The sequence below is a fragment of the Rhizobium sp. LEGMi-198b genome, assembly GCF_054114205.1.
On the sequence record NZ_JBSYVH010000001.1, the window covers coordinates 55901 to 286586 of the forward strand.

Genomic DNA, 230686 nt, shown 5'->3' on the forward strand with positions numbered 1-230686 from the left:
CAGCGCCATTGATCCGCGCCCATATCGCCCGCTAAGTTCGCCCGCGCCGGCATTAGAGAACAAGGCGCATCAAGGGACGCCCGTCCTTTCGTTTGGCGACTTCGGAAAAGCCGGCCGCCTCGAATATGCGGAGCGAGCCGACACAGAGGCCGACGGATTTCGATTGCATCGTCCGTTCGATCGGACAGCCCTCGAGAATGCGTGCACCAGAGGCCTTGGCGAAGTTCACCGCCTCGGACAGCATGCGATGGCTGTATCCCTTGCCGCGATCGCGCGAATTCATGAAAAAGCAACTGACGGCCCAGACCGAGCTGTCTTCGGCATCCTCCGGATCGAGCGGCCGTGAGACGGTTTTCGGAGAATTCCACTGCGGCAGTTCCGATCGCGGTCCAACCTGCGTCCAGGCAACCGGGCGCTCACCGATATAGCCGAGAAGGCCGGGGGGCGGGCCTGCTGAGACGCGGGCCTGCATGAATTTTTTCTTCGCCCCGCCATCCATCGTTTTGCGCTCGGATGTCGGAACGCGCAAATAGGTGCACCAGCAGCCATAACAGGCGCCGCTTGGCCCGAAGAGTGTTTCGAAATCGCCCCAGCGATCCGCCGTCAAAGGCACCGCTTTCAATTCCTCCAACATCTCCTCCCCGCTCTTTTCCGTCTTGAGACTCACAAGCTTAAAACATAAGGTGGCGATGTTCAATTTTTGTTCTATTTTCATGACCAGCGCGCCCGACAAAGTTTCCGGTTTTTGCCGCGATTGCCTGAGCGAGCAATCGGCAGAACGCGCGCGCTGTCGGGCCTGCGGCAGCCCACGGCTTGTCTATCATCGCGAACTCTATGGCCTGACGCTGGCGCATATTGATTGCGATGCCTTCTATGCCTCGATCGAGAAGCGCGACAATCCGGAACTGGCCGATAAGCCGGTCGTCATCGGCGGCGGCAAGCGCGGCGTCGTGTCCACGGCCTGCTATATCGCCCGCATTCACGGCGTCCGATCGGCCATGCCGATGTTCAAGGCGCTGGAGGCCTGCCCGCAGGCGGTCGTCATCCGCCCGAACATGGAGAAATATGTCCGGGTCGGCCGCGAAGTGCGCGGACTCATGCAGGAGCTGACTCCGCTGGTGCAGCCGCTTTCGATCGACGAGGCCTTTCTGGAGCTTGAGGGCACGCAGCGCCTGCACCATGATCCGCCGGCCCGCATCCTGGCGAAATTCGCCAAGCGCATCGAAAGCGAGATCGGCATCACCATTTCGGTCGGCCTTTCCTATTGCAAGTTCCTCGCCAAGGTCGCTTCCGACCTGCAGAAACCACGCGGCTTTTCCGTCATCGGGCGGCAAGAGGCGCTATCGTTTCTGGAGCCGCGCCCTGTGACCACCATCTGGGGCGTCGGCAAGGCCTTTGCGGCGACTTTGGAAAGCGACGGCATCCGTACCATCGGCCAGTTGCAGACCATGGAGGAAGGCGATCTGATGCGCCGCTATGGAGTCATCGGCCAGCGGCTCTTCCGCCTGTCGCGCGGCATCGACGATCGCACGGTCCATCCGAACGAAGCGGCAAAAAGCGTGTCATCGGAGACGACCTTCTTCGACGATATTTCTCGGCATGACGATCTGGTGCCGATCCTGCGCGATCTCGCAGAGAAGGTATCGCGCCGCCTGAAACGCAGCGGCATTGCCGGGCAGACTGTCGTGTTGAAGCTGAAAACGGCCGATTTCAAAAGCCGCACCCGCAACCGCCGTCTGGAAGACCCCACCCAGCTTGCCGATCGCATTTTCCGTACCGGCCTGCGATTGCTCGAGCATGAGACCGATGGCACCAAGTTCCGCTTGATCGGCATCGGCGTCACCGATCTCTGCGACGCCGCCCGCGCCGACCCGCCCGATCTGATCGACGAACAGGCAACCCGCCGCGCCGCGGCGGAAGCAGCGATGGACAAGCTCAGGGAAAAATTCGGCAACAAGACGGTCGAAACCGGCTACACATTCGGCGGCAAGCGAGAGAGTTGAATCACGGCCGGCAGCATGTCCGTCTCTTCGTCGAAAAGGGCTGCGCGATTGGCAATCGCCTGCTCGTAACTCGGCCTGATCGCAATCGCCTTTTCATAGCTCGCCAGCGCCTCGTCGGCACGACCCAGGCGGCGCAATGCGTTGCCCTTGTTGTTATAGGCAATCGCATGGCCTGGCTCCAGGGCGATCGCGCGGTCATAGCGGACGACAGCGCCTTCGAAATCCCTGGTCGCGGCGAGGATATTGCCATAGGTGCAATGGGCGGCAGCGGAGTCGGGACGCAGCTCCAACGCCCGTTCAATCTCCGCCTCCGCCTCCCTGGCCTCGCCCCGCAGTAGCAGCAATATGCTCAGCCGGTGCACGGCATCGAAATCTCCCGGGGTTTCGGCAATGGTGGCGCGACATTGCTTTTCCGCCTCGGCGCGGCCGACGACTTCTTGCTCGTCCGAGCCGATATTTGGAGCTTCATCGGGCGAGATCGCCTGCCAGAGGATGCGTGACGCCACGACTTCGCGATAGAGTGCCAGCGCCTCACCATTTGCGGGTTCGATAGCAAGAACCTGTCGGCAGCCGATTTCGGCATCGACCAAATCACCTGCGGCATACAGCTTCCTGATACGGGCAAGCACGAAACGGAGGCAATGCGGGTCCAGCCGGTCACCGAGGTTCCGGCCTGTTCTTGTGTCGATCCGGAAGCGCTCGATGCGCCGGCTGACGGAGCCGAAAATATACTTGTGCTCATAATTGCCGGCACCAAGATCATAGATTCGAAAGCCGTTCTCTATCGCCCAGCGGATCGTATAGGCATGCAGGGTCAAGCCTGGGGACAGATCTCGGATCGAGACATCACGTGCGCTGAGGAAACAGATCAGGCTCTTCCTGGGACGATCGAGAAGGACGGCGGATGCGGCGATCGCTACGCCGTCTTGCCAGAGAACCGGTAGAAAGAGATCGCCGCTGCGAAAGCAATCCGGCAGAACCGATCGCGAATTGTCGAGGATGTAACGCATATAGCCGGGATTGCGCCATCCCCATTGTTTCTCCCAAAGACGCAGCAGCGTCGCCAGATCCTCTTCGATGGTTGCGGCGTCGCCATGCGTTATCCGCAGTGCCGCCGAACCCTCCAGCTTGTGCAAGCAATGGCGGATATTGCGGCGCGCACGCCAATGCAGTTTCTCACGAAGGAACGAATCGAAATCCGCAGGCAGCGTCACATGGACGTAGATCTCCGGATCAATCCTTTCGGCCGCATCCGAAATCTGTGCCGGGCGCTTGACCCTGTCGCCGACAAAATCCGCCGGCGGGAAACGCTCGAGGAAAGCCCCGATGCGCGCAGACGATCGATCGATGTCGTCGAGATGCAAGCTGCGCCAATGAAAGGCGCGAATCCGATCGCCAAAGGCTGAGACAGCGGCATTGGCATAGGCCGGATCGCAGAGAATACCCGTATAGGAGGCAAAATAGGAGCCGCCCATGACGACGGTATTGTAGAAACCGTTGCTCCGGTCGAGCCCGGTACCGAGCTGGATCGGGAAGAAAGCCACATAGGCGCCGCCCTCATCTGCCTTTGCCGCCAGCACGAGCCAAGGGAGCGCACGAGAGGCGAACCAGCTCGACATCCAGGTCCAGGATAAAAAACAATGCGCCTCCGGGTCGATCTCATAGATCCGATCCCAGTCGTCTTTCAGCCCCTGCAGATCTTCCAGCTTTTCGATCACGTCCACATGCATGTGACGCCCGCCCGGCTCCGCGTCCTACAATTTAAGATTTACATAAAATACTTCCGGTCGCAATTGCGCCTATCGGACAGGCCTTTGCTGAGGAAGTAGGAAAAAAGCAATTCAGGTGGGCGGCTCCTCTTCAAGTCTTCCTTAAACTTCGAAGTCTAACCTCAGGCGATACGAGTATTGCGTTTTGGTATGTGTATATGAAGTCGCGTTTCTTTTTCGGGCTTGGCCTGCTGTCGGCCACGGCCCTTGTTCATCCCGCCTTCGCGGAGGATGCCCGCACATTACAGATCGTCGTATCGAAGGACCGGCAATCGCTTGCCGTCTATGACGGCGACCAGGTGGTGGCGACATCGAAGGTTTCGACCGGCAAGCGCGGCCATACGACACCGAGCGGCATCTTCTCCATTCTGGAGAAGGAGGTCTATCACGAGTCCAATCTCTATTCGGCGTCGCCGATGCCCTTCATGCAGCGGCTGACCTGGTCTGGTATCGCGCTGCACGAATCCAATTCGGTGCCGAACTATCCCGCCTCGCACGGCTGCGTGCGCATGCCCAAGGCCTTCGCCAAGATGCTCTACCAGATGACCGAACGCGGCGTGCATGTCGTTATCGCCGACCAGCCGCTGGTGCCGCAGCCTTTCCAACATGCCATGTTGTTTCAACCCGAAGTCGCACCCGCCGCCGCTCTGTTCTCCGATCTCGAACTGCGCCCGACGACGACCGGTTTTCTGCCGCAGGCGGAGCCGGTGCAAGTCGCCACGAACGATGTCGCCGCTCTGCCCATACCGGAGGCCGTACGGGCAGTGCCCACCGCCGACCAGGCGCCGCTTGGCATTCTCATCACACGCCGAGGTCTGCGGGAAAATGTCCGCGATCTGCAGGGCATCTTGAACGATATGGGCTTTGTTACCGGCACGCCGGACGGCATGCTTGGACCGGCGACGGTGCAGGCGATCGCGGATTTCAAGAAAGCCCACAACATCACGACATCGGGCGGACTGGTGAGCCCGGCGCTGATGAAGGCGGTCTATGAGGTCGCCGGCAAGGGCGCACCGCCGAACGGCGAAATCATGGTTCGGCAGAATTTCAAACCGCTGTTCGAAGCTCCCGCCATCATCGCCGAGCCACAGGAAGCCCTTGGCACGCATTTCTTCACCGCCCATACGATCGACAAGGTGAACGGCAAGGCGGACTGGTTCGGCGTGACGCTGGAAGACGATCTTTCCAAGGAGGCGAAGAAACGCTTCGGCATCACCAGCGAGGCGCAGGCGGAATCGCTCGACGCCGCCGACCGCGCGCTCGACCGCATCACCATACCCGATGACGTCAGGCGCAAGATCGAGGATCTGCTGACGGCAGGTTCGTCGCTGACGATTTCCGACACCGGCATCGGCCCGGAAACCGGCGACGGGACCGATTTCATCACCATCACCAATCGCGGCGCCCTTGGGAAAAACGGCTAGAGCGGCTAGCGTTTCACGGAATCTCAGAACCGCTCTGTCCTTTTGTTCTCTCGCAATTCCGGACGGAAAACCGCTGCGCACTTTTCCTGGAATTGCTTTAGACCAGCTCGACGTCGATCACACCGGGCGCGGTGCGTAGCGCGGCTGCAATCTCCGGCGTGATGCGGTATTTCTCCGGCAGCGCCACCTCCACCTCGCGCTTGCCCTCCTCCTTGATGACGATGAAGGAGACCAGGCCGTCGCCCTTGGCGTTGAGATGCGCGGCAACCGCTTTCAAAGGACCGGAATCGCGGACATAGACACGCAGCGCCTTCTGCATCTGCAGCGACTTTTCCTCCAGCGACTGCGCCGTCTGTAGGCGCAGACTGATGCCTTCCGGCCGTTCGTCCGCCTGCGCAGTGATGACGAAGGATTTGCCGACTTCCAGCACGTCGCGATACTGATTGAGCACTTCCGAAAACAGCACAGCTTCGAACTGGCCGGAGGCATCGGAGAGGACGAAGATGCCCATCTTGTTGCCGGTGCGCGTCTTGCGCTCCTGCTTGGAAATCACGGTGCCCGCCAAGCGACCGTTGCTGGCCCCCTGCTTCACCGCCGCCGAAAAATCGGCGAAGGTCTGCACGCGCATCTTGTTCAGGACGTTCTTGTAAGTGTCGAGCGGATGGGCCGTGAGGTAGAAGCCGAGCACCTGGAATTCGCGTAGCAGCCGCTCCGAGGCGAGCCAGGGGGTGAAAGGCGGGAATGAGATCTTCTCAGGTCCCGAGGCAGCGCTTCCGAACATATCGGACTGACCACTTCGCTTGTTTTCCTGCGCGACCTGCGCATAGCCCATGACCCGGTCCAGCCCGCCAATCAGTTGCGCGCGGTCGATATCGAAACAATCAAAGGCGCCCGCGGAGATCAGGCTTTCCAGCACCCGGCGATTGATCTGCTTCGGATCGATGCGCAGGCAGAAATCCTCGATGCCGGCAAAAGGCTGGTCGCCGCGCACCTCGACAATATGGTCGACGGCGGATTCGCCAACGCCCTTGATGGCGGCCAGCGCATAGTAGATCCGGCTGTCACCGGTTTCGAAATGGCGGAACGAGGTCTGGATCGATGGCGCGATGACTTCGATGCCGAGGCGCTTGGCGTCCTGGCGGAAGTCGTTGACCTTTTCGGTATTCGCCATATCGAGCGTCATCGAGGCGGCGAGGAACTCCACCGGATAATGCGCCTTCATATAGGCGGTCTGGTAGGAGACGATGGCGTAGGCGGCGGCGTGCGACTTGTTGAAGCCGTAGTTCGCGAACTTGGCAAGCAGGTCGAAAATAACGTCCGCCTGGCCTTTCGATACGCCATTCTTGACGGCGCCATCGACGAAGCGTTCGCGCTGCTGGTCCATCTCGGCCTTGATCTTCTTGCCCATGGCGCGGCGCAGAAGATCGGCCTCGCCGAGCGAATAGCCAGACAGGACCTGGGCGATCTGCATCACCTGCTCCTGATAGACGATAACGCCCTGCGTCTCCTTCAGCAGATAATCGATCGTCGGATGGATCGATTCAATCTCTTCCTCGCCGTGTTTGCGGGCATTGTAGACCGGGATGTTTTCCATCGGGCCCGGACGATAGAGGGCGACCAGCGCGATGATGTCCTCGATGCAGTCCGGGCGCATGCCGATCAGCGCCTTGCGCATGCCCGCACTTTCCACCTGGAACACGCCGACCGTCTCACCGCGCGAGAGCATGTCGTAAGTCTTCTTGTCGTCGAGCGGGATGCTGGCGAGATCAAGTGTAATGCCGCGCTTGGCGACGAAATCGACGGCTGTCTTTAGAACCGTCAGCGTCTTCAGGCCGAGGAAGTCGAACTTGACCAGGCCGGCCTGTTCCACCCACTTCATGTTGAACTGGGTGACCGGCATGTCGGAGCGCGGGTCTCGATACATCGGCACCAGCTTCGACAGCGGCCGATCGCCGATGACGATGCCGGCGGCGTGTGTCGAGGCATGGCGATAAAGGCCCTCGATCTTCTGGGCGATATCGAGCAGACGGGCAACGACCGGTTCCTTGTCCGCCTCCTCCTGCAGACGTGGTTCTTCCTCGATCGCCTTGCTGAGCGGGGTCGGATTGGCGGGGTTGTTCGGCACCAGCTTGCAAATCTTGTCGACCTGGCCGTAGGGCATTTCCAGCACGCGCCCAACGTCGCGAAGGGCGGCGCGCGCCTGAAGCGAACCGAAGGTGATGATCTGCGCCACCTGCTCACGGCCGTATTTGGCCTGGACATAGCGGATCACCTCTTCGCGACGATCCTGGCAGAAGTCGATGTCGAAGTCCGGCATCGAGACGCGCGACGGATTGAGGAAGCGCTCGAACAGCAGCGAGAAACGCAGCGGATCGACGTCGGTAATCGTCAGCGCATAGGCAACGAGTGAGCCCGCGCCCGAACCGCGGCCCGGGCCGACCGGAATATCATGCTGCTTGGCCCATTTGATGAAGTCCGCGACGATCAGGAAGTAGCCAGGGAATTTCATGCGCTCGATGACGCTGAGCTCGAACTCCAGCCGCTCGCGATAGTCCTTCTCCGCGTAGCCCGCCGCCATACCGAGCGAGGCGAGGCGCCGGTCGAGACCTTCGACCGCCTGGGCGCGCAGCTCCGCCGCCTCGGCGCGTTCGGCCTCCTCCGGATCGTCAGTGGCGCCGGTGAAGCGCGGCAGGATCGGCTTGCGTGTCTTCAAGACGAAGGAACAGCGCCGGGCGATCTCGACGGTGTTCTCCAAGGCTTCCGGCAGATTGGCGAACAGCTTCGCCATATCGGCGCGGCTCTTCAAATAGTGATCCGGTGTCAGGCGAAAACGAGTGTCGTCCGAAACAATGGCATTGTGGGCGACCGCCATGAGGGCGTCGTGGGCCTCATAGTCCTCACGCGTCGGGAAGAAGGCCTCGTTGGTCGCGACCAGCGGCAATTCATGCTCATAGGCGAGCGCGATCATCTTCTGTTCGTGGCGACGATCATAGGTGCCGTGACGTTGCAATTCGACATAAAGCCGATCACCGAACAGGTCCTTGAGCGTCAGCAGACGCGACAGCGCCTGCGGCGCGTGGCCTTCCTTCAACGCCATATCGACCGGACCGCCAAGCGAACCGGTCAGCGCAATCATGCCGTCCGTGCCGATTTCCTTCAACCAGGAGGCGGTGATATGGACAGCCTGATTGCCTTCGCCGCCCAGATAGGCGCGGCTCACGAGATCGACCAGCCGCTCATAGCCCCGCTCCGTGGCGGCGAGCAACACGATGGACGGCAGCTTGGCGAGTGCCTGTTGCGGGCCGCGCTTTTCGCCCTCGACACTATCTTCCATGTCGATCGACACCTGGCAGCCGATGATCGGCTGCAGGCCCTCATCCATCGCCTTCTGGGAAAACTCCAGCGCGATGAAAAGGTTGTTGGTATCGGTGATGGCGATGGCCGGCTGATTGTCGCCCGCCGCCTTGGCGAGGATCTTCTTTAGCGGCAATGCGCCTTCGAGCAGAGAATATGCGGAATGGACGCGAAGATGCACGAATTCCGGCGTATCTCCGACCGGCGCACCCGCTGCGCCGCTGCTCATCATATCCGCCATCATATGCCTTTCCGCATGCCCAAATGAATCGGCTGCATTTTCGGCATAGCGGACGATAAAGTCCATAAGTTGACTTCATGATTCACGGGCGCATCGCAACACCCGTGGGGATAAGTTTCACATCGCCATCATGATGAGGGAAAAGCTGGCGACAAACATGACGATGGAGGTGAATGCTGCAACGTCTCGAATGATATCGGTCATTTACGCGCTCCTTACTCGTTATGTTTCTTTTTTGTTCTATTTATGTTCGAGAGTCAATAGCTGCATCAATAATTTTCATCATCAGTATTTTGAAGAGTACCAATGGACCGAAGCACAACCCCTAAGCTATGAAAACGCGAGGGGGGATCACGATGAAACCACTTGCCTGCGCTCTCATTCTGCTTTCGGTTACATCCGCGGCTCACGCTGACGATATCATTGCGCCCGACCGCATCATCGACGCGGCGGTCGGCGATTGGAACAAGGACGGTAAGCCGGACCTTGCTTTGCTGGCGTTGGCCCCGCCAGACGACGCGACCACGATCGGCATCTATATTTATCTCCGCGACAAAGAACATCAGTTGCTCAAGCTGGCGGCCGCCGCACCCGACAAGGTATGGGGCCGCGGCGAGCCGGGCGGTATCTTCGGTCAGGAGCCTTCTATCACGGCGCTGCCCAATGGTTCGATCGCCGTCATGTCCCAGAATGACGCGATCGGGCGCGACCGCTGGCATCAGACGCTCACCCTCGCCTTCCGCAACAACGCCTTCGTCGTCGCCGGCTACACCTTTGATTACCGGGACAATCTCGACGCCGATAGAAGCTATAGCTGCGACTACAATGTCCTGACGGGCAAGGCGACGAAGAGTGGCAGGGAACTCCAGACTGAAGCCAAAACCATCAAGATCCAGGACTGGAAAGACGATATCGGCCGGAAAGCTTGTGGGGAAAACACGTAGCGGCTTTTCATTTGTTCACTGTATGTTCTTTACTTGCTATCGAGCGCGTGGCATTCTGTGCCCTCACCACGAATGGAGAGGGTAATGGAGAGGGTCATGCCGGATCTTGCCGCGCTGAACGATTTTATTGTTGCCGCGAAGGCGGAGACCTATGTCGGCGATGGCGAGAGGCTGCCGTCCTGCCGGAGCGGCTCGCATGACATCGGCTATGCCAGCGGCCGCTGGCGCTATCTCGATAGCTATTTCGGCGGCACGGATTTCGCCGGACAGGAAGTCGTCTGGTACGATGACGAGCCGGTCTGGGCGATGAATTATTTTGGACGAATCGTCGAGCCCGATCTGATCGATGGCAGGGCTGCAGGGATGGTCATCAAGGCGGCGCTCATGCGGCTCTACCTCGATGAAAAACGCTTTCTCGGCGGTTTCGAATTCGCCCATTCATTTGGCCAGTATGTCGATCGCAGTACCGGCGGCTGCGATCATTTTATCGGCCATGAGGTCATCCTCGTAAACGGACGCAAGGCCTATGAGCTGGATTACCGCGGCGGACTGATCGTCCCTTGATGGGCACCGTCAGAATTCGACGACCTTACCGTCATGGATAGTCACGCGGCGGTCCATGCGAGCCGCCAGTTCGTGATTGTGCGTGGCGATCAGCGCGGCAAGCCCGGACTGACGCACCAGCGCCTCCAGCGCGTCGAAGACGTAATGCGCCGTATCAGGATCGAGGTTGCCGGTCGGCTCGTCGGCCAAAAGCACCAGTGGTGCGTTGGCAACGGCGCGGGCGATCGCGACGCGCTGTTGCTCACCGCCGGAAAGCTCGGCCGGGCGGTGATCGGCGCGATGACCAATGCGCATATAGTCGAGGAGCTGGGCAGCGCGAGCGCTCGCCTCTTTCCGGGAGAGACCGGAAATCAACTGCGGCATCATGATGTTTTCCAGCGCGGAAAACTCGGGCAACAGATGGTGGAACTGATAGACGAAGCCAATCTCGCTGCGACGGACGGCCGTGCGCTTTTCATCGGACAGTCCCTCACAGGCCTGGCCATTGATCGTCACCTCGCCGCCATCTGGATGTTCGAGCAGGCCGGCAACGTGCAGAAGCGTCGATTTCCCCGTTCCCGACGGCGCGACCAGGGCAACGATCTCGCCGCTGGTCAAGGCGAAATCGGCGCCCTTCAGGATCGACAGCCGCGTTTCGCCCTGCCCGTAATGACGCTCCACGCCCGTAAGCTGGAGAACGACGTTGCGTTTGATCAAATGTGGAATTCCTTATTCGTACCTTAGCGCCTGCACCGGATCGAGCCGCGAGGCACGCCAGGCCGGAAAGATCGTGGCGAGGAAGGAGAGCGTCAGCGCCATCACGACCACGGAGAGGGTCTCGCCGAGATTCATTTCCGCCGGCAACTTGCTGAGGAAATAGACCTCGGGATTGAAGATCACCGTGCCGGATATCCAGGAGAAGAACTGACGGATCGATTCGATATTGAGGCAGACGACGACACCGAGCGCGACGCCGGCGACGGTGCCGACGACGCCGATCGCCGCACCCGTCATGAAGAAGATGCGCATGATCGCCCCCGACGTCGCGCCCATGGTGCGCAAAATGGCGATATCGCTTCCCTTGTCCTTCACCAGCATGATCAGACCGGAAATGATGTTGAGCGCCGCGACGATGACAATCAGCGTCAGGATCATGAACATGGTGTTGCGTTCGACCTGCAGCGCCGAGAAGAAGGTCTCGTTCACCTGCCGCCAGTCGGTCAGAAAGACCTGCCGCCCCGCCGCCGCTTCGATCTGCGGCCTCAGTGCGTCGACATCATCCGGGTTGCTGACGAAGAGTTCAATCTTCTCGACGATCCCCTCGGCGTTGAAAAAGAGCTGCGCCTCCTCCAGCGGCATGAAGACGACGGAGGAATCGTATTCCGACATGCCGACTTCGAAGATGCCGGAGATCGTATAGGCCTTGACGCGCGGATTGACCCCGAAAGGCGTCACGTCGCCGTCCGGCGCAGTCAGCGTAATCTGGTCGCCGACCGTCAGACCCAGTTGCCGCGCCAAGCGCGAACCCACCATGACGCCCTGGCCGGCGGTGAAGCCGACCATGTCGCCATCGACGATGTGGTCCGAAACAGTCTTGAGCTTGGTGAGGTCCTCAGCACGGATGCCGCGCACGAGCGCGCCGGTGCCGGAACCGCCGCGGCCGGAAGCCAGCGTCTCGCCTTCGACCAGCGGCAGAGCCATGGTAACGCCCGGGACGGCAGCGAGCCTCTGTGCCAGCGCGGCATAATCATTCAGCGGCGAATCCACGGGCTGAACAACGACATGGCCGTTGAAACCGAGAATCTGCTTGAAGAGCTCGGCGCGAAAACCGTTCATGACCGCCATGACGATGATCAATGCCGCAACGCCCAGCATGATACCGACCAGCGAGAAGCCGGCGATGACCGAGATCGACGCCTCCTTGCGCCGGGCGCGCAGATAGCGCCAGGCGACAAGCCGCTCGAAGCCGGAGAACGGACGCGATGACGGGCCGGTTTTGAAGGCCTTCTCCTGCTGCTTCACTGCCTCGCCTACCGCCATTCGCTTCTCATCCTATCGTTTATCAGCCTGCCAGCCGATTGATCGCCGCTTCGACGGTGATCGTTTCGCGGGCGCCGGTCTTGCGATCCTTGACTTCCACTTCGCCGTTCGCGATCGAACGCGGCCCGACGATGATCTGCATGGGCACGCCGATCAGGTCGGCAGTGGCGAACTTCGTTCCGGCACGATCGTCCGTATCGTCAAGCAGAACGTCCTTGCCGGCCTTCGAGAGCGCCGCATAGATCGTCTCGCAAGCCGCGTCGCAGGCCTGATCGCCGGCCTTCATGTTGATCACGACGGCATCAAAGGGCGCGATCGACGCCGGCCAGATGATTCCGTTCTCATCATGCGATGCTTCGATGATGGCGGGAACAAGGCGTGTCGGGCCAATACCGTAAGAACCCATATGGACGGCATGCTCCTTGCCGTCAGGACCCTGCACTTTCGCGCCCATCGGTTCGGAATATTTCGTGCCGAAATAAAAGATATGGCCGACCTCGATGCCACGGGCCGACAGGCGCTCGCCTTCCGGAATGGCGTTGAAGGCCGCCTCGTCATGCATCTCGGAGGTCGCCGCATAGACCGACGTCCATTTGTCGAAGATGGCTTTCAGGCCAGCGACGTCATCAAAATTCGTGTCGTCTGCGGGGATGTCGAAATTGACGAAATCCTTGTGGCAGAAGACCTCCGATTCGCCGGTGTCGGCGAGGATGATGAATTCATGGCTGAGGTCGCCGCCGATGGGGCCGGTGTCGGCGCGCATCGGAATTGCCCTGAGACCCAGTCGAGTGAAGGTGCGCAGATAGGCAGCGAACATCTTGTTATAGGAGTGCACCGCGCCTTCGAGCGTCAGATCGAAGGAATAGGCATCCTTCATCATGAATTCGCGCGAGCGCATGGTGCCGAAGCGCGGGCGGATCTCGTCGCGAAACTTCAGTTGGATATGATAGAGGTTCAACGGCAGGTCCTTGTAGGACTTGACGTAGGAACGGAAGATGTCGGTGACCACCTCCTCATTGGTCGGGCCGTAGAGCATGGGGCGCTCCTGGCGGTCCTGGATGCGCAGCATCTCCTTGCCATAGGCGTCATAGCGGCCGCTTTCCTGCCAGAGCTCGGCCGACTGCAGCGTCGGCATCAGCAGCTCGATGGCGCCGGCACGGTTCTGTTCCTCGCGGATGATATTGTTGACCTTGTCGAGGACGCGCTTGCCCAGCGGCAGCCAGGAGTAAATGCCTTGCGACTGCTGGCGGATCATGCCGGCGCGCAGCATCAGCCGATGGGAAACAATTTCAGCCTCTTTGGGATTTTCCTTCAGAATGGGCATGAAGTAACGAGACAGGCGCATGGGCTGATTCCAGATGGTTTGACGTTCCGCATTTGGCGGAATCGTTAGAATTTAACTGCTGGAGGAGTTCATAACTGCTTCGGCGCAGGAAAGAAACCCGCATTTAGCGCGAGTAAAGCGGGCGAACACCCGCAAATGTTGGGCAACGTCATATATTTTTGGAAATTCGAAAAAATGCACGTTTATAAGGATTTGGAAGAGAAATGTGTCAACAGAAAAATTCTGCGCGACTGTAGCAAAAATGCAAAAAAACAGATGACAACGGCCAATCTTTGAGCTAATTTTAGCTCACAAAAGAGGCAAGAAGGCTAAATTCTTGTCGTTTCGCGGTCAAGTCTTGGGAGGATCAGATCTTAGGCGCGCTCGCTCGCAGCCCCGGCAACGGATAAGGATCACGCGATACTTAAAAACAAGGCTTACAGCCTTGTTTTTTTTTGCTTTTCTGCGGCCCTGATCACGACCTTTTCGAGCCGGCAGGCTTTGGAACCGTTCCCAACCGCAGTCAAGTCAACGCAACGGGATCATCGCCGCTGCGCAGCCTCTTTGCCTCAAACTGATGACAAGGGTATGACGGATTGCTGACTATTCGGTGGCAGAGGATTTCAGCCGCAAATTGCAAAGAATTTCGAGGATAAACGTCAGCCGTCGTAGCGTGGAATGATCGGTGGGATCGAGTTGAAGCCGATGCCCAGATAGTGGGAGCTGATGTACCAGGCGCCGTAGATCAGGCCGGATACCAGCGTCGTGATCAGCACCACTCTTAAACCACGGAATTTCGTCGGCGCACTTTCGACGGTGCCGAGGACCACATGATTGTCTTCGGCCTGGGTGCGCAAACCAAACGGCAGGATGGCGAAGAGCGTGATCCACCAGACAACGAAATAGACAGCGCATGTCGAAAAAATCTGCTGGACCATTATGCTTCCTCAAGACAGGCTTCAAACCGGCCCGCACTCTCCTCGTCCCAACCAGCTTATAGAGCCAAAGCTTCCTTGTTTCAAAGCGCAGTTCAGCGCTCTAATGTCACACTGCTGTGTCGAACGCCGATCTAAGGGGTCGCGCTCTGCTCAAGCTCGACGAGAGTCCCAAAAAAATCCTTGGGGTGCAGGAAGAGCACCGGCTTGCCGTGGGCGCCGATCTTCGGCTCGCCATTGCCGAGCACACGGGCGCCGGCGTCGAGAAGCCGATCACGTGCGGCCAGAAGATCATCCACCTCGTAGCAGATATGGTGCATGCCCCCATCGGGGTTCTTCGCCAGGAAGGCGGATATCGGCGAGGCGTCGCCGAGCGGTTCCAATAGCTCGACCTTGCCGTTCGGCAGATCGATGAAAACGACGGTGACACCGTGTTCCGGCAAGGGCTGCGGCGCCGAGACCTTGGCGCCGAGCGTATCGCGATAGGTGGCGGAAGCGGCGGCGATATCAGGAACGGCAATCGCGATGTGATTGATGCGTCCGAGCATGGCTGCCCCTCCTCCCCGACCAGATAGAAACGCTATTAACCGGGCACGCGCGTGACGAACACCGTCACGACCGGCTTCTTGCCCCAGCCATGGTTGGCAGCGGCGCGTACGGCGCGACGCACAGCTTCCTGCAGCATGTCGATATCCTTGCGGCGGGCGCGCGGGATGCTTTCGATGGCGCTGACGATGGCATCGAAGAGCGTGTCTTCCATATCCTCGCCTTCGTCGTCATAGGCCGGCAAGCCGATCGCGACGAGATCGGGATCGCCGACGATCTCATAACGGGCATCGAGCAGGACATTCACGGCGACATGGCCGACATAGGCGAGCTTCTTGCGCTCGCCTATGCCCATCTCGTCAAAATCGCCGATCAGCGTGCCATCCTTGAAGATGCGGCCATGCGGCGCCTCGCCGATCACCTCGACCGGGCCTGGAGCCAGCCGCAATATGTCGCCGTTGCGAACCCGTGGCACGATGGAAATGCCGGATTGTTCGGCCAATTCCTTATGTGCGGTCAGATGCGTCGCCTCGCCATGCACCGGCACGACGATCTTCGGCCGCGTCCATTCATACATCCTCTGCAGCTCGTTGCGGCGCGGGTGGCCGGAGACGTGGACCAGCGCTTCAGCATCCGTCACCACATGCACGCCCTGCTCGGTGAGCCCGTTCTTGATATCCTGGATGGCCTTCTCATTGCCGGGAATGGCGCGCGAGGAGAAAACGACGATATCGCCGGCGGCGAGCGCGACGTTGCGCATTTCGTCGCGCGAAAGTTTGGCGAGAGCAGCGCGCGGCTCGCCCTGGCTGCCGGTCAGGATGACGACGACCTTGTCGCGCGGGATATAGCCATATTCATCTTCGGCAATGAACGGCTTGATGCCCTCCATAATGCCGATGTCACGGGCAACATCGACAACGCGCTTCAGCGAACTGCCAAGCAGCAAAATCTCGCGGCCTGCGGCCTCGGCGGCCTCGGCAATGGTGCGGATGCGGCCGACATTCGAGGAGAAGGTGGTGATCGCCACCCGGCCCTCGGCATCCTCGATGATCTTGCGCAGGCTTTCGGAAACATCCTTTTCCGAGGGAGATACGCCGTCTCGCAACGCATTGGTGGAATCGCACATCAACGCCAGCACGCCTTCATCACCGAGTTGGCGGAAACGCGCCTCATCGGTCAGCGGTCCAAGCGATGGCTCGTGATCGATCTTCCAGTCGCCGGTGTGAATGACATTGCCAACCGGCGTGCGGATCACCAGCGACATAGGCTCGGGAATGGAGTGATTGACGCCGACGCCTTCGATGCTGAAGGGGCCGACATTGATACGATCGCCGGCCTTGAACGGCGTGATCGGGATTTCGCCCATCGCCTTCTCATAGTCGCGCTTGGCTTCCAGCAGGCCGGCTGTGAAGGCCGACGCATAGACGGGAACGTTCAGGCCCGGCCAGAGATCATTCAATGCGCCATAGTGATCCTCATGCGCATGCGTGATGATGATGCCTTTGAGATTCTTGCGTTCCTTGGCGAGAAAACGGATATCGGGGAGCACGAGATCGACGCCCGGCAGGTCCGGCCCCGGAAAGGTGACGCCGCAATCGACCATGATCCACTGGCGATGCTCCGGCGCGCCATAGCCGTAAAGCGCGAGATTCATGCCGATCTCGCCGACGCCGCCGAGTGGCAAAAACACCAGTTCGTCTTGGTTTGCCATATCTATCTTTTACCTACGATCTGAAAAAAACATCGCCCGCAGCAATCGGCAAAATCTTGCCGCCGCCAGTATCGAGCATCAACAAGCCATTATCATCGATTCCGGCAAAATGGCCGGAAATCGAACGATCCGGCAGATTCACAGTGATCTTTTCCCCGATGCCGCAGGCGACCTCGCGCCAGCGTGCTGTAACCTCGCGAACACCTTTGCCGCTATTCCAGACCGCCAAGGCTTCGGCCATGGACGCATAGAGATGCGCAAACAGTTCTTCCGGCGATACGGTCGAGCCATGCTCATGCAGGCAGGTGACCGGATAGAGCGGGTTTTCCGGCTTGACGGCAATGTTGATGCCGATGCCGATCACCAGCGCATAGCGTCCGTCGGGAAGAGCCTCTCCCTCGATCAGAATGCCGCAAGTCTTCTTGCGGCCGATCAGGATATCGTTCGGCCACTTGACCTCGACCGGTTCCGCGGCGAGAGGCAGCACGCTGCGCACCGCTTGGTGCACGCCAACGGCGACAGCCAGCGGCAGGGAGCCAAGGCGGTCCATAGGAGCCGGATCGATCAGAAGAAGGGAAGCATAAAGATTGCCGGGTTCGGACACCCAGGCGCGTCCGCGGCGTCCGCGGCCACCCGTCTGGCGGCCTGCCGTTACCCAGAGATTGCCGGCATCGCCTGCCCTCGCCCGCTCCAGGCATTCGCTATTGGTGGATGCTGTCTCTGAAAGGGCATCATGCCGGAAGTCGGCGAGCGACTTCCAGCTGTTCATATCAGACGTCATCAAAACAGCGTCGCGGCAGCGAGATCGGCCGCACCGCCGATAGCACCGCCGAAGAAGACATAGGTGACGACGAAGAGACCGGAAAGGCCGAAGACCAGACGCAGCGAACCGGCCGTACGGGTGAACTCGTCCTTGGCTTCATCGAACCACATCACCTTGATGACGCGCAGATAATAGTAGGCGCCGACGACCGATGCGAGAACGCCGATGATGGCGAGCGCATAGAGATGGGCCTGGATGGCGGCAATGAAGACGAAGTACTTCCCGAAGAAACCGGCGAGCGGCGGGATACCGGCAAGCGAGAACATCAGCGCCGTCAATACGACCGCCATAAAGGGATTGGTCGTCGAAAGGCCGGCGAGATCGTCGATATTCTCAACCTGGCGGCCGTCGTTGCGACGCATCGCCATGATGATGGCGAAGGAGCCGAGCGTCATGGCCATGTAGATGACCATGTAAAGCATGACACCGGAGACGCCGGTCTTGCTGCCGGCGGCAAGACCAACAAGCGCATAGCCCATGTGACCGATGGAGGAATAGGCCATCAGTCGCTTGAAGTTGCGCTGACCGATTGCGGCGAAGGAACCGAGCAGCATCGAAGCGATCGAGATGAAGACGATGATCTGCTGCCAGTCGGCAAGCACCGGATGAAAAGCGGTGACGACGATACGGGTCAGGATCGCCATAGCCGCCACTTTCGGGGCACCGGCAAAGAAGGCGGTGACCGGGGTCGGCGCACCTTCATAAACGTCCGGCGTCCACATGTGGAACGGCACGGCGGAGATCTTGAAGGCAAGGCCCGCGAGAACGAAGACCAGACCAAAGACGAGGCCGAGCGAACGGGTCTCGGAGCTGAGCGCCGTGGCGATCGCATCGAAGGTGGTGTGGCCGGTGAAGCCATAGACAAGCGACATGCCGTAGAGCAGCATGCCCGACGACAGTGCGCCGAGCACGAAATACTTCAGACCGGCTTCCGTCGACTTGACGCTATCGCGGTTGATGGCGGCAACGACGTAGAGCGCCAGGGACTGGAGCTCCAGCGATAGATAGAGCGAGATCAGGTCATGCGCCGAGATCATCAGCAGGATGCCGAGGGTCGCCAGCAGCAGCAGCACGGGGAATTCGAAACGATCGAGCTGCTGCTCGCGCGCATGTCCCATGCTCATGAACATGGCGACGATCGAGCCCACGAGGGCGACGATCTTCATGAAGCGCGAAAAGCCATCGGCGAGATAAGCGCCGCCGTAAGCCAGGCCTTCGCCCGGCACGAAGATGATCCAGAGACCGGCCACTGCGAGAACTGCAATGGCAAGACCGGTGACCGTCGGTCCCGACCGTTCGCCCGCGAAGACGCCGATCATGAGCAGCACAAGCGCACCGACCGCGAGGATAAGCTCCGGGATGGAAAGATGCAGGCTTGCAAGAATTGTGTCAGCAGTCATGTCGAATAAGTCCCGTCATCAATTCATCGACAGCGCAACATTCTGCGCGGCGTGCAGGGCTGCGGTGTAGTTGTTCACAAGCAGATCCACCGAAGCGGCCGTCGCATCGAAGATCGGAGCCGGATAGACACCGAAGAAGATCGTCATCGCGATCAGCGGATAGAGGATGAGCTGTTCGCGCGGCGACAGATCCAGCAGCTTCTTGAGGTTTTCCTTTTCCAGCGCGCCGAAGATGACGCGGCGGTAGAGCCAGAGCGCGTAAGCGGCTGAAAGAATAACGCCGGTCGCGGCGAACAGTGCAACCCAGGTGTTGGCGCGGAAGACGCCGATCAGGGTCAGGAATTCACCGATGAAGCCGGAGGTGCCGGGCAGACCGACATTGGCCATGGTGAAGACCATCATCGCGACGGCATATTTCGGCATGTTGTTGACGAGGCCGCCATAGGCCGCGATCTCGCGGGTATGGGTGCGGTCGTAGACCACGCCGACGCAAAGGAAGAGCGCGCCGGAGACGATACCATGCGACAGCATCTGGAAAATCGCGCCCTGAACACCCTGCTGGTTGGCAGCAAAGATGCCCATGGTGACATAGCCCATGTGCGCGACCGAGGAATAGGCGATCAGCTTCTTGATGTCTTCCTGCATCATCGCCACCAGCGAAGTGTAGATGATGGCGATGACGGACAGAGCGTAGACGAGCGGCGCGAAATATTCCGACGCGTTCGGGAACATACCGATCGAGAAGCGGATGAGACCATAACCGCCGAGCTTCAGAAGAATACCGGCCAGAATGACCGAGCCGGCCGTCGGCGCCTGAACGTGCGCGTCTGGCAACCAGGTGTGAACCGGCCACATCGGCATCTTCACCGCGAAGGAGGCGAAGAAAGCCAGCCATAACCACGTCTGCATCTGCGGCGGGAACTTGTAGGCGAGCAACGCCGGGATATCCGTCGTGCCGGCCTGCCAGTACATCGCCATGATGGCAAGCAGCATCAGCACCGAGCCGAGCAGCGTATAGAGGAAGAATTTGTAGCTGGCGTAGACGCGATCCTTGCCGCCCCAGACGCCGATGATCAGGAACATCGGGATGAGACCGGCTTCGAAGAAGACGTAGAACAGCACGATATCCAGCGACGTGAAAACGCCGACCATCATCGTCTCGAGGACGAGGAAGGCGATCATGTAGTCCTTCAGGCGCTTCTCGATCGAGAGCCAGCTCGCCAGCACGCAGAAGGGCATCAGGAAGGTGGTCAGGATGACGAACAGCATGGAAATGCCGTCGACGCCCATGTGATAGCTGATGCCGGAGCTCAGCCAGTCATGCTTCTCGATCATCTGGAAGCCCGGATTGGCATTGTCGAAGCCAATCCAGACGAACAGCGACACGACGAACGTGAAGACCGTGGTCAGCAGCGATACGTTGAGGATGTTGCGGCGGCCGTTGGGTCCGTCATCCCGCATGAACAACAGGAGAAGGACGCCCACCAGCGGCAGGAAGGTGACCGTTGAAAGAATAGGCCAATCGGTCATCAGAGGGAACTCCCGAGCATCATCCAGGTAACGAGGGCCGCAATACCGAGCAGCATCGCGAAGGCATAGTGATAGAGGTAACCGGTCTGCAGGCGAACAACGCGGTTGGTGACATCGACGACGCGGGCGGCGACACCGTTCGGGCCGAACGTGTCGATGACCCCGATATCGCCCTTCTGCCACAGGAAGCGACCAAGCGCCTTGGCAGTGCGAACGAAGAGGAAGTCATAGAGCTCATCGAAGTACCACTTGTTCAGCAGGAATTCGTAGAGCACGCGATGCTGCTGCGCGAGGATGCGCGGCGTCTGCGGCGACCTGATGTACATGTACCAGGCCAGAACGAAGCCGAGCAGCATAGCGATGAACGGGCTGACGCTCACCCAAGCCGGAACATGTTCCATCTCTTCGAAGATGTGGTTGGTCGGCAGTGTGAACAGCGCAGTCTTCCAGAACTCGCCATAGGCCTCGCCAACGAAATCGTTTCTGAAGACCATGCCCGCGGCGACAGCCCCGAGCCCCAGCAGATAGAGCGGGATCAGCATGACGTTCGGCGATTCATGCACGTGATGCATGACCTCATGCGAAGCGCGTGGCTTGCCGTAGAAGGTCATGAAGATCAGACGCCAGGAATAGAAGCTCGTGAACAGGGCGGCAATAACCAGCAGCGTAAAGGCAAAGCCTGCAGCCGGACCTTGCGAGGCAAACGCAGCTTCGATGATCGCGTCCTTCGAAATGAAGCCCGCGAAGCCGAAATGCGTGAAGGGGATGCCGACGCCGGTAATCGCCACCGTGCCGGTGATCATCATCCAGAAAGTGTTCGGAATATGCTTACGCAGACCGCCCATGTGGCGCATGTCCTGCTCGCCGTCGACGGCGTGAATCACCGAACCGGCACCGAGGAAGAGCAGCGCTTTGAAGAAGGCGTGCGTGAACAGGTGGAAGATGGCTGCGCCATAGGCGCCGACGCCGAGAGCGACGAACATGTAGCCGAGCTGCGAACAGGTCGAATAGGCGATGACGCGCTTGATATCGTTCTGCACCAGACCGACGGTTGCCGCAAAGAACGCCGTGATCGCACCGATGATGGTGACGAAGGTCAGGGCGTCCGGCGACAGTTCGAAGATCGGCGACATGCGAGCGACGAGGAAGACGCCGGCGGTGACCATGGTCGCGGCATGGATGAGCGCCGACACCGGGGTCGGGCCTTCCATGGCGTCCGGCAGCCAGGTGTGCAGCAGGAACTGCGCCGACTTACCCATGGCGCCCATGAAGAGCAGCAGGCAGACGCCGGTCAGTGCATGCGCACGATCAAGATGCATGCCGAAGAGATTGAGCACGATATCGCCCGGCTGACCGCCCTGCCCCGCGGCAAAGCTCTGGGCGTTGCCGAAGATGACGTCGAAATTGATCGAGCCGAAGAGAACGAAGACGCCGGCGATGCCGAGCACGAAACCGAAGTCGCCGACGCGGTTGACGATGAAGGCCTTGATCGCGGCCGCAGATGCGGACGGCTTCTTGAACCAGAAACCGATGAGCAGATAGGAGGCCAGACCGACGCCTTCCCAGCCGAAGAACATCTGGGCGAGGTTGTCGGAGGTCACCAACATCAGCATGGCGAAGGTGAAGAGCGAGAGATAGGCGAAGAAGCGCGGACGATGCGGATCGTGATGCATGTATCCGATCGAATAGATGTGAACGAGGGTCGAAACCGTGTTCACGACGATCAGCATCACCGAGGTCAGCGTATCGATGCGCAGCATCCAGGAGACATCGATGCCGCCGGACTGGATCCAGCGCAGCACTTCCACCTTGATCGGGCCCTCGCCGTGACCAAGCGCGACCGTGAAGAAGACGATCCATGACAGAACCGCGGCGATGATCATCAAGCCGCTGGTAACGTATTCCGAAGCCTTGGCGCCGATCCCGCGGCCAAACAGGCCGGCGATGATCGCGCCGATCAGGGGAAGAAAGACGATAGCCTTATATAAAAACATAGCTGTATCAGCCCTTCATCACGTTGACGTCTTCGACCGCGATAGAACCGCGGTTACGGTAGAAGACGACGAGAATTGCAAGACCGATGGCCGCTTCGGCAGCAGCGACGGTCAGAATGAACAAAGCGAAGACCTGGCCGACGATATCGTTGAGGAACGACGAGAAGGCGACCATGTTGATGTTGACCGCAAGCAGGATGAGCTCGATCGACATCAGGATGATGATGACGTTCTTGCGGTTCAGGAAAATGCCGAAAACGCCGAGCACGAAAAGGATGGCGCTGACCGTCAGGTAGTGGGAAAGTCCGATGACCATATTCTTGTTCCTTTGACCCTCGTGCCGCGCCTTAGACGCCCTGCCCCGGCTTGACCTTGACCACCTCGACGGCGGTCGCAGGCGTGCGGGCGACCTGTTGCGGAATGCTCTGGCGTCTGACGTGGGTGCGATGCCGCAGCGTCAGCACGATCGCGCCGATCATCGCGACCAGAAGCACAAGACCGGCGATCTCGAAGAAATAAACGTAGTTGGTATAAAGCACGTCGCCGAGTGCTGCGGTGTTCGTGCGGGTCGTCACCGCCGGGATCGGCATAGCGACCGACTTAGCGACAACAGGTGAAATCACGCTGCCGCCGATGACGACGATCAGCTCGGCGGCGAGGATGATGCCGATCAGCGCGCCGATCGGTGCATATTCCAAAATGCCTGCCCTGAGCTCGGAGAAGTCGATGTCGAGCATCATGACGACGAAGAGGAAGAGGACTGCGACGGCGCCGACATAGACGACCAGCAGGATCATCGCCAGGAATTCCGCCCCCATCAGCAGGAAGAGGCCGGCGGCATTAAAGAATACCAGGATGAGGAACAGGACCGAATGGACCGGATTCCGCGCCGAGATAACCATGAACGCCGACGCCACCGCGACAAAGGCGAAGATATAGAAAAAAAGAGCCTGCAGACCCATGTTGGTGCCTTTTTCGTCTTCCCCCGGGCAGCCGGGAGTGTCCCTGCCCGATGGGACTTGGCTGGACATGCGTCCGGCAAAGCCCCGGTCTCTATTCCACCGCGACGGCGACAATCTCAGCCGCCCGTCACGGCATATTCAAAATTCCGCTTAGCGGTACGGCGAGTCCATCGCGATGTTGCGCGCGATTTCGCGTTCCCAGCGGTCGCCATTTTCGAGAAGCCGCGCCTTGTCGAAATAAAGCTCTTCGCGGGTTTCCGTGGCGAATTCGAAGTTCGGCCCTTCGACGATGGCGTCGACCGGGCAAGCCTCCTGGCAGAAGCCGCAATAGATGCACTTCACCATATCGATGTCGTAACGCACCGTGCGGCGGGTGCCGTCATTGCGGCGCGGCCCGGCTTCGATGGTGATGGCCTGAGCAGGACAGATGGCTTCGCAGAGCTTGCAAGCGATGCAGCGCTCTTCGCCGTTGGGATAACGGCGCAGCGCATGTTCGCCGCGGAAGCGCGGGCTGACCGGCCCCTTTTCGAAGGGATAATTGATCGTCGCCTTCTGCTTGAAGAAATAACGCATCGACAAAAAGAATGCGCCGACGAATTCCTTGAGGAACAGTGAGCTGACGGCGTTGGAAAGTCCGGCCATCTTCAACCTCCAAATCTGCTTGAAGCGAGGATCGACATCATCATGCCCATCCCGTCAGCTTCAGCACGAATGCAACAATAATGACCATAGCGAGCGACAGCGGCAGGAACACCTTCCAGCCAAGGCGCATGAGCTGGTCGTAGCGGTAGCGCGGCACGAACGCCTTGACCATCGCGAACATGAAGAAGACGAGGCACGACTTCAGCAGGAACCAGATGACGCCGGGGACCCAGTTCAAGATCCAGATATCGACCGGCGGCAGCCAGCCACCGAGGAAGAGGATCGTGGTCAGCGAGCACATCAAAACGACGGCGGCATATTCGCCGAGCATGAACATCATGTACGGCGAAGAGCCATATTCGACCATGAAGCCGGCAACCAGCTCCGATTCCGCTTCCGGAAGATCGAATGGCGGACGGTTCGTTTCAGCGAGCGCCGAAATGAAGAACACGGTGAACATCGGGAACAACGACAGCCAATGCCAGTCGAGGAACGACGCCGGCAGGCCGAGCTTGGTACCGAGGCCGGTCTGCTGCGACATGACGATATCGGTCAGGTTCAACGAACCAACGCAGAGCAGCACGGTAACGATGACGAAGCCGATCGAGACTTCGTAGGACACCATCTGCGCGGCGGAACGCAGCGCGCCGAGGAACGGATACTTCGAGTTCGAAGCCCAGCCGCCCATGATGATGCCGTACACTTCCAGCGACGAAATCGCCAGAATGTAGAGGATGCCGACATTGATGTCGGCGATGACCCAGCCATGCGCCAGCGGCACGACGGCCCAGGTGGAGAGCGCCAGGACCACGGAGACGAGCGGCGCCAGCAGGAAGACGGTCTTGTTGGCGCCGGCCGGGATGATCGGCTCCTTGACCATGAACTTCAAAAGGTCGGCGAAGGACTGGAACAGGCCAAAGGGACCGACGACGTTCGGGCCGCGGCGCAACTGAACCGCCGCCCAGATCTTGCGGTCGGCAAGAAGGATATAGGCGATGAAGATTAGCAGGCAGACCAGGAGCAGCAGGGACTGACCGATGATAATCAGCGCCGGCCAAAGATAGGTCGAAACGAATGAATCCATAGTCCTCTGCCCTTACTCTGCCGCAGCCTGGAAATTGTTGCGGGCCAATGCCGAGCACTCGGCCATGACGGCCGAGGCGCGCGCTATCGGGTTCGTCAAATAGAAGTCTTTGATCGGCGAAGCAAATGCGGATTTGCCCATCGCGCCGGCTTTTTTCGCAAGTGCGACAATTTGGGCGCTATCGCCTTCAGCGATCTCGTCGATGCCGGCGAAATGCGGGAACGCAGCATAGAGCTTGGCGCGCAATTCTCTCAGCGAATCAAAGGGAAGCTTCTTGCCGAGCACGTCGGAAAGGGCGCGGATGATGGCCCAGTCCTCGCGAGCGTCGCCCGGTGCGAAACCGGCACGATTGCCCATCTGGACGCGGCCTTCTGTGTTGACCCAGGTGCCCGACTTTTCGGTGTAGGTAGCGGCCGGCAGAATGACGTCCGCATTGTGCGCGCCATTGTCGCCGTGCGAGCCGATGTAGACAGTGAACTTCGCACCCTTGCGGGTGAAGTCGAGCTCGTCAGCGCCCAGCAGGAAGAGGACGTCCATCGACGACAGCATCGCCGCAGCGTTGACGCCCTTTGCACCCGGCATGAAGCCGAGGTCGAGGCCGCCGACGCGGGAAGCTGCGGTATGCAGCACGGCAAAGCCATTCCAGCCGTCCTTCACGACGCCGACAGCGGCAGCGAGCTTGGCGGCATTCGCCAGCACTTCGGCGCCGTCTTCGCGGATGAGCGCGCCCTGACCGATGATGATCATCGGCTTCTGCGCATTCTTCAGAACGTCGGCGAAGCTGTGCGAACCGCTGACGACATCAGCCAGCGTATCCGGACCAGCGCCGAGATAGTCATAGGAGTAACGCAGGGCGGCATGTTCGCCGATCACACCGATCGGGAACTTACCCTTGCGCCAGCGTTTGCGGATGCGCGAGTTCAACACGGCCGCTTCGAAGCGCGGAGTGGCGCCGATGATCAGCAGCGCATCGGCTGCTTCGATGCCCTCGATGGTCGGGTTGAAGATGTAGCTTGCACGGCCAAGCGACGGATCAAGCGCCGTCCCGTCCTGGCGACAGTCGAGATTTTCCGATCCCAGCGACTTCAGCAGTTCGGAGAGCGCGTACATTTCCTCGACGGAAGCAAGATCGCCGGCGATCGCGCCGATCTTGTCGCCGCTGGTGGCGGCAACCGCGGACTTGATGGCGGCGAAGGCATCACCCCAGGTCGAAGCCTGCAGGCGGCCATCCTTGCGGACATAGGGCTTGTCGAGGCGCTGCGTCTTCAGACCGTCCCAGATGAAGCGGGTCTTGTCGGAGATCCACTCTTCGTTGATCTGCTCGTTGACGCGCGGCAGCACGCGCATGACTTCGCGGCCACGGGTGTCGACGCGGATGGCCGAGCCGAGCGCGTCCATGACGTCGATCGATTCGGTCTTGTTCAGTTCCCACGGACGGGCCGTGAAGGCGAAGGGCTTCGAGGTCAGCGCGCCAACCGGGCAGAGGTCAACGACGTTGCCCTGCAGTTCGGAGGTCATTGCCTGCTCGAGATAGGTGGTGATTTCGGCATCTTCGCCACGGCCAATCAGGCCAAGTTCGGAAATGCCGGCGACTTCCGTGGTGAAGCGGACGCAGCGCGTGCAGTGGATGCAGCGGTTCATCACGGTCTTGACGAGCGGGCCGATGTACTTGTCCTCAACGGCACGCTTGTCTTCCTGATAGCGCGAACTATCGATACCGAAGGCCATGGCCTGGTCCTGCAGGTCGCATTCACCGCCCTGGTCGCAGATCGGGCAATCCAGCGGGTGGTTGATCAGCAGGAATTCCATCACGCCTTCGCGGGCCTTCTTGACCATCGGCGTGTTGGTGAAGACTTCCGGAAGCTCGCCGTTCGGGCCGCCGCGGATATCGCGCACACCCATAGCGCAGGAGGCCTGCGGCTTCGGCGGACCGCCCTTCACCTCGACGAGGCACATGCGGCAATTGCCGGCTACCGACAGTCTTTCATGGAAGCAGAAGCGCGGGACTTCGGCGCCGGCTTCCTCGCACGCCTGGATAAGCGTGTAGTGATCCGGAACTTCGATCTCTTTACCGTCAATCTTCAGTTTTGCCATCGTCCACTCAGTCCTATGTCACGTCTGCCGCCGAACCTGGCCGCAGACAATTTCATGATCGCAACACCGTCTCGCCACCGGCGCGGCATTTTGAGCCGCATGGCACCGGTCTTGCTCACAATCACCTTTGCCGAACCTTGCCCCCACAAGATCAGCGTTCCGGCTGAAACATCGCGAGACCCCGCCCGCAACATGTCCACCGCCTTATTCACACTCTTCGGCCGCTTGGGGCATCGCCGAAGAAAACTCTCAACCCCGACCTCTTGGCTGGAGCGCTTTTGCCTGGCCAACCCAATCGTCGCGCCGGATACGGCCGTCGAAACCGAGTTCCGCATCGATCCGCTCGACATCCGCCTCGTTCCAAGCGGCGATATCGACAAAGCGCAGAATGCCGCGTTCGTTCAGAACCTGCTCCAGCTTCGGACCGATACCCGAAATCCGCTTCAGGTCGTCGGCCTTCACGACGGCCTTACGGCTGCGCGCAGGCGCCGCTGCCGCAACCGGCTTGGCAGGAACGACCTTAGCCTTGGCAGGGGCCCTTGCCGGCGTTGCTTTCGCCGCGACTGGCTTCGGCTCGACCTTCGTTACCTCAACCGGCGCTGCCTTAACCGGTATTGCTTTAACCGGCTTTGCTTCGACGGGCGTTGCTTCGACGGGCTTGGCAACGGGCGATGCCTTCACCGGCTTCGCCTCCCTTGCCTCTTCGCTTTTTGCGGCCGGCTTCTCCTCGACAGCGGCATCGTCTTTCTCGTCGAGCGCGACGGCGAGCTTGTTGGTCGCCTCGACCGCGCCCTGCAGCGCGCCGAAGAATGCGCCGGCCATCTGCGACGAGAAGCCGAACCCGATCGCGGTCGCGGCGGCAAAGGCTGCCGCCGGATGCGCCATCAAAGGGTGGATCGGCAAAATGGGCGAATTCCGCAGCATATCCGCTGCAATACGGCCGAGATCGGCCGATGCATCGGCTGCCCTGCTGTTCTGCGTGGTATCTGTGCTCTTCGCCATCATCGTCCTTACTCGGCCGCTTCCAGCACCGCTCCGTGGCTCGTTGCATTGGCCGTGTATTGGTCAATGCGCTTTTCGATTTCCGGGCGGAAGTTGCGGATCAGGCCCTGTACAGGCCATGCGGCGGCGTCGCCGAGCGCACAGATGGTATGGCCTTCGATCTGCTTCGTCACCTGGAACAGCATGTCGATTTCGCGCTTCTGCGCATTGCCCCTGGCCATGCGCTCCAGCACGCGCCACATCCAGCCGGTACCTTCACGGCACGGCGTACACTGGCCGCAGCTTTCATGCTTGAAGAAGGCCGAGATGCGAGCAATCGCCTTGATGATGTCGGTCGACTTGTCCATGACGATCGCAGCAGCCGTACCGAAGGACGACTTGACTTCGCGCAGACCGTCAAAATCCATCGGGCAATCGATAATGTCGGCCGCCGGAACGACCGGGCACGATGCGCCGCCGGGGATGACGGCAAGCAGATTGTCCCAGCCGCCACGAATGCCGCCGCCATGCTTCTCGACGAGCTCGCGGAAAGTGATGCCCATCGTTTCTTCGACCGTGCATGGACGATTGACGTGACCGGAAAGCATGAACAGCTTCGTGCCGACATTGTTCGGACGACCGAAAGACGAGAACCAGCCGGCGCCGCGACGCAAGATCGTCGGGGCAACGGCGATCGATTCGACGTTGTTGACGGTGGTCGGGCAGCCATAGAGACCCATATTGGCGGGGAACGGCGGCTTCAGGCGCGGCTGACCCTTTTTGCCTTCCAGGCTTTCGAGCAGCGCGGTTTCTTCGCCGCAGATGTAGGCGCCGGCACCGTGATGAACAAAAACATCAAAATCCCAGCCTAGCTTATTGTTTTTTCCTAACAATCCGGCGTCATAGCATTCGTCGATCGCAGCCTGCAGGGCTTCGCGTTCGCGCATGTATTCGCCGCGGACATAGATATAAGCCGTGTTCGCACCCATGGCGAAACCGGCAATGACGCAGCCTTCGATCAGCGTATGCGGATCGTGGCGCATGATATCGCGGTCTTTGCAGGTGCCCGGTTCGGACTCATCGGCATTGACGACGAGATAATGCGGGCGGCCATCGCTTTCCTTCGGCATGAAGGACCACTTGAGGCCGGTCGGGAAGCCAGCGCCGCCGCGGCCGCGCAGACCGGATGCCTTCATCTCGTTGACGATCCAGTCCCGACCCTTTTCGAGGATCTGCTTGGTGCCGTCCCAGTGGCCGCGGCTCATCGCGCCTTTCAGGGACTTGTCCTTGAGACCGTAGATATTGGTAAAGATGCGATCCTGATCCTGTAACATACCTTACCTCTTACTCAGCCTTGTCGCCGACAGCCGTATTGTCTTCTTTGGCCGGAGCAGCCTTCGGATGCTCGGCGGGCAGCGCCGTCTTGCCATCAGCCGGGCTCTTCAGCGCCGGATTGGTCTCGGCATCGCTGCTAACGGGCTTGGCTGCCTCGGATGGCGGCAGAGCAACCGTTTCGGCGGCAACCTTAGCACCGGCCTTCTTCTTCGTCTTCGTCGCCGGCGAATCCAGAAGTGACGTCAAACCACCTTCCGGTGCGGAGAAAACGCGATCGATCTGCGGACCGGTCGGAACTTCGCTGCCCTTGCCTGCGACGAATGCATCGATGATCTCTTCGAGACGTTCCGGCGTCAGATCCTCATAGGTATCCTTGCCGATCACGACCATCGGTGCGTTGACGCAGGCGCCCTGACATTCGACTTCTTCCCAGGAGAGCGTGCCTTCGGCGTTGCGCTCCAGCGCGTGGGCGGCGATCTTGCTCTTGCAGACCTTCACCAGGCCTTCGGCGCCGCGCAACATGCAGGGCGTCGTGCCGCAGACCTGAATATGAGCGCGGCTGCCGACCGGATGCAGTTGGAACTGCGTGTAGAAGGTGGCGACTTCGAGCGCCCGGATATAGGCCATATCAAGCATATCGGCGATCTTTTCGATGGCCGCCTTGGTGACCCAGCCATCCTGCTCCTGCGCACGCATCATCAGCGGGATGATCGCGGATTGCTGGCGGCCCTCGGGATATTTCTTGATCGTCTTTTCAGCCCAAGCCGCGTTCTCCTGGTTAAAGGCGAATGCGGCAGGCTGGAATTGATCTTCGGCTAGTCGACGAACGGACATCTTTCACGCCTTATCTCAGTTTAAGGACCCACACCGCGTATCCGTCAGGGACGAAAATTCGCAGGCATAGGCCGACTGGTCTTTCTGCATAAACACAACGAATTTGCCGCCGTTCGGCACGGCGGCCTTTATTTCATAGCCACGTGACACGAGATCGGCCATGGTCGATACCGCGCTCTGCGAAGCCGTATTTCCGCTCTTTGCAACATTCGAGCTTTTCGCATTCGAACCTTGCACGGAGATGCTGGGCAACGCCTGCGCCTTGCCGGCCTGCTGAGCCGAAGCTCCGGAAGCAACGAGAAGCGCAGTAGCGATGACCAGCCAAAGCTTCATCAGCGATCCACCTCACCGAACACGATGTCGAGCGAACCGAGCACGGCCGCGACGTCGGCAAGCAGATGGCCGCGGCACATGAAATCCATGGCCTGCAGATGCGCATAGCCCGGCGCCCGGATCTTGCAACGATACGGCTTGTTCGAACCGTCGGAGACGAGGTAGACGCCGAACTCGCCCTTCGGCGCTTCAACGGCGGCGTAAACTTCACCGGCCGGCACGTGATAGCCTTCGGTGTAGAGCTTGAAGTGGTGGATCAGCGCTTCCATCGAGCGCTTCATTTCACCGCGCTTCGGCGGCACGACCTTGCCGTCCAGCGAAGAGACCGGGCCGGTCTTGGCATCGCCGAGCAGGCGGTTGACGCACTGCTTCATAATGCGGACCGACTGGCGCATTTCGATCATGCGGATCAGGTAACGGTCGTAGCAGTCACCGTTCTTGCCGATCGGAATGTCGAATTCGAGATCGGAATAGCACTCATAGGGCTGCGCGCGGCGCAGGTCCCATGCGGCGCCCGAGCCGCGGACCATGACGCCCGAGAAGCCCCAGGCCCAACAGTCTTCCAGCGACACGACGCCGATATCGACGTTGCGCTGCTTGAAGATACGGTTACCGGTGAGCAGCTCGTCAATATCGTCGAGCGCCTTCAGGAAGGGATCGCACCAGTCGCCGATATCCTGCACCAGCTTTTCCGGCAGATCCTGGTGAACGCCGCCCGGACGGATATAGGCGGCATGCATGCGCGAGCCGGAGGCACGCTCATAAAACACCATCAGCTTTTCGCGCTCTTCGAAGCCCCAGAGCGGCGGCGTCAGCGCACCAACGTCCATGGCCTGCGTCGTCACGTTCAGCAGATGCGACAGGATGCGGCCGATTTCGGAATAGAGCACGCGGATCAACTGACCGCGGATCGGGATCTCGATGCCGAGCAGCTTTTCGACGGCCAGCGCGTAGGCGTGTTCCTGGTTCATCGGCGCCACGTAATCGAGGCGGTCGAAGTAAGGAACGGCCTGCAGGTAGGTCTTCGTTTCGATCAGCTTTTCCGTGCCGCGATGCAGCAGGCCGATATGCGGATCGACGCGTTCCACAATTTCGCCGTCCAATTCGAGGACAAGACGCAGAACGCCGTGCGCAGCAGGATGCTGCGGACCGAAATTGATGTTGAAGTTGCGAACGTTGTGTTCAGTCATTGCAATGCGCTCCGCTTATTGCAGGCATTAGCCAGTAGGCAATAGGCAATAGTGTAACCGTTAACTCTCATATCCATGTCGTTCGTCCTGCAATCGGCGAATAAGCGATCGCAGCATCTTGCCGATTTCATCACCCAAGGACATCGTCGCCTTAATTCGCTCAAAGGCGACGATCTCTACTCGCGTTGACAATATCAGATGCGTTTCCAATTCCTTCAGCGACCCTTGTGCGATCTTTAGGTGATGAACATAAGCCCCTGTAGCTTCTCGCCCATAACCTTCCGCGATGTTTGCCGCGATAGATACAGATGCGCGCCGTATCTGTGAAACCAAGCCGTAAATCTCTTCCTTCGGAAATTCCTTGGTAAGAGCATAACATTCAACAGCAAGGTCCATCGAGCGCTGCCACACAGTAAGGTCCTGGTAGGAATTAATCGCCGTTTGCCATTCTCCTATTGCCTATTGGCTACTGCCTATTGCCTCTTACTGCTTCGCCTTCTCATCGCCCGGCAGCACGTAATCCGTGCCTTCCCAGGGAGATAAGAAGTCGAAGTTACGGAATTCCTGCTTCAGTTCGACCGGCTCGTAGACCACGCGCTTGGCGGCGTCGTCATAACGAACTTCGACGAAACCGGTGGTCGGGAAATCCTTGCGCAGGGGATGGCCTTCGAAGCCATAGTCGGTCAGAAGGCGGCGCAAATCCGGGTGGCCGGTGAAAAGAACGCCGTACATGTCCCAGGTCTCGCGCTCGAACCAATCGGCGCCGGGATAGACGCTGCAAGCCGACGGCACCGGCTGATCTTCGGCGACCGGAACCTTGATGCGGATGCGCAGGTTCTTCTTCGGCGACAGCAGGTGGTAGACGACGTCGAAACGATCGGGACGCTGCGGCCAGTCGACGCCGCAAATATCCGTCAGGTTGACGAAGCCGCATTTGGCATCATCACGCAGGAACGTCAGCAGCGCGACCACGTTTGCGGCCGTCGTCGTCACGTTCAGCTCGCCATACTTGATCTCGGACGACGAAATCAGCGTGCCGCGAACTTCCGTGAGATAGGTGGCGAGTTCGTTCAGGGCTTCACTCATATTGCCTTGTCCCCTGCCTTACCGTTCGATCGTGCCGGTGCGCCGGATTTTCTTCTGCAGCAGAAGCACGCCGTAGAGCAGCGCCTCCGCCGTGGGAGGACAGCCCGGCACATAGATGTCGATCGGCACCACGCGGTCGCAACCGCGCACGACGGAATAGGAATAATGATAGTAGCCGCCGCCGTTGGCGCAGGAGCCCATTGAGATGACGTAGCGCGGTTCCGGCATCTGGTCGTAGACCTTGCGCAGAGCGGGCGCCATCTTGTTGGTCAGCGTGCCGGCGACGATCATGACGTCAGACTGGCGCGGCGAGGCGCGCGGCGCGAAACCGAAGCGCTCGACGTCATAACGCGGCATGGAAACCTGCATCATTTCGACGGCGCAGCAGGCGAGACCGAAGGTCATCCACATCAGCGAGCCGGTACGGGCCCAGTTGATCAACTCGTCGGTCGAAGTAACCAGAAAGCCCTTGTCGGCGAGTTCATTGTTGATCTCGCCAAAATACGGATCATTGCTGCCAACGGGCTTGCCGGTTGCGGGATCGATGATCCCCTTCGGCTGCGGCGCAACGAGCGTCGTGTTGCTTTGGACTACTCCCATTCGAGCGCCCCCTTCTTCCATTCATAAATAAAGCCGATGGTCAGCACCGCCAGGAATACCATCATCGACCAGAACCCGAACCAGCCGATCGCACCGAAGGATACGGCCCAGGGGAAAAGGAAGGCGACTTCCAGGTCAAAGATGATGAAGAGAATCGACACAAGATAGAAGCGGATGTCGAACTTCATGCGGGCGTCGTCGAATGCGTTGAAGCCGCACTCATAGGCCGACAGCTTTTCCGAATCAGGCGCCTTGAAGGCGACGGCAAACGGCGTGATCAACAACGCCAGGCCGATCACCACGGCAATACCAATGAAAATAGCTATCGGAATATAGGAACTGAGCAGTCCAGTCATCATGTCCATCCCTGCTTGCCATGTGCGCCGGGGCGGCGCCTCTGGGCAAATGCCCAAGCCAAGCGAAAGAGCGTTGCAACAGAGCCGTGGTTAGCGCAGCCGGAGCGCGGGCGCAAGCCTTTTGAATATGTCGTTTCAAGCACTACCGAACCGGACTTACCAACAGGCTGTAACGATATCGCGACAAATCCGCGCAAAGGCAAAACGGCTTTTTCGCAGTCGCAGCAAATTGATGATTGATTGTAATGGCTTGAAACAAATGGCGCGAGTGACGGGGCTCGAACCCGCGACCTCCGGCGTGACAGGCCGGCACTCTAACCGACTGAGCTACACCCGCGCATCGTTTGACCTTTCGGTCATGCGAAATCCGGCAATCATGCTTTAAAATGGCGCGAGTGACGGGGCTCGAACCCGCGACCTCCGGCGTGACAGGCCGGCACTCTAACCGACTGAGCTACACCCGCACTTCATTTCAAGCATTCCGGATGCTTTCGCATCCATCAAAGCGGCCTCGCCGTTCGATGAGCGGCTAACTACGGGGTTCGCGTTTGGGTGTCAAGCAGGTTTAAATACAAATCCATGACAGAGCACGAATTGTTTTCGCGACCGCCGCCGGCACGTTTCGGCTCCGTCGATTTGGCATGGCAGGTTCGCGCCCCATGCATTTCAAAAACGGCTCATAAACCTGCCCCAACCAGGCCGGCTTCCCCAGCAGTCGCATGTGGCGATATCGGCCACTGATGCCGCGCCATCAAAAAAATCAAAAAATCTTCACAAACACTCTTGCGGTTTTTTGTCGTTCCGCATAGATCACGGCCACCGAACGCGGCGGGCCAAAGACCCGCTTGCTGCAAGGGCGATTAGCTCAGTTGGTAGAGCGCCTCGTTTACACCGAGGATGTCGGGAGTTCGAGTCTCTCATCGCCCACCATTTCCAAATATAAATCGATTGGTTGAAATAGCGGTTTTCAAGCTGTTTGACAGCGCTCTTTGCGCACCAGAACGGTGCCAACGCCCCAGCGGCACCCGCTCAATAATTCCCCGTAATCACGATCGTCAGAAGTACCGCTGAAACAACCACAAGAGCTGCGATGATTGCGAGCAGCTCCTTCAGCATAAAACGTTCCATCTTGCCGCCATCCATGACGTTTGCTCCCCGCAAACTGCTTATTCGCGCTTTGTCCCAACATCGAATCGCTGCGTTAGGTTTAACGCGAATCTCCCATAGGCGGAGGGTATGTCAATTTCGGGTCGGGAATATCGATCTTTGTCGGCCTTTGCCGTGGCGGCGGGTCGATATAGGCGGCCGGGAGGTTGACGCTTCGCGATAGGAGCCGCTTAGCGATCTCAGCGGATGCCGCCCGTGCGCCGGCCCGCGAGTAAAAATTCCCGCGCACCTGCACCGATGCGGCAAGCAGTTTCAGAAATGCGCTGCGAAGGCCGGGCAACGGCTTTGCTGGATTGCCCCAGAAGAGGTCCAATGGCTTTTGGTCCGTCAGACCGTCGATATCGTAGATCGCCGCTCCAAGGGCTTTTACCGGTCTCTCAGCCTGCAGGGCGGAAAGTGCGGCGGTGGAATTGACCGTCACCATGCCCTGGCTTGCCGAAATCAATTTTTCGAGATTGCCGCCGTCGATAAAATGGATGCGGGAGGACAGGGCGAGCCTTGCGCCTATGCCGTGGATATAGCCCCTCCAGTCGACAAGCCCATTGTCGAGCGGATGAAGCTTTATAACCAAATGCATGTTTGGCGCTGCGTGCGCGGCAAACGACTGCATGATCTGCTTGATTGCATCCTGCTGTCGATGGAAGGGCGAGTGCGAGCGGAGTTGATAATCCGTCTGAAGCTGCAGGGGATAGACGAAGAATCGCGTCTCAGCGGTGATCAAGCACTCGATGGTCGCCTCCGCTTCCCGTGCACGCCTGCCGCTCGACGGCAGCCGGCGGAGCCAGCCCGCATATTCCACCAGCGGATGATAGAGCGCATGGCGCCGATAGCCGGGATAGAGAAACCACAGGAAGGCATTGGGAAGATTGTAGAGGAGATCATAGGCTGCTTCGGCCAGGAAACTGTGACTGAAGCGACGGCTCAAGTCCGGCTCGGGAAGGCTCGCCGCAGCCTGGACGATGTAGAACGGATCGACAGGAAAACGGGAATTGGATGACATTCCGTCACGCTCGAGCGTCACCCAATCCGGCCGCAGATATCCCATCTCGACGACATTGATACTGGCGGCTCGCCGCCTCGCCTCTTCGATGGCGACCTGATGATACGGACGCTCCTCGCCGAGAAGAATCACGTCCGTGACCTCGTCGGCCTCGATTCGGCGGCGAACGCAGCTGCGCCAACCGGCAAAGCCGCCGCGATAATTGAAGGCTCCTCGACGGCGCCAGAATATCCAATCGCCAGGGTTCAAGTTGATGTGGATACAGCGATGGCCAGCGGCTTCCAGCCCCCTGGCGATTTCAGAAAAAAGCGGTGAGGACGGCCCCTGCAGGAAAAGAAAGACGCGCTGAGAAGCCCCCGCTCCCCCCTGCCCGTCAGCCATCACTCCGGAACCTCGGTGCTGAGGCCGGCGTAACGCAGCAGCGTGCCGATGAGGTTCCAAGGCGCTTCTTCCTGCGGCGGCATTGGCTTTTGCGAGTGCGACCGCGCTCGACCGAGCGGAACGACGATGTAGTCCGTACGCGGATCCGGGAAGGGATCGGCGAAGGCCTTCAACAGAGGGGCGTGATCGCCGTAGAATAGCAGCCACACAGGACGGTCGAGCCGATCCAGGTGATGCGCGAGATTACCCAGCGCATGGTCGGCGCGCATCAGCAGCTCGCTGTAGATATCGACCGGATTCGTCAGATCGCCGCAGCGGCCGGGCTCCCAGGGGCCATGATTCGCCATGGAAGCGACGAAGACGAAATTTTTCCCGGCGCCATCCTCGTCGATCGCCCGAATCACGCTTTTCGTCAGCGACAGGTCGCTGACATAGGGGCCGTCGCGGTCGGCCCGGTGGTCGAATTCGTCCAGCATCATCATCCGGTCGAAACCGAGCTGCGGCATGGCCTTGTGACGCAGGAAAAAAGTTTTGTCGTAGGGGTGGATAAATTGCGTCTTCCAACCGGCCTTCCGCAGCCGTTGCGGCCAGACGACATCCTTATAGTGGCTGGCGCGCAAATAGGGGTAGCTCGCGTCGATATGGACGTTTTCGGGCAACAAGCCGCTCAGCACTGCGAACTCGGTGCGCAGCGTATAGCCGCCCTCGAAAACGCTTGTCATGCGGCCCCATTGGGCGGCCTGCTCCCGTAGCCGGTCAAGATTGGGCAGCTTGACGTTTTCCACGCCGAAATGCCGGAGATCGATGAAGGATTCGGATTGCCATATGACGATCAAAGGTTCGTCGTCGCCATGCTCCCATAGTTCATGAAGGGCGGAAATGAAGCGTTCCGATAGCTGGGTGACGATAGCCTCACGCCTGACGCCCACCCAGATGACGAAATGAAAGACGACGGATTCAAAAGTGCCGAATCGGACCGTATCCTTCTTGACGTCGACCTTGCCGAGAACATTCTGTGTGAAACGACAAACGGGGCCGCTGACGATCCGGCTGAATAAGGCGAGCCAGGGGCCGAAGGCGATCGCCAGCATCACGAGAACCCAAAGGAAACCGTTGTGGCTGGGCAGGATCGAGGGCTCGAAATACATATAAAGCGCGCTGACGCCGAATACATAGGAGAGCGCGATGACCCAGAAGACGATGTTCAGAGACGTCGCGTAGAAAATCTCTTTGTATTTGAAAACATCGACCACTAGGGCGATGTCGGAAAAGACCAGGGGTTCGCGGATGAACTCGAATTTTGCGCGCGAAATTCCGGTGAAGATGACGAAGAAACTGATCGCACCCTGCGCACCATAAATCGGACGCCAGGAGATTGCGAAGAAGAAGCCGTAGATGAGAGCGATGACGGGAATTCTTGCCGCCCATTCGAACGCCAGCCGCTTCAAACTTCTCTCTGTATGATTTTGTTTGTTGACTGCGGCAGGCATTGCAAAAGGGTCGGTCAGGAAAATGACCACGCAGGAAAAAGCAAAGCAACCAAGCGTCAACAGCGCCGGAAAATCATGAAGTTTCAAAACTAAACCGTCCAAATACCATAGTCTGCGGCAACTCACTCGAAAAACCGGAAAAGCCGCCAATTCCAAAATTCTGTTGTTTTAAGTGTCTCTTCAGGCGCGCTGGAGCAGCACACAAATTTATCGAAACTGCGTTCAGCCCCGATCAAAGCCTTTGTCGATCGAGCGGGCAAGGCTTCCATCCCGTCCTTGCTCAATTATTTTTCGAAGCTTGCGAGAATACCACCATATCAACAGCGGCTTTATCAAGGGCCCGAAATAGGCGAGAGCGGTCAGCGACCATCCAAAGTGGATTCGGGCCTTGCCGCGGTCGAGACCGCCGACGATTTTTGCCGCCACGGCTTCGGCGCTCCACGGCTTGACCGTACCCATCAATAGCTCCGCCTCGGCGGGCCGCATCGACATTTCACGGTGATATTGCGGCGTGAGCGTATCCGGCGGAAAGCAGATCGCGACACGCACCCCGGCGATGGCCGCTTCTGCGCTCAAGGCTTCGGCAAAGCCGATCAGCGCCGACTTGGAGGCGCAATAGGCGGTGTAGCCGTAAATGCCGATCAAAGCGGCGCCAGAGGAGATCATCATGATCTTGCCGCTGCGGCGGGTCTTCATGCCCTTATAGACAGCGCGCACGATATTCGCCGTTCCCAGGAGATTGGTGGCAATCTGCTCGTCGAAAACTGCGGCCGGCATAATATCGAAAGCAGATGGCTCGACGATGCCGGCAGACGCGATCAGGACGTCGCAAGGTCCGAAAGCACGTTCGCAGGTCTCAACGGCTTCCAAAACCTGTTTGGCGGATGCGACATCGACGGAGGCAATCTGGATGCAAGAAAGATCGACGCCTGCCGTGGTCGCAATCTCAACACGCGCCTCGTCCAGACGCCCGGGGTGGCGAGCAAGAAGAGACACCCGGTCGCCTCTGATGGCATAGAGCTTGGCGATCGCCAGACCGATCCCGCTTGAGCCTCCGGTGACGATGACATGCATGACCTGATCGCCTTAAGTCTATGGCTTGCCGGCGGCCTGGCGCGCCGGCAACAACTGCATTACCTTGTCCATATCGATGGACGCCAGGCCGAAATTCCGATCCTGTAAATCCTGGAGTTTCCGGGCCGTTACGGCGACTGAACGGCGGATTTGCTCTTCGGTGTGATTGCAGGTGATGAAGAAGCGCAGCCGCGCCATGCCTTCGGGCACGGCCGGGTGAATGATCGGCAGCACATTGATGCCTTCGCCCAGCAAATCATTGGAAAGCTGCACCGCTCGCAGCGAATCGCCGACGATGACGGGAACGACGGAAAAGCCAAGACTCAGACCGGTATCGAGGCCCGCCTCCCTGGCACGCTGCAGGAAGAGGCTGCCATTGCGCCTGAGCCGAGCGGCCCTCTCCGGTGCGGACTCCAGAATTTGTAAGCCGGCGATGGCCGCCGTGGCCAGAACCGGGGCAAGACCGACGCTATAGACGAAGCCGCCTGCCTCCGCCTTCAGGATATCGGCGAGCGCGCTGCTGCCGGCAATATAGCCGCCGCAGCTCGATGTCGTCTTCGAAAGCGTTCCCATCCAGATGTCGACATCGCGCGGATCGAGGCCGAAATGCTCGAAGGTGCCACGGCCCTTTTCGCCGAGGATGCCGAGTGCGTGGGCCTCATCCACCATCAGCCAGAAGCCATAGCGAGCCTTCAGCTCCAGAAGCGCCGGGAGATCGGCGACATCGCCGTCCATGGAATAGATGCCTTCGACAATGACCAGGATACGGCGAAAGTCGGAAGACAGTGTCTTCAGGATGCTTTCAAGATTTTCGGCGTCATTGTGCTTGAACAGGCGCCGCGCCGCGCCGGAAAGCTTGATGCCGGCAAGCGCGCTGTTATGGATGAACTCATCGTGGATGACGAGGTCCTGCGGCCCCAGCAGACAGCCAATGGTCGCGACATTGGTCAAGTAGCCGCTGACGAAACAGACAGCAGCATCGACGCCATAGAGCTTGGCGAGCTGCTGCTCCAGCTCGACATGCACCGGCCGCTCTCCGGCGACAAGGCGGCTGGCGGAAGCTGAGATGCCGAAACGGTCGATGGCTTCCTTGGCACGGGTTGCCACGAGAGGGTCGGTATTGGTGGCAAGGTAATCATAGGAGGCGAAATTGACGAATTCTCGTCCGCCCATCTTTGTCGTCGCGCCGGCGGCGGTATCATGCGAGCGGTAGAAAGGATTAGCGATACCGGCCATCTCGCCGGCAATCTTCTGCGTCATGACGCGCTTATATTCCGGCAAATCCTCGAAGCGCTGAGCCTGACGAACCGGCTGCTGCGGCTGCCTGTTCAACCGCTCCGCCCGGTTGCGTCCGGAAGATTCGTTGGCGCGGCGCATCTGCTCCAGCAGGCTGCTTTTCTTGTCGCCGGGCGGAACAACCCCATTGGCATCTTGCGTCATGAGCGTGCGGCCTTCTTCTGAAGGGAGTGGCTTTGGACCAATCGGCTGACCACTTGATCCTCGCTCGCCGCCGAACCCTCGACCTCCCCGCCACCACGATTCATGACCCTGTCACGCAAGCGGCTGACGACGTCGCTGACCGTCGTCCCCTCCCCGATCCCACTCAAGGGAATGTCGAAACCGGTCTTCTGCTGGAAGCTCATGCCGAGTTCCATCGCCATCAGGCTGTCGAGGCCGATATCCTTCAGCACCTTGTCGGGTGTAATCGTATCTTCGGTCACGCGCAGGATCGCAGCAATTTCCGAAGCCACGATCACGTGCAAAGCGGATTGCGCCTCCTCCTCGGATTTACCTTTGATCAATTCGCTGAGATCGATCATATCGCCATCGTTCAGGGACTGATGGTCGCCCGCATGGCGCATCAGCGGTTCGAACAGCGACCGACCGGCGATCGGTAGCATGCGTGCCGCACTCCAATCGATTTCGGCGATCATAACGGCTGCGGCATCGATTTTGCCGGTATCGGCCAGCATGTAACGTTCGACCTGCTCCAGCGCATCCCGCGCCTTCAAGGCGGCTTTGCCGATGCGCTTCGACAAGAGTTCGTTGACCTCGATGTTGCGGGCAAGAAATCCTTTGTCCGCAATGGCGCCGAAGCCGACGGCGAGCGCCGGCAGACCGGCGGCGCGGCGCGATCGCGCTAAACCTTCGAGATAGCCGTTCGCTGCGACGTAATTCGCTTGCCCAGGATTGCCGAGCATCGTCGTCGCGGACGAAAACAGCAGGAACAGATCGAGGCTGTCATTCCGGGTCAATCGATGAAGATTGTCGGCGCCCCTGACTTTCACCTCGATAACCGGCCGATTGCGCTCTGGTGTCAGGTTGGCGAGAAGCCCATCGTCAAGAACCATGGCGGCATGGATAATGCCCTTCAGCGCACCCTCGGAACGAAGCGAGCCAAGCAGTGCCTCGACAGCAACCTCGTCGGTGATGTCGCAGGCGTGCAGCGTTGCCACGACGCCTTTCTTCTCCCATTCGCCAACGGTGTTCAGCGTCTCCTCATCGGCGACGCCCCGGCGCGAGCACAGAGCGATGCGGCGCGCACCCTTGGACACGAGCCAGTTGGCGGCCGCGAGACCGAAACCGCCGATACCCCCAGCCACGAGGAAAATGCCGGCGGGATCGAGCCGGAGCGATTTAGCCGGCGCCGGCAAGACAGGATCGGCACCGAGAACAGGCGGGCGAACGACGATCTTGCCGATATGACCGGCATTCTGCATAAGCCGGAAAGCGCTGGCGATCTCATCATAGCCGAAGGCACGATAGGGCAGCGGAGTGAGCTTGTAATCGGCAAAGAGCTGACCGATCTCCGCAAAGATCCGCTTCGTCAGGGCGGGAGCGTTGACCAGCAATTGATCGGCGTCGATGCCGAAATAGCTGATATTGCGGCGGAAGGGGCGCAGGCCGATCTTGCGGTCGGAATAATAATCGCGCTTGCCCAATTCCAGGAAGCGTCCAAACGGCTTGACCAGCTCGATGCTTCGCTCCATCGCCTCGGAAAACAGCGAATTCAGCACAAGATCGACGCCTTCGCCCCGGGTAATTTGGCGAACGCCCGCAACGAAATCCAGCGAGCGGGAGTCAAGCACATGGTCGGCGCCGAGCATTTGAAGGAAGCGGCGCTTCTCGACCGTGCCGGCGGTGGCGATCACCTTGGCGCCCTTGAGCTTAGCGACCTGCAACGCGGCAAGGCCGACACCGCCGGCAGCGCCATGGATCAGGATGGTTTCACCCGATTGGATACGCCCCAGCTCGACCATAGCGTAATAGGCGGTCAGGAAGGCGACGGGCACCGTGGCCGCGGCAAGCGTGTCCATCGTCTCCGGCAGCTTGGTGACACCATCGCGGCGCACGCGTACATGGGTCGAAAACGCAGCGGGACCGATGCCCATGACTTTGTCGCCCGGCTGGAGGTCGCCGACGGCAGAGCCGGTTTGCAGCACGCGACCGGCGAACTCCATGCCGATCGTAGCGCCGGCAAACCCATCCTCCAGCGCTTCTTCTGGCAACAGGCCCATCGCCCACATGACGTCACGGAAATTGAGGCCGGTGGCTTCGACGGCAATGATGACCTCGTCATCCGACGGCGCCGGCAAATCCGCCTCTTCCCAAACAACGCTGTCCAACCGGCCACTCGTATGTTGCCGGATCGCCGCCGAGGCAACGTCGCGGCGGTTCATCTCGGTTAGCGCAAAAGGTGCCGCCACGGCCCGGATTTCGCGGATCTCGCCGGTTACCCTGTCGAGCATCCACTCCCGGTTATTGGTCTCGGCGAACAGAAGGGTCTCAACGGTTGCGATCGCCCGCTCATCGTCGGTTTCGGCATCGAGCAGGTGCACGTCGAAGCCGTCATATTCATTCTGCAGCACGCGCGCGAAGGCCCACAAGCCGGCATTGGCGCTATCAATCCGCTCTTTGGCAAGCGGCGAACCGCCCGGAGCCGCGATTACAAGGCGCGGTCTGTCACCCTCCGCATATCTCGTCAGTGCATCGGCCAACTCTGCGAACACGTCGAGCCGCATCCACGATAGATCGGACGCGCCGCGCTCGCCCTCCCGTTCCGCCACATAGAGAATATGGCGCGGATGGTGGGTCGCGAGGACATCGGCGAGGTTCGAAGTCGCTGGTTTGACGTCGACGGCGATCACCTGCCTATCGGAAAGGCCGATGCTCGCGCCACGCTCGGACAGAACTAAAAGCGGTGCGTCGGCGCGGGATACAGCAGGCTCGTCTTCGACTTGACCTTCGGATGCAGCCAACGCCGTGATCAGCACCCCTTCGGGGAAAACCTGCTCCTCGATCCGAGGCTTGCCGAAACCGAGCGCCGCAAGGATATCCTCGACCTGCTGCAGCGTACCCAACTGGCCTACAGGGAATTCGGGCGACTGACTGCCGGCGAACCATCCCTCCGACAGGCCAAACGCGAAATCGTTGAAGATGCTCGGCGCTCGATCGGCAAACAGGAGTTGCGCGCCACGCGCGGCAGCGCTGCGGATGGCGGCTTTCAGCCCGTCGTCATGGGATAGAAGATGCTGGCTCTGATCACTACAGGCAATGATAACGTCGGCGAGCGGCTGATCGGCAAGCTTGCCAGGCTCCGCGACGATGACATGTGCGGCCCCCTCGAAGGCGATTTCAAGTGCACGGCGCATCTGCTCTCGCGGCTCGGCTATGATCAGGCTGGCGCCGGCCTTGGCGGCGATCGTGGCCAACCGCTGGCTAAAGGCTGCGGATGTCGACCCCGCTTCCAGAATAAAACCAATATCGCCGGGATTGGTCTCGATGGACACTGCGAGGGCCTCGGCAACAAGCGAAAGCCGCCTGCTGCTCAAGGGCGAGTGAACGAGCACATGCTCCAGCGTTGCTCCGCCAGTCGTATGAACAGTTGCCTCGGCCCGCTTTTGGCCAAGCACGTGTCTATGAACGGCGGCCAGACGCTCCAGGGTTTCACGATAGGCATTGTTGACGAGAATTGCTTCGGCGACTCGGCCGGCATCCTCGCGATAGAGCTCCTGCAGCACTTCGCCCACCGGCGGCAGGGTAAAATCGAGGGGAATATGCCATTCGCCATCCTCAGCCGAAGCGATGCCGGCATCCTCGAGAATATAGAGGCAGTTGATCAGGAACGGCCGGAATTCCGGATCGTCCGGAAGGTTTGAAAGCGAAACCGCACCGTCCCTGCCCGCGATCGCCAAGGCGATCTCATGGCATGCCCGGTAGATCGCCGCGTCGAGAAGCAGGGTCGCATTATTGAGCGAATGATTTTCACTAGGGCGGCGCAGCGCCGAAGCATCTAGCGTCACCATGTCCGATGCGGATCGGCGTCCAAAAATCGCCGATGGCACGGTCTCATAATGGAAGGCGACGGAATCGAGCGTCGTGTGCCGGCGCAAATAGGTGCGGCGGAAGCGGCAATCGTCGAAAACGGCAATCTCATCGCCATCGCCGCTGAACATGCGGAAGCGGGCCTTGATCGAATTCCGGCTGAACCGATCGATCTCAATGACCGCTTTGACAACCGGTCTTCCCTTGCCAGCTACCCGCACAGTGCCGAAACGAACCGGGATATAGGGAGCTCCCGCCTCATCGCCCGACAGTTTATCGAAGAGTGCGACGAGGCCGTGGAACGCCGCATCGATCGACATCGGATTGAGGTTGTAGGTTACGAACGGATGGGCGGGAGCGGCAGCCGGCTTCAGCTCCACTTCAATGACGCTGCGCCCGAAAGCGACAGCCTTCGATAGAAGCTGGAAATGCGGACCATATTGCAGCCCGAAACGCTCGGCCGTTTCATAGGTCTTCTCGGACGTGAGAATGGATTTCTCTTCCTCGAACCGCCATGCGGCTCTGTCTTCGGCATCGCCCTTCCCGATCGGCTTGCGGCCGCGCGCGACCGCATGAACGGTCCAGTCGTCGTTGCTCAGCCTCTCACGCGAGCGGATCTCGATATCGCCCGTCTCCGGGGAAAGGATGGTCGACAGTTCCACCATCCGATCCTGCCGCAGTTCCAAGGGTCTGACGATTTCGAGATTGCCGATCTCAACCGCATCCGTCTGGTAATATCGCTGAGCTGCCGTGACGGCGATCTCGATGAAACCGCTGCCCGGCAAGATCGACTTGCCGTCGACGACATGTTCGGCGAGATCGGCGAAGAGATGCGCATCCAGATGGTTCTTCCAGGTGGAGGCGTTGGGGTCCGTGCGCCAGCCCAGCAGGGTGTAAGGGCTCTTGCCGTCGCGGCCAAAAATGTCGATTTCGTCCGTTGTTGGCTGCGAACGCAGCTCCACCGGTTCGAACGGCAAAGACGGCAGCTTGACGAAGGCATTGCGCGTGGCGCTGCCGCGCGAACGCAGCGCCGACGCGCCATGTGCGACAGCGCGCGCAAAAGCCTGCGAAACCGGATCCCGCCCGGAGAGCGGCGGCTCCCGCAGCAATGTCGGTATGGCAACCGCCTGGACGGACGCCTGCTTGGCGATCTCCGTCATGTAATTCGAAAGGATCGGGCGCGGGGCGATTTCAATGAACAGGTTGCATCCCATCGCCATGGCCGCCTGACAGGCCGTCTTGAAAAGCACGGGATCGCGGACATTGCGCCACCAGTATTGAGCATCCAGCAGGCGGCCATCGCAGGCAGCGCCGGTTACCGTTGAAATGAAGGTGCCGCTGCCGGCATCCGGTGCGACGTCAGGCAGATCGGCCAGAAAGGCGTCCTTTGCCCGATCGATGATCGGATGGTGGAAGGGATAGTTGATGTCGAGGATATGCGCGACGATCTGCGACTTGCGAGCTGCCTCCTTGAATGCTTCGATCTCATGGACCGGGCCAGAAATCGTTATCGAATTCGGCGCGTTGATCGCTGCGATGCAGATGTCGTGGAGACCGTGCAATTTGGCGAAGGCGAGCGCCGCGTCCTCGTTGAGAACGACCGCAGCCATCTTGCCTTCTCCGGCGAGAAGATCCTGATGCAGCGAACGCTTGGCGACGATCGCGACCGCTTCGGCTGCCGTCAGCGCTTTGGCCGCATAGGCGGCGGCGATTTCGCCGACGGAGTGGCCGAGGACGGCATCGGGCTTCACTCCCAGCACCGAGAAGCAGTCCGATAGGGAGGCTTGAATTGCAAAAAGCAGAGGCTGCGCGATCTTGGTGTCGGCGAGCCGCAGGGATAGATCGGAGGAAACCAGAATATCCGTCAGCTTCTCGCCGAGATAATATTCGAAGAGCGCGCTGAACGACTGAAAACACTGCCGGAAATGGCTGTTTTCCCGATAAGCCTCGACTCCCATGCCCGCCCATTGCGAGCCGTTGCCGGAAAAAACGAAGGCAATCTTGACCGCCTGAGCCGGCACTTCACCGATTTCACCAACGGAATTTTCGCCGCCAAGATGGGCATCGATCGCCGCAAGCACTGCGGCGCTGTCTTTGGCCTTGGCGGCGAAACGGTGGCGCATCGGTTCGCGATTGGCAGCGGCGGCCGCGATGATCTGCCGGGCTTCCTTGGGCTCTGCCCGTTCGAGCTGGCTCCTGTAGTCCTCGAGCAGCTTCGACAGCGCCGAAGCCGTATGAGCGCTCGCAACGAAAATCGTGCCCTCGCCCCGCAATGGTGGTTCGGGCGGAGCGACCGGATCGGGATCGCTGATGACGACATGGGCGTTCGTGCCCCCGAAGCCGAAGGAATTGATGCCGGCAAAGCGCGGCCGTTTGGCCGGAAGGAGCTCGATGGCCGATGTATTGACCCGAACGTTCAATCCTTCGAAATCGATGGTTTCATTCGGCTGCTCGAAATGCAGCGATGCCGGCAGAAAATTGTTCTCCAGCGCGATCATCGCCTTCAGCAGGCCGAAAAGACCGGAGGCGGGCTCAGTATGGCCGATATTGGACTTGATCGAGCCGACCGGCACCGGCGCCCGGCGGTTCCGGCCAATGATATTGCCGATCGCCCAAATCTCGGCGGGATCGCCAACCTTAGTCCCCGTACCATGACCTTCGATGAAGGCTATGCGGTTGACGTCGATGTTCTGCCCTTCATAGATCGAACGCAGCAAAGCGGCTTGTGCATCGCGCGACGGCAACGAAATCCCATTTGTACGGCCGGAAGAATTCACCCCGATCGCATGGAGCCGAGCGTAACTGCGATCCTTCTCACGCAAAGCGCGATCTGTCCTGCGCAGGATGATGGCCGCGCCGCCTTCCGCGCGAACGTAACCGCGGCCATTATCGTCATAGGCGCGGCAAAGCCCTTCCGGCGACAGCATGCGCGCCTGGGAAAAGCCGACGAATGATAGCGGGTGAACCAGAAGGTTGATGCCGCCGACGATCGCCGTATCGATATCGCCGCATTCCAGCGCCCTCACCGCCTGATCGAGCGCCACGAGCGACGACGAGCAGGCCGTATCGATCGTCATACTCGGGCCACGCAGGCCGAAAATATGCGAAATGCGGTTGGAAACGATCGAGAGCGTGTTGCCCGTCATGAAATACGGGCTGCCAGCGGCCGGATCTTCGGCGGTGAGATTGCCGTGGTCAAGCGAGGAAGCGCCGACATAGACGCCCACCCTTTCGCCTTCGAAGCTATCGACGGGCAAATTCGCATCTTCCAAAGCCCGCCAGACGAGGTTCAGAAGGATGCGCTGCTGCGGGTCCATCTGCATCGCCTCACGCTGCGAAAGGCCGAAGACTGCAGGGTCAAAAGAATAGATGTCGGCCATGACACCGGCGGCGTAGCTATAGGTTTTCCCTTGCGTGCCGACGACGGGATGCCAAAAACGCGCAAGATCCCAGCGTTCATCGGGGATCCGGTTGACCGTGCAACGTCCCTCCTTGAGGACGAGGTGCAGTTCTTCAATCGAATCCGCGCCCGGGGCAACACTCGCCCGTCCGATAATTTCAACCGTCATAGTATCTCGGCGTCGTCTCTAAAATTGCATAGGATGAAAGTAGCCATATTTGCTTATCACCCGTTCACACCACAATTGTCCGCGGTTGTCACCTGCAAAAACCGAGGGCTGAACACCATATTGACAAACAACACGACCCTGATCCGAAGCGGGACAGGGTCGGCTCACCACAACCCTTCCTAGAAGAACCACCATCGGAATCTCAAAAGGAAGACGCAGCCCGCCGGCTCTCGCAATCCTCTGTTGCTCAATGAAAGCCAGTCTTTCGACGATGCGATATGCTGACGTCGGCATTGAAACTGCGGCTAGGCGCGTTCCGCGCCGCCTCCGCGATCAAGCCAATGTCACTGCCCCAGATTGGCAGCGGTCGCAGCACCCTGCGAGGCAATATTAAGCGGCGCACCGACCAGCGTCAGGAATTTCCGAATGTCGACCGAGGGATGACGCGATACATAGATGACGTCCCGGCTCTTGACGGGGAACGTTTGGCCGACAATGAGACTGTCGGGATGCGACATGTCGAATCTATAGACGATCGGATATCGTCCCTTGGAATCCGGCGCCATTCCCTTACGCACCAGCTCCTGGAAACGAGCGGCACCGAGGAGGTTCTGAACGATTTCCGGTTCTTCGTACCGGAACAGGAAGAACCCTTGCGCATTGGCGGCTTCATCCACCGCGCCATGGCCCAGAGCGACAGCCTCCAGCAGGTTCAAGTCGTTGGCCCCGAACTCAAGGCGGCCGTCACCCTTAACGGCGCCAAGAAGGGTAAAGGTCCTGGGATCACGCACGAGGAAAATCTGATCGCCAGGCTGAACGTAAATATCTTCAGTGGGATGTTCGATGATCGACTTTAGAAGAACCGTTCCGGTCCTGTTGCCCCGAACCAAGGTCACATAGGTCTCATAAGGCTGAGTGACCGGTCCGCCAGCCTTGGCAATGACCTGGGTGATCTTTTCGCCGATCAGATCCAAAGGAACCATCGACGGACGGCCAACCGCGCCGGAGACAGTTACCGTCCGCGATGACGTGCCGGTACTCGTCACGATAACGTCCGGCTCGACCGCCTTGGTAGCCAGCGCCGCCAGGATCGCTTGACGGGCCTGTTCCAACGTCTTGCCCGCAAACTTGACCGTGCCGGCATAAGGGATAGCTGCAGTCCCATCCGGCTGGACGATAATATCCAGGGATACCTGTTTCGACTGGGCCGTCGAGAACAAACCGTCGGCGCCAGCCTCGAAGATCGTCACTTTCAGCGAATCGCCGACGCCGATAACGACCCGTCCGACAGGGCCACCTATCCCGAACCGACGATTGAGTGCGCTGGACACATAGTCCGAGACAAAGCGCGCCGTGCGGCTGTTTATGTCGACGACATCGAAGACGGCCGCATTCTTGCGCCCGAGTTCCGCGCCCGATTGCCCGGCATCCTCATCAATCGCACCGGCCAGCGGCCCTTCGCTCGAGACGGAATTACATCCCGCCAGAATTACGCAAACGACTAACGCCGCCCCTACGCGAATCAATTGAATAACCTCAAAATCAATATCGGCTGCTGTTACCGAGTCGGTCAGGCCAGCGCATTATTCATAAAATCAGTCGGCGTCCTGAAAAGCATAGTGAGCGCCCCTCAACAAGCCGATTTTGCACAAATGCCGTTAAAAAAATTTATGTGCGTTCTTATGAGCATACTTCCGAACTCACGCCATGGCAGCACTACCTATGCGATATAGGCTGAAAACGGAAATAAGGCAATTTCTATCAAAATTCTCCAAGTAATTTAATTAATATTCACTGAATGATAAAGGAATTACTTAAGTAATGACATCAAGCAAGATTGGAAATCTCGCACGTCCGAAACGGAAAAAACGGACCTGAGAACCTCCTCGTTTTTATGAGGGTACCCTTGCTTATGATAGCCTCGCGCTCTAAACCGTGCCCGATATTGGCTGCCAAATAAGACAACCCAAGATTAGCCGAGCGGCAGATTTATTCTTTGCAGATAATAAGGAAAATCGAAGCAAGGTTGGGTAAAGCTTATTCCCGAAAAAAGACCGTGACGTGGATTGTGCCGACCACTCAAGGCGCCGCGGCGATGTGGATCAGAGCGGTAGAAAATCGGCCTCTTATGCCGGCTTAGAGGCGCCTCGAAAACCGGACGAAAATACCGATGGAAATGAAGGTGCAATCGATGCTCGGTTTTGCAAAGCGATCCAGGAAAAAGGTGGCGGGGAATTCTCTGGAGGCGATATTTGACCAATATGAGCAGGGCAAACCCGATCATCAGAATGCGATCGACGCCCTTCCCGGCTGGAACAGCGCCTTTCCCGTCGCCCTCAATTTGAAAGCCGGAATACATCATCTTTATGCGGACGGCCGAATAGATTGGGCGCTGCGATCGTTTGGTTCAATTGAGGGAAAGACGATTCTGGAAGTCGGCCCGCTCGAGGGGATGCATACTTATATGCTGCACCGCGAGCGTCCCGCACGAATCGATGCCATCGAAGCAAATCGGCTCTGTTTCCTGCGATGCCTGGTAACAAGGCAAATACTCGATATCAACACCGCTTCGTTTTTGTTGGGTGATATTCAGGCGTGGCTTACCGACCACGATGAGGTTTATGATTTTGCCGTCGCTTCCGGCGTCCTCTATCACATGGCCGATCCCGGAGAGTTTTTGAGACTGTTGGCCCGCCGCGCGAATGCCGTTTTCATCTGGACGCATTTTTTTCTCGAAGAGGCTATGCCGGCGGGCGATGTGCGTCGCAATCCTTTCAGCGGAAAGGTCGAAACGAGGATGATCGAGGGCGTTCCGGTACGCTACTACGAACGCAGCTATCAGCATGCCAACTCGAACGCGTCCTTCTGCGGTGGTATGAAGGACCGGCATTTTTGGATGCACAGAGACGATATATTAACGCTGTTGGAAAAGCTTGGATTCAGCGACATCCTAATCAAGGATCAGGATTTCGGCCATTCCGGCGGACCGTGCTTTTCTCTCCTGGCACGCAAAGGGCAGGCAGCTCCGTGACGGGCACGCATGCCGACGCTCGGCGCCTGAGAGTATTTTGGATAATTTTGACGTGTTTGAAGGCACCTATGACAATCTGACGGCTCTTGAAGGCCAACGCCTCGTCTCTGCCTGCAAGCTTGAGACGCCGGAGGGCATCCGTGCTGTTTAATCTCGAATATGATCGGGGCGCAGTTCTGGAAGGCTATCTCATTCCGGACGGATTTTCCGATCTGCCGCATATCAGGGTATCGGATGCGGATGGCGAGCTGATGGTCTTGCCCTGCGATCAGATCAAGCAAGCGGTGGTGGATTCGGGTCGACATGAGAATGGGCGGGTCGGCTTCAAGCTAGATGCATCGATCATTCCGGATATTGCCGAGCGAAATACGCTCATGATCCACGATGCCAAGTCCGGGTTGCTGATCTATCGGCGGCCGCAGGTGTCGCGACTGGTCCCGTTGAAGATCCTGCGGCTGGAGACCCAACTCCTGCCCATGGCCAAGTTCGACTATCACTGCGGCCGCCATTTCCAATATGAGCTGTCGTCCGTGGAGCGCTTCGGCCATGAAACCGCGCTGCAAGCCTTTCATCTCAATGCCATTCAGTCGATCTACATCAGTGGGCGGCTGCTGCTGCGGAATTATGAGGAGTTTCTCGACAAGGGATTCAAGGCCATCGTTCTGCTTACGGACCCATATTACGAATTGGCCCTGCGCATATTCCTTTTGAAACGAATGGCAAAGACCCAGATCTCCTTCTTCGGCGACCGAGACAGGATTATCCTGGCGCCTGCGGCCGAACACTTCGCCGACGTCAATCTTGAAAGCGAGGCGTCCCTTAAATCCGCGCTCAAGAAAGCATCGCAGAACGTCAGAAACGTTCTGCTGTCCCCCGTTACCCGCCAACTGGTCGCGAAAACCCCGGAGCAACTCGTCACGCGCGGCGATGTCGCCGCGGCGATCGACCTGCTGTCGCGTTTCACCATTGTCGGGCACGATGCCGACAGCCTTCACTTTCAGGACGCGATCGGTGAGCTGCTTGGCATCTCCGTAGGCGATCTTCCACTGCTCTCGCGCCATACCGCCCTGGAGGACGTTGCGACGCGATTGCGCTCATTGCATATTGCCGAACTGATACTCGAGGAAGATTTGATTTTTGATCATTATGTGCGTGAGGCGATGAAACCCACCGCGCCGGAATTGCGGAACACGAATGCAAGCCGACATGCCCAAAATAGCCATTGAAGAGACAATCGATCAGCCATATCCGCGGGTAAAACCGGCACGTCATATCCTGCCGTCATTGTTTCGACGCAGGGTGCCGGAACGGCTCCGGCCCAATGATCTGGAAGACATCGAGTATTTGCCGGTACCTGGCACGCACGACCCCGTGCCCCAAGCCGGCGGCAAGCCGCCGCTCCGACTCATCAGCTTCCTGTTGATCGTTATCCTGCCGTTTCTGGCGAGCTTGATCTATTACGTCTTCATTGCTTCGGATCAGTACGTTGCCGAAGCCCGTTTCGCCGTCCGCGCGCTCTCCGGCACCAGTTCGGATGACAAGGGCGACGGCAGCGGCGGATCCGAGAGTGGCGGCGGGGCGTCAGGCCTTCTCAACATGCGCTCCGCCTCACAGGATGCCTATGTCGTCACGAGCTTCATTCACTCCACCGAGATCCTCAGACGGATCGGTGAGAAACTCGACTATCGATCCATGTTCGCGCGGCAGGATGCGGATTTTATATCTCGATTCCGCTCTTCGGAATCCGATGAGGAGTTTCTGACCTATTGGCAAAACCATGTCAGCGCCTACATCGACGTCTCTTCCGGCATCATCACCTTGAAGGTGCGTGCATTCACGCCGGATGATTCCGTAAAGCTCTCCGACGCCATCATTCAGGAGAGCGAATCGCTGATCAACGAGCTCTCGCAGCGCGCACGCAACGATATCGTGCAAAGCATGCGGGCGGATGTCGAAAAGAGCGGGAAAGCCTATAGCGATACCCTGGCCGCGCTCAATCAGTTCCAACATCAATCCGGGCTTCTCAGCCCACAGACCCAGGCTAAAGACAGCAGTACCTTGCTAACGGGATTGCTTGCGCAGAAGCTCGAATTCGAAACACGCCTGTTCGTGATGAAGCAGTCGCATGCCGAGGGGTCGCCGACCTATCAGCAGCTCAGCCTTGCCCTGCAAAGCCTTGACGCTCAGATCGACAAGAAGAAGGCGGAGCTCACTGGGCCGGAAAACGCGAGCCTTGCCCAAGCGCTGCTGGAATACTCCAAGCTCGACACAGATCGGATGATTGCAGAGAAGCTCTACGAGGCCTCCCAGAGGAACTACGACGCAGTGCTTGCGGAAGCACTGCGCAAGACGCTCTATTTGGCCGTCTTCGTAAAGCCGGCGCTTCCGGACGAAGCCATATTTCCGCACCGTGTAACCACACCGCTGATCATATTGCTTGGTTTGGCGGTTCTCTGGACCACCCTTTCATTGATTTGGGCGTCGGTGGAGGATCATCGGATATGAGAAATACGCGATGATCCGCTTCAAGAACGTGTCGAAACACTTCAAGACGCAGAATAGCAAGAAAGTCATTCTGGATCGTATGAGCTGCGAATTCATGCCTGGCTATTCCTATGGTCTGCTCGGCGTGAACGGCGCTGGAAAGTCCACGACGATGCGGATGATCGCCGGCACCATGCTGCCAAATTCAGGCAAGATCACCAAGGACGTTCGGGTGTCCTGGCCGCTGGGCCTTGCCAGCGGCTTCAATCCTTATATGACCGGCCGTGCCAATCTTCACTTCGTCGCCCGCGCCTATGGAGAGGATGTCCGGCGAGTTTCCCGGTTTGTCGAAGAGTTCGCCGAACTTGGCGACTACATCAACGCGCCGGTGCGCACCTATTCTTCGGGCATGGGCGCACGATTGGCCTTCGGGCTCTCCATGGCGATCGAATTCGACTGCTATCTTGTCGATGAAGTTCTGGCCGTGGGCGACGCCCGGTTCCAGGAACGCTGTCGCATCGCATTTGAGAGCCGGCGGAAATATTCCGACGTGATCATGATCTCGCACAGCATGAGCATGATCAAACAGCATTGCGACAAGGGAATGGTGCTCGTCGATGGCAGACTTATGGTTTTCGATCAGGTCGAGCAGGCCATCGAAGCGTACTACAGATTGAACAGATAAGATGCGACGGATTGTCAACAAGGTCCCATATGGCTCACGATACCGGAAAGACGTCTGAAACTGTTCAGCTCAGCGCGATCCAGCACAGCCGCGATGTTGCCGCGAAACTGTCGGTGACTGCGCGAAAGTTGCGCTTTTCGACATCGAAGCGAAGCCAGTTTTACAAAGCAGTCGGACTGCGCCCTCGCCCGCTGGAGCAAATTCTTAGCAGGGCGATACTGGCTTCTACGCTATTGCTTCTTGTCATCCCGAACGCCGCTTCGCTCTATTACTTTACGCGTATGGCCTCGGATCAATTTCAGTCCGAAACGCGCTTTACCGTCCGGTCATCGACGCCGGCACTTGGGAAGGACGAACTGGCCAAGGTAACCGGCCTGCCATCGGCACAAATCGTTCAGGATACCCAAATCGTTACCAATTTCATCGCCAGCAAGGACATGGTGACTGCTCTCCAGGCCAAGGTCGACTTCCAAACGCTCTACGGAAACGCGGAAATCGATCCGTTGGCGAGGCTGAAGCAGGATGCGTCATCGGAAAAGATGCTCGACTATTGGAAGGATATGGTGTCCGTCAAAACCGACCCCAACAGCGGTATCGTGACGGTCAAGGTCCGTGCCTTTTCGGCGACCGATGCGCAGAAGCTGTTGCAAGAGGTTGTTGCGGCTTCCGAAGCCGTGGTCAACGATGTCAACAACCGCATCTGGCGTGATGTCATCACCACCGCTCAAACCAATTTGGACAATGCGAAGAATCAACTGCAGACAACGCGGCAGAAGCTTCAGCTCGCCCGCAACCAAACGGGCGTCCTCAGTGTCGAGGGATCATCGGCAATCCTCACGGGCCTGATAACCAGCGTTCAGACGGACAAGGTCAATCTTCAGCAGAAATACGATGCTTTGGTCCGGACGGTATCGCCCAATGCGCCGCAAATGAAGGTTCTGAAGCGCGAAATCGACAGCAAGGAAAAGCAACTGCAAGATCTGAACAGCCAGGTGGCGGGGCAGAATAAATCCGAGCAGAACCTTGCCGACGTGTCGGTCGAGATGTCTCAGCGGGAGTTAGAACAAAGCCTGGCCGAACAGCAATTCGCCACAGCCATGAAAACGCTGGAGCAAGTGCAGTTTGTCAGCAAGCAACAGCTTCTCTATCTCGACACGTTTCTTGCCCCCGATCTGCCGGACGAAGCGGAATATCCGAAACGAGGGCTTTGGATCGGCGGCATTTTGGCGGCGACCCTGGCCATTTGGGGCATTGTCGTCGGCGTGCTGACCACAGTGCGAAATCGTTTGGGGTGATCACGCTTCAACCACCCATGCAAAGTCTGCGCGACACCATCTACGGATTGATACCGAGGCCGCAGCCTTCGGCCGCGTCCCGCATCCGCCCGCCGGTAAAGCGGTTGCTGATCCTGTCGCGATACCCCAATCCCAGCGTCAGCTATTATCTGGATGAGCGAAGCAAGGCCCTTGCCGATATTCCCGTCATCCTGAAGGGGCTCGACGACGGATTGGGCGACGTCGATTGCGAAGGGCTTTTCGTCATTATCTGCCGCTATATCAAGGCGCCGCAATTGCGCTGGCTGGAGCAGAGGCATGGACGCCTGGCGGGGGTAGCCTATTTCGTTGACGACGATATCCCCGCCGTTATCGCGGGCGACGAAGCCAGTTGGCCCTATAAATTCAGGCTGCTCAATTTCGCCATCCGGCCGCTCCCGCGCCTCAACCGATTGCTGACCCACCTTTGGGCATCCACTGAGCACCTAGCTGGGACGCTCACAAACTCGGACCATAAGGTCGACATTCTCGCACCCATGCCGGCGCAGCCCTCTCAGAAATCACCCGCCATGATCGGTGAAACGGCTGCGTTGCTAAAGATGGTCTATCATGCGACCGGCATTCACCGTCATGAGCACGAGTTCCTGATGCAGATCGTCAGGACTGCCATGAACAAGCATAAGAATTTGCATTTCGAAGTCTTTGCCGATGGCGACCTTGCGCGCCGATGGCGTCGTCAGGGCATTGAACCGGGTCGGATGACGGTAAGCCCGCAGTTACCGTGGTCGTCCTATCTCGCGAGGACCACCAATCATGGTGCCGACATTGCCTTGGCGCCGCTCCTGGCGGGAAGGACCAACGACAGCCGCGCAGACACCAAGCGGATCGATATAAGCCGCATGGGGGCCGCCGCCATATTTTCCCGATGCGCGACATTCGCGCGTTGCGCCGTCGCCGGAGAGATTCATATCGGGAACACAGCCGAGGAGTGGGTGACGGCAATCGACCAGCTTGTGGAGGATGGGCATCGGCGAGAGATCGCGCGCAATGCCACACTACAGTCCCTGGAAAAAATGCGACAGAGCGCGACGCTGGCATTTCCAGGCATACGTTTCGATGGGCTCGGGGGATACGGCTTGATGGCCGGCCATTGAGGCGCTATCCGCTGTTGGGATTTGGATATCAAGACATCAATGACACTTAAGATTTTACCCAACGACGATCTTGAACGCGCGATTTCTGCCGGTGCGAATTCCAATCTTTGGAAATCCCTTGGCGACGATCCTGCCTTCGAAATTCGATTCGCACCGGTCCGGAAAAGGCTTGTCGTTATTCATATAGCCAGCACCGATGAAGCCATCGACCCGAAGTTCTACGTCAATCGCGGTCGCGGCTTTCGGGAAAAGGATGCGGTCACGCTGTCGGCGGGGAGACGCTTCATTATTACGGCGGATGTGGGAGCCGTCGGAACCATCTGCTCGCTGCGCGCCGACCCCGCAAGTTTCCCGACTACGTTCAGCTTCGACGTTGCGGCATTTTCTTCGGTGAAATCGGCCGAGAAGCATATTTCAACTCTGCTCGGCGCACACGCGCAGGCGGAGCGGTTCGATCTCGGCAAACTTGCGCAATATTGGACAAAAATGCCGAAGCTGCCCTTCGGAAAACGTTCGCCGAGTGCGACGATACAATATGCGGAGGCGAGCTATCGGCTTGCCACCAATCTTGCCGTATCACCCGTTTCCTCGACGGCGGGGATGTGGCTCAGCGTTGTTGTTCCGGTCTACAACGCTCCCTCACGATATCTCGACGATCTCATAAGCTCCTTCGAAGCACAAAGCGAAGCGGGTACGGAACTCATTCTGAGTGACGACGGCTCGACTTCGCCGGAAACGCGGCGATGGTATGAGACGCAAAAATCGAGGAACAACGTCCGTTTCGTTCTGAACGAGAAGAACGGCGGCATAGCGATCGCGACCAATGCCGGGCTTTTGCAGGCGCGCGGCCTGTGGGTCGCTTTGCTGGACCATGACGACGTGATCGCTCCTCACGCCTTCAAAGTCGTGCGGCATACGTTGGAGCAGAACCCCAATGCAAACTTCCTCTATACCGACGAACTGGTTGTCGACGATAGGCTGAAGCCCAAGGGCCTGATGTTGAAGCCGGCCTATGACCCCGTTCTTCTGACGGGCGTCAATTACATCAATCATTTCTCCATCTACCGCCGCAGCCGGCTTCACGAGATCGGCTATCTCCGCACCGGATACGACGGTTCGCAGGACTATGATCTCCTACTGCGTTATCTGGAAGGGCTGCCCGACAATACAATCCTTCACCTGCCCTACCCCGCCTATTGGTGGCGGCGCAACGGCCACACCTATTCGCGGAAATTCATGGATGCCGCGACCGCCAACGCCAGGAAGGCGATCGTGGAACGATTTGAGCGTCAAAAGCAGCCCATTCGTGTCGAGGAGGCCTTGACGAATACCCTGCATCGCGTGGTGTTCGAACGTTCGGAGACTTCATGGCCGAAGATCTCCATCATTATTCCCAGCAAGGATAGTTTCGACCTGATTTCCCGGGTGCTGAAGGATATCTTCGAGCAAACGGACTATGCCAATTTCGAAGTGCTGATCATCGACAACGGTTCTTCCGACAAGGCCGTGCTGGACCTTTACGAGCACTACCGCGAAACGCAGCCTGAGTTTTCAGCGACGATCACGCCCGAACCCTTCAATTTCTCGCGTTCGATCAATCGCGGTTTGCGCGCTGCAAAAGGCGAGCACTATCTGATCCTCAACAATGACGTCGAGATTATCGAGCCGGGCTGGCTGAAGGAGATGGTGGCCTGTCTCGCCTTCGAGGGGACCGGCATTGTCGGCGCCAAGCTTCTCTATCCGAACGACAAGATCCAGCATGCCGGCGTCCTCGTCGGCTTCGGCGGACTGGCGGGTCATTGGTACATGAACAAGCCCCGGGATTTCGGTGGCCCGATGAACAGGCTGCATGTCCGCAATTCGATGAGCTGCGTGACCGGGGCGGTGATGCTGATTTCCGGCGACTGTGCCGAAGCAATCGGCACGTTCGACGAAGAAAATTTCGCCGTCGCCTACAACGACGTCGACTATTGCCTGCGCGCCCACAAGGCCGGGTTTCGCATCATATGGACGCCATTCGCCTGCCTTTACCACCATGAATCGGTTTCACGGGGATCGGACAAATCGGGAGAACGGAAGAAACGATTTGAACGGGAGAAAGACAATCTGCGCCGGCTGCATGAGACGCAGACGTTTGAAGACCGCGCGATCAATCCAGCCTACAGCCGCGATAAATCGGACCCGAAGATCTTGATGCCAACGAAGCTGCGCATTCCATCGATGTAAGGTCTCGGCTGCTATCCCATCCAAACCGCCGCGAGCCGCTTTTATCCGCGATATTGCTCTTCGGTTACATATTCCATCCAGTCGGCGGCCTTGCCGTCCTGCATTTCCTGAATGGCGATATGCGTCAGCGCGGTGGCCGGCCCGGCGCCGTGCCAGTGCTTTTCGCCCGGGGCAAACCAGAGGACATCGCCGGCATTGATCTCGCGGATTTCGCCGCCCCAGCTTTGCGCAAGTCCCTTGCCGGAGGTCACCACGAGTGTCTGGCCGAAGGGATGTGTATGCCATGCGGTGCGGGCGCCCGGGTCGAAGCTGACATTGACCACCTGGACACGGGCCGGTGCCTGCGCCTGCATCAATGGTTCCTGGCGTACGCTGCCGGTAAAATACTCGGCCGGCGCATTGAAGGACGGACGCGATCCATTGGGCTTGATCTCCACGGAATTTCTCCTGCTTCCACCAGCGCGGCACCCGCCGCGCCTCGTTTTCTGCCGCAAGCCTATGCCATTCGATGACGTCATCCAAGCGACAACGCCGATGTCGGCGCTTTACAGTTGGATCAGATCCAAGTCCTTGCCGATCTCCCGTTTGGCAATCTCGACCAGGCTCATTTCATGGGTGAAGAGAATAGTCTGGAAACGCTCCGCCGTGCCGGCGAGCGCCTTCAGGCCGGCGCTGGCGCGGTCATCGTCGAAGGTCTGGAAGATGTCGTCGACGATCAACGGCGCGGGCTCGTTGCGGGAGGAATAATCTTCGAGGAAGGCGAGCCGCAGCGCCAGATAAAGCTGATCGCCGGTCCCCTCGCTCAAGCCATCCAGCGGCACGCGCTCGCCGCCTGAGCGCTCCGCCAGCAGTTGCAGAGCATCCCTCTCGTCATGTTCCTCGACCAGTCGCGCGAAGCGGTGGCCGGTCAGCAAGGAGAACAAATCCCCTGCCCGCTTGATGACCGGATCGGCCTGCCGCTCTCGATAGGCCTCCATCGAGCTTGCCAGCATCCGTGCCGCGAGTTTCAGCACCACCCATTGCCGCGCAAGGTCCTTGGCCTCCTGTTCGGCGGAGAGCTTCTCGAAGACGGCGTGTTCAGCGCTGACACCGGTTTCCAGCGCACGCTGCTGGCGCTGGTTTTCCGCGTGGCGCGCCACCAGCTCGCCATGGGCGGTGAATTGCCGGAGATCTTCGGCGGTCAGCCGCTCGATTTCCAGCTCCGCGGCGATGCGCTCGAAGCCGGCGAGCTGAGCGCGGGTCTCATCCTCGCTGCCGCCATCGGCCTGCTGGCGGAAACGGTCGCGGCTCTCCAGCAGCCTCGTGTTCAGCCGGGTACGTTCGCGCAGGCGCGACAGCAATGCCGGCAGATCGGCATCCTCGGGCAGATCGGCAGTCAGACGAGCAAGATCAGCCACCACCGTTGCAAGCGCGTCACTGCAGCGGAGGGCCTGTGCCTCGGCGCGCTGACGCTCCTCATCGAGCTGGTCGCGCTTCTTCTGCTCACCGCGCGCCGCATTGGCACGAGCGTGCAGCGCCTCGGCCGCGGCGTCCGGCGGCAGGTGGTCGAGTTCATAGCCGGCGGTTGCGGCAAGTGTTGCAAGCCGACGCTCGAAATCGGCCATGTCGCGGCGCATGCCGCTGACACGGCGTTGACGATTGTCATGCTCCGCCAAGACATCCGGCAGTTCCATCCATGCCTTCAAGGCAGCGGCAGCCATCTCCAGCGTCGCATCTGCGGGAAGACCGAACGGGAGGACAGCTTTACCAAACGCGTCGCGCCAACCGGCCTGCCGCCGCTCGATATCTTGGCCCTGTTCACCAAGACGCGTCAGCCGGTCGCGTGCCGAGGCGATTTCGCCTTCGCGCGTGCGACTTTCATTCCAACGCTCCGAAAGCAGGCGAAGATGTTTTCGCAACCCTTCCGCCATGGCGCCTGGCGGCAGCCGGCCGCTCTTATAGCCGATGGCGTCGGCGATATCTTTTAGCGCCGGAGACACACGCGCTTCGGCACGCGCAGCTTCATCCCGCTCGTCCACCAGATCGCGCAGAGCCCGACGCTCGCGGAACAACCCTTCAACCGCACGCCGCCATTCCAGCATGGCCGCCGGATCGAGCGCAGCGATACCGCAGGGCTCGAAGAGCGCGGCAAAGGTGGCGAGCGCTTTTGCGGATTTCTCTTCGCACTGTTGCAGTCGCTTTGCGGCCGCCTCACGCTCCTGCTGCAGCCGCGCGCGGCGCAATAGATTATCCGCATGGCGCGAGACGCGATCTGCATCACTCAGCGCCGCATCGGCCAGCCGATCCGCTTCCGCAAGGCTCGTCGTGAACCTCGCGATGGCTTTTCCATCGGGAGCCGGTCCACCATCCGCCAGCCCGTCGCGGATCGATTGCCATAGGCCATCGCGAGCATTGCGTGCGCCGGCGATCTGTTCACGTGTGACGATCGGACCCGTGCGCTCAGCATCCTCCAGCGCCTGCTCGATCTCAGCCAACTGCTCATCATGGAGGCGCACCTTGTCGGACGCCTCGCGCAGGCTGCCGCGGGCAGCATCGATAGCCTCGCGATGCGTGGCGATCTCGGCACTGTCCGGCAGCGGCGCGGAAAATAGCGCCTCGACATCGGCAACAGGAGGACGCAGGCGGTCAGCGGCCTCGCCAAGGTCTGCCTCGGCACGGCGGATATGCGTCTCCAACGCGTCGAGACGGGCAAGAGCGGTTAGATCACCGGTCAGTGACTCCAGTTGATCGAGATGAGGCCGGGGATCGATCAAACGGCCGGCAAGACCATCCCTCTCCAGCGCCACGAGCTGCCCGCGTTCGCCGTCCAACTGCTCTGCGATTGCCTGGGCTCGGAGCAGCAACCGCCTGCCCTCTTCCACCAGTTCCGAGAGGCGCGCGCGGTCGGCATCGCTCGGTTGCCGTTTTTCCAATTGCGCAACATCTGAAAGGCCGAGGCGGCGGGCAAGCTGTGCGAGCTCCGCATCATAGGTCGCCAACTCCTGGTCGACACGCGGCAGGTCATGGCGCTGGCTGCGATAATTGCCGCTATCGGCAAAAAGCTGCGTGATGTCGTTCGATATCCGCAGCAGCGTTTCGTCTATCTCAATCAGCGACAGCTCTTCGCCGGTGCGTGCGGCCAATTGCTGGGCACGGCGCAACTCGTCCTCGGCGGCGCGCTTGTCGCTCAGGCTCTGCTCCAGCCGATCCGCAAAATTGTCCGGTAAAACCGAGAGATCAGCGAGGCGGTCGAGAGCTGCGATCTCGCCATCGATTTCGGCCAGCAGCGGCTGCAGCGTCTTCAATCTTTGTAGTCGGTCTAGCGCCTGACGCGTCTGGCGACGCCGGTCCTGCAGGCGCTCCAATTCGCCTTCCAATTCGACGGCTTCCGCCAGCAACTTCTTCCAGTCACCGGATTTGAGCTCATTGTCGCGTTCGGCCCTGCGGGCCTCGTCATGGCGGTCCAGAGCGCGGTAGAAACTGCGATCCTTCGACCGCCGCTGGGCATAGATGCCGTCCGCTTCACCATCGAGAGACTGCCGCAGCCGCGACAGGCCCGTTAGGCCCGAGGCGGCGGAAAACAACAGGCTGCCGATCTCGCCGCCGCTGCGCAGCATGGCCGTCGCGCCTTGCCGCAATCGGAGAGAATCGAGCCCGAAAGCGCGCTCGAAGACATCGCGACTCAAATGGCCGAGGAACGGCGCCAAGGCATCTTCCGCAAGCGGCCCCTCCTTGTCGTCGGGAGCGAGCAGAGTGTTCTTGCGCCCGCGGCGGCGGCGGAAAGCCAACGACGCACCATACCGCGCGCTGATTGCAGCGCCGACACGAAGGCTCGTCGGCTCATGCAGGAAGCTTTGTTCGGCGGCAACGGGAAAGCCGAAAAGCAGATCCGAAATGGCACTGAGCGCCGAGGATTTCCCCGCCTCGTTCGGCCCATAAATGACATGAAGTTTCGCACCTGCACGAAAATCGAGCGTGCGGTCGGTCAGTGCACCGTAGCGGAGAATGTCGAGCCGATCGAAGCGCATGGGTCAGCCTGCCCCCTGCCCTCGCGCCAGCAGCAATTGCCGCGCCTCCTCGATCAGCATCTCGATGGTGTCGTCAAGCGGCAACTCCGCTGCGCCGAGGCCGGAGGGCAAGCGCATCGCGATTTCGCCAACGAGCCTTTCCGCTTCCGCGACGATATCCGCATCACCGGCATGTTCGGCCAGCAATTGGCCGAGATCGAGCGTGCCGTTAGCCTCGACAGCGCTTGCGACAGGTGGCTCCAGGCGCAGCTCCAGCTTCTCCAGCCAGATATCCTCATGCACGCGATGGCAGGCGGCCTCGACCTCGTCGCGCCATTGCTGGCGATTGGCGGCAATGGCGCCCTGCAACGGCGTGATGCCCGATAGCCGAACGCGCAGCGCCGTCATGCGTCCCGCCATGTCATCGGCAAGTGGCTGCACCGCCTGCTCGACGCGGCGCAGGATTGCGGCCTGATCGTCCTCGGGATCGACGGCAATATCGGCCTGCGCAAACCGCGCCTCGTCGACGATCAAGCGTTCGTGGCTGACGCAGCCTTCCTCGACCGTGACCAGCACGGCGCCCTTTGCCCCGCGCTCGCGAATGCTGCGGCCCTGCAGGTTGCCCGGAAAAACCACCAGCGGGTCGTTTGCCACCACCTCATAGTCGTGCACGTGGCCAAGCGCCCAATAATCGTAACCGCGCGAACGCAGATCATCGACCGAACACGGCGCGTAAGGCGCGTGCGGCTCGCGGCCGGTGAGCGAGGTATGGAGAATGCCGATATTGAACCAGCCGGACACGGGCGCCGGATAGGCAAGCGCCAGATTATCGTTGGCAGAGCGCTCGGCAAAGCCCTGCCCGTGCAGCGCTACCTGCAACCCATCCAGCCTGACGGAGCCGGGCTTGTTGGTCGGGAATTCATGGACATTGGCTGGCAGGGTAATGGTCTTGGTGATGACGCTCGCCGCGTCGTGATTGCCGCGTAGCAGATAGACCCGGATGCCGGCCCGCTCCAGCCGCGCCATTTCCCGATTGAAGAACAGGCCGATCTTGTTGTCCTTCCAATCGCCGTCATAGACATCGCCAGCGATAAGGAAGAAATCGACCGCTTTCTCGATCGCCAGCCCCACCAGCGTCGAAAAGGCCTTGCGGCTCGCTTCCACGAAGACGGCGGCGATAGCAGCATCTTTCAACGCCAGCCCCTGAAAAGGACTGCCGAGATGCAGATCGGCGGCGTGGATGAAACTGAAAGAGGGCATAAGCTCCGGTCATCGTCAGATATCTGGCACCTTCTTTTTACGGAAATACGGGGCCGATGAACACCATGCGGGAGAGGTCATCCAACGCTTTCATCTATTGCCGGGTCCTGTCATGCTCCTATGTCACGCGATTGCGATCTTGCAATGTCGCCCCAGGCTTGTCCGCACTCTGAGCGGCTGGTAGTGCCTTGGCATTTCATCACGAACGGAGACAATTCCATGAAACACGATGCTTTTGGCCGCACGCCCTTTATCGTTACAAATGTCGGCTTCGGCGCCTGGCAAATCGGCGGCGCCTGGGGTGATGTCAGCGAGGCGGACGGCCGCGCCGCCTTGAATGCTGCGCTCGACGCCGGCATGACCTTCATCGACACGGCCGACGTCTATGGCGACGGCCGCTCAGAAAAGATCATCGCAGACGTGTTGAAGGCGCGCGGCGGCACGCACCCGATGGTCGCGACCAAAGCCGGCCGTCGACTCAACCCGCACGTCGCCGACGGCTATAACAAGGCCAATCTCGAAGGCTTCATCGACCGCAGCCTGAAAAACCTCGGCGTCGACAGCCTGGACCTCGTGCAGTTGCATTGCCCGCCGACAGAGGTGCTCTACCGCCCCGAAGTCTTTGCCGGCCTTGACGAACTGCAGAAGGCCGGAAAGATCAAGGGCTACGGCGTCAGCGTCGAGAAAGTCGAGGAGGCGCTGAAGGCGATCGAATATCCGGGCGTGCTCAGCATCCAGATCATCTACAACATCTTCCGCCAGCGTCCCGACCACCTGTTCTTCAAGGAAGCCAGGCGCAAGAATGTTGCGGTCATTGCCCGTGTGCCGTTGGCCTCCGGCCTGCTTTCCGGCAAGATCACCCGCGATACCCAGTTCGCCAGCGACGATCATCGCAACTTCAACCGCCACGGCGAGGCCTTCGATGTCGGTGAGACCTTTGCCGGCGTTCCTTTTGAGGTCGGCCTGCAGGCGGTCGAAGAAGTGCGCAAGCTGGTTCCGGCGGGCGCCAGCATGGCAGCGTTCGCACTGCGCTGGATCCTGATGAGCGAAGCAGTCACCGTCGTCATCCCCGGTGCGCGCAATGCCGAGCAGGCCAGAGCCAATGCGGCAGCCGCCAATCTTGCGCCGCTTTCGGCCGATGTCATGGCGGCAACGCGCGAGATCTACGAACGTCTGATCGCCCCGCACGTTCATCACCGCTGGTAACGATAGGAGTTTCTGGAAAAATGCGTGGCCGGGTGCAGATCCGGCCACAGATTTTTTGTCCGGACGCTTCTTTGATCGCCCTCTGCAATTCCGAGCCTCCACTACGCCAGCAATTGAGATTGCCGGGCAATGAAAGCGGTGCATAAATCACGATCGGACATCAGGAAATGGGGGCTACAAGCACCCTCCAGGCAGGATAGGGAATTAATATGATCGTTCGTTCTTGGCGAGCCGTTGCTGGCTCCGATGAGGTGCTGGCGGCTTATGCGAAGCATCTTGAGACAACCACCTTTGTTGAAATGGCGCAGCTTCCCGGCCATCTTGGGGCGACCCTCGCCCGCAGGGTTCGTGGCGAGAACAATGAGCTGGTGGTTATGAGCTTTTGGGCCGATATGGCCTCTGCCGGTCACTTTGGCAAAGGTGATTTTGACGATGCGGTGGTGAAGGCAAGTACCCAGAAGCTTTTGCGCTCCTTCGATCTGAAGGTCGAGTATTTTGAGACCGTGGTTTCGACCGGGCTGGTCTCCGGTCATGATCGCCCCCGCGGCGACGAGTAGAGTTGGCACACCTGACCAAAAGTAGTCATTGGTGCATCGCTACAAAAAAGGGGGTCCGAAATGCTTCGAACCCCCTATATCCTCCACCATGGAGCAAAAGCCCCAATAGGCGGGTGAAAACGGATCAGCCGTTGACGGCGTCCTTCAGGCCCTTACCGGGCGTGAACTTCGGCACGTTACGAGCCGCGATATCAACTTCAGCGCCGGTGGACGGGTTACGGCCCTTCGTAGCTGCACGGTGGGAAACGGTGAAGCTGCCGAAACCTGCGAGACGAATGTCGCCGCCCTTCTTCAGTTCAGACTGGACGGTATCGAAAACAGCGTCAACAGCGGAAGCAGCGTCAGCCTTCGTAATACCGGCCTTCTCGGCCACTGCGGACACGAGCTCATTCTTATTCATGTTTCCACCCCTTTCTACTGGTATGAAACGACTCATCTTGTAAGCGGGGCGCAGAATACGAGTGCTCTAGCCCGCCGCAACCCCCAAAAGCCCTGCAAATCAAGGAAAAGCAAGCGCTGTCAAAAGCTTTTCACAAAAAAGACCGGCATTTTGCCGGTCTTTTCTGGTTTCATGTCAATTCGGCGCAAATGAGGCTCAACCACGCCTAGTGCGCGATGGCAGCACCCACATCGTCGACGCCTTCAACCGTTGCGATCACGGGCGTTTCAACGGTGCCATCCCACTCGATCGGCTCCGGTCTGCGGATCAGCGCATGCTTGATCACCTCGCCCATGCGCGATACCGGAACGATCTCCATGTTGTTCTTCACGTTGTCCGGAATCTCCGCCAAATCCTTGGCGTTTTCCTCCGGAATCAGCACCTTCTTGATGCCGCCGCGAAGCGCTGCAAGCAGCTTTTCCTTCAGGCCGCCGATCGGCAGCACGCGGCCGCGCAGCGTGATTTCACCGGTCATGGCGACATCCTTGGAAACGGGGATGCCGGTCATGATCGAGACGATTGCGGTCGCCATGGCGACACCAGCCGAGGGACCATCCTTCGGCGTCGCACCTTCCGGCACGTGCACGTGGATGTCGCTCTTGTCGAAGAGCGGCGGCTGGACGCCGAAATCGACGGCGCGCGAGCGGACATACGAGGCCGCCGCGGAAATCGATTCCTTCATGACTTCCTTCAGGTTGCCGGTGACCGTCATGCGGCCCTTGCCCGGCATCATCACGCCTTCGATCGTCAGCAACTCGCCGCCGACTTCCGTCCAGGCGAGACCGGTGACAACGCCGACCTGATCGTCGCGTTCCGCTTCGCCATGGCGGAAGCGCGGAACGCCGAGATATTCGTCGATATTCGCAGCGGTAACCGCGACGGACTTGGCCTTGCCCTTGATGATCTCGGTGACCGCCTTGCGGGCGAGCTTCATCAATTCGCGCTCAAAGTTACGCACACCTGCTTCGCGGGTGTACTGCTGGCTGATCGCCATCAGGGCGTCGTCGCTGACCGAAAATTCATTCGGCTGCAGCGCATGTTCCTTGATGGCCTTCGGCAACAGGTGCCGCTTGGCGATTTCGCGCTTCTCGTCTTCGGTGTAGCCGGCGATACGAATGATTTCCATGCGGTCCATCAGCGGCGCAGGGATGTTCAGCGTGTTCGCCGTCGTGATGAACATCACGTCAGACAGATCGTATTCGACTTCCAGGTAGTGATCCATAAAGGTCGAGTTCTGCGCCGGGTCCAGTACTTCCAGCAAGGCTGAAGACGGATCGCCGCGGAAATCCATGCCCATCTTGTCGATTTCGTCGAGCAGGAAGAGCGGGTTGGACTTCTTGGCCTTCTTCATCGACTGGATGACCTTGCCGGGCATCGAGCCGATATAGGTGCGGCGGTGACCGCGGATTTCGGCTTCGTCACGAACGCCGCCAAGCGCCATGCGGACATACTCACGGCCGGTCGCCTTGGCGATCGACTGCGCGAGCGAGGTCTTGCCGACGCCCGGAGGGCCGACGAGGCAAAGGATCGGGCCCTTGATCTTCGTCGCGCGCGCCTGGACGGCCAGATATTCGACGATGCGCTCCTTGACCTTGTCGAGACCGAAATGATCCGCTTCGAGGATCTTCTCGGCATTGTTCAGATCGGTCTTGATCTTCGACTTCTTGTGCCAAGGGATGCCCAGCAGCCAGTCGAGATAGTTGCGCACGACGGTGGCTTCCGCCGACATCGGGCTCATCTGACGCAGCTTCTTCAGCTCCGCATCGGCCTTTTCCTTGGCTTCCTTGGAGAGCTTTGTCTTGGAGATGCGCTCTTCCAGTTCGGCCATCTCGTCGCGGCCCTCTTCGCCGTCGCCGAGTTCCTTCTGGATCGCCTTCATCTGCTCATTCAGGTAGTATTCGCGCTGGGTCTTCTCCATCTGGCGCTTGACGCGCGAGCGGATACGCTTTTCGACCTGCAGAACCGAAATCTCGCCTTCCATGAAACCGAGCGCCTTTTCGAGGCGGCCCTTGACGCTGGTGGTTTCCAGCATTTCCTGCTTCTCGGTGATCTTGATCGACAGATGCGAAGCGACGGTGTCGGCGAGCTTCGAGTAGTCGTCGATCTGGCTGGCGGCGCCAACCACTTCCGGCGAAATCTTCTTGTTGAGCTTCACGTAGCTTTCGAATTCCGAAACGACCGAGCGGCTTAGCGCTTCCAGTTCGACCGGATCTTCATTCGGCTCATTCAGGACATGGCCGAGGGCCTCGTAAAAATCCTCGCGACCCGTATAAGTGTCGATCTCTGCGCGTGCCCGGCCCTCGACCAGCACCTTGACGGTGCCGTCTGGGAGCTTCAGGAGCTGCAGCACATTGGCTACCGTGCCGACCCTGTGGATTGCGTCCGGGGCGGGATCATCGTCGCTGGCATTGATCTGGGTGACGAGCATGATCTGCTTGTCGGACCCCATGACCTCTTCCAGCGCGCGGATGGACTTCTCCCGTCCGACGAACAGCGGCACGATCATGTGGGGGAAAACCACGATGTCGCGCAATGGCAATACCGGATAGGCAATGCTCTCATTTGCCGCAGACGTTTTCTTAGTCATGTCATTTCCTTTCCGTCGTCCCGTTCCCGGGCTCTTCTGCCGGCATGGGGGAATTAGCCGGCTCTCTCACTTGGGTTAGAAGTGGAGCTTCACATCATTCATTTCAAGTCGTGCAAAACGCGCTGCAGGGTGGCGAAACGCGCATGTCACGAGGAGGAACGCAACAACAAATACCGGGCCACGGCTACTCGAACATTGCCGGCAACACGGGCCCCACAAGGACCGAAGCCGGACGCAAAATCATATCCGCCGAGGATTCCCAGAATCACGCCATCATGGCCGCGGCAAGCGCTCTTCACAACCGGTTTCGTCGGCGTTCCAATAAGCTTATCCCGGACTTTATCAGGAAACTGTACGATTTTTCAAATAGAAAGGGGCCCGTCAACGACGAGCCCCTGATTTCAACCGCAAATCCGGCAATTAGGCAGTGGCGTTTGCCTTTTCTTCCTGCCGGTCGGCATAGATGTAGAGCGGGCGGGCGGAGCCGCGAACGACCTCTTCGGAGATGACCACTTCGCGAACACCTTCCAGCGCCGGCAGATCGAACATGGTGTCGAGCAGGATCTTTTCCATGATCGAGCGCAGGCCGCGAGCGCCGGTCTTGCGCACGATCGCCTTGCGGGCGATTTCGCGCAGCGCGTCCTCGTGGAAGGTCAACTCGACGTCTTCCATCTCGAACAGGCGCTGGTACTGCTTGACGAGCGCGTTCTTCGGTTCCGACAGGATCTGGATCAGCGCATCCTCGTCGAGGTCTTCCAGCGTCGCCAGAACCGGCAGACGGCCAATGAACTCCGGGATCAGGCCGAACTTGACCAGGTCTTCCGGCTCCAGTTCACGCAGCACTTCGCCGACGCGACGGTCATCCGGCGCCTTGACAGCGGCGCTGAAGCCGATCGAGGTCTTTTCGCCGCGAGCGGAGATGATCTTGTCGAGACCGGCGAAAGCGCCGCCGCAGATGAACAGGATGTTCGTGGTGTCGACCTGCAGGAATTCCTGCTGCGGATGCTTGCGGCCACCCTGGGGAGGAACCGAAGCGACCGTGCCTTCCATGATCTTCAGCAGCGCCTGCTGCACGCCTTCGCCCGACACATCGCGGGTGATCGACGGGTTGTCCGACTTGCGCGAGATCTTGTCGACTTCATCGATGTAGACGATGCCGCGCTGGGCGCGCTCAACATTGTAGTCGGCAGCCTGCAGCAGCTTCAGGATGATGTTTTCGACATCTTCGCCGACGTAACCGGCTTCGGTTAGCGTCGTGGCGTCAGCCATGGTAAACGGCACGTCGATGATACGGGCCAGCGTCTGTGCGAGGTAGGTCTTGCCGCAGCCGGTCGGGCCGACGAGCATGATGTTCGACTTCGCCAGTTCGACATCGCCGTTCTTCGACGCATGCGCGAGACGCTTGTAGTGGTTATGAACTGCCACTGACAGGATCTTCTTCGCCTGCCTCTGGCCGATGACGTATTCGTCGAGAACCTTGATGATATCCTGCGGTGTCGGCACGCCGTCACGGGATTTCACCATCGAGGACTTGTTCTCCTCGCGGATGATATCCATGCAGAGCTCGACGCATTCATCGCAGATGAAGACGGTCGGTCCGGCAATAAGCTTCCGGACTTCATGCTGGCTCTTGCCGCAGAATGAACAATACAGGGTATTCTTGGAGTCGCCGCCGTTGCTGCCGCTGACTTTGCTCATATCATTTTCCTTCCAGCACGCCGCTGATTCCCAGATTGAAATCGCGGTCCACTCAATGCGCCCACCGGACCTGCCCCTCGTTTATCAGCAGATCGCGGCGCTCTTCGGGGTACTGAACGTAGCCCAGACAACATATCCGGGCTGCGGTGGCAACGAATCCCCCTTCGAATGCCGAATGCTATGTCATAAAATCGCTACATAGCATTAATGCTTACTATTACCGTGTTCTACACCACATTAAACCCCTATTCGATCACAAATGGGATAGAACTGTGGCGTAGAAGACACCGCCCGTGGATAACTCAGGCGGGGGTTTCACCTTCCATTTCAGTACGAGACGTCAGCACCTTGTCGATCAGACCCCATTCCTTCGCCTCATCGGAGGACATGAAATGGTCACGATCGAGCGTCTGTTCAACCTCTTCGTAAGTCCGGCCGCAATGCTTGACGTAGACTTCGTTCAGGCGGCGCTTCATCTTGATGATGTCGCGGGCGTGACGCTCGATGTCCGAAGCCTGCCCCTGGAAGCCGCCGGAAGGCTGGTGAACCATGATGCGGGAATTCGGCGTGGCGAAACGCATGTCCTTGTCGCCGGCCGCGAGCAGCAGCGAGCCCATGGACGCAGCCTGGCCGATGCAAAGCGTGGATACGGCGGGCTTGATGAACTGCATGGTGTCATAGATTGCCATGCCGGCGGTGACAACGCCGCCCGGGGAATTGATGTAGAGCGCGATTTCTTTCTTCGGGTTTTCCGCCTCGAGGAAGAGAAGCTGGGCGCAGACCAGCGTCGCCATTTGATCTTCGACCGGGCCCGTCAGGAAGATGATGCGTTCCTTCAGCAGGCGAGAATAGATGTCGTAAGACCGTTCCCCGCGGTTGGTCTGCTCAACAACCATCGGCACCAGAGCCATAGCTGTATCGACTGGATTTCTCATGTGCGTCCTTTACCAAGCTTGCCCCGGCGGCGAAAACGCCGGGAATCGAATAAAATCCCTTACCCTACATAGAGTGTCACTGCCCTGCACTTCAAGACGCGCGAAAGGATAACGTCAAAAAGGCCTAATGGCCCAGGAGATGTTGAGGAAGCGTTTCTAACCGCTGATTTCCTCATGCCAATAGCTCCGATGACGCTCTCCGCGCGGTCCACCGCTTTTCCCAACTGCAGGGTGAAGGAAGGATGAAGCGCAGACGAGCTTGGCACAGCGTAATCCCATGCGCAGGTAAAATTTACCAAGCGACTTAAGGAACTCACCATCTTATTCGGCGATGATGCCTCCATTGCAAGCGTTACCGTGTCCTTTGCGCCGACGAAATCCGCGCCACGGTAAAGGAGAAACGCATATCGTGCTCAATATCACAACGGGCCTCACCATCTGGTGTTCGGAAGCGATTACGCTCGCAACCGTGCTTTTCTTTGCCTGGCGGCATGATCGCCAGACGCCTGCCTATTTGATGTGGTCGCTGGGCTTCACCGTCAGCGCCGTCGGGTTCGCCCTCGTGGCAGCGCGCGGCTTCATTCCGGATTTCCTGTCGATCGAAGTCGGCAACGGCATCGCTCTGCTCGGCGAAAGTGCCTGGATCGCCGGCTTTTGCTGGATGGACAATCGCCGGCTGGACTGGCGGGCGCTGTTCCCGCCAGCCATCTGGTTTGCCGGCGTCGAACTGCCTTGGATTCACGAGAGTTTCGTCAATCGCGTCATCCTCTACGATCTCGCCGGCGCGGTCGGCGCGACGCTGCTTGCCGCCGCGGTCCGCCCGGCGGAAGGCCGGCGCGAAGGGGTGCGCGGTCTGCTCGGCTTCGTTTTCATGGCGCTCGCCTGCCTTTGCTTTGTTTCCGCCATGTCGATGACGCTTCTGCAGCTCAACCTTGAGGAAGCGCAGAGCTATCGCAGCTACTCCGCCCTTGGCAGCGCGTTGCTGATCACCACGGCAATCGCACTCACTGGCAAGCTGATGATGGAGCGGTCCGAACGACGCTGGCGGGCGATATCGGTCACGGATACGTTGACGGGCGTGCTGAACCGACGCGGCCTGCAGGATTATTTCGAACTTGTCGCCGGAAAGACGACCAAAGACTCGCGGAAGATCGCCACGCTGCTGTTCGATCTCGATCACTTCAAGGCGATCAACGACCGTTATGGCCACCAGACGGGCGATATCGTGCTTGCCGAATTCGCTCGCATCGGACGACAGTTCGTGCCTCGCAACGGCGCATTCGGCCGCATGGGTGGCGAGGAATTTACCGCCTTCATCCTCGTAGACGACCAAGCGGAGGCCGAGGCGATCGCCGAGACGATCCGCCTGGACTTCTGCCGTGTGCCGCTGCTTGCCGGCCGCTCGTTAGTGCCAGCGACCGTCAGCATCGGTCTGGCGATCATGCCATGCGAAAACGCCAATTGGGACCGATTGGTTTCCGCCGCAGATCGGGCGCTTTATGCCGCCAAGCGCGGCGGCCGCAATTGCACGATCGTCTTCAGCGAGGCGGAAGCGGCAATGGCCACCGATACCCCGCCCGATCCGAACGGCGGCGAGCTTGTGCCGACACTCGATGATCAGATTCATGCGCTGCGCCGCCTCGGTACGCTGGCACGGATGTAACGGCCTTTTCCCATCCGCTTTATTCCGATAATCCTTTCGTCATGACCACATCCTCCGTTTTCTCCATCGATCCCGTGGCGCGTCGCGTGTCCCTCAATGCGCGCGATCCCGCCTTCTACAACAATCCGAACGCCGTCTATGCCGCCCTGCATGCCGAATGTCCCACCTTCTATTGGGAACAGCAGAAGCAATGGTATTTCACCGGCTATGACCATGTGAACGGCCTGCTGCGCGACCGCCGCTTCGGCCGGCAGATCCTGCATATCGCCAGCCGCGAAGAACTCGGCCTGCCCGCGCCGCAGCCGCATCTCAAAAATTTCGATCTTGCCGAACAACATTCACTGCTCGAAATCGAGCCGCCCGAGCACACGCGGCTGAGAACCCTCGTCAACCGCGCCTTCGTCTCCCGTCACGTCGAGAAGATGAAGCCGGAGCTGGCGGAGCTCGCCAACCGGCTGATCGATAATTTCGAAGAAAAAAGCGAAGTCGAACTGCTGTCGGCCTTTGCCGATATCATTCCCGTCACCATGATCGCGCGGATGATCGGCATTCCGGAAGAGATGGGGCCGCAATTGCTGAAGTGGTCGCATGCCTATGTACGCATGTACATATTCGGCCGCACGCCCGAAGACGAGCTTGCCGCCGATCAGGCAGCCAAGGAATTTGCCGACTACGTGAAAACGGTCATTCGCGAGCGCCGCGCCAATCCGCAGGACGATCTCCTCACGCATATGATCACAACCGAGCATAAGGGCCAGTATCTGACCGAGGACGAGCTGGTCTCAACGACGATCGTGCTGCTCAATGCCGGCCACGAGGCGACGGTGCATCAGATCGGCAATTCCGTCCGTGTCATTCTGGAGAACGGCTACGCACCTGCCGCGCTTTTCAAGGATGAGGCGACGACGGAGCGTACTGTCGAGGAAACGCTGCGAATCTGCGCGCCCGTGCATGTCTTCCAGCGCTGGTGCCTGGAGCCGGCAGAAATCGACGGCGTGTCCTTCCAGCGTGGCGATAAGGTGGCGTTGATTCTCGCCGCCGCCAATCTCGACCCCACGAAGTTCTCCGATCCCCTCACCTTCAAGCCCGACCGCAACGAAGCACCCAATCTCTCCTTCGGCGCCGGTATCCATTTCTGCATCGGCGCGCCGCTGGCGCGGCTGGAATTGAACGTGGTGCTGCCGATCCTGTTCGAACGCCTGCCCGGCCTGACGCTCAAGAAGACGCCGGAGGTCAAGGATCTCTATCAATTCCACGGCCTCGACAAGCTGGAACTGAGCTGGTGAGTTAAGTATTGCCTTTGGCCGAGAGCCCGCCAATCCCGATTGCGCGTTACGCCTTGATTGCAGGACTATCCGCTAGGTTCATTGATCGCCTAAAACGCAAAATGGCGCGCCGGGCGGGCGCGCCATTGCAAAACCCTTGGCAGCGGGCGGCATGCGCCCGCCTCTGCCATATCAGCCGTAACGGCCGGTGATGTAGTCTTCCGTGCGCTTGACCTTCGGCGCCTGGAAAATCTGCTCGGTCGCGCCGTATTCGATCAACTCACCTAGATACATGAAGGCGGTGTTGTCGGAGATACGGCTCGCCTGCTGCATGTTGTGCGTCACGATGACGACCGTGAACTCGCCCTTAAGCTGCGAGACCAATTCCTCGACCTTGGCGGTCGAGATAGGATCGAGAGCCGAAGTCGGCTCGTCGAGAAGCAACACGGATGGCTTCACCGCGATGGCGCGGGCGATGCAGAGACGCTGCTGCTGGCCGCCGGAAAGGCCAAGTCCGCTCTGGTGCAGCTTTTCCTTCACTTCGCTCCAAAGCGCAGTTTCAGTCAGCGCCGCTTCGACGCGGGCGTCCATTTCCGCCTTGGAAATCTTCTCATAGAGCCGGATGCCGAAAGCGACGTTTTCATAGATCGACATCGGGAACGGCGTGGGCTTCTGGAACACCATGCCGACCTTGGCACGCAAATCGTTCAGATCGACGTCCTTGGCGAGGATATTGCGGCCATCCAACAGGATCTCGCCGCCAACAGTCTGGCCCGGATAGAGATCATACATCCGGTTGAAGGTGCGCAGCAGCGTGGACTTGCCGCAACCCGAAGGGCCGATGAAGGCGGTGACCGCATTTTTGCGGATGTTCATGTTCACACCCTTCAGAACGCGATGGCCGTTCTGATAGGTGAAATCGAGGTTCTTCACCTCAAGTTTCGCGAGCATGCCGGGACCCGACTGTGAAACGGCGTCCTTCCCCGACTGTGCGTTGACGCTCTGGAAATTGCTGTCGCTCATGTTCATGGTTTCATTCCTATCGTTCGGCGGCTGCGTCACTGGCGGCGCCCACTCAAGACACGGGCAAGGATGTTAAGGGCTAGGATGGCAACGGTGATGATCAGCGCGCCGGCCCAAGCCAGTTGTTTGAGATCCTCACCTGCATCGGCGGCGAGCGTGTTGATGGCAACCGGCAGCGTGGCGATTGGACCGGTCACGCCCGCATTCATAAATTTGCTGTAACCGGCGGTGAAGAGAAGCGGCGCGGTTTCGCCGCTGATACGGGCGACGGCCAGCAGGATGCCGGTGAGGATGCCGGTCCAGGCGGAACGGTAGATCACCATCATCATGGACTTCCAGCGCGGCGCGCCGAGCGCGGCGGTCGCCTCACGAAGCGCATTTGGCACCAGCAACAGCATATCCTGCGTCGTGCGGTTGACGACCGGAAGGGCGATCAGCGCCAGCGCGAGGATGCCGGCGATGGCGGAGTTGCCGTGCATGGGCACGACCACGAGGCCGTAGACGAACACGCCGATGATGATCGAGGGTGCGGACAGCAAGATGTCGTTGATGAACTTGGCGGCCTCGGCAAGCTTGGTGCCGTTGGCATATTCCACCAGATAGGTGCCGGCGAGAATGCCGATCGGCGCGGCGATCAGGATGGCGCAGCCCGTGACCAGCACGGTGCCATAGATCGCGTTGATCAGACCACCGCGCGAGCCCTGCGCCGGGATCGACATCGTGAAGACGTCGAGGCTGAGTGCCGATACGCCGCGATAAAGCAGGGTCACAAGGATCACGCTGAGAAAGAATATGCCGAGGATGGCCGCGAGGAAGCACAAGGCCATCATCACGCGGTTCTTCCCATAGCGCCTCGACACGAGATTCTGACGAATTGCATTTTCCATGGGTGTTTTCCTCAATGCGCGTCGCCGCGGCCGATCATCCATCTCGCCGCTGCTAGCACGCAGAAGGAAAGGACGAACAGGAGCAGGCCGAGCGCGATCAGGCTCGACAATTGTAGACCGTCGGCATCGCCGAAGTTGTTCGCGATCTGGGCGGAAATGGTGGTGGACGGCGAAATGATCGACGATTGCAAACGGCTAACCGAGCCTACAACGAAGGTGACGGCCATGGTTTCGCCAAGCGCGCGGCCGAGGCCGAGCATGATGCCGCCGACGAGGCCGCGACGTGTATAGGGGATCAGGATGTGGCGGGCCACCTCCCATGTGGTCATGCCCATGCCGTAAGCGGATTCACGCAACATCGGCGGCACGGTGCTGAACACGTCGCGGGCGATCGCGGTGATGAACGGCAGGATCATGACAGCCAGCACGAGGCTTGCCGTCAACAGGCCGACGCCCGGGGCCGGCGGCTGGAACAGCAGGCCGATCAACGGCACTTGGCCGATCGTCATCATAAGGAAGGGCAGGATATAGTTCTGCATCAGCGGCACGAGAATGAACAAACCGACGATACCGTAGATAATGGAGGGCACACCGGCCAAAAGCTCGATGGCCGTGCTGATCGGACGTCGCAGGCTGCCGGGGCAAAGTTCCGTGAGGAAGATGGCAATGCCGATGCCGAGGGGAACGGCAATCAGCATGGCGATGAACGAACTCACCAGCGTACCGACCACGGCAGGCACTGCACCGTAGATGTCAACGGGAGCGCTCCACTTTGTGCCAAAGAGGAACGACAAGCCGAAGGTCTGGAAGGTTGGCAAGGCATCGATGACAAGAACCACCAGGATTGCCAGCAGCAGAAGCACGACGAGAGTAGCCGAGCCAAGCGTCATAAAATAGAAAATCCGATCCTGCGTCCGGAATTTTCTGGTGCTGGCGGTGGTATCTATAGCCTGGAAGGCAGCCGTCTGAGTCGCGTCAGCCATCGATTTCCCCTTGTCCGTGACGAAAGGCGGACAGGGCTATACCCTGTCCGCCGCAGCTTCTCACCCAGCACAAATTACTTCGTGCCGAAATCCTTCTGCCAGGACTTCTCGACAATCTCGACGACATTGTCCGGGACTGCCAGATAAGACAGGGCGGTCGCGTCCTTCTGACCGTTCTGATAGGACCACTTGAAGAACTTCAGGGCCTCTTCGTTCTTAGCGGCATCGGCCGGCTTCTTGTAGAGCATAACCCAGGTCGAAGCGGCAATCGGCCAGCTCTTTTCGCCCGGCTGATTGGTGATGATCAGGTTGAAGTTCCTGGCATGAGCCCAATCGGCGTTGGAAGCAGCAGCCTTGAATGTATCGAGGCTAGGCTCGACAACCTTGCCGGCAGCATTCTTCATCTTCGCGAAACCGATATGGTTGGCGACGACGTAAGAATATTCAACGTAAGAGATCGAACCAGCCGTCTGGTTGACAGTGGTGGAAACGCCTTCGGAACCCTTGGCGCCAAAGCCGACCGGCCATTCAACTGCCGTGTTCGAACCAACCTTTTCTTTCCACTCCGGCGAAACCTTCGACAGGAAATCGGTGAAGTTGAAGGTCGTGCCCGAGCTGTCGGCGCGATAAACGACGGAGATCGCGGTGGAAGGCAGCTTCACGTCGGGGTTCAGGGCCTTGATGGCTGCATCGTCCCACTTGGCGACCTTGCCGAGGAAGATGTCGGCCAGCGTCTTGCCGTCGAGAACGAGTTCGCCCGGCTTTACGCCTTCAACGTTATAGGAAACGACGATACCGCCGGAGATCATCGGGAACTGGGCAATGCCGTTCTTCTCGAGGTCAGCGTCGCTCATCGGCTTGTCCGAAGCGCCGAATACGATCGTCTTGTCGAGGAGCTGCTTGATGCCGGCGCCCGAACCGACCGACTGGTAGTTGACGACGTTGTTCGTCGCAGCCTTATAGCCTTCAGCCCACTTGGACATAACCGGCGCGATAAAGCTCGAGCCGGCGCCCGTGATGTCGGCAGCCGAGGCCGACACGGACATAGCCGCGATGAAGCCTGCAGTCAGGCAAAGCGAACGAAATTTCTGATTCAACATGATTGAACTCACTTCCTCAAGTGATGAATGGATGGCGAGCAGGATCTGAGCACGGAACGTCCCCATCGGTTCGTAACCCCCACCTCAATCTCCTGGCGACAGTGATGGCTCTAATCTCGCAGTGTTTCAGTTTGATGACAGTTTGGTGAAAGGCCAGTGACACAACTTGCGGCAATGAAAACGGCTATTTGCGCTGGCCGGCTAACAAATGCCTGCGCGCGTCCGAGCGGCGCTGGCCGTCCTGATTTGATTCGACCGGCTTTGCGGCGCCTTCAGAGACGGATCACATAATCCTTTCGGGTGGTTTCAATGACTTCCCACGTCCCCTTAAAGCCGGGTCTCAGAATCATCCGATCGCCGGCACGCAGGTGAAAAGCCTCGCCATTTTCGGCAGTTACCACCGAGTAGCCGGAAAGGATATGGAAATACTCCCACTCGTCATAGACGATTCGCCATTTTCCGGGCGTTGCCTCCCATATGCCCGCGTAGAGGCCGCCATCAGCTTCCTCGACATTCCAGGTGCGGAACTTTGGTGCCCCGGAAACGATGCGATCGTCGGCGGGAGCGCCAACTTCCGGCTCGATGCCGTCGGGGTCCAATCGTAAATACGTTGTCATAATTCTTCCGTCCCGATCTGGAAACGCTTCCGTGTCATACCTTTGCCAGCGCCTGCTCAAGGTCGGCGATGATGTCCTTGACGTCCTCGATACCGATCGACAGGCGCACCACGTCGGGACCGGCGCCGGCTGCGATTTTCTGCTCGTCGGTGAGCTGCTTGTGCGTCGTCGAGGCGGGGTGGATGACCAGCGAACGCGTGTCGCCGATATTGGCGAGATGAGAAAAGAGCTCCAGGCCTTCCACCAGTCCCTTGCCCGCCTCATACCCGCCCTTCAACCCGAAAGTGAAGACGGAACCCGCCCCCTTGGGCGAATAGCGCTGTTGCAGCGGATGGTTCGGGTCGTCCTCAAGGCCGGCATAGTTCACCCAGGCCACCTTGTCCTGCCCTTTCAGCCAGCGGGCGACGGCGATCGCATTGTCGGAATGGCGCTGCATGCGCAGCGGCAACGTCTCGATGCCCGTAAGGATCAAGAAGGCATTGAAGGGGGAGATGGCAGGGCCGAGATCGCGCAGGCCGAGGACGCGACAGGCGATGGCGAAAGCGAAATTGCCGAAGGTCGCGTGCAGCACGATGCCGTTATATTCCAGCCTCGGCGTCGACAGCATCGGATAATTGCCTGACGCGGACCAGTCGAAGGTGCCGCCATCGATGATCATGCCACCCATGGAATTGCCGTGGCCGCCCATGAATTTGGTCAGCGAATGGATGACGATGTCGGCGCCATGCTCCAACGGCCGGATGAGATAGGGGCTGGCCATGGTATTGTCGACGATCAGCGGCAGGCCGTGCCGGCGGGCAACGGCGGCGATCGCCTCGATGTCGACGAAGGTACCGCCGGGATTGGCGAGGCTTTCAATGAAGATGCCGCGGGTGCGGCTGTCGATCTGTGTCTCGAACGTGGCCGGATCGGCGGAGTCGGCCCAGCGCACATGCCAATCGAAATTCTGGAAGGAGTGGCCGAACTGATTGATCGAGCCACCGTAGAGCTGCCTGGCGGCGACGAAATTGTCGCCCGGCTGCATGATGGTGTGAAAGACGAGCATCTGAGCAGCATGACCAGAGGCGACGGCGAGGCCGGCCGTGCCGCCTTCGAGGGCTGCCACCCGTTCCTCGAGTACGGCCTGGGTCGGGTTCATGATACGCGTGTAGATATTGCCGAACTGCTGCAGCCCGAAGAGTGCGGCGGCGTGGTCCGCATCCTGAAAGACGAAGGAGGTCGTCTGATAGATCGGTGTCGCGCGGGCGCCCGTCGTCGGGTCCGGCTGCGCGCCCGCATGAATCGCCAGCGTGTCGAAACCTGGATTGTTGGTCGGCATGCCCTCTCCTTCCGCCCATACTATTATAACGGGAGGATCATAGCGTCTCAGGCCTTAAAGTTAACCGCGAACTTTGCCGAGCTTTTCCGCTCACGGAAAAAACCTGCCATCTTTCGGCGATATCGCGCGACAAAATGGTCAGCTTTTCGCAGTAGTCAGGCGCAGGCTGTCGGGGTCAGGCGACCAGGCGCGGATATTCGATGGCCGGGCAGCGATCCATGACGACCTTGACGCCGGCCGCTTCCGCTCTCGCAGCGGCGGCATCGTCTCTGACGCCGAGCTGGCCCCAAATGACCGGCGGCCTCGGCTCGATCATGATCGTCTCCTCGACCACCGAGCGCAGATATTCCGGTGCACGGAAGACATCAACCATGTCGACCGGCTCGGGAATATCGGCCAGATGACCAAAGACCCATTGTCCGAGGATCTCCTTGCCGGCCTGCCCGGGATTGACGGGAATGACGCGATAGCCTCGCGCCATCAGGTAGGCCATGACGCCGTTGCTAGGCCGCGCGGGATTGGGCGATGCGCCAACAAGCGCAATGGTCCGTACGGATAAAAGGATATCGGCGATATAAGAATCCTCGTAGCGGTCATGGTTCATCACGGAGCCTCCCTTTGGATCACACTTGCGTTTTGCCACAAATCCGGAAACCACGGCCGCGGCTTTCGCGTATATATAGGTATTATAACAATTTCAGGGAGAATTGCTCCGATGAAAAAAATCATCCTGCTGAGCCTGCTGATTGCCTCCGCCGCCAGCCCGGCCTTGGCGATCTCACGGTACAACTCCATGTCCTTCACCTGTGGCCAGGCTAAGGCGATCATAGACCGCGAACGGGCGGTAATCATGCGCTATCCGTCCACCAGGGTGCGCAACATGACGCTCTATGATCGTGTCGTTTCTGACAGCAATGCCTGCGATCCCGGCTACTATGCCTATCAGGACTATATTCCGACCAAGGACAGGCCCAACTGCCCCGTCTACACATGTCGGCCGTCGACCGATTTCGACGACGATGATTTGCTCATCCCGCATCGATAGCAGCAGGGCAAAGCAGGTTGCTAGCCTCTCTCGATCTCGATTTGCGCATGGGATTGTGGTTCAGCCTGCATCACGTTGATCGCGATGCGGTGCAGTTTTGCCCCGCGGCCGCAATTTGGTTACTCCCCAAAACGTGCCGTTCCTTAATCATGATAGCACGATAACATCCTCATAGCGCTTTGGATGTTATCGGAATAACCCCAGACAATGCGTTCACCCGCCATGCAATTTTTGTTCTCTCTTCATTCCCCTGTAAATTAGAAACACCTCATGGTTGCGCGAATAAATAGAACAAATAGCGAACGCTCAACCGCACTTTTCTATGGATTTATTGAGGAAAGCAACAGCCAGAAGCATGTAAACCCACACATGTTGTTGCTTTTGGAGTATTGAGCGTCAATGGCATCCCGTATACCCGCAAATCATCAAACTCTCGCCCGTTGCCGGGTAATTTCGAGGTCTCCGTGTCCGCTGACGTTATCGTTCTCGTCCTCTTCGGCGCCCTGCTGCACGCAACGTGGAATGCAATCATCAAGGCGGGAACGGAGAAGTCCCTGGATGCCGCAATGGTTGCAGCCGGCGGCGCGGTCACTGCCCTGCCCTTTCTGCCGTTTCTGCCGTTGCCGGCTTCGGCCGCCTGGCCCTTCATCGGCGCCTCGGCGATCCTGCAATTTGCTTATTTTCAGTTGGTAGCCGCGGCCTACCGCGCCGGCGACATCGGTCTCGTCTATCCGCTGATGCGCGGGGTGGCGCCACTGATCATCGTTGCGACCAGCGGATTCATCCTTCGGGAGACGCTGTCCAGCGGTGCTCTGCTCGGTACGATGACGATCTGCGCCGGAATATTGACGCTTGCCTTCGAAGCCCGGAAGGGCGGCCGGCAGGCCATCGTGCTTGCTTTGTCGAACGCGGTGGTCATCGCCACCTATACCTATGTCGATGGTATCGGCGCACGCCTTTCCGGCAATTCCATATCCTATACGCTGTGGATGTCGCTCCTGCCGCCGGTGCTACTGTTTGCCTGGGCAATCTCGCAGCGCGGCTTTTCCGTTGTCGCCGCCCATGTCCGCTACAATTGGTGGCGCGGCCTAATCGGCGGCGGCGGTTCGCTGACGTCCTATGGCCTGGCATTGTGGGCGATGACCAAGGCGCCCGTCGCCATGGTGGCGGCGCTACGCGAGACATCGATCCTATTTGCACTGGTGATTTCGGTGGTCATCCTGAAGGAGCGATCGAGCATCTGGCGTTATGTCGCCGGTGCCATTATTGCAGGCGGCGTGTTGGTTCTAAGACTGGCCTAAAGATGAGAAATATGGGGTATTGAAATACCGTATATTTAACCTATTGATTCTGTTCACGAATTTTTCAGACAGCCAAATCCTGTCTTATTGACCTCAACAGCTATTCCCTTTATAAGCCGCGCCAGATCGCAGCCTTTCCGGGCTGCTTTCTTTTTGGCGCGCGTTTCGCTCGCCAAACCAAGCAACAAGAAACGCCCTGATGCCTTCGGGTCCAGGGTCCCAAAAGAGAGTATTCAACATGGCAACCTTCTCCCAGAAGCCTGCAGAGGTGGAGAAGAAGTGGGTTCTCATCGACGCCGAAGGGCTCGTCGTTGGCCGTCTCGCTTCTCTCATCGCAATGCGTCTGCGTGGCAAGCATAAGGCTACCTTCACGCCGCACGTCGACGACGGCGACAACGTCATCGTCATCAATGCCGACAAGGTCGTCTTCACCGGCAAGAAGTACGAAGACAAGGTTTACTACTGGCACACCGGTTACGCCGGCGGCATCAAGGAGCGCACCGCTCGCCAGATCATCGAAGGCCGCTTCCCGGAGCGCGTTCTCGAGAAGGCTGTCGAACGCATGGTTCCGCGCGGCCCGCTCGGCCGTCGCCAGATGAAGAACCTGCGCGTCTACGCCGGCTCCAACCATCCCCATGAAGCCCAGCAGCCGGTCGTTCTCGACGTGGCCAAGCTGAACAAGAAGAACGTAAGGAGCGCCTGATAATGGCTGATCTCTCTTCCCTGAAGGATCTCGGCACGGCATCGGAAGCTGCTGCTCCGGTTCACGTCCGCAAGGTTGACTCGCTTGGCCGTTCCTACGCGACCGGCAAGCGCAAGGACGCCGTCGCCCGCGTTTGGGTCAAGGCCGGCTCCGGCAAGATCATCGTCAACGGCAAGGACTACACGGCTTATTTCGCCCGTCCGGTTCTGCAGATGATCCTGCGTCAGCCGATCGTCGCTGCTGCCCGTGACGGCCAGTTCGACATCGTTGCCACCGTCGCCGGCGGCGGTCTTTCCGGCCAGGCCGGTGCCGTTCGTCACGGCCTGTCCAAGGCGCTCACCTACTTCGAACCGGGCCTGCGCTCGGTCCTGAAGAAGGGCGGCTTCCTGACCCGCGACAGCCGCGTCGTCGAACGCAAGAAGTACGGCCGCGCCAAGGCACGTCGTTCGTTCCAGTTCTCCAAGCGTTAATCGCTTATCCGAGATTGGATTTTGGAAAGGCCGGGTTCGCCCGGCCTTTTTGTTTATGTGGAGTGCCGCCCCCGCTTAGGTCTTCCGGTCGTTCAGCCCGCCCAGCCAATACCGGGATGGGTCAGCGCTTTTTTTGCTTCCTGATCGTATGATCGACTATAGAGGAGCGGGACAGGAACCGTACGGGGACGGAAATGAGATCTGACGGGCTAAGCTTGATCTCTTCGCTGGCGCTTGCGGTTCTCTGCGCAACCGCGGCTTTTTCAGCGGATACCGTAACGACGATCGAGGCAACGCCGGTACCCATGGAAAGCATGCGGGATTTCCTGCAAGCCAATCCGGACTGCCAGCAATTTACCGATCAATGTTCGATCTGCACCGTTGCCAACGGAAAGGCCGAATGCTCCACGCCGCAAATCGCGTGCGTGAAAAAGGCGTATCAATGCACAGCACGTGCAAAGCAGTAGCTCGGAAAGCCGCCTGCTTGCAATTAGCGCCGATGTCTCCTAACTCGAGTCAGCCGAAGGCACATCACGACCCGGGCCTAGTTTCCACGCAAGGAGAATCCCATGCCGAGCACGTCGATTGATCATGCCTTTTCAGCCACCAGCCTGACGTCGGCGGCCAGCGATCCGACTTTTGCGGGCGCGCTCTCCTTCATGCGCCGGCGTTTCACCAAATCGCTCGAGGGCGTCGACGCCGTCGTCTGGGGTATTCCCTTCGATGCGGCCACATCCAATCGCCCTGGAACACGTTTCGGGCCGCAGGCGATCCGTCGCGCGTCGGCAATCTTCGACAATGATCCGCAATATCCTTTCCATCGCGACCTCTTCGCCGAAATGGCCGTCATCGATTACGGCGATTGCCTGCTCGACTACGGCAACCACCAGGAGACGCCGGCGGCGATCGAGCGGCAAGCGAACACTATCCTCGATAGCGGCGCATTTTTACTGACGCTCGGCGGCGACCATTTCGTCACCTGGCCTTTGCTGAAGGCGCATGCGGCCAAACATGGCCCCTTGGCGCTGGTGCAATTCGACGCGCATCAGGACACGTGGTTTGACGACGGCAAACGCATCGACCACGGCTCCTTCGTCGCACGCGCTGCCCGTGACGGCTTGATCGATGCCGACCGGTCCATCCAGATCGGCATCCGCACGCATGCGCCGGAGGATTATGGCATTCGGGTTCTCTACGGCCATGAAGCCGAGGATATGAGCGCGGCCGATATCGCGTCGGCGATCATCTCCCATACCAAAGGCGCGCCCGTCTACTTGACCTTCGATATAGACTGCCTCGATCCGGCCTATGCGCCCGGCACGGGCACACCGGTCGCTGGCGGTCCGTCGAGTGCGAAAATCCTCTCGGTACTGCAGCGCCTGCGTCAGCTCGACATCAGGGGCGCCGATGTCGTCGAAGTCTCCCCTGCCTATGACCATGCCGACATCACTGCCATTGCCGGAGCAACGGTGGCGATGTATATGCTCGGTCTCCACGCCGAAAGGCGTGCGATCAGCCGCTGACCGCGACTGTTATCATTTTGAATCAACTCCATGGCAAACTGAGTCCGGAAACACTCTGAACCTATTGAAAGAGCAGGATTAAAATGGCACCGAAAATCTTCATCGATGGCGAACACGGAACCACGGGCTTGCAGATCCGCACGCGCATGGCCGACCGCCGCGATGTCGAGCTTCTGTCCATTCCGGAAGCCGAGCGGCGCAATGCCGCGATGCGCGAAGACATGCTGAACAACGCCGATATCGCCATTCTCTGCCTGCCCGACGATGCGTCGAAGGAAGCGGTGAAGATGGTTTCGGCCAACAACAATGTCCGCGTCATCGACACCTCCACCGCCCATCGCGTCAATCCCGGCTGGGCCTATGGTTTTGCCGAAATGGACAAGGATCAGGGCGACAAGATCAAGGCCGCCCGTTTCGTCGCCAACCCCGGCTGCTATCCGACCGGCGCCATCGGCCTCATCCGGCCGCTGCGTGCTGCCGGCATCCTGCCCGACGGCTATCCCGTCACCATCAATGCCGTTTCCGGCTATACCGGCGGCGGCAAGCAGATGATCGCGCAGATGGAAAATGCCGATCATCCCGATGCGATCACCGCACCGCACTTCCTCTATGGCCTGCCGCTGACCCACAAACATGTGCCGGAGATGACGACGCATGGCCTGCTTGACCGCGCGCCGATCTTCTCTCCGTCGGTCGGCAAGTTCCCGCAGGGCATGATCGTGCAGGTGCCGTTGCATCTCGACGATCTCGCTGAAGGCGCGACGCTGGAAAGCATCCATGCTGCGCTGGCCGCCCATTATGCCGGTCAAGATATCGTGCAGGTCATCCCGCTGGCGGAGAGCCACGCTTTGCCGCGCGTCAACGCCATCGAACTGGCCGGCCAGGATACGATGAAGCTGTTCGTATTCGGCACGCCAGGCACCACACAGGTCAACCTCGTCGCCCTGCTCGACAACCTCGGCAAGGGTGCTTCGGGAGCTGCGGTCCAGAACATGGACCTGATGCTGAGCGCCTGAACTTTCCACCCTAATCAACATCCAAAATTAAGAGAGCCCCAGCCAATCACCTCATGCAGGTCGATCGGCTGGGCTCGATCTATTCCAGACTGAAGTCACCTTCGGTGCGCCTGCCATTTGGAATCATCCCGGGTCACTGACGGCAATGATTTGCAATGCGCAGCGATGTCGATCCGGCCGATCGTTGGCTTTCTGATATATTTGAACGCACTTTATTAGCCTCTCGCCACAAATCAGCCCCGATCACCTGTTCGGGCTTTCGCCGCCGCAATAGTCGCGGTCATGGCAACAGACAATTCCAAGATCGGGTCGGCGTAAAGGAATTGGTTACCATAATTCGGCATGCTTTCCGACAGTCGGCAATGTCACGACCGGACGCAGGTTTTGTGTCCCGGCGTAGGCACTTTTGTGAGCCGGCATGGTGCGTATGTAGTTTGGATAACGAGTATCATGGCGTTTGCGACCGAGACGTTCGGTAACTTCAATTCCCGTTCCGGGTATGCTCTGCGCCGGAAAAAATCCCGAGGGATCAGTCCGGGTACGGCCATCACCGGCGTCGCGGTGGTGGTGTTCGCATGGGTGGCCGCCACATTGATGACCACGCAATCGATGGTTCTGTCTCTACCCGGTGCCGATGTTTCGTTGGAGACTTCGCTGACGCCGAGAGCATCCGCCTTCATCGTGCCACAGGGGAACATCCCACATGCGGCGCGCCTTGCCAGTCAGACCGTGCCCATGGGCGGAAGAATACGGGTAGGAGGTATGTCCGCCGACGAGAAGCGAGAAGCCATCGCACACTCCAAAGCGATCCTGGCGCGCGCACTGATCAAGCAGCAATTGGCGAGCGCGCTATCGCAGCAGGCCTCAGATCTCGCACGGGCTCAAACGGCGGCGGCCGTTGCCAAGAACGACGCACCGACCTCGCCGGAAACGGTCGCGCATCTGCGCGATGCCGAGGTTGCGCTGGGCAAACCCGCAATCCAGGCCGTAGGGCCAAATACGGCTGCTCTGGATCATCCGGGCAAGGACGGTCTGCCGGTCGCAGCGCCCGCAAGCGACGCACCGCCCACCGAGATGGCGTCGGCCGCCGGAACGATCGACCGCGCTGTTGCAGAAAGCCTCGCGACGACCGCTTCCAGCGATCTCGCGTCGCAGCCTTTCAACATCATCCCGATGCCACGTCCGGACCTGATGCCCGGCAGCGATGGCGCCGCATCATCGGACGCCGGAACCATCGATCTTGCGGAAGCGGAAGACATGTCGGCTGTCGAGGACTTACCTTCCGTCGTGCCGCTGCCGCGCCCGGCCCATGTTGTTGCAAGGGCCACCGCCTCGGACGCTGCCGACGAAGCTGACACGTCGCCGACGCAAGAGTTGGCCTATGCCAAGCCGGAAGAAGAGGTGAAGCGGTCGCGGCCGTTCCTCAACCCGTTCGCCGCCCTTACCCCGCGGGGCGGCACCGCCATCTACGACATTTCGGCCGGAACCGTCTACCTGCCGAGCGGCGAACGCCTCGAAGCGCATTCCGGCCTCGGCCACATGCGCGACAATCCTCGCTATGTCGACCGCAAAAACACCGGCCCGACGCCGCCTGAAACGTATAACCTGACCTATAGGGAAAGCCTGTTCCATGGCGTGCAGGCGCTGCGCCTGACGCCCGCAAACGGCGCCCGCGTCTATGGCCGCGTCGGCTTGCTGGCTCACACGTACATGCTCAGAAGCGGCCGTGGCGAATCAAATGGCTGCGTGGTCTTCAAGGATTACAGCCGCTTCCTGGCTGCCTTTAAGCGCGGTGAAATCAAGCGTATACAAGTGGTGGCGCGTCTGTCGTCGGCGTCCAGCAATATTGCGTCGCGCTGAGTTTGCGAAATGGGAGCGAGGCGATTATCCGCCTCAGTTCCTCACAGCGATGACTGTCTGATGCGGATATTCGCCATAGAAACCGCGCCAATTGGCGATGGCAAAGCCGAAGACGATGAGGGCGCCGGCCTGATGAGCCAAAGCCAGGTGTAGCGGCACCTGCAGGAGCAGCGTCGAAATGCCGAGGATCGCCTGGATCAACACTAGAACGAACAGCACGACCGAACGGCGGGCATGCGTCGTCTGCGCCGCAGCACGCAGCGAGATGATCATGTTGATGGCAACCACGGTGAAAAGCGCATAGGCGCCGAGACGGTGGACATATTGCACCATCTTCGGGTTTTCGAAGAAATTGATCCAGCCCGGAGATTGCGCGAACAGCCCGCCCGGCACCACAGCGCCATCCATCAGCGGCCAGGTATTATAGGAGAGACCGGCGTCGAGGCCGGCAACCAGCGCGCCGAGATAGATCTGGAATAGCGCCATGAAGGTGATGAGGCCGGCAAGCTTTGCCGAATAACGCGTCGGCGCCGGGTCGTTGGAATGCGGCGACAGCGCGCGCATGAACCACATGCAGGCGGCAAAGATCAGGCAAGCGGTAACGAGATGAGTGGCGAGGCGATACTGGCTGACGTCGGTGCGCGCTTCGAGGCCGGACGAGACCATCCACCAGCCAATCGCCCCCTGCAGGCCGCCGAGCACGAAAATACCACCGAGCGGCAGCCATAGCTTGCGCTCAACGCGGCCGGTCAGAACGAAGAACAGCAACGGCAGGCCGAAGATGACACCCATGGCGCGGGCGAGCAGCCGATGGGCCCATTCCCACCAGAAGATGCCTTTGAACTCATCGACCGTCATATCCTTGTTCAACTGCTCGAACTGCGGGATGCGTTTATAGAGGTCGAATTCCTCCTGCCATTCCTGCGCATTGAGCGGCGGGATGACACCATGGATCGGCTGCCATTCGGTGATCGACAGGCCAGAATTGGTCAGACGCGTCGCTCCGCCGACGAGCACCAGGGCAAAGAGCGCCAGAAGCACACAGGCAAGCCAGATGCGGATAGCGCGGCGATTGCGGTCCTGCCGGGCCACTTCGTTCAAAACGGCCTGTTCCGACGTGAAATTAGCGACAGCCATGGGATCTCCCTTCAATCCGGCTGTTGATTTGCCTGATAGGGGCGTGCAAAACAAGTCCCGAGACTTTGCGGCATGCCGTCGCGGCACGCCGTCGAGAGAGGAGAGACCAACCTTGCCCCTTCGCCTGCGCAAATTCATCGGCATGATCCTGCTCGTTCTGCTGGTCGTCATCTATGCGATCGTGGCGATGATCGTGGCGGTGCGCACGCTTGGCGACCAACCCGGCTGGGTGCATTTCCTCTATTTCCTCTTCAGCGGCATCATCTGGGTGCTGCCGGCGATGGGCATCATCAAATGGATGGCCGGGCCTCGTCCGCAATAGGCGCCGCCTTATTCAAGCGATTTCGGATTTACTTAGGGATAACCGTGATCAACGGGAAACTTGTCTGATCATCTCGCCTTAAACCAAAAATAAGTCGCCTGCGCTGAAGACTGCGTGCAAATGCCGTCCGATTGGAGACGCCCAAATGCAGGCGCAGAAGGTGCAAACGCAGAAGCTCGATATTGCAGCCATGCCTGTTGCGGCTGCGGCAGGCGACGGCATGCGCCTCGACATCTTCGACAGCATGGCACCGCTGGAGGCCGAATGGCGGGCGCTGGAACAAGACGATCTTGCCTCGCTACATCAGAGCTACGATTGGTGCGCCGCCTGGGTCGAGACCTTTCGATATCCGCTGGCAATCATCCGCGGCTCTTTCAACGGCCGCACCGCCTTTATCCTGCCGCTCGAAATTATCCGCAGCCAGGGCATCCGCCGTGCCGAATTCATCGGCGCGCGTCACAGCAACATCAATACCGGCCTGTTCTCCGGCGAATTTCTGGAAACAGCGGAGAATGGCCTGTCGGCAGTGCAGCAGGCAGAGATTGTGCAGGCATTGCGGGGCAAGGCCGACCTGATGGTTCTGCGTAATGTGCCGCTGGAATGGCGAGGTCGCAAAAGCCCCCTCGCCTCGATGCCCGCTGTCGAGAATCAGAATCATGCCTTTCAAATGCCGTTCCTCGGCACCTTCGAAGCGTCGCTGAAGCAGGTGAATGCCAAACGGCGGCGCAAGAAATTCAAACATCAGACCCGCATTCTCAATGAAAAAGGCGGCTACGAATATGTGATCGCGGCTCCTGATGAGCGGGATGCCCTGCTCGATCTGTTCTTTCGACAGAAAGCGGTGCGCTTCGAAGCGGCGGGCCTGCCGGATGTGTTTCAGGATCTGCCGACCCAAACAGTGCTGCACAGGCTGCTGGCGCTTGGCAGCGAGGAGCGATCCTATGCTGCGCTGGAGATGCATGCGCTGCGGCTGAAGGGCGAGCATGAGGGGCATATCCCCGCGGTTGCCGCTCTGTCACGCAAGGGCGATCATGTGATCTGCCAGTTTGCCTCGATCGACGAGACGCTGGTTGCCGAGGCGAGCCCTGGCGAACTGTTGTTCTGGCTGATGATCGAGCGGTTTCACCGCGAAGGTGTCAGCCTCTTCGATTTTGGCATCGGTGACCAGATCTACAAGCGCTCCTGGTGTCCGACAGAAACGACACAGCACGACCTGATCCTGCCGGTTTCGGGGATCGGCCATGCGGCGGCTTTCGCGCAACGGGGAGTGACGCGCGCCAAGGCGGCCATCAAGGCCAATCCGCAGCTCTATGGATTCATCCAGCGGCTGCGAGCGCGGCAAGGCGGCAGAGACGCCCCTGCGGCGGAGGCTGAGAAGGACTGATCAGGCCGCGTGCTGGCGCGCGTCAGGGCCATGTTCCTGCCGCCAGCCGGACATCAGGATGATGTGCTCATAGCCGGCCTTCTGGAATTCCGTCATTGCCGTCATGAATTGGTTCTCGTCCGGCTCCGGCATGGAGAGGATGATTTCGGTATCCTTGCTGCGCGTCAGCCGGGCGACGCCCGAGACGTCCGCGGCGCCACACTCGACCAAGACGATATCATAGGCCGCGCCGAGTGCATCGAGGATGAGGGACAGGCGGTCGGCGCCGCGCATGGCCCGCCCGAGATCGCTGGTGCCTTGGGGCACGAGATGGGCATCGGAAAGACGGTCGGGATGAATGGTATCGGCAAAGGCGGCCTCGCCGCAAAGCAGATCGGTTACCCCGGAAAGGCCGGCAGTTTCGGCCATCAATCGCGACGGGCAGCCCGTTCCAGTCATATCGACCAGCACGATGCGGCGTCCGGCATCCGATATGGTGCGGGCCAGCATCACGGTCGCCGTGGATCCATTGTCGCCGGTCGGTGATATGGCGATGGCGAGGCGGGAGTCGCGTTCGATCAGATAATCGGCAACCGACTGGATGGAAAAATCCTCTTCATCTTCCACCTCGTCGATGGTCTCTTGTGGCCGATGCCCAAGATCGACCGCTGCTTCCATCTCCCGCGCCAGTGCCTCGTCGGCAACGACGGAGAGCATGCTGGCGGGCACGTCGCCTTGACGCGATGCTAGAGCGCCTTTGGCAGGAGCGATGCCGATTGCCGTTTCCGCCCGAGCGGCAGGTTCCTTCCGGGCTACGACTTCGGGCTCGACCGGGCCAACCGGACGCAACGCACGGCCGCTGAAGAGTTCGGCCAGCATGATGACGATGGAGGTCAGAATGAAGGTTGCAAGCGTGGCGACGACGACGATCGGACCGATCTTCGGGAAATAGGGATCGACCGGCTCGACGGCCTGGGACACCACGCGGGCATCCGCCGGGCTCGAATTCTTGTCGACGCGGGAAGCGGCTTCGCGGTAGCGGGCGAGATAGGTTTCCAGCAATTGCCGCTCAGCGGTCGCTTCGCGTTCCAGTGCGTTGAGGCCGACTTCATCTTCCCCTGCCCTGGCGCTATCAGCCTTCAACGTGTTCGACTGGCCGACGAGCTGCTGCTCGCGCAGTTGCGCCACCTTGGCTTCATTCTCGATGCTGGCAAGGATCTTCTTAGTTTCACGGTCGATCTGCTGGCGGATGTCGGCGAGCTGAGCGCGCAGGCTCCTCAGCCGCGGGTGGCCATCCATCAGCGTCGTGGAGAGATCAGAAATCTGCGATTCCAGATTGGACTCTGTCGCCTTCAGCCGCTGGATCGTCTGCGAGCCCGAAACATCGGCGAGCGTATCGGTGGAACGGCCGGTGGCCAGTGCGCTGCGAACGGCCTGGGCCCGCGCCTCGGCATTGGCCCTCTCGCCGCGCACCTGCGCCAGTTGGCCGGAAATATCGGCAAGCTGCTGCGTCGCGAAGGTATTGTTGTCGCTGGTCTGCAATAGCCCGTTGGCGGAGCGATAGTCGGCGACCTTCTTCTCGGCTTCGTTGACCTTGTTGCGCAGATTGGCGATCTCGGGCTCCAGCCAGCGGGTCGCCTCGCTATTGGAATCAAGCTTGGCACCGCTCTGCATCGACAGGTAGACCTGCGCCATAGCGTTCGGAACGCTGGCCGCCAAATCCGGAGCGCGGGAGGTGAAGCTGATACCAATGACGCGCGAGCTGTTGATCTGATAGACCTGAAGCTTACTGGTGAAGGCGTCGAGCATCCGCTCTTCCGGCGCCTTGTCGAGCGGGCTCTTTTTCAGGTGCAACATGACAAGAATGTCGGAAAACGCCGAGCTCTTGGTGGCGGCATCGAACTCCGGGCGCTCGTAGAGCTTCAGGTTGGTAATCACCTGCTTGATGAGATCGGCCGATTGCAAGATCTGCACCTGGCTGGCGATGTTGAGTTCATCGAGCAGCGGACCGGAGCTGGCATCATTGTTCTGCGTCGTGGTCGCAAAGGCCGGCGCACGCTGTTCGATCAGAATGCGCGTTTCGCTGCGATATTCCGGCGAGACGATCTTGGCAACGGCAAATGCCAGACAAGCGCCGACCAGAGTGATGGCGATGACGCGTACCCGGCGCTGCCAAACGGCGCGAAAAAGCTGCGCTAGGTCAATATCGACATCCTGCTGGCTGCTGTTGACGCCGGGCATACACAAGAACTCCGTAATATAAAGCCGATTGAAGTGTAAACGACTATGGTAACCCAAGCGTTAATTGTATTTTTCATGTATTATTTTCGAGTTACCTAATAAAGAATGTAGAATTTTTCTTGCCCTTTACCGACCGTTAACCCTAACGGATCGATAACGGCGCTAGTGATTTTCCTCTCCTGAGAGCGCGAAATGCCCTTCGCAACGCCAAAGATTGTCCTGGCACTCGGCATGGCTGCCGTGAGCGCTGCGCTCAGTGGCTGCAATACCTATCAGCCGGCGCCGAAAGCCTTCAGTGAAGCAACGATTCAGCCTTATACGCTTGACAGCGGCGACCGCCTGCGCGTCACCGTGTTCGACCAGGAAGGCTTGACGAATACCTATACAGTCGATCAGGCCGGTTATATCGCCTTCCCGCTGATCGGCCAGGTCCCTGCCCGCGGCCGTACGCTGCAGCAGCTTTCCGGCCAGATCGCGCAGAAACTTCGCCAGGGCTATATCCGCGATCCCGATGTCACCATCGACATCGATCGCTATCGCTCCGTCTATATCATGGGTGAAGTCGGCCAGCCCGGTCAGTATTCCTACGTGCCCGGCATGACGATACAGAATGCCATCGCTGTTGCCGGCGGCTTTACCAGCCGCGCGAACCAGTCAAATGCCGACGTTACCCGCAAGATCAATGGTCATGTCATGACCGGACGGGTCGGCATCTCCGATCCGGTGCTGGCAGGCGACACGATCTACGTCCGCGAACGGCTATTCTGACCGCCCCGATCATGGCTAGACCGCTCCGCATCCTTCATTGCTTCAGATCTCCGGTCGGCGGGATATTCCGCCATGTCCGCGATCTGGCGGAGGAACAGAGCAAGGCGGGACATGCGGTCGGCATTCTCTGCGACAGCCTTACCGGCGGGGCGCATGAGGACCGGCTGTTCGACGATGTCAGACCTTTCCTGTCGCTCGGCGTGACGCGCCTGCCGATCCGGCGCCAGATTAGCCTGTCGGACGCCACGACGCTCTGGGACAGCTACAACAAAGTCAAAAGTTTGCGGCCGGATGTGCTGCATGGGCATGGCGCCAAGGGCGGCCTGCTTGCGCGCATCATCGGCTCAGCCTTGCGGGTGAACAGGTATCGCGTTGCCCGCCTTTATACTGCGCATGGAGGCAGCTTGCATTTCTCGCGCGCCTCGCCCCAAGGCATGCTGGTGCACAGCTTGGAGCGGATGCTGGAGTTTCTGACCGACGGACTGATCTTCATCTGCGAATTCGAGCGCCGAAGTTACGAAAGCAAGATCGGCAAGCCGCGGACGCGCACCGCAATGATCTACAACGGCATCAGTGGGCGCGATTTCCGGAACATACCCACACGATCTGACTCTGTGCATTTCGTCTATATCGGCATGCTGCGGGACCTGAAGGGTCCCGATCTGTTTGTGGAAGCCTTCGCCAAGACCGAACGGCGGATCGGCCGGCCTTTGTCCGCATTGATGATCGGCGACGGACCGGACAAGGACAAATACCGTACTATGATGATACAGCGCGGCCTTGGTCACCGCATCGGCATGCTGCCCGCCATGCGCGTGCATGAGGCCTTCGCCATGTCGCAGAATGTCGTCGTCCCCTCACGCGCCGAAGCCATGCCCTATATCGTGCTGGAGGCTCTCGCTGCCGAGAAGACGGTGATCGCCTCGCGCGTCGGCGGCATTGCCGAAGCGCTTGGCGAGCAAAGCCCTGCGCTTGCCGAAGCAGGCGATGCCGACGATCTCTCCCGTGTCATGGCGGCGGCAATCAGCGAGCCGCAATGGCGTCAGCACACCATGCCGAAAATCGAGACGATCCGGTCGGCATTTTCGGCGTCCGTCATGGCGAAGGAAACTATAGACCTATATTATGATATACTTGAATTGGGCGGCAAACATTAGAATACAATCAAGTGTTGTAAACGTTTATTAGCTCATATCTGTTAGGCCATCTCCGGTAACGACCGGATGAATTGCCATGAACCATATTGAAGAGTCCTCGCAATTTAACTTGGACAATATTCGCAAGCAGGTCTCGGAAATTCGCACTCGCGGCACTGAGGAACAGAGCGGCGATCATCAGGCCGGCGACATCAACGCCTATGCCCGCCAGATCGCCGAACAATTTCGCGAGAGCAATCAGACGCCAGCCATCATCATCGGGCAATACCGGCTTTTCGAATTCCTGTCGTTGCTTGCCGTGGGGCTGGCGGTTCTCTTCTTCCAGACCACGCCCGGCGCCCATCCCTTCCTGTCGCAGGCGGCGGTGACGATCGCGCTTTGCGGTCTCGCCATCGTCTTCCTGCAGGTGGCCGACGCCTATCAGATCCCGATACTGCGCGCGCCGCATCGTTTCCCGCAGCGTATCCTGGTGTCATGGGTGGCCGCGTTTGCTGTGATGGTTCTTGCCCTCCTGCCCTTCGACGTCAACCATATCTATTCGATCCGCGCTCTCGGGATCTGGCTTGCCGCCGGCACAATCTTCCTCGTCGCCGCACGTGCCGTGTTCGCCTATGGCATCCGCAACTGGGCCCGCAACGGTCTCATGGAGCGGCGCGCCGTCATCGTTGGCGGCGGTGAACCGGCCAAGGAGTTGATCCGCGCGCTGGAGCATCAGTCTGACAACGATATCCGCATCTGCGGCATCTTCGATGATCGCGGCGAGAAACGTTCGCCGGTGATGGTCGCCGGTTACCCGAAACTCGGCACTGTCGCCGAGCTGGTGGAATTCGCCCGGCTAACGCGCATCGACATGCTGATCATCGCGCTGCCGATCAGCGCCGAGGATCGCATTCTGCAGCTTCTCAGGAAGCTTTGGGTGCTGCCCGTCGACATTCGCCTGGCAGCGCATGCCAATAAGTTGCGCTTCCGCCCGCGCTCTTATTCCCATGTCGGCGCGGTGCCGATGCTCGATATCTTCAACAAGCCGATCCGTGATTGGGACGGCGTCGCCAAGCGCACTTTCGATGTCTTCTTCAGCCTGCTCGCGCTCTGCCTGCTCTGGCCGATCATGCTCGGAGCCGCAATTGCCGTGAAGGCGACATCGAAGGGACCGGTCTTCTTCATGCAGAAGCGCCACGGCTTCAACAACGAGATCATCAACGTCTTCAAGTTCCGCTCGATGTACACCAACATGAGCGACCCGACGGCCCGCATTGCCGTGACGAAGAACGATCCCCGGGTGACACCGGTCGGACGTTTCATCCGCAAGACCTCGATCGACGAATTGCCGCAGCTCTTCAACGTGCTGCTCGGCAATCTGTCGCTCGTCGGCCCGCGCCCGCATGCCGTATTGGCGGCGAGCCACAATCGCATTTATGCCGATGTGGTCGAAGGCTATTTCGCCCGCCATCGCGTCAAGCCCGGCGTCACGGGCTGGGCACAGATCAACGGCTGGCGCGGCGAGATCGACAGCGATGACAAGATCAAGTTCCGCACGGCTTACGATCTCTACTATATCGAGAACTGGTCGCTGTATTTCGATCTGAAAATCCTGTGGCTGACTCCCTTCCGCCTCCTCAACACGGAAAACGCCTATTGACCGCGATCGATCTCCCCTATCGGCGCGTCGACCGACCTCAGCTCGCAGCATTGCGGCTGGTCGGCACGGCTTGCGTTGCTTTCGGGGTCTTTCTATCGGGCTTCGTCATCGCCGAACCGGCGCCCTATGAGCTATGGGTCGCCTTTCTCATCGGCACCTGGTTCATCCTTGGGCTGAAGATCTCACGCAATGTCGCGCCGCTTCTGGCGCTGTTCCTGACGTTCAACGTCGGCGGCATGCTGTCGCTGACGCAGATGCGCGACCTCGGGGCAAACTCCCATCTCGACGGACCGATCTATGTGGCCGTTTCCACCTTCCTGGCGCTGAGCTCGGTCTTCTATGCCGCGATTATCGAAGACAGCGAAAAGCGGTTGAAGCTGATCTTCAACACCTGGGTAGTCGCCGCGCTGATTACGGCAAGCCTCGGCATTCTCGGCTATTTCCACGCCTTTCCAGGCGCTGAAATCTTCACCCGCTATGACCGCGCCATGGGCGTATTCCAGGACCCCAATGTCTTCGGTCCCTACCTGGTGACACCGAGCATCTATCTCATGCACGGCATCCTGATCGGCGACCTGAAGAAGGCGCCGATCAAGGCGCTCTGCCTGTTCGTGCTGGCCTTCGGCATCTTTCTCTCCTTCTCTCGCGCCGCATGGGGCTTGTTCTCCTTCGCGTCGGCGATGCTGATCTTTTGCATGCTGCTGCAGCACCGCAGCAATGCCTTCCGGCTGCGCATTCTGGTGATGTCTTTGGCGGCAATCATTTTCATGGTCCTGCTCCTGGTCGTCGCGCTGCAGTTCCATCAGGTGAGCGACCTGTTCTCGACGCGCACCCAGCTCGTGCAGGATTATGATGGCGGTCATCTCGGTCGTTTCGAGCGCCATCGCATCGGATTCATGCTGTCGATGGAAAGGCCGCTCGGCATCGGCCCGCTCGTCTTTTCCACCCTGTTTCGCGAGGACGAGCACAATATCTGGCTGAAGACGCTGACCACCTATGGCTGGCTCGGCTTCTTCTGCTGGGTCAGCATGATCTGCTGGACCATCTATATCGGCTTCCGCAACTTTTTGAAGGACCGGCCCTGGCAGCCCTACTTGACGATCGCCTGGATCGTCATTCTCGGCCATGTCGGCATCGGCAATGTCATCGACACCGATCATTGGCGCCATCTCTACATGCTGATCGGCATCGTCTGGGGCTGCGGGGCACTCGAGCAACAGTATCAGCGTAGCTTGGCCCGAAGGGAAGCAGCACCGTGAACATGAATGTCGGCATCAAACGCCTGTCGCTGCTGCAAGTTCTCGAACCAAGCGGCGGCGGTTCCGGGCGGCACTTCCTCGATCTCTGCCGCGCCATGCAGCGCCGCGGCCATTCGGTGACGGCGATCTATTCGCCTTTGCGCGCCGAAGCAGCTTTCGTCGCCGAATTGGAGGGGATGGGCCTCGACAGCGTCATCTCTCTTGCCATGCGGCGCGCGCCGGGACCTTGGGATATCACCGCTTGGTGGCAAATTCGGAAAATCGTCGCACAGCACGGACCGTTTCATCTCATTCATGGCCACAGCTCTAAAGCTGGAGCGCTGACGCGGCTGAGATTGCCAGGCCCGCATACTCCGGTGATCTATACGCCGCACGCCTTCCGCACCATGGACCCGACACTCGGAAACCGGGGCCGGATGATCTATGGCGGCATCGAGAGGCTGCTCGGCAACTGGCTGTCCGACCGCCTGATCTGCGTGTCCCGCGATGAATATAATCATGCGCTGTCGATCGGTATTCCGGAGGGGCGGCTGCGGATCGTCGTCAACGGCGTCAGCGCCCCGCCATCCGGTCAACGGGCCGCCATCCGTGCGCGTTATGGAATACCGCAGGACGCCCTGCTCTTCGGTTTCGTCGGCCGGCTGACCCCACAGAAAGCGCCGGAGCGATTGGTCGAGGCCTTTGCCCGCGTCGCCAAAGACTTACCACAGGCGCGCCTGCTGATGATCGGCATCGGCGAACTGGCCGAGACCGTCGGCAGCATGATCAAGGTCGCCGGCCTCGAAGATCGCGCGCATCTCGATAGCTCTATTCCCGGCGCCACCGCCGTCGACGCCTTCGATGTCGTCGTCATGCCGAGCCGCTACGAGGCCATGTCCTATGTCATGCTAGAAGCTGCCGCCGGCGGCAAGCCGCTGCTGTTGACCGATGTCGGCGGCGCACGCACAGTGATCGAGCCCGGCAAGAATGGCTATATCGTCGCCAACAGCGACGACCCCGCAGAACTGGCCGCGGCGATGATGCGCTTTGCCGATCCCAAATTGCTGCGAAGCTTCACCGCAGAGGCCCGGCGGCGCAAGGACGGCTATACGCTTGCCGGTATGGCGGATGCGACGGAAGAAATCTACTTCGAATTGCTCGGCCATCGCGTCCCTAACTTCCTGAGAACGCCGGAAAAAGTGGTGCTGCGCAGCGCGTCCTGAAGCAAGCGACGGGAATGCAACCACATCTCAAGTTTGCGCATGATCCGATCCGAAAATCGGTTCCGATTTTCAGATTTATGCGCTAAATTTCAGTCATGATCACATCAGCGCAACTACGCGGCGCACGCGCCATGCTCGGACTGACAATAGAAACGCTTGCCGTCGAGAGCAAATTGTCCGTAACGACGATTGAAACGCTGGAAGAGGACGTCAGTTCGGGGGATGCCAAGGCGTTGGTCGCCTTGCGTACCGCCCTCGAAGCCCGCGGCATATCGTTCATCGCCAGCGGGAGCGACGAAGCCGGCGGTGCCGGCATCCGCTTCAAGCATTGGGCGGAAGATGGCGGCATCCGGCCGGAAAACCTGAACGCCACCAACGACGATTGAGGCTTACGCCAGGCCCCAGTTCCGAACCAGTTGCTCTGGCGCGGAGAGAGCAGCGCGCAAGATGAAGCGTTCGGTATCGTTGGCCGGCTCCCTGCCCTCGGCGATGGGACCAATCGGCAAGCCATGGCCGAAATCATTCAAGGTCACCAGTTCCAGCACGATATCGCCATAGTCGTTACGCCATTCGCGCCGCTCGCCGCCTTCGAACAGGCGCAACCGGCCCTTGGTCTGCGGCCGCCCATGCACGGCCAGCCACTGCGCCACCGACGCTTCGGCATTGCCGAACGAAACGACGCCGTCATCGGTCCCATGCCAGATGGAGACCGCCGGAAAACGGGCGGCATCCGGCGAAGCTTCGCGGACGAGTTCGGCCCATTTTTCGGCCGGGCGCGCGGCGGCTCTCTTCATCACATCCAGCGCAGACATGGCATCGCGGGCGGCACCGAAAGGTAAGCCGCCGATGACGGCGCCGGCGGCAAACAGCTCCGGATAGGTGGCGAGCAGCGCCGACGCCATGGCGCCGCCCGCCGACAGGCCCATGACGAAGATCTTGCTTTCGTCGATATCATGCAGCCGGCGGCTGAAATCGATCATCTCGCGGATCGAACCCAGCTCGCCGCGATCGCGCGTCACCAGGCTCGGGCGGAACCAATTGAAACAGAGATTGGCATTGTTGGCCGGCTTCTGCTCGGCATAAAGCACGGCGAAACCGTGCTGGCGCGCCAGGGCCGTCCAGCCGCTGGCGCGATCGAAATCCTCGGCATTCTGGTGACAGCCATGCAAAACGACGACGAGCGGCATCGGACCTTGGACACCTGCCGGCACATATTCCAGCATGCGCAGATCGCCAGGGTTGCGCCCGAACCACAGGACCTCCGTCAGACGCTGCGGCACTAGCTGCGTGGAGACGCGCCGGCGTGCCGGCTGCGATCGCGGCCGCGTCACGGGGAATTTGAGCTGAGGCAGCTCAACGGAATCAACGAGCAAACGGCGAAGCCGGCTCGGAACTTTGAAATTCATCATGGACCTTCCAAATTATCCGCGCCCACCGTAGTTGATTTCATTTGGCGGGCGGGCCGCACATCGACCCCGCGGGGCAACGAGATCGAGCAATCGACTCTCCTTGTGCGATGCAGCAAATATAAGGCAGCGACGCAGGTTCGAGCAGGCACAATGCGTCATTGCTGCTATGTGAAATCGGCTTAAAGCGATCAGATGATTGAAGAAAAAAGCGTCAGAGATAGGCTTTCGCAAGCGCAAGAAGCTTTGCATCTTCTTTCACGCCCTGGCGATAGAGCTGAATCATCAGGGCACCCAGGCGTTCGCCCTCCTGGCTGCGGGGACTAATGCCGCGATCCATGCAGACGGCATCCAACACCTTTTCCAAACGATCCAGATCGTCGGAAAACAGGGGTAGATCCTGCGGGTGAATGGAGGTTTCTAACATGGCGCCGCCTCGTCCGTCGGGCCGCACGCAAATACGGTCGCCGGTGCCCGTTTGTTTAACCGACGATACAGAAAGTGACTATGCGCCCTGCCCGGAGGCTTGGCAAGCAAGGTTTTGTGGGAGCAGCTCTTTATCTCGAAGCACGTCTGATTCGGAGGAATATGCTCGCAATTCTCACAAGACTACAATTTTAAGTTACGCCATCACCAAGCCTTCACCGATGCCTGACATAAAGGACAAGAAACGGAGGCTTCCTGATGAACAAACGTCTGATCTCGGCGACACTTTGCATGCTTCTGCTCGGCGCCGCGGCGCCGGCCTCTTCGCAGTCCCTTTCGGCGTTGCCGCTGCGCAATCCGCGCCAGGTTCCCGATGGCTATATCTCCGTGCAATCCGGGATATCGCTTTCCGTCCCGATCACGGATGGCAGCGATGAAAAACAGCAGCAGGATGCGATCAAATCCTTCTATCGCATCGCTGCCAGCAATTGCACCGTGCTGCTCGATACCATTGCCGACGATTGCCAGATCAACGCGCTTTCCAGCAACACCGATGTCACCAATATGGACGGTCGCGGGCCGAAGCTGACAGTGCGCGGCCAGATCACGATGGCTGTCAAGCTGAAGCCTACCGCCGGCGCCGCGAAGTGAATAAAGGTTCCGCTTAGGCATCCGGCAGCAGGGAAGCCAACGGATCGGTAAGAAATCTTGGCGATAATTTCCTCGCAATTGAGGAATGAAGCCATGGCAAAAACGAAACGACGCACGCGGCGCAAGCCGCAAGCTAAAGCGGGCAATTCGATGTGGCTGTGGGGCACGGTCGGTCTGGCCGCCATAGCAGGCATTTTCGCCTATGAGCATCGCCGGGATATGCCTTCGTTGCAGGGCTATGCCGGCGCCGCCGCCGTTCGGCACGTGCCGCAGGACGCGCCGTTGCCGACGGCCAAGCCGAAGCCCAAAATGGTTGCCGTCGTTCCCGAACACCCGACCTCGGCGCTGCCGGTCCCGCCAAACGTTATTCCCGTTGCCGTGCCGGCGGATCGGACGCTGGCCGCTGCCCCGCCTGAAGCCGCCGGACGATTCGGCCTGTGCGGCGGCGAAACCGGCATCAACTGCGTCGTCGACGGCAACACCTTCTGGCAGAATGGAATCAAAATCCGCCTGGCGGATATCGATGTCCCTGACATCGAGCCCTCGCATTGCGCCGGCGAGCGGCAAAAAGCCACCGCCGCGAAGCTGCGACTGCAAGCCCTTCTCAACCGCGACACCTTCGTGCTCTCCGCCAGCGGGCGGGGTGACGATCAACAGGGTAGCAAATTCCGCATCGCCATGCGGGCCGGCCGATCCATCGGCGATCAAATGGTTGCGGAAGGACTGGCCCGCCGCTGGACGGGGCAGACAACATCGTGGTGCAGCTAAATCAATGAAAATTTGATTGGGAGTTCAAGGAGATAAATGGTCGGGGCGACTGGACTCGAACCAGCGACCCCTTGACCCCCAGTCAAGTGCGCTACCGGGCTGCGCTACGCCCCGACCTGCCGAAAAGGCTTGATTGCATTAGTCTGTCGGGCATGGCAGCGCAAGAGGTAAAATCGCACGTCGGGATAAAAACGGCATCAAGAGCGAGAAAAATTCTCGCTCTGCCGATCACCTGCATACGCGCCGAGGCCCGTGGCTAGGTTGGTATGTGTTGTCCGAGACGCGGTAGGACGGGTAGCGGTCGGCGCAGGCTTGCGCATGGCTGTCGTAGTAGCCTTCCGTGCGCTGCCTGTTGAAAAGCGTGCCGGTCACGAAGGATTTGAACAACACACCGCTGTCGGAATCATCGTCATAGTAACCGTCGAAGCCATGGTACTTATGGCCGCCGCGCCAATGGTTATGGCTGTGGCCATGCCCATGGTCGTGGACCTGAATGATATCGGATTGCTCCGGCACCGAGAGCGTGGGCATGGTGACGGCGCCGGCGGGTACAACGGCGCTTGCTGCCAATAACAGACCAAAACCCAGGGCCGCTGCCGATCTTTTGATCGTACGCATGTGCAACTCCTTCGAATTCCAGCAGCAGCAAGCTCAACTTCATGAGAGCCTTGCCGCCGACCACTCCGGCATTAGCTTTATATAGTGGCTTTGAACCAAGCTCACAGATGCCTTGCCGTCTTCCAGGCGGATTTTTCATTGAATAAGAAGTGATTAGAAAGTTACGGCGATGAAGCTCTTGATTGCCTTGGTGCTGTGCGGACCTTTGCTTGCCGCATGCACGACGAACGACCAATCCCTGCAGCCGATTCCCGGCAGCATCACCTATGGCGGCCAGCCGCGTTTGAAGCTGACGCTATCGCCTCCGGGCACCCGATTGCCGCACCATTTTGTCAATCAGTGGGGCCAGGATGTGTATGAAACCTACATCATCCAGCCCGATCGCAGCCTGAAGCTCGTTAGTAGGGAAGAGATAACCCGGCCGTTCTAGCAGCGGCGGCACCCATCAACAAAAAACTCCGCCGGCGTAACACCGGCAGAGTTTTCATTTTTCGGCGAGATGATAGCCGTGGTGGTAGTGATTGTCGCTGACCGCAGCGCCGACGAGGACGTCGCCCGCTTTCGGTCGAAGATCGCTTCCGCTTAGAAATTCCGTTCGAAACGGAGGATGCCGGCGACCGTATCATCATTGATGAAGTCATAGTGCATGTAGGTCAGTTCCGGCTCGATGAGCAGATCCTTGACCGGATTGAACTTGACGTTGGTGGTGGTCTCGAAAATCTTCGACTCGGTGTAGGCAAGCTGCAGGTTCCACTTCAGCTTTTCGTTGATGGGCACGCCCACGCCGCCCCATACGGCCCAGTCACCCCAGCCGCACTTTGCCCCGTGAACGACACCATCTGACGTCGTGCAGGCCGATTCATCCTGATAGGAGCCGGCATACTGGTTGAGCTTGTCACCATCCGTATTCCAACCGCCCATCAGGAATGCTTCCACGCCGCCGAACTTGGCATCGATGCGGGCCTTGATGGCACCCTCCTCGACGATTGAGTCATATCCGCCGACGATTTTGAAGCCGAGGTTGCCAGTCGTGTAGCCCAAACCTGCAACAACGTCCGGCAAATAATGATCGGCCTTGGAGGTTACCCAAGCACCGCCATAGCTATCGGAATCCGATGTCGAGTTGCTGTCTTCCAGCGAAATGACGCCGGTGAAGCCGTTGCCGGCGTCATAGTTATACGTCAACTGGTTGAGCTCATAGGGGCCGTCATAGATCGCATCGTCGTTGATGACGTCGCCGGCGTAACCGGCATAGAGGTTATACTGCGAATCGAGCTTGCCGACGGTGAAGCCGCCAAGGCTGATATTGGCAAACAGCAGCTTCGACGCGGTATCGCCTCCATCGTTCCATTCCCATCGCAGGATAAGATTTGTCTTCAGAGGACCGTATTCCGTGTCCGTCGCCGTATCGACCTTGAGCTCCGCGCGGTCATGCCAGAGCGTGCCGACCCTGCTGTTCGGATTATAGGCATCGTACCATTGGCCTTCCGTACGAACTTTGCCGCCGATCTTGAGGCAGGTTTCCGTGCCTGGAATGAAGAAATAGCCGGTGCCGTAGGCGTCGCAAATGCGCACATATTCCAGCGGCTCGGGTTCTGCCGCGACAACGGCGTCTGCCGCATGGGCACCGCTCACCGATGCCAATGCGGCGGCGGAGCCGAGAAGAAGGCTCTTGATGTTCATGGTGTCTCCATTCGAATATCCACCAGGATGGCTTTGCGGCTGATGGTATCGGGCCGTGCCATAACCTGATTTAAGTCCCCTCATATCGAGGGCGAAGCAACGAAGCTTCATCGCCGAAGCTGGACCCGGTATCGGGAGCTTGCAAGTTAATAAGCAGAGCAAACCAATCGTCACATTAATGTCGAATTCCATACGTGACAAAAATAACACTTACATTTGCTCAGTCGCCTGGCAAATGCTCGACATCCACATCTAAGAACTGACCCGGTTCAGCCAGCACGTATTTTAGCTGTATTGAATGACAGCAATAAATAATTACAATCCGCCGGTCGGGATTACCATCGTCTGCTGCAACCGGAACGGTGCAGATGACCAGATCAGCGGGAAAAGCCCATGTTTCTCAGAGTGCTCAGCATATCTCTCCTCACTGTCGGCATGGTCACGACAGCTATGGCAGCGTCAAGCGGTCATGGAGCTGGCGGCGATCGCGGTGGCTGGGGCGACAGTCCGGGCGCGGACGACCCTGGCAATTATCGCAACACCATTGTCGGTGATCGCGACACGAGCGACACGGTGGAAAAGGACCCGAACGCATGCTGGACGCTCCCTCGCTCCGCCGATGGAAAATCCATCGTTGCGCCGAGCCAGGCTAATCCCACTGTTCCACGCAGGTGCAACTGACCTCTGAAAATCATAACAGAAACTCAAACATTGCAGGTTGTCAGCTTTTCCGGCGTGGCCTCTGTCTTACCGCACTTGATCGAGCAACCGCTTGCATTCCAGCAGGTCATAAAGCGTTTCCTGCAGCAGCGCCCGATCTTCCTTGCCGACGCTCGACTTGCCGATGGAAACATCGGGAGCCTCGTCTTCACCGCTGACGAAGTTGAAGAAGCGACGGCTGATCGGCGCCTTGGGGCGGCCGACGATTTGGTCGTCGTCCGGAGAGCCGACGCGCGGCTCGGCCACGACCGGCTCCTGCGCAGTGGCCAGCGCCTCGACGCTCGCAAGATCGCCATGGCCGACGGCGATGACGAATTTGTTGCCATTGGTCTTCAGAAGCTTCTGAACGCCCTTGATCGTATAGCCATGGTCATAGAGCAGATGACGGATGCCGTTCAGCAGATCGACGTCTTCCGGACGATAGTAGCGCCGGCCGCCGCCGCGCTTCATCGGCTTGATCTGCGGAAAACGGGTCTCCCAGAAACGCAGGACATGCTGCGGCAGATCAAGGTCTTCCGCGACTTCGCTGATCGTGCGAAATGCATCCGGGCTCTTGTCCATCGTCATACCCCCACAGCATGGCTCCGGCGCCATTCAGGCCGGATCATGCGAAACCCGATATCCGCACCGCGCCTTATCGCGATACGACTCATCATATTTCAACGGTTTGCCGGGAGAAATTCAAGTCGCCTCTTCAGCTCTTTCACAAGCAAGCCGAAAAATAAGCGCGAACAACCTGGAAAACTGCGTGCCAGAGCACATGCCCCTGCACAGCCAATATCGGTTTTGATGGATCAGGAAACGGGATTTGCCGGCCGGACTTTCGCCTTGCGGCTGGCATGGGCCTTCAGGATACGCGTCTTGAGGACGTTGGACGCCTTGAACGTCATGACACGGCGCGGAGAGATGGGCACCTCTTCGCCGGTCTTCGGGTTTCGACCAATGCGTTCGTTCTTGTCGCGCACCTGAAACGTCGCGAAGGAGGAGAGTTTTACCGTCTCGCCACGCACGATGGCGTTGCAAATTTCATCGATCACCGTTTCGACCAGTTCCGCCGACTCAGTCCGGGAGAGGCCGACTTTCCGGAATACCGACTCCGCCAAGTCCGCGCGCGTCACTGTCTTGCCCGTCATAGTTCCCCGCCCATATTGCTACGTAATTTTATCTAAGCTGCAAGAGACTATTGCCCTTGCACCAAACGGTCAAGCTCTTGTTAGGAATCGGATTTTAGAGACGCGGCCTACCAACGCAGCAGGACCGCGCCCCAGGTAAAACCGCCGCCCATGGCTTCCAGCATCACCAGATCGCCCTTCTTGATCCGGCCGTCGCCTGCCGCTACGGCAAGCGCGAGCGGGATCGACGCCGCTGACGTATTGCCATGGAGATCCACGGTAACCACAACCTTCTCGGGAGCAATTCCGAGCTTCTTGGCTGAGCCGTCGATGATGCGGCGGTTTGCCTGATGCGGCACCAGCCAGTCGAGATCGTCCGCTGTCACTTCCGCCGCTTCGAAGGTGGCCTGGATGACATCGGTGATCATGCCGACGGCATGTTTGAACACTTCCCGGCCTGCCATATGCAGCACGCCGACCGTTCCTGTCGAGGAGGGGCCGCCATCGACGTAGAGCTTGTCCTTGTGAGCACCGTCGGAACGCAGGCTCGCTGTCAGCACGCCACGATCACTGCTGGCGCCGGTCCCCTCGCCTGCTTCGAGGATCAGCGCACCGGCACCGTCGCCGAAGAGGACGCAGGTCGTGCGGTCCGTCCAGTCCAGAATGCGGGAGAATGTTTCGGCGCCGATGACGAGCACGCGCTTGGCAACGCTGCCACGAATATAGGCGTCGGCGGTCGTCACCGCATAGACGAAGCCCGAACAGACAGCCTGGACATCGAAGGCGAAGCCATGATGCATGCCGAGGCGGTTCTGGATGTTCACCGCGGTGGCGGGAAAAGTATTATCCGGCGTCGAGGTGGCGACAATGATCAGGTCGAGATCGTCGGCCGTCAGGCCGGCATTGGCAAGGGCTGCCCGCGCCGCCTGCTCGCCGAGCGAGGCCGTGGTTTCGCCTTCGCCGGCGATATAGCGCTGGCGGATGCCAGTGCGCTGGATAATCCAATCGTCGCTGGTGTCGACGATTTGCTCCATCTCGCGATTGGTCACGACGCGCTTGGGGAGCGCCGAGCCAAATCCGCGAACAACTGAACGGATCATTCTTGTTATACCCCGTCGCTCATGCCGCTTCCGGTCCGATCGGCGGCTGCCGTTTGGCATGATATTTTTTCAGATCGTTTTCTATCTTTTGAGTGAGGCCATTCTTGGCCATGTCATAGCCGACATCGATGGCCGCCGCAAAAGCCTCGGCATTGGCGCCGCCATGGCTCTTAATGACGATACCGTTGAGGCCGAGGAAGACGCCGCCATTGACCTTGCTCGGATCGAGCTTCTCGCGCAGCAGGTCGAAGGCGCCCTTGGCAAAGATATAGCCGATGCGGGCCAGCAGCGTGCGCGTCATGGCCGCGCGCAGATAAGCGCCGATCTGCTTTGCCGTGCCCTCGGCCGCCTTCAATGCGATATTGCCCGAGAAACCCTCCGTCACCACCACATCGACGGTGCCTTTGCCGATATCGTCGCCCTCGACGAAGCCGAAATATTCGAGCGATTCGAGATTGGCTTCGCGGATCAGGCGGCCGGCTTCCTTGACGTCTTCCTGGCCCTTGATTTCTTCAACGCCGACATTCAGCAGGCCGATGGTCGGTCGCTCGATCTCAAAGAGCGCGCGCGCCATGGCGCCACCCATCAAGGCGAAATCCAGCAATTGCTGCGAATCGGCGCCGATGGTCGCGCCGACATCGAGCACGATGCTTTCGCCCCGCAGCGTCGGCCAGATTGCGGCGATCGCGGGACGTTCGATGTTGGCCATCGTGCGCAGGCAGAATTTTGCCATAGCCATCAGCGCACCGGTATTGCCGGCGGAAACGACGACATCGGCGTCGCCGACCTTCACTGCCTCGATCGAGCGCCACATGCTGGAAATATAGCGGCCGCGGCGCAGGGCCTGGCTCGGCTTTTCATCCATGCTGATGGCGACATCGCATTCATGAAAGACGGATTTTTCCCGAAGTTTCGGATATTTGCCGAGGACCGCTTCGCAACGATCCTTCTGGCCGTACATGACGAACGTAATGTCGGGATGCCTATCCAGCGCCTTGGCCGCGCCAGGAATGACAACCTCAGGGCCGAAGTCGCCACCCATTAGGTCAAGAGAAATTCTGATCACGCGTCCCTAGTCCTTTTTGTCCGCCGGGCCCGGCGAATTTGGCGTCAAAATACCGGTTTCTCCTCGCGTTACAACTGAATTGTGTTCAATTGCCAGAGGGGTCTATTCCTTTTTCCAGTCTTTCAGGACAGCGAAAGGCGACGGTTTCTTGTCATCTTCACCACTATCCTCGATGTGACCTTCGAACTCGATGCCGGGCTTGCGCGGATAGGGATCAATGGCAAGCGCGGCGAATTCGGCAACGACTGCCCCGGCATCGATCGTATCGCCGATGAAGGTTTCCGGAAGATCCGGACCGTCGGGGTCGAGCACCATTTCGCCTGCATCCATGGACGGCGCCCGCGCGAGCTTCGAATCCTCGGGGATGAAAATATGCTCGAAATCCTCGTCGATCTCCGATTCGACCGGCTCCAGCGTCACCACACAGGCCTGGACGATCTTTGCGCGAACATTGCCCTTGAGGCGGATGCCGTCGCGCTTCCAGCGGGAAATCTTCAGATCTGCCGAGAGGCTCTCCACGGAAAGCACATCCCAAAGCGCAGCCAAGCCAACAAGCTCCCTCTTGTCGGCTTCGAGATGCACGTCCACCGGGTTGGCGGAGATATGGCCGACCTTCACCGGATAGGAAAAGGGCGTTTCGTCGGAGTTGGTTCTTTTCATTTTTGTCTCCTAAGGTGCGTCTTTGCCGATTTCAGGCGGCTGCGGCAGCGTTGCGGAGCCGGTGGCGATCTCGGTTTCTGCGATCCCTGACAGATGCGTCTCGGCGGTCATCATCCAATCCGCAAGAGCAATCATCGAGGGAGCTCCCTCGCCTGCCTTGGGATAGATATTGCGCCGGAGGGCAGCGGCCAGCGCGACACGGTCGTTCCCGTCCATCGCGGCGGCATAGCTCTCCAGCCGCCCGTAAAACATACCGGCCAGTTTCTTCATCCGCTTCGGCACGCTGTTGTCGCCGATTCCGAGTTCGCGGATCGAATAGTCGATATCCTCAAAAAAGGCATCGACGATTTCCTGGGCAAGCTCCTGGCCGCTGGTTTCAGACGAACGTGTACGGCGGAAAAACAGGATCATCACCGCCGACAGCAGCTCGAAACGACCCATCACCGTGTCCGGCACATCATAATCCGTATAGAAAACCGGCAGGCGCGCCATCGCGGTCAGGGTGTCATATTGCCTGACGACGATGAGCTGGTTGTGATTTCTTTTGCGGAAGAGCCCAAAAATCATGAAAATTCCCAGAATTGGCTCATTCAGAGCGCCCCGTTGCGCTCGGCCTTGTTGCATCCACTTGAAAGCTGGTTTACCGAAGCAGGCGCGAATTGCAATGCCGTTTGTGCCCGCTTCAAGGTCCCGCCCCAGCCGTCGTCACTCTCCGTGCATGATTGGTGATGAAGAGTGCCGAACAACATCGTTGAGCCTTCCGCAATCGCGGAATGGCCACAATGATGTGCACAGCAAGGTCATATCGGCCGTTCGGCCATCGGTTTGATTCATTAGGGGAGATGAGATGTCGTTGACGAGACGGTATTTCAAGTCTGACAGAACTTTCATCAGTAGTGCCGCTATCGCTCTGGTGATTGCCACCGCGGGGCTCGCGGGCTGCCAGACCAGCGAGGTCATGAACAACGGCTACATCTTCGACCAGCAAGCGCTCAATCTCGTGCCCGTCGGCTCGAGCCGCGAGCAGGTGCTGCTTTCGCTCGGCACGCCGTCGACGACGGCGACCTTCGATGGCGAAGTCTTCTATTACATCTCCCAGAAACGCACGCGCGCCGTGGCCTTCATGAAGCCGAAGCTGGTCGACCAAAACATTCTGGCGATCTATTTCGACAAGGACGGCGTGGTGAAGCAGGAAGCCAACTACACGCTGAAGGACGGCCGGGTCTTCGACATGATCAGCCGCACGACGCCGACCGGCGGTCGCGACATGACCTTCCTGCAACAGATCCTGCAGGGCGGCGGCAACGGCATCAACGGCGCGAAGAACTTCCTCAACAACCTCAACGCCGGCCAATAAGCTGGCGATACCCCATCAAAAAACCCGCGAAGCGCAGGCTTCGCGGGTTTTTCATTTGTTCAGCCCTCGCCCTTATCCGGCGAGAACGGCAAGCAGCAGCAGCGCGACGATATTGGTGATCTTGATTGCCGGGTTGACGGCGGGACCGGCTGTGTCCTTGTAGGGATCGCCGACGGTGTCGCCCGTGACGGAAGCCTTGTGCGCCTCCGAGCCCTTCAGGTGACGCGCGCCGTCCTTATCGACGAAACCGTCTTCGAAGCTCTTCTTGGCATTGTCCCAGGCACCGCCGCCCGACGTCATGGAAATGGCGACGAACAGGCCGTTGATGATGACGCCCAGCAGCGAGGCGCCGAGCGCGGCAAATGCCGAGGCTTTCGAGCCGGAGATCAACAGCACGCCGAAATAGACGACGATCGGCGCCAGTACCGGCAGCAGGGACGGAATGATCATCTCGCGAATGGCAGCCTTGGTCAGAAGGTCGACAGCGCGGCCGTAATCGGGGCGCTCGGTACCCTTCATGATGCCCGGCTTTTCACGAAACTGCTTACGCACCTCTTCGACGATCGCGCCAGCCGCGCGGCCGACGGCGGTCATGGCGATGCCGCCGAAGAGATAGGGAATCAGGCCGCCAAACAACAGGCCGGCGACGACATAAGGGTTGGAGAGATCGAAGGATATCGTGCCCACATTCGTGAAATAGGGGAACTGATCGCCATGGGCTGCGAAATATTTCAAGTCGTTCGAATAGGCGGCAAAGAGCACCAGAGCGCCGAGGCCGGCCGAGCCGATGGCATAACCCTTCGTCACCGCCTTGGTGGTGTTACCGACTGCGTCTAGCGCGTCGGTCGATTTGCGCACTTCCGGCGGAAGATGCGACATTTCGGCGATGCCGCCGGCATTGTCGGTGACCGGACCGAAGGCGTCCAGCGCAACAATCATCCCGGCGAGACCGAGCATGGCGGTGACCGCGATACCGGTGCCGAACAGGCCGCCGAGCTGATAGGTGGCAAGGATACCGCCGACGATGACGATTGCCGGCAGTGCCGTCGATTCGAGTGAAACGGCGAGGCCCTGGATCACGTTGGTGCCATGGCCGGTGACCGAGGCCTGGGCGATGGAATTGACCGGGCGCTTGTTGGTGCCGGTATAATATTCAGTGATGACGACGATCAGCGCCGTGACGATCAGGCCGACGATACCGCAAAAGAACAGCCTCGTGCCGGTGACTTCGAAACCTGCGGTAGCGCCGATCGAACCCCAGCCGACGGTCACAGACGTGGCGGCCGCAAGACCAATGATCGACAGAACGCCCGTGGCAATCAGGCCCTTGTAGAGCGCGCCCATGATCGAGCCGTTTACGCCGAGCTTGACGAAGAAAGTGCCAATGATCGACGTGATGATGCAGGCGCCACAGACCGCCAGCGGATAGATCATCGCGGAGGCGAGAATTGGCGTGCCGGCGAAGAAGATCGCTGCGAGAACCATGGTCGCCACGACGGAGACTGCATAGGTTTCGAAGAGGTCGGCGGCCATGCCGGCGCAGTCTCCGACGTTGTCGCCAACATTGTCAGCGATGGTGGCGGGATTGCGCGGGTCATCCTCGGGAATGCCGGCTTCCACCTTGCCGACGAGGTCGCCGCCGACATCGGCGCCCTTGGTGAAGATACCGCCGCCGAGACGGGCGAAGATCGAAATCAGCGAGGCGCCGAAGCCGAGCGCCACCAGCGCATCGATGACGTCGCGCGAGCCCGGCTCATGGCCGAGAACACCCGTCAGCACGTAGAAATAGATGGAGACGCCGAGCAGAGCGAGGCCGGCGACCAGCATGCCGGTGATGGCGCCCGACTTGAAGGCGATGTCGAGACCGGCCGACAGGCTGTGCGAGGAGGCCTGTGCGGTGCGGACATTGGCGCGCACGGAGACATGCATGCCGATGAAACCGGCGGCACCCGACAGGATAGCGCCGATCAGGAAACCGATGGCGGCTTCGCCCGACAGGAGCAGCCAGGCCAGGATGAAAACGATGACGCCGACAATGGCAATGGTTCTGTATTGACGCGCCAGATAGGCTTGCGCGCCTTCTCGAATATAGCCTGCAATCTCCTGCATGCGTGCATTGCCCTGGTCGGCTGACAGCACCGACCGGGTTGCCCAGACGGCGTAGATCACCGAGAGCAGTCCGCACGCGATAACACCTAACAGAATCGACATTTCGCTTTTTCCCTCCAAAAAAGCCGGCGGTTCACTCCCCCTCCGGCCGCCCGCGACAATGGCCTGCCCCCTCCTCCCAAGGGGGTCGGCAAATGTGCAAGGGGAGATTGCGTTTGGGAAAACGTCGCGTCAAGACCGCCCGCGGGTAAAACACCCGATGGAAGTTCAAAAGAATGTCGCTTGGTGAAATCAGGCGCGAGCGAAAGAAACGAAACCGGCAGGGATCAAGCGCCGGCCTGACGTCGGGCCTTATTTCTTGGCTTCGCTGCGAACCTGCTTGGCGATTCGGTCGAGCACGGCGTTGACGAGCTTCGGCTCATCCTCTTCAAAAAAGGCGTGAGCGATCTCGACATATTCGGTGACGATGACCGGGACCGGCACGTCCTTGCGGTCGAGAAGCTCGAAGGTGCCGGCACGCAGGATGGCACGCACGGTGCTGTCGAGACGCGACAGCGCCCAATCGTCCTGCAGGGCGGAGCCGATCAGCGGATCGAGCCGGGTCTGCTCGCGCACGACACCGGCGACGATGGAACGGAACCAGGATGCGTCGGCCTTCAGATAGGTCTCGCCGTCCAGCTCCTGTCCGAGACGGTGTGCCTCGTATTCGGCTACCACCTCCAACACGCCGGTACCGCCGATATCCATCTGATAGAGCGCCTGAACGGCGGCAAGGCGTGCTGCCCCCCGCTGGTTCGCGGTCTTTGCCGGTCGCTCGTTATCCTGATTGCTCATGAACTTATGCACCCAACTTTTGTTTCAGCGCGATCATCGTCAGCGCTGCGCGGGCGGCAAAGCCACCCTTGTCCTTGTCCGAGCGGCGCACGCGCACCCAGGCCTGATCGTCGTTTTCGACCGTCAGGATCCCGTTGCCGATCGCCAGAGATTCGCTGACGGCCAGATCCATCAGCGCACGCGAAGATTCGTTGGAGACGATGTCGAAATGATAGGTCTCGCCGCGGATGACCATACCGAGGGCGACATAGCCGTCATATTCGGTGCCCCCGTTGTCGGCGCCGTCAAGTGCCATGGCGATGGCGGCCGGAATCTCCAGGGCGCCGGGCACGGTGACGACGTCATAGGTCGCGCCGGCTTCTTCGAGCGCGGTCTTGGCGCCGTCGAGAAGAGCGTCGGCCATGTCATCGTAGAAGCGGGCTTCAACGATGAGGATGTGGGCATTGGTAGAGCTGGACATACGTCACCTGCTAAATGAGAGGGCGGGCAGCACCTTGATAAGGGCGGGTCAAACCACGGCGGGCCGCGCTTGGCAAGTGTTTTTCGGATGCCTGCGCCAATTCTAATCCGGATTTGAGGAACATTGATCCGTGCCAGAAATTGTATCTTCCGCCAGCTCACTCGCTTCGCTAATAATTTGCTACTGGCAGGGAGGAACCTGATGACAGAAAAAACCAGATGCGCTGTCAACCTCGGCGAGCTACACCTCGATCATTGGCAGCAGGGAGATTTTTTTGCCGGCAGCGATGTCTCCTTCGGCGCACTGCTCGGGCTGAAGGATCTTGGCATCAGCTACAATGAAGTGCCGCCCGGCAAATCCGGCTGTCCATTTCACAATCATCACGTCGAGGAAGAGCTCTTCGTCATTTTAGAGGGCGAAGGCGAATATCGCTTCGGGAGCGAACGTTTCCTGGTTGCGAAAGGCGATGTCCTCGGAGCGCCCGCCGGCGGCCAGGAAACTGCCCATCAGCTCATCAATATCGGCCCGAGCGTGCTGATCTATCTCGTCATCTCAACCAAAGCCAGGACGGAGATCGTCGAATATCCCGACTCCGGCAAGTTCATGGCGAAAACCAATCGCCCCGGCGAGGCGCCGCGGCGCTTCAGCTTCATCGGGCGCGAAGACGGCGCCGTGGATTATTGGGACGGCGAGCCGGGAGCATAAACAGATGCATATGAACGCAGAAACGGCAGACAGGAAGGAAGCCGCTCCCGCCATGACCATAATTCCGACGCTGATGACCGAACGCCTCATCCTCCGCTCGCACCGGCTGGAGGATTTCGAAGAATATACCGCCTTCTGGACGCAGGAAGATCTTGTCCGCTACATCGGCGGCGAGACGTCGACGCGTGAACAGGCCTGGTCGCGCCTGTTGCGTTATGCCGGCATGTGGCACCACCTTGGCTTCGGTTTCTTCGCCGTCGAAGAACGTCAGAGCGGCCGCTTCATCGGCGAAGTCGGCTTCCTCGACCTGCATCGCGACATGCACCCGACCACTACGGAGGGGACCTTGGAAACCGGCTGGGGGATCACACCAGCGCTGCAGGGCAGAGGTTATGCAACGGAAGCCGTCAAGGCGGCGATCGCCTGGGCCGACGACACATTCCCCGGCCGACGCATGACCTGCATCGTCGATCCAGAAAACAGGGCATCGTTGCGCGTCGCCGAAAAAGTCGGCTTCCGCCGGATCGGTGAAGTCTTCTACAAGGACAAACCGAACGTCATGTTCGAGCGGTAGTGGCGGAATCAACCGCGGAGATTGGGGCCACGAGAAACTTACAATCAGCTTTCCCGCGCCACCGGGAATTCCGCCAGCCGTGCGGCATAGCGGGCCATGGTGTCGACTTCGAAATTGACGAAATCGCCGGCCTTACGTTCGCCCCAGGTGGTGACCTCCAGAGTGTGGCGGATCAGGAGCACGTCGAAATCCGTGCCGTCGACGGCGTTTACCGTGAGCGACGTGCCGTCGAGAGCGATCGAGCCCTTAGGAGCAACGAATTTTGCGAGATGCGCCGGAGCGCGCAGGCGAAAGCGGGTGGCGTCGCCCTCCGCCGTCACCGACAGGATTTCGGCCTTACCGTCGACATGGCCCGAGACGATGTGGCCGCCGAGCTCATCGCCGATCTTCAGCGAGCGCTCGAGATTGATATGGCTACCAGCCTGCCAGGTGGCAATGGTGGTCAGCCGCAGGGCCTCTTCCCAGGCCTCGACTTCGAACCAGCGACCGTTGCTGCCGACTTCCGGCAGGCCCGTCACCGTCAGGCAGACGCCGGAATGGGAAATCGAGGCACCCATATCGATTGTTGCCGGATCGTAATTGGTGGCGACCCGCAGCTTGATGCCTTCCTTGAGAGGGGAAATAGATTCGATCTTGCCGATATCGGTGACAATTCCGGTAAACATCAAAAACCTCTTTCAAATTCGTCGCAGCGATCATCGCCAAACCGGCTCGCGCGGATATGCCTGAAACTGGGTGGGATATTGGTCTTCGTGATCGGCGATTCAATACCGCCCTCGCCGATCGTAGCCGGCCCCTGAAACAGAAGGATGCGGTCGACGAGGTCGGCATCAAGGAAGCGTTGCGCTGTCCTTGCCCCGCCTTCGACCAGCAAAGAAGAGATGCCGCGCGTACCCAACGCTTCAACCAACTCCCCCAGCTCGCCGGAATTGGATTGCAGCACTTCAGCGCCGGCGGCATCCAGCGCGGCGCGGCGGCCCATGAAGGCCTTGTCAGTGTTTTCATCGAATGGCGGCGGATCGCCGGCGACGATCATCAACCCATATTGCTCAGCCGTCTTCACGAGCTTGCTGCCAAGCGGAAGCTGAAGCTGGTCGTCGATGACGATACGCAATGGCGTACGGCTTTCTAGCCCCGGCAGACGGCAGGTCAATTCCGGATCGTCTGCCACCGCCGTGCCGATGCCGACAAGAATCGCGTCGCTTTCGGCGCGCAGGACCTGCACCTGGGCGCGGGCGATATCGCCGGTGATGCGCACCTGCCCCTCGCCGGTTTTGCCAATCATCCCGTCTGCCGAAACAGCAAGTTTGAGAGTCACATACGGCCGTTTTCTCGTCTGGCGCATGAGGTAGCCGGCAAGAGCACGCCTGCCCTCCTCCTCGAGAATACCGGCATCGACCTCGATCCCCGCCTGCCGCAGCAGCGCGATGCCGCGGCCGGAAACACGCTGATCGGGATCGGTGACGCTGATGACGACGCGGGCGACGCCGTAGGCGATGAGCGCCTCGGCACAGGGCGGCGTCTTGCCGTGGTGCGAACAGGGTTCGAGGGTGACGTAGGCCGTGGCGCCCCGCGCCGCTTCGCCGGCCTCGGCCAAAGCTTGCGGCTCGGCATGCGGCCTACCGCCAAGCGCGGTAACGGCGCGGCCGATGACAGCACCATCCTTGACAATCAGACATCCGACGGACGGGTTGGTGGAGGTAAGCCCCAGATGCGTGCGCGACAGACGGATCGCCGCGGCCATGAAACGCTCGTCTTCAGGCCGGAGCGCCATGGTCAGGGATCCAGCGGATCGCGGGCGATCTTGGCGTTGATCTCGGTGATCACCTGCTCGAAATCCTCCGCATGCGAGAAATCACGATAAACGGAAGCATAGCGCACGAAGGCGACATCATCGAGGCTCTTCAAGGCTTCAAGCACCTGCAGGCCGATCTGCTCCGAACTGATTTCCGTCTCGCCGGAGCTTTCCAGGCGGCGGACGATACCGGAGACGGCACGCTCAATGCGATCGCGGTCGACCGGGCGTTTGCGCAGTGCGATTTCGAAGGACCGCACCAGCTTATCCCGGTCAAAAGGCACCTTGCGGCCGGTCTTCTTGATGACCATCAGCTCGCGCAGTTGCACACGCTCGAAGGTGGTGAAGCGGCCGCCGCAATCCGGACAAATACGCCGCCGGCGGATGGACGTATTGTCCTCCGCCGGACGCGAATCCTTGACCTGCGTATCTTCCGAACCGCAATAAGGGCAGCGCATGCGCTCTCCTTAGCCCATGTAGCCGTACATGGGGAAGCGGCCGGTGAGGTTGACCACCTTCTCGCGCACTGCGGCCTCGACGGCGGCATTGCCTTCATCGGAGTTGGCGACCTTCAGGCCATCGAGCACTTCGATGATGAGATTGCCGATTTCGCGGAACTCAGCTTCCTTGAAGCCGCGCGTCGTGCCGGCCGGCGTGCCGAGGCGGACACCAGAGGTGACGAAAGGCTTTTCCGGGTCGAAGGGGATGCCGTTCTTGTTGCAGGTCACGTAAGCGCGGCCGAGGGCAGCTTCGGCGCGCTTGCCGGTGGCGTTCTTCTTGCGCAGGTCGACCAGCATCAGGTGGTTGTCCGTGCCGCCGGAGACGACATCGACACCGCCGGAAATCAGCGTTTCGGCAAGAGCCTTGGCGTTCTTGACGATCTGCGCCGTATAGTCCTTGAACTCCGGCTGCAGTGCTTCGCCGAGCGCTACGGCCTTAGCGGCGATGACGTGCATCAGCGGGCCACCCTGGAGACCGGGGAAAACGGCCGAGTTGAACTTCTTCGCCAGATCCTCTTCATTGGTGAGGATCATGCCGCCGCGCGGGCCGCGCAGAGACTTGTGGGTCGTGGTCGTTGCAACGTGGCAATGCGGGAACGGCGACGGATGCTGGCCGCCGGCAACGAGGCCGGCAATATGGGCCATGTCGACCATCAGGTAAGCACCAACGCTATCGGCGATCTCGCGGAAGCGCTTCCAGTCCCAGATGCGGGAATAGGCGGTGCCGCCGGCGATGATCAGCTTCGGCTTGTGCTGCTCGGCCTTGCGCTGCACTTCATCCATGTCGAGAAGGTTGTCGCCTTCGCGCACGCCGTAGGAAACGACGTTGAACCACTTGCCGGACATGTTGACCGGCGAACCATGCGTCAGGTGACCGCCCGAATTGAGGTCGAGGCCCATGAAGGTGTCGCCCGGCTGCAGCAGCGCGAGGAAGACGGCCTGGTTCATCTGGGAACCGGAATTCGGCTGAACGTTGGCGAAGTTGACGCCGAACAGCTTCTTGGCGCGCTCAATGGCGAGCTCTTCGGCGATATCGACGAACTGGCAGCCGCCATAGTAGCGCTTGCCCGGGTAACCTTCAGCGTACTTATTCGTCATGATCGAGCCCTGCGCTTCCAATACGGCGCGCGAGACGATGTTTTCCGAGGCGATCAATTCGATTTCGTGCCGCTGACGACCCAACTCCTTGCCGATCGCGCCAAAGATTTCCGGATCGGTATCGGCGAGCGAGCGATTGAAGAAAGGTTCGGTGGAAGCATTGGTCATCGTGGAAGCTCCTGAACAGGCCGGAACGGCAATGGAGACGGTATTAGCGTCAGGGTAGCCCGAGAGCAATACGATCAGCGACATTTGCTGAGCATTCTACGATGGAGGTCCCCAGCAAAGAAAAAAGCCGCATCCGAGGACGCGGCTTTCTGAGACTGTCGTCGCTATGGCGCCGGATTATTGAACCGGCTGCTCCATGCCCTGTGTCGTATCCAGCGCTAGCTGAGAATTGCCGTCGAGCTGATAGATATCGTCGCGGAACTGAACGATGCCGTTGCCAGCCCCCCAAGCGGAGATATAGACGAAATAGACCGGAACTTCCGTCGCCAGTGTGATTGGCGTGTTGACGCGAGTGGAAATGACCTGCTCGATATGCTGGCGCGGCCAGCCCGGCGTTTCGGCAAGCAGCCAGTTCGTCAGATCGCGCACGTTCTGCACGCGCACGCAGCCCGAGCTGTCAAAGCGCATCAGCTTGTTGAACAGACCCTGTTCGGGGGTGTCGTGCATATATTCGTTGTTGGGGTTGTGGAAGTTGATCTTCGTAGATGCCATGGCGTTGTTCTTGCCCGGATCCTGGCGGAACATCAGGTCCGGCGCCTTGTCCGAATTCCAGTCGATCGTCTCAGGCGCAACTTCCTGGCCCTTGCCGTCGAGCAGGCGGATATTGTTCTTCGTCAGGTAGGTCGGATCCTTGCGCATCAGCGGCACGATGTCCTTGACGACGATCGAGCGCGGCGCCGTCCAGTACGGGTTGAGAATGACCTCGTAGATCTTGGAATTGATGAGGTGCGTCGGGCGTGAGATGCGGCCGACGATCGCCTCGTGACGCAGCGCCACCTGACCGTCCTCAACGGCTTCGATATAGGTCGCCGGAACGTTGACCATGACGTGACGTCGACCGAGGTCGGACGGGAACGTCTGCAGGCGAACGAGGTTGGTGTTCAATTGCTGCAGGCGGACCTCGGCGGGAATGTTCATCGCCTTCAGCGTGAATTCGCCGATAACGCCGTCCGGCGGCAGGCCGTGGCGAGCCTGGAAGCGCTTGACGGCGCCATCGACGTAGGAATCGAATGCCGAGGACATGCCGGCTTCCTTCGGCAGGTCGCCGGTGACCATCAGGCGCTGGCGGAGCGCCTGTACGGAACCGTCGGTGACGCCGAGCTGAAGCTGCTGCTCGCCAGGATTGATCTGCGGCCAGCCGCCACCGGCAGCGATGCTCTGATACTGGGCGATCGCCTGCTGGATGTTCGGTACGGAATCGGGCCCGAGGATCGGCGTGTTGGAAACAACCGCTGCGGCAGTGCGCGCGGCGGCCTTCGCATCAAACTGATCGTCCCAGTTGCCGCGGGCGCGATTGTTGATCAGCGCATCGAGAGGCGTCTGGTCCTGTGCGAAAGCCGGGGCTGCCAAAGCGGCCACGCCAAAAGTTGCCGCAGACCGCAGGAAGGAGCGGCGCGAGAAGGGTTCAATTCCGGTTTTCTTCGACATATCCCACCGTTCGACGCTGCGGCCCAATTATCCGCAGCCAAGAGAGAAAGCAGTAAATCACTGCAGCTCGCGCCAAGTAACGCAGCTCTGTGTCAATCCGTTGCCTTAGCGCACACTAAAACTTCGCTCCGGACCATCACAATATTGCGAGCCCAAAGCCCTAAGGCATGAAGATCAAGACTTGAAAAGCGCCGTTTGCCGTTCGTTTCCGCTGTCATAGCAATATGGCCAATTCGTGTCGCCCGGCATGAAACTTGCGTTCACCTGCCGTAGCGGAAGAAACTCCATTTTGCGTTGCTAAAATACCACCAAATGATTGTGTTTCATAGCGCGTGCGGATCTCGCGTCAATGGCGCAGATGCAGCATACATGGTGTGCATCGCAACGTCGCGGCGGGGGCGTGGCAAAAAGCGCACAGCCGATGTGGGATCTTTTGCTCGGAACGAGCACAGCCGAAAGGCGATCAGGAAGCAAAGAGAGTGCAAGCAGCGGTCTTTCTCAGTACATGTGCTGCCCATCCTCACTGAGAGCCGCAAGCTCAGTTGTCTTGTGAGTTAGTTGTTTCCGGTATTGTGCTGGAAACTGTCGTTTCTTACCTTCTTGTCAACAAGAGGGGTATGGATGAACGACTTTCCTGAATTTGATGACCTTCCTGATGATCCCGAAGTTGCTTTCGTCCGGCTCTATGAGCGGGCCAACAAAGAATATCAGGAGCAGACCTACGACGTGCAGGACACCCGCGCGGCGGCCGTCGAGTTCATGAACACCATGCTTGGCGTCGCGCAGGGCCTCGAAATTTCTGGCTTTGAGGAGTGGACGATTCCCGACGACTGGGATGATATCTATCCCGCCTTCACGAGCTTTGACCGCGCCCTGAAACGTTACATCATGGAGGTGAAGGTCAGGAAATCTCGGGTAACGAAGGTTTACTCGGTGCAACTCAGTCCCGAGGACAAGGAGCGCATACACAGCCTCATTCGGGAAATCCGCGAGATACTGACGAGCGCGGACTTGCAGGACCGCAAGCGAAACTCTCTATTCAACAAGCTCAACGCCTTCGAGGCGGACGTGGATAGAGTGCGCACACGCTTTGACAACGCCACGCTCATGGCTATCGACATCATTGGTGTGGTTGACAAGGGTACCAATGCTCTGAAGCCCATCAACGAACTTCTGCGGCGTATTCAGGCCATCATGGGCAACGCCAAGGAAAGCGAGCCTGAGCAGAACCAGTTGCCTCCCCCGGCCGAACGGAAAAAATTACCTCCACCACCGAAGCGCATTGAGGGACCTTCCAACGGTGGCTTTTCTCGTGATTTGGACGACGATATCCCGTTCTGACGCTGGCACGCAAAGGGCGCAACGGTGCGCCTTCTCAAGCACCGTTGCGCCCTTTTGCGCCAGTCCGGAGGTTCTAACAAGCTGGAGGGAATGCCAGCCTAGCAGATTACAGGCGATACAAAATCTGGTCGTTCCAGAAGCGGTCGAGGCGCTGCAGGAGTTTGTTCATCTGGGTGAACTCGTCCGTGCCGATGCCGCCGACCTTGTCGATGGAGGCGATGTGGCGCTCGTAGAGCTTGGCGACGGTTTCGGCGATGTCCTGGCCGGTTTCCGTCAGGCTGATGCGGACCGAGCGGCGGTCGATGCGCGAGCGCTGATGGTTGATGAAGCCGAGGTCGACCAGCTTCTTGACGTTATAGGAAACGTTGGAGCCGAGGTAGAAACCGCGGGAGCGCAGCTCGCCGGCGGTCAGTTCGGAATTGCCGATGTTGAAAAGGAGCAGCGCCTGGACGGCGTTGACGTCGTCGCGGCCTTGGCGGTCGAACTCGTCCTTGATAACATCGAGGAGACGGCGGTGGAGACGCTCCACCAAGTGGAGCGATTCCATATACAGACCACGGATATCTTCGATCTGCTGGTCCCGAGCATTCGCAACTGCCTGCGGCTTGATTTTCGTGTTCATCATGACTTGGCCTCACTGTTTTGTTTGGCGGTGTCGTTTTCTTCCCGCCTTGAGTGAGACCCTATCGAATACACATAAAATTCTACTTAAACTGCAGGCTTAACAGCACCTTACCAGAAACTCTTGGTGTCTCAGGGTAAATCAACCATTACCTGCTGTTCGCGTCGGCGCTTCTCCAGCCAGAGCAAAATGCGGAAAATACAGTAGAGCACGGCGACGCCTGCATGCAGGATGACGATCAACGGATTGGAGCCGAAAATCTGTGGCCAGAGGCCATACATCAGCGCCTGACTGCCAGCCGCCAGCACCCAGATAACCGGTCCCCAGGAGACCGTCAGCCATAGGCCGAGGGCGGCGACCGGGAAGACGACGGCCAGCCCGGCGCCCGCCACCTTCCAGGGCAGGTTGAGGAGATCGAAACGCGCCTGGCCGTCCAGCGAATAGCCGACCAGCATCGACCAATATTGCAGGCCAAGCCAGAAACAGGCGATCGCAATCAGCCGCAGGAACAATACGAACAGAATGTCGGTCAGCGTATTCTTGGGTATGGTCGGAGAATCGGGTTCCATGCGCAGACAATAAGTAGAAGGCCAAAGGCTCGCCAGCGCTATAATAGCTGCGGCCTTTCGCCGGGTTTTGTTTCCGGGGGACAGCGTGATAGGTACGCTGCTCACCAATTGAGGCCATAGATAGACTAAAAAGGATGGCGGCACCATGCAGGACAAGACGCATCTTGTTGACGAGATCACCGGGCACCGGCGCATGCGGCGCAACCGCAAGGCCGACTGGACGCGCCGCCTGGTGCAGGAAAACCGCCTGACCGTCGACGACCTGATCTGGCCGATCTTTCTCATCCCCGGCAGCGGCATCGCCGAACCGATCCCCGCCATGCCCGGCGTCTTCAGGCTGACGGTCGACAAGGCCGTAGAAGCGGCAAAGGAAGCAGCCGATCTCGGCATCCCCGCGCTCGCCACCTTTCCGAACATCGAAATGGAGCTGCGCGACGAGACCGGCTCGAACAGTCTGGAAAAAAACAACCTCATCAATCTCGCCACCGCCGCCATCAAGAAGGCCGTGCCGAATATCGGCGTCATCACCGATGTTGCCCTCGACCCCTTCACCAGCCACGGACATGACGGCATTTTGCGCGGCAACGAAATCGTCAATGACGAGACCGTGGAACAGGTGGCGCGCGCCGCCGTCTATCAGGCCGATGCCGGCGCCGATATCATTGCGCCCTCGGAAATGATGGACGGGCGCATCGGTTTCATCCGCCGCGCGCTCGACGCCGCCGGTCACCAGAGCGTCAGCATCATGAGCTATGCCACCAAGTTCAGCTCCGCATTCTACGGCCCCTATCGCGAGGCGATCTCGACGGGCGGCCTGCTGAAGGGCGACAAGAAAACCTATTATATCGATCCGGCCAACGGCACCGAGGCGGTGCGCGATGCCGCGCTCGACGTCGAAGAGGGCGCAGACATGCTGATGGTCAAGCCCGGCCTGCCCTATCTCGACATCTGTTGGCGGCTGAAAGAGGCTTTCGGCCTGCCGACCTTCGCCTACCAGGTCTCCGGTGAATATTCGATGGTCAAGGCCGCCGCAGCCAATGGCTGGATCGATGGCGAAAGGGTGATGCTGGAAACGCTGCTCGCCTTCAAGCGGGCGGGCTGTGACGGCATTCTCACTTATTTCGCACCGGAAGTGGCAAGACTGCTGGCAAAGAGGTAATTCCCGGCCACAAAGCTTATTGCATTTGCCGGACCTCACACCATATGTTCGGCAAATGTTTCCCTGCTGCCTGCGCACCCTATCGAACGCGCAAGGAATGCAGTGGGATCTTTAGGCTGCGCATAAGCCTTTTCATCGGAGCGATAGAAAGGGTTATGCGCGAAGGAGAAAGACAATGAGCCTCAATCCAACCCCGCTTTATGCAGCACCGGACGACTGGCGCGCCTATAGTGGTGTGCTGAGCCGGCGCATCTTCGCCTTCATTCTCGACTATGTCATCGTCGGCTTGCTTTGCATCCCGGCAGCGGTGGTATTGTTCTTTGTCTCCGTCCTGACGCTTGGGCTGGGCTTCGTGCTCTATCCTGCCCTCTTCCTCATCGTCGCGGGTCTCTATTTCGGCTGGACGCTCGGCGGACCGCATCAGGCCTCGCTCGGTATGCGCGCCATGGGCATCGCCATGGTGCGGATCGATGGCCGGCCGATGGATTTTCTCACCGCGATCGTACACTTGGCACTGTTCTGGATCCTGAACTCCGTGCTAACACCCCTCATCCTGCTTGCAGGCCTATTCATCGAACGCAGCCGCCTGGTGCATGATCTCCTGCTCGGCACGGTCATCGTCCGAACGGCGTAAACCAAGGTTATTCCACTCAACCTCATACCCAACGGTTTGGTCGTCCCCATCATCATAAGAAAGCCCGCTTGCTTCTGAAGAAGCTGGGAAACTATGGCCTTGGACAAAGGACATAGTTGACGTTTTCTAAACTTGGGCCATGCTTGTGAGGAGTCGAATGCCGAACGGAAGGTTAATCAACGGCAGATGAACACGCAGTCGACGCCATCCCCGCAGTTTTATCTGACGGCACCGGCTGCCTGCCCGTACCTGCCGCGGGAGATGGAGCGCAAGGTCTTCACCCATCTCGTCGGGCCGCGCGCGGCGGAGATGAACGACATTCTGACCCAGGGCGGCTTTCGTCGCTCGCAGAACATCGCCTACCGCCCCGCTTGCGAATCCTGCCGTGCCTGTATTTCCGTTCGTATTCTCGCTCAAGAATTCGAACCCAGCCGGTCGATGAAGCGCGTCCTGTCGTCGAATAGCGATATCATCGCCACCGAATTCCCGGCGCAGCCGTCCAGCGAGCAATATTCCCTCTTCCGCCGCTATCTCGATTATCGTCATCAGCAGGGCGGCATGTCCGACATGACAGTGCTCGACTACGCGATCATGGTCGAAGACACCCACGTCAACACCCGCATCATCGAATATCGTCGGCGCGAGGAAGGCTCCGGGCTGGAGCAGCGGCCCAAAGGCGAGCTGCTGGCGGCAGCATTGACCGACGTGATGAGCGACGGGCTGTCGATGGTCTATTCCTATTTCAATCCCGATCTCGACCAACGCTCGCTCGGCACCTTCATGATCCTCGATCATATCAAGCGGACCAAGGCGCTCGGGCTGCCGCATGTCTATCTCGGCTATTGGGTCAAGGGCTCCCGTAAGATGGACTACAAGACGCGGTTTCAGCCGCAGGAACATCTGACGCCGCGCGGTTGGGAGCGCTTCAATCCCGCAGATGCCATCCTAGATCCCCCTCGCTGAATGCTCTCCCATCTCCCGGATCACAGAAAAGGCTTGCTGCTGACCTCAATCGGCGGTCTCACGTTGTCGATGGACATCCCGCTGATCCGGCTTTCGAGCGGCGACGTCTGGTCCGTCCTGTCGGTGCGCAGCATTGCGACGATCGTCGTCGCGCTTGCCGCCCTGATCGTCATCCGCCGCGTCACCGGATCACTGCGTAATACGCTGCCGGGCTGGATCGGGCTTCCCGTCGGCCTTTTCTACGGCCTGACGACCATCACCTTTCTCCTCGCCATCTACTATACGACGGCGGCGAATGTGGTGTTCATCATCGCTCTCAACCCGATGTTCGCTGCGCTCCTTTCCTGGATTTTCCTAAGGGAACGCCCCGCTCTTTCCACCATCGTCGCCATGATCGCGATGATCTTCGGCGTCGGCCTGATCGTGTGGGACGGCATGGAGGGCGGCCATTTCCTCGGTGACGCACTGTCGGTTCTAGCGTCTTTCTTCATCGCCTGCGCCATTACCATCGGCCGCGCCTCGCGAAGGGATATGGGCTTCGCCTCTCTCTTGTCCGCCATCGTCCCTGCCGCAGTCGGACTCTATCATGTCATGCCTTCGGGCATCGCCATCGATCATCCCGGCTGGATCCTGCTCGACGGCGCAGTTCTGATGCCCCTCTCCTTCTGGTGCCTCGCCACCGGCACACGCTTTCTCTCGGCGCCGGAAGTGGCGATGTTCTATCTGCTGGAAACGATCCTGGCACCGATCTGGGTCTGGCTGATCTTCGCCGAAGCGCCAAGCGACATGACGCTTGCGGGTGGGCTGGTGCTGATCGTGGCGCTTGCGGCGCATTCGTTGTGGCGGGCACGGGTGAGAGCGAGAGTGATGGCGGCGGGGTGAGCCGTGTTGTGACCGCAAGGGTCCTATGTTATAACAATGTTATTACATAGGGAGCAGAACCATGAACGTCGTGATCCGCAAGATTGGCAATTCCGAAGGGGTCATTATTCCTAGAGAAATTCTTGATCGTATGGGTCTTGAAGCCGGCGACACGCTGGAACTCAGCATGCAAGATGGCGAACTGCGCCTGCAGCCTACGGACGCAGATTTTGCGCGTCAAATGGAACATGCGCAGCGTTTCATGGATCAATACAAAGTGGCGCTGAAAAAATTGGCAGAATAATGCCTATTATTTTCCTGACGCGAACGCTCGTCGAACAGTTGCACAAGATACAAATCAAACGATTTGGAGGCTCGTACGGGTTAAGGGACGAAGGTGCCCTCGAATCCGCATTGGCGCGTCCTATCAACAAAGCTCAGTACGGCAGCGACGATGTTATCGAACTTGCAGCAGCCTATCTGTTTGGCTTGGAGAAAAGCCATGCATTCGTTGATGGCAACAAGCGTATCGCCATCGTGGCGGCTGCGATCTTTCTCATGGACAATGGTTACGAGATCCAGACAACGGACGCTAATCTCTACAGCTTTGTTCTTGCCATAGCCGCCGGTGAAATTGATGAAGAAAGCGCTATCCGTTTCTTCAGAGACGTCTGCATTCCCTATGCGGGCTGATGGCTCATCTTCTGCCCCACCCCTTCGCTCAAGCTCAGGGCGTTCGTCCCTCGAAACGCCCCACCGGGCGTTTCGTCGGTTACGCCGACCGCTCCTCACCCCGAAAACTTGCCGCTTCTCGGGAAGCCTTTCGGCACCGTGCGCCCGGCCGAGGCGCGTTCGGCAAGCCATTCTGTCAGTTCGTCCCTGGTCTTGGTGAAGGTGCGGCCGGCGCTGTCTTCCCAGGTCAGGCCATCGGCTATGGCGAAGCACTTGATATCGCCGACGCCGCCGTCCTTGTAGCGTTGCAGGCGCACGCCTTTGCCGCGCGACATTTCCGGGATCTGGGACAGCGGAAACACCACCATCTTGCGGTTCTCGCCGACGACGGCGGCGTGATCGCCCGAGATCGGCACGAGCAGTTTCGTCTCATCCGGCGTCGTCAGGTTCATGATCTGCTTGCCCTTGCGGGTATTGGCGACCAGTTCCACTTCCGGCACGATAAAGCCGTTGCCGGCGGTCGAGACGACCAGTTGCTTGCGCTGCGGATCGTGGACGAAGGCGGTCAGCACGTCCTGGTCGTTTTCCATGTCGACCATGATACGCAGCGGCTCGCCGTGACCACGACCGCCGGGCAGCTTGTCGCCGCCAAGCGTGTAGGCCTTGCCGCCGGTCGTGACGATCAGAATCTTGTCCGTCGTCTGCGCAGGGAATGCCACCTTCAGCCCGTCACCCTCCTTGAAGGTGAGCGTCGATGTATCGGAGATGTGGCCCTTCAGCGCACGAATCCAGCCCTTTTCCGAAACGACGACTGTGATCGGTTCCTTCTCGATCATCGCCTGCTGGATCGCAGCGTCGTCGGCCTCAGGCGCTTCGGCGAACTGCGTGCGGCGGCGGCCGATCTCGGTCGCTTTCGCAAATTTCTTCTTCACCTCGCCAATTTCCCACGCGACTGTCTGCCACTGCTTGTCGTCGGAGGCGAGCAAAGCCTCGATATCGGCCTTTTCCTTGGTCAGGCCGTCGAATTCCTTGCGGATCTCGAATTCTTCGAGCTTGCGCAAGGAGCGCAGCCGCATGTTGAGGATCGCTTCGACCTGATTGTCCGTTAGGCCGAACCGCTCCATCATCACGGGTTTCGGCTCATCCTCCTCGCGGATGATGGCAATGACCTCATCGATGTTGAGGTAGGCGATCAGGAAGCCGCCGAGGATTTCCAGGCGTTTTTCGATGGCCGCGAGCCGGAAGCGCGAACGGCGCAACAACACTTCCCGCCGATGATCCAGCCATTCCTTCAGCACATCGTTCAGCGCCATGACCTTCGGGATGCGGCCCATGGAGAGAACGTTCATGTTCAGCGGAAAGCGGCTTTCCAGCTCCGTCAGCTTGAACATCGATTCCATCAGGATCATCGGGTCGACGGTGCGGCTCTTCGGCGTCAGGACGACGCGGATGTCCTCGGCGGATTCATCGCGAACGTCCTCAAGCAGCGGGAGCTTGCGCGCCAGAAGCAGCTCGGCGATCTTTTCGATCAACCGCGATTTCTGCACCTGGAACGGAATTTCGGTAATGACGATCTGATAACCGCCGCGGCCGAGATCTTCCGTTTCCCACTTGGCACGGACGCGGAAACCGCCGCGGCCGGTCCTATAGCTTTCGATGATGCTGTCGCGATCGTCGATGATAATGCCGCCGGTCGGGAAATCCGGGCCGGGGATGAACTCCACCAGTTTTTCCACGGTTGCGTCGCGATCACGGATCAGATGCAGCGCCGCGTCACAAAGTTCGTGGGCATTGTGCGGCGGGATCGAGGTCGCCATGCCGACAGCGATGCCCGAGGAGCCGTTGGCGAGCAGGTTCGGGAAAGCACCGGGCAGGACGACCGGCTCCGAATTCGACTCGTCGTAGGTGTCGCGGAAATCCACGGCATCCTGGTCGATGCCTTCGAGCAGCAGTTCCGAGACTGCCGTCATCTTGGATTCGGTGTAGCGCATCGCGGCGGGGCTATCGCCGTCGATATTGCCGAAATTGCCCTGGCCGTTGACCAGCGTATAGCGTTGCGAGAAATCCTGGGCCAGGCGGGCCAATGCGTCATAGATCGACTGGTCGCCGTGCGGGTGATAGTTACCCATCACCTCGCCGACGATCTTGGCGCATTTGCGGAAAGCGGCGGTGGGGCGCAGGCCCATCTCGCTCATCGCATAAACGATACGGCGATGGACCGGCTTCAGGCCGTCGCGAACATCCGGCAGAGCGCGATGCATGATCGTCGACAAGGCATAGGCCAGGTAGCGCTCTTCGAGCGCCGCCTTGAGATCGACCGGAAGGATGCTGTCGTCGTCGCCGCCACCGGGCGGTAAAAGATTTTGTCCCATGGCCCTTGACTAGCCGAGAAGCCGATTCCCGGCAAGAAATCAGTGAAAGGCACTTGTGGATGACGCCTCAGTTCAAGCACGATCTGACGCAAGGTCAGACATAATTCTCGTGCATATATTTGCCATGATCATGGCATTGGAATTTTAGACGAACGCGAATATAAATCGCGCACTACACGCAAAATATGTACACCCGCCTACACCAGCTCAATGAGGAAAAGCCATATGACTTTTTATCGGACAACACGGCTGATGCTGTCCAGCGCCGCCATACTGTCTTTCGCCAGCTCCGCCTTCGCGCTCGACGGTAACGATCTTCTGAAGAAGATCAACGACGTCTACGGGCTGCAGGGCGCTTCGATTGCCGCCACGGGCATCGATATTGACGGTAGCACGGTGACGCTGAAGGGCGCCAGCTTCAAGGCAGCCGGAATGGACGACGGCCTCCCGCTCGGCGACATCACGATGGACGGTGTCGAAGAGAATGACGGCGGTTACACGATTGACGAAATCGCTTTTGCTGATGTCGACCTCAAAAAGGATGGCGCTGCCATTTCCGCCACCGACCTCACGCTGAGCGGCGTCGAAATTCCAGCCGACGCGACCAAGGGCGATCTCAGTTCGCTGCTCTATTACAAGAGCGCTCATGCCGGCGCCGTATCCGTCACCAAGGACGGCACCAAGGTATTTTCGATCGACGATGCCGACGCCACGATGGATAGGCGCGAAGACAAGTCGGGCATCGACTTCGACGCCAAGATCAACGGAGTCAAAGCCGATCTCAGCAAAGTCGACGACGCGAAGACCAAGGACGCGATCGAGGCGCTCAAGCTGCAGCAGATCAATGGCGCAATCGCCATGAAGGGTAGCTGGGAAATCGGACCCGGCACGATCGACATCACCGAATACTCCTTGAACTTCAATGACATCGGCAAACTGAACCTCGCCTTCAGCATTTCCGGCTACACGCCTGCTTTCGCGAAATCATTGCAGGAAGCGCTCAAGACGGTTCGTTCCAATCCGAACCAGCAGGAAGCTCAGCAGTCGGCTGGCCTCGCCATGCTGGGCCTCCTCCAGCAGCTAACTTTCAACAGCGCCCAGATCCGTTTCGACGACGCTTCGATCACAGCACGTGCGCTCGATTTCGCCGGCAAGAAGCAGGGCGTTTCCGGCAAGCAGCTCGCCGACACGCTGAAGGCTATGACGCCGATCATGATGGCGCAGCTCAACATTCCGGAGCTGCAGAATGCCGTTTCCACTGCCGTCAGCGCCTATCTCGACAATCCGAAGAGCCTGACGGTCAAGGCTACGCCAGACAAGCCGGTGCCGGTGCCGATGATCATCGGCGCTGCCATGGGAGCCCCGCAGTCGATCCCGCAGGTCATCGGCCTCAAGGTTTCCTCGAACGACTAAGCTGCCGTTCTCCAAGCTATTCAGAAACCCGGCGATCTCGGTCGCCGGGTTTTTCTTTGCCGCTGGTCAGATCTCCGGCCGAAGCTGATATTTCTTCAGTTCGCTCAGAGCATGAGACAACAGAGCAAACAATTCATCCGTGGTCGCACCGTCGCGCGCCTGGACGGACATGCCCTGCACGATTGCGCCCAGAAAGCGCGCAAGCGATCTGGCGTCGGCATCCGGCCGCATGTCACCCTCGGCGATACCGCGCTCGATTCGTGCCGTGAAAATAGCCAGCGCCTGCAGGCGCATCGATGCGACGTGATGGGCGATCGGCTCGTTTTCCTCTGCGCAGTTCAGCACCGCCGTCGATATCATGCAGCCTTTTGGATGCTCCGGCGCCGTGAAGATCTTGGCGGAATTCGTCAAAAAGCGCTCGAAGGCGGCTACCGTATCCACCTCGTCCGTAAACGGGTTCCCGGGCTCCGGTCGTGGCATGCGTCGATACTGCTCGAGCGCTTCCCGGTATAGCTCGGCCTTGGAGCTGAAGGCGGCATAGAGGCTTTGCGGCGTGATCCCCATGGCCGCCGTCAGATCGGCGATGGAGGAACCATCATAGCCATGCTTCCAGAACGTGTTGCGCGCGGCGGCAAGAACCGTCTCGCGATCGAAAGCGGGTGGGCGTCCACGCTTCCGAGGCACGGAATTTTCGGCCTCTTCATTATTTTTCACAATGGTCACTCTAGAAATAATCTCCGATCTGGTTTATTCAGGAATGGTCATTGTGATTATAGAAGGTTTTGCCCCATGAGTCTTCCCCTGGAAAATTCCGCATACCGGAGCGGCAGCCTTGCTGAAGGCGTCGATGCTGCGATTGATTCCGCCCTGGCGGATGAGAGGCTGGTCGGGGCTGTGGTCCTCATTGCCCGGGACGGAGAGCTGGTCTACGGCCGCGCTGCCGGCCTGGCGGATCGCGAGAACGAGGTGGTGATGCGGGAGGATGCCATCTTCCGTCTGGCCTCCATCACCAAGCCGATCGTCGCTATTGCCGCCATGCGCCTCGTCGAACAGGGTCGCATTGGGCTGGACGATCCCAAATGGCTGCCGGACTTCCGGCCGCGGCTGCCCGACGGAGGCGAGGCCGTTATCCGTATCCGGCACCTTCTCACGCACACGTCCGGACTGAGTTACACATTCGCCGATGAGCAGGACGGTCCGTATCATCGCGCCGGCGTATCCGACGGCCTGGACATACCGGGCCGGTCGCTGGCCGATAACCTCACGCGTCTCGCCAGCGCTCCCCTTCTCTTTCCGCCCGGCGAAGCCTGGCATTATTCGCTGGCAATGGATGTGCTCGGCGGCATCATCGAAAAGGAAACCGGCGGTGCTCTCGGCGATGCCGTTGCGGATCTGGTGATGAAGCCGCTCGGCCTTTTCGACACGGCCTTTTCGGTCCGTGACCGCAGCCGCTTGGCAGTCGCCTATGTGAATGGTGCATCGGGACTGCAGCCGATGGGAGATGAGGCGCTCGTTCCGATACTTGACGGCATGATCCGCTTCGCGCCGGACAGAATATTCAATCCCGGCTCCTATCATTCCGGCGGCGCGGGCATGGCCGGAACGGCAGGCGACATCCTCGCCATTCTGGAAACGGTGCGCAAGGGTGGTGCGCCGCTGCTGTCGGCCGATACGGTGAAGACGATGATGGCCGATCAGGCGGGTGGCCATATGCAGACGCTGCAAGCCGGCTTCGGTTTCGGCTATGGCTGGTCCGTCGTCACCGACGCCGTTGCGGCGCAGGCTCCATTCTCCAAGGGCACGATCAAATGGGGCGGAGTCTACGGCCATAGCTGGTTCGTCGACTCCGAGAAAAAGCTGACGGTCGTGGCGCTCACCAACACCGCTTTCGAAGGCATGTGGGGACAGTTCACGATCGATCTTCGCGATGCGATCTACGCCGCTCTCTAGGTTCTAACAGAGCACGAAAAACCCGGCGATTTCGGTCGCCGGGTTTTGTATTTCATCAAGCCAGAAAAGCCTTAGTCCTTCTTGACCGGCGGCACCGGGCGGATGGCCAGTTCGCGCAGTTGCGTCGGCGTTGCGGCCGAGGGAGCGCCCATTAGCAGATCCTGCGCCTGCTGGTTCATCGGGAACAGTGAGATCTCGCGCAGGTTCTTGGCACCGACCAGCAGCATGACGATGCGGTCGATACCGAAGGCAGCGCCGCCGTGCGGAGGCGCGCCGTACTGGAAGGCGCGGTAGAGGCCGCCGAAGCGCTCCTCGACATCCGCCTGGCTGAGGCCGACCTTTTCGAAGGCAGCAACCATGGTTTCCGGCGACTGGTTACGGATCGAGCCCGAAGCGATCTCGAAGCCGTTGCAGACAGCGTCGTACTGGAAGGCCTTGATCGTTAGCGGATCCTGGCTCTGCAGCGCCTCAAGGCCGCCCTGCGGCATGGAGAACGGGTTGTGTGCGAAATCGACCTTCTTCTCTTCCTCGCTCCATTCGAAGAACGGGAAGTCGACAATCCAGCAAAGCTCGAAACGGTCGCGGTCGACCAGGTTCAGCTCCTCGCCGGCCCTGGTGCGGGCCTCGCCGGCAAACTTGTAGAACTTGTCCGGATCGCCGGCGACAAAGAAGCAGGCGTCGCCATCATCGAGACCGAGCTGGGTGCGGATCGCATCCGTGCGCTCCTCGCCGATGTTCTTGGCAAGCGGGCCGGCGCCCTCGAGCTTCTCACCTTCCTTGCGCCAGAAGATATAGCCGAGACCCGGCTGGCCCTGGCTCTGCGCCCAGGCGTTCATCCGGTCGCAGAAAGCGCGCGAACCACCGGTCTTGGCCGGGATCGCCCAGACCTGAACCTTCGGGTTCGAGGCGATCATGTTGGCGAAGACCTTAAAGCCGGAGCCGGCGAAATGGTCGGTCACCGCTTCCATGACGATCGGGTTGCGCAGGTCCGGCTTGTCCGAGCCGTATTTGCGGATCGCTTCGTCATAGGGAATGCGCGGCCATTCCTTGGTGACGGGCTTGCCTTCGGCAAACTCTTCGAACACCTGGGTCATCAGCGGGCTCATGGTGTTCCAGACGTCTTCCTGGGTGACGAAGCTCATCTCGAGGTCGAGCTGATAGAATTCGCCCGGCAGACGGTCGGCGCGCGGATCTTCGTCGCGGAAGCACGGCGCGATCTGGAAGTAGCGGTCGAAGCCGGCAACCATCAGAAGCTGCTTATACTGCTGCGGTGCCTGCGGCAGGGCGTAGAAGGTGCCGGGATGAATGCGGCTCGGCACGAGGAAGTCGCGCGCGCCTTCCGGCGACGAGGCCGTCAGGATCGGCGTCGTGTATTCGGTGAAGCCCACTTCGCCCATATGGCGGCGCATGGAAGAGATAACCTGCGTGCGCTTGACGATGTTCCGGTGCAGCGTTTCGCGGCGCAGGTCGAGGAAGCGATACTTCAGGCGAACGTCTTCCGGATATTCCGGCTCGCCGAAAACCGGCAGCGGCAATTCCTTGGCAGCGGAGAGCACTTCGATCTCCTGCGCATAAAGCTCGATTTCGCCGGTCGGCATGTTCTTGTTGATCGTGTCTTCGGTACGGGCCTTCACCAGGCCGTCGATGCGGATGACCCATTCGCCGCGTACGGTCTCGGCAAGCTTAAAGGCCGGAGAATCCGGATCGGCGACAACCTGGGTGATGCCGTAGTGATCGCGCAGATCGATGAACAACACGCCACCATGATCTCGAACGCGATGAACCCAGCCGGAGATGCGAACGGTCGAACCGACGTCGGACTTGCGCAGGGCGGCGCATGTGTGGCTGCGATAGCGATGCATAGTATATATCCTGGACTTGGCGGACGGCGGCGAATGAGGACAAAAGCCCCTCGCCTGCCGACGAGAAAATCGGGCGGAAAAGCGCATGGTGCGCCTGATTTGTCAAGGCTCGAACGGCGCTTCTATCTCGCCCCCGGCGGGCGAGAAAGCAAAAACTTAGGCTTAGATGAGGGCTCGTCCCTCGTCTAAGTCTTAGTTTTTGCAAGAGAGGGGGTAGGCGGGGATGCGCAGAACTCTTGAACAAGGTTGAGCAAGAAGCGGACCCCCGCTCTTGCAATTTCAATGACTTAGAAATTGCGCCAAGCTTATGAGAGTGTGGAACCTTCCTGTTGCGCAATTCCTAAACCAGTGAAATTGCTTTCTCGCCCGCCAAGGGCGAGATAGGCTTCGAGCTTGCCTAAAGCTCCGGCTCATTCTCCGGTATTTTTCAGCTCTGCCAAGATCGTCAAACAGACTCCATCGAGATTCATGACGACCTCGTAGTTCCAGACCCGCAATATGCGAAATCGCTGACTTCTAAAGTGCTCGTCTCGTCTGAGATCCCGTTTACTTTCAGCGTGTTGCGCACCATCGACCTCAACGATCAACCGCGCTTCAAAACACACAAAGTCTACGATATAGCCATCGATCGGAACCTGTCGCTTGAATTTGAATCCCTCAAGCTGACTGCGACGCAAAGACTGCCAGAGCATGTTCTCAGCCTTGGTGGCATCACCGCGCATTGCTCTGGCAAATTGCCGATGTCGATCAGGAACGTTGCGATGCAAGAGTTCTCTCGTTTCCATTATCGTTATTGCGAAAAGCATCCGGTCAAATAGATTTCTACTATTACGAGAACTACGCGCCAACGGCAATCACTACTATCAGTGGCCGATGCGGCAATTCAGCTACCCCAGCCCTATTGCTGAAGACCATAGTCAACTTTAAACAGGCAGGCACATCCCCGTGTCCCCGGAGCTTCGCATGCCTATCCTTACCCGCCGCAATCTTTTGAAAGCCTCGGCCGTTGCCGGTGCCTATGGCGTGGGGCTTGGCATCGCCAGCAGGTTTGGCGGCAGCGCGGTAGCGGCGCCGGAGCCGCAGGTGCTGAAGGCTGCGAAGATCCAAGCCAGTTTGATGGACGTCGGAGCCACCAAGGATGTCCTGACCTATGGCGACGCCGGCATGCCGCCCGTCCTGCGCATGAAAAAGGGCGAGCCCTTCGCCGCACGCCTGATCAACGGCATCGATGACCCGACGACGATCCACTGGCATGGTATCCGCCTCCCGAACAAGATGGACGGGGTGCCCTTCCTGACGCAGCCCTACGTCTATATGGGCGACCATTTCGATTATGCCTTCACGCCGCCCGACGCCGGCACCTTCTGGTATCATCCGCATTGCAACACGCTGATCCAGATGGGACACGGCATGACAGGCGTCGTCGTCGTAGAGAATCCGAAGGATCCGGCATTCGATTCGGAAATAGTTCTCAATCTTCGCGACTGGCGGCTCGGCGGCGACGGCCAGTTCATCGCTCCGTTCCGCCCGCGCGATTCCGCCAAGTCCGGCACCTATGGGACGGTGCGGACGGCCAACTGGCAGCAGCAGCCGCAATATGACGCGCCCTCCGGCGGGCTGGTGCGGCTACGGCTCGCCATCACCGACGTCACGCGCATCTATTCTTTCCGCATGGATGGAGCCGAGGCAACGGTGATCGCCGTCGACGGCAATCCGGTGCCGCAGCGCTTCCCGCTCGATCTGCTGCAGCTCGGACCCGGTCAGCGGCTGGAATTGGCCGTGCGCATGCCCGATAACGAAGGTGCAATCGTCAAGCTCGAGGATATCAAGGGCACCGATCCCAAGGTGCTCGCAACGCTGCGATCAGTCGGCAGCTCGCTGAAGCGCGACGTTCGCGATCTGGCGCCCCTCGAAGACAATCCGGTCGCAAAAGCCGATATCGGCTCGGCGGAGCACATTCCGCTGATCCTCAGCGCCACGGCGGAAAATACCGCCGACAACAGCATTTGCGGCTCGCTTGGCTACAGCTTCTGGGCCATCAACAAGGTGCCGTGGCCGGGCGATACGCCCGATCCGACCGCACCGCTCGCCGAACTGAAACTCGGCAAGAGCTATGTCATCGACATGGAAAACGTGACGCCGCATTCGCATCCGATTCATCTGCACGGCATGAGCTTCACGGTGCTCTCCTCTTCGACGCGCCAGGTGCGGCCCTTCGTCTCCGACACCTACCTGATCCAGCCCAATGAAAAGGTGCAGCTCGGCGTCGTCGCCGACAATCCCGGCGACTGGGTGTTGCATTGCCACATTATCGAACATCAGAAAACGGGCATGACCAGCTATGTGCGCGTGGCTTAGGCACGATCCCGAAACGGGCTTCATGCTCGCTCAGGACGACCCCAAGTACTTTCCGCAATTCCACTTAAAAGCGGCGACCGTACCGGGCTTGCCCTTTCGACGTATTGACATCTCCCATCGAAAGGGGAAGGAAGGTTAACGGACTATTTTACCGATGAATGTGTTGATATGATCGAAACTACCGCCCAATTGGAGGCGGCCTGCCAAGAGCTGGCCAAGTCAGAATTCATTACCATCGACACCGAATTCCTGCGCGAGACGACCTTCTGGCCGGAGCTTTGCCTGATCCAGATGGCGAGCCCCACGACCGAAGTGCTGGTCGATCCGCTGGCCAAGGGCCTGGACCTGAAACCCTTTTTTGAGCTGATGGCCAATCCCGCTGTCATGAAGGTGTTCCACGCCGCACGCCAGGACATCGAAATCATCTTCAATCGCGGCAACCTCATACCGCATCCGATCTTCGACACCCAGGTGGCCGCCATGGTCTGCGGCTTCGGCGATTCGGTCTCCTACGATCAGCTCGTCAGCCGCACCAAGAACGTTCACATCGACAAGTCTTCGCGCTTCACCGACTGGAGCCGCCGGCCGCTGTCGGAGAAACAGCTCGACTATGCGCTGGCCGACGTCACTCACCTGCGCGACGTCTATCTTTCGTTGAAAGAGCAGCTCGAACGTGAAAGCCGCGCCTCCTGGCTGCTCGAAGAAATGGCGATCCTCGAAGCGCGCGAGACCTACGACCTGCATCCGGACGATGCCTGGCAGCGGCTGAAGATGCGGCTGCGCAAGCCGCAGGAACTGGCCGTTTTGAAATATGTCGCCGCCTGGCGCGAACGCGAGGCGCGCGCCCGCAATGTGCCGCGCGCCCGTGTGCTGAAGGACGATGCCATCTACGAAATCGCCCAGCAGCAGCCGAAGGACATGGAAGCGCTCGGCCGCCTGCGCACGATCCCGAAAGGTTGGGAGCGATCCGCCTCCGGCACGGCCGTATTGGAGGCAATCAATCAGGCCCTGGCCTTGCCCAAGGCCGAAATGCCGCATGTGCCGCGTCATCAGCAAGCGCCGGAAGGCACAGCCGCAGCGGCCGAACTGCTGAAGGTTCTCCTGAAGCTCATCGCTGAAAAACACGGCGTCGCCCCGAAAGTCATCGCCAACAGCGAGGATCTGGACAAGATTGCCGCCGAAGGCGAGAAAGCCGAAGTGGCCGCCCTCACCGGCTGGCGACGCGATCTTTTCGGCGAGACGGCGCTGCAGCTCATCCAGGGCCAGGTGGCCTTGCGCTTCGTCGGCAAGCGGGTCGAGACGGTCAGTTTGTAGTCACGTGACCTTTGCCGATCGGTCGGCGATGCCGAACATTTGGCGGTTGCGCGCCATTTAAAAATAGAGATGCTGGTTGCGAACGCGATTGTGCCGCACATCCGCCAGGATGGGCGCTTAGCGCAATCACATAATTGATGGCGCACAGGCCTTTTCCCGAACCAATCCCGGTTTGGGGGCACGCGCCGGCTCTTGGCGGATCGGCAGCATGGGAAGATTCCCTTCAGCGCTCAACTGGATTTTGACCGCGGCCGTCGTCGCCGCAAGCGGCGTCCTCTATGGCAAGCTGTTTTTCCATGCGTCACCGCTGTATATCGGCGCAATCTACGCATTGTTCTGCGGCATGCCGGCGCTGGCCTTCGAACGCCGCATGATCCTGCCGCGCTTGAACCATTGGATGCATAGCCTGCCCACGCCGGCCTTCATCCTATCAGCCTTGATTGTCGATTTCGCCTTGATCGCCATCGGTTTCGCAATGGCCGGCGGCCTGATGAAATCGCTGAACCTGATCAACGACACCTGGGCCAACGTCATGCTGCTGCAGGTCGACGTCTATATCTATGCCGTTCTGGTGACCGCGATCATCATTTTCGTCGGGCGCGTACGGGAGCTGCTTGGCCGCGACGTCTTCCTCAGCCTGTTGACCGGCCGCTATCGCAATCCGATGCAGGAAGAGCGCGTGTTTCTCTTCATCGATCTCGTCGGTTCGACGGCCTTCGCCGAGGAGCATGGCGACCTCAGGACACAGCAATTTCTAGGCTCGGTATTCAGCGCGTTCGCCGAGCCGGTGAGGCGATATAAGGGTGCGATCGACGACTATATCGGCGATGCCGCCATCATCACCTGGCCTCTTCGGCGTGGCGTGAAGAATGCCCGTTGCATTCGCTGTGTCTTCGACATCCTTGCCGATATCGAGGCGAATGCGGAGACATGGCTGAAATCCTACGGCAGGGTGCCGCGGCTGAGGGCCGCCTTGCACGGCGGCAGCATCGTCACTGCCGAAATCGGCATCGACCATCACAAGATCGCCTATTTCGGCGACACGGTGAATACCACCGCGAGGCTGGAATCGCTCTGCAAGACGCTGGAGCGACAGGTGCTGATCTCAGCCGATCTTGCAAGACGGATCGAGCTTCCCGACGATATCGCCAGGGAAGAACTTGGCGACCATGCCGTTCGCGGTCGCGACCAGACACTCGGGGTGATTGCCCTGCATAGGGCGAGGAGGCCAGAGCGGAAGGCGATAGGTGGGAGGTCGTAGGCAGGGAGTTATTATCTTCCTTGCCTATTGCCTATTGCCTATTGCCTAGTCCCCAAGACCCTACACCCTATCGGTTGTCCACAGTCACCAAAGCTTCACCTAAGCGTTAATTCGCCGACATAGCTCGCCTGTTAAGCGGGAGTTGTTTGCCAATCCCCGCCAACAAGGTGACATGATGACCCGAATTCTTTTCGCTTCCACGGCACTTTTTGTTCTGATTGCCGCCTCGGCCCAGGCCGATGAAACGCAGTTTCCCGCAAAGCTGACCTCGCAGGCCATCCTACCCGCCAACACGATTGTCGCGGCACCGGTCGACGCGCCGGAATTTCTGAAGACCTCCGGCAAGTTCACGACGCCGGATCGCAAGCGCACGGAGGCCCTCGGCACGGTTCCGGGCAAAGACGGCGCCCGCGTGACCGATCTGAAGCTGCCCTTCAATGGCCAGGCGATCCAGGGCTTTTCCGGGATCAAGACCATGCCGGACGGCACCTTTTGGACGCTGACCGACAACGGCTTCGGCTCCAAGCAGAATTCGAGCGACTCCATGCTATTCCTGCACCAGATCAAATTCGACTGGGACAATGGCAAGGTCGACGTCGTCAAGAACCTGTTCCTGTCCGACCCGAACAAGAAGGCCCCCTTCCCGATCGTCCTCGAAGGCGCCGACAAGCGCTATCTGACCGGCGCCGATTTCGACATCGAGTCGATCCAGCCGGTTGCCGACGGCTTCTGGATCGGCGACGAATTCGGTCCCTATCTGCTGAAGTTCGATACGAACGGCGCGCTGACCGACGTTTTCCCGACCACGCTCAACGGCAAGCCCGTCATGTCTCCGGACAATGCCCTACTGCAACTGCCGGCCAATCCGACGCAGAAGATGCCGGCCTTCAACCTGAGACGCTCGGGCGGCTTCGAAGGTCTCGCCATGTCGAAGGACGGCAGCAAGCTCTATGGCCTGCTGGAAGGCGCGATCTATCAAGATGATGGCAAGATGGAAAGCGTCGACGGTCATACCGCGATCCGCGTCATCGAATTCGACGTCGCCTCGAAGAGCTGGACCGGTCGTAGCTGGCTCTACCCCTTCGCAGACAAGGGCACCTCGATCGGCGATTTCAACATGCTGGACGACAGCACCGCTCTGGTGATCGAGCGCGACAACGGCGCCGGCACGAAGGACAAGGCTTGCGCCGATCCGAAGCAGCCGAAGCCGGATTGCTTCGAAGCCCCGGCCGAATTGAAGCGCGTCTATAAGATCGAATTCAACGACGCCAATGTCGGCAAGGCCGTCCGCAAGATCGGTTACATCGATCTGCTGCATATCGAAGATCCCGACCACAAGCGTCGCCAGGGCGGCGGCGAAGGCTTCTACGACATGCCCTTCGTCACCATCGAAAACGTCGACCGCGTGGATGCCACCCACATCATCATCGGCAACGACAACAACCTGCCGTTCTCGGCCGGCCGCGCTGTCGACAAGGCAGACGACAACGAGTTCAGCATTCTCGAAGTCGGCGATTTCCTGAACGCTAAGTGAGCGATACCCTACCTTCTCCCCATCGGGGAGAAGGTTTTTTACTCAAACCGGAATGCAAGCCGTCTATTCGTCAGCTTGCCCAGTTGTTGCAGCCGGCCTTCCAGCCGCTCGCCGGCGAAATCGTGGTATTCGGCTGGAACGACGAATTCGAGATCCAGCTCCGGGCTCGGCGAACGTCGAAATGTCAGATTGCGGACGACGCCTGGCATGGAAGCCGAAAAGAGATAGACGACACGCAGCAGGCCGCCGAGCAGTTTGGCACGTTCTACGAATTGCGGCGTGGCTATCGCTGCCAGCGGTTCGGTGGCGCCGTCATCGTGAAGGCCCTCGAAACGGTAGTAGTTGGCGAGAGCGATAAAGGCGCGGCCGGCGTGGGTGATGCCGACGAAGGACGTATGGGCGATGATGTTCAGCGCCTGCAGGCCGCGATAGTCGGGATGGGCACGCCAACTGATGTCGGCAAGCAAGCAAGCGGCCTGGCGATAGCGGCTCTCCTCCTCCGTCTCGGTGACGCCGAAGAAGGGCATCATGCGACCAGTCCACTCGGCAAGTTCGCGCGCATGCTCCGGCGAACGGGCGCGCAGGATCGCAAGTTCGCCGGCGGCGACCAGCAGCGGGTCACTATGGCGTTCCGCCTCGGTCAGCAGCGAATAGAGGTAGCCTTCACGCACGCCCTGGGCCGAGAAGGAGATGATGGAGGGCTTCATTTCCGCCAGCACCTCGCGCATCGCCACCGCGCCGAAGGGCAGCAGCGAACGGCGATGCTTCGAGATGGCCATCAGCGCCGGCTCTTTCGATTCCTTCGCCTCGCTGATCTGATCGAGGAAACGCATCATCTCGTCCAGCGGCACTTCATAGCCCTGCATCATATGCAGCGCATATTTACGCATTTCCATGTGGAGCTTGGCGATGTTTCGCCAGGTGCCGCCGACCGCATAAAAGGTGCGTCCCTCGCCCTTGCTCAGCAGTTTCGCTGTTTTCACATGCTTGCGGGCAAAGCTGCGCGCCCTAGCGAGCGAGCCGTTGGCATATTCGGAAAGCCTGAGGCCGCCGAGCGGCAGGGTGATGCCCTTGCCGATCTCCTTGCCCTTGATGTCGATGAGTTCGAGCGAACCGCCGCCGAGGTCGCCGGCGATGCCATCCGGGTGGAAAAAGCCGCTGATGATGCCAAGCGCGGAAAAACGCGCCTCTTCCTCGCCTGAAAGCACACGCACCTTGCGCTGCAGGATCGATTCTGCCTGATGGATGAATTCCGGACCGTTGCTTGCCTCGCGGGCAGCCGCCGTCGCCAGAACGTAGATGGTCGATGCGCGCGCCTGGTCGGACAGCGCCTTGAACCGGTGCAGGGATGCGAGCGCGCGAGCGACACTCTCCTCATCCATCTTTCCGGTCAGCGCTATGCCCCTGCCAAGGCCGCAAAGCACTTTCTCGTTGAAAAGGATGGTCGGCGACCGCGAATGGCCTTCATAGACGACGAGACGAACCGAGTTCGACCCGATATCGACAACGGAGACCGGGGCAATACCGGGAAGGCGCCCCTGGGCTTCTGATTCAACCATGCAGGTCCAGTTATTTCTTGCGGCCCGACAACAGCCCGGCGATCAGTTTCGGCGCACTGGATTTCAGAGCTTCACCACGGCCGGAAAGGCTGGGATTAGTCATGAAATACTGCTGCGCGTTGAATGGCTCTTCCCCCTTGCGCACCTCCGTGCGCCGCGAAGTACCGTCCGGCAATATCTCGTAGCTCTGCTGATTGTCAATGATGTTGCCCAGCATGATCTGCGAAAGAACCTGCTCGTGCACGGTCTTGTTGGTCAGCGGAACAAGGGTTTCGACGCGGCGGTCGAGGTTTCTCGGCATCATGTCGGCGGAGCCGATATAGACCAGCGCCTTCTCCGACGGCAGGCCCTGGCCATTGCCGAAGCAGAAGATGCGGCTGTGTTCGAGGAAGCGGCCGACGATGGACTTGACGCGGATATTTTCGGAGAGACCCGGCACCTGCGGACGCAGGCAGCAGATGCCGCGCACGACGAGATCGATCTCGACACCGGCATTGCTGGCACGGTAGAGCGCATCGATGATGTCGGGGTCGACCAGCGAATTCATCTTCATCCAGATCGCCGCCGGCTGGCCGTTTTTGGCGTGCTCGATCTCCTCCTCGATATGCTGGAGGATGCGCGAGCGCAGCGTATAGGGCGAAACCGCGATCTTCATGCCGTCTTCCGGCTCACCATACCCGGTGATGAAGTTGAAGATATTCGCCATGTCATGGGCGATCTTCGGATCGCAGGTGAAGTAGGAAAGGTCGGTATAGATCTTGGCGGTGATCGGGTGGTAGTTGCCTGTGCCGAGGTGGCAATAAGTGCGCAGCTTGCCGTCCTCACGGCGCACGACCATCGACATCTTCGCATGCGTCTTGAGCTCGATAAAGCCGAAGACGACCTGCACGCCGGCGCGTTCGAGGTCGCGCGCCCAGCGGATATTGGCCTCTTCGTCAAAGCGGGCCTTGAGCTCGACCAGCGCCGTGACCGATTTGCCGGTATCGGCGGCATCGATCAGCGCCCGGACGATCGGGCTGTCGTTGGAGGTACGATAGAGCGTCTGCTTTATCGCCAGAACGTCAGGATCGCGCGCAGCCTGGAGAAGAAACTGGACGACCACGTCAAAGGATTCGTAGGGGTGGTGGACCACCATGTCCTTTTCGCGGATCGCGGCGAAGCAATCGCCGGCATGTTCGCGGACGCGCTCAGGAAATCGGGCATTGTAGGGCTCGAAGCGCAGATCGTCGCGCGGCGCCTTGGCGATTTCGGACAACGTGTTGAGGGCCAAAAGGCCCGGCAGAACGGCGATGCGGTTTTCCGGCACGTTCAGCGATTCCACAACGAACTGGCGCAGCTCGAGCGGCATTTCCGAATCGGTCTCGATGCGGATCACCGAACCGCGGCGGCGGCGCTTCAGCGCCGTTTCAAAGAAGCGCACCAAATCTTCGGCTTCTTCCTCGACTTCGATATCGCTGTCTCGGATGATGCGGAACGTACCCGAACCCTGCACTTCATAGCCCGGATAGAGCCGGTGAATGAAGATGTTCACCACGTCTTCCAGCGTGATGTAGCGGATGACGTTGCTGGCGTCCGGCAGGCGAACGAAGCGGTCGAGCGCCGGCGGCAGGCGCAACAACGCCGTCATCGGCTCGCGGCCGTTCATGCTGTTCAGTTGCAGCGCGATCGAGAAGCCGAGGTTCGGAATGAACGGGAACGGATGCGCCGGATCGATAGAAAGCGGCGTCAGGACCGGGAAGATCGCCTGATCGAATTCATTGGCAAGCCATTGCCGGTCGACCTCGGAAAGTGCCGGCGGGCGCACGATCAGAATGTCTTCCTTGGCGAGATACTGCTGCAGCACAGCAAGCGAGGCCTGCTGTTCCATCTGCAGATTGTCGATCTCGCGCAGGATGTCGTCGAGCTGTTCGGCGGGTGTCTTGCCGTCCGGGGTGCGCATGAGGATCTTCTGGCGGACCTGGCCTTCGAGGCCGGCGACGCGCACCATGAAGAATTCATCGAGGTTGGCGGCGGAAATGGAGAGGAAACGGATGCGTTCCAGAAGCGGATGCGCCGTGTTCAGCGTTTCCTCGAGAACGCGGCGGTTGAACTGCAGCCAGGAAAATTCACGGTTGATGAAGCGTTCGGGGCTGGTCAGCAGCTCATTGATCGGCGGCGCGGTCTCCGGCGCTTGCTGGTTGGCTTCCTGATGTTCCGTTAGTGCCGAGTCCATGTTCCACCTGCCTCATCTTATAAGCTTGCGCCACGTATAGCAGTTTGACGACGGAACTGTGACAGTTCAACGATCGTTCAATCAGCGGGGGCGGAATTACCCAATTCATTCAATACTTCAGCGGCCAGAATGCGTGTGATCCTGGTGCCGCGGCCGAGCGCAAGGCGGTCCAGCCGATCGACGATCAACTGGGCGGCATTCAGGGACCGTTCCATGCGGTTGACGATATAGAGGACAAGTTTGTCATCGATATAAAGCTGACGGTCCGCAAAGAGCTTTACGATAACTTGCGACAACAATTCCTCGTCCGGCTCGCCGATCTCCACCACCGTCGCCGCCTTCAGCCGAGAGCGCAGATCGGGCAGCGTCACCGGCCAGGACATCGGCCAGAGCCTGCTGGTCATCAGCAGCCCTGTGCCGTTTTCCCTGACGCTGTTGATGACATGGAAAAGCTCGGTGTCGTCAAAACCCAGGCGATCGGCATCCTCGAAGATGACCGGGCCGTTCGCCGCCGCCACGGCTGCGCCGGAGCCGGCTTTCGGATGAATAGCGATCGCCCCGCTTCTCTCGCGCCAGATATTGGCAAGGTGCGATTTTCCCGAACCGACCGGCCCAGCGAGAATGACCACGGGCGACGGCCAAGATGGCCATGAATCGACGATCTTCACCGCCGCGCTCAAGGGATGGGCGACCAGCAGGTCGTCGCGGCCGCTCGCGGCGGCGTGCGCAAAAGCCAGGGGTAGCTGTTCGGCGGGCTTGCGCCTCAAATCAGCATTCTTCGCGTCGGTCATGCTATTTGTTCTCAGGATTGCCGGCCTTGGCTTTGCGCGCCTTGCCGGCTTCCGAGCGTCCATAATAGAGGTCGCTTTGAAGGTACCGCGAAAGGGCAAAACGGACAAGGACGCCACAGGCGGCTGCGGCCGGAACCGCAACCAGCAGACCGACGAAACCGAAGAGCGCGCCGAAGGCAAAAAGGGCGAACATCAGCCAGACCGGATGCAGGCCGACGCTTTCGCCGACCAGCTTCGGCTGCAGCACATTGCCCTCCAGGAACTGGCCGGTGAAAAAGACGGCGAGCGTGAGGCCGACCCATAGATAATCGGGCCAAAACTGCACCAGGGCGACGCTCAGTGCCATAAACAGGCCGACGAGCGAACCGACATAGGGGATGAAGCTGATCATTCCGGCGAACAGGCCGATCAACAGGCCGAAGTTCAGACCCACAAGCGACAGGCCGACGCCGTAATAGACACCGAGGATAATGCAGAGCGAGCCCTGCCCGCGGATGAAGCCGGCGATCGCCTGGTCCACTTCCCGGGCGATCTCGCGCACGGTCGAGACGTGATCGCGCGGCACCCAGGCATCGACCTTGGCGATCATGCGATCCCAGTCGAGCAATATATAGAAGGCGACGACCGGCGTGACGATCATCAGTGAGATGATGTTGACCAGCGCCTTGCCGGAGCTCCATATTTGCGCGAACAGGCCGCCGACAAAGCTCAGCCCATCCGACAATATGCTGGAGAAATTATCCTTGATGGCACCGAGCTGATCGCGAATCCAAATCGGCAGCATCGTCGTCTGCGTATGGGCGATGAACTTCTGGAATTGCTGCACATAGCCCGGTATATGTTGAATGAAATCATTGAACTGATTGATGATGATCGGGATGAAGATCGTCAGTGCCAGCGCAAAGACCAGCACGAAGGCAACGAGGATCACCACCGTCGCCATGAAGCGGCTGAGGCCGATCCTTTCCAGCCGGTCTGCGACCGGATCGAGGAAATAGGCGACCGACATGCCGGCGATGAAGGGCAAGAGGATCGAGCTGAAGAGATAGAGAAAGACAATGAAGAGGACGAGCACGATCACCCAGAAGGTGACCTGGCGCTTGAGGCTCGCCCCGCTGACTTGTTGCTCCATCGACTTCCCCATTCTTCGCCGCCCGTTGCCGCCCGCTTAGGACATAGGATGACGCCGCAATTATGGTCAAGCCTGCGGCCTGAAATCGGCTTTTGAGCGCTGTGAAGCGGGGAAAATCGAGGGTTTGCCTGCGCTGGCGCCTTGCATAAAGGTTCCCGTCATGCAATGGCGACCCGATCAAAATTATTCCAATTGGAATGATGGCCACCGGAGGCGAAAGCATGAGCCAATCTGGAAAAAACGGTCTGACCTATAGCGACGCTGGCGTCGATATCGATGCCGGCAACCTGCTGGTCGAAAAGATCAAACCGGCGGTTCGTTCGACCCGCCGTCCCGGCGCCGATGGCGAAATCGGCGGTTTCGGTGGCCTCTTCGACCTGAAGGCTGCGGGCTTCACCGATCCGGTGCTGGTGGCCGCCAATGACGGCGTTGGCACCAAGCTGAAGATCGCGATCGACGCGAACTATCACGACACCGTCGGCATCGACCTCGTTGCCATGTGCGTCAACGATCTTGTCGTCCAAGGCGCCGAGCCGCTGTTCTTCCTCGATTATTTCGCGACCGGCAAGCTCGATCCCGACCAGGGTGCCGCGATCGTCGGCGGCATTGCTGCCGGCTGCCGCGAGGCGGGTTGCGCGCTGATCGGCGGCGAGACGGCGGAAATGCCGGGCATGTATTCCGATGGCGACTACGATCTCGCCGGCTTTGCCGTGGGTGCGGCCGAACGCGGGCAGCTTCTCCCCTCCGGCGATATCGCCGAGGGTGACGTCATTCTCGGTCTTGCCTCCTCCGGCGTTCATTCCAACGGGTTTTCGCTGGTACGCAAGATCGTCGTCATCTCCGGTCTTGGCTGGGACGCGCCGGCTCCCTTTGCCGGGGACAAGGCGCTCGGTGAAGCCCTGCTGACGCCGACACGCATCTATGTGAAGCCGCTTTTGAAGGTGATCCGCGAGACGCATGCCATCAAGGCGCTCGCCCATATCACCGGCGGCGGTTTCCCGGAGAATATTCCGCGGGTGCTGCCGAAGCATCTTGCTGCCGAGATCGATCTGGCCGCCGTCCAAGTGCCGCCGGTCTTCTCCTGGCTCGCCAAGACAGGCGGCGTCGAGGCCAAGGAAATGCTGCGCACCTTCAATTGCGGCATCGGCATGATCGCTGTCGTGGCGGCCGAGAATGTAGCGGCCGTCAAGGCAGCGCTTGAAGCCGAGGGCGAAAGCATCGTCACGCTCGGCCGCATGATCGCCCGCGACGAAGGCGCTGCCGGCACCGTTTACAAGGGCACGCTGGCAATATGAGTTCGAGCCGCAAACGCGTCGTCGTCTTCATCTCGGGCAGCGGCTCCAACATGATGGCGCTGGTCAAGGCTGCGGCGGCTTCGGATTATCCAGCCGAAATTGTCGGTGTGATCTCCGACAAGGCGGATGCAGGCGGTTTGGCGAAAGCCGCAGCCGAGGGCATTGCTACCTTTGCCTTCGTCCGTAAGGATTTTGCCAGCAAGGAGGCCCATGAGGAGGCAATCCTTGCGCAGCTCGAGGCGCTGTCACCCGATGTTATCTGCCTCGCCGGCTATATGCGCCTTCTCTCCGGGCGTTTCATTCAGCGCTATGAAGGCCGGATCATCAATATCCACCCTTCGCTGCTGCCACTTTTCCCCGGGTTGCACACGCATCAACGCGCCATCGACGCCGGCCAGCGGATCGCCGGCTGCACGGTGCATTTCGTCACCGAGGGCATGGACGAAGGCCCGGCGATCGGCCAGGCAGCCGTGCCGGTGCTGACCGACGACACAGCCGAAACGCTTGCCGCCCGCGTACTCACGATCGAGCACCAGCTTTATCCGCAGTCGCTTCGGTTGCTGGCTGAGGGCAAGGTGCGCATGGAAGACGGCAAGGCAATTGCTGCCACCAAGACGCCCGTTGCCCGTGCCCCGCAGATTATTTCACTGCTCGGTGATATCGATCAGATCTAGCCGTTTTCCCCTTAGGCAGCCATTGCCATCAGGGGATGAAGCGTACCGTCGCTGTAGACGACACGGCCGTTGCGGAAGGTGGCGCGGATGCGGTGAACAGCACCGTGCTCGACGGCAACCAGATCGGCCTTCTGGCCGACGGCGATCTCGCCGCGATCCGTGAGCCCCGCAGCGCGCGCGGCACCAGCCGTCGCCATGGCCACGGCTGCCGGTAGACCACCACTGGCGACCTCGGCGATCTTGAAAATGGCCGGCACGAAAGCGGCCGGGTGATAATCGGCAGCGATGATGCCGAGAAGGCCAGCGCCGGCCGCATCGAGCGCACTCAGATTCCCGGACATGGACTGGCCGCGCAGCGCATTCGGCGCGCCCATCAGCGTCCAGAGGCCGCGACGGCGCGCCTCTTCAGCGGCCGGTAGCGTCACCGGGAATTCGCTGATCGTGACACCGAGATCGAACATTTCGGCCACCTTTTCGGCGCTGTCATCGTCATGCGAGGCGAGCGACAGCTTGTGCTTCAAGGTTAGGCCGATGATATCGCGCAGTTTCAGCTCGATATCCGGATCCTGCCGCAGGGCGATGCGCCGGGCCAGCACTTCCTCGGCCGCTTCACGGGTGATGCCGCGGCGCTCCGACATGCTGAGAAGATAGGCTTCAATATTGTTATATTGCCCCTGCCCTGGCGTATGGTCCGTCAGCGAGACCATATCGACGACACCATCTTCCAGGAGCCGCTCCAACGTGGGCGCCGCGCCGACATTGGTGATCTCGTAGCGAGCATGAACGCGGTGGTCGATCAGCAGGTGATCACGCAGGCTGTTGATGCCCTTGATCACCGCCGAGGTGGTCTCCAGCGAGCGGACATGGCCATAGACACTTTCTGTGGCGAAGGAGACGGCGGCATAGGCGGTGGTGACCCCGGCGGCGGCGAGTTTCTTGTCGAGTTCATGGATACCGAAATCGATCGGCATCGTCGCATTCGGCCGCGGAGCGATTTCGCGCTCGATCATATCGCCATGCAGATCCACAAAGCCCGGCATCAGCAGCCGTCCGCCGCCATCGAATGTCGCAGCTTCCACCGGTTCGGACCGGATCTCGGCGATCACGCCATCTTCGATGCGGATAGCCCCCTGATCGACGACTTCATCGGGAAGAACGAGCGTGAAATTGCTGAGCCACATCGGCTTTCTCCTGAAATAGCGTCAATCGTTTTGAAGGTATGGCTGTGGACCGGACCTTTCCGGCGAGCGCCCCTCGGTAGTCGCGATTCGTGACATCATAATGAAAGCTGCGACGCTGATTTTGGCAGCCATTAAGCACCGCCGAACGGTCTTATTTCAGGCTATTTCAGGCTTGCCTTGTTCAACATCGCCCATTGCAACAGCATGATCGTCTTGGCGTCGTAGATCTCGCCGGCTTCGATCATCGCCATGGTTTCGGCGAGCGGCACTTCGAGCACCTCGATATCCTCATGTTCGTGGGCAAGCCCGCCGCCGTTGCCGATGCGGTCCGTCGTATCGACCACAGCAGCAAAGAAATGAATGATCTCGGTAACAGCGCCCGGCGAGGTGAATGCCTTGAACAGGAAGCGGACATCACGGACGCGGAAGCCGGTTTCCTCCATTGCCTCGCGGCGGATCGCCTCTTCCGGATGATCACCGTCGAGCAAGCCGGCGGGTACCTCGATCATCCAGGCTGGAAAGCCGGTGAGATGGGCCGGCAGGCGGAATTGCCGCACGAGGATGACCGTTTCGCGCTTGGGGTCGTAGAGCAGAATGCAGGCGGCAGGCGTGCGGTGATAGATTTCCCGCTTCACCCGATGCGTCTCGCCCGTCGAATCCGTGTAGTCGATGTCGAAGCTGCTGAGCCGCGTCCATTGGTCCGAAAGCGTCTTCTCACTGACGATCTCGGCCTTCGCCTCGTCGAACTTGTTCATGCTCTATCCTTGCGCAGCCAGACCTTGTTGTCGTGAACAGCCGCGCCGCCATAGGGGGCAACAGGATCGGCGCCGGTCAGAACATTGATCCCCTCACCGTCCACATGCGCCTTGTTCGGCCATAAGCCTTCGGCGATCAGCACGCCCGGCTTCACCTCGGCCGTGATGCGCGCATGAATGCGGATATCGCCCCTGAGATTGCCCAGCTGAACGAGGTCGCCATGGGCGATGTCCAGCGCTGCGGCATCCGCGGGATTGATCATGACTTCCGGGCGACCTTCCTTCTGGCGAGAGGTCTTCGTTTCCGCGAAGCTCGAGTTCAAGAAATTGCGCGACGGCGATGTGGCAAGCCGGAATGGATGATCGGGATCGGCAACTTCGATGACGTCAACCTGATCCGGAAACTCCGGCAGCGCGACATGAGGGCCGAGCAGGCCGACAGCTTCCGGCGGCCGGTTCGGAGCCGGCTGGTTGATCCAATCGGGACGGAAGCGGAACTTGCCATCGGGATGGGCGAAGCCATTGAGGAAATGCGCATCCTCGAAAGCCGGCTGACGATCGAACCATTTGTGTTCGAGGAAATGATCGTAATCCGGCAGACCGCTTCGCTCCAGAATGCGGTCGATCATCTCGCGGGCCGAAAATCCGAAGCCGGGACGATCGGCGACGCCGAGGCGCTTCGCCAGTTCCTCGATGACGAAGAGATTGCTACGCACCGTCGGCGGCGGCTCGACCAGCTTCGGGCCAAGCAAGATGTGGTTTTGCCCGCCGGCGCGGTAGATGTCGTCATGCTCGACGAACATGGTGGCCGGGATGACGATATCGGCCATCTCGGCAGTATCGGTCATGAATTGTTCGTGCACGGCGACGAAGAGATCGTCGCGCGCAAAGCCGCGCTTCACCAGCCGCTGTTCCGGCGCGATGTTCACCGGATTGGTGTTTTGGATCAGCATCGCCGTCACGGGGCCGCGATGGCGCAAAGCGACGGCATCGCCGGTCAGTGCCCGGCCGATCTGCGACTGGTCGATCGTGCGGATATCCGGGTCCAGCATCGACCGGCCGGTCAGCTCGCTCGCGTCCATGCGGAAGATATCGCTGTTGGAATGAAAGGCGCCGCCGCCCTCATATTGCCAGGAGCCGAGCACGGTGGCGACGGAAGCTGCCGCGTGCATCGCGACCGCGCCGTTGCGCTGGCGGGTGAAGCCGTAGCCGAGGCGGAAATAGGTCTTCTTCGTCGTGCCGACCAGCTTGGCAAAGGCTTCGATCTCATCGACGGATAAGCCGGTGATCGCAGCCGCCCATTCCGGCGTCTTCGTCTTGAGATGCGCTTCGAGACCTGCCGGATCGTCGGCAAATTTGGCCATATAGGCATGATCGGCATAACCGTCGCGGAAGGCGATGTGCATGACGGCGCAGGCGAGCGCAGCATCCGTGCCCGGCTTGACAATGAGCGCCAGGTCGGCCTGTTTCATCGTCGGATTGTCGTAGATATCGATGACGACGATCTTGGCACCGCGCTCCTTGCGCGACTTCACGGCATGGGTCATCACATTGACCTGGGTCGCGACCGCGTTTGTCCCCCAGATAACCACGCAATCGGTACGGCCCATCTCGCGCGGATCAGGACCACGCAGCGTGCCCGTCGCCATGGTGAAGCCGGTCCAGGCGGGGTTTGTGCAGATCGAGGAAAAGAAACCGGAATAGCGCTTGGCATGGCGCAGCCGATTGATGGAATCGCGCTGCACCCAGCCCATGGTGCCGGCATAGTAATAGGGCCAGATCGCTTCGCTGCCGTCTTTTGCCTCAGCCTTGACGAAAGCATCGGCAATTTCGTCCAGCGCGTCGTCCCAGGAGAGTTCCTGCCACTGGCCCTCTCCCTTCGCCCCGGCGCGGCGCAAGGGCTTCGTCAGCCGGTCCGGATGGTAAAGCCGTTCGGCATAACGGGCGACTTTGGCGCAGATGACGCCTGCGGTATAGGAATGATCGCCCGCGCCACGCACGCGGCCGATCCTGCCGTCCTCCGTCAGATCGATCTCCAACGCACAGGTGGAGGGACAGTCGTGCGGACAGGCCGTGTGGCCGACCGGGGATTTGGCGTGAATGGGGGTCGCAATGTTCATGCCGTTTGTATATTTCATGCCTTGTCCGGCCAAAAGGCATAATCTGGCCCATCGCAACAATTCATGCGGACTTCACCGACAATGAACTATCGGCATATCTACCACGCGGGCAATTTCGCCGATGTGCTGAAGCACGCGGTACTAGCCCGTCTCATCCGCTACATGCAGAACAAGGACAAGGCTTTCCGTGTTCTCGACACCCATGCAGGCATCGGGCTCTACGATCTCTCTTCGGAGGAGGCGCAGAAGACCGGCGAATGGCTGGATGGTATCGGCCGGCTGCTGAAAGCCGAACTTGTGCCGCAAGTGGCCAATCTGCTGGAGCCCTATCTGACCGCCGTCCGCGAGCTCAATCCCGAAGGTGGCCTGCGGTTCTATCCGGGCTCCCCGAAGCTTGCCCGCATGCTGTTCCGCCCACAGGACCGGTTATCGGCGATGGAGCTGCATCCGGAGGATTTCCAGCGGCTGCATCGGTTGTTCGAGGGCGATCACCATGCGCGCATCACCGAGCTCGACGGCTGGCTGGCGCTCGGCGCGCATCTGCCACCGAAGGAGAAGCGTGGCATCGTGCTGGTCGATCCGCCGTTCGAAGAAGACGGCGAATATGAACGGCTGGCGGACGGACTTGCGAAAGCCTGGCGCCGCTTTCCCGGCGGCACCTATTGCCTCTGGTATCCGCTTAAGAAGGATGCACCGATCAAGGCTTTTCATGAGGCATTGCAGGCTTTGGAGATTCCGAAGATGCTCTGCGCCGAGCTGACGGTCAAAAGCGATCGCGGCTTCACCGGACTAACCGGCTCCGGCCTCATTATCGTCAATCCGCCATTTACGCTGAAGGACGAGCTGCATGCCTTGCTGCCGGCCCTGAAGGATATGCTGGCGCAAGACCGCTTCGCCTCGCAGCGCGCCTTCTGGCTGCGCGGCGAACAATGATATTTCTTTCGCCCAGGTGATCCCATGAAGCTTCTCTGCTCGCCCGCTTCCCCCTTCTCCAGCAAGGTGCGGATGGCAGCCCGCCATCTCGGCATCGAGTTCACCGAAATCCATGTCGACACCAATGCCGGTCCGGCCCTGCTGGTCGACAACAATCCGCTCGGCAAGATTCCGACGCTGCTGACGGAAGACGGCGTGTCGATCTTCGACAGCCGCGCGATCATGCATTATTTCCATCGGCTGAAGGGCAAGACGCTTTATCCTGCCAAGGAGAGCAAACGCATAGACGCCGAGGTGCTGGAAGCGCTTTGCGACGGGACCAATGACTGCCTCCTGTCGATCGTCTACGAGCGGCGCTTGCGCGATCAGGACAAGCAGCATCAGCCATGGATCGACCGGCAGTGGACGAAAGTGAGCCGCGCGCTCGCCCACCTCAACGCCGAACCGCCGAAGATCGGCAAGAAACTGCATGGCGGGCATTTCGCTCTAGCGTCCATGATAGGCTATCTGCAACTGCGCTTCGAGGGACAGTGGGAAGCGGACCATGCTGACCTTATCGATTGGGCACGCAAGTTCGAAAAGCACTTTCCGGACTATCAGGCTATGAAGCCGCGGGCCTGACGGCGTCCCTCTTAGCCCTGGCGCGAACTGTCGATTTTGATGAAATCGACGAAGGCGCGTAAGGCGGTCGGCAACTGCCGGCGGCTTGGATAATAGAGAAAGAAGCCGGGATAATAGGGGCACCAGTCCTCCAGCACACGGATCAGCCGGCCATCCTTCAAAGCCGGCAGCGCGAGATCCTCGAACATGAAAGCAAGACCGGAGCCGTTGACGGCGGCTTCGAACATCATGTCGAGGTCGCCGAGCGTCAGCGGCCCCTGTACCTCAATCTCCAGCTCAATGCCGCCGCGTTCGAATTCCCAACGATAGTAGGTGCCGCTCGGGAAACGATAGCGGATGCACGGGTGATCCTTCAGATCATGCGGCGTGACCGGTTTGGCGAAACGCTGAAAATGTTCGGGCGAACCGACGATCGCAGTCCGCTGGCGGGGGCCGATGGCGATGGCGATCATGTCGGCGGCGATGCTTTCGCCGAACCGCACGCCGGCATCGAAGCCGCCGGAAACCGTGTCCACGAGCGCATCGTCCGCCACGATTTCCATTTCGACAGCGGGATAAGCCCTCAGGAACCGCGATATGATCGGCAACAACACCATCTTGGCGGCAGGGCGCGGGGCGTTGATACGCAGCTTGCCATAGGGCTGGCCGCGAAATTTATCGAGATCCTCGAGCGCGTCGTCGATATCGAGGAAGGCCGGGCGGATACGCTCGAACAGGCGCTCGCCGGCCTCCGTCAAGCCGACGCCGCGGGTGGTGCGATTGACCAACCGCACGTCCAGCCGTTCCTCGATCGCCCGCAGCGAATGGCTGAGCGCTGAAGCCGTCACGCCGAGTTCGACCGCGGCTTTGCGAAAGCTGCGGTGTTGGGCGATGGCCAGGAAAATTGCCAGATCGGTTGAACGGATGCGCCGCATTGATGAGATTTTCTCAGCACTTCAAGGAGGAGAAGATAGATTACCTCATCAGAGCCATCAAGCTATCTTTCCCCTGCAAGCAAATTCCGCGCACGGAATTGCAACCCCACGAAAGGAGAAAGTCATGCGCGTTTGGTTCATTACGGGTGCATCCCGCGGCTTCGGCGCCCTCATAGCTCAGGAAGCCCTCAAAGCCGGCGACGCCGTTGTCGCCACGGCCCGCAACCCCGCAGGCCTTGCGGAAAAGTTCGGCAATCATCCGAACCTCCTGCCCGTTGCCCTCGACGTTTCGAACGAGGCACAGGCCCATGAAGCGGCTGCAGAAGCCGTCAAGCGCTTCGGCCGGATCGACATTCTTCTCAACAATGCCGGCTACGGCCTGTTGGGTGCAGTTGAAGAGGCTACCGCCGAAGAAATCGAGAAGATCTATGCCACCAACGTCTTCGGCCTGCTGAAGGTCACGCGCGCCATCCTTCCGCACATGCGCCGCCAACGTTCCGGTCATGTGATCAACATGTCGTCGGTCGGTGGCTACCAGAGCTTTGCCGGTTGGGGCGTCTATTGCTCAACGAAATTCGCAGTCGAAGCTCTGTCCGAGGCAATGGCGTCGGAACTGCAGCCGCTGGGGATCAAGGTCACGGTTGTCGAACCCGGCTTCTTCCGGACCGACTTCCTTGACGAAAGCTCGCTCGCCGTCAGCCCGAGCTCGATTGGCGACTACAAGGACACGCCTGCCGGTGCGATGCGCGATTTCGCCGCCGGTCACAACCACGGCCAGCCCGGCGATCCGGCACGGCTTGCAAAGTCGATGATCACGCTTGCACATTCGGCCAACCCGCCGCTGCGCATGCCCTTCGGCTCCGATACGGTCGGCGTGATCGAGACCAAGAATGAATACGTCGTCAAGGAACTAGCCGACTGGCGCGAACTGGCCGTCTCGACGGACTTCCCGAAGGACGCCGCGTAAATATCAGAACCATGAAACGGAAAAAGCCGGGGCGAGAACCCCGGCTTTCGTTAGATTATGCCATCAAATTATCAGAACTTGACGCCGATACCGACCTTGACGCTCTGCTCGTCATAACCGCGCGAGAAGCTGCCGGAGTCGAGGTTGAAATCCTTCTTGCCGTAGTCGGTGTAACGGTACTCAAGACGAGCCGTGATGTTGTTGGTGATGAAGGTTTCAGCACCTGCACCGACCGTGTAGCCAACAGCCGTCTTGCTTTCAGACGAGGTAGCGTCCTCGAGCTTGTTCTGGCCGATTGCCAGACCGGCAGTGCCGTACAGCATGAACGGGTTGAAGTCGTAACCGATACGGCCGCGAACCGAGCCGTTTACGCCGTTCTTGGCGGTAAGGCCATTGCGGGTCGAGTCGGAGTCGGCGTAGCCGAGGTCGCCTTCAACACCATATACGATCTGGCCCTGCTGCCAGTTGTAGCCGGTGAAAGCCTCACCGCCGAAAGCGTAGGAGTTGCCGTTGTGATTGAAGTGGCCGGCATTCCAGTCGCCAGCACCACCGATGTAGAAACCGGCCCAGTTGTTGACAACCGGCGGAGCCTCCTGGGCGACGGGCGGCTGCGGAACCTGCTCCACAGCGTCGGCTGCATGAGCCGCGGTGAAGCCGCCGAGGGCGAAACCAGAGACCATGAGGGTCGTGATGAGAGTACGCATACTTTTCTCCTTTCAGTCCCGTGTTCTTCGTCTACTGATGACCTCGAAGCACCACGAGCAATTACAAGATGTCCCTCCCGGATCGGGACTGAAATTGGAATGCAAATGAGGAATTCGAAGAGCTAAAATATGATATCATTGTGGCGCAGAGGTGGCTGAATTTCGATGTTGCTTGAGCGCAACAGACGAATTGTTAACCATAATGCTTGGTTAAAGCATGTATACTTATTTTAATCGAAATATAACTGAAGTTTTACATAGGTCGCCGCTGCGGATCTCCGTGCAGAAGCATCTTTTCATATGGTGTATCGACGACCTATATGAGTGCCAGTTGGGTAATGGCGACGAAAAGGCAGCATCTTGAGCCAGGAAAAACTACGCACAGCGCTTATATCAGGTGCATCAAAAAGAATAGGCCGGGCAATCGCAGAGGATTTGTCGGCTAACGGCTTTGCGGTGGCGCTGCATGCCAATCAATCGTTCGCCGAGGCAGCCGAAGTCGTGGCGAAATTGCGGCAACAGGGCAGAAAGGCGATTGCGATCAAGGCCGACCTGCAAAATTCGGCGGAAACATCGACGCTGATCGAAAGGGCCGTTTCGGAGCTTGGACCGCTGGATCTCCTGGTCAACAACGCCTCCGTTTTCCAGGGTGATTCCGCCGACCATTTCGACGCCGAAGCCTTCGACGCGCATTTTGCCGTGCATGTCCGCGCGCCCTCCATCCTCGCCGCGGATTTCGTGCGGCAGCTTCCGGAAGGCACCCCGGGGCTGATCGTCAACATTGTCGACCAGCGCGTCTGGGCGCTGAACCCGCGCTTCTATTCCTATACGCTGTCAAAGGCCGCCCTGTGGACGGCGACCCAGACGATGGCGCAGACCTTTGCGCCGCGCATCCGCGTCAACGCCATCGGCCCCGGTCCGACGGTGCGCAGCGTCCGACAGACGGAAGAGGACTTCCAAGCGCAGATCGATGGTCTCATATTGAAGGCTGCGCCCGGCCTCGAGGAATTCGGTCGCACCGTCCGCTTTCTTTTTGACACGCCTTCGATCACGGGCCAAATGATAGCGCTCGATGGTGGCCAGCATCTTGCCTGGGAAACGCCCGATGTGTCGGAGAGCATGGAATGAACGGACGAAAGCTGCCCGACGGCGGCATTCTCTATGACGAATCAGAGGACATTGAGGACGACATCGAGGTGGAAGCCGATGCCGGCGCTTCCCCCGTCGTGCCCGTCGACTGGAACGAAGGCGGGAAGAATGAAACCGGCCTTCAGGGCGCGGAACTGATCGCAGAATTCGTCAAGCGCCTGCCGAACAATCCCGGCGTCTATCGCATGTTCAACGAAGCCGGCGACGTTCTCTACGTCGGCAAGGCGCGCAGCCTGAAGAAGCGTGTCGCCAATTATGCGATGGGCCGCGTGCATTCCAACCGCATCGCCCGCATGGTGCGCGAAACCGCCAATATGGAGTTCGTCACCACCCGCACCGAGACCGAAGCGCTGCTGCTGGAAGCGAATCTGATCAAGCGCTTACGGCCGCGCTTCAACGTATTGCTGCGGGACGACAAGTCCTTTCCCTATATTCTCATCACCGGCGATCATCGGGCACCGGCGATCTTCAAGCATCGCGGCGCGCGTGCCCGCAAGGGTGAGTATTTCGGCCCCTTCGCGTCAGCGGGCGCCGTCGGCCGCACCATCAATTCGCTGCAACGCGCCTTCCTGATCCGCACCTGCACCGACAGCGTTTTCGAGACCCGGACCCGACCCTGCCTGCTCTATCAGATCAAGCGCTGCTCAGGGCCTTGCACCCGCGAGATCAGCGATGAGGGCTATGCGGAGCTGGTGCAGGAGGCGAAGGACTTCCTCTCCGGCAAGAGCCAGAACGTGAAAGCCCATATGGCGGAGGCGATGAACGCTGCCGCCGAAGACCTCGATTTCGAGCGCGCCGCCGTCTATCGCGACCGGCTGGCGGCGCTGTCGCATGTGCAAAGCCATCAGGGCATCAATCCCGCCGGTGTCGAAGAGGCTGACGTCTTTGCCATCCATCACGAGGGCGGCATTTCCTGCATCCAGGTCTTCTTCTTCCGCACCGGGCAGAACTGGGGCAACCGCGCCTATTTCCCGAAGGCTGACCCGTCGCTTTCCGGCGCCGAAGTGCTGAATGCATTTCTCGCGCAGTTCTACGACGGCAAGCCGGTGCCGAGGCAGATCCTGCTATCGGAGACGGTCGAGGAGATCGAGCTGCTGGCGGCGGCACTCGGCGAAAAGGCCGGGCACAAGGTCACGATCCTGGTGCCGCAGCGCGGCGAGAAGCGCGATCTGGTCGATCACGTCGTTGCCAATGCCCGCGAAGCGCATGGCCGCAAGCTTGCCGAGACCGCCTCCCAATCGCGGCTGCTCGAAGGCTTCAAGGAGACATTCCAGCTTCCCTATGTGCCACAACGCATCGAGATCTATGACAACTCGCACATCATGGGCACGAATGCGGTTGGCGGTATGGTGGTGGCTGGGCCGGAAGGGTTCGTCAAAGGCCAATACCGCAAGTTCAACATCAAATCGACCGACATCACGCCCGGCGACGATTTCGGCATGATGCGCGAGGTCATGACCCGGCGTTTCTCCCGCCTGCTGAAGGAAGAGGGCAAGCCGGACCGCAGCCCGAATACGGAGAGCGCAGCCGTTGACGCTGCGGATCAGCCCTTCCCCGCTTGGCCGGACGTCATCCTCATCGATGGCGGCCAAGGGCAAATGACCGCGGTGCGTGCCATTCTCGAAGAGCTCGGAATTACCGACAGCGTCATCGCCATCGGCGTCGCCAAGGGCGTCGACCGCGATGCCGGACGCGAGCGCTTCTTTGCGCCCGCCCGCGAGAGCTTCACCCTGCCGCCCCGCGATCCCGTGCTCTACTTCATCCAGCGCCTGCGCGACGAGGCACATCGTTTTGCCATCGGCTCGCATCGGGCACGCCGCAAGAAGGAAATGGTGAAAAACCCACTGGACGAAATCGGCGGCATCGGCCCTTCACGCAAGCGGGCACTGCTGCAGCATTTCGGCACCGCCAAGGCGGTGTCGCGCGCGGCACTATCCGACCTGATGGCCGTCGAAGGCATATCCGAAGCCGTCGCGCGGCAGGTCTATAACCATTTTCACGAGGACGCCGCGAAATAAGAAAAGCTGGTCGCAAATTCCACGCAATGACGGTGAAAAAACAGAAACAATATTGACGGCAAGCTCCTCAAACCGCCATCTAGGGCATGATCTCAAGAGGTGCGGGACGGTTTTTGGATAAGATCATGCTAAATCAAATAGCTGGAACGAGATGACGCCTTGGGGGAAGGCCATTTTGGTCCGGTGAAACAACTGAAACGAAACGATTTCCATGGCTTCGCGCGCATATAGCATTCCCAATCTGCTCACCTATGGCCGCATTCTCTGCGTGCCGTTGATCGTCCTGTGCTTCTTCGTCGAAGGCAAACTGGAAGGGTCCGATTTCGCGCGCTGGGTGGCGCTGTGGATTTTCATCATCGCCTCGATCACCGACTTTCTGGATGGCTATCTCGCGCGCATCTGGAATCAGACGTCGAATATCGGCCGCATGCTCGATCCGATCGCCGACAAGCTGCTGGTTTCGGCGATCCTGCTGCTGGTCGCTGCCGACGGCACGATCGCCGGCTGGTCGCTCTGGGCTGCCATCATCATCCTTTGCCGCGAAATTCTCGTCTCGGGCCTGCGCGAATATCTGGCGGCGCTGAAGGTCAGCGTGCCGGTGACGCGCATCGCCAAATGGAAGACGACCGCGCAGCTCGTCGCCATCGCCTTCCTGCTGGCTGGGCCGGCCGGCGACAAGGTGATACCCTATACGACGGAGATGGGCATCGTCCTGCTCTGGGTCGCAGCGCTGCTGACCATCTACACCGGCTACGACTATTTCCGCGCCGGCTTGAAGCATGTGGTGGATGAGGAATGATGACGAAGCTCGTCTATTTCGCCTGGGTACGTGAGCGGATTGGCAAGGGTGAAGAAGAGATTTCGCTCCCCGCCGAAGTGATCACCGTCGGCGATCTCCTGAATCATTTGAAGAGCTTGGGCGAGGAATACGAGACGGCGCTTCAATTTCCCGAGGCGATCCGCGTCGCCATCGATATGGAACATGCCGATCATGACGAACCGATCGCCGGAGCGCGCGAGATTGGGTTGTTCCCGCCGATGACGGGTGGGTGACGACCATGGCTGCCGGGCCGTTTGTCAGGGTTCAAAGCGACGATTTCGACCTTCAGGCCGAGATCGACCGCCTGACCGAAGGACGGCATGATATCGGCGCTGTCGTGACCTTTTCCGGCCTCTGCCGCGACGAAGGCGGCATGCTCGACGCTCTCGAGCTCGAACATTATCCCGGCATGGCGGAGGCGGAGATCACCCGCATCGCGACGCTCGCCATCGAACGCTTCGAGCTTCGCGGCCTGACGGCCATCCATCGCTACGGCAAAATTGCGCCGGGAGAAAACATCGTCCTCGTCATCGCCGCCGCCTCGCATCGGCAAGCCGCCTTCGACGGCGCCAATTTCGTCATGGACTTTTTGAAGACTTCGGCGCCCTTCTGGAAGAAGGAACATGCAAAAGACGGCAGGCAAGGCGATTGGGTTTCAGCCAAGGATGCGGACGATGCCGCGCGGGCTAAATGGGCCGATAAAGAATAGGCTTTAGAGCGCAATTGCTCTACGGGGCCACACGCTCCCGCCGACTCAATACCAGCAGCAGGACGAGCAGCGAGAAGATCACGAAATCGCGCCAGAGGAACGGTCCGTAGGCGCCCCACATGGTCTCGAACAGGCCGAGCAATGCCGCTCCAGCCGCCGATTTCAGCGGATCGGAATAACCGCCGACAGCGGCAATCATCAGCACCTTCAGCCCGAACATTAGCCCGGCGCCGAAATCCATCGTGCCGTAATAGCAAGTCGCCAACAGGCCGCAGGCGGTTGCGACCAATGCCGAGGCCATATAGGCCAAGAGAAAGACGCGATTGGCGCTTGTGCCGCAAAGCTCGGCCGCCAGCGCATCATCCGTCACCGCCCGCCAGATGCGGCCCCATCCGGTATATCTCAGCACATAGGCGCCCCCGAGGATCACCACGATCATCAGCGCCGTATTGATGAGCTGGATCTCGGTCAGCGTGACCCGGAAACCGCCGCTGTCCCAGAAGACGATCATCTCATTCAGGAAAGGCGGTAGCCAAATGCCACGCGTATTGGCGGCCAGCCGCGCCGTCTCCATCAATATGATCATCATGCCAAGCGCTGCGACGATGATCGTGTTGGGCGATTTGCGCGACAGCGGCAGCATGACCGAACGGCCGATTAGGAGGCTCGTCCCCAGCGTATAGGCGAGCGCAATGACAGCGCCGAAGGCGAGTGCGGCCGGCAGAATGAGAAACATTCTCGTGTAGCCGACGTCGGTGAACAGGACCAGCATCTGGCCGGCAAAGGCGAACAGCGCGCCATAGGTGATATCGGCCCGCTTCATCACACCGAAAGCAACGGCATAGCCGAAAGCCAGCGCCGCATAGAGTGCGGCAAGCGGAACGGCATTTGCCAATTGCTGCAGGAGATAGGCCATGGAACCTCCGGATATCGACGAATAGTAACTAGTAAAATCCATTTTACTAGTTATAATTTTGAGCATGAGCTTTTCCTGGACCCCACATCGGTTTTCCGGCGGCGCACTGGCGCTGGACGTCGCCAACAGCGTCATAATGCGCCACGACGATGAGCGGCGCACCGATCGTTTCGAGGCGCCGGGGCAGATGGAAAGCTTTCCGAAAGCGGCGGTGAATTTCTGCACCGAGCGGGCCTTGTTCGGCGATATCCTGCCGGTGAGGCAGGAGAATAGATCCGGCTTTCTCGATCTGCGCGAGGCGATCGACCGCTATTTTCGCGCTCGCATCCTCGACCGTGATGCCGATGCGTTACTGGCCAATCTGCTGGAGGCGCTGTCGAAGGTGCTGCGGCGGGCCACCTCGCCCGATGGGCTCGACGCCGCGACGGTGCGTTCGACGCTAAGGCTCATTGCCATGCCTGATCCGGACCGCATGAAAATCTGCCGCAACTGCGGCTGGCTGTTCATCGACCGCAGCAAGAACAAAAGCCGGGCCTGGTGCGACATGGCGGTCTGCGGCAACCGCGCCAAGGCGAACCGGCACTATCGCCGCAAGAAGGAGGAGAGTGCGCCATGAGAACCCAGGCGATCGTCTTGATGGCCGCAATTGCGGGCCTTGCGCTTGCCGGCTGTCAGCGGCAGGCAGAAAACGGTCCGACCGAACTCAGCGGCAGGCTCTTCGTCTTCAACTATCGCGTCGCGAGCGCGAGCTACATGATTACGCTGAAGAAGATCGCGCCGATCCCGGAGGGCACGACGGCGGTCGCGGAATTCGAAAACCCGGCGGGCGGCGATCCCCTGGTAGTGCGCGAGAAGATCTATACGTTCTGGGACAAGATCACGCTCGAAAGCCCCGATCTGCGCTGCGTGCGCAAGGACCACCCCTATTCCGTCTCGATCAAGCTCGTCGATGCCAGCGACAAGACGATCCAGACAATCAAGACCGAGGTGAAATCCGATCTCGACCAGACCGTGCTGCCGACGAGGCCGCTCGTGGTCGGCCCGAGCTATACAAAGAACCCGGATGTCTTCAAAGCCGATGGCAGCATAGACTATGGCCACGATGAGGCCTGCCCGGCATGAAAAAGCCGGAGCGCAAGACCCCGGCTTTCTTCTATGAATTCAATTGCTTCAGCGCGCAGGCTGAATGACTGATTCAGCCGACGATTTCGGTTTCGGAGAACCAGTAGGCGATTTCGATCGCGGCGGTTTCCGGAGCGTCCGAGCCGTGAACGGAGTTTTCGCCGATCGACAGAGCATGGATCTTGCGGATCGTGCCTTCGGCAGCGTTGGCCGGGTTGGTAGCGCCCATGATTTCGCGGTTCTTCAGGATGGCGCCTTCGCCTTCCAGAACCTGAACGACGGTCGGGCCGGAGGTCATGCCTTCGACGAGCTCGCCGAAGAAAGGACGGTCCTTATGAACGGCGTAGAAGCCTTCGGCTTCGCGCTTGCTCATCCAAACGCGCTTGGAAGCGATGACGCGCAGGCCATTGTCCTCAAAAATCTTGGTGATGGCGCCGGTCAGGTTACGCTTGGTTGCGTCCGGCTTGATCATCGAAAAAGTGCGTTCAATCGCCATGGGTCACGTCCTTGTCGTCAGAGAAAAGTGGGCGGTCTTTACCCGCCCCACAGCCTGAAAACAAGGGGGACGCGCCAATTTCACGCTGCTGTCACACTCAGGATGCCCGATTCGGAGCGAGACTGACGGCCAGTTGACAACCCATCAGCAAATTTCGTGGGCGCCATTAGCCCCATTTACTCCTTTCCATTTTATGCTTGCTTCATTGCTTTTGGAGGAAGGCCGGGATGCTGAGACATTACAGAATGTTCGCCGATTACAACCGCTGGGCCAACGCCCTGCTTTACGATGCCGCCGCTGAGCTCAGCGATGCCGAGTATCGCGAGGACCGCGGCGCCTTTTTCGGCTCGCTGCACGGCACGCTCAATCACATTCTGGTCGGCGATCGCGCCTGGATGCATCGCTTCACCGGCATCGGCGAGATGCCGGCGGCCTTGAACATCATATTGCACGACAATTTTACGGATCTTCGTGCCGCTCGCGAGGCTGAAGACCGGCGCATCATCAATTGGATGGACACGCTCGATGATGAGGCGCTTGCTGCCGATATCACCTACACGCCGATTACCCGGCCAGGTGTCATCACCCATCCATTGATGCCGGCGCTCACGCATTTCTTCAACCATCAGACCCACCACCGCGGCCAATGCCACATGATACTGACGGCAATGGGCAAACCGTCGCTTAGTCTCGATCTGATTTATTTCGTGCGCACGGACGGAAAGCACTGGATGTGAAGCAGGGCGCGAGCCAGCATTCCCCAATACAGTTTGGCGTTGTTCGACTGTCTAATTTTGTTGCAATATCCCGCCAGTATGACGTTCTGTTCATGTTGCCTTAACCTGCGCACCTGCAATTTGCGAAATATATCAGGTAGCGGATCATCAGAGAGCAGGCATGAAGAGTTCGCAGGCAGGTGTTTCAGCATATCCCATCGGCAATGACGACAGCGAGGCAGCGACCGACCTCGAGATGATCGGCCGCCATATGGCCAAGCTGAAAGTCAAAGCCCTGCCGCGCAATTACCAGCTTTTCCATGAAGCGCTCCACGGTTCGGATCGCAAGATCGCCAGCGAGATCGCAGCGCTTGGCCCCGCCCCCTCGCAAGCCAGCCTCGACGATATCGGCTTGAAACATCGCCTCGTCAGCCATTGCGGCCTGGTCGCGCGGAAATCCGAGGCGGATGCGGCCGAGATGCTGCGCGAAGTGGCCGCGCAACTGGCTGAGGGGCTGATGAAGAAACAGGGCTTTGCCCGCGAGATCGAAACGGCGCCGCATGTCGCCGCCGCCATGGACAGCCTCAATGCGTCGCTCAGTAACCTGCTGCTTTACGAAACCGAGCTGACGGAGAGGCTGAGAGATTGCGCCGGCCTGCCGTCGCGAGCGGGCGGCACCCGCGCCTAAGCGCTCCGGCTCTTGCCTTCGGCGCGGAGTTCGGCCAAAACCGCGCCATGATTTCGATTTCCGATCTTTCCGCCCGCATTGCCGGCCGCCTCCTCATCGACCATGCCAGCGTGACGCTTCCGGCGGGCACGAAGGCGGGGCTTGTCGGCAAGAACGGCGCCGGCAAGTCGACATTGTTCCGTGTGATCACCGGCGATCTTGCCGCCGAAAGCGGCTCGGTCTCCATTCCGCGCAATGCCCGCATCGGCCAGGTGGCGCAGGAAGCGCCGGGTACTGAGGAGCCGCTGATCGAGATCGTTCTGAAGGCCGACAAGGAACGCACTGCCCTGCTCACGGAAGCCGAAACGGCGACCGATCCGCATCGCATCGCCGACATCCAGACGCGCCTTGCCGATATCGGCGCCCATTCGGCCGAAGCGCGCGCCGCCAGCATTCTCGCCGGCCTCGGCTTTGACCATGAGGCACAGCACCGACCCGCCTCCTCCTTTTCCGGCGGCTGGCGCATGCGCGTGGCGCTCGCAGCGGTACTTTTCTCCGAGCCGGACCTGCTGCTGCTCGACGAACCGACCAACTATCTCGACCTCGAAGGCACGCTCTGGCTGGAAGATTACATCCGCCGCTATCCCCACACGGTCATCATCATCTCGCATGATCGCGATCTTCTGAACACAGCCGTCAATTCCATCGTCCATCTCGATCAAAAGAAGCTCACCTTCTATCGCGGCTCCTACGACCAGTTCGAGCGGCAAAAGGCGGAGGCCGACGAGCTGCAGATGAAGGCGAAGGCGAAGAACGAGGCGGCGCGCAAGCACCTGCAGAGTTTCATCGATCGCTTCAAGGCCAAGGCAACCAAGGCCCGGCAGGCGCAATCGCGCGTCAAGGCGCTGGAACGCATGGGCACGGTCGCCGCCGTCATCGAAGATCATGTGATGGGCTTCAGCTTTCCGGAGCCGGAAAAGCAGGCGGCCTCGCCGATCATCGCTGTTAGTGGCGGCGCGGTCGGCTACGAGCCCGGCAAGCCGATCTTGAAGCGCCTCAACCTGCGCATCGACGCCGACGACCGTATCGCCCTGCTCGGCTCCAACGGCAACGGCAAATCCACCTTCGCGAAATTCGTCTCCGGCCGCCTCGATGCCGAAAGCGGCGATGTGAAGCTGGCGCCGAACCTGAAGATCGGCTTCTTTGCCCAGCATCAACTCGACGATCTCGTGCCCAACCAGACCGCCGTCGAGCATGTGCGCCGCCGCATGCCCGATGCACCGGAAGCGAAGGTGCGCGCCCGCGTCGCCCAGATGGGCCTTGCGACCGAGAAGATGGACACACAGGTGAAGGATCTCTCCGGCGGCGAGAAAGCGCGGCTGCTGATGGGCCTTGCCGCCTTCGATGCACCGAATCTTCTGATCCTCGACGAGCCGACCAACCACCTTGATATCGACAGCCGTAATGCGCTGATTCAGGCGCTGAACGATTATTCCGGCGCGGTCATCCTGATTTCGCACGACCGCCACCTCATCGAGGCGACCGTCGACCGGCTCTGGCTGGTGCGCGACGGCACGGTTTCCAACTTCGACGGCGACCTGGAGGACTATCGCAGCCTCGTCGTCGCCAGTCCCAAGCCGAGGGACGACAAGGGCAAGACCAATGGCGCTGACGATTCCGTCTCCAAGGCGGATCAGCGCAGGCTCAATGCCGACCGCCGCGCCTCGCTGGCGCCACTCAAGAAAAAGATCAACGATATCGAATCCTTGACCGGCAAGCTGGAGAAACTGATTCAGGCACTTGATGCGGAACTTGCAGATCCCGCCCTCTATGAGAAGGCACCTGCAAAGGCGGCCGAGAAAGCCAAACAACGCTCCGACGCGGCGGAAAAGCTTGCAGCCGCGGAAGAGCAATGGCTTGAGCTTTCGTCTGAATATGAAAGCGGGATGGCCGGCTAGAGCATCCCGCATCACCAACAAACGGATGCCTTATATCCAAAATATCGGAGCGGTCTTGCTCGTTCGGAAGGACGTGCAGCCCTCTTCAAATGGTTAATTCCCTCGGCATCCGTGCGTCAATCCTAACCGATCATTAACCATAATCGGAAAAAATACGCCCAACATTCATTGACCTATATTGTTGAGCGATTCCCATGACCTTCCGTCTTCTCTTGGCCGGCCTTGCCGTATCCCTATCCCTTGCCGGCTGCGCCACAAAACCGGGCAACGAGGCTTCACTGAAGACGAGTTTTGCAGCGGAAGAACCGCGTCATAAGCCGCTGAAGGCCAACGACCCAGTCGAAATGGAGCCGACCAAATGGGCCAGCGCCGAGCTTGAAACCAGGGAAACGGTCGATACCGGCGGTCCGCACCACCTCGCCGGGCGCACACTGGAAGTTTCCTCGCTGCACGACCTCAAGCTGGACGACAAGGAAGTCATTCTCAGCTTCGACGACGGTCCGGCTCCGGGCAAGACGGAGCGCATCCTCTCCACGCTCGACAGATTCGGCGTCAAGGCGGCCTTCATGATGGTTGGCCAGATGGCGGAGGCGCACCCGGCCACCGCCCGGAAGGTCTTTGCCGACGGCGACACCATCGGCAGCCACACCTTCCGCCATCCCGATCTCGACAAGATGAGCTTCGACATGGCGATGGCCGAGATCACCCGCGGCGAACACGCCGTCGCCAAGGTCATCGGTACGGATGTTTCCTTCTTCCGCTTCCCCTATCTCGCTGATTCCAAGCGCCTGCGCACCGCCGTCGCCATGCGGGATCTCGTCGTCATGGATGTGGATATCGACAGCAAGGACTATTTCAACTCGACGCCCTCAGCCGTCGTAACCCGCACCATGAACCAACTGTACAAGCGCGGTCGCGGCATCATCCTGATGCACGACATCCACCAGCGCACGGCCACCATGCTGCCGACCCTTCTGTCGCGTCTCGAAAGAGAGGGCTACAAGGTCGTGACGCTGAAGTACAAGGGCACCTCCGCACCTGCAACCAACCTGATCGCTCAGGCCAGCGTCACGGTTGTGCGCTGAAGGCGGGATAGGCCTCGGAAAACTGTAAGATGAAACACATTCGGGGAAGCACTGTTGCTTCCCCGAATGTATTTTGATTTGATTATATATGACTCACTTCATCAATGGCATATCAGGTCCCTTATGAATCTCCATCTCGAGCATGACGACGATCCACTGACACTGCAATTCGTCGCTGAAAGGGATGCACAGTCTGAACAGGCGCTGATGACGCCTGAGTTCGAGGTGGACCGGGCGGCGATTAAGGCTCTGATCGAGCGTAAGGACCGGCTGATCCAGGTGGTACGCCGCGGCAAGTGGCTGTTCGACTTCCACCGCAGCGCAGATCACCCCCTCGGCATGTGGTTCCGATTGCCCGCCAATCTCGCCCCTTTGCCCGACGCACCCTGGGAGCCGATCTTCGATCTCGACGCTTTCTGCGCATCGGAAAACAAGCTTTGGCTCTGGCGCGGCGCAATCACCTGCCCTTGGGAACCGACGCGGGTGTTGCTTTGTCTTTCCGACGGTGGCTCCGATCTTGGACGCCTGCTGGAGTTCGATTGCGAAGCCAAAAGCATTGTCGAAGGCGGATTTGACACGCCGCCGACGCGTTGCCACGCCACCTGGCTCAACCGCGACGAGATCGCCTATTTCGGCTCGATTGATCGCCTCTCTTCGACGCGCTCCGGCTGGCCCCGCGTCGGTCGCCGTCTGAAGCGTGGCCAGGCGCCAGCAAAGGCACCCTTGCTTTACGCAACCGCCGATACCGACGTCTATGGCTCCTGCCTGGTCTTCGATCCGGTGCTTGCCGGCATCGCAAAGAAAGGTACGGCCAAGCCGATCCGGCTGTTCATCACCGGCCACGAAATCGGCAATTCCAGCGTCTTCGTCAAAGAGCAGGATTTTTCGCTGCGGCGGATCGATCTGCCGAGGGACATCGACGTCCAGCTCAACTATTCCTATTGCCTCTGGCTCGCCAAGACTGACGAGCGCATCCCGGCCGGCAGCCTGGCGCTGCAACCCTTACCGCGGGAGGCCACCGATGCCGGCGCCGAGGCGATGCGCGTGTTATTTTCGCCCGGCGAGCGACAGTCGGTGTCGCAGTTCCTGCTGATGCGCGAATGGTGCGTCTTCGTCGTCTCCGACAAACTGCAGCCCCGCCTTTTCGTCTTCGACCTGACCAAGGCCGATGCGGCGATCGAGGAAATCACGCTGCCGGCCGATGTTCAGACTGTAACAGTCTGGCCGCTCTATTCCGACCTCCATCTCGGCGACGACACGCTGCAGGTCTATGGCGAAGGCTTCCTGCAACCGCCCTCCTGCTATCGCCTGGAGCTTGCCGACCGCAAGAAGCCGCTTGAACTCATTCACGCCGCGAGCTCGCCGGCCTATTTCGACACCGACGGCATGACCTCCGAATTGCTCGAGGCCATTTCAGAAGATGGTACGAAAGTGCCGTACCGCCTGGTATTGCCGAAGACATGGACCCACGGTGAACTGCCGGTCTTGATGTATGGCTATGGCGGCTTCGATTTTTCGGTTCGTCCGCAATATTCGGCGGTCATTGGCCGCTGGCTGGAACAGGGCGGCGCCTATGTGCAAGCCTATATCCGCGGCGGCGGCGAGCTCGGCCCGAACTGGCATCGTTCCGCCAAGGGGCATGGCCGCCACAGAGCTTTTGCCGATTTTGTGGCCGTCGCCCGCGATCTCGTCAACCGCGGCTACACCAAACCACAGTGCATAGCCGTCAATGGCGGCAGCAATGGCGGGCTGCTGACCGGCGTGATGCTGACACGCTATCCGCACGACTTCGGCGCGGCCTGGTGTCAGGTGCCGGTGCTCGATATGTCCCGCTTCCACGTCTTCCCGGCCGGCAAGGCCTGGATCGACGAATATGGCAATCCCGACGACCAGGCGGACCGGGACTATCTGCTTTCCTATTCGCCACTGCACAATCTCAAGCCGGCTTCGGAGATCACCTATCCGCCCATCTACATCGAGAGTTCCAGCAATGACGACCGGGTTCATCCCTCCCATGCACGGCGGTTTGCTGCGCGCATGGAGGAACTCGGCCATCATCCGCTGTTCCACGAATTCCACTCGGGCGGCCATGGCGGCGACGGCGCATCGACGCAGCTCGCGGCACGTATCGCGCTGGGTTACAGCTTCCTTCGCGAGACGATCGTGAAGCCGCGTGAGAATTGAAATCAGTCCTTTAAACATCAAACGAAAATCGGCAGTTGTAAGATTATTCGACGCGCTTGAAACGCGCTTGACGACATGATTAGTTGCGGCGTGATCACGAAGAGCGGGCCAAACCGCCCGCTCACCTCTGGGGGAGTAGATAGATGGATCGTCGTTCATTTCTGAGGAAAGCCGGTGTTGCCGGCGCAGGCTCGGTTGCTGCCGCAGCCCTGGCGGCTCCGGCCATTGCTCAGAGCAATCCGAAGATCAACTGGCGTTTGACCTCGTCGTTTCCGAAATCGCTCGACACGATCTATGGCGGCGCCGAGGTGCTGTCCAAATTTGTCTCGGAAGCGACCGACGGCAACTTCACCATCCAGGTCTTCGCCGCCGGCGAAATCGTGCCCGGCCTGCAGGCTGCCGACGCAACATCCGCAGGCACGGTCGAGGCCTGCCACACGGTCTCCTACTATTATTGGGGCAAGGATCCGGTTTGGGCGCTGGGCGCGGCCGTTCCTTTCGCGCTCAATGCCCGCGGCATGAACGCCTGGCAGTACCATGGCGGCGGCATCGACATGTTCAACGAATTCCTGGCGACGCAAGGGCTGATTGGTTTTCCGAGCGGCAATACCGGCGTGCAGATGGGTGGTTGGTTCCGTAAGGAAATCAATACCGTAGCCGACCTCAAGGGTCTGAAGATGCGTATCGGCGGCTTTGCCGGCAAAGTGGTGGAGCGCCTCGGCGTTGTGCCGCAGCAGATCGCCGGCGGCGATATCTATCCGGCGCTGGAAAAAGGCACGATCGATGCGGCCGAATGGGTAGGCCCCTATGACGACGAAAAGCTCGGGTTCTACAAGGTCGCTCCCTACTACTACTACCCCGGCTGGTGGGAAGGCGGTCCGACCGTACACGTCATGTTCAACAAGGCGGCCTATGAAGGCCTGCCGAAGGCCTATCAGTCGCTGCTGCGCACCGCCGCCCAGGCAACCGATGCCGACATGCTGCAGAAATACGACTATCTCAATCCGGCAGCCATCAAGCGTGTCGTGGCCGAAGGCGCGAAGCTGCGTCCGTTCAGCACCGACATCCTGAACGCCTGCTTCGACAAGTCAAACGAAGTCTACGCCGAGATGGAAGCATCGAACCCGACCTTCAAAAAGATCTGGGAATCGATCAAGGCGTTCCGCGGCGGCCACTATCTTTACGCGCAGGTCGCCGAATACAGCTACGACGTGTACATGATGACGCAGCAACGCGCCGGAAAGCTCTGATCATTGGATTCGAAACAAGAAACCCCGGAGCGATGCTCCGGGGTTTCTCTTTGGAATGCGGCAGCCGCTTCGTCCCCTGCTCAATTGAATGACGGCGGCTGACTGAGATCATTCGCAGGCGGGTTCTTCTTTTCGCCGCCCTGATCTGCCGGCTTGTTGTCGAGCGGATTGGCACCCGGGAGCTGCAGGCCGCCCGGCAAACCGAGACCGCCGCCATTATCCTGGCCGGGCGCACCAAAGCCGGGCACTTCGATCTTGATGGTATTGGGATCAATTCCGGCGCCTGCTCCCTTGTAGTGCATGACCATCTGCGGAAACATGATCGTCAGTGAAACCATCAGGATCTGAATGCCGACGAAGGGCACTGCACCCCAATAGATCTGGCCGGTCGTCACCGGCGCCGTCTTCTTGCCGGTGACCTTGTCGAGGTAAGGCACCTTCGCAGCCACCGAGCGCAAATAGAACAACGCAAAGCCGAAGGGCGGGTGCATGAAACTCGTCTGCATGTTGACGCCGAGCAGGACGCCGAACCAGATCAGGTCGATCCCGAGCTTGTCGGCGGCGGGCGCCAGCAGCGGCACGATGATGAAGGCGAGCTCGAAGAAATCGAGGAAGAAGGCCAGCACGAAAACCAAAAGGTTGACGGCGATCAAGAAACCGACCTGCCCACCCGGCAGCGACACCAGCAAATGCTCCACCCAGACATGACCGTTGACGCCGTAGAAGGTCAGCGAAAATACGCGCGAGCCGATCAGGATGAACAGCACGAAGGAGGAGAGCCGTGTCGTCGATGCGAGTGCCGAGCGAACTACATCCATGTTCAGCCGCCCCTTCGCTGCCGCCATCACCAGCGCGCCGGTTGCGCCCATCGCGCCGCCCTCCGTCGGTGTTGCGATGCCGAGGAAGATGGTGCCGAGTACGAGGAAGATCAGCGCCAAAGGCGGGATCAGCACGATGATCACCTGCTGGGCCAGCCGCGACATCAGGTTGAACTTCAACGTCTTATCGATGACGGCGACGACATAGATGAAAGCGACGCCGACAGTTGCACCAAGAATATCGGCATTCTCACCGTAGATCGGCGTCAGGTAGACATGAGCCGCATAGGCAACGCCGCCGCCGACCAAGAGCGCGATGAAAAGCGAGGTCACCCCGGAGCCGAGCGAGCGCGCCTCCTTCGGCAGCGCCGGCATCGAATTCGGCCGGACGATCGACATGATCAGCACGTAGAGCATGTAAATGCCGGTCAGCACCAGACCGGGGATCAGCGCGCCTGCATACATGTCGCCGACCGAACGGCCGAGCTGGTCAGCCAGCACGATCAGCACAAGCGACGGTGGAATGATCTGCGCAAGCGTTCCAGACGCGGCAATGACACCGGACGCAAGGCTGCGGTCATAGCCGTAACGCAGCATGATCGGCAACGAGATCAGGCCCATGGCGATGACCGAGGCCGCGACGACGCCGGTGGTGGCGGCAAGCAGCGCGCCAACGAAGATCACCGCGTAAGCAAGACCGCCACGAATCGGGCCGAAGAGCTGGCCGACGGTATCGAGCAGGTCCTCCGCCATCCCCGAGCGTTCCAGCACGATGCCCATGAATGTGAAGAACGGGATCGCCAGCAGCGTGTCGTTGGACATCACACCCCAGAACCGATCCGGCAGCGCGTTGAGCAACGGCCAGGAGAGATGGATGGAACCGCCCGAATAAGGCGCCAGCTCGACGCCGATCCAGAAGAACAGCAGTCCGTTGGCGGCGAGCGCGAAGGCGACAGGATATCCGATCAGTAGGAAGATGATCAGCGAAGCGAACATGATCGGGGCCATGTTCACGGCGATGAATTCAATCATCAGCGCGCCTCCCCGGCAGGCGTTTCGGCATCAAGGGGCGCGTGCGTCGGCACGTATGGTGTCGGGTCCTCCATATCGCCGCGCATAACGGCGATCTTCTTGATGATTTCGGAAACACCCTGCACCGCCAATAAAAGGAAGCCTGCCAACAATAGCGCCTTGCCCGGCCAGATGATCAGGCCACCAGCACTGGACGAAACCTCGCCCGATAGGAAGGACGTGCGAACATAGGGCACGAGGTCATAGACCATCAGAAGCACGAAGGGCATGAGGAACAGGCAATGACCGAGCAGATCGATCCAGTGCTGAACGCGCCGCGGTAAGGCGCCGTAGACGATATCGATGCGGATGTGCTCGTTCTGCCTGAGCGTATAGGCGGCGGCGAGCATGAAGGCGGCGCCGAACAAATACCATTGCGCTTCCAGCCAGGCGTTGGACGAGGTGTTGAACACCTTGCGGACGATCGCGTTTCCGGCGCTGACAAGCACGGCGACCAGAATGAGCCAAGAAACCGATTTGCCAATGAATTCGGTGACAGCATCCACGAGCCGGCTGAAGCCGAGCAATGCTTTCATCATTTTTCTCCCCCGCAGCGGTCTTCCCCGAGATCTCCTTGCCGCGTACAGGCAGAGTGCCGATTTTACGCTGTGAATCAAGAGTGTAAGCTGGTTTTCCAAATGTGACAGCGCAGCAGCAAGAAATGCCAGGCGTCCACCTGATTGCCAGCAATTGCGCTTGCCGGCCTTGCCCGCCCGCTGCATTCTGATAAAAGATCATGCAAATAATCATACTAATCGAGAGACACCCATGTCCCCCATCAACCTCGCCATCGTCGGCGTCGGCAAGATCGTCCGCGACCAGCACCTTCCTTCCATCGCGAACAATTCGGATTTCAAACTGATCGCCACGGCGAGCCGCCACGGCACCGTCGACGGCATTCCGGCCTTCACCAGCATCGAGGCCATGCTGGACGCCGTTGCCGGGATCGATGCCGTCTCGCTTTGCATGCCGCCGCAATATCGCTACGAGGCTGCCTACAAGGCTCTTCAGGCCGGCAAGCATGTGTTCCTGGAAAAGCCGCCGGGCGCCACGCTCAGCGAAGTTGCCGATCTCGAGGCGCTCGCCAAGGCAAAGGGCGTTTCTCTCTTTGCGAGCTGGCATTCGCGTTATGCGCCTGCTGTCGAGGCCGCGAAGGCTTTTCTCGACGCGACGACGATCAACAGCGTCCATGTCATTTGGAAGGAAGACGTGCGCCACTGGCATCCGAATCAGGAATGGATCTGGCAGGCCGGCGGCCTCGGCGTCTTCGATCCGGGCATCAATGCTCTATCGATCGTCACCCACATCCTGCCGCCGCTATTTCTGACGGGCGCAGTGCTGGAATTCCCCGAAAACCGCGATTCGCCGATTGCGGCCGACCTGCAGTTCAAGAGTGGCCAGGGACTTGCCGTCCATGCCGAATTCGACTGGCGCCAGACCGGCAAGCAAAGCTGGGATATCGTCGCTGAAACCGAAGCCGGCCAGATGGTGCTCTCCGAGGGCGGCTCGAAGCTTTCGGTGAACGGCGAATTGAAGTTCACCGCCCCCGAGGCGGAATATCCTTCGCTCTACCGCCGCTTCGCCGAGATCGTCAAAGCCGGCACGTCTGATGTCGACCTGGCGCCGCTTCGCCACGTCGCCGACGCCTTCATGCTCGGCAAGCGCAAGTTCGTCGAGGCTTTCCACGACTAAGCTCCATTGACCGATGAGATGCGCCGCGCAGAATGCTAAAGTGGCGCATCTTCATGGGTGGGGAGATTGCGATGTCGTCCGAAAGCGGGGAAAGCTTCGGGCTGGGCGTGAGACACAAGCTCGTCACGCTGGCAGAGCCGAATGCCAGGTGGCGGGAAGCCTATGCGCTGGAAGAGACCGCCATCCGCAAAGCCCTCGGCGATCTCGCACTCGACATCCAGCATTTCGGCAGTACGTCGATACCGGCAATCAAGGCCAAGCCAATCATCGATATCGCTGTTGGTGTCAGGCGTTTCGACGAAGGATTCTGTTGCATCAAGTCAATGGAAGAGATCGGTTATGAGTATGCCGGCAACGACATCGTTCCCGACGATCATATTTTCGGCCGCGGCATCAAAGGCGAAACGCGCACCCATCTCGTTCACATTGTCGAATATGGCGGCGCCCACTGGAACCGGTTTATCCTGTTCCGCGACAGGCTCCGCGCAAATCCCGCTCTCGCCCAAGCCTATGAGGCACTGAAAATCGGGCTAGCCGACGAATATGCCGACAATCGTGCCGCATATACGGAGGCGAAGAAGGTCTTTATTGACAAGATTGTTGCAGCGACTGGTGATTAAGCCTTCTCCCAACGGGAAAAGAAGAATGATCACGCCTTCTTCTCCCAGCGCCCATCCTGGGTCTGCTGCCAGTAGGTGAGGTTATGCCCCTCGCCCTTCAGCTTCTTCCACTGCGCCCTGGCGCCTTCCAACTGCTCTTGGTCGTAGCCATCGAACATGAAAACAACGCGCTGATAATTCTCGATATCCGAGGCTTCGGCGCCATCGACGAAGAAGCGGACCGTGGCGTTGTTCGCATTGTCGGGCGAGACGGTCAGCAACACCGGCTGTTTGTCCGGCATGTCTCCATCATCCGTGCCATGCGGCAGAAAACTGTCCTCGCGATAGGTCCAGAGATGCACGTCAAGAGCATCCCGCCGCGCCGCTTCGCGTGCCTGGATGGCAACCTGCCAACCGCGCTCGACACTTTTGTCGATCAGCGGAGGAAGGGCATCTTCCAGCTTCGATTCGGTCAGGTGATAGAAGAGAACGTCGGTCATGCCGTTCCTTCTATCTCAAACACCTTCGAAGGTCACGATTCGTAATTCTGGCGGACCAGCTCGTCGAGCAGGCGCACGCCGAAACCCGAGCCCCAGGACTGGTTGATTTCGTCCTGGATCGAGCCCATGGCCGTGCCGGCAATATCGAGATGTGCCCAGGGCGTTTCCTGGACGAAACGCTTGAGGAACTGCGCAGCGGTGATCGAACCGGCATGGCGGCCGCCGGTATTTTTCATGTCGGCGAACTTGCTGTCGATCATCTTGTCATAGTCCTTGCCGAGCGGCATGCGCCACAGGCGCTCGTTGGTGGTAAGGCCGGCAGCGGTCAGTTCATTCGCCAACTTGTCGTCATTGCAGAACAGGCCGGCATGCAGATTGCCGAGCGCGATGAGAATGGCGCCGGTCAGCGTCGCGAGGTTGATCATGAACTGCGGCTTGAAGCGGTCGTTGGTATACCAGAGCGCATCGCAGAGCACGAGCCGGCCTTCGGCATCCGTATTGATCACTTCGATCGTCTGGCCTGACATGGAGGTGACGATATCGCCAGGACGCTGGGCATTGCCGTCCGGCATGTTTTCGACCAAGCCGATGACGCCGATGGCGTTGACCTTGGCGCCGCGCGCCGCGAGCGCGTGCATCAGGCCGGTGACGGCGGCAGCCCCGCCCATATCACCCTTCATGTCCTCCATGCCGGCAGCCGGTTTGATAGAAATGCCGCCGGTGTCGAACACCACGCCCTTGCCGATGAAGGCAACCGGCTTGTCTTTCGGTTTGCCGCCCTTCCACTGCATGATCACCAGGCGTGGCGGACGCACGGAACCCTGCGCCACGCCAAGCAGCGCCCCCATGCCGAGCCGGCGCATTTCACGCTCCGTCAGGATCTCCACCTCGACGCCGAGCTTTTCCAACCCCTTGGCTTTGGCGGCAAACTCGACCGGGCCGAGAGCGTTCGGCGGCTCGTTGACGAGATCGCGGGCCAGAATCACGCCGTCGGCGATCGCTTCCGATGCCGCGAGGAGCTTCTTTGCCGCGGCGGCATTCGAGGTGACGATCGTCACCTTGACGGACTTCGGCGTGCCGTTCTTGTCCTCGTCGTCGTTCTTCTTCGTCTTGTAGGTATCGAAGCTATAGGCGCGCAACAGCATGCCGAGGGCGAAATCGGCCGCTGCCTTGGCCTCGGTCTCACCGTCATGTGCATCGATGAAGATCGCAGCCTTTTCCACATTGCGGATTTTCGCGGCCGCGCCGCCGCCGAGCTTCAGCCAATCATGCGCATTCAGCTCCTTCGCCTTGCCGGTGCCGATAACGATGATACGGTCGACCGGCGAGCCTTCGGGCGCGACGATATCGAGGCTGCTCAAGCCTTTGGCGGTGAACCGGGCAATCCGTGCGGCCTTGGCGAAAACATTTGCCGGATCGGCACTTTCTGCCCCTGCCGGCAACTCGCTGTCCGTGTCTTTCAGGAGAATGGCCAGACCGCCAGTCAGCCGAACCGATTTGGCAAAGGAAATCTCGAATTTCACAGACATTTCTGCTCCGATAATACGTGTCGTGCAAAATAGAATTACACACTCCGGATCATTCAAGGTTTCCATATCAAATACAAGCTTTTGGCGAGGCATTCCGCGAAGAAACACCTTGAGACATTCAAATCCCTGTCATCTACCGCCGCTAGTTTGCCGGAGTATCTATTGGGTCTCGCCGCCTGCGCGACGCGATCATCTATCGGAACGCCGCCTTGATTATAGACTCCGCCAGCTTCGATCATCGGGATCGTTTCCCCGAAATCCTGCGGCCGCGCACGGCGGGCGATGCCTTCGTCGTTCTCTTTTGCCTTTGGTGGATGCTGCTCGGGCTGTTTTCGATTCTTCCACAGATCGATCTTGCTGTGGCCAATATGTTCTTCCTGCAGGAACAATGCGCCACTCCCACAAGGCCCGGCCAGATCTGCGGCATTTTCCCTTATAATGACGATGCGCACATGCGCCTGCTCAGGGAAGTTTTCTTTCAGGTTCCCTATATCGTCGCGATCGCTCTCTGTTGGATGCTGGTCGAGTGCTGGCAGCAACACGGCGCAACCTTCAGGACGCTGCGGGCCCGGAATTTGAAAATCGCGCTCGGTTCGTTGTTTCTCGGCCCCGTGCTGATCGTCAATCTCTGGCTCAAATCCTTCTCGGGCCGTCCTCGGCCACGGCAGACCGATCTCTTCGGCGGCATGCTCGATTTCGTTCATGCCGGCTCTTTTGCCGGGAAATGTGTGAGCAACTGTTCCTTCATTTCCGGAGAATCCGCCGCTGCCGGCTGGCTGTTCTGCCTGATCTTCATCATCCCGCAGCCTGCGCGCACGGCCCTCTCCTTGCCGATCGCAGCCGTGTCTATTCTCATTCCAGCCCTCCGAGTAGCCTTCGGCGGTCACTACCTCTCGGATGCCGTTTTGGGTTGGCTTTCCTCGCTTGTCATATTCACCGCTCTCATGGCGTTATCCCAAACGACACACAGCAGAAGAAATTCAGAAAATTAACGAATTTTTTGCGAGTGGGCTGTCGCCAAAAAAACGCAAACGGCGTAGAGGAGGATGAATCTCTGCCGGCTCGCACGGCGGAGTGTTGCGTTTAAGGGCCGGCATGAAGTTATTCGAAACATATATCGTACGGCGTGTCGGCATGATGTTCCTGGTAGCGCTGCTGCCGGTGCTCGCCATCATCTGGACGACCCAGGTGCTGCAGCGCATCAACCTCGTGACCGACAGCGGCCAGTCGATAGGGTCGTTTGCCAAGCTTGCGACTCTCATCCTGCCGACGATCATCCCAGTGGTCTTGCCCTTCGCTCTCGTGATCGGCATCACGCAGACGCTGACGGCGATGAACAGCGATTCGGAACTGACCGTCATGGAGGCGGCGGGTGCGCGGCGCAGCATCATCGTCCGCCCGATCATGATTCTCGCGATAGCTATCAGCGTTTTCTCATTTGTGGTCGACAATATGGTTGAGCCGAAAGCGCGTGTAGCCGCCCGCGAGATGGTCGCCGAAGCCTATGCCGACCTGCTCTCGACCGTTATCGAAGAGAAGAATTTCCGCCGTATCGAAGACGGGCTTTATGTGCAGATCACCCAGCGCCTGTCGGGACGAATCCTGAAGGGCCTGTTCGTGGTGGATTCGCGCGATCCCACTTTCGATCTCATCTATTATGCCAAGGAAGGCGCCGTCGATGCGAGCGGCACGTCGCTTTTGATGAAGGATGGCGAAGTTCACCGCAAAACGCCTGACGGCAACGTCTCCGTCATCAATTTCGACTCCTATTCCTTCGATCTTTCCGACATGACGCAGAGCCGCGGCCAGGCAACGCTGCGCGCCGGCGACCGCGGTCTTGGCTTCCTGCTGAACCCGGATCCGAACGATCCAGATTATAAAGCAAAACCAGGCGGCTACCGCGCGGAGCTACACCGGCGTCTCACCGACTGGGCGTTACCGGCAATCTTTGCCCTGATATCGCTGGTGATCGCCGGCGATGCGCGATCCCATCGCGAAGCGCGGCTGCATCCGATGGTGTCGGCGCTTACCATTGCTTTTGCCTTGCGCTGGGCGGATTTTTATGCGGCAAACCAGATCGAGAATGCTCCGTATTTCATCGGCGTTCTCTATGCGGCCAACATCTGCGCGGCTTTGATTGCGATCGCCCTGCTGTTCAGGAACCGGAAGATGTCGGTGCCCAGGTCCATCCGCAACCGCTTCGCCAATCTGCGGCAGAAGATCCAGGATCGCATGCCGGCGCCCGGCGGCTCGAATGGGGGCGGCGCATGATCTTCAATACGCTCGGCCGCTACTTCTTCATACGCTACGTCGTGACGACCTTCTGGTTTTTCCTCGGCGTTATCTCGATCGTCTATCTCGTCGACTTCAGCGAGACCGCAGGCCGACTTGCCGGCCTTCCCGGGTATACGGTCAGTCTTGGTTTGCTGATGACGGCCGTCAGGCTGCCGTTCATCCTGCAGCAGACGGTACCGTTCATCGCGCTGTTCGTCGGCATGACGGTGCTGATCGCACTCAATCGGCGTCGCGAGCTCGTGATTGCGCGTGCGGCCGGCATCTCCGTCTGGCAGTTCATGACGCCATTTGTGATTGGCGCATTCTTTGTCGGCCTGCTGACCATGCTTGCCCTCAATCCTGTTGCGGCGTGGGGGCAAAGACAAGCGGAAACGATGGAAGCCGATCTGCGCGGCGATCCGTCCTATCACAATAAGCTCTCGATTCCGTGGCTGCGTCAGTCGAACGGCAAAGACGACGTCATCATTGGCGCCAAGGCCGTTCTCGACAACGGAACAACGCTGATGAACGTCGTGTTTATCCACTTCGATTCACAGGGGAATATCGTTCTCAGGCAGGACGCGCAGTCGGCAAAGTTGCAAGATGGTTACTGGCTTCTTAACAGTGTCGTCGAGCGCAGACCGGGCGAAATTCCGGATCATAAGAGTACGGTACAGGTTCGTACGAATCTGAAACAGGATTTCGTCTCCGAGCGTTTGGCGCAGCCGGAAACCATTGCTTTTTATGATCTTTCTAATCGAATAAAGATTGCAAAGTCCTTTGGCATCTCAACCAAAGCTCTTGAGACCCAATTTCACTCGCTGCTGTCGCAGCCATTCCTTCTGGTGGCAATGACGCTGATCGCGGCCACCGTCTCGTTAAAATTCAGTAGATTCAACCAATCGCGCTCCGTGATTCTGGGTGGAATCCTCTCAGGCTTCGTGCTTTATGTTGTCACCGTGCTGGTTAAGGCATTCGGGAGCAGCGGAGTGGTTCCTCCTTTCGTGGCGACATGGATACCCGTGATCGTCGCTTTGGCATTCGGAGCAACGATCCTGCTTCATCAGGAGGACGGCTAAGTGGCGGCAGGCAACCGCAAGAGTATCAAGGAATTTGTCGCTGCCCTCGTCATGGGCGCGGCTGCGTATGCATTTGTCATGAGCCCGGTCGTAGCTTACGCCCAGGACAACAATAATAACGGCGGCGCTGGCGCTGCGACCTCTCCCGTTAAGGTCAAAGTGCCGGAAGGCTCCAAGCTGATCCTTTCGTCAAACGAACTGGTCTATAACAAGGATACTCAAATCGTTACCGCCAGCGGTGCGGTTCAGATCAACTATGGCGGCTACAAGATGGTCGCGCAAAAGGTTGAATATAATCAAAAAAGCGGACGGATGACGGCGATTGGCAATGTCGAGCTGATCAGCCCGGACGGCAACCGGATGTACGGTGACAAAATGGATGTCACCGATAGCTTCTCCGACGGTTTCGTCAACGCTCTGCGTATCGAAATGCCAGACAATACCCGCATGGCCGCCGAAAAGGGCGAACGTGTGGGCGGCAACCAATTGATCCTGACGAAGGGCGTCTATACCGCCTGTTTGCCGTGCTCCGAGCAGGGCCGCGCGCCGCTATGGCAGGTCAAGGCTCAGCGCGTGGTGCAGAACGGCGTGACGCATACCGTCCGTCTCGAGCATGCCCGCTTCGAACTGTTCGGCCAGCCGATCGCTTATGTTCCCTGGATCGAAGTTCCCGACAATACGGTGAAGCGCAAATCAGGCTTCCTGTTTCCGTCGATGAGCTATTCGGAGAACCTCGGCTTTGGCGTGAAGGTTCCCTACTACTACGTCATCTCGCCGAGCATGGACGCGACGATCAGCGCCACCGGCTATACAAGCCAGGGCTTGCTGCTCGAAGGCGAATTCCGGCAACGCTTTGAAAACGGTACGCATATTCTGCGCGTCGCCGGTATCAATCAGATGAGCCCGGACCAGTTCACCGCCAATACCAGTGACGCCGAGCACAAGACCCGCGGCGTGATCTCGTCGAAGGCCGATTTTAGGATCAATCCTCGCTGGACGTTTGGCTGGGATGTCATGGCGCAAAGCGATAACAACTTTTCGCGCACCTATGGCTTGCAAGGTCTCAGCCAGAGCACCCACACGAACGACATCTATTTGACGGGTCTCGGCAAGCGCAATTATTTCGATATGCGCGCCTTCTACTACGACATTCAGGACGCTGACGACAACAGCACCGCCGAAAAGCAGCAGGCGGTCGTCTATCCGAGCGTCGACTATCATGATGTCGATCCGAACTCGGTCTATGGCGGCGAATTGTCCGCGACGATGAACTTCACGCATTTGTCGCGTGACAAGGCGTCGGTGCTCGACAACGTCAACAATCTCGGCGACGCCAGCCTGAACGACCGCTTCCTCGGTCTTTCCGGCAGCTATACGCGTCTTACCACCGAGCTACAGTGGCAGCGCACCTTCACGACCGATCAGGGTCTGGTCTTGACGCCGCTTGCCGCAGCTCGCGGCGACATCTATGGCCTCGGTATGGATGCGCCTAACGGCGACTATTCCGGCAACTATGACACCAGCGATTACGCGACGCGCGGTATGGTAACGGCAGGCCTCGAAGCCAAGTACCCGTTCCTCATCACCACGAGCAACAGCACGCATGTGTTCGAGCCGATCGCGCAGATCTATGTGCGCCCTGACGAGCAACTTGCAGGGCGGCTGCCGAATGAAGACGCCCAGAGCTTTGTTTTCGATGCGACCAATCTGTTTGATCGCGACAAATTCTCCGGCTTCGACCGTGTAGAAGGCGGCACGCGCGCCAACGTGGGTTGGCGCTATACGGGCAGCTTCGACAGCGGCTACAAGTTGCAGCACATCTTCGGCCAATCGTACCAGCTTGCCGGACGAAACTCGTTCGCAACCGATGATCTGGTGGGTGCCGGTTCGGATTCGGGACTTGAAACCACCCGCTCCGATTATGTGACCATGTTCGGCCTCACGACGCCGCAGGGCATCTCGCTGTCGCAGTCCTATCGCTTCGACGAAAAGGACTTCGCGTTCCGCCGCGGCGATACGCAGGTCGGCTTTGCAAACGACGACTTCCAGACCTCGGTGACCTACACCCATATCGCCGCTCAGCCGCAATATGGCTTCACCTCGGACCAGGACGAAATCCAAACCCGTGCCCAGATCAAATTCAAGAATTATTGGTCTGTCTTCGGCACGGTCAGCTATGATCTCAACGACAGCGAGATCACGCGCCAGGGCATCGGTCTTTCCTATGAGGACGAATGCACGATCTTCAGCGTCTCGTTCCTCGACAAGAAGGATTCGACGAACCAGTCGGGAAGCGACTGGTCGATCGGCGCCCGCATAACGTTCCGTACGCTCGGCGACGTCAATCTGGGCAATGTCCAGGACGCGACGTTCTGATCACTCAAATCCAAAAGGGCCGGCTCCAAAGCCGGCCCTTTTGCTTTGAAGCGATCGCCATGTCTCTCCGCGTCATTCTTTCGCCGCAAGGATTTTGCAATTCGTCGTGCTTGTTGTAGATATTGGCGCGAATTTGCCGTATTGCGCCAATGGCGTTCCAATGTGACGCAGTGCGGACAAGGACCTTTGGGAAGGGGTTAGTTGATGTTCTCTGGAAAGACACCGATGCGCGCTGTGCTATTCGGCGCCGTAGCGTTGGTTATGGCTTCTTTTGCCGTGCCAAGCAGCGATGTTGCCTTCGCGGCAAGTGAGGTGAAGGTCGTCGTCAACAATACGGTGATCACATCAGGCGATGTCGCCAAGCGCATCAACTTCCTGAAATTGCAGCACGCGAAAGGCGACCTCAACAAGCTGGCGCAACAGCAGCTCGTCGATGAGACCCTAAAGCGCTCGGAAATCTCCCGCGTGCGCATGTCGGTATCGACGACGGACGTCGACAACGCATTTGCCCGCTTCGCCGCCAGCAACAAAATGTCGCCGCAGCAGCTTGGACAGATCCTGGACAAGATGGGCGTCACCGTCGACCATTTCAAATCCTATATCGCCATTTCCATGAGCTGGCCGCGCGTCGTCAATGCCCGCTTCGGCTCGAGCGGCGGCCGCATGTCGAATGATGCCCTCGTGACGCGCATGACGGAAAACAAGACAAAGCCGGTCACGACGGAATATTTCCTGAAGCAGATGGTCTTCGTCGTCCCGTCTGCCAAGCGCAACGCAATTCTCGGTAAACGCAAGGCCGAAGCGGAAGCCTCGCGGGCCAAGTTCCCCGGTTGCGACCAGGCGAAAGTCTTTGCCGCGACGATGCACGACGTTTCCGTCCAGGATCTTGGCCGTGTGCTTGCTCCCGATCTTCCTGAAGCCTGGAAGCCGCTGCTGGAGAAGGCAAAGGGCAACACGACCGATGCGATCGTGACCGATCGTGGTGTTGAATATGTTGCCATCTGCTCGCAGCGCCAGGTGAACGACGACATCGCCGCCGCGGCCGTTTTCCGCGCCGAAGATCTCGGCAAGGCGAATGCCCAGGGCGTCAGCGCCAACGACAAGAAGTATATGGATGAACTGCGCTCCAAGGCGCAGATCCTCTATCGCTGATCGTTCCGATGCCCTCCCGCCCTTCCCGCCCCCTTGCCCTCACGCAAGGGGACCCAGCAGGTATCGGACCAGACATCACGCTCGCCGCCTGGCTTCGCCGCGGCGAGCTTGGTTTGTCTCCCTTCCTGTTTCTCGGCGACCCGAACGTTCTTTCGGCGCGAGCGCGCCAGTTGAACCTGACCGTGCCACTTCAGGAAGCCGACGCATCGACGGCCTCCGGCGTCTTTGCCGATGCCTTGCCGGTGCTGCCGATTGCCGCCGGCATGGATGTGGTTGCAGGCGAAGCGCATGTCGTGACGGCGAAAGCCACGATTGCGGCTATCGAGATGGCGGTCTCGCTCAGCATGAAGGGAGATACCTGCGCGGTCGTGACCAACCCAATCGCCAAGTCAGTCCTTTACGACGCCGGCTTCGGCTTTCCCGGCCATACCGAATTCCTCGCCGATCTTGCGACACGCGCGACAGGCAAGCCGGTAATGCCGGTAATGCTGCTCGCCGGACCGAAGCTGCGGGCGATTCCCGTCACCATCCATATTCCGCTGAAGGATGTGCCGCAGGCGCTGACCTCGGATTTGATTGTCGAGACCTGCCGGATCACCGACCACGACCTCAGGACTCGTTTCGGCATCGCAAAACCGCGGCTGGCCGTTGCCGGCCTCAATCCGCATGCCGGCGAGAACGGCGCGATCGGCAAGGAAGATGAGGCCATCATCCGTCCGGCGATCGACGCGCTGCGCAATGAAGGCATCGATGCCTTTGGTCCCCTGCCCGCCGACACGATGTTCCACGACGATGCGCGCCGTCACTACGATGTCGCCGTCTGCATGTATCACGATCAGGCTTTGATTCCGGCCAAGGCGCTCGGCTTCGACGATTCCGTCAATGTCACACTCGGCCTTCCCTTTGTTCGCACCTCGCCGGACCATGGCACCGCCTTCGGCATCGCCGGCAAGGGTATCGCCAAAGAGGACAGTCTCGTGGCGGCGCTCAAGCTGGCGAGCGAGCTCAGCCGCGCGACGGGAAGCAATCGCTGATGGCCGCACTCGACGGTCTGCCGCCGCTTCGCGACGTAATCCAGCGCCATGGCCTCGACGCGCGCAAGGCGCTCGGCCAAAACTTTCTGCTGGATCTTAATCTGACCCAAAAGGTTGCCCGCACCGCCGGATCGCTGGAGGGCGCCACCGTCTTCGAAGTCGGCCCGGGGCCAGGTGGGCTCACGCGCGCCATCCTTGCGCTTGGCGCCGCCAAGGTCATCGCCGTTGAGCGCGACGCGCGCTGCCTGCCGGCGCTCGCCGAGATCGCCGATCACTATCCCGGCCGGCTTGAGGTCATCGAAGGCGATGCGCTGAAGACGGATTTCGCGGCACTGGCGCCAGAGGGACCGGTCAAGATCATCGCCAACCTGCCCTATAATGTTGGCACACAGTTGCTGGTGAACTGGCTGCTGCCCGGCCATTGGCCGCCCTTCTGGCAGTCCCTGACGCTGATGTTCCAGAAAGAGGTCGGCCAGCGGATCGTTGCCGACGAGGATGACGATCATTACGGCCGCCTCGGCGTCCTCTGCGGCTGGCGCACCAATGCGCATATGGCCTTCGATGTGCCACCACAGGCCTTCACGCCGCCGCCGAAGGTGACCTCGACGGTCGTGCATCTGACGCCCAAGGAAAAGCCGATCCCCTGCTCCGTCGACAATCTGGAAAAGGTGACGCAGGCCGCCTTTGGTCAGCGGCGCAAGATGCTGCGCCAAAGTCTGAAATCGCTTGGCGGCGAAGCACTGTTGCGGAAAGCCGACATCGACCCTCAGCGACGCGCCGAAACGCTCTCCGTCGAAGAGTTCTGCCGGTTGTCAAACTCGCTTTGATCGCGATTACAGCTTCGGCGTTTCTTCCAGCAGACCACGAACGAAGTCGAACATGCCGTGGCGGCGATCGCGACGCAGGCGTTCGGCCTTGACGATCGACTGAACCGCGTCGAAAGCGGCGTTCAGATCATCGTTGATGATGACATAGTCATATTCGCGCCAATGGGCGATCTCGGCTCTGGAATTGGCAAGCCGCGTGGCAATCACCTCTTCGGAATCTTCGGCGCGGCGGTGCAGGCGCGATTGCAGCTCCGTCATGGTGGGCGGCAGCACGAAGATCGATACGACGTCGGCCGGCATCTTCTCCTGCAGTTGCTGCGCCCCCTGCCAGTCGATATCGAAGAGCATATCGCGGCCCTCGGCCATCGCCGTCTCTACCGGCTCGCGCGGCGTGCCGTAGAAATTGCCGTGTACCTCCGCCCATTCGAGCAGAGAGTCGGAATCGCGCAGCCGCTCAAATTCCCGCAACGAGACAAAATGATAATGCACGCCGGCAATCTCGCTCGGCCGCCGTTGCCGCGTCGTAACGCTGACGGAAAGACCGATCTGCTTATCGGTCTCCAGCAAGGTGCGCGCTATTGTCGATTTGCCCGCACCGGATGGCGAGGAAATGGCAAGCATCAGCCCCCGGCGCGCAATCGGAATGGATGTGGATATCGCCGGCTTCATGGCTTACTCCAAATTCTGGACCTGTTCGCGGAACTGGTCGATGACCACTTTCAACTCGATGCCGGCGGCGGTGACCGCTGCGGCATTCGACTTCGAACAGATAGTATTTGATTCCCGGTTAAATTCCTGTGCAAGGAAATCGAGTTTGCGTCCGACCGGTCCACCCTTGGCGATAAGGTCGCGAGCTGCCACCACATGCGCCTTCAGCCGGTCGATCTCCTCGCGCAGATCCGCTCTGGTGGCGATGAGAGCGGCCTCGGCATGCAGCCGGTCACGATCCAGGCCGGAGGTTCCGTCCAGAAGCATGGCAATCTGCGTCGCAAGCCTCGCGGCAATCTCCTGCGGCGAGCGGGACGGATCGCTCTCAACCGTTGTCGTCAGCGTCTCGATGACGCCGACATGGCCGAGCAGGATTTGACCGAGCGCCTGCCCTTCCCGACGGCGCATATCGCTGAGATCGGCGAGCGCGGCTTCGAGACCCGCCATGATGTCGGCGTCGCGTGCGGCAAGCGCATCGTCGCTCTCTTCAGCTTCCTTGAACTCTACGATGCCGCGGATTGCGAGCAGCGTGTCCAGCCGCAGCGGCGCAGGATCGATGACGCCTGAGAGCTGACCGCGTAAGGCCAGCACTGTCGCCAGCGCGTCCTGATTGACGACCGCCTCGACGCGGCTTTCATCGACGGACAATGAAAGGCCGACCTGCAGGTTGCCGCGCGCAAACCTGTCGGTGATGAGCTTGCGTATATCGGTTTCCAGCCGCTCCAGCCCCTGCGGCAGGCGCAGGCGGAAATCGAGACCCTTGCCATTGACCGATCGCAATTCCCATGCCCAACGAGAGCGCCCACTCGTTCCCTCACGCCGGGCGAAACCGGTCATGGACTGCAATACCATGCAAGCCTCCGATAATTCTCGTCCACAATCGCTCAACAATCATGGACCAATGCAAGGTGAGACTACGCCGTCCGTTCGATCGAAAGCACAGCGCAGCAGAGATCAGTTCGTCTTCTTTTTTTGCTGTGTGCCGGAAGGGGCCGTACCGGCTGTGGCACCGCTATCGTCCGGCTGACCGTCAACGGCGATCGCGCTGGGATCCTCGCCCTTTTCGGCGACGAGCTTGCGCCAGCGCTTGACGTTGGCATTGTGATCTTCCAGCGTCGCGGCGAAGACGTGGCCGCCCGAGCCATCCGCAACGAAATAGAGGTCCTGCGTCTTCCAGGGGTTGGCAACGGCATCGAGCGCGTCCTTGCCCGGATTGGCGATCGGCGTCGGCGGCAGGCCCTTGATCATGTAGGTATTGTAAGCCGTTTCTTTTTTGAGATCCGACTGGAAGATCGGGCGATCGGCCGGCTTGCCGTCGCCACCGAAGAGCCCATAGATCACCGTCGGGTCGGATTGCAGACGCATGCCCTTGCCGAGACGGTTGAGGAAGACCGACGCCACATGAGCGCGCTCATCCGCAAGCCCGGTTTCCTTTTCAACGATCGACGCCAGAGTGACCAGATCCTGTTTATTGGTCAGAGGCATCGACGGATCGCGCTTGTCCCATATCTGGTCGACGAGCTTTTCCTGCGCTGCCTTCATCTGATCGATGATTTCCGTACGCTTGGCGCCACGCGTGAATTTATAGGTATTGGGCTCCAGGCTACCCTCAGGCGGCAGCGCCGATGGCAGTTCGCCTTCCAGCACCGGATCGGCCTGCAGCTTGTTGAAGATCTGCCGCACGGTCAGGCCTTCCGGCAAGGTAACCGAATAGAGGATCGATTTGCCGGATTTCAACAGCTCCATGATGTCCTTCATGGAGGCGCCGGCCTTGATCTCATATTCGCCGGACCGCAGCGTCTCGCCATTGTGTAGATAGGTGGCCGTCAGGTAGCGGAAGATGCGGGCATCGGAGATGATGTTGTTGGCTTCGAGCCGGCCCGAAATCTCGGCAAGGCCCCAGCCGTTGCGCACGATGAAATTGGTGTTGGTCGCCAGCGGTCCGGGGCTCTGGTAGGCGGAGATGGCGTAATAGGTGCCGACGATCGCGAGAACGATCACGAAGACGACCAGCGTCATCAGAAAGTTCAGGAAAATCACCATCTGGCTGCGGGCTTTGCGGGAGCGCTTCGGCGGATCCGGAACACGCTCCGGACGCAGAGCTTCGTTGGCCGATTTCGGGATAATCGGCCCCTTCTGCCCGTTCGGAGTTCCGCTGTTCTGGTTCGTATCGCTCACCGGCAATCCCTTCATTTGTCATTGCCTGCTCTTTGACCAAGCAATGCGGCAAAAAACAGGTTCAGAAGATAAAGCGGAGCCTGGTGAAGATCCGCTTTCGACCGATTAGACATTGCTGCGGCGCATCCATGGGACACGCAAAAAAACACAACAACATTCAAGGATCGCGCATAGTTTTGCCGAAAAACGCTACAGCTTTCCGGAGTTATGCGCTGTTATTATGCCTCATAGCGACGCAGGACAAGTGATGCGTTCGTACCGCCGAATCCGAAGGAGTTCGACAGCGCGACATTGATGTCCCGCTTACGGGCCTTATGCGGCACGAGATCGATGGCCGTCTCCCGCTCCGGATTGTCGAGGTTCAGCGTCGGCGGCGCGATATTGTCGCGAATGGCAAGCGTCGAGAAGATCGCCTCGATCGCACCGGCCGCGCCCAGGAGATGGCCGGTCGCCGACTTGGTCGACGACATCGAAATCTTGGAAGCAGCATTGCCGACCAGCCGCTCGACAGCGCCGAGCTCGATCGTATCAGCCATGGTCGAGGTGCCATGGGCATTGATGTAGTCCACATCAGCCGGCGTCAAGCCGGCGCGCTTCAGGGCCGACGTCATGCAGCGGAACGCGCCCTCGCCATCCTCGGACGGGGCAGTAATGTGATGGGCGTCGCCGGAAAGGCCATAGCCGACCACCTCGGCGTAAATCTTCGCGCCGCGTGCCTTGGCATGTTCCAGCTCTTCGAGAACAACGATGCCGGCGCCCTCGCCCATGACGAAGCCGTCACGGTCACGATCGTAAGGACGCGAAGCCTTCTGCGGATTGTCGTTATAATCGGTCGACAGAGCCTTGCAGGCGGCAAAGCCGGCGAGCGAGATGCGGCAAACCGGAGCTTCGGCGCCGCCGGCGACCATGACGTCGGCATCGCCGAGCATGATCAGACGGGCCGCATCGCCGATCGCATGCGCGCCGGTGGAGCAAGCCGTGACGACGGCATGGTTCGGGCCGCGCAGCTTGTGGCGGATCGAGACCTGGCCGGAAACGAGATTGATGAGACGGCCCGGAATGAAGAAGGGCGAGATGCGGCGCGGACCCTTGTCGCGAAGCGTATATCCTGCCTCGACAATGCCCTCCAGGCCGCCGATGCCGGAGCCGATCATGACGCCAGTTGCGATCTGGTCTTCGTCGGAGGTCGGATGCCAGCCAGCATCGTTCAGCGCCATATCGGCCGCTGCCATGCCGTAGATGATGAAAGGATCGACCTTTCGCTGTTCCTTCGGCTCCATCCAGTCGTCGGCATTGAAAGTGCCGTCGCTGCCATCACCGACCGGAACGCGGCAAGCGATCTTTGCGGCGAGATCTTCGACCTCGAATTCCGTGACAAGACGCGCGCCGTTGTGCCCAGCAATCAAACGCGACCAGGACACCTCAGTGCCACAGCCCAAAGGTGATACCATGCCGGTACCCGTGATAACGACACGTCTCATCGCCCGCAGACCCCCGTCTTTTTATCATGCCATGCGTATGAATATGATCCGTCCGACCTCGCCGGACGAAATAGGGCGGACTCAGAGAGCCCGCCCGTGACAAAGCGCAAAAGATTAGGCCTGGGCCTTTTCAATGAACTTTACCGCATCGCCGACCGTCAGGATCGAGTCGGCAGCGTCATCAGGAATTTCAACGCCGAATTCTTCTTCGAAGGCCATGACCAGTTCGACCGTGTCGAGCGAGTCCGCGCCCAGGTCGTCGATGAAGCTTGCGCTTTCAACAACCTTGTCGGCGTCGACGCCAAGATGATCAATAACAATTTTCTTTACGCGTTCTGCGATATCGCTCATGTCGGTTTCCTCGACCTTATTTATGTCCTGATCAGAATGCCGTGTGACATCCCTACCCTGTTCAAGCCTGCAGCACCTGCATGGCGCCGCTGGCAAACCCGTTCAACCCGGCCTTCACATCCGGTCCCGGCCGCCGTACACGCGGCCCGGTCCATCTGCATTTTCGGGACGACTGATCACAGTCATGGCCCGCTTAACACGGTTTAAGTCTGTCGCAAAGCCAGAAAATCGCCGCTTCCAGGTTGCTCAACATGCTATTGGAGGGGAAAGCTCCCCCCAACAGACTTTTCCTTTTTCAGATCATTGCCATGCCACCGTTGACGTGGATCGTCTGACCGGTGACGTAGCTGGCTTCGGAGGAAGCGAGATAGGCGACGGCGGATGCGACTTCTGCACCGCTGCCCATGCGCTTCATGGGAATGGCGCCCATGATCGCCTCTTTCTGCTTGTCGTTCAGCTTGCCGGTCATGGCGCTCTCGATGAAACCGGGAGCGACGCAGTTGACCGTGACGTTGCGCGTTGCGATCTCCTGTGCCAGCGACTTGGTGAAGCCGATCATGCCGGCTTTGGAGGCGCAGTAGTTGGCTTGGCCGGGATTGCCGGTGACGCCGACTACGGAGGTGATGTTGATGATGCGGCCATAGCGGCGGCGCATCATCGGATGCGTCAGCTCGCGCGTCAGGCGGAAGACGGCCGTCAGGTTCACTTCCAGTACGGCGTCCCAGTCCTCGTCGCTCATGCGCACGAACAGGCCGTCCTTGGTGATGCCGGCATTGTTGACGAGGATGTCGACGCCACCGAGTTCTTCTTCAGCCTTGGCGCCGAGCGCCTTTACCTCGTCGCGATCGGAAAGGTTGGCCGGAAAGATCTTGACGCGGTCGCCAAGTTCGGCAGCCAGTGCCTCGAGCTTCTCGACGCGCGTGCCGTGCAGGCCGACGATAGCGCCCTGCTTATGCAGCAGCCTTGCGATTTCTTCGCCGATACCACCGGAAGAACCGGTTACAAGGGCCTTGCGGCCGGTCAAATCGAGCATGTGGTGTCCCTCGTTCGTTAATTTATGTATCAGCCAAGCAGGCCTGCGAGAGCTGCGTCGATGTCGGCCGCCGTGTTGACGGCGATGCCGTTCACCGATTTGTCGATGCGCCGGGCGAGACCCGTCAGCACCTTGCCAGCGCCGATTTCATACAATGTTGTCACATTGTTGGCGGCGAACCATTCCACCGTCTCGCGCCAGCGCACTTGCCCCGTAACCTGCGCAACCAGCAGATCGGCGATCTCGCCGGCGTCCTGCACCGGGGCGGCGCGGACATTGGCAACGACGGGCACGACGGGATCGGATTTTGCCACTTCCGCCAAAGCGGCGCGCATCGCCTCGGCGGCGGGCGCCATCAACGACGAATGGAAGGGTGCGGATACCGGCAGCAGAATGGCGCGCTTGGCGCCCTTTTCAGCCGCAAGCTCGGCAGCCTTTTCGACGGGAGCCTTCTCACCGGAGATAACGATCTGACCGCCGCCATTGTCATTGGCGATCTGACAGGCGCCGATGGCCGAAGCTTCCGTGCAAACCGCGACGACATCGGCATGTTCCAGGCCGATGATCGCCGCCATGGCGCCGACGCCGACCGGAACCGCAGCCTGCATGGCATTGCCGCGGATGCGCAGCAGCCGCGCCGTATCGGCAAGCGAGAAAGTGCCGGCGGCACAAAGCGCCGAATATTCGCCAAGCGAATGACCGGCAACATAAGCAACCTTGCTCTTCAGATCGAGGCCGCGCGCCTGCAGAACGCGCATGACAGCGATCGACACAGCCATCAGCGCGGGCTGCGCATTTGCCGTCAGCGTCAGCCTATCATCCGGGCCATTGAAGATGATGTCGGAAAGCTTTTCACCGAGCGCTTCATCGACTTCCTCGAAGACGGCGCGCGCTTCGGCGAAATTATCAGCAAGATCCTTGCCCATGCCGACGGTCTGGCTACCCTGGCCGGGAAATGTGAAAGCAACAGTCATTATATCGGGCTTCCTTAGGGGTCGTTTCGCTTCCCAATGACATTGTTTGCGGTGGAGTCAATAGCGCAGCCCCTGCAGTCACTGCCTTTTGCGTTTGCGAGGAGTTTCTATTTTCTTCTTGCGCTTGCTCATTTCCCACCTAGATTTACGCGATCTTTCCCCAGACTTTTTCCGCAAGCATCAAGGTTTTCCCATGAACTATAAGAATTTAGGCCGCACCGATATTTCGGTTTCGCAGATTTGCCTGGGCACGATGACCTGGGGCACACAGAACAGCGAGGCAGAGGCACACGAGCAGATGGACTATGCCCTTCACAAGGGCGTCAATTTCTTCGACACGGCTGAGATGTATCCGACGACGCCGGTCGGCGCGGAGACCCAAGGCCGCACCGAGGAATATATCGGCACGTGGTTCGAAAAGACCGGCAAGCGCAGGGATATCGTTCTTGCCACCAAGGTCGCCGGCCCTGGCCGCGACTATCTGCGCGGCGGCCAGGGCGCCGATGCCGCCAATATCCGCGCGGCCATCGACAGCAGCCTGAAGCGGCTGAAAACCGATTATATCGATCTCTATCAGGTGCATTGGCCGAACCGCGGCCATTTCCACTTCCGCCAGAACTGGCGCTACAACCCCTTCACCCAGGACCGCGAAAAGGTTGTCGCTAACATCACCGAGATCCTGGAAACGATGGGCGAATTGGTGAAGGCCGGCAAGATCCGCGCCATCGGCCTCTCCAACGAGACGACCTGGGGCATCCAGAAATATCTGACGATCGCAGAGCAGAAGGGCCTGCCGCGCGTTGCCACCACGCAGAACGAATACAATTTGCTTTACCGCCACTTCGACCTCGACCTCGCCGAGTTGTCGCACCATGAAGATGTCGGCCTGCTCGCCTATTCGCCGCTCGCCGGCGGCATTCTCAGCGGCAAGTATGTCGGCGGCGCACGCCCGGCCGGTTCGCGCGGCTCGATCAATACCGACATCGGCGGCCGTCTGCAGCCGCTACAGGAGCCGCCGGTCAAGGCCTATCTGGAGATCGCCGCCAAATATCATCTCGATCCGGCCAAGCTGGCGCTTGCCTACTGCCTGACGAAGCCCTTCATGACCTCAGTCATCATCGGCGCGACCTCGATGGCCCAGCTCGAAACCGACATTGCCTCAGCCTATGTGACGCTGCCCGAAGAGGCGATTGCCGAGATCGAAAAAGTACACCGGCAGTATCCGATGCCGATGTGATCAGTGGAAGCGCCTTGCCGCGGTGGCAAGGCGCAACCTGGCAATCGGCACAATGGCGGCCAAACAAGCCGCGAAAATATGACCTCTGATGTAATTGAGGCGCGTCATACCCACGCGTAATTTTGGGACATCTCCACAAGAGATAGGCACCGAACCGGTGCCGCTAAGAGACCAGACCTCAAGCGCCGGCGGCTTCGCTCCGGCAGCTCCGGTCTCTTCGTGCCCCAAGCAAATACGTCAGGAGACATACTATGAATAAGATGATTTTCACGAAGCGCGAAACACCGGACTGGCTGTTGGCCTTCTGGAGGGAAATTGACGACAAGACCTTCGGCTCCGGCTTCGACTGCTTCGCAGAAGACGCCACCGCCAATTTGGGTATTGCCGAATGGAAGGGCCGCGAGATTATCCGCGAAAGTCTGCGCGCTTTCATCGACACCGGATTTACCGCCCTTCATGATGTGACCGAATATTGGGATGGCGGGTTCCTCAAGGTCTTCCGCGGCTTCGTCACGATGACCCCGGACGATCCGAACCATCCTGTCGTCAGGCCCGTCATGACGCACTTCTTCTACATGGACGAGGCTGATCACACTAAGGTGCGCCACTGGTTCGGTTCCGTCGGGCCGGTGCAATTCTGATCTTGCCGAACCAGGCATAAGATGCCGCAGGCATAGCCCACAAAGAGGCCCTCCATGACGAACAGCAACACAGCGATATCGGTCTCGAAACAGCTTGGACCGTTGCTGCGCCACTGGCGGGAGGTGCGCGGCAAGAGCCAGCTCGACCTTTCGATGGAGACGGGCGTTTCGCAGCGTCACATCAGCTTCGTTGAAAGCGGCCGCAGCGTTCCCAGCCGCCAGAGGCTGCTGACCGTTGCCGAGGCACTCGATGTGCCATTCCGTGAACGCAACACGCTGCTGCTCGCCGCAGGCTACGCGCCGATCTATTCGGACGATTCCTGGGACGCACCGGAAATGCAACCCGTCGCGGATGCTCTGCGGCGGATGTTGCGTCAGCATGAACCTTTCCCCGCAGTTGTCATGGACCGCTATTGGAACGTTCTGCTGTCCAATACCGCCGTGCCCCGCTTCTTCAATTGCTTCGTCGATATGGCGGCGCGCAAATCGCCACGCAACCTGCTGCATCTGATGTTCGATCCTGTCGGGATGCGCCCCTTCATTCGCGACTGGCCGGAGACATCGAGAAGCTTGCTGGCGCGCGTCCATCGGGAGTCCATCGGTCGGGTGGTCGACGATAAGACCCGGGAGCTTCTGAAAGCGCTGCTTGCCTATCCGGATGTCGATATCGACTGGAAAGCGCTCACTGTGGCCAGCAGCACACCCGTCATTCCTCTGGTCTTTGTGAAGGACGGCAAGAGCCTTGGCTTCTTCTCACTAATAACGACAGTCGGCACCCCCATGACCATTGCATCGCAGGAACTGAGGCTCGAATGCATGTTCCCGACGGATCAGCAGACCGAACGGCTTTATGCCGAAATGATGGAGGATGCGCCGATGCCGATATTTCCTGCGGATCATTATTAGAATTGCCCAGGATAGTGTCGCTTTCCACCCGTTGCGAAGATTGAAGATCGAGCGCTCAGCGCGGCAATACCATGGCAGACAACGCTCTTGTTGCAGGCGGGCTTGCGCCTACATGCTGTCGCGCGAGGACGTTCCGCGATAGGATGCGCCTGTCCATTCTCCGCCTCCGGTGAGGCAGGCCATGCAACCAAAGGAGAGACCGATGCCAGAGCCCCTTGTCGTCCGCCAAGAAAAGCGCATCCCGGCGCCACCAGCCGCGGTATTCGCCCTCCTGACCGATCCGGAGAAGATATTGCGCTGGATGGGAACGGAGGCACAGGTCGAACCTCAGCCGGAAGGACTCTATCTCGTCAACGTCACCGGCGCACGTTTCGCTCGCGGTTCCTTTCGCGAGGTGGTACCAGTACACCGCCTGGCCTATAGCTTCGGCTGGGATGGCAGCGAGGTGGTTCCACCGGGATCGAGCCTGGTCGAAATCGACCTGATCGAGCAGCCGGACGGAACGCTGCTACGCCTGACCCACACCGGCCTGCCCAATGCCGAACAATGCGCCGGCCATGCTGAAGGCTGGGCTCACTATCTCGGACGGCTGGCCGAAGCTGCAGCCGGGCGTGACCCGGGTCCGGATCCCATGGCTGGCAGGAAATGACCGCTTTCCGTTCCCGAACTCACTAGTCCTGAGCGGCAGTTTCGTGGACCAGCATCACACGCAGGAGCACCGCCGCAACGGCGGATGACAGCCTGCGGCTGCCGTGGCATGATCGACAGATGGATCTGCCCACCCCTCTTGCCTGGCTGGTTGATGAGGCCGATGCCTCTCCCGGCCCTGAACGGTTTCTGGCCGAGCTCGGCGGCCGGCTGTTGGCTGACGGGCTGCCGCTTGCCGGAGGAGCCCTGACGCTCGCCGTGCCGCATCCGATCATCGCCCGGCGCATCTGGCTATGGCGGGCGGAAACCGGGGCCGTGATCGAGGCGTTGGGCTTCGCAGGAGGTCCATCCAGCCAAGCCGGACACGAGTGGCTGGCCGGGCTTGGCCCCGTGCATGAAGATGCGGTCGGTACGGCTGCGGATAGTCCGGTGCTCGGCTGGGCCGGGCTCCGGCCATTCGATCCTGCCGAGGCTGACCGTCTGCGGCAAGCCGCGCGCTTCGCCGCAGCACCCTTGAGCGCCCTCGCCGCGCGGGCGGCGCTGGCAGCGCTGCTCGAGGCCTATCTCGGCCGGCGCAGTGCGGCGCGGGTACAGGCCGGCGCGCTGCAGCGCGGCACCGGCGAAACCATCCGGGCCGCTTTGCTCTGCGCCGATCTGCGCGATTTCACCGCTTTGTCCGAGGCGACGGAACCAGCGGCGATGATTGCTTCTCTCGACGCCTGGTTCGACCGCGTTGCAGGAGCGGTGCACGCCTTCGGAGGCGAGGTGCTGAAATTCATCGGCGACGGCGCGCTGGCAATTTTCCCGGTCACCGGCACGCCGGGCGATGCCTGCGAGGCGGCGCTGCGCGCAGTCACCGCCGCTCGCGCCGGCATGGCTCATCTCGATGTCGTGCGGCAAGCGCAAGGGCTGCCGCCGCTGCCCTTTGGTGCCGCATTGCATTTCGGCGAGATGCTCTGGGGCAATATCGGCGCAGCCGACCGGCTGGATTTCACCGCCATAGGCCCGGCGGTAAACCTGGTGAGCCGGCTCGAAGGCCTGTGCAAGCCTCTTGGCCGCAGTGTACTCGTCTCGGGCGCGGTTGCGGCAGAGACGAAAACCGACTTGATCCCCTTGGGCGAATATTCCTTGCGGGGCATCGCCGACCCCTGCGCCGTCTTCACCTTGCCGGACGATTGAAGCCGCCTACCTCGGCCTGGGCAAGGGCGTCCGCTGTCGGACGGCGCAATTTCGCCCCTTGCCTTTCCCGCAAAAATCCGTATAAGCCGCCCTGTTCGCAACCCGGTCTTCTGGCTGGTGGCTGAACGGAGGGCCGGTTTTCTTCGCTGAAAATCGTTCGGAACGGAAGTGTTCCAGCCTCCCGTGTCTCCGCTCTCGACCGTCTCGGAAACGCTTTTCTTGCTTGGGGTCTTCCCTCTCAGGAGCAGTCGTTGAGGCTTAGCCGCCGAATATCGGGTTCAGACCAACGCAAGAAAGGCAAAGCTATCCATGGCTCTTTACGAACATGTATTCCTTGCCCGGCAGGATATTTCCGCTCAGCAGGTCGACGCCCTCGTAGAACAGTACAAGGGTGTTATCGAAGCTAACGGCGGTAAAGTCGGGCGTATCGAAAACTGGGGCCTCAAGTCCCTCACCTACCGCATCAAGAAGAACCGCAAGGCTCACTACGCCCTGATGGACATCGATGCACCGGCCGCTGCGGTCCAGGAAATGGAACGCCAGATGCGCATCAGCGAAGACGTCCTGCGCTACATGACGATCGCTGTCGAGAAGCACGAAGAAGGCCCGTCGGCCATGATGCAGAAGCGCGACCGTGACGACCGTCCGCGCCGCGATGGTGACCGTCCGGAGCGCAGCTTCGGCGATCGTGGTCCGCGCCCGGATCGTGGTGACCGCGAAGACCGTCCGCGCCGTCCGCGCGAAGACCGCGTTTAAGGAGATTTGAGAATGTCTGAAGTTTCCTCCGCACCGGTCCGTCGTCCGTTCCATCGCCGCCGCAAGACCTGCCCGTTCTCGGGCGCCAATGCGCCGCGCATCGACTACAAGGACGTCCGTCTCCTGCAGCGCTACATTTCCGAGCGTGGCAAGATCGTTCCGTCCCGCATCACGGCCGTTTCCCAGAAGAAGCAGCGCGAACTCGCCCAGGCGATCAAGCGCGCCCGTTTCCTCGGCCTGCTGCCCTACGTCGTCGCTTAATCGCGCCGGCGCTGCATGAATGAATTGAGGGAAGGCAGCGATGCCTTCCCTTCTCCCTTTCGCGATGGGCGCGGATCGGAACCTTAAAACCCCATGTTGGGGACGGCTTTCAGACCGGAGTGTCGGAAGCATCCTCTAACTGCTCGATGCGAAGCAGGACAGCGACGTGCAACAGATGAACCCGAAAGTGCTGGCCATCGGCGCCCTCGCCGGTCTTACCGCCGTGCTACTTGTGTATGGCGCGACGACTCAGCCGTTGCTGTTCATTCTCTTCGGCGCTCTTTCCGCGCTCCCGATCCTGATTGTCGGTCTTGGCTGGGGTAACGCGGCCGTCATCACCGCCGTTGTGGTGGCGAGTGTCATCGGCGCCATCTGGCAGTCGGTATATTTCGGCATATTTACGCTCGTCATGACGCTGATACCGGCCTGGCTCAGCCATCTCGCCAATTTGGCGCGTCCGGCTTCCGAACTCGGCGGCCCAGACCACCTGATGGCTTGGTATCCGCTCTCCGACATCATGCTGCATCTCTGCGGCCTCACGGCGGCGACCGTCGTCATCGTCGGCGCGATCATGGGCTACAATGCCGATCTGGTCGGCCAGGTTGTCGACGCCTATGTCGGCGCGTTGAACCAACAGTCCCCCGATCTTCAGCTCGATCCGATTGCGATCGCAAAGATGAAGTCGCTGATGCTTTACACGATCCCGATCGCGTGGGGCATGATCTGGGTCATGATGCTACTTGCCGCCTATTATGTGGCGATCCGCATCGTTGCAGATTCAAAGCATAATCTGCGCCCGCGGGAGGATATACCCTCATCATTGCGCATGAATCGCAACGCGATCTTTGTCTTTCTCGTAGCGATCGTCGCGATATTCTTCGGCGGCGTGATTGGCCTGATCGCCGCCGCCATCCTCGGTGCTTTCGGTGCTGGCTTCCTCATTTCCGGCTTCGCATCATTGCATTTTCGCACGCGCGGCAAGGACTGGCGCATACCCGTGCTCTTCCTCTGCTATCTGGCGTCATTCCTGCTGACGCTACCGCTCTTCATCATCCTTGTTCTCGGCCTCTACGATACTCGCAAGGCGATATCGCTGACCCCGAACAAGAATGCCGATACATCCAAACCAACAAACACGAAAATCTGACATCAGAAAGGAACAACAAAATGGAAGTCATTCTCCTCGAGCGCATCTCCAAGCTCGGCCAGATGGGCGAAGTGGTCAAGGTTCGCGACGGCTTTGCCCGTAACTACCTGCTGCCGCTCGGCAAGGCGCTGCGCGCCAACCCCGCCAACAAGGCTCGCTTCGAAGCCGAACGCGCAACCCTGGAAGCCCGCAACTTGGAGCGCCGCAGCGAAGCCCAGAAGGTTGCCGACGTTCTCGGCGGCAAGTCCTTCATCGTAGTTCGCTCGGCTGGTGAAACCGGCCAGCTGTACGGTTCGGTCGCCGCTCGTGACGTCGTTGAAATCCTGGCCGCCGAAGGCTTCAACATCGGTCGCAACCAGGTTCACCTGAACACGCCGATCAAGGCTATCGGTCTGCACAATGTTGCCATCGCGCTTCACGCCGAAGTCGAAATCACCGTCGAGTTCAACGTTGCCCGTTCCGCTGAAGAAGCCGAGCGTCAGGCCAAGGGCGAAACCCTCACCTCCGCTGATGCCATCTACGGCGTCGACGAAGATGCCCTGCGTCCGGAAGACTTCTTCGATCCGGAAGCTGACGGCAACGCCGAAGACGAAGCTTGATTCAAGCCGTCGCATCGACTGCGAACATGAGAAAGCCTGGGTCTCGCGACCCAGGCTTTTTATTTGACCACAAGGCTTAGCGACGCATCTGCCGTCTCAATTCGCCGCAGTATCCTGCAACGGTGCCGAATCCTTGTCGACGGAGACGACCACCGACATGCCGGGCGCAAGATCTTGCGCCTCCGGCTGATTTTCGTCGATCTTGACGCGTACGCCGACGCGCTGCGCCACTTTGGTGAAATTGCCCGTGGCATTGTCGGGTCTGATGACGGCGAATTCCGAGCCCGCCGCCGGCGAGAAGCGCTGGATATGACCCTTGAGCTCGCGGTGACCGAGCGCGTCGACGGAGATCGTCACGGGCTGGCCGACCTTCATGCCGTCGAGCTGCGTTTCCTTGAAATTGGCGATGACCCAGACGTCCTTGGGCACCAGACCCATGAGCTGGGTTCCGGGCGTCACATATTGGCCAAGGCGGACCCCGACTTCGCCGATACGGCCATCGCGCGGCGCGGTGATCGTTGCATTTTCCAGATCGATATCGGCAAGCTGCACGGCCGCTTCCGCGCCGCTGACGCCGGCCTCCAGCGAGGCCCGGTTGACGATGATCGTCGTCAGGTTTTGCTGCGATACGTCGAGGCCGGCCTTCGCCTGATTAACCGCAGCCTTTGCCTGTTCCAACGTCGCCTGCGCCTGCTCGGAATCGCTGGTGGTCGACACGCCCTTGGCGACCAGGGTCGCCACACGATCCCAGGCAAGCTGGGCGCGCTTCAGCGCAGCGTTGGCGCTGTCGATCTGCGCTTCGCTAGAGGCGATGCCGGCACGGGCCGCCTGTTCCTGCTGTCGCGAATTGGCAAGTGCTGCCTTTTGACCGTCCAGCGTCGCCCGCGCCTGCGCCACCTTCTGCTGATAGATGCGATCGTCGATCTTGGTCAGCACGTCGCCTTGCTTAACGAGCTTATAGTCCCTGACCGGCACGTCGGTAATGTAGCCGCTGACCTGCGGGCTGATGGTCGTGACATAGCCTCTGACATAGGCATCGTCCGTCGTCTCGACGGAACTTTGGAAAGGCGGCAGGTGCCAGGCATAAAGCACGAGCATGACACCGCCGACACCTGAGAGGACGGCGATAACTTCGATGGGGGAGCGAACGAGCTTCGACATGGAGCTATTTCATATCCTCACGGGTTGGAAGCCATGGTCTGCGGCCGATCGTCGACGAGCCGCGCCTTGATGAAACGGTAGAATACATGCAGCGAAAGTCCAGCAAGCGACACGACCGCGATGACACCGGCAACGAAGAAGGCATCGCTATAGGCGAGCGTATTGGCCTCGCGGGTGACCTGTGCGCCAAGTAGCGCCAACCCCTCGCCCTTCAAAAGCGCGCTGTCGCCAATCACCCTGCCGTAAGATGAAGATAGCTGGCCGACACGGTGAGCAACATCGGGGTTGGTCAGCAGCACATGTTCCGTCAGGACGGCGGAATGGAATTTTTCACGGATGGTGATCAGCGTGCCGTAGAAGGCAGAGCCGATCAGGCCGCCGATGCTTTGGGTGAAGGTGAAGACGACGAAGAAGGTCACCAGATAGGGGGCGCCCTTGGAAAAGGCGGCCTTGAACCCCTGGGACATGGACGGCGGCAGGAAAAGAGCGGCGCCGGCCGCCACCAGCGCCTGGCTGAGATACATCTGTTCCGGCCGGGTCAGCGTGGTGACCTGCGAATCCATGAAGGAACCCGCCCCCATCATGACGAGGGCGACAAACTGGATCTGCCAACTCAGGCCATAGCTCATCAGTACCGTGCAGATGAGGCCGCCGATGACCGAAAAAGCCAAGATGATCCAATAGAGCATCGCAAGCTGATCGTAGAGCAGGCCGACGGCATTCTGATAGAAGGTCATGATGACCGAGGTCTGTTCGGCGGCGATCATGCGGAAGACCAGGAGAATGCCGGTCAGGTGCAATATCTCCGGACAGAGTAGCCAGCGGGCATCGATCAGAGGCGTTGGCCGACGCAATTCGATGACGATGGCGAGCGTCAATGTGGCGATGCTGACGGCCAGCAATACGCCGAGCCAAGGCACTTCCAGCCACCAATAAAGCCGCCCGACGGAAAGAACGATGGCCAGTGAGCCAAAGGCGACCGCAACCAGCAGATAACTGATGATGTCCCCAAAGACGATCACTTTCATCCGCGGCGGCGGCGTCAGCGGCAGCAGATAGATGATCGGCATCACCAGCAGCGCCAGTGCCATTTCCAGCGTGTAGAGCCCGCGCCATTCGCCGTAATCGAGGAGCGACGGCGAGACGAGACGAGTGATGGGTGCTGCCAGAAGCGTATTCGTCATCGCCAGGCTGACGCCGATCGTCAGCTTCTTGGCCGGTTCGAAAGCCTCCAGCATATAGAGAAAGCCGAGCGTCGAGAGCGGCGCGCCGGCAATGCCGCTCAGGAAGCGGACGACGATGGCCGAATGCAGGTCGGAGACAAAGAGATTGAGCAGCGAGGCGACGACGAAGCCGAGAATGCTGACCTCGGCGAAATTGCGCACGCCGTATTGCAGACGGATCTTCACCAACGCGATGGCGAGGCTGACATTCGGCGCCATATAGGCAGCCGACAGCCACGCGGATTCGGTGGTCGTGGCGGCGATGGTGCCCTGGATCTGCGTGAGATTGGCGAAGGCGAGATTAAGACCGAGGCCCTGCGTCAGGAAGAACATGACGGAAGCGCCGATATAAAGCGGCACCTTCCAGCGCGGCACGGGCGGTGGCGCAGCAGGCGCGGCGGTGTTGGCTTCCGCATTGATCGGGCCGGGGTCACCGCTCATACGCTACCTCATGACTTACCCACATTCTGCAGATTGGCGGTCATGGCGCGGATGACCTTGAGGGCCATGCCGACATCATCGTCCGAAATCCCCTGAAGGATATCCGCACGTACGCTGGTGGCAAGAGCCTCAACTTCGGCCGCCACCACTTTTCCGGATTCGGTCATGAATATCTGCTTGGCGCGGCGGTCCGACTGCACCGCACGGCGCTCGATGAAGCTCTGCGCCTCCATGGCGTCGAGGATACGCACCAAGGTTGGGGTCTCAAGCTCCAGCTCATCGGCGAGTTCGCGCTGATTGATGCCATCGCGCTTGGAAAGCTTATGGAAAACCCGGGCGCGGGCCAATGTCATCCCGTGCTCGCGCACCAGGCTGTCGAACGCCGCCCTCAGCTTTCGATTGAAAGCAGAAAGCTCGTCGAATAGTTCTCGGCGTGATGGCGCACCAGACATTATTGCTACTTTATACTATTAGTATCCTACCCTATTTCAACGAAATAGCGGGGTTCTCACAGCTTTTCAAGCACGATTGCCGCCTGCCGGATGTCAGCCGGGACAGATCAGGCTAAAATCACCCATGAACGTTTTGTATGTGATTCGCGTGTCGGACATTGCGTTGCAAAGCGGCGACAACGGGTTTTTTTAGTGCGGAGCGTTTGTCCCTGTGGATGAGTGGAACAACGTGAATAGCTCGGACGAACCAGCGCCCCGCGACATGTCACTACCCTTCCGCAATTGACCGTGACGCCGGATCGTCGCAAACCAGTCGGCACTCAAGAATACGAAGAGACGGAAAATGAACGAAGCCGCGCGCAAGATCGCCGCCATTGCTCCTGCCGAACCGCATTACCGTGAAGCGCCCAACAATATCGAGGCGGAACAGGCGCTGCTCGGCGCGATCCTCGTCAACAATGACGCCTATTACCGTGTCTCCGACTTCCTGAAACCCATTCATCTCTACGAGCCGCTGCACCGGAAGATCTTCGAGGTGGCGGGCGACATCATTCGCATGGGCAAGACCGCCAATCCGGTGACGATCAAGACCTTCCTTCCGGCCGAAGAGAAGGTCGGCGACATGACGGTGGCGCAATATCTCGCCCGTCTCGCGACCGAAGCCGTCTCGATCATCAATGCCGAGGACTATGGCCGCGCCATCTACGATCTGGCGCTGCGCCGCGCGCTGATCACTATCGGCGAGGATATGGTCAACATCGCCTTTGACGCCCCGCTCGATATGCCGCCGCAGACGCAGATCGAGGATACGGAGCGCCGGCTGTTCGAACTTGCGGAAAACGGCCGCTACGACGGCGGCTTCCAGGCCTTCAACGATGCCGTTGCGCTGGCGATCGACATGGCGGCTGTCGCCAAGGAGCGCGACGGGGGTCTATCCGGCATTTCCACCGGCATTCACTCGCTCGACAGCAAGATGGGCGGCCTGCAGCGTTCGGACTTGATCATCCTCGCCGGCCGTCCCGGCATGGGCAAGACCTCGCTCGCCACCAATATCGCCTATAATATCGCCGCCGCCTATGAAGGCGAAGTGCAGTCGGATGGCTCCACCAAGGCGAAGAACGGCGGCGTCGTCGGCTTTTATTCGCTGGAAATGTCGTCCGAACAGCTCGCCACCCGTATCATTTCCGAGCAGACGGAAGTCTCCTCATCGAAGATCCGTCGCGGCGACATCAACGATGCCGATTTCGAAAAGCTGGTTGCCTGCTCGATGATGATGCAGAAGGTGCCGCTCTATATCGACCAGACCGGCGGCATCTCCATTGCTCAGCTTTCCGCGCGTGCACGGCGCCTGAAGCGCCAGCGCGGCCTCGACGTTCTGGTGGTGGACTACGTTCAGCTCATGACCGGCTCCGGCAAATCGAATGAGAACCGCGTCCAGGAAATCACCCAGATCACCACCGGCCTGAAGGCGCTCGGCAAGGAGCTGAACGTTCCGATCATCGCGCTCTCCCAGCTCTCGCGTGCTGTCGAAAGCCGTGACGATAAGCGTCCGCAGCTCTCGGACCTGCGCGAATCCGGCTCGATCGAGCAGGACGCCGACGTGGTGCTCTTCGTGTTCCGTGAGGAATATTACGTCAAGAACTCCGAACCGCGCGATCCGGCCGATCCGAAATACGCGGAATGGGAAGCCCTGTTCGACAAGGTGAAAGGCACGGCCGACGTCATCATCGCCAAGCAGCGTCACGGGCCGACCGGCACTGTGAAACTCGCCTTTCAGTCGGAGTTCACGCGCTTCGCCGACCTCGCGGACTCGTCCTTCCTGCAATATGAAGAGCACTGATGATGAAGGCTGCCTGCGGCGCATATGTGCACTGCAGCACTTTCTCTTTCCATCGATGATCACTATTCTGGCCGGAGCAGCATCCCTCCGGCCCTTTTTTTAGGCGGCTCCATGACAGATAATTTCGAAGACATCGACGCTTTCGCCTCCGCCGGCCTTCGGCTGACGGTCGATTTGGGCGCCCTCGTCGAGAACTGGCGTGACATGGCCCGCCGTTCCGGCAGGGCCCGCACCGGTGCCGCGGTGAAGGCGGACGCTTATGGTCTGGGGATCGAAGATGTCGGCGAGGCACTTTATCTCGCCGGCGCCCGTGATTTCTTCGTCGCCACCGCCGAGGAAGGCGCCACACTCCGGCTCTATGCCCCGGATGCCCGGATTTTCGTGCTCAGCGGTATCTGGCCGGGGACAGAGCGGCAGTTTTTCGAAAACGATCTTGTGCCCGTCATTGCTTCCGAAGAGCAATTGACCTTCTGGATGTCGGTGCTGGCCGACCATGGTGATCACCCCTGCGCGCTGCAGGTCGATACCGGCTTCAACCGGCTGGGATTGCAGGCAGAGGATGCCATCGCGCTCGCCAACGACGTCTCGCGCCCGGCGAGTTTTGCGCCTGTTCTGGTGATGAGCCACCTCGCCTGCGGCGACGACCCGGCACACGCGATGAACAGGCAGCAGCTCGAAGCGTTCCGCAAGGTCAGCGCCGCCTTCGAAGGCATCGAGGCGAGCCTCGCCAACTCCGCCGGTATCTTCCTCGGCTCCGAATATCATTTCGACCTTACCCGTCCCGGCATTGCCCTCTATGGCGGCCAGGCGGTCGGCAATATGGCCAATCCGATGCGACCGGTCGCCACGGCAGAGGCGAGAATCATCCAGACCCGCTCCGCCAAAGCCGGCGAGACCGTCAGCTACGGCGGGGCGTTGAAGCTGACGCGCGACAGCCGCCTCGCCATTGTTTCGGCCGGCTATGCCGATGGTTACATGCGCAGCCAGTCGAATGATGGCGTGCCGCTGCGCCAGACCGGAATTGCCGGCGGCAACGGATTCATCGCCGGCTACGAGGTGCCCGTTGCCGGCCGCATCACCATGGATCTGACAATCTTCGACGTGACCGACGTCCCCGAAAAACTGGTCCGCGCTGGCGACTATATCGAGCTCTTCGGCAAGAATATCCCCGTTGACGACGCTGCCCGCGCGGCCGGGACGATCAGCTACGAGATGCTGACCGGCCTGGGGTTGCGGCATGAGCGGCGCTACATCTTTGACGAGGCCGACGAGTAGGAGCGCATCACCACCGCCTAACGCGCGCTGACCGCCAAGCGGACCCCCAGCGCTACAAACAATATTCCAAGCCCCCGGTCCAGCCACAGGCCCGCGTTTCGATTGCGCCGTAGTGCCTCGGCAAGACGACCTCCAAGAAGAATGAGGGGCGGTTCGATGAAGGCGGCGACTACTATGATGAGGCTGCCGTGGAGCAAGAGCTGCGCCCAGACCGGGCCTGCCCCTTCAACGACGAACTGCGGCAGGAAAGCGAGAAAGAAGATGGCCACCTTCGGATTGAGCAGCGACACCAGGATGCCTTGCCGATAGATGCGGCTCCAGGGCACTGCCCTTCCGGCCTCCTTGATCCAGGCGCCTTCGCCCTTCGAGCGCAGCGCCTGTATCCCAAGCCAGATGAGATAGGCCGCGCCGGCCCATTTTACCGCCGAAAACGCGATGGCCGAGGCCGCCAATATCGCCGATAGCCCGGCTGCGGCCATCAGAACATGGACGCAGGCGCCGCTCCATATGCCGAATAGCGCGGCAAAGCCGGAACGTATGCCGCTTCTGATCGTGTGACCGAGAATGAAGGCAATATCCGGCCCCGGCGACAGATTGAGCAGAACGGCGGCCGAAAGAAACGCGACCCAATGTGCAAGCGTATAATCGAACATCCGTCACCATCGATCGAAAACCCCAGCATAAAGGCTGACACAATCGCCGTTGATGCGGAAATCATTAGTTTTGATCTGACGCGAAAGACATTATCTGACAGCCAGCCGCGATTCGCTTCGCACTGCGAAGCACAGGACATTGAGAACAGCATCTGATGGCAAAAGCCCGTACACAATTCATCTGCCAGAACTGCGGCACGGTCCATAACCGCTGGGCAGGCAAATGCGATGGTTGTGGCGAATGGAACACCATCGTCGAGGAAGACCCGATGGGCGGCATCGGCGGTGGTCCCGCCAAGGTGCCGAAGAAGGGGCGTCCAGTAACGCTGACGGCGCTGTCGGGCGAGATCGAGGAAGCACCGCGCATTCACACCGGCATCTCCGAACTCGATCGGGCGACCGGCGGCGGTTTCGTGCGCGGCTCGGCAGTGCTCGTCGGCGGCGATCCCGGCATCGGCAAGTCGACGCTCTTGATGCAGGCGGCCGCTGCCCTTTCCCGAAGAGGCCACAAGATCGTCTACGTCTCCGGCGAAGAGGCGGTGGCGCAGGTTCGGCTTCGCGCCCAGCGGCTGAGCGCTGCCAATACGGATGTGATGCTCGCCGCCGAAACCAATGTCGAGGACATCCTCGCGACGCTCGCCGAAGGCAAGCGGCCCGACCTCGTCATCATCGATTCCATCCAGACGCTGTGGAGCGAGCTTGCCGAATCGGCGCCCGGTACGGTGACGCAGGTGCGCACCGGTGTGCAGGCGATGATCCGCTTCGCCAAGCAGACGGGCGCGGCAATGGTGCTGGTCGGCCACGTCACCAAGGACGGCCAGATCGCCGGCCCGCGCGTCGTCGAACATATGGTCGACGCCGTTCTCTATTTCGAGGGAGATCGCGGCCATCACTACCGCATCCTGCGCACGGTGAAGAATCGCTTTGGCCCGACCGACGAGATCGGCGTCTTCGAAATGTCCGACAAGGGCCTGCGGGAAGTGGCCAATCCGTCCGAACTCTTCCTCGGCGAGCGCAATTCCAAGTCGCCGGGCGCGGCGGTCTTTGCCGGCATGGAAGGCACCCGGCCTGTGCTGGTCGAAGTGCAGGCGCTCGTTGCCCCGACATCGCTCGGCACGCCGCGTCGCGCTGTGGTCGGCTGGGATTCGGCGAGGCTGTCGATGATTCTCGCGGTTCTGGAAGCGCATTGCGGTGTTCGGCTCGGTCAGCACGACGTTTATCTCAATATTGCCGGCGGTTATCGCATTTCCGAGCCGGCTGCGGACCTTGCGGTCGCCTCTGCACTGGTTTCATCCCTGGCTGGTCTTGCCCTTCCGGCAGATTGCGTCTATTTCGGCGAAGTCAGCCTGTCGGGCGCCGTCCGGCCGGTTGCGCACACCACTCAGCGCCTCAAGGAAGCCGAGAAGCTGGGATTTTCTGCAGCGCTTCTCCCCACCGCCTCCTCCGACCTGCCGAAAGGCAATGGCGGGCGCTGGAACGAGATCGAAAGCCTGCCGGATCTGGTGGCGCGCATAGCCGGATCGAGGGGCGCGCTCAAGCGCGCGGAAGACGAAGACTGAGCCTTCCTTAAACCGTTCTTGACGGGGAGAGAGGCACATATTTGAGGCCGATGGCAGCCATGCTTGGCATGGCAAGTCTTGGAGTGGATTATACATGCCCATTACGATTTTTGACGGTATTGTTATCGGCGTTATTTTGTTCTCCGCCGTTCTGGCCATGGTCCGCGGCTTTTCCCGCGAAATTCTCTCGATCGTCAGTTGGGGCGGCTCGGCCGTCGCCGCCTATTATCTCTATTCGCTGCTGGTGCCCTATGCGCTGCACTATACGGCGGACACCCGCATCGCGACCGTCGCCTCTGCCGCCGTCATCTTCCTGATCGCGCTGATCATCATTTCCTTCATCACCATCAGGATCGCCGACTTCATCATCGACAGCCGCATCGGCGCGCTGGATCGTACGCTCGGGTTCCTCTTCGGCGCCGCCCGCGGCCTGCTGCTGATGGTCGTCGTCGTGGCCTTCTGGAACTGGTTGGTCGCGCCGGCCGCACGTCCGGATTGGGTCAACAACGCCAAGTCGAAGCCTTTCCTCGATTCGATGGTCGAAAAGCTCAAATCCGCGCTTCCGGAAAACATTCAGGCGATGCTTCCCGCCGAGATCATCAACAAGATCGCGCCGAACCAGCAGCAACAATCGCAGCCGCAGGATGGCTCAACGAACGATACTGCGCCGTCCGATGACGCGCCTGCGCCGCAGACGAACAATTAACAGTGCGTTTACAGGCTTGACCCGCAGAGCGATAATCGCCATGTGAGCGGCACGAAATACGAAAATCCGGCCGGATATTCTTTCCGGCCGGATTTTCAGTTATTTTTGCATTCAGTCGCGACGCCGCCCTGACCCGTCCCATGTTGAGAGCAAAGGCCTGCAGCCATGAACCATTCCCTTTCCATCGAGGATGATATCGACGGCGACACCCTGCATGAGGAGTGCGGTGTATTCGGCATTCTCGGCCATCCCGACGCCGCGACGCTGACGGCGCTCGGCCTGCATGCCTTGCAGCATCGCGGCCAGGAAGCGGCCGGTATCGTCTCCTTCGATGGCCAGCGCTTTCATTCCGAGCGGCGCATGGGCCTTGTCGGCGACCATTATACCGATCCCGCCACCCTCGCCCGCCTGCCCGGCGACCGTTCGATCGGACATGTGCGTTATTCGACGACGGGCGAGACGATCCTGCGCAACGTGCAGCCGCTGTTTGCCGAACTGGAAGTCGGCGGTATTGCCATCGCTCACAACGGCAATTTCACCAACGGCCTAACGATGCGCCGGCAATTGATCGCCGATGGCGCCATCTGTCAGTCGACGTCGGACACGGAAGTCGTGCTCCATCTCATCGCGCGCTCCAAGCACCCCTCCTCCTCCGATCGCTTCATCGACGCGATCCGCCAGATGGAAGGCGGCTATTCGATGCTCGCCATGACGCGCACCAAGCTGATCGCAGCGCGCGACCCAATCGGCATCCGGCCGCTGGTGATGGGCGAACTCGACGGCAAGCCGATCTTCTGCTCCGAAACCTGCGCGCTCGATATTATCGGCGCCAAATACGTTCGCGACGTGGAAAATGGCGAAGTCATCATCTGCGAGATCCAGTCGGACGGATCGATCACCATCGATGCCCGCAAGCCCGACGTTTCCCAGCCTGAACGCCTCTGCCTGTTCGAATATGTTTATTTCGCCCGCCCCGATTCCGTGGTCGGTGGCCGCAACGTTTACGTCGCCCGCAAGAATATGGGCATCAATCTCGCCAAGGAAGCGCCCGTCGAGGCCGATGTCGTCGTGCCGGTGCCGGATGGCGGCACGCCGGCGGCGATCGGCTATGCACAGGCAAGTGGCATTCCCTTCGAACTCGGCATCATCCGCAACCACTATGTTGGCCGCACCTTCATCGAGCCGACGCAGCAGATTCGTGCCTTCGGCGTCAAGCTGAAGCACTCCGCCAATCGGGCCATCATCGAAGGCAAGCGCGTCGTGCTGGTGGATGACTCCATCGTGCGCGGCACAACATCGGTCAAGATCGTGCAGATGATCCGCGATGCCGGCGCTCGCGAAGTGCATATCCGCGTCGCCAGCCCGATGATCTACCATCCGGATTTCTACGGCATCGACACGCCGGACGCCGACAAGCTGCTCGCCAATCAGTATACGAGCCTGAAGGCGATGTGCGATTTCATCGGTGCCGATTCGCTGGAATTCCTGTCGATCGACGGTCTCTACAGCGCCGTCGGCGGCGCGCCGCGCGACAATGCGCAGCCGCAGTTCACCGACCACTATTTCACCGGCGATTATCCGACACGCCTGCTCGACAAGGAAAGCACCAGCAATGTGCGCAAGCTTTCCGTGCTCGCCAGCAACGGCTGACACGGGGCTTTTCACCGCTCTCCTTCTCCAGCGCATTCGGACCAAGACAGCATGAGCATAGACCTCAAGGACAAAATCGCCCTGGTGACCGGCGCGTCACGCGGTATTGGTTATTTCACCGCGCTGGAGCTAGCCAAGGCCGGCGCGCATGTGATCGCCTGCGCCCGCACGGTCGGCGGACTTGAGGAGCTGGACGACGCCATCAAGGCTGTCGGCGGTTCGGCAACGCTGGTGCCCTTCGATCTTGCCGACATGAACGCGATCGATGCGCTCGGCGGCTCCATCTTCGAGCGCTGGGGCAAGCTCGATATCCTCGTCGCCAATGCCGGCGTACTCGGCGTCATTTCGCCGATCGGCCACGTCGAGGCGAAGGTGTTCGAAAAGGTGATGACCATCAACGTCACCGCAACCTGGCGGCTGATCCGCTCGGTCGAACCGCTGCTGATGCGCGCCGACGCGGGCCGCGCCATCATTCTGTCATCGGCCGCAGCCCATCGCTGCCGGCCCTTCTGGGGTCCCTACTCGGCATCCAAGGCGGCCGTCGAGGCACTTACCCGCACCTGGGCGGGCGAAACCCAAAGCACGGCGCTACGGATCACCAGCGTCGATCCCGGCGCCACCCGCACCGCGATGCGCGCCCAGGCAATGCCCGGCGAAGATCCGGACACGCTGCCGCATCCGCGCGACGTCGCGCAAGCCATCCTGCCGCTCGCGGGTCCGGATGTCACCGAAACCGGCAAACTCTTTGTCGTGCGCGAAAACAAGCTCGTCGACTACCGGATGCCGGAATAATACTGCATTCGCCCTTGGGAGAAATTCGCGGTGTTGCGTAGCAGATGTCACCAACGGCAACCTTGTGATCGTCCATGACCGACCTCTAACGCTGAACGCTAGGCGGCCGGCAACTCTTTCGTATCATACTCACTGGCCGTCAGGTTGCGTCCTTGCCTGCCTCTGCCATTAGCCATGCGCTGAAGGCTTTGATCTTACGGAGGCGACGGCTGCGTTCCGGGTAAGTAAGCCAGTATGCCCAAACGGCTTTCGATGTTTCGGCAAGAGGCTGGACCAGCCGGCCCTCGGCCAGCTCGCGGCGAAAATAGGTGGGCGTGAGCAGGGCGACGCCGCGCCCGTCCATGGCTGCGGGAGCACTGAAGACCTGCGTGCCCAGCGAGGGCGAAGACTGGCGCTCCAAAATATCCAGCGGCAAGTCATGGGCGCATAGCCACGCCGTCCACAAGGGATTTTGGGAATCGAGCAACGGTAGCTTGAGAATGTCGGCCGGCTCGCGGACACCTCCGATAGCAGTGGCGAGTTGCGGAGAAAGCATGGGCGCATAATATACATCATGCACTTTCACCGCCACCAGCCCCGGCCATTTGCCGTCGCCAGCGCGAACAGCGACGTCCATATCCTCCTGCGCGAAGTCGACCACGCGGTCTGTCGTCTCTATCCTCACGGTGATCTGCGGCTGTGCGAGCCGGAAGCTGTCCAGCCGCGGCACCAGCCACAGCGCCGCAAAGCCATTGGTCGTGCTGACGGTCAGTGTTTCATGCTGGGCGTGCTCGAGGTTATCGAGGGTCTCGTGGAGAAGGTTGAAGGCCTCGGAGATGTTGGGCGCTATGCGCTGCCCGGCTTCCGTCAAGACGACTCCGTGCGAACGCCGCACGAAAAGCTTTGCGCGGAGCCGCTCTTCGAGAAGCTTGATCTGGTAGCTCACCGCCGCCTGAGTCATCCCTAATTCCTCCGCGGCGCGCGTAAAGCTCAGTTTACGGGCGACAGCCTCAAAAGCGCGGATTGCAGCAAGTGGAGGTAGAAAACGAGCCATAAGCACCACTTATATCAGGCAACAACGTCTTGTTGGAAGCGAGGATGCGGAAACTCTAGAATCGGGTGATCTTTTTGGCAAACGCCCGGATGGCATCATGCTCTACCGCAGCCCAAAGCGCCCATTTTACCCCTCGTTCACCACACGTATGCGTGAAGGGCTATGCGCCCTCGCCGCTGCGCGACGTCGCCGGCTTCTGGCATTCGCTATGCTGGATCAAAAGGGCCACATAGGGCACAGGATCGTACTCTTCCCGCGATAGTCCGGTTGGATCGCCTTGCGGCGCAATGGCATCCACGCGAGGTTGCGGAAATTAAGTAGGGCTTGGTTTGAGCGCCGACTACCTGCGTGGCAATTCAATAAATGGGGACAAGTAAATGACTGTCGATGTCGTGCGAACGGGTGGATGCCTCTGTGGCAGGGTCAGGTATGAAGTTCGGGGCGAACCTTACGCGTCGGGCCTATGTCATTGCACCACCTGCCGAAAGCTGACGGGCTCCGCCTACTCTGCCACCGCAAACTGGCACCAGCCCCACTTTCGCATGACTGGCGAGGTGCAGACCTACGAGCGGCGCCAATTTTGCCCGGTGTGCGGTTCGCGCCTCTTCTACCTGTTCGACGGCGGTGTCGAGATATTTCTCGGCACCCTGGACCAGGCGCCCTACGACATCAAGCCGATGCTTGAGGTCTGGGCGGTCCACCGAGAGCCCTGGCTTTCCCCTGTCCCTGGGATCGCCTTGCATGCCGAAAATCCTCCGAAGGTTTAGGGTAGGTATGTGAGCGCATCTTTTTCGTAATCGGGCCGATCTCACATTCGCGGAACAGACCGGTGGCATTAACGGCGTGCCGTCCACGCATGAGAATTCCGGTGACAGTTGCTGCCCCAACAGCGGAAAATTCGCGCTCAGCGCGGGTTGAGGACGTTGCGCCGTAAGGGTTGCTCTTCGGGCGCTCCGAACTACCGTCCGTCGCCTCTCATCCACCCCTTGGAGCCACCTTCTGCCCACGCGGAGAAGGCGACATCCCCCCCTTGACCAAATCCCCTACTCGCGCGATAAAGCCGCCCATGAAAACGGTTATCTGCATTATCTGCCGGAAGATTATTCGCTAGCGTTTCGCTGGCCTGGCCGTTTTCGTCTCCCAAAATTCAAGATGATAAACGTCCGGCCTGCCGGTGACGATATTTTTCGGATTTATGCCTTTGGGAGAGTGAAATGGGCACCGAGCCGCACCTTAAATTTTACAACACGCTGACGCGCGAAAAGGTCGACTTCCAGCCGATCGACCGCGAGAACGTCCGCCTGTATGTCTGCGGCCCAACCGTTTATGACTTCGCCCATATCGGCAATGCCCGGCCCGCGATCGTCTTCGACGTGCTCTTCCGACTGTTGCGGCAGGTCTATGGCGAAAGTCATGTCACCTATGCGCGCAACATCACCGACGTCGACGACAAGATCAACGCGCGGGCATTGCGTGACCATCCTGGACTGCCGCTGAACGACGCGATCCGCCTGGTCACCGAAAAGACCGAGACGCAGTACCGCCAGGACGCGATTGCGCTCGGCTGCCTTGAGCCGACGATGCAACCGCGAGCGACGGAAAACATCGCGCAGATGATCGAGATCATCGAGAAGCTGATCGCCAAAGGCCATGCCTATCAGGCGGCTGGAGAAGTGCTGTTCGACACCAAATCCATGGCGGATTACGGCCAGCTCTCAAAACGCAATCTCGAGGAGCAGCAGGCCGGCGCCCGCGTTGCTGTCGACGCGCATAAGAGGAGCGCGGGCGACTTCGTGCTCTGGAAGCTCTCGGACGAGAGCGAGCCCGGCTGGGAAAGCCCCTGGGGCCGCGGCCGTCCTGGCTGGCATATCGAATGCTCCGCCATGAGCGGGCGCTATCTCGGTGACGTCTTTGACATTCATGGCGGCGGACTGGACCTGATCTTCCCGCACCATGAAAACGAGATCGCCCAGTCGCGTTGCGCCCATGGTACCGAGGTGATGGCAAATGTCTGGATGCATAACGGCTTCCTGCAGGTCGAAGGCCGCAAGATGTCGAAATCCGAGGGCAATTTCGTCACCATCTACGAACTGCTGCATACCGAAAAACTCGGCGGACGGGTATGGCCGGGTGCGGTGCTGCGGCTTGCCATGCTGATGACGCACTACCGCGAGCCGATCGACTTTTCCGTGAAGCGGCTGGAAGAGGCTGAACGGCTTCTGGCGAAATGGCCGGCGGCGGATGTCGGCGATGCCGCGCCGGATGCTGCCATCGTGGCGGCGCTGGCCGACGACCTCAACACCGTTGCCGCCATCCAGGCGCTGCATGCTCTGGCGCAAGCCGCCAATGCCGATGCGAGCGTCCTGCCCACCTTCGCCGCAAGCGCGGCACTTCTCGGCCTGTTGCCCGAGAAGGTGGAAATGGACGACGCCGTCGTTGCGGAAATCAACAGGCGCGTGCGGGAGCGGCTGGAACTGCTGAAGGCGAAGAACTTTGCCGAAGCGGACAAGATCCGCGAGGTGCTTTTGGCTGAAGGTATTCAGTTGAAGGACGGCAAGGACCCGGCGACCGGTGAGCGTAAGACGACCTGGGAGGTGAAGCGATGACTGAAACCTTCACCGGCGGCTGTCAATGCGGCGCGGTTCGCTTCCGTATACGGGGCGAGCTCAAGGATGCGTCGATCTGTCATTGCCGCATGTGTCAGAAAGCCTTTGGTGCCTATTATGCGCCGCTCGTCTCTGCCCGCGGCGCCGAGCTCGTCTGGACACGGGGGGAGCGCAAAAAGTTTCGGTCGTCGAATTTCGTCGAGCGCGGCTTTTGCGGTGATTGCGGTACGCCGTTGACCCGATGGCGTGGCGGTCGCGGCTGGCGCATTCGATGATCCGTCGCTATTGCCGCCGGTGGTGCAGTTCGGCGTGGAAGGCAAGATAGACTTCGTCGACAGGCTGCATCTGCTGCCGGGGCACCGGACGGAAGAGGATGCGGAGCAGGCGCCCTTCGTGTTGGAGATCGTGTCTTATCAGCATCCGGACCACGACACGGCAACATGGCCACCGGAAACAGGCAAATGACGATGGCGATGGGATATAGCGGTGGATGCCAGTGCGGCGCGGTCCGGTATCGTGCCGCCGGCGCGATCGGCTATCCCCATCTCTGCCATTGCCGCATGTGCCAGAAGGCTTCAGGCAATTACGCTCTGCCACTCGGCAGCGCCCAACGCTCCGATTTCGAGCTGACGCGCGGCGAGCCCTCGTGGTTTCACTCGTCCGATCTCGTGCGCCGCGGCTTTTGCAGTGCCTGCGGCACGCCGTTGTTCTACGACATTCCGGGTACGGATTTCATCAATCTGACGCTCGGTTCCCTCGACGAGCCGATGGCGGTGCAGCCGGTCGCCCGATCGAATCTTGCGGGAAAAATGCCATGGTTCCATGCGCTCGATGCGCTGCCAGTGGAACCGGATGGCGATGGTTCGGATCGTGATCTGGCGATCCGGTCATCCAACCACCAGCACCCCGATCACGATACCCAAACCTGGCCACAGGAGAAGAGCCATGACTGAAGCCATCAGAAGCGGAGGATGCCAATGCGGTGCCGTGCGGTTTCGCATCCACGGTGAGCTCGGCCGCCCCTCGATCTGCCATTGCCGCATGTGTCAGAAGCAGTTCGGCAACTTCTTCTCCGCCCTGGTCACGGCGCCGGATGATGGCCTCGAATGGACGCGGGGCGAGCCCACCTATTTCCAGTCTTCCGTCAACATCGACCGCGGCTTCTGCAAGAATTGCGGCACGCCGCTGACCTACCGCCATCCCGGCGGGCTGGAGATCGCCATCGGCGCCTTCGACGAGCGCGACGATTTGGCGCCGCAGATCCAGGTGAACTACGCCTCGCGCCTGCCCTGGGTCGACACCATATTTGAGCAGCCGGTCCATCAGGATCCGGATTTTTACGCACGGCAGGAGCAGATCATCTCCTTCCAGCACCCTGATCACGATACCGACGTCTGGCCCGCCGAGGGATTGAAAATATGACGGAAATACTGCGTACGCTTTATCCGGAAATCGAGCCCTACGCCTCCGGCCATCTCGATGTCGGTGACGGCCATGTCGTCTATTGGGAGCGCGTCGGCACGCCTGGGGCCAAGCCTGCCGTTTTCCTGCATGGCGGCCCGGGCGGCGGCATCTCGCCGACGCATCGCCGCCAATTCGATCCGGCGCTTTATGACGTCACGCTGTTCGATCAGCGCGGCTGCGGCAAGTCGACGCCGCACGCGGGGCTGAACGCCAATACGACCTGGCATCTGGTCGCCGATATCGAGCGCTTGCGCGAAATGGCCGGTGTGGACAAGTGGCTGGTATTCGGCGGCTCCTGGGGCTCGACGCTGGCGCTTGCCTATGCGGAAAAGCATCCCGAACGGGTTTCCGAACTGGTCGTGCGCGGCATCTACACGCTGACCAGGGCCGAGCTTGACTGGTATTATCAATTCGGCGTCTCGGAAATGTTCCCGGACAAGTGGGAGCGCTTCATCGCGCCGATCCCACTGGAAGAGCGTCACGAGATGATGCTTGCCTATCACCGCCGGCTGACCCACGAGGACAAGGCCATGCGCCTGAAGGCCGCCAAGGCCTGGGCGATCTGGGAGGGTGAGACGATTACCCTGTTGCCGGATCCTTCGACCAGCGGAAAGTTCGAGGAAGCCGAATATGCGCATGCCTTCGCGCGCATCGAAAACCACTTCTTCGTCAATGCCGGCTGGATGGAGGAAGGCCAGCTCCTGCGCGATGCCCACAGACTGAAGGACATTCCCGGGGTCATCGTCCACGGCCGCTACGACATGCCCTGCCCGGCGAAATACGCCTGGGCTTTGCACAAGGCATGGCCAAAGGCGGAATTCCATCTGATCGAAGGGGCCGGCCACGCTTTTTCCGAACCGGGCATTCTCGATCAGCTCATCCGCGCGACGGATAAGTTCGCAGGGAAAATTTGAACCCTTCCCCGCTTCGCTAGGCCGAGGCGGGAGAGGAAGCGACTAGATAAGAGGAAACCGGTTCGCCGGAGGAAACCGAATGACACGCGAAAAAATCTATCTCTTCGACACGACCTTGCGCGACGGGCAGCAGACGCCCGGCATCGACTTTTCGGTCGAGGACAAGATTTCCATCGCCAACATGCTGGACGAATTCGGCCTCGATTATGTCGAGGGTGGCTATCCCGGCGCCAATCCGACCGACACCGCCTTCTTCAATGAAAAGCGGACGCAGACTGCCTCCTTCGTCGCCTTCGGCATGACCAAGCGCGCCGGCGTTTCCGCCTCCAACGATCCCGGTCTTGCCAGCCTCCTGCAGGCAAAGTCCGATGCTATCTGTTTCGTCGCCAAGAGCTGGGACTATCACGTCAAGGTCGCCCTTGGCTGTACCAATGAGGAAAATCTCGAATGCATCGCCGAAAGCGTCAAGGCGGCCATCGCAGCAGGCAAGGAAGCGCTTGTTGACTGCGAGCATTTCTTCGACGGCTACAAGGCCAATCCGAGCTATGCGCTCGCCTGCGCCAAGACGGCCTATGAAGCCGGTGCGCGCTGGGTCGTGCTCTGCGACACCAATGGCGGCACGCAGCCTCCGGAAGTCCGCGCCATCGTTGAAGCCGTGATCGCCGAGGGCGTCCCCGGCGACTGTCTTGGCATCCATGCCCATAACGACACGGGCCAGGCGGTCGCCAATTCGCTCGCCGCGGTCGAAGCCGGGGTGCGGCAGATCCAAGGCACGTTGAACGGCGTCGGCGAACGCTGCGGCAATGCCAACCTGATCACGCTGATCCCGACGCTGGCGCTGAAAAGGGCCTATAGCGAGCGCTTCGAAACGGCGATCGACGGCGAACGGCTCTTGGGCCTGACCGGCCTATCGCATGCTTTCGATGAGCTGCTGAACCGCTCGCCCGATCATCAGGCGCCCTACGTGGGCGCCTCCGCCTTTGCGACAAAGGCCGGTATCCATGCCTCAGCATTGCTGAAGGACCCGCGCACCTACGAGCATGTGCCGCCGGAAAGCGTCGGCAATTTCCGCAAGGTCATGGTATCAGACCAGGGCGGCAAGTCGAACTTCATCAACGCGCTGAAGCGGCGCGGCATCGAGGTCGGCAAGGACGACCCGAAGCTCGATCGGCTGATCCAGATCGTCAAGGAGCGCGAAGCGTCCGGTTACGCTTACGAGGGCGCCGATGCCAGCTTCGAGCTTCTGGCCCGCCGCACCCTTGGCACCATTCCGGAATTCTTTGCGATCGACGGTTTCCGCGTGATGGTCGAGCGCCGGTTCGATTCTCACGGCCGGGTAAAGATCGTCTCGGAAGCGGTGGTCAAGATGATCATCGACGGCCAGACTATCATGTCGGTTGCCGAAGGCGATGGCCCGGTCAACGCACTCGACCTAGCACTGCGCAAGGACTTCGGCAAATACCAGCATGAGATCGACGATCTGGTGCTCGCTGACTTCAAAGTGCGCATCCTCAACGGCGGCACGGAGGCCATAACCCGGGTCCTGATCGAATCCACCGACAGCAGCGGCGTGCGCTGGTGGACGGTCGGCGTTTCGGAAAACATCATCGACGCCTCTTTCCAGGCGCTGATGGATTCCGTCATCTACAAGCTGATGAAGAACCGGCACATGGCGGGCAAGATCGCGGCGGAGTGATCCGCCGTTCATCAAAAACCTTGACGATGCCGTCAAGGAAATGAATTGGCCCCACAAGGCGCATTGGAGTAAGCCCGTCGTAAAAGAAAATAGAACGGCGGGAAATACCAATGGCTACCGATACGGTCGCACCTGATATCAAGAACGAGGAAAGCCCACGCGGGTTCGGTTTTGTGCTGACGGCCTATCTGATCTGGGGCGTCCTGCCGCTCTACATGAAGGCTTTGGCGCATATTCCGGCCACAGAGGTCATTGCCCACCGCATCCTATGGTCCGTTCCGGTCGCCGGCGCCGTGCTTCTGGCGCTCGGCCGCACAAGCGATGTGAAGGCGGCGCTCACGAATCCGCGCACGCTCGCCATGGCGTCGCTGACGGCGGTGTTGATTACCATCAATTGGGGCACCTATGTCTGGGCCATCGGCGCAGGACATTCGCTCGATGCAGCCCTCGGCTATTTCGTCAATCCGCTGTTCAGCATCGCGCTTGGCGCCTTGCTGCTGAAGGAGAGGCTTGCGCCGGCACAGATCGTCGCGATCGGCCTGGCGGCCGCAGCGGTCGTCATCCTGACTGTCCAAGCCGGCACCCTGCCCTGGGTGGCGTTGTCGCTGACCTTCTCCTGGGGCTTCTACGCCTTTTTCCGCAAGACGCTGCCGGTCGGGCCGAATCAGGGTTTCTTTATCGAGGTGTTGCTGCTCTGCATCCCCGCGCTGCTTTACATCATCTATCTGGAGGCGCGCGGCGAAGGCCATCTTTATCGCACGGGCGTCACGGATATGGCGCTTCTGCTCGGTTGCGGGTTTGTGACCGCCCTGCCGCTGATGATCTTTGCCAATGGAGCGAAACTGCTGAAGCTCTCCACCATAGGCATCATGCAGTATATCGTGCCGACCATGGTCTTCCTGATCGCCGTCTTCCTGTTCAAGGAGCCTTTCGGCACGACCCAGTTGATCGCCTTCTCGCTGATTTGGGCGGGGCTGGCGCTTTATAGCTGGTCGATGCTGCGTCAGAGCCGGGGGCGCTAACCGCCGAACATGGTTAGCAAATCCCTAATCAGAGCTTTGCGATGACAGCCTCTTCGCCGCCGCGCGATCCCACCGTTTCGGCGGCATGCTTGCGGATCGCCGGGATGATGTCGGCGACCTTGTCGATGACCAGCGGCTGCACACGATGAGCAGTGTGGACGAAGCCTTCCTCCGTCATGTGGCGGATCAGCTCCATCATCGGGTCCCAGAAACCGTTGATATTGGCGAAAACCATCGGCTTTTCATGGCGACCGAGCTGGCCCCACGTCATGATCTCGACGATCTCCTCCAGCGTACCGATTCCGCCCGGCAACGCCACGAAAGCGTCGGCGCGCTCGAACATGGTGTGTTTGCGCGTATGCATGTCCGGGGTTATGATCAGTTCGTCCAATTGACCGAGCGAATGGCGCGTCGCTTCCATGTCGACGAGGAACTCCGGAATGATGCCGGTGACCTGACCACCATGCGACAGGACGCCGCTCGCGACAGCGCCCATGATACCTTTCGTGCCGCCGCCATAGACTAGGCGCAACCCGCTCTCGGCGATGTTCTTGCCCAGCTCACGGCCCGCAGCCATGTGGGAAGGATCGCGACCCGGCCTGGAGCCGCAATAGACGCAGATGGATCGAATTGGCACAGAATCGTCAGTCATGAATGCAAACAACTATGCTGCAAGTGCTCAGTCAAGAATTTTCAAAAGAAAACTTGTGCCAGAGCACGCTGAAATGACTGAGAAAGCTTGTAAAAGCAGGCGAAATCGTTAGCAATTTCAAGAGTGGAGATGACTCCGCCGCTTGGAGAGAAATGATGATGAAGAACCGTGCCGGCTTGCTGGCTCTGTTGGTACTGGTAGTTGCGACCGTCCTGATGGTCTTCTTTGTGATGCCGCGCATCAACGGCGATAAGAAGTCAATCGGTGACGCCATCAATCAGGCGAGCGACGCGGTGAAGAACACCATCACGGAAAATGGCCAAAAAACAGGCGACGCCGTGAAAAAGGCCGGTGAAGCAACGCAGGGTGCCGCCACGACCGCAATCAACGCCGCCGATGTCACCAAGAAGCTCACCGATCTCAGCGGCACGGCCGTCACCTCTCTTGCCGATCTCAAAGTGCTCTTCAAGGACGGCAAGGGGCCGACCGAGGACGTCTTCACTACCGCCAAGACGAAGACGGTCACTGCGCTGCAGGCGATCGTCGATTTTACCGCTCCCCAAGGGACGGATGCCACGACCCTTGCCCTGGTCAACAAGGCACATGACGGCGCCGGCAAGGCACTTGCCATCATCCAATCGCTTCCAGAGAACATCGCCGATGCAGCTGCCGCGATCGACAAGGCGCGGGCAGCACTCACTGGCGAGGCCGCGCCGCAGACGCAAGCGGCGGGACCGGTAACCCCGTCCTTCGACGTGCTGCGTGTCGAGCCGGATGGTTCCACCGTCATCGCGGGCTCGGCCGAGCCCAATTCCAAGCTGGAAATCGTCGACGGCGACAAGGTGGTGACGACGACCGAGGTCGGGCCGAGCGGCGATTTCGCCGCCGTGCTCGACAACCCGCTGCCGCCCGGCGATCATGAACTGGTGCTGCGCGCAACGGGCAAGGACGGCAAGGCCGTCACTTCAGAGGAAGTTGCTACCGTATCGGTTCCGAAGGACGATAAGAGCCAGCTTCTCGCCATGGTTTCCAAACCCGGCACGGCAAGCCGCATCATCACCGCGCCGTCAGCCAAGCAAGGGCGCGTCGCAACCGACCAGCAAGCGTCGGCAGCCGATACAGCCGCGAATGGTGCAGGCGGGGCGACCGCCAATGACAGTACCGGCACCAAGCCACAGGACAACACCGCCGCTGCCTCCGCCACCGGCAACGGCGACTCGGCAACCGCGCCTGCAGCGACGACCGCTAGCGCACCTGAAGTTATGGTCAATGCAGTCGAGATCGAAAACAACCATATCTTCGTTGCTGGCACGACGAAGCCGAACGCCAAGGTTCGCGCCTATGCCGACGACAAGCTGATCGGCGAGATCGTGGCAGGAGCCGACGGGCATTTCGTCGTCGACGGCACGATGCCGCTGACGGTCGGCGACCACAAGATCCGTGTCGACGTCCTCGACGGCTCCGGCAAGGTCACGGTGCGCACCAGCGTCAATTTCGCTCGCCCCGAGGGCAACCAGGTGACGGTCGCGGCGCAAACACCGGCGGCTTCCGGCAGCAACGGCAACGCTGCCGCCACCACCATGGTGCCACTCGACGAAGGTGAGCTTGGCAAGCTGAGGGGGGACGCCGGCAAGGCTTTCATCCTGCTGAAGGATCTTTTTGCGGATGGTAAGCAGCCGAATGCGGAACAGCTCGCCGCTGCCCGCTCGGGCACGGAAATTGCGCTGAAGTCGCTTTCGGAATTCCGTCCGGCGATCGATGCCAGTGCGACGCTGAAACAGGCCGCCACCGATGCCGCAAACGCGGCTGGCCGGGCGCTGACCGTGCTGCAGGCTCTACCGAAGGATCCGAAGTCGGTCGGCGATGCCCTGCCCAAGCTCGGAGAGATGATGGCCGCCGTTACCAAGCCCGAGAATGCAGCCCCTGCGCCGACGAGCGTCGAAACCTCCTCCAACGGCGGCGGCCCCAAGACCCTCCAGCAAGCACCGCTCTCGCGGGATACCAATGCCGTCATCATCCGCCGCGGCGATACGCTCTGGCAGATTTCCCGTCGCACCTACGGCGCTGGCGTGCGCTATACAACGATCTATCTCGCCAATGAGGACAAGATCAACAATCCGGACCGCATCCTACCCGGTCAGGTCTTCGGCCTGCCGAAGGATGCGCTGCCCAATTCGGAAGAGCTGCACCGCAAGCGGCTTTCAGGCGGGCATCTCTAGGGCATAGCCTCTCACAACAAGACCCATGCAATATGGCCAGGCGCAATCAACGCCTGGCCGCTGCTTTTACCCGACATAAAAATAGTATAATCGTGCCGCCGACCCCCATTGCCCCGCTCATTACCTGACGGGGCCCTCCAGCCAGGCTGCGCAACTACGCCATTGCCCCGGCTGGCTCAGATATTCGCCGGAGACGGACATGGCAGATCGCAAGAAGACCATATCGGCGGATTCCAGCAATCCATTGAATACGATCGTCAATCTCTGGCCTTACATGTGGCCGGCGGGACGGATGGACCTGAAGATGCGGGTCGTGTGGGCGACCGTCTATCTGTTGATCTCGAAATTCTTCCTGCTGCTGGTTCCCTATTTCTTCAAATGGTCCGTCGATGCCCTGAACGGCAAGCTGGACATGCAGGGCATCCTGCCGGCCTTCATGGTGGGCGCCATCGCACTGATCGTCGCCACCAATGTTACGCGCCTCATTCAGCTCGGCCTCAACCAGTTGCGCGACTCGCTCTTTGCCAGCGTCGGCCAATATGCCGTGCGCCAGCTCGCCTACCGGACTTTCGTCCACATGCACGAGCTGTCGTTGCGCTTCCATCTCGAGCGCAAGACCGGCGGCCTGTCGCGCATCATCGAACGCGGCACCAAGGGCATCGAGACGATCGTCCGCTTCACCATTCTCAACACCGTTCCGACCTTTGTCGAATTCCTGCTGACTGCGGTTATCTTCTGGCGTGGCTACGGTTTTTCCTATCTTGCCATCACGGCGATCACAGTCTGGCTCTACATCTGGTTCACCGTCCGCGCGAGCGACTGGCGCATCTCCATCCGCCGCTCGATGAACGAGAGCGATACCGACGCCAATACCAAGGCGATCGATTCGCTCCTGAACTTCGAAACGGTCAAATATTTCGGCAATGAGGAAATGGAAGCCCGGCGCTTCGACCAGTCGATGTCGCGCTATGAGAAAGCCGCCACCGATGTCTGGACGTCGCTCGGCTGGCTGAACTTCGGCCAAGGTTTGATCTTTGGCCTCGGTACCACGGTCATGCTGATATTCTCCGGCTGGGCCGTTCTTAACGGGCATCAAACGGTCGGCGACTTCGTCTTCATCAACTCCATGCTGCTTCAGCTTTCGGTGCCGCTGAACTTCATCGGCTTCGTCTATCGCGAAATCCGCCAGGGCCTGACCGACATCGAGGAGATGTTCGATCTGCTCGAAGTCAAGCCGGAGGTGACGGACGCTGCCGACGCCAAGGAGCTGGTCATCGGCCACGGCGCCATCTCCTTCAAGGATGTGCATTTCGCCTATGACTCTGCCCGGCCGATCCTGAAGGGCATTTCCTTCGAAGTACCAGCCGGCAAGACGGTCGCGGTCGTCGGCCCTTCGGGCGCCGGCAAATCGACGCTGTCACGGCTTCTCTACCGCTTTTACGACGTACAGAGCGGCACGATCACCATCGACGGCCAGGATCTGCGCAAAGTGACGCAGAAGAGCCTGCGCAAGGTGATCGGCATGGTCCCCCAGGACACGGTGCTCTTCAACGATACTATCGCCTACAATATCCGCTATGGTCGACCGGGTGCGAGCGAGAACGAGGTGACGGCCGCTGCGGAGATCGCTCAGATCAGTGACTTCATCCGTCATTTGCCAGAGGGCTTCGACACCAAGGTCGGGGAGCGCGGCCTGAAACTGTCCGGCGGCGAAAAGCAGCGCGTCGCCATTGCCCGTACCATCCTCAAGGCGCCGCCCGTGCTGATCCTCGACGAGGCCACCTCGGCGCTGGATACGACGACCGAACGGGAAATTCAGGCAGCACTGGACGTCGTCTCCAAGAACCGCACGACGCTGGTCATCGCCCACCGGCTGTCCACCGTCATCGGCGCCGATGAGATCATCGTGTTGAAAAGCGGCGAAATCGCCGAACGCGGCACGCATGCCGCCCTCTTGGAGCAGAACGGCCTCTATGCGTCGATGTGGAACCGCCAGCGTGAGGCAACTCAGGCGGAAGAACATCTGAAGCAGGTGCGCGAGAGCGACGATCTCGGCGTGGTCAACAGGCTGGCGCCTGCAAGCTGAAGAATGGCGTCGCCGCGACGTTGCGCGATCGTTGTGGGCAAGTGCGGCGCAGCGATGTTGCGGACTTCGCTTGTCACGTAGTTGAGATAACAGCTTGATAGGTACGGGTCTCACATCAAGGGAGCCCCCAAATGCGTAATTTTGCCAAGGCCTTGACGCTGTTGCTCGTCGTCGGCGTCGCTTCGCCGGTTTTTGCCGAAGATGCCAAGCCGTTTGCGGATGCCAAGGAGATCAACCTCCTCAACCTGCTGCCGCCGCCGCCGGCTAATGATTCGGCGCAGATGAAGGCCGAACTCGGCGAAATCCTGACAATCCAGGTTACCCGCACGCCGGAAATGGCGGCTCGTGCCGTTGCCGATGCGGAAGAGAACGTCTGGCGCTTCTCCGATGTCATCGACAATCCGAAATTCACCAAGGAAAATCTGCCGAAGTTCTCGGCATTCTTCGATCGTGTCGTCGAGACCGAAGGCGCCGTCGTCGATCCGGCGAAGGATGTCTGGAAGCGCCCGCGTCCGCATCTCTACAGCGATCTCGTAAAGCCGATCGTACCGCTCTCCAAGTCCGGCTCCTATCCATCCGGCCACGCCACGGTCGGCACGCTGATGGGCATTGTGCTGGCAAATATGGTACCGGAGAAGCGCGCCGCCATCATGGCCCGGGCCTGGGAGTACGGCCATAACCGCGTCGTCGGCGGCATTCATTACGCCTCCGACATTGAAGCCGCCCACATCGCAGGCACCGTCATCGCCGAAACCATCATGACGCATGACGACTACAAGAGCGAATATGAAGGCGCCAAGGCCGAGTTGCGCGCCGCTCTCGGCCTCTAAATTCCGTCCTGTCATCACAGGTCATGAAAGGCCGCCGCTTCCCGTCGGCGGTCTTTCTTTGCGCCCGGCACGAGTTTCCACAGGCAATGCTTTTCAACGCTACGGATCGTTGGCATCTTGGCCCCGCGCGGATTGCGCTGGGGGCGAGCGTGCGAAAGCATTGCCCATGACAGAGTTTGCCTGTAGTCACGCTCAACTAGTAATCAGAGCAAGACCGCTTATCTTGCTTTCATTCTTTTGACTGGCATGATCTCGTCCGACAACCGGACCCCGGTTTTCGGTGAGGGTGCCCTAACGGAGTAGGCCGTAGATGAGCTTGTTGAACAGTGTACGCAACGTCATCGTCCCGGTGCATAAGGAAGGCTATCCCTTTGTCGCGGGTTTCTTTGTTGCGTCGCTGGTTCTCGGCTGGATCCTCAAGCCGCTCTTTTGGATCGGCTTGATCTTTACGCTCTGGTGCGCCTATTTCTTCCGCGATCCCGAGCGCATGACGCCGCAGGACGACGATCTCGTCGTATCGCCCGCCGACGGCAGGGTTTCCGGCGTACAGATGGTGACGCCGCCGGCCGAGCTCAACCTCGGCCACGAACCGATGCTGCGCGTTTCGATTTTCATGAACGTCTTCGATTGCCATGTGAACCGTTCGCCGATGCGCGGCCGCATCACTACTGTCGCCTATCGTCAGGGCAGCTTCCTCAATGCGGAACTGGACAAGGCAAGTGAACAGAACGAGCGCAACGGCCTCGTCGTCGAGACGAAGCATGGCGAGATCGGCGTCGTGCAGATTGCCGGCCTCGTCGCCCGCCGCATCCTCTGCTTCGTCAATGAGAACGAGCCGGTCGACGCTGGCGAGCGCATCGGCCTCATTCGCTTCGGCTCGCGCCTCGATGTCTTCCTGCCGGCAGAAGCGGCGGCGCGCGTCGCAGTCGGCCAAAGGGCAATCGCCGGCGAAACCGTGATTGCCGAATTCGGCTCGTTGAAGGGCCCCATCCTTAGCCGCCGTAGCTGAGCCCGGAGAAAACGAGCGAGATGAAGACGCCTTTTCCGCCCTTCGAGCCGCATGGTCCCAACGACGAGGCGCGCGGGCCGCGCCTGCGGGAAATCCCGCTACGGCTGATGGTGCCGAACATGATCACCGTGCTGGCGATCTGCGCGGGCCTGACCGGCATCCGTCTCGCCTTCGAAAATCGTTACGAGCTCGCGGTCGTGGCCGTGCTTGTCGCCGCTTTCCTCGATGGCATCGACGGACGCGTGGCACGGCTGATGAAGGCCACCTCCAAGTTCGGCGCGCAGATGGATTCGCTTGCCGACATCGTCAACTTCGGTGTCGCGCCGGCACTCGTGGTCTACGTCTTCCTGCTCGATCAAGCCCGCTCGCTCGGCTGGATCGCGGCGCTGATCTACACCATCGCGGCCGGCCTGCGCCTTGCACGCTTCAACGTCATGGCGGAACGGGAGAACAAGGCGTCGTGGCAGTCTGAATATTTTGTCGGCGTACCGGCGCCAGCCGGGGCGATGCTGGTGTTGCTGCCGGTCTATCTCGGTTTTCTGGGGCTGGCACCCACCAGGACCTTTGCCTATTGGGGCGCCGCCTACACCGTGTTGATCGGCTTTCTGCTGGTCAGCCGCCTGCCCGTCTGGTCCGGAAAAACGGAAGGCAGCCGCATTCGCCGCGATCTCGTGCTGCCGATCATGCTTGCCCTCGTCGTCTATGTGGCGCTGCTGATGAGCTATACCTGGCATGTCATGGTGGTCACCGTCGTTGCCTATCTCCTGTCGTTGCCCTTGGGCGCCCGTTCCTGGACACGCAAATACGGCACCTTCACCATCAACGGCCCCGCCGATCCTGATGTGGATGATTCAAACGACGATATCGGCCGGCATATCTAGCGCCTAAAACCAGGCCCGATTTGACGTCGGCAATCGGGTTGTAGTTGTGCTGCAGCAAGAATTGGGATGGCCAATCGCGATAAAATCGCGGTCGCCCATCGCTCTCTCTGGCCAAATTCCGTTGTGGTTAACGCAACTCATTAACGAAAAATAAATAACTAAATTAGATATGTTTTGCGTTAAATTTCGCGCCACCCTCGCGAAATATGGTCGGTGTTTACAAAAGCTGATTGGCGAATGCCTTTGATTTGTCATGATTTATGACAAAACAGCATCGCACGGCAGAATCAAAAAACACCCTGGGAACACGTTGAGGAGGTAACACATGACCACGAAAAAAGACGAATCAGCACAACCGCAAGTTAAGATCGATCCTACTCTGCTCTATCGCCCGCTTGGCCTCAAGGCTGTCCTGGCAGCACATCTGATGCTGAAGACCCAGCCGCTGAAGAAGAAGATCGCTTAAAGCCTGCCGCATCCGATCGAATGCAAGCCGTTCAGAGAAGGCTCAACTGGCCATCGCCGGGATCAAGCTTCTTCGACGGCTTGGCAGGAGGTTCGATCGCAACGGGTACCTGCAGCTCCGGTCCCATATTCGCGACCTTGTTGACGCGATCCGAAACCGGAATCGCCTCGAAAAAATCCTCCTGAACCGGCCCCATCAGATCGAGGAGCTCACGCGGCTCCTGCGTCTTGCAATCGAGCCAGCGCGTGAAATCTTCCGGCTTGACGACAACAGGCATCCGGTCGTGAATCGGACGCATCGTTCGGTTCGCTGATGTCGTCAGGATCGCACCGGTATCGACCTCGGAACCATCGGCTGACGACCAGGTCTCCATCAGTCCGGCAAAGGCGATGACGCCACCGTGGCGT

208 protein-coding genes, 4 tRNA genes and 2 pseudogenes (2 of these 214 cut by a window edge) are annotated in these 230686 nt (G+C 59.8%); 109 read left to right on the plus strand and 105 right to left on the minus strand.

Going from position 1 to position 230686, the window contains the following annotated elements; translation table 11 throughout:
* On the plus strand, positions 1–35 hold the end of the coding sequence (locus ACXHXG_RS00300) for a hypothetical protein (RefSeq protein ID WP_104822704.1). It extends 613 nt beyond the left edge of the window; the window shows 35 of its 648 coding nt (coding positions 614–648); its start codon lies off the left edge, out of view; it ends in the stop codon at positions 33–35.
* Positions 36–52: 17 nt separating this feature from the next.
* Here the strand turns inward: ACXHXG_RS00300 and ACXHXG_RS00305 are convergent, their stop codons facing one another.
* The gene (locus ACXHXG_RS00305; RefSeq protein WP_457898182.1) at positions 53–634 is read right to left on the minus strand and encodes a GNAT family N-acetyltransferase; all 582 of its coding nucleotides are present in this window, start codon (positions 632–634) and stop codon (positions 53–55) included.
* A 79-nt stretch (positions 635–713) separates the two neighbouring features.
* Between ACXHXG_RS00305 and ACXHXG_RS00310 the strand changes: the two genes are divergently transcribed.
* Positions 714–2003: a DNA polymerase IV gene (locus ACXHXG_RS00310; protein WP_457898183.1), complete on the plus strand. Its 1290-nt coding sequence runs from the start codon at positions 714–716 to the stop codon at positions 2001–2003.
* Here the strand turns inward: ACXHXG_RS00310 and ACXHXG_RS00315 are convergent.
* Complete coding sequence (locus ACXHXG_RS00315; RefSeq protein ID WP_457898184.1) at positions 1973–3733, minus strand: GNAT family N-acetyltransferase; 1761 nt, start codon at positions 3731–3733, stop codon at positions 1973–1975. The genes ACXHXG_RS00310 and ACXHXG_RS00315 overlap by 31 nt on opposite strands.
* 197 nt (positions 3734–3930) lie before the next feature.
* Between ACXHXG_RS00315 and ACXHXG_RS00320 the strand changes: the two genes are divergently transcribed.
* On the plus strand, positions 3931–5196 hold the full coding sequence (locus ACXHXG_RS00320) for a L,D-transpeptidase family protein (protein ID WP_104822702.1): 1266 nt from the start codon (positions 3931–3933) through the stop codon (positions 5194–5196).
* A gap of 97 nt (positions 5197–5293) precedes the next feature.
* On the opposite strand, the gene dnaE is transcribed toward ACXHXG_RS00320, so the two are convergent.
* The gene (gene dnaE, locus ACXHXG_RS00325) at positions 5294–8791 is read right to left on the minus strand and encodes a DNA polymerase III subunit alpha (protein WP_457898799.1); all 3498 of its coding nucleotides are present in this window, start codon (positions 8789–8791) and stop codon (positions 5294–5296) included.
* A gap of 356 nt (positions 8792–9147) precedes the next feature.
* Between dnaE and ACXHXG_RS00330 the strand changes: the two genes are divergently transcribed.
* Both ACXHXG_RS00330 and ACXHXG_RS00335 read left to right on the plus strand, forming a co-directional pair.
* The gene (locus ACXHXG_RS00330; protein ID WP_457898185.1) at positions 9148–9735 is read left to right on the plus strand and encodes a hypothetical protein; all 588 of its coding nucleotides are present in this window, start codon (positions 9148–9150) and stop codon (positions 9733–9735) included.
* 96 nt (positions 9736–9831) lie between these two features.
* Complete coding sequence (locus tag ACXHXG_RS00335; RefSeq protein WP_283049987.1) at positions 9832–10299, plus strand: DUF5680 domain-containing protein; 468 nt, start codon at positions 9832–9834, stop codon at positions 10297–10299.
* 9 nt (positions 10300–10308) lie between these two features.
* Here ACXHXG_RS00335 and ACXHXG_RS00340 read toward each other — a convergent pair whose 3' ends face one another.
* From ACXHXG_RS00340 to ACXHXG_RS00465, 26 genes and pseudogenes are all read right to left on the minus strand, one after another.
* Positions 10309–10992, minus strand: a complete 684-nt coding sequence (locus tag ACXHXG_RS00340; protein WP_104825055.1) for an ABC transporter ATP-binding protein — start codon at positions 10990–10992, stop codon at positions 10309–10311.
* A gap of 15 nt (positions 10993–11007) precedes the next feature.
* Positions 11008–12318, minus strand: coding sequence for a lipoprotein-releasing ABC transporter permease subunit (locus ACXHXG_RS00345; RefSeq protein ID WP_457898186.1), 1311 nt, complete (start codon positions 12316–12318; stop codon positions 11008–11010).
* A 22-nt stretch (positions 12319–12340) separates the two neighbouring features.
* A complete protein-coding gene (gene proS / locus ACXHXG_RS00350) occupies positions 12341–13663 on the minus strand; it encodes a proline--tRNA ligase (RefSeq protein WP_283049983.1) in 1323 nt (440 codons plus the stop codon).
* A 638-nt stretch (positions 13664–14301) separates the two neighbouring features.
* The gene (locus ACXHXG_RS00355) at positions 14302–14580 is read right to left on the minus strand and encodes a DUF1467 family protein (RefSeq protein WP_104822697.1); all 279 of its coding nucleotides are present in this window, start codon (positions 14578–14580) and stop codon (positions 14302–14304) included.
* Positions 14581–14711: 131 nt separating this feature from the next.
* Positions 14712–15125, minus strand: coding sequence for a methylmalonyl-CoA epimerase (gene mce / locus ACXHXG_RS00360; RefSeq protein WP_457898187.1), 414 nt, complete (start codon positions 15123–15125; stop codon positions 14712–14714).
* A 35-nt stretch (positions 15126–15160) separates the two neighbouring features.
* Positions 15161–16834 carry a ribonuclease J gene (locus ACXHXG_RS00365; protein ID WP_104822695.1) on the minus strand — a complete coding sequence of 558 codons (1674 nt, stop codon included), beginning with the start codon at positions 16832–16834 and terminating at the stop codon, positions 15161–15163.
* Positions 16835–16847: 13 nt separating this feature from the next.
* Positions 16848–17603: a biotin--[acetyl-CoA-carboxylase] ligase gene (locus tag ACXHXG_RS00370; RefSeq protein WP_457898188.1), complete on the minus strand. Its 756-nt coding sequence runs from the start codon at positions 17601–17603 to the stop codon at positions 16848–16850.
* Positions 17604–17614: 11 nt separating this feature from the next.
* A complete protein-coding gene (gene nuoN / locus ACXHXG_RS00375; protein WP_457898189.1) occupies positions 17615–19057 on the minus strand; it encodes an NADH-quinone oxidoreductase subunit NuoN in 1443 nt (480 codons plus the stop codon).
* 18 nt (positions 19058–19075) lie between these two features.
* Positions 19076–20587, minus strand: a complete 1512-nt coding sequence (locus ACXHXG_RS00380) for an NADH-quinone oxidoreductase subunit M (protein ID WP_260303814.1) — start codon at positions 20585–20587, stop codon at positions 19076–19078.
* The gene (nuoL, locus tag ACXHXG_RS00385) at positions 20587–22581 is read right to left on the minus strand and encodes an NADH-quinone oxidoreductase subunit L (protein ID WP_457898190.1); all 1995 of its coding nucleotides are present in this window, start codon (positions 22579–22581) and stop codon (positions 20587–20589) included. The genes ACXHXG_RS00380 and nuoL overlap by 1 nt, the downstream gene beginning before the upstream one ends.
* Before the next feature lie 7 nt (positions 22582–22588).
* Entirely contained in the window at positions 22589–22897 is a 309-nt protein-coding gene (nuoK, locus tag ACXHXG_RS00390; RefSeq protein ID WP_004122490.1) for an NADH-quinone oxidoreductase subunit NuoK, read from the minus strand.
* Positions 22898–22928: 31 nt separating this feature from the next.
* On the minus strand, positions 22929–23543 hold the full coding sequence (locus ACXHXG_RS00395) for an NADH-quinone oxidoreductase subunit J (RefSeq protein ID WP_104822690.1): 615 nt from the start codon (positions 23541–23543) through the stop codon (positions 22929–22931).
* Between the two features lie 150 nt (positions 23544–23693).
* Complete coding sequence (gene nuoI / locus ACXHXG_RS00400) at positions 23694–24185, minus strand: NADH-quinone oxidoreductase subunit NuoI (RefSeq protein ID WP_104822689.1); 492 nt, start codon at positions 24183–24185, stop codon at positions 23694–23696.
* 40 nt (positions 24186–24225) lie between these two features.
* The gene (gene nuoH / locus ACXHXG_RS00405; protein ID WP_457898191.1) at positions 24226–25269 is read right to left on the minus strand and encodes an NADH-quinone oxidoreductase subunit NuoH; all 1044 of its coding nucleotides are present in this window, start codon (positions 25267–25269) and stop codon (positions 24226–24228) included.
* A 12-nt stretch (positions 25270–25281) separates the two neighbouring features.
* The gene (gene nuoG / locus ACXHXG_RS00410; protein ID WP_457898192.1) at positions 25282–27363 is read right to left on the minus strand and encodes an NADH-quinone oxidoreductase subunit NuoG; all 2082 of its coding nucleotides are present in this window, start codon (positions 27361–27363) and stop codon (positions 25282–25284) included.
* 249 nt (positions 27364–27612) lie between these two features.
* Entirely contained in the window at positions 27613–28368 is a 756-nt protein-coding gene (locus ACXHXG_RS00415) for an NADH-quinone oxidoreductase subunit E (RefSeq protein WP_457898193.1), read from the minus strand.
* Between the two features lie 5 nt (positions 28369–28373).
* The gene (gene nuoF, locus ACXHXG_RS00420; RefSeq protein WP_028754009.1) at positions 28374–29678 is read right to left on the minus strand and encodes an NADH-quinone oxidoreductase subunit NuoF; all 1305 of its coding nucleotides are present in this window, start codon (positions 29676–29678) and stop codon (positions 28374–28376) included.
* Between the two features lie 55 nt (positions 29679–29733).
* A pseudogene (nuoE, locus tag ACXHXG_RS00425) lies at positions 29734–30513 on the minus strand (NADH-quinone oxidoreductase subunit NuoE); the annotation flags it as partial.
* Positions 30514–30528: 15 nt separating this feature from the next.
* Positions 30529–30846, minus strand: coding sequence for a hypothetical protein (locus ACXHXG_RS00430; protein WP_104822684.1), 318 nt, complete (start codon positions 30844–30846; stop codon positions 30529–30531).
* A complete protein-coding gene (locus ACXHXG_RS00435; protein WP_457898194.1) occupies positions 30846–32036 on the minus strand; it encodes an NADH-quinone oxidoreductase subunit D in 1191 nt (396 codons plus the stop codon). Before ACXHXG_RS00435 ends, ACXHXG_RS00430 begins: the two co-directional genes overlap by 1 nt.
* Positions 32037–32096: 60 nt before the next feature.
* Positions 32097–32492, minus strand: coding sequence for a four helix bundle protein (locus tag ACXHXG_RS00440; RefSeq protein WP_285168210.1), 396 nt, complete (start codon positions 32490–32492; stop codon positions 32097–32099).
* A 27-nt stretch (positions 32493–32519) separates the two neighbouring features.
* Positions 32520–33122: an NADH-quinone oxidoreductase subunit C gene (locus ACXHXG_RS00445; protein WP_104822681.1), complete on the minus strand. Its 603-nt coding sequence runs from the start codon at positions 33120–33122 to the stop codon at positions 32520–32522.
* Positions 33123–33140: 18 nt separating this feature from the next.
* Positions 33141–33722 (minus strand): NuoB/complex I 20 kDa subunit family protein, encoded by a 582-nt coding sequence (locus ACXHXG_RS00450; RefSeq protein ID WP_104822680.1) that lies wholly within the window; start codon positions 33720–33722, stop codon positions 33141–33143.
* On the minus strand, positions 33713–34078 hold the full coding sequence (locus tag ACXHXG_RS00455; RefSeq protein ID WP_028754004.1) for an NADH-quinone oxidoreductase subunit A: 366 nt from the start codon (positions 34076–34078) through the stop codon (positions 33713–33715). Before ACXHXG_RS00455 ends, ACXHXG_RS00450 begins: the two co-directional genes overlap by 10 nt.
* Before the next feature lie 260 nt (positions 34079–34338).
* Positions 34339–34415, minus strand: a tRNA-Asp gene (locus tag ACXHXG_RS00460).
* Between the two features lie 50 nt (positions 34416–34465).
* Positions 34466–34542, minus strand: a tRNA-Asp gene (locus ACXHXG_RS00465).
* Between the two features lie 390 nt (positions 34543–34932).
* Between ACXHXG_RS00465 and ACXHXG_RS00470 the strand changes: the two genes are divergently transcribed.
* Positions 34933–35008 (plus strand) — tRNA-Val (locus ACXHXG_RS00470).
* Between the two features lie 277 nt (positions 35009–35285).
* Here ACXHXG_RS00470 and ACXHXG_RS00475 read toward each other — a convergent pair.
* The 6 genes from ACXHXG_RS00475 to ACXHXG_RS00500 form a co-directional block, all read right to left on the minus strand.
* Positions 35286–36626: a capsule polysaccharide biogenesis protein gene (locus ACXHXG_RS00475; protein WP_457898195.1), complete on the minus strand. Its 1341-nt coding sequence runs from the start codon at positions 36624–36626 to the stop codon at positions 35286–35288.
* Positions 36626–38203, minus strand: a complete 1578-nt coding sequence (locus tag ACXHXG_RS00480) for an LTA synthase family protein (RefSeq protein ID WP_457898196.1) — start codon at positions 38201–38203, stop codon at positions 36626–36628. Before ACXHXG_RS00480 ends, ACXHXG_RS00475 begins: the two co-directional genes overlap by 1 nt.
* Positions 38204–38338: 135 nt before the next feature.
* On the minus strand, positions 38339–39190 hold the full coding sequence (locus ACXHXG_RS00485) for an SDR family oxidoreductase (protein WP_457898197.1): 852 nt from the start codon (positions 39188–39190) through the stop codon (positions 38339–38341).
* Between the two features lie 18 nt (positions 39191–39208).
* Positions 39209–40630 carry an aminotransferase class I/II-fold pyridoxal phosphate-dependent enzyme gene (locus ACXHXG_RS00490; RefSeq protein ID WP_104822676.1) on the minus strand — a complete coding sequence of 474 codons (1422 nt, stop codon included), beginning with the start codon at positions 40628–40630 and terminating at the stop codon, positions 39209–39211.
* Positions 40627–48084: a type I polyketide synthase gene (locus ACXHXG_RS00495; RefSeq protein WP_457898198.1), complete on the minus strand. Its 7458-nt coding sequence runs from the start codon at positions 48082–48084 to the stop codon at positions 40627–40629. Before ACXHXG_RS00495 ends, ACXHXG_RS00490 begins: the two co-directional genes overlap by 4 nt.
* A 344-nt stretch (positions 48085–48428) precedes the next feature.
* Positions 48429–49607: a polysaccharide biosynthesis/export family protein gene (locus tag ACXHXG_RS00500; protein ID WP_285168209.1), complete on the minus strand. Its 1179-nt coding sequence runs from the start codon at positions 49605–49607 to the stop codon at positions 48429–48431.
* 647 nt (positions 49608–50254) lie between these two features.
* Between ACXHXG_RS00500 and ACXHXG_RS00505 the strand changes: the two genes are divergently transcribed.
* The 7 genes from ACXHXG_RS00505 to ACXHXG_RS00535 all read left to right on the plus strand — a co-directional run bounded on the left by ACXHXG_RS00505 (position 50255) and on the right by ACXHXG_RS00535 (position 58938).
* Positions 50255–51115, plus strand: coding sequence for a class I SAM-dependent methyltransferase (locus ACXHXG_RS00505; protein ID WP_457898199.1), 861 nt, complete (start codon positions 50255–50257; stop codon positions 51113–51115).
* A gap of 140 nt (positions 51116–51255) precedes the next feature.
* On the plus strand, positions 51256–52341 hold the full coding sequence (locus tag ACXHXG_RS00510; RefSeq protein WP_285168176.1) for a hypothetical protein: 1086 nt from the start codon (positions 51256–51258) through the stop codon (positions 52339–52341).
* Positions 52322–53620, plus strand: a complete 1299-nt coding sequence (locus ACXHXG_RS00515; protein ID WP_285168175.1) for a KpsE/RkpR family capsule polysaccharide export protein — start codon at positions 52322–52324, stop codon at positions 53618–53620. Before ACXHXG_RS00510 ends, ACXHXG_RS00515 begins: the two co-directional genes overlap by 20 nt.
* A gap of 10 nt (positions 53621–53630) precedes the next feature.
* Complete coding sequence (locus ACXHXG_RS00520; protein WP_457898200.1) at positions 53631–54284, plus strand: ABC transporter ATP-binding protein; 654 nt, start codon at positions 53631–53633, stop codon at positions 54282–54284.
* Positions 54285–54313: 29 nt separating this feature from the next.
* Positions 54314–55579, plus strand: a complete 1266-nt coding sequence (locus tag ACXHXG_RS00525; RefSeq protein WP_457898201.1) for a KpsE/RkpR family capsule polysaccharide export protein — start codon at positions 54314–54316, stop codon at positions 55577–55579.
* Positions 55576–56712: a hypothetical protein gene (locus ACXHXG_RS00530; protein WP_457898202.1), complete on the plus strand. Its 1137-nt coding sequence runs from the start codon at positions 55576–55578 to the stop codon at positions 56710–56712. Before ACXHXG_RS00525 ends, ACXHXG_RS00530 begins: the two co-directional genes overlap by 4 nt.
* A 39-nt stretch (positions 56713–56751) precedes the next feature.
* A complete protein-coding gene (locus ACXHXG_RS00535) occupies positions 56752–58938 on the plus strand; it encodes a glycosyltransferase family 2 protein (RefSeq protein ID WP_457898203.1) in 2187 nt (728 codons plus the stop codon).
* A gap of 41 nt (positions 58939–58979) precedes the next feature.
* Here the strand turns inward: ACXHXG_RS00535 and ACXHXG_RS00540 are convergent, their stop codons facing one another.
* The 3 genes from ACXHXG_RS00540 to ACXHXG_RS00550 form a co-directional block, all read right to left on the minus strand.
* Positions 58980–59375 carry a (R)-mandelonitrile lyase gene (locus ACXHXG_RS00540; RefSeq protein WP_457898204.1) on the minus strand — a complete coding sequence of 132 codons (396 nt, stop codon included), beginning with the start codon at positions 59373–59375 and terminating at the stop codon, positions 58980–58982.
* Between the two features lie 108 nt (positions 59376–59483).
* On the minus strand, positions 59484–62945 hold the full coding sequence (locus ACXHXG_RS00545; RefSeq protein ID WP_457898205.1) for an ATP-binding protein: 3462 nt from the start codon (positions 62943–62945) through the stop codon (positions 59484–59486).
* Between the two features lie 3 nt (positions 62946–62948).
* Positions 62949–64184, minus strand: coding sequence for a metallophosphoesterase family protein (locus tag ACXHXG_RS00550; protein WP_457898206.1), 1236 nt, complete (start codon positions 64182–64184; stop codon positions 62949–62951).
* Positions 64185–64403: 219 nt separating this feature from the next.
* Between ACXHXG_RS00550 and ACXHXG_RS00555 the strand changes: the two genes are divergently transcribed.
* Positions 64404–65390: an aldo/keto reductase gene (locus ACXHXG_RS00555; protein WP_457898207.1), complete on the plus strand. Its 987-nt coding sequence runs from the start codon at positions 64404–64406 to the stop codon at positions 65388–65390.
* A gap of 209 nt (positions 65391–65599) precedes the next feature.
* Positions 65600–65947 (plus strand): hypothetical protein, encoded by a 348-nt coding sequence (locus tag ACXHXG_RS00560; RefSeq protein ID WP_457898208.1) that lies wholly within the window; start codon positions 65600–65602, stop codon positions 65945–65947.
* Between the two features lie 124 nt (positions 65948–66071).
* Here the strand turns inward: ACXHXG_RS00560 and hupB are convergent, their stop codons facing one another.
* The 4 genes from hupB to clpP form a co-directional block, all read right to left on the minus strand.
* Positions 66072–66347 (minus strand): DNA-binding protein HupB, encoded by a 276-nt coding sequence (gene hupB, locus ACXHXG_RS00565; RefSeq protein WP_104822664.1) that lies wholly within the window; start codon positions 66345–66347, stop codon positions 66072–66074.
* 205 nt (positions 66348–66552) lie between these two features.
* Positions 66553–68973, minus strand: a complete 2421-nt coding sequence (gene lon, locus ACXHXG_RS00570; protein ID WP_104822663.1) for an endopeptidase La — start codon at positions 68971–68973, stop codon at positions 66553–66555.
* Positions 68974–69393: 420 nt separating this feature from the next.
* A complete protein-coding gene (gene clpX / locus ACXHXG_RS00575) occupies positions 69394–70671 on the minus strand; it encodes an ATP-dependent Clp protease ATP-binding subunit ClpX (protein WP_028753990.1) in 1278 nt (425 codons plus the stop codon).
* A gap of 302 nt (positions 70672–70973) precedes the next feature.
* Positions 70974–71606 carry an ATP-dependent Clp endopeptidase proteolytic subunit ClpP gene (clpP, locus tag ACXHXG_RS00580; RefSeq protein WP_104822662.1) on the minus strand — a complete coding sequence of 211 codons (633 nt, stop codon included), beginning with the start codon at positions 71604–71606 and terminating at the stop codon, positions 70974–70976.
* A gap of 409 nt (positions 71607–72015) precedes the next feature.
* On the opposite strand from clpP, the gene ACXHXG_RS00585 reads away from it, so the two are divergent.
* Positions 72016–73269 (plus strand): GGDEF domain-containing protein, encoded by a 1254-nt coding sequence (locus ACXHXG_RS00585; protein ID WP_457898209.1) that lies wholly within the window; start codon positions 72016–72018, stop codon positions 73267–73269.
* A 41-nt stretch (positions 73270–73310) separates the two neighbouring features.
* Positions 73311–74555: a cytochrome P450 gene (locus ACXHXG_RS00590; protein ID WP_104822660.1), complete on the plus strand. Its 1245-nt coding sequence runs from the start codon at positions 73311–73313 to the stop codon at positions 74553–74555.
* 171 nt (positions 74556–74726) lie between these two features.
* On the opposite strand, the gene pstB is transcribed toward ACXHXG_RS00590, so the two are convergent.
* The 7 genes from pstB to ACXHXG_RS00625 all read right to left on the minus strand — a co-directional run bounded on the left by pstB (position 74727) and on the right by ACXHXG_RS00625 (position 81066).
* Complete coding sequence (gene pstB / locus ACXHXG_RS00595) at positions 74727–75485, minus strand: phosphate ABC transporter ATP-binding protein PstB (RefSeq protein ID WP_199773566.1); 759 nt, start codon at positions 75483–75485, stop codon at positions 74727–74729.
* Positions 75486–75592: 107 nt separating this feature from the next.
* Positions 75593–76444 (minus strand): phosphate ABC transporter permease PstA, encoded by an 852-nt coding sequence (gene pstA, locus ACXHXG_RS00600; RefSeq protein WP_104822658.1) that lies wholly within the window; start codon positions 76442–76444, stop codon positions 75593–75595.
* Positions 76445–76455: 11 nt separating this feature from the next.
* Positions 76456–77427: a phosphate ABC transporter permease subunit PstC gene (gene pstC, locus ACXHXG_RS00605; protein ID WP_457898210.1), complete on the minus strand. Its 972-nt coding sequence runs from the start codon at positions 77425–77427 to the stop codon at positions 76456–76458.
* Between the two features lie 74 nt (positions 77428–77501).
* On the minus strand, positions 77502–78473 hold the full coding sequence (gene pstS / locus ACXHXG_RS00610) for a phosphate ABC transporter substrate-binding protein PstS (RefSeq protein WP_457898800.1): 972 nt from the start codon (positions 78471–78473) through the stop codon (positions 77502–77504).
* Positions 78474–78799: 326 nt separating this feature from the next.
* Positions 78800–79144 carry a cupin domain-containing protein gene (locus ACXHXG_RS00615; RefSeq protein ID WP_285168167.1) on the minus strand — a complete coding sequence of 115 codons (345 nt, stop codon included), beginning with the start codon at positions 79142–79144 and terminating at the stop codon, positions 78800–78802.
* A gap of 34 nt (positions 79145–79178) precedes the next feature.
* Positions 79179–80462 carry an O-acetylhomoserine aminocarboxypropyltransferase gene (locus ACXHXG_RS00620; RefSeq protein ID WP_457898211.1) on the minus strand — a complete coding sequence of 428 codons (1284 nt, stop codon included), beginning with the start codon at positions 80460–80462 and terminating at the stop codon, positions 79179–79181.
* 175 nt (positions 80463–80637) lie between these two features.
* Positions 80638–81066 (minus strand): CoA-binding protein, encoded by a 429-nt coding sequence (locus ACXHXG_RS00625; RefSeq protein ID WP_028753980.1) that lies wholly within the window; start codon positions 81064–81066, stop codon positions 80638–80640.
* Positions 81067–81177: 111 nt separating this feature from the next.
* On the opposite strand from ACXHXG_RS00625, the gene ACXHXG_RS00630 reads away from it, so the two are divergent.
* The 8 genes from ACXHXG_RS00630 to ACXHXG_RS00665 all read left to right on the plus strand — a co-directional run bounded on the left by ACXHXG_RS00630 (position 81178) and on the right by ACXHXG_RS00665 (position 88380).
* On the plus strand, positions 81178–81507 hold the full coding sequence (locus ACXHXG_RS00630) for a hypothetical protein (protein WP_104822654.1): 330 nt from the start codon (positions 81178–81180) through the stop codon (positions 81505–81507).
* 464 nt (positions 81508–81971) lie between these two features.
* The gene (locus tag ACXHXG_RS00635) at positions 81972–82808 is read left to right on the plus strand and encodes an EamA family transporter (RefSeq protein WP_285168165.1); all 837 of its coding nucleotides are present in this window, start codon (positions 81972–81974) and stop codon (positions 82806–82808) included.
* A gap of 238 nt (positions 82809–83046) precedes the next feature.
* The gene (gene rplM / locus ACXHXG_RS00640; protein WP_104822652.1) at positions 83047–83511 is read left to right on the plus strand and encodes a 50S ribosomal protein L13; all 465 of its coding nucleotides are present in this window, start codon (positions 83047–83049) and stop codon (positions 83509–83511) included.
* A gap of 2 nt (positions 83512–83513) precedes the next feature.
* The gene (gene rpsI, locus ACXHXG_RS00645; RefSeq protein ID WP_028753976.1) at positions 83514–83981 is read left to right on the plus strand and encodes a 30S ribosomal protein S9; all 468 of its coding nucleotides are present in this window, start codon (positions 83514–83516) and stop codon (positions 83979–83981) included.
* A gap of 194 nt (positions 83982–84175) precedes the next feature.
* Positions 84176–84448: a hypothetical protein gene (locus ACXHXG_RS00650; RefSeq protein ID WP_158704429.1), complete on the plus strand. Its 273-nt coding sequence runs from the start codon at positions 84176–84178 to the stop codon at positions 84446–84448.
* 102 nt (positions 84449–84550) lie between these two features.
* Positions 84551–85504, plus strand: coding sequence for an agmatinase (gene speB / locus ACXHXG_RS00655; RefSeq protein WP_104822650.1), 954 nt, complete (start codon positions 84551–84553; stop codon positions 85502–85504).
* 83 nt (positions 85505–85587) lie between these two features.
* Entirely contained in the window at positions 85588–86520 is a 933-nt protein-coding gene (gene argC / locus ACXHXG_RS00660; protein ID WP_457898212.1) for an N-acetyl-gamma-glutamyl-phosphate reductase, read from the plus strand.
* 450 nt (positions 86521–86970) lie between these two features.
* On the plus strand, positions 86971–88380 hold the full coding sequence (locus ACXHXG_RS00665) for a DUF2778 domain-containing protein (RefSeq protein WP_457898213.1): 1410 nt from the start codon (positions 86971–86973) through the stop codon (positions 88378–88380).
* Between the two features lie 33 nt (positions 88381–88413).
* Here ACXHXG_RS00665 and ACXHXG_RS00670 read toward each other — a convergent pair whose 3' ends face one another.
* A complete protein-coding gene (locus tag ACXHXG_RS00670) occupies positions 88414–89517 on the minus strand; it encodes a COX15/CtaA family protein (RefSeq protein ID WP_457898214.1) in 1104 nt (367 codons plus the stop codon).
* A gap of 112 nt (positions 89518–89629) precedes the next feature.
* Between ACXHXG_RS00670 and ACXHXG_RS00675 the strand changes: the two genes are divergently transcribed.
* Both ACXHXG_RS00675 and ACXHXG_RS00680 read left to right on the plus strand, forming a co-directional pair.
* Positions 89630–89839, plus strand: a complete 210-nt coding sequence (locus ACXHXG_RS00675; RefSeq protein WP_028755205.1) for a DUF2842 domain-containing protein — start codon at positions 89630–89632, stop codon at positions 89837–89839.
* A 160-nt stretch (positions 89840–89999) separates the two neighbouring features.
* Positions 90000–91223, plus strand: a complete 1224-nt coding sequence (locus tag ACXHXG_RS00680; protein WP_445945002.1) for a GNAT family N-acetyltransferase — start codon at positions 90000–90002, stop codon at positions 91221–91223.
* Here ACXHXG_RS00680 and ACXHXG_RS00685 read toward each other — a convergent pair whose 3' ends face one another.
* Entirely contained in the window at positions 91224–93443 is a 2220-nt protein-coding gene (locus ACXHXG_RS00685; RefSeq protein ID WP_457898215.1) for a GumC family protein, read from the minus strand.
* Between the two features lie 192 nt (positions 93444–93635).
* Here ACXHXG_RS00685 and ACXHXG_RS00690 point away from each other — a divergent pair, with 192 nt between their 5' ends.
* The 6 genes from ACXHXG_RS00690 (at position 93636) to ACXHXG_RS00715 (ending at position 99854) form a co-directional block, all read left to right on the plus strand.
* Entirely contained in the window at positions 93636–94211 is a 576-nt protein-coding gene (locus ACXHXG_RS00690; protein WP_104822644.1) for a polysaccharide biosynthesis/export family protein, read from the plus strand.
* 11 nt (positions 94212–94222) lie between these two features.
* Entirely contained in the window at positions 94223–95368 is a 1146-nt protein-coding gene (locus ACXHXG_RS00695) for a glycosyltransferase family 4 protein (RefSeq protein WP_104822643.1), read from the plus strand.
* A gap of 76 nt (positions 95369–95444) precedes the next feature.
* The gene (locus ACXHXG_RS00700) at positions 95445–97007 is read left to right on the plus strand and encodes an undecaprenyl-phosphate glucose phosphotransferase (protein WP_457898216.1); all 1563 of its coding nucleotides are present in this window, start codon (positions 95445–95447) and stop codon (positions 97005–97007) included.
* Positions 97004–98266 (plus strand): O-antigen ligase family protein, encoded by a 1263-nt coding sequence (locus ACXHXG_RS00705; RefSeq protein WP_457898217.1) that lies wholly within the window; start codon positions 97004–97006, stop codon positions 98264–98266. Before ACXHXG_RS00700 ends, ACXHXG_RS00705 begins: the two co-directional genes overlap by 4 nt.
* Positions 98267–98268: 2 nt before the next feature.
* On the plus strand, positions 98269–99468 hold the full coding sequence (locus ACXHXG_RS00710) for a glycosyltransferase family 4 protein (protein ID WP_457898801.1): 1200 nt from the start codon (positions 98269–98271) through the stop codon (positions 99466–99468).
* Between the two features lie 95 nt (positions 99469–99563).
* The gene (locus tag ACXHXG_RS00715) at positions 99564–99854 is read left to right on the plus strand and encodes a helix-turn-helix domain-containing protein (protein WP_283049924.1); all 291 of its coding nucleotides are present in this window, start codon (positions 99564–99566) and stop codon (positions 99852–99854) included.
* 3 nt (positions 99855–99857) lie between these two features.
* On the opposite strand, the gene ACXHXG_RS00720 is transcribed toward ACXHXG_RS00715, so the two are convergent.
* Together ACXHXG_RS00720 and ACXHXG_RS00725 are read right to left on the minus strand one after the other, a co-directional pair.
* Positions 99858–100877, minus strand: a complete 1020-nt coding sequence (locus tag ACXHXG_RS00720) for an extracellular catalytic domain type 1 short-chain-length polyhydroxyalkanoate depolymerase (RefSeq protein ID WP_457898218.1) — start codon at positions 100875–100877, stop codon at positions 99858–99860.
* Between the two features lie 211 nt (positions 100878–101088).
* The gene (locus tag ACXHXG_RS00725; protein WP_104822638.1) at positions 101089–101301 is read right to left on the minus strand and encodes a hypothetical protein; all 213 of its coding nucleotides are present in this window, start codon (positions 101299–101301) and stop codon (positions 101089–101091) included.
* 257 nt (positions 101302–101558) lie between these two features.
* Between ACXHXG_RS00725 and ACXHXG_RS00730 the strand changes: the two genes are divergently transcribed.
* Positions 101559–101951 (plus strand): hypothetical protein, encoded by a 393-nt coding sequence (locus ACXHXG_RS00730; RefSeq protein ID WP_104822637.1) that lies wholly within the window; start codon positions 101559–101561, stop codon positions 101949–101951.
* A 93-nt stretch (positions 101952–102044) separates the two neighbouring features.
* The gene (locus ACXHXG_RS00735) at positions 102045–102719 is read left to right on the plus strand and encodes a thermonuclease family protein (protein WP_104822636.1); all 675 of its coding nucleotides are present in this window, start codon (positions 102045–102047) and stop codon (positions 102717–102719) included.
* A gap of 37 nt (positions 102720–102756) precedes the next feature.
* On the opposite strand, the gene ACXHXG_RS00740 is transcribed toward ACXHXG_RS00735, so the two are convergent.
* Both ACXHXG_RS00740 and ACXHXG_RS00745 read right to left on the minus strand, forming a co-directional pair.
* Positions 102757–102833 (minus strand) — tRNA-Pro (locus ACXHXG_RS00740).
* Between the two features lie 114 nt (positions 102834–102947).
* Positions 102948–103337: a BA14K family protein gene (locus tag ACXHXG_RS00745; RefSeq protein ID WP_457898219.1), complete on the minus strand. Its 390-nt coding sequence runs from the start codon at positions 103335–103337 to the stop codon at positions 102948–102950.
* 169 nt (positions 103338–103506) lie between these two features.
* Here ACXHXG_RS00745 and ACXHXG_RS00750 point away from each other — a divergent pair, with 169 nt between their 5' ends.
* Positions 103507–103767, plus strand: coding sequence for a hypothetical protein (locus tag ACXHXG_RS00750; protein WP_457898220.1), 261 nt, complete (start codon positions 103507–103509; stop codon positions 103765–103767).
* A 152-nt stretch (positions 103768–103919) separates the two neighbouring features.
* Here ACXHXG_RS00750 and ACXHXG_RS00755 read toward each other — a convergent pair whose 3' ends face one another.
* Complete coding sequence (locus ACXHXG_RS00755) at positions 103920–105020, minus strand: porin (protein WP_457898221.1); 1101 nt, start codon at positions 105018–105020, stop codon at positions 103920–103922.
* 393 nt (positions 105021–105413) lie between these two features.
* Here ACXHXG_RS00755 and ACXHXG_RS00760 point away from each other — a divergent pair, with 393 nt between their 5' ends.
* Positions 105414–105701, plus strand: coding sequence for a hypothetical protein (locus ACXHXG_RS00760; RefSeq protein ID WP_104822632.1), 288 nt, complete (start codon positions 105414–105416; stop codon positions 105699–105701).
* 66 nt (positions 105702–105767) lie between these two features.
* On the opposite strand, the gene ACXHXG_RS00765 is transcribed toward ACXHXG_RS00760, so the two are convergent.
* The 6 genes from ACXHXG_RS00765 to ACXHXG_RS00790 all read right to left on the minus strand — a co-directional run bounded on the left by ACXHXG_RS00765 (position 105768) and on the right by ACXHXG_RS00790 (position 110302).
* Positions 105768–106307 (minus strand): MerR family transcriptional regulator, encoded by a 540-nt coding sequence (locus ACXHXG_RS00765; protein ID WP_104822631.1) that lies wholly within the window; start codon positions 106305–106307, stop codon positions 105768–105770.
* Positions 106308–106534: 227 nt separating this feature from the next.
* Positions 106535–106873, minus strand: a complete 339-nt coding sequence (locus tag ACXHXG_RS00770; RefSeq protein ID WP_104822630.1) for an integration host factor subunit alpha — start codon at positions 106871–106873, stop codon at positions 106535–106537.
* A 107-nt stretch (positions 106874–106980) separates the two neighbouring features.
* Positions 106981–107952: a beta-ketoacyl-ACP synthase III gene (locus tag ACXHXG_RS00775; protein ID WP_457898222.1), complete on the minus strand. Its 972-nt coding sequence runs from the start codon at positions 107950–107952 to the stop codon at positions 106981–106983.
* Positions 107953–107971: 19 nt separating this feature from the next.
* The gene (gene plsX, locus ACXHXG_RS00780; protein ID WP_104822628.1) at positions 107972–109018 is read right to left on the minus strand and encodes a phosphate acyltransferase PlsX; all 1047 of its coding nucleotides are present in this window, start codon (positions 109016–109018) and stop codon (positions 107972–107974) included.
* A 102-nt stretch (positions 109019–109120) separates the two neighbouring features.
* Positions 109121–109678 (minus strand): YceD family protein, encoded by a 558-nt coding sequence (locus ACXHXG_RS00785; RefSeq protein WP_285168158.1) that lies wholly within the window; start codon positions 109676–109678, stop codon positions 109121–109123.
* A 9-nt stretch (positions 109679–109687) separates the two neighbouring features.
* Positions 109688–110302: a ubiquinol-cytochrome C chaperone family protein gene (locus tag ACXHXG_RS00790; RefSeq protein WP_457898223.1), complete on the minus strand. Its 615-nt coding sequence runs from the start codon at positions 110300–110302 to the stop codon at positions 109688–109690.
* Positions 110303–110525: 223 nt separating this feature from the next.
* Here ACXHXG_RS00790 and ACXHXG_RS00795 point away from each other — a divergent pair, with 223 nt between their 5' ends.
* Positions 110526–111035 (plus strand): outer membrane protein assembly factor BamE, encoded by a 510-nt coding sequence (locus ACXHXG_RS00795; protein WP_104822625.1) that lies wholly within the window; start codon positions 110526–110528, stop codon positions 111033–111035.
* Positions 111036–111107: 72 nt separating this feature from the next.
* On the opposite strand, the gene ACXHXG_RS00800 is transcribed toward ACXHXG_RS00795, so the two are convergent.
* The 3 genes from ACXHXG_RS00800 to ACXHXG_RS00810 form a co-directional block, all read right to left on the minus strand.
* Complete coding sequence (locus tag ACXHXG_RS00800; RefSeq protein WP_283049917.1) at positions 111108–113246, minus strand: sodium-translocating pyrophosphatase; 2139 nt, start codon at positions 113244–113246, stop codon at positions 111108–111110.
* 249 nt (positions 113247–113495) lie between these two features.
* Positions 113496–113978: a transcription antitermination factor NusB gene (nusB, locus tag ACXHXG_RS00805; protein ID WP_104822623.1), complete on the minus strand. Its 483-nt coding sequence runs from the start codon at positions 113976–113978 to the stop codon at positions 113496–113498.
* 4 nt (positions 113979–113982) lie between these two features.
* Complete coding sequence (locus ACXHXG_RS00810; protein ID WP_104822622.1) at positions 113983–114438, minus strand: 6,7-dimethyl-8-ribityllumazine synthase; 456 nt, start codon at positions 114436–114438, stop codon at positions 113983–113985.
* 201 nt (positions 114439–114639) lie between these two features.
* Between ACXHXG_RS00810 and ACXHXG_RS00815 the strand changes: the two genes are divergently transcribed.
* Both ACXHXG_RS00815 and ACXHXG_RS00820 read left to right on the plus strand, forming a co-directional pair.
* Positions 114640–115143, plus strand: coding sequence for a cupin domain-containing protein (locus ACXHXG_RS00815; RefSeq protein ID WP_104822621.1), 504 nt, complete (start codon positions 114640–114642; stop codon positions 115141–115143).
* Between the two features lie 52 nt (positions 115144–115195).
* Positions 115196–115717 carry a GNAT family N-acetyltransferase gene (locus ACXHXG_RS00820; protein WP_457898802.1) on the plus strand — a complete coding sequence of 174 codons (522 nt, stop codon included), beginning with the start codon at positions 115196–115198 and terminating at the stop codon, positions 115715–115717.
* 44 nt (positions 115718–115761) lie between these two features.
* Here the strand turns inward: ACXHXG_RS00820 and ACXHXG_RS00825 are convergent, their stop codons facing one another.
* The 5 genes from ACXHXG_RS00825 to ACXHXG_RS00845 form a co-directional block, all read right to left on the minus strand.
* Positions 115762–116382, minus strand: a complete 621-nt coding sequence (locus ACXHXG_RS00825) for a riboflavin synthase (protein ID WP_457898224.1) — start codon at positions 116380–116382, stop codon at positions 115762–115764.
* Positions 116382–117491 carry a bifunctional diaminohydroxyphosphoribosylaminopyrimidine deaminase/5-amino-6-(5-phosphoribosylamino)uracil reductase RibD gene (gene ribD, locus ACXHXG_RS00830; protein ID WP_457898225.1) on the minus strand — a complete coding sequence of 370 codons (1110 nt, stop codon included), beginning with the start codon at positions 117489–117491 and terminating at the stop codon, positions 116382–116384. Before ribD ends, ACXHXG_RS00825 begins: the two co-directional genes overlap by 1 nt.
* A 2-nt stretch (positions 117492–117493) precedes the next feature.
* Entirely contained in the window at positions 117494–117970 is a 477-nt protein-coding gene (nrdR, locus tag ACXHXG_RS00835) for a transcriptional regulator NrdR (protein ID WP_028753312.1), read from the minus strand.
* 9 nt (positions 117971–117979) lie between these two features.
* Complete coding sequence (gene glyA / locus ACXHXG_RS00840) at positions 117980–119278, minus strand: serine hydroxymethyltransferase (protein ID WP_104822617.1); 1299 nt, start codon at positions 119276–119278, stop codon at positions 117980–117982.
* Between the two features lie 177 nt (positions 119279–119455).
* On the minus strand, positions 119456–120766 hold the full coding sequence (locus ACXHXG_RS00845; protein WP_283049910.1) for a L,D-transpeptidase family protein: 1311 nt from the start codon (positions 120764–120766) through the stop codon (positions 119456–119458).
* Between the two features lie 621 nt (positions 120767–121387).
* On the opposite strand from ACXHXG_RS00845, the gene ACXHXG_RS00850 reads away from it, so the two are divergent.
* Positions 121388–122107, plus strand: coding sequence for a hypothetical protein (locus tag ACXHXG_RS00850; protein WP_457898226.1), 720 nt, complete (start codon positions 121388–121390; stop codon positions 122105–122107).
* 106 nt (positions 122108–122213) lie between these two features.
* On the opposite strand, the gene ldtR is transcribed toward ACXHXG_RS00850, so the two are convergent.
* Both ldtR and ACXHXG_RS00860 read right to left on the minus strand, forming a co-directional pair.
* Positions 122214–122729 carry a transcriptional regulator LdtR gene (ldtR, locus tag ACXHXG_RS00855; RefSeq protein ID WP_028753315.1) on the minus strand — a complete coding sequence of 172 codons (516 nt, stop codon included), beginning with the start codon at positions 122727–122729 and terminating at the stop codon, positions 122214–122216.
* Between the two features lie 131 nt (positions 122730–122860).
* Positions 122861–123298: a DUF6163 family protein gene (locus tag ACXHXG_RS00860; RefSeq protein ID WP_283049909.1), complete on the minus strand. Its 438-nt coding sequence runs from the start codon at positions 123296–123298 to the stop codon at positions 122861–122863.
* 145 nt (positions 123299–123443) lie between these two features.
* Between ACXHXG_RS00860 and hemB the strand changes: the two genes are divergently transcribed.
* From hemB to ACXHXG_RS00890, 6 genes are all read left to right on the plus strand, one after another.
* Positions 123444–124457 (plus strand): porphobilinogen synthase, encoded by a 1014-nt coding sequence (gene hemB, locus ACXHXG_RS00865; RefSeq protein WP_457898227.1) that lies wholly within the window; start codon positions 123444–123446, stop codon positions 124455–124457.
* A gap of 175 nt (positions 124458–124632) precedes the next feature.
* Positions 124633–125091, plus strand: a complete 459-nt coding sequence (locus tag ACXHXG_RS00870) for an RDD family protein (protein ID WP_457898228.1) — start codon at positions 124633–124635, stop codon at positions 125089–125091.
* A gap of 186 nt (positions 125092–125277) precedes the next feature.
* A complete protein-coding gene (locus ACXHXG_RS00875) occupies positions 125278–126054 on the plus strand; it encodes an arginyltransferase (RefSeq protein ID WP_457898229.1) in 777 nt (258 codons plus the stop codon).
* A complete protein-coding gene (locus tag ACXHXG_RS00880) occupies positions 126055–126936 on the plus strand; it encodes a DMT family transporter (RefSeq protein ID WP_457898230.1) in 882 nt (293 codons plus the stop codon).
* A 61-nt stretch (positions 126937–126997) separates the two neighbouring features.
* Complete coding sequence (locus ACXHXG_RS00885) at positions 126998–127219, plus strand: AbrB/MazE/SpoVT family DNA-binding domain-containing protein (protein ID WP_104822610.1); 222 nt, start codon at positions 126998–127000, stop codon at positions 127217–127219.
* A complete protein-coding gene (locus ACXHXG_RS00890; protein ID WP_457898231.1) occupies positions 127219–127608 on the plus strand; it encodes a type II toxin-antitoxin system death-on-curing family toxin in 390 nt (129 codons plus the stop codon). The genes ACXHXG_RS00885 and ACXHXG_RS00890 overlap by 1 nt, the downstream gene beginning before the upstream one ends.
* 95 nt (positions 127609–127703) lie before the next feature.
* Here ACXHXG_RS00890 and parC read toward each other — a convergent pair whose 3' ends face one another.
* Positions 127704–129959 (minus strand): DNA topoisomerase IV subunit A, encoded by a 2256-nt coding sequence (gene parC / locus ACXHXG_RS00895; RefSeq protein WP_283049901.1) that lies wholly within the window; start codon positions 129957–129959, stop codon positions 127704–127706.
* 225 nt (positions 129960–130184) lie between these two features.
* Here parC and ACXHXG_RS00900 point away from each other — a divergent pair, with 225 nt between their 5' ends.
* Entirely contained in the window at positions 130185–131372 is a 1188-nt protein-coding gene (locus ACXHXG_RS00900) for a hypothetical protein (protein ID WP_457898232.1), read from the plus strand.
* 66 nt (positions 131373–131438) lie between these two features.
* On the opposite strand, the gene ACXHXG_RS00905 is transcribed toward ACXHXG_RS00900, so the two are convergent.
* A complete protein-coding gene (locus ACXHXG_RS00905) occupies positions 131439–132095 on the minus strand; it encodes a TetR/AcrR family transcriptional regulator (RefSeq protein ID WP_457898233.1) in 657 nt (218 codons plus the stop codon).
* Between the two features lie 66 nt (positions 132096–132161).
* Here ACXHXG_RS00905 and ACXHXG_RS00910 point away from each other — a divergent pair, with 66 nt between their 5' ends.
* Positions 132162–133322 carry a serine hydrolase domain-containing protein gene (locus ACXHXG_RS00910; RefSeq protein ID WP_457898234.1) on the plus strand — a complete coding sequence of 387 codons (1161 nt, stop codon included), beginning with the start codon at positions 132162–132164 and terminating at the stop codon, positions 133320–133322.
* A 71-nt stretch (positions 133323–133393) separates the two neighbouring features.
* On the opposite strand, the gene aspS is transcribed toward ACXHXG_RS00910, so the two are convergent.
* Both aspS and ACXHXG_RS00920 read right to left on the minus strand, forming a co-directional pair.
* On the minus strand, positions 133394–135184 hold the full coding sequence (gene aspS, locus ACXHXG_RS00915) for an aspartate--tRNA ligase (RefSeq protein WP_285168154.1): 1791 nt from the start codon (positions 135182–135184) through the stop codon (positions 133394–133396).
* A gap of 410 nt (positions 135185–135594) precedes the next feature.
* Positions 135595–135951: an endonuclease domain-containing protein gene (locus tag ACXHXG_RS00920; RefSeq protein WP_457898235.1), complete on the minus strand. Its 357-nt coding sequence runs from the start codon at positions 135949–135951 to the stop codon at positions 135595–135597.
* Positions 135952–136147: 196 nt separating this feature from the next.
* On the opposite strand from ACXHXG_RS00920, the gene ACXHXG_RS00925 reads away from it, so the two are divergent.
* The 4 genes from ACXHXG_RS00925 (at position 136148) to ACXHXG_RS00940 (ending at position 141651) form a co-directional block, all read left to right on the plus strand.
* Positions 136148–137542 (plus strand): multicopper oxidase domain-containing protein, encoded by a 1395-nt coding sequence (locus ACXHXG_RS00925; RefSeq protein ID WP_457898236.1) that lies wholly within the window; start codon positions 136148–136150, stop codon positions 137540–137542.
* A gap of 168 nt (positions 137543–137710) precedes the next feature.
* A complete protein-coding gene (gene rnd, locus ACXHXG_RS00930) occupies positions 137711–138856 on the plus strand; it encodes a ribonuclease D (RefSeq protein ID WP_457898237.1) in 1146 nt (381 codons plus the stop codon).
* 208 nt (positions 138857–139064) lie between these two features.
* Positions 139065–140117, plus strand: a complete 1053-nt coding sequence (locus tag ACXHXG_RS00935) for an adenylate/guanylate cyclase domain-containing protein (protein WP_457898238.1) — start codon at positions 139065–139067, stop codon at positions 140115–140117.
* A gap of 175 nt (positions 140118–140292) precedes the next feature.
* The gene (locus ACXHXG_RS00940) at positions 140293–141651 is read left to right on the plus strand and encodes an esterase-like activity of phytase family protein (RefSeq protein WP_457898239.1); all 1359 of its coding nucleotides are present in this window, start codon (positions 140293–140295) and stop codon (positions 141649–141651) included.
* Positions 141652–141689: 38 nt separating this feature from the next.
* On the opposite strand, the gene ppx is transcribed toward ACXHXG_RS00940, so the two are convergent.
* From ppx to ACXHXG_RS00960, 4 genes are all read right to left on the minus strand, one after another.
* Entirely contained in the window at positions 141690–143210 is a 1521-nt protein-coding gene (gene ppx / locus ACXHXG_RS00945; protein WP_457898240.1) for an exopolyphosphatase, read from the minus strand.
* A gap of 10 nt (positions 143211–143220) precedes the next feature.
* Complete coding sequence (locus tag ACXHXG_RS00950; protein WP_457898241.1) at positions 143221–145422, minus strand: RNA degradosome polyphosphate kinase; 2202 nt, start codon at positions 145420–145422, stop codon at positions 143221–143223.
* A 77-nt stretch (positions 145423–145499) separates the two neighbouring features.
* On the minus strand, positions 145500–146213 hold the full coding sequence (gene hdaA / locus ACXHXG_RS00955) for a DnaA regulatory inactivator HdaA (protein ID WP_457898242.1): 714 nt from the start codon (positions 146211–146213) through the stop codon (positions 145500–145502).
* A gap of 1 nt (position 146214) precedes the next feature.
* On the minus strand, positions 146215–147345 hold the full coding sequence (locus ACXHXG_RS00960; RefSeq protein ID WP_457898243.1) for an AI-2E family transporter: 1131 nt from the start codon (positions 147343–147345) through the stop codon (positions 146215–146217).
* 221 nt (positions 147346–147566) lie between these two features.
* On the opposite strand from ACXHXG_RS00960, the gene purM reads away from it, so the two are divergent.
* Both purM and purN read left to right on the plus strand, forming a co-directional pair.
* Positions 147567–148640, plus strand: coding sequence for a phosphoribosylformylglycinamidine cyclo-ligase (gene purM / locus ACXHXG_RS00965; protein WP_457898244.1), 1074 nt, complete (start codon positions 147567–147569; stop codon positions 148638–148640).
* On the plus strand, positions 148637–149314 hold the full coding sequence (gene purN / locus ACXHXG_RS00970; RefSeq protein WP_457898245.1) for a phosphoribosylglycinamide formyltransferase: 678 nt from the start codon (positions 148637–148639) through the stop codon (positions 149312–149314). Before purM ends, purN begins: the two co-directional genes overlap by 4 nt.
* Positions 149315–149325: 11 nt before the next feature.
* Here purN and ACXHXG_RS00975 read toward each other — a convergent pair whose 3' ends face one another.
* The 3 genes from ACXHXG_RS00975 to ACXHXG_RS00985 all read right to left on the minus strand — a co-directional run bounded on the left by ACXHXG_RS00975 (position 149326) and on the right by ACXHXG_RS00985 (position 153388).
* A complete protein-coding gene (locus ACXHXG_RS00975; protein WP_104822596.1) occupies positions 149326–150495 on the minus strand; it encodes an alpha-D-ribose 1-methylphosphonate 5-triphosphate diphosphatase in 1170 nt (389 codons plus the stop codon).
* 161 nt (positions 150496–150656) lie between these two features.
* On the minus strand, positions 150657–151250 hold the full coding sequence (locus ACXHXG_RS00980) for an NUDIX domain-containing protein (protein ID WP_104822595.1): 594 nt from the start codon (positions 151248–151250) through the stop codon (positions 150657–150659).
* A complete protein-coding gene (locus tag ACXHXG_RS00985) occupies positions 151247–153388 on the minus strand; it encodes a molybdopterin-containing oxidoreductase family protein (RefSeq protein WP_457898246.1) in 2142 nt (713 codons plus the stop codon). Before ACXHXG_RS00985 ends, ACXHXG_RS00980 begins: the two co-directional genes overlap by 4 nt.
* Positions 153389–153451: 63 nt before the next feature.
* Between ACXHXG_RS00985 and ACXHXG_RS00990 the strand changes: the two genes are divergently transcribed.
* The gene (locus tag ACXHXG_RS00990) at positions 153452–154303 is read left to right on the plus strand and encodes a 23S rRNA (adenine(2030)-N(6))-methyltransferase RlmJ (protein WP_283049876.1); all 852 of its coding nucleotides are present in this window, start codon (positions 153452–153454) and stop codon (positions 154301–154303) included.
* A 24-nt stretch (positions 154304–154327) separates the two neighbouring features.
* Positions 154328–154924 (plus strand): glutathione S-transferase, encoded by a 597-nt coding sequence (locus tag ACXHXG_RS00995; RefSeq protein WP_283049874.1) that lies wholly within the window; start codon positions 154328–154330, stop codon positions 154922–154924.
* A gap of 11 nt (positions 154925–154935) precedes the next feature.
* On the opposite strand, the gene ACXHXG_RS01000 is transcribed toward ACXHXG_RS00995, so the two are convergent.
* On the minus strand, positions 154936–155838 hold the full coding sequence (locus tag ACXHXG_RS01000) for a LysR family transcriptional regulator (protein WP_457898247.1): 903 nt from the start codon (positions 155836–155838) through the stop codon (positions 154936–154938).
* 124 nt (positions 155839–155962) lie between these two features.
* On the opposite strand from ACXHXG_RS01000, the gene ACXHXG_RS01005 reads away from it, so the two are divergent.
* On the plus strand, positions 155963–156805 hold the full coding sequence (locus ACXHXG_RS01005) for an oxidoreductase (RefSeq protein WP_104822590.1): 843 nt from the start codon (positions 155963–155965) through the stop codon (positions 156803–156805).
* A 71-nt stretch (positions 156806–156876) separates the two neighbouring features.
* Here the strand turns inward: ACXHXG_RS01005 and ACXHXG_RS01010 are convergent, their stop codons facing one another.
* A complete protein-coding gene (locus tag ACXHXG_RS01010) occupies positions 156877–157509 on the minus strand; it encodes an outer membrane protein (RefSeq protein WP_104822589.1) in 633 nt (210 codons plus the stop codon).
* Between the two features lie 360 nt (positions 157510–157869).
* Between ACXHXG_RS01010 and ACXHXG_RS01015 the strand changes: the two genes are divergently transcribed.
* The 5 genes from ACXHXG_RS01015 (at position 157870) to ACXHXG_RS01035 (ending at position 162205) form a co-directional block, all read left to right on the plus strand.
* Complete coding sequence (locus ACXHXG_RS01015; protein ID WP_457898248.1) at positions 157870–158637, plus strand: SDR family oxidoreductase; 768 nt, start codon at positions 157870–157872, stop codon at positions 158635–158637.
* Positions 158634–160676 (plus strand): excinuclease ABC subunit UvrC, encoded by a 2043-nt coding sequence (gene uvrC / locus ACXHXG_RS01020; RefSeq protein WP_457898249.1) that lies wholly within the window; start codon positions 158634–158636, stop codon positions 160674–160676. The genes ACXHXG_RS01015 and uvrC overlap by 4 nt, the downstream gene beginning before the upstream one ends.
* Positions 160677–160887: 211 nt before the next feature.
* Positions 160888–161475, plus strand: a complete 588-nt coding sequence (pgsA, locus tag ACXHXG_RS01025) for a CDP-diacylglycerol--glycerol-3-phosphate 3-phosphatidyltransferase (protein WP_104822586.1) — start codon at positions 160888–160890, stop codon at positions 161473–161475.
* Positions 161475–161729, plus strand: coding sequence for a molybdopterin converting factor subunit 1 (gene moaD, locus ACXHXG_RS01030; protein ID WP_104825044.1), 255 nt, complete (start codon positions 161475–161477; stop codon positions 161727–161729). Before pgsA ends, moaD begins: the two co-directional genes overlap by 1 nt.
* Positions 161730–161734: 5 nt before the next feature.
* The gene (locus ACXHXG_RS01035) at positions 161735–162205 is read left to right on the plus strand and encodes a molybdenum cofactor biosynthesis protein MoaE (protein WP_104822585.1); all 471 of its coding nucleotides are present in this window, start codon (positions 161735–161737) and stop codon (positions 162203–162205) included.
* A 19-nt stretch (positions 162206–162224) separates the two neighbouring features.
* On the opposite strand, the gene ACXHXG_RS01040 is transcribed toward ACXHXG_RS01035, so the two are convergent.
* Entirely contained in the window at positions 162225–163121 is an 897-nt protein-coding gene (locus ACXHXG_RS01040) for a branched-chain amino acid ABC transporter permease (RefSeq protein ID WP_457898250.1), read from the minus strand.
* 64 nt (positions 163122–163185) lie between these two features.
* On the opposite strand from ACXHXG_RS01040, the gene ACXHXG_RS01045 reads away from it, so the two are divergent.
* Together ACXHXG_RS01045 and ACXHXG_RS01050 are read left to right on the plus strand one after the other, a co-directional pair.
* On the plus strand, positions 163186–163737 hold the full coding sequence (locus tag ACXHXG_RS01045; RefSeq protein ID WP_457898251.1) for a CGNR zinc finger domain-containing protein: 552 nt from the start codon (positions 163186–163188) through the stop codon (positions 163735–163737).
* Complete coding sequence (locus ACXHXG_RS01050) at positions 163734–164243, plus strand: hypothetical protein (protein ID WP_283049862.1); 510 nt, start codon at positions 163734–163736, stop codon at positions 164241–164243. Before ACXHXG_RS01045 ends, ACXHXG_RS01050 begins: the two co-directional genes overlap by 4 nt.
* A 73-nt stretch (positions 164244–164316) precedes the next feature.
* Here the strand turns inward: ACXHXG_RS01050 and ndk are convergent, their stop codons facing one another.
* On the minus strand, positions 164317–164739 hold the full coding sequence (gene ndk / locus ACXHXG_RS01055) for a nucleoside-diphosphate kinase (protein WP_104822581.1): 423 nt from the start codon (positions 164737–164739) through the stop codon (positions 164317–164319).
* Positions 164740–164966: 227 nt separating this feature from the next.
* Between ndk and ACXHXG_RS01060 the strand changes: the two genes are divergently transcribed.
* From ACXHXG_RS01060 to ACXHXG_RS01085, 6 genes are all read left to right on the plus strand, one after another.
* Positions 164967–165476 carry a DinB family protein gene (locus ACXHXG_RS01060; RefSeq protein WP_457898252.1) on the plus strand — a complete coding sequence of 170 codons (510 nt, stop codon included), beginning with the start codon at positions 164967–164969 and terminating at the stop codon, positions 165474–165476.
* Between the two features lie 160 nt (positions 165477–165636).
* Complete coding sequence (locus tag ACXHXG_RS01065; protein ID WP_457898253.1) at positions 165637–166143, plus strand: hypothetical protein; 507 nt, start codon at positions 165637–165639, stop codon at positions 166141–166143.
* Positions 166144–166190: 47 nt separating this feature from the next.
* Positions 166191–168080, plus strand: a complete 1890-nt coding sequence (locus ACXHXG_RS01070) for an ABC-F family ATP-binding cassette domain-containing protein (RefSeq protein ID WP_457898803.1) — start codon at positions 166191–166193, stop codon at positions 168078–168080.
* A 194-nt stretch (positions 168081–168274) separates the two neighbouring features.
* Entirely contained in the window at positions 168275–169165 is an 891-nt protein-coding gene (locus ACXHXG_RS01075) for a polysaccharide deacetylase family protein (protein ID WP_457898254.1), read from the plus strand.
* Positions 169166–169288: 123 nt separating this feature from the next.
* A complete protein-coding gene (locus tag ACXHXG_RS01080; protein WP_457898255.1) occupies positions 169289–171349 on the plus strand; it encodes a prolyl oligopeptidase family serine peptidase in 2061 nt (686 codons plus the stop codon).
* Between the two features lie 143 nt (positions 171350–171492).
* A complete protein-coding gene (locus tag ACXHXG_RS01085) occupies positions 171493–172599 on the plus strand; it encodes a TRAP transporter substrate-binding protein (protein WP_104822576.1) in 1107 nt (368 codons plus the stop codon).
* An 80-nt stretch (positions 172600–172679) separates the two neighbouring features.
* Here ACXHXG_RS01085 and ACXHXG_RS01090 read toward each other — a convergent pair whose 3' ends face one another.
* Together ACXHXG_RS01090 and ACXHXG_RS01095 are read right to left on the minus strand one after the other, a co-directional pair.
* Entirely contained in the window at positions 172680–174449 is a 1770-nt protein-coding gene (locus ACXHXG_RS01090; protein WP_457898256.1) for a TRAP transporter large permease, read from the minus strand.
* Complete coding sequence (locus tag ACXHXG_RS01095; protein WP_457898804.1) at positions 174449–175024, minus strand: TRAP transporter small permease subunit; 576 nt, start codon at positions 175022–175024, stop codon at positions 174449–174451. Before ACXHXG_RS01095 ends, ACXHXG_RS01090 begins: the two co-directional genes overlap by 1 nt.
* A gap of 232 nt (positions 175025–175256) precedes the next feature.
* Here ACXHXG_RS01095 and ACXHXG_RS01100 point away from each other — a divergent pair, with 232 nt between their 5' ends.
* Positions 175257–176180, plus strand: a complete 924-nt coding sequence (locus ACXHXG_RS01100) for a Gfo/Idh/MocA family protein (protein WP_104822574.1) — start codon at positions 175257–175259, stop codon at positions 176178–176180.
* Between the two features lie 71 nt (positions 176181–176251).
* A complete protein-coding gene (locus ACXHXG_RS01105) occupies positions 176252–176800 on the plus strand; it encodes a GrpB family protein (protein ID WP_457898257.1) in 549 nt (182 codons plus the stop codon).
* A 29-nt stretch (positions 176801–176829) separates the two neighbouring features.
* On the opposite strand, the gene ACXHXG_RS01110 is transcribed toward ACXHXG_RS01105, so the two are convergent.
* Both ACXHXG_RS01110 and ACXHXG_RS01115 read right to left on the minus strand, forming a co-directional pair.
* A complete protein-coding gene (locus tag ACXHXG_RS01110) occupies positions 176830–177279 on the minus strand; it encodes a DNA polymerase III subunit chi (RefSeq protein ID WP_104822572.1) in 450 nt (149 codons plus the stop codon).
* A gap of 32 nt (positions 177280–177311) precedes the next feature.
* Positions 177312–178808 (minus strand): leucyl aminopeptidase, encoded by a 1497-nt coding sequence (locus ACXHXG_RS01115; protein ID WP_457898258.1) that lies wholly within the window; start codon positions 178806–178808, stop codon positions 177312–177314.
* A gap of 314 nt (positions 178809–179122) precedes the next feature.
* Here ACXHXG_RS01115 and ACXHXG_RS01120 point away from each other — a divergent pair, with 314 nt between their 5' ends.
* The 7 genes from ACXHXG_RS01120 to rsmA all read left to right on the plus strand — a co-directional run bounded on the left by ACXHXG_RS01120 (position 179123) and on the right by rsmA (position 187550).
* Positions 179123–179800, plus strand: a complete 678-nt coding sequence (locus tag ACXHXG_RS01120; RefSeq protein ID WP_457898805.1) for a phosphatase PAP2 family protein — start codon at positions 179123–179125, stop codon at positions 179798–179800.
* A gap of 103 nt (positions 179801–179903) precedes the next feature.
* Positions 179904–181079 (plus strand): LptF/LptG family permease, encoded by a 1176-nt coding sequence (locus ACXHXG_RS01125; protein WP_104822569.1) that lies wholly within the window; start codon positions 179904–179906, stop codon positions 181077–181079.
* Entirely contained in the window at positions 181076–182161 is a 1086-nt protein-coding gene (gene lptG, locus ACXHXG_RS01130) for an LPS export ABC transporter permease LptG (protein ID WP_457898259.1), read from the plus strand. Before ACXHXG_RS01125 ends, lptG begins: the two co-directional genes overlap by 4 nt.
* Positions 182162–184537, plus strand: coding sequence for an LPS-assembly protein LptD (locus ACXHXG_RS01135; RefSeq protein ID WP_457898260.1), 2376 nt, complete (start codon positions 182162–182164; stop codon positions 184535–184537).
* A 261-nt stretch (positions 184538–184798) separates the two neighbouring features.
* Positions 184799–185689: a SurA N-terminal domain-containing protein gene (locus ACXHXG_RS01140; protein WP_245463971.1), complete on the plus strand. Its 891-nt coding sequence runs from the start codon at positions 184799–184801 to the stop codon at positions 185687–185689.
* A gap of 8 nt (positions 185690–185697) precedes the next feature.
* Entirely contained in the window at positions 185698–186723 is a 1026-nt protein-coding gene (pdxA, locus tag ACXHXG_RS01145; protein WP_457898261.1) for a 4-hydroxythreonine-4-phosphate dehydrogenase PdxA, read from the plus strand.
* Positions 186723–187550, plus strand: coding sequence for a 16S rRNA (adenine(1518)-N(6)/adenine(1519)-N(6))-dimethyltransferase RsmA (rsmA, locus tag ACXHXG_RS01150; RefSeq protein ID WP_457898262.1), 828 nt, complete (start codon positions 186723–186725; stop codon positions 187548–187550). Before pdxA ends, rsmA begins: the two co-directional genes overlap by 1 nt.
* Positions 187551–187556: 6 nt before the next feature.
* Here the strand turns inward: rsmA and gmk are convergent, their stop codons facing one another.
* The 7 genes from gmk to fabD all read right to left on the minus strand — a co-directional run bounded on the left by gmk (position 187557) and on the right by fabD (position 194275).
* Positions 187557–188219: a guanylate kinase gene (gene gmk / locus ACXHXG_RS01155; RefSeq protein ID WP_104822563.1), complete on the minus strand. Its 663-nt coding sequence runs from the start codon at positions 188217–188219 to the stop codon at positions 187557–187559.
* Between the two features lie 3 nt (positions 188220–188222).
* A complete protein-coding gene (locus tag ACXHXG_RS01160; protein ID WP_285168144.1) occupies positions 188223–189110 on the minus strand; it encodes a YicC/YloC family endoribonuclease in 888 nt (295 codons plus the stop codon).
* Between the two features lie 102 nt (positions 189111–189212).
* Entirely contained in the window at positions 189213–190436 is a 1224-nt protein-coding gene (gene mltG, locus ACXHXG_RS01165) for an endolytic transglycosylase MltG (RefSeq protein WP_457898263.1), read from the minus strand.
* A 218-nt stretch (positions 190437–190654) separates the two neighbouring features.
* Positions 190655–191917, minus strand: a complete 1263-nt coding sequence (fabF, locus tag ACXHXG_RS01170; protein WP_457898264.1) for a beta-ketoacyl-ACP synthase II — start codon at positions 191915–191917, stop codon at positions 190655–190657.
* A 114-nt stretch (positions 191918–192031) separates the two neighbouring features.
* Positions 192032–192268 (minus strand): acyl carrier protein, encoded by a 237-nt coding sequence (locus ACXHXG_RS01175; protein WP_003547058.1) that lies wholly within the window; start codon positions 192266–192268, stop codon positions 192032–192034.
* Between the two features lie 295 nt (positions 192269–192563).
* The gene (gene fabG, locus ACXHXG_RS01180; RefSeq protein WP_104822560.1) at positions 192564–193301 is read right to left on the minus strand and encodes a 3-oxoacyl-[acyl-carrier-protein] reductase; all 738 of its coding nucleotides are present in this window, start codon (positions 193299–193301) and stop codon (positions 192564–192566) included.
* 29 nt (positions 193302–193330) lie between these two features.
* Positions 193331–194275 (minus strand): ACP S-malonyltransferase, encoded by a 945-nt coding sequence (fabD, locus tag ACXHXG_RS01185; RefSeq protein ID WP_104822559.1) that lies wholly within the window; start codon positions 194273–194275, stop codon positions 193331–193333.
* 193 nt (positions 194276–194468) lie between these two features.
* Here fabD and ACXHXG_RS01190 point away from each other — a divergent pair, with 193 nt between their 5' ends.
* The 9 genes from ACXHXG_RS01190 to rplI all read left to right on the plus strand — a co-directional run bounded on the left by ACXHXG_RS01190 (position 194469) and on the right by rplI (position 201649).
* Positions 194469–195512: an aldo/keto reductase gene (locus ACXHXG_RS01190; RefSeq protein ID WP_457898265.1), complete on the plus strand. Its 1044-nt coding sequence runs from the start codon at positions 194469–194471 to the stop codon at positions 195510–195512.
* A 251-nt stretch (positions 195513–195763) separates the two neighbouring features.
* Complete coding sequence (locus ACXHXG_RS01195) at positions 195764–196153, plus strand: hypothetical protein (RefSeq protein WP_104822557.1); 390 nt, start codon at positions 195764–195766, stop codon at positions 196151–196153.
* 54 nt (positions 196154–196207) lie between these two features.
* A complete protein-coding gene (locus tag ACXHXG_RS01200) occupies positions 196208–197059 on the plus strand; it encodes a helix-turn-helix domain-containing protein (RefSeq protein ID WP_457898266.1) in 852 nt (283 codons plus the stop codon).
* A gap of 202 nt (positions 197060–197261) precedes the next feature.
* Positions 197262–197708, plus strand: a complete 447-nt coding sequence (locus ACXHXG_RS01205) for an SRPBCC family protein (RefSeq protein ID WP_283049809.1) — start codon at positions 197262–197264, stop codon at positions 197706–197708.
* 119 nt (positions 197709–197827) lie between these two features.
* On the plus strand, positions 197828–198886 hold the full coding sequence (locus ACXHXG_RS01210; protein ID WP_457898267.1) for an adenylate/guanylate cyclase domain-containing protein: 1059 nt from the start codon (positions 197828–197830) through the stop codon (positions 198884–198886).
* A gap of 309 nt (positions 198887–199195) precedes the next feature.
* Positions 199196–199642 carry a 30S ribosomal protein S6 gene (gene rpsF / locus ACXHXG_RS01215; RefSeq protein ID WP_457898268.1) on the plus strand — a complete coding sequence of 149 codons (447 nt, stop codon included), beginning with the start codon at positions 199196–199198 and terminating at the stop codon, positions 199640–199642.
* Between the two features lie 12 nt (positions 199643–199654).
* Positions 199655–199903, plus strand: a complete 249-nt coding sequence (gene rpsR, locus ACXHXG_RS01220; protein WP_004122103.1) for a 30S ribosomal protein S18 — start codon at positions 199655–199657, stop codon at positions 199901–199903.
* A gap of 166 nt (positions 199904–200069) precedes the next feature.
* Entirely contained in the window at positions 200070–201050 is a 981-nt protein-coding gene (locus tag ACXHXG_RS01225; RefSeq protein ID WP_457898269.1) for a DUF2232 domain-containing protein, read from the plus strand.
* A gap of 20 nt (positions 201051–201070) precedes the next feature.
* Entirely contained in the window at positions 201071–201649 is a 579-nt protein-coding gene (gene rplI, locus ACXHXG_RS01230; protein ID WP_104822552.1) for a 50S ribosomal protein L9, read from the plus strand.
* Positions 201650–201745: 96 nt separating this feature from the next.
* Here the strand turns inward: rplI and ACXHXG_RS01235 are convergent, their stop codons facing one another.
* Genes ACXHXG_RS01235 through ACXHXG_RS01245 form a run of 3 tightly spaced genes read right to left on the minus strand, consistent with a single transcriptional unit; the run spans position 201746 to position 204926 of the window.
* Positions 201746–202810 carry an HlyD family secretion protein gene (locus tag ACXHXG_RS01235; RefSeq protein ID WP_457898270.1) on the minus strand — a complete coding sequence of 355 codons (1065 nt, stop codon included), beginning with the start codon at positions 202808–202810 and terminating at the stop codon, positions 201746–201748.
* A gap of 17 nt (positions 202811–202827) precedes the next feature.
* Positions 202828–204474 carry an MFS transporter gene (locus ACXHXG_RS01240; RefSeq protein WP_457898271.1) on the minus strand — a complete coding sequence of 549 codons (1647 nt, stop codon included), beginning with the start codon at positions 204472–204474 and terminating at the stop codon, positions 202828–202830.
* A gap of 8 nt (positions 204475–204482) precedes the next feature.
* A complete protein-coding gene (locus ACXHXG_RS01245) occupies positions 204483–204926 on the minus strand; it encodes a MarR family winged helix-turn-helix transcriptional regulator (protein ID WP_104822549.1) in 444 nt (147 codons plus the stop codon).
* Positions 204927–205269: 343 nt separating this feature from the next.
* Between ACXHXG_RS01245 and ACXHXG_RS01250 the strand changes: the two genes are divergently transcribed.
* Positions 205270–206766, plus strand: a complete 1497-nt coding sequence (locus tag ACXHXG_RS01250; RefSeq protein WP_283049783.1) for a replicative DNA helicase — start codon at positions 205270–205272, stop codon at positions 206764–206766.
* Between the two features lie 111 nt (positions 206767–206877).
* Positions 206878–208041 carry an alanine racemase gene (gene alr, locus ACXHXG_RS01255; RefSeq protein WP_457898272.1) on the plus strand — a complete coding sequence of 388 codons (1164 nt, stop codon included), beginning with the start codon at positions 206878–206880 and terminating at the stop codon, positions 208039–208041.
* A 17-nt stretch (positions 208042–208058) separates the two neighbouring features.
* On the opposite strand, the gene ACXHXG_RS01260 is transcribed toward alr, so the two are convergent.
* Entirely contained in the window at positions 208059–208694 is a 636-nt protein-coding gene (locus ACXHXG_RS01260; RefSeq protein WP_457898273.1) for a LysE family translocator, read from the minus strand.
* Positions 208695–208849: 155 nt separating this feature from the next.
* On the opposite strand from ACXHXG_RS01260, the gene radA reads away from it, so the two are divergent.
* The 4 genes from radA (at position 208850) to ACXHXG_RS01280 (ending at position 213401) form a co-directional block, all read left to right on the plus strand.
* Positions 208850–210253, plus strand: a complete 1404-nt coding sequence (gene radA / locus ACXHXG_RS01265; protein WP_283049778.1) for a DNA repair protein RadA — start codon at positions 208850–208852, stop codon at positions 210251–210253.
* A gap of 94 nt (positions 210254–210347) precedes the next feature.
* Complete coding sequence (locus ACXHXG_RS01270; protein WP_457898274.1) at positions 210348–210959, plus strand: CvpA family protein; 612 nt, start codon at positions 210348–210350, stop codon at positions 210957–210959.
* A 165-nt stretch (positions 210960–211124) separates the two neighbouring features.
* Positions 211125–212609, plus strand: a complete 1485-nt coding sequence (gene purF / locus ACXHXG_RS01275) for an amidophosphoribosyltransferase (protein WP_457898275.1) — start codon at positions 211125–211127, stop codon at positions 212607–212609.
* Between the two features lie 51 nt (positions 212610–212660).
* Positions 212661–213401 (plus strand): SDR family NAD(P)-dependent oxidoreductase, encoded by a 741-nt coding sequence (locus tag ACXHXG_RS01280; RefSeq protein WP_283049776.1) that lies wholly within the window; start codon positions 212661–212663, stop codon positions 213399–213401.
* Positions 213402–213540: 139 nt separating this feature from the next.
* Here ACXHXG_RS01280 and ACXHXG_RS01285 read toward each other — a convergent pair whose 3' ends face one another.
* Positions 213541–214434 carry a LysR substrate-binding domain-containing protein gene (locus ACXHXG_RS01285; RefSeq protein ID WP_457898276.1) on the minus strand — a complete coding sequence of 298 codons (894 nt, stop codon included), beginning with the start codon at positions 214432–214434 and terminating at the stop codon, positions 213541–213543.
* A 377-nt stretch (positions 214435–214811) separates the two neighbouring features.
* Between ACXHXG_RS01285 and ACXHXG_RS01290 the strand changes: the two genes are divergently transcribed.
* From ACXHXG_RS01290 to rarD, 8 genes and pseudogenes are all read left to right on the plus strand, one after another.
* Positions 214812–215201, plus strand: a complete 390-nt coding sequence (locus tag ACXHXG_RS01290) for a GFA family protein (protein ID WP_457898277.1) — start codon at positions 214812–214814, stop codon at positions 215199–215201.
* A gap of 447 nt (positions 215202–215648) precedes the next feature.
* Complete coding sequence (gene cysS, locus ACXHXG_RS01295) at positions 215649–217040, plus strand: cysteine--tRNA ligase (RefSeq protein WP_457898278.1); 1392 nt, start codon at positions 215649–215651, stop codon at positions 217038–217040.
* Positions 217037–217505, plus strand: a pseudogene (locus tag ACXHXG_RS01300) (GFA family protein). The gene cysS and the pseudogene ACXHXG_RS01300 overlap by 4 nt, the downstream one beginning before the upstream one ends.
* Positions 217502–217993 carry a GFA family protein gene (locus ACXHXG_RS01305; RefSeq protein ID WP_457898279.1) on the plus strand — a complete coding sequence of 164 codons (492 nt, stop codon included), beginning with the start codon at positions 217502–217504 and terminating at the stop codon, positions 217991–217993. Before ACXHXG_RS01300 ends, ACXHXG_RS01305 begins: the two are co-directional and overlap by 4 nt.
* Positions 217986–218462, plus strand: coding sequence for a GFA family protein (locus tag ACXHXG_RS01310; RefSeq protein WP_457898280.1), 477 nt, complete (start codon positions 217986–217988; stop codon positions 218460–218462). The genes ACXHXG_RS01305 and ACXHXG_RS01310 overlap by 8 nt, the downstream gene beginning before the upstream one ends.
* Positions 218459–219418, plus strand: coding sequence for a prolyl aminopeptidase (pip, locus tag ACXHXG_RS01315; protein ID WP_457898281.1), 960 nt, complete (start codon positions 218459–218461; stop codon positions 219416–219418). The genes ACXHXG_RS01310 and pip overlap by 4 nt, the downstream gene beginning before the upstream one ends.
* A gap of 79 nt (positions 219419–219497) precedes the next feature.
* Complete coding sequence (gene cimA, locus ACXHXG_RS01320; RefSeq protein WP_283049769.1) at positions 219498–221114, plus strand: citramalate synthase; 1617 nt, start codon at positions 219498–219500, stop codon at positions 221112–221114.
* Between the two features lie 110 nt (positions 221115–221224).
* Positions 221225–222136 (plus strand): EamA family transporter RarD, encoded by a 912-nt coding sequence (rarD, locus tag ACXHXG_RS01325; RefSeq protein WP_457898282.1) that lies wholly within the window; start codon positions 221225–221227, stop codon positions 222134–222136.
* 28 nt (positions 222137–222164) lie between these two features.
* Here the strand turns inward: rarD and ACXHXG_RS01330 are convergent, their stop codons facing one another.
* Entirely contained in the window at positions 222165–222788 is a 624-nt protein-coding gene (locus tag ACXHXG_RS01330; protein WP_457898283.1) for an LOG family protein, read from the minus strand.
* Positions 222789–222943: 155 nt separating this feature from the next.
* On the opposite strand from ACXHXG_RS01330, the gene ACXHXG_RS01335 reads away from it, so the two are divergent.
* From ACXHXG_RS01335 to ACXHXG_RS01360, 6 genes are all read left to right on the plus strand, one after another.
* Positions 222944–225007, plus strand: a complete 2064-nt coding sequence (locus ACXHXG_RS01335; protein ID WP_457898284.1) for a LysM peptidoglycan-binding domain-containing protein — start codon at positions 222944–222946, stop codon at positions 225005–225007.
* Positions 225008–225206: 199 nt separating this feature from the next.
* Positions 225207–227093 (plus strand): ABCB family ABC transporter ATP-binding protein/permease, encoded by a 1887-nt coding sequence (locus tag ACXHXG_RS01340; protein ID WP_457898285.1) that lies wholly within the window; start codon positions 225207–225209, stop codon positions 227091–227093.
* 131 nt (positions 227094–227224) lie between these two features.
* Positions 227225–227923, plus strand: coding sequence for an acid phosphatase (locus ACXHXG_RS01345; RefSeq protein WP_283049758.1), 699 nt, complete (start codon positions 227225–227227; stop codon positions 227921–227923).
* A 310-nt stretch (positions 227924–228233) separates the two neighbouring features.
* Positions 228234–228932, plus strand: a complete 699-nt coding sequence (locus ACXHXG_RS01350; RefSeq protein ID WP_457898286.1) for a phosphatidylserine decarboxylase — start codon at positions 228234–228236, stop codon at positions 228930–228932.
* A gap of 20 nt (positions 228933–228952) precedes the next feature.
* Entirely contained in the window at positions 228953–229813 is an 861-nt protein-coding gene (gene pssA, locus ACXHXG_RS01355) for a CDP-diacylglycerol--serine O-phosphatidyltransferase (RefSeq protein ID WP_104822529.1), read from the plus strand.
* A 325-nt stretch (positions 229814–230138) separates the two neighbouring features.
* The gene (locus ACXHXG_RS01360) at positions 230139–230279 is read left to right on the plus strand and encodes a hypothetical protein (RefSeq protein ID WP_199773532.1); all 141 of its coding nucleotides are present in this window, start codon (positions 230139–230141) and stop codon (positions 230277–230279) included.
* Between the two features lie 31 nt (positions 230280–230310).
* On the opposite strand, the gene ACXHXG_RS01365 is transcribed toward ACXHXG_RS01360, so the two are convergent.
* Positions 230311–230686 carry the 3' portion of an SOS response-associated peptidase gene (locus ACXHXG_RS01365; RefSeq protein WP_457898287.1) on the minus strand. The gene runs 389 nt beyond the window's last position, so only the last 376 of its 765 coding nucleotides appear in the window; its start codon lies off the right edge, out of view; its stop codon occupies positions 230311–230313.

Bases quoted from the DNA above. Each gene is read 5' to 3' on its own strand.
- ACXHXG_RS00305 (WP_457898182.1), bottom strand. From the start codon at position 634: ATGTTGGAGGAATTGAAAGCGGTGCCTTTGACGGCGGATCGCTGGGGC.
- ACXHXG_RS00310 (WP_457898183.1), top strand. From the start codon at position 714: ATGACCAGCGCGCCCGACAAAGTTTCCGGTTTTTGCCGCGATTGCCTG.
- ACXHXG_RS00315 (WP_457898184.1), bottom strand. From the start codon at position 3,733: ATGCATGTGGACGTGATCGAAAAGCTGGAAGATCTGCAGGGGCTGAAA.
- ACXHXG_RS00320 (WP_104822702.1), top strand. From the start codon at position 3,931: ATGAAGTCGCGTTTCTTTTTCGGGCTTGGCCTGCTGTCGGCCACGGCC.
- dnaE (WP_457898799.1), bottom strand. From the start codon at position 8,791: ATGGCGGATATGATGAGCAGCGGCGCAGCGGGTGCGCCGGTCGGAGAT.
- ACXHXG_RS00330 (WP_457898185.1), top strand. From the start codon at position 9,148: ATGAAACCACTTGCCTGCGCTCTCATTCTGCTTTCGGTTACATCCGCG.
- ACXHXG_RS00335 (WP_283049987.1), top strand. From the start codon at position 9,832: ATGCCGGATCTTGCCGCGCTGAACGATTTTATTGTTGCCGCGAAGGCG.
- ACXHXG_RS00345 (WP_457898186.1), bottom strand. From the start codon at position 12,318: ATGGCGGTAGGCGAGGCAGTGAAGCAGCAGGAGAAGGCCTTCAAAACC.
- proS (WP_283049983.1), bottom strand. From the start codon at position 13,663: ATGCGCCTGTCTCGTTACTTCATGCCCATTCTGAAGGAAAATCCCAAA.
- ACXHXG_RS00355 (WP_104822697.1), bottom strand. From the start codon at position 14,580: ATGGTCCAGCAGATTTTTTCGACATGCGCTGTCTATTTCGTTGTCTGG.
- mce (WP_457898187.1), bottom strand. From the start codon at position 15,125: ATGCTCGGACGCATCAATCACATCGCGATTGCCGTTCCTGATATCGCC.
- ACXHXG_RS00365 (WP_104822695.1), bottom strand. From the start codon at position 16,834: ATGGCAAACCAAGACGAACTGGTGTTTTTGCCACTCGGCGGCGTCGGC.
- ACXHXG_RS00370 (WP_457898188.1), bottom strand. From the start codon at position 17,603: ATGAACAGCTGGAAGTCGCTCGCCGACTTCCGGCATGATGCCCTTTCA.
- nuoN (WP_457898189.1), bottom strand. From the start codon at position 19,057: ATGACTGCTGACACAATTCTTGCAAGCCTGCATCTTTCCATCCCGGAG.
- ACXHXG_RS00380 (WP_260303814.1), bottom strand. From the start codon at position 20,587: ATGACCGATTGGCCTATTCTTTCAACGGTCACCTTCCTGCCGCTGGTG.
- nuoL (WP_457898190.1), bottom strand. From the start codon at position 22,581: ATGTTTTTATATAAGGCTATCGTCTTTCTTCCCCTGATCGGCGCGATC.
- nuoK (WP_004122490.1), bottom strand. From the start codon at position 22,897: ATGGTCATCGGACTTTCCCACTACCTGACGGTCAGCGCCATCCTTTTC.
- ACXHXG_RS00395 (WP_104822690.1), bottom strand. From the start codon at position 23,543: ATGGGTCTGCAGGCTCTTTTTTTCTATATCTTCGCCTTTGTCGCGGTG.
- nuoI (WP_104822689.1), bottom strand. From the start codon at position 24,185: ATGGCCGGACTTTCCAACGCCGTCAGCTCACTGTTCCTCAAGGAATTC.
- nuoH (WP_457898191.1), bottom strand. From the start codon at position 25,269: ATGGATTCATTCGTTTCGACCTATCTTTGGCCGGCGCTGATTATCATC.
- nuoG (WP_457898192.1), bottom strand. From the start codon at position 27,363: ATGGCAAAACTGAAGATTGACGGTAAAGAGATCGAAGTTCCGGATCAC.
- ACXHXG_RS00415 (WP_457898193.1), bottom strand. From the start codon at position 28,368: ATGATGGCGAAGAGCACAGATACCACGCAGAACAGCAGGGCAGCCGAT.
- nuoF (WP_028754009.1), bottom strand. From the start codon at position 29,678: ATGTTACAGGATCAGGATCGCATCTTTACCAATATCTACGGTCTCAAG.
- ACXHXG_RS00430 (WP_104822684.1), bottom strand. From the start codon at position 30,846: ATGAAGCTTTGGCTGGTCATCGCTACTGCGCTTCTCGTTGCTTCCGGA.
- ACXHXG_RS00435 (WP_457898194.1), bottom strand. From the start codon at position 32,036: ATGACTGAACACAACGTTCGCAACTTCAACATCAATTTCGGTCCGCAG.
- ACXHXG_RS00445 (WP_104822681.1), bottom strand. From the start codon at position 33,122: ATGAGTGAAGCCCTGAACGAACTCGCCACCTATCTCACGGAAGTTCGC.
- ACXHXG_RS00450 (WP_104822680.1), bottom strand. From the start codon at position 33,722: ATGGGAGTAGTCCAAAGCAACACGACGCTCGTTGCGCCGCAGCCGAAG.
- ACXHXG_RS00455 (WP_028754004.1), bottom strand. From the start codon at position 34,078: ATGACTGGACTGCTCAGTTCCTATATTCCGATAGCTATTTTCATTGGT.
- ACXHXG_RS00475 (WP_457898195.1), bottom strand. From the start codon at position 36,626: ATGGCTGACGGGCAGGGGGGAGCGGGGGCTTCTCAGCGCGTCTTTCTT.
- ACXHXG_RS00485 (WP_457898197.1), bottom strand. From the start codon at position 39,190: ATGCATGTCATCGTCACCGGAGGCTCAAGCGGGATCGGTCTGGCGATC.
- ACXHXG_RS00490 (WP_104822676.1), bottom strand. From the start codon at position 40,630: ATGACGCAAGATGCCAATGGGGTTGTTCCGCCCGGCGACAAGAAAAGC.
- ACXHXG_RS00495 (WP_457898198.1), bottom strand. From the start codon at position 48,084: ATGACGGTTGAAATTATCGGACGGGCGAGTGTTGCCCCGGGCGCGGAT.
- ACXHXG_RS00505 (WP_457898199.1), top strand. From the start codon at position 50,255: ATGGAAATGAAGGTGCAATCGATGCTCGGTTTTGCAAAGCGATCCAGG.
- ACXHXG_RS00515 (WP_285168175.1), top strand. From the start codon at position 52,322: ATGCCCAAAATAGCCATTGAAGAGACAATCGATCAGCCATATCCGCGG.
- ACXHXG_RS00520 (WP_457898200.1), top strand. From the start codon at position 53,631: ATGATCCGCTTCAAGAACGTGTCGAAACACTTCAAGACGCAGAATAGC.
- ACXHXG_RS00525 (WP_457898201.1), top strand. From the start codon at position 54,314: ATGGCTCACGATACCGGAAAGACGTCTGAAACTGTTCAGCTCAGCGCG.
- ACXHXG_RS00535 (WP_457898203.1), top strand. From the start codon at position 56,752: ATGACACTTAAGATTTTACCCAACGACGATCTTGAACGCGCGATTTCT.
- ACXHXG_RS00545 (WP_457898205.1), bottom strand. From the start codon at position 62,945: ATGCGCTTCGATCGGCTCGACATTCTCCGCTACGGTGCACTGACCGAC.
- ACXHXG_RS00550 (WP_457898206.1), bottom strand. From the start codon at position 64,184: ATGCCCTCTTTCAGTTTCATCCACGCCGCCGATCTGCATCTCGGCAGT.
- ACXHXG_RS00555 (WP_457898207.1), top strand. From the start codon at position 64,404: ATGAAACACGATGCTTTTGGCCGCACGCCCTTTATCGTTACAAATGTC.
- ACXHXG_RS00560 (WP_457898208.1), top strand. From the start codon at position 65,600: ATGATCGTTCGTTCTTGGCGAGCCGTTGCTGGCTCCGATGAGGTGCTG.
- hupB (WP_104822664.1), bottom strand. From the start codon at position 66,347: ATGAATAAGAATGAGCTCGTGTCCGCAGTGGCCGAGAAGGCCGGTATT.
- lon (WP_104822663.1), bottom strand. From the start codon at position 68,973: ATGACTAAGAAAACGTCTGCGGCAAATGAGAGCATTGCCTATCCGGTA.
- clpX (WP_028753990.1), bottom strand. From the start codon at position 70,671: ATGAGCAAAGTCAGCGGCAGCAACGGCGGCGACTCCAAGAATACCCTG.
- clpP (WP_104822662.1), bottom strand. From the start codon at position 71,606: ATGAGAAATCCAGTCGATACAGCTATGGCTCTGGTGCCGATGGTTGTT.
- ACXHXG_RS00590 (WP_104822660.1), top strand. From the start codon at position 73,311: ATGACCACATCCTCCGTTTTCTCCATCGATCCCGTGGCGCGTCGCGTG.
- pstB (WP_199773566.1), bottom strand. From the start codon at position 75,485: ATGCTCGCGAAACTTGAGGTGAAGAACCTCGATTTCACCTATCAGAAC.
- pstA (WP_104822658.1), bottom strand. From the start codon at position 76,444: ATGGAAAATGCAATTCGTCAGAATCTCGTGTCGAGGCGCTATGGGAAG.
- pstC (WP_457898210.1), bottom strand. From the start codon at position 77,427: ATGGCTGACGCGACTCAGACGGCTGCCTTCCAGGCTATAGATACCACC.
- pstS (WP_457898800.1), bottom strand. From the start codon at position 78,473: ATGTCCGTGTCGGCCTCGGCTGCCGACATCACGGGCGCCGGCTCGAGC.
- ACXHXG_RS00615 (WP_285168167.1), bottom strand. From the start codon at position 79,144: ATGACAACGTATTTACGATTGGACCCCGACGGCATCGAGCCGGAAGTT.
- ACXHXG_RS00620 (WP_457898211.1), bottom strand. From the start codon at position 80,462: ATGCCGACCAACAATCCAGGTTTCGACACGCTGGCGATTCATGCGGGC.
- ACXHXG_RS00625 (WP_028753980.1), bottom strand. From the start codon at position 81,066: ATGAACCATGACCGCTACGAGGATTCTTATATCGCCGATATCCTTTTA.
- ACXHXG_RS00630 (WP_104822654.1), top strand. From the start codon at position 81,178: ATGAAAAAAATCATCCTGCTGAGCCTGCTGATTGCCTCCGCCGCCAGC.
- rplM (WP_104822652.1), top strand. From the start codon at position 83,047: ATGGCAACCTTCTCCCAGAAGCCTGCAGAGGTGGAGAAGAAGTGGGTT.
- rpsI (WP_028753976.1), top strand. From the start codon at position 83,514: ATGGCTGATCTCTCTTCCCTGAAGGATCTCGGCACGGCATCGGAAGCT.
- ACXHXG_RS00650 (WP_158704429.1), top strand. From the start codon at position 84,176: ATGAGATCTGACGGGCTAAGCTTGATCTCTTCGCTGGCGCTTGCGGTT.
- speB (WP_104822650.1), top strand. From the start codon at position 84,551: ATGCCGAGCACGTCGATTGATCATGCCTTTTCAGCCACCAGCCTGACG.
- argC (WP_457898212.1), top strand. From the start codon at position 85,588: ATGGCACCGAAAATCTTCATCGATGGCGAACACGGAACCACGGGCTTG.
- ACXHXG_RS00665 (WP_457898213.1), top strand. From the start codon at position 86,971: ATGGCGTTTGCGACCGAGACGTTCGGTAACTTCAATTCCCGTTCCGGG.
- ACXHXG_RS00670 (WP_457898214.1), bottom strand. From the start codon at position 89,517: ATGGCTGTCGCTAATTTCACGTCGGAACAGGCCGTTTTGAACGAAGTG.
- ACXHXG_RS00685 (WP_457898215.1), bottom strand. From the start codon at position 93,443: ATGCCCGGCGTCAACAGCAGCCAGCAGGATGTCGATATTGACCTAGCG.
- ACXHXG_RS00690 (WP_104822644.1), top strand. From the start codon at position 93,636: ATGCCCTTCGCAACGCCAAAGATTGTCCTGGCACTCGGCATGGCTGCC.
- ACXHXG_RS00695 (WP_104822643.1), top strand. From the start codon at position 94,223: ATGGCTAGACCGCTCCGCATCCTTCATTGCTTCAGATCTCCGGTCGGC.
- ACXHXG_RS00700 (WP_457898216.1), top strand. From the start codon at position 95,445: ATGAACCATATTGAAGAGTCCTCGCAATTTAACTTGGACAATATTCGC.
- ACXHXG_RS00710 (WP_457898801.1), top strand. From the start codon at position 98,269: ATGAATGTCGGCATCAAACGCCTGTCGCTGCTGCAAGTTCTCGAACCA.
- ACXHXG_RS00715 (WP_283049924.1), top strand. From the start codon at position 99,564: ATGATCACATCAGCGCAACTACGCGGCGCACGCGCCATGCTCGGACTG.
- ACXHXG_RS00720 (WP_457898218.1), bottom strand. From the start codon at position 100,877: ATGATGAATTTCAAAGTTCCGAGCCGGCTTCGCCGTTTGCTCGTTGAT.
- ACXHXG_RS00725 (WP_104822638.1), bottom strand. From the start codon at position 101,301: ATGTTAGAAACCTCCATTCACCCGCAGGATCTACCCCTGTTTTCCGAC.
- ACXHXG_RS00730 (WP_104822637.1), top strand. From the start codon at position 101,559: ATGAACAAACGTCTGATCTCGGCGACACTTTGCATGCTTCTGCTCGGC.
- ACXHXG_RS00735 (WP_104822636.1), top strand. From the start codon at position 102,045: ATGGCAAAAACGAAACGACGCACGCGGCGCAAGCCGCAAGCTAAAGCG.
- ACXHXG_RS00745 (WP_457898219.1), bottom strand. From the start codon at position 103,337: ATGCGTACGATCAAAAGATCGGCAGCGGCCCTGGGTTTTGGTCTGTTA.
- ACXHXG_RS00750 (WP_457898220.1), top strand. From the start codon at position 103,507: ATGAAGCTCTTGATTGCCTTGGTGCTGTGCGGACCTTTGCTTGCCGCA.
- ACXHXG_RS00755 (WP_457898221.1), bottom strand. From the start codon at position 105,020: ATGAACATCAAGAGCCTTCTTCTCGGCTCCGCCGCCGCATTGGCATCG.
- ACXHXG_RS00760 (WP_104822632.1), top strand. From the start codon at position 105,414: ATGTTTCTCAGAGTGCTCAGCATATCTCTCCTCACTGTCGGCATGGTC.
- ACXHXG_RS00765 (WP_104822631.1), bottom strand. From the start codon at position 106,307: ATGACGATGGACAAGAGCCCGGATGCATTTCGCACGATCAGCGAAGTC.
- ACXHXG_RS00770 (WP_104822630.1), bottom strand. From the start codon at position 106,873: ATGACGGGCAAGACAGTGACGCGCGCGGACTTGGCGGAGTCGGTATTC.
- ACXHXG_RS00775 (WP_457898222.1), bottom strand. From the start codon at position 107,952: ATGATCCGTTCAGTTGTTCGCGGATTTGGCTCGGCGCTCCCCAAGCGC.
- ACXHXG_RS00785 (WP_285168158.1), bottom strand. From the start codon at position 109,678: ATGAAAAGAACCAACTCCGACGAAACGCCCTTTTCCTATCCGGTGAAG.
- ACXHXG_RS00790 (WP_457898223.1), bottom strand. From the start codon at position 110,302: ATGCAACAAGGCCGAGCGCAACGGGGCGCTCTGAATGAGCCAATTCTG.
- ACXHXG_RS00795 (WP_104822625.1), top strand. From the start codon at position 110,526: ATGTCGTTGACGAGACGGTATTTCAAGTCTGACAGAACTTTCATCAGT.
- ACXHXG_RS00800 (WP_283049917.1), bottom strand. From the start codon at position 113,246: ATGTCGATTCTGTTAGGTGTTATCGCGTGCGGACTGCTCTCGGTGATC.
- nusB (WP_104822623.1), bottom strand. From the start codon at position 113,978: ATGAGCAATCAGGATAACGAGCGACCGGCAAAGACCGCGAACCAGCGG.
- ACXHXG_RS00810 (WP_104822622.1), bottom strand. From the start codon at position 114,438: ATGTCCAGCTCTACCAATGCCCACATCCTCATCGTTGAAGCCCGCTTC.
- ACXHXG_RS00815 (WP_104822621.1), top strand. From the start codon at position 114,640: ATGACAGAAAAAACCAGATGCGCTGTCAACCTCGGCGAGCTACACCTC.
- ACXHXG_RS00820 (WP_457898802.1), top strand. From the start codon at position 115,196: ATGACCATAATTCCGACGCTGATGACCGAACGCCTCATCCTCCGCTCG.
- ACXHXG_RS00825 (WP_457898224.1), bottom strand. From the start codon at position 116,382: ATGTTTACCGGAATTGTCACCGATATCGGCAAGATCGAATCTATTTCC.
- ribD (WP_457898225.1), bottom strand. From the start codon at position 117,491: ATGGCGCTCCGGCCTGAAGACGAGCGTTTCATGGCCGCGGCGATCCGT.
- nrdR (WP_028753312.1), bottom strand. From the start codon at position 117,970: ATGCGCTGCCCTTATTGCGGTTCGGAAGATACGCAGGTCAAGGATTCG.
- glyA (WP_104822617.1), bottom strand. From the start codon at position 119,278: ATGACCAATGCTTCCACCGAACCTTTCTTCAATCGCTCGCTCGCCGAT.
- ACXHXG_RS00845 (WP_283049910.1), bottom strand. From the start codon at position 120,766: ATGTCGAAGAAAACCGGAATTGAACCCTTCTCGCGCCGCTCCTTCCTG.
- ACXHXG_RS00850 (WP_457898226.1), top strand. From the start codon at position 121,388: ATGAACGACTTTCCTGAATTTGATGACCTTCCTGATGATCCCGAAGTT.
- ldtR (WP_028753315.1), bottom strand. From the start codon at position 122,729: ATGAACACGAAAATCAAGCCGCAGGCAGTTGCGAATGCTCGGGACCAG.
- ACXHXG_RS00860 (WP_283049909.1), bottom strand. From the start codon at position 123,298: ATGGAACCCGATTCTCCGACCATACCCAAGAATACGCTGACCGACATT.
- hemB (WP_457898227.1), top strand. From the start codon at position 123,444: ATGCAGGACAAGACGCATCTTGTTGACGAGATCACCGGGCACCGGCGC.
- ACXHXG_RS00870 (WP_457898228.1), top strand. From the start codon at position 124,633: ATGAGCCTCAATCCAACCCCGCTTTATGCAGCACCGGACGACTGGCGC.
- ACXHXG_RS00875 (WP_457898229.1), top strand. From the start codon at position 125,278: ATGAACACGCAGTCGACGCCATCCCCGCAGTTTTATCTGACGGCACCG.
- ACXHXG_RS00880 (WP_457898230.1), top strand. From the start codon at position 126,055: ATGCTCTCCCATCTCCCGGATCACAGAAAAGGCTTGCTGCTGACCTCA.
- ACXHXG_RS00885 (WP_104822610.1), top strand. From the start codon at position 126,998: ATGAACGTCGTGATCCGCAAGATTGGCAATTCCGAAGGGGTCATTATT.
- ACXHXG_RS00890 (WP_457898231.1), top strand. From the start codon at position 127,219: ATGCCTATTATTTTCCTGACGCGAACGCTCGTCGAACAGTTGCACAAG.
- parC (WP_283049901.1), bottom strand. From the start codon at position 129,959: ATGGGACAAAATCTTTTACCGCCCGGTGGCGGCGACGACGACAGCATC.
- ACXHXG_RS00900 (WP_457898232.1), top strand. From the start codon at position 130,185: ATGACTTTTTATCGGACAACACGGCTGATGCTGTCCAGCGCCGCCATA.
- ACXHXG_RS00910 (WP_457898234.1), top strand. From the start codon at position 132,162: ATGAGTCTTCCCCTGGAAAATTCCGCATACCGGAGCGGCAGCCTTGCT.
- aspS (WP_285168154.1), bottom strand. From the start codon at position 135,184: ATGCATCGCTATCGCAGCCACACATGCGCCGCCCTGCGCAAGTCCGAC.
- ACXHXG_RS00925 (WP_457898236.1), top strand. From the start codon at position 136,148: ATGCCTATCCTTACCCGCCGCAATCTTTTGAAAGCCTCGGCCGTTGCC.
- rnd (WP_457898237.1), top strand. From the start codon at position 137,711: ATGATCGAAACTACCGCCCAATTGGAGGCGGCCTGCCAAGAGCTGGCC.
- ACXHXG_RS00935 (WP_457898238.1), top strand. From the start codon at position 139,065: ATGGGAAGATTCCCTTCAGCGCTCAACTGGATTTTGACCGCGGCCGTC.
- ACXHXG_RS00940 (WP_457898239.1), top strand. From the start codon at position 140,293: ATGACCCGAATTCTTTTCGCTTCCACGGCACTTTTTGTTCTGATTGCC.
- ppx (WP_457898240.1), bottom strand. From the start codon at position 143,210: ATGGTTGAATCAGAAGCCCAGGGGCGCCTTCCCGGTATTGCCCCGGTC.
- ACXHXG_RS00950 (WP_457898241.1), bottom strand. From the start codon at position 145,422: ATGGACTCGGCACTAACGGAACATCAGGAAGCCAACCAGCAAGCGCCG.
- hdaA (WP_457898242.1), bottom strand. From the start codon at position 146,213: ATGACCGACGCGAAGAATGCTGATTTGAGGCGCAAGCCCGCCGAACAG.
- ACXHXG_RS00960 (WP_457898243.1), bottom strand. From the start codon at position 147,345: ATGGAGCAACAAGTCAGCGGGGCGAGCCTCAAGCGCCAGGTCACCTTC.
- purM (WP_457898244.1), top strand. From the start codon at position 147,567: ATGAGCCAATCTGGAAAAAACGGTCTGACCTATAGCGACGCTGGCGTC.
- purN (WP_457898245.1), top strand. From the start codon at position 148,637: ATGAGTTCGAGCCGCAAACGCGTCGTCGTCTTCATCTCGGGCAGCGGC.
- ACXHXG_RS00975 (WP_104822596.1), bottom strand. From the start codon at position 150,495: ATGTGGCTCAGCAATTTCACGCTCGTTCTTCCCGATGAAGTCGTCGAT.
- ACXHXG_RS00980 (WP_104822595.1), bottom strand. From the start codon at position 151,250: ATGAACAAGTTCGACGAGGCGAAGGCCGAGATCGTCAGTGAGAAGACG.
- ACXHXG_RS00985 (WP_457898246.1), bottom strand. From the start codon at position 153,388: ATGAAATATACAAACGGCATGAACATTGCGACCCCCATTCACGCCAAA.
- ACXHXG_RS00990 (WP_283049876.1), top strand. From the start codon at position 153,452: ATGAACTATCGGCATATCTACCACGCGGGCAATTTCGCCGATGTGCTG.
- ACXHXG_RS00995 (WP_283049874.1), top strand. From the start codon at position 154,328: ATGAAGCTTCTCTGCTCGCCCGCTTCCCCCTTCTCCAGCAAGGTGCGG.
- ACXHXG_RS01000 (WP_457898247.1), bottom strand. From the start codon at position 155,838: ATGCGGCGCATCCGTTCAACCGATCTGGCAATTTTCCTGGCCATCGCC.
- ACXHXG_RS01005 (WP_104822590.1), top strand. From the start codon at position 155,963: ATGCGCGTTTGGTTCATTACGGGTGCATCCCGCGGCTTCGGCGCCCTC.
- ACXHXG_RS01010 (WP_104822589.1), bottom strand. From the start codon at position 157,509: ATGCGTACTCTCATCACGACCCTCATGGTCTCTGGTTTCGCCCTCGGC.
- uvrC (WP_457898249.1), top strand. From the start codon at position 158,634: ATGAACGGACGAAAGCTGCCCGACGGCGGCATTCTCTATGACGAATCA.
- pgsA (WP_104822586.1), top strand. From the start codon at position 160,888: ATGGCTTCGCGCGCATATAGCATTCCCAATCTGCTCACCTATGGCCGC.
- moaD (WP_104825044.1), top strand. From the start codon at position 161,475: ATGACGAAGCTCGTCTATTTCGCCTGGGTACGTGAGCGGATTGGCAAG.
- ACXHXG_RS01035 (WP_104822585.1), top strand. From the start codon at position 161,735: ATGGCTGCCGGGCCGTTTGTCAGGGTTCAAAGCGACGATTTCGACCTT.
- ACXHXG_RS01040 (WP_457898250.1), bottom strand. From the start codon at position 163,121: ATGGCCTATCTCCTGCAGCAATTGGCAAATGCCGTTCCGCTTGCCGCA.
- ACXHXG_RS01045 (WP_457898251.1), top strand. From the start codon at position 163,186: ATGAGCTTTTCCTGGACCCCACATCGGTTTTCCGGCGGCGCACTGGCG.
- ACXHXG_RS01050 (WP_283049862.1), top strand. From the start codon at position 163,734: ATGAGAACCCAGGCGATCGTCTTGATGGCCGCAATTGCGGGCCTTGCG.
- ndk (WP_104822581.1), bottom strand. From the start codon at position 164,739: ATGGCGATTGAACGCACTTTTTCGATGATCAAGCCGGACGCAACCAAG.
- ACXHXG_RS01060 (WP_457898252.1), top strand. From the start codon at position 164,967: ATGCTGAGACATTACAGAATGTTCGCCGATTACAACCGCTGGGCCAAC.
- ACXHXG_RS01065 (WP_457898253.1), top strand. From the start codon at position 165,637: ATGAAGAGTTCGCAGGCAGGTGTTTCAGCATATCCCATCGGCAATGAC.
- ACXHXG_RS01070 (WP_457898803.1), top strand. From the start codon at position 166,191: ATGATTTCGATTTCCGATCTTTCCGCCCGCATTGCCGGCCGCCTCCTC.
- ACXHXG_RS01075 (WP_457898254.1), top strand. From the start codon at position 168,275: ATGACCTTCCGTCTTCTCTTGGCCGGCCTTGCCGTATCCCTATCCCTT.
- ACXHXG_RS01080 (WP_457898255.1), top strand. From the start codon at position 169,289: ATGAATCTCCATCTCGAGCATGACGACGATCCACTGACACTGCAATTC.
- ACXHXG_RS01085 (WP_104822576.1), top strand. From the start codon at position 171,493: ATGGATCGTCGTTCATTTCTGAGGAAAGCCGGTGTTGCCGGCGCAGGC.
- ACXHXG_RS01090 (WP_457898256.1), bottom strand. From the start codon at position 174,449: ATGATTGAATTCATCGCCGTGAACATGGCCCCGATCATGTTCGCTTCG.
- ACXHXG_RS01095 (WP_457898804.1), bottom strand. From the start codon at position 175,024: ATGAAAGCATTGCTCGGCTTCAGCCGGCTCGTGGATGCTGTCACCGAA.
- ACXHXG_RS01100 (WP_104822574.1), top strand. From the start codon at position 175,257: ATGTCCCCCATCAACCTCGCCATCGTCGGCGTCGGCAAGATCGTCCGC.
- ACXHXG_RS01105 (WP_457898257.1), top strand. From the start codon at position 176,252: ATGTCGTCCGAAAGCGGGGAAAGCTTCGGGCTGGGCGTGAGACACAAG.
- ACXHXG_RS01110 (WP_104822572.1), bottom strand. From the start codon at position 177,279: ATGACCGACGTTCTCTTCTATCACCTGACCGAATCGAAGCTGGAAGAT.
- ACXHXG_RS01115 (WP_457898258.1), bottom strand. From the start codon at position 178,808: ATGTCTGTGAAATTCGAGATTTCCTTTGCCAAATCGGTTCGGCTGACT.
- ACXHXG_RS01120 (WP_457898805.1), top strand. From the start codon at position 179,123: ATGCTGCTCGGGCTGTTTTCGATTCTTCCACAGATCGATCTTGCTGTG.
- ACXHXG_RS01125 (WP_104822569.1), top strand. From the start codon at position 179,904: ATGAAGTTATTCGAAACATATATCGTACGGCGTGTCGGCATGATGTTC.
- lptG (WP_457898259.1), top strand. From the start codon at position 181,076: ATGATCTTCAATACGCTCGGCCGCTACTTCTTCATACGCTACGTCGTG.
- ACXHXG_RS01140 (WP_245463971.1), top strand. From the start codon at position 184,799: ATGGCTTCTTTTGCCGTGCCAAGCAGCGATGTTGCCTTCGCGGCAAGT.
- pdxA (WP_457898261.1), top strand. From the start codon at position 185,698: ATGCCCTCCCGCCCTTCCCGCCCCCTTGCCCTCACGCAAGGGGACCCA.
- rsmA (WP_457898262.1), top strand. From the start codon at position 186,723: ATGGCCGCACTCGACGGTCTGCCGCCGCTTCGCGACGTAATCCAGCGC.
- gmk (WP_104822563.1), bottom strand. From the start codon at position 188,219: ATGAAGCCGGCGATATCCACATCCATTCCGATTGCGCGCCGGGGGCTG.
- ACXHXG_RS01160 (WP_285168144.1), bottom strand. From the start codon at position 189,110: ATGGTATTGCAGTCCATGACCGGTTTCGCCCGGCGTGAGGGAACGAGT.
- fabF (WP_457898264.1), bottom strand. From the start codon at position 191,917: ATGAGACGTGTCGTTATCACGGGTACCGGCATGGTATCACCTTTGGGC.
- ACXHXG_RS01175 (WP_003547058.1), bottom strand. From the start codon at position 192,268: ATGAGCGATATCGCAGAACGCGTAAAGAAAATTGTTATTGATCATCTT.
- fabG (WP_104822560.1), bottom strand. From the start codon at position 193,301: ATGCTCGATTTGACCGGCCGCAAGGCCCTTGTAACCGGTTCTTCCGGT.
- fabD (WP_104822559.1), bottom strand. From the start codon at position 194,275: ATGACTGTTGCTTTCACATTTCCCGGCCAGGGTAGCCAGACCGTCGGC.
- ACXHXG_RS01190 (WP_457898265.1), top strand. From the start codon at position 194,469: ATGAACTATAAGAATTTAGGCCGCACCGATATTTCGGTTTCGCAGATT.
- ACXHXG_RS01195 (WP_104822557.1), top strand. From the start codon at position 195,764: ATGAATAAGATGATTTTCACGAAGCGCGAAACACCGGACTGGCTGTTG.
- ACXHXG_RS01200 (WP_457898266.1), top strand. From the start codon at position 196,208: ATGACGAACAGCAACACAGCGATATCGGTCTCGAAACAGCTTGGACCG.
- ACXHXG_RS01205 (WP_283049809.1), top strand. From the start codon at position 197,262: ATGCCAGAGCCCCTTGTCGTCCGCCAAGAAAAGCGCATCCCGGCGCCA.
- ACXHXG_RS01210 (WP_457898267.1), top strand. From the start codon at position 197,828: ATGGATCTGCCCACCCCTCTTGCCTGGCTGGTTGATGAGGCCGATGCC.
- rpsF (WP_457898268.1), top strand. From the start codon at position 199,196: ATGGCTCTTTACGAACATGTATTCCTTGCCCGGCAGGATATTTCCGCT.
- rpsR (WP_004122103.1), top strand. From the start codon at position 199,655: ATGTCTGAAGTTTCCTCCGCACCGGTCCGTCGTCCGTTCCATCGCCGC.
- rplI (WP_104822552.1), top strand. From the start codon at position 201,071: ATGGAAGTCATTCTCCTCGAGCGCATCTCCAAGCTCGGCCAGATGGGC.
- ACXHXG_RS01235 (WP_457898270.1), bottom strand. From the start codon at position 202,810: ATGTCGAAGCTCGTTCGCTCCCCCATCGAAGTTATCGCCGTCCTCTCA.
- ACXHXG_RS01240 (WP_457898271.1), bottom strand. From the start codon at position 204,474: ATGAGCGGTGACCCCGGCCCGATCAATGCGGAAGCCAACACCGCCGCG.
- ACXHXG_RS01245 (WP_104822549.1), bottom strand. From the start codon at position 204,926: ATGTCTGGTGCGCCATCACGCCGAGAACTATTCGACGAGCTTTCTGCT.
- ACXHXG_RS01250 (WP_283049783.1), top strand. From the start codon at position 205,270: ATGAACGAAGCCGCGCGCAAGATCGCCGCCATTGCTCCTGCCGAACCG.
- alr (WP_457898272.1), top strand. From the start codon at position 206,878: ATGACAGATAATTTCGAAGACATCGACGCTTTCGCCTCCGCCGGCCTT.
- ACXHXG_RS01260 (WP_457898273.1), bottom strand. From the start codon at position 208,694: ATGTTCGATTATACGCTTGCACATTGGGTCGCGTTTCTTTCGGCCGCC.
- radA (WP_283049778.1), top strand. From the start codon at position 208,850: ATGGCAAAAGCCCGTACACAATTCATCTGCCAGAACTGCGGCACGGTC.
- ACXHXG_RS01270 (WP_457898274.1), top strand. From the start codon at position 210,348: ATGCCCATTACGATTTTTGACGGTATTGTTATCGGCGTTATTTTGTTC.
- purF (WP_457898275.1), top strand. From the start codon at position 211,125: ATGAACCATTCCCTTTCCATCGAGGATGATATCGACGGCGACACCCTG.
- ACXHXG_RS01280 (WP_283049776.1), top strand. From the start codon at position 212,661: ATGAGCATAGACCTCAAGGACAAAATCGCCCTGGTGACCGGCGCGTCA.
- ACXHXG_RS01285 (WP_457898276.1), bottom strand. From the start codon at position 214,434: ATGGCTCGTTTTCTACCTCCACTTGCTGCAATCCGCGCTTTTGAGGCT.
- ACXHXG_RS01290 (WP_457898277.1), top strand. From the start codon at position 214,812: ATGACTGTCGATGTCGTGCGAACGGGTGGATGCCTCTGTGGCAGGGTC.
- cysS (WP_457898278.1), top strand. From the start codon at position 215,649: ATGGGCACCGAGCCGCACCTTAAATTTTACAACACGCTGACGCGCGAA.
- ACXHXG_RS01305 (WP_457898279.1), top strand. From the start codon at position 217,502: ATGACGATGGCGATGGGATATAGCGGTGGATGCCAGTGCGGCGCGGTC.
- ACXHXG_RS01310 (WP_457898280.1), top strand. From the start codon at position 217,986: ATGACTGAAGCCATCAGAAGCGGAGGATGCCAATGCGGTGCCGTGCGG.
- pip (WP_457898281.1), top strand. From the start codon at position 218,459: ATGACGGAAATACTGCGTACGCTTTATCCGGAAATCGAGCCCTACGCC.
- cimA (WP_283049769.1), top strand. From the start codon at position 219,498: ATGACACGCGAAAAAATCTATCTCTTCGACACGACCTTGCGCGACGGG.
- rarD (WP_457898282.1), top strand. From the start codon at position 221,225: ATGGCTACCGATACGGTCGCACCTGATATCAAGAACGAGGAAAGCCCA.
- ACXHXG_RS01330 (WP_457898283.1), bottom strand. From the start codon at position 222,788: ATGACTGACGATTCTGTGCCAATTCGATCCATCTGCGTCTATTGCGGC.
- ACXHXG_RS01335 (WP_457898284.1), top strand. From the start codon at position 222,944: ATGATGAAGAACCGTGCCGGCTTGCTGGCTCTGTTGGTACTGGTAGTT.
- ACXHXG_RS01340 (WP_457898285.1), top strand. From the start codon at position 225,207: ATGGCAGATCGCAAGAAGACCATATCGGCGGATTCCAGCAATCCATTG.
- ACXHXG_RS01345 (WP_283049758.1), top strand. From the start codon at position 227,225: ATGCGTAATTTTGCCAAGGCCTTGACGCTGTTGCTCGTCGTCGGCGTC.
- ACXHXG_RS01350 (WP_457898286.1), top strand. From the start codon at position 228,234: ATGAGCTTGTTGAACAGTGTACGCAACGTCATCGTCCCGGTGCATAAG.
- pssA (WP_104822529.1), top strand. From the start codon at position 228,953: ATGAAGACGCCTTTTCCGCCCTTCGAGCCGCATGGTCCCAACGACGAG.
- ACXHXG_RS01360 (WP_199773532.1), top strand. From the start codon at position 230,139: ATGACCACGAAAAAAGACGAATCAGCACAACCGCAAGTTAAGATCGAT.